We start from the raw sequence: 162,055 nt of genomic DNA, 5'->3' as shown, positions 1-162,055 counted from the left end.
ATCAAGTGGGGCCTGGACTACATGAACTCCCGCTACGGCAGCCCCGTCGGCGCCTGGAACTTCTGGCAGACCCACCACTGGTACTAAGCCACCAGCGGACAGCAGACGCGCACCACGAAGACGCTCGGCCGGGATTTCCCGGCCGAGCGTCTTTGCGTTCAGGAGACGAACGCGGGCGGGCGCCGCGCCGCCGTGCAGGGCGGCATTCGGCCAGTCGTGACGTGAAGTCTTGACGGCAGCAGGGCAGTTCAGTTGACTCACGCGGTGTCCTGTCCCGTGGTATGGACCTCGGAGGCGCTTTGTGACCAGCGCACGCCTGACACCGGCCCGCCGCCGGCTCAGAACCGCCCTGCTGGGGGTGGCCGGCGTCCTCGCCGGACTCCTCCCGCTCGCACAGGCCGCGGCCACGGCCGCCGTCGGGGAACCACCACCCCCGACGGCGGTCGACCGTTTCGAGGGCGAGATCCCGTTCGCCGGACCGCCCGCCGAAGGCCTCTTCACCTGGGGCGCCGACGCCGACGACCAGCCCCGGCTGGAGCTCCGGGAGCGCGCCGACGCCCCCGAGGGCGCGAAGGTGCTGCACGGGGCGTACGACATCAGCGGGTGGGGCGGCTACACCCACGACTTCGCCTTCGACCGGCCCGCCCACGACTGGAGTGCCCGGGGAGGCATCCGGTTCTGGTAGTACGGGCAGAACACCGCGCCGCTGCCGCCCGGTTCGGGCTCCCGGGTGCACTTCGAGCTCAAGGACGGCGGGGCCGACGGCGAGGCGTCCGAGCTGTGGACGACTTCCTTCACCGACGACTGGCAGGGCTGGCACCTCGTCGAGATCCCGTTCTCCCGGTTCGAGTACCGCACCGACTACCAGCCGGTCGGCGGCATCGACCACGTGCTCGGGCTGACCGAGATGTGGGGCTACGCCTTCACCTTCCCGGTGGGCCGGGCCGGTGAGTTCATGATCGACGGTTTGGAGGTGTACGGGGCCGCCGACCCGGTCGTCCAGACCAGGGTCGTCACCGACACCACCGTTCACCCTGTGAAGGAAGGCGGCTCCGCCGACGTACGCGTGTCCGTGGCCACGACCGGCTCCGGACCGCTCGCCGAGCCGGTGACCGTCGGCTACTCCACCGAAGGCGGCACCGCCACCCCCGGGACCGACTACCGGCCGGTGACCGGCACGCTCACCTTCCCGGCTGGAACCCCCTCCGGCAGCTCGCGCACCGTCACCGTCACCACCACCAAGGACCGCGACGGCGAAACCGCCGAGACCGTACCGGTGAAGCTGACCGTGACCGGGGCCCGGCCGCCCGCCGAGGACCCGCTCGTCGTGATCGACGCGCACGGGCTCCCCTACCTCGACGCGAAACTGCCGGTGAAGAAACGGGTCGCGGACCTGCTCGCCCGTATGACCCCGCAGGAGAAGGCCGGGCAGATGACCCAGGCCGAGCGCAACGCGCTGGCGTCCCGCGGTGACATCGCCGCGTACGGTCTGGGCTCGCTCCTGTCCGGCGGCGGCTCCGTCCCCAGCCCCAACACCCCCGAGGGGTGGGCGAACATGGTGGACGGCTACCAGCTGCGCACCCGGGCGGCCCGCCTCCAGATCCCGCTGATCTACGGCGTGGACGCCGTGCACGGCCACAACAACCTCGTGGGATCCACGATCATGCCGCACAACATCGGCCTGGGCGCCTCCCGCGACCCGCAACTGGCCGAGCGGACCGGCGCGGTGACCGCCGCCGAGGTCCGGGCCACGGGCGTCCCGTGGGACTTCGCGCCGTGCCTGTGCGTGACGCGCGACGAGCGCTGGGGACGCTCGTACGAGGCCTTCGGCGAGGACCCGGCGCTGGTCACGGCGATGGAGACGGTGATCCGCGGTATGCAGGGCGCACCGGACGGCCGGGACCTCGGCCGCCCGGACAAGGTGCTGGCCACGGCCAAGCACTACGCGGGCGACGGCGGCACCGCGTACGGCTCCTCCACCACCGGCTCCTACACGATCGACCAGGGCGTCACCCGGGTCACCCGGCAGGAGCTGGAGGCGGTGCACCTGGCTCCGTTCCGGGAGGCGGTCAGGCGCGGAGTGGGGACGGTCATGCCCTCGTACTCCTCGGTGGACTTCCCGGACGACGACGCCGGCCCGCTCAAGATGCACGCCCATGCGGAACTGATCAACGGGGTGCTGAAGGACCGGATGGGCTTCAAGGGCTTCGTCATCAGCGACTGGCAGGCCATCGACCAGATTCCCGGCGACTATGCGAGCGACGTCCGGACCTCGATCAACGCGGGCCTCGACATGATCATGGTGCCGAGCGCCTACCAGGACTTCCACCGCACGCTGCTCGGCGAGGCCGCCGCGGGCCGGATCCCGCAGGCGCGGATCGACGACGCCGTGGCGCGGATCCTGGAGCAGAAGTTCAAGCTGGGCCTGTTCGAGCATCCGTACGCGGACCGCTCCGGTCTCGGCGCCGTCGGATCGGCCGAACACCGGGCGGTGGCCCGCGAGGCGGCGGCGAAGTCCCAGGTCCTCCTGAAGAACGACGCCGGCCTGCTGCCGCTGAAGCCCTCGCAGAAGGTGTACGTCGCAGGCTCCGACGCGGACGACCTGGGCAACCAGGCGGGCGGCTGGACCGTGAGCTGGCAGGGCTCGTCGGGGCGGAACACGGTGGGCACCACGATCCTGGAGGGCATGCGCAAGGCGGCCGCCTCGCCGCAGTCGGTGACGTACTCCAAGGATGCGACCGCGCCGACGGCCGGCTACGACGTGGGCGTGGTCGTCGTCGGCGAGACCCCGTACGCGGAGGGAGTGGGCGACGTGGGCAACGGGCACGACCTGCAGCTCTCGGATGCGGACAAGGCGGCCGTGGACCGGGTCTGCGCGGCGATGCGGTGTGCGGTGCTCGTGGTCTCCGGGCGCCCGCAGCTGATCGGGGACCGGCTGGACCGGATGACGGCACTGGTCGCGTCCTGGCTGCCGGGAACCGAGGGCGACGGCGTTGCCGACGTGCTGTACGGCAAGCAGCCGTTCACCGGCCGGCTTCCGGTCACCTGGCCGAAGTCGGAGGCGCAACTGCCGATCAACGTCGGCGACTCGGCCTACGATCCGCAGTTCCCGTACGGCTGGGGCCTGACCACGCTCGGCGCACCGCCACAGGGCGGCGAGCAGGCGCTGCGCGCCCTCGCGGTGGTCGCGGCGGCGGTGGAGCGTACGGCCGGGGCCGATTCGGAAGCCGGTCGCGCGGTGGCGGACCGGGCCCGGGCGATCGCCGCGGGGCGGATCGGCGGCCGCTTCACGCAGGCCTCGTCCCAGCCCTTCGCGGAAGCGGACCACCACCTGCTGACCGGCGACCTGACGGGGGCGGTGGCGGGCCTGACGGCGGCCTTCAGGGCCGCGGCCCGGTAGCAGGGAGAAGCCCCCGCGCGCTTGGGCGCGGGGGCTTCGCGCGGTCGTCGCGCGGGCGCTTCGGCCGTGCCTCAGCGGCCGTCCGCACCGGACGGCGTACGGCCGGTCTTCCCGAGATGCCTGATGTTGACGGCCGAGGCCCTGGCCAGCGCCACGGGGTTCAAGAAGCGCAGCGGACCGATCAGGCGCTGCGCGAACAGGTGCATGTGCCGTGCCACCGATTCATCACGCGCCGCCGCCGAGAACACCAGCCGCTCGATCGGATTGAACGGGCGGGCCTTGGCGAAGTCGGCGGCCATGGCCTGGTGGCCGCGCAGCCGGCGCCCGTGTCTGCGTGCGTACGCCGCGAGCGACTTGTCGAGATCTCCCCGACCGGCCGCGGCCGCAGCGACCGCCTCCGCCAGCCATTGCGCGGACTGCAGGGCCCACCCGCAACCCACCCCCCACAGGGGATCACCGGTCAGGGCGGCATCGCCGACGAGGGCGAGGCCCGGCGCGATCGGCTTGCGGCTGTGCAGCGGGTAGTCGATCGTGCCGATGATCTTCGAGATGCGCTCGGCGGAGTCGATGGGCGGCGCCTCGGGCAGGGCGCGGACGAACGCGAGGAAGCTGCCCTCCAGGTCCTCCCGGAAGGCAGGCAGCCGCTTCTTGTCCGGGAGCACCGCGAGGACCGTCACACCGTCGTCGTTCGGAAACGCGTACGCCATGTCGGGCTCGAGGAACCACGTCTGGCCGATCCCGCCGTGCAGCGGAAGGCCGCGGAAGTGCGCGAGGTAGCCTAACCGCTTGTTCTCGTGGCTCTGGGCGGGCACCCCGGCGAACTTCGCCACCGCCGAGTCCTTGCCGTCGGCGCCGACCACCAGGCGGGCCCGTATCTCGCGCTCACCCTGAGGCGTGGACGCACGCACCCCCGCGGTCCGCCCGGCCTCCCGCACCAGCCCGGTCACCTGGTGGCCGAGGAGCAGATCCACTCCGGGGGTCTGCGCCGCGCGGGACCTGATCAAGGGGTCGAGGATGCTGCGCCGGATGTTGTACGCGTACGGCAGCTCGGGGCCCGCCGGCGCGGGCTTCGGCTCGATCCAACCCCAGCGGGTGTACCAGCGGGCCTCGTTGCGGACGGCTCCCGCCTTCTCCAGGGCGGGGACGAGGCCGAGTCCGTCCAGCACCGGGTAGGCGTTGGCCGTGATGGAGTGGGTGCAGAGCACCTTGTACGCCTCGGGGTCCGAGCGGCGTTCCAGCAGTGCGACGCGGACGCCGCGTCGAGCGAGCAGGATCGCCGCGGCGCTGCCGGCGAGGCCGGCTCCGCTGATGACGACGTCGTAGTCGTATCCCGCGCTCTCAGGCTTGGCCATGCGCTGATTGCTCCCTTCGGTGGTGTGGTGCCGTTCGTGGGAGTGCCGCAGAGCCGCAGAGCCGCAGTGCCGCTGCTGTCAGGCACATGACCAATAGTAGGGAGCCGTGATCCCGATGGCTTGGACGCATTTGACCTTGACACGGTGACAAGGTCTTCACTGCCGTCCAGGAGGTGGTTCCGATGACCACGACGGACCAGGACGGGCACACGCCGGGCGCTCTGCGCGGGCTGGAGGACGCACGCGCGTCGGTGCGGCTGCGGGCGGCGCTGTCGATCGGCTCGAACCCGGACGAGCGGTGCGTGGACAAGCTCGTCGAGCGGTGCGCGATCGAGCCCGACTTCTCCGTGCGCGAGACGCTGACGTGGGCGCTCACCCGACACCCGGCATCGAACACGGTCCCGCGGCTGACCGACGAGCTCCGGTCCGGGCGGGCGCAGGCACGGAGCCAGGCACTGCATACGCTGTCCAAGATCGGCGACGGGCGGGCCTGGCCGGCGATCACGTCGGCGCTCCTGTCCGACGCCGACGACGAGGTGGCGCGCTGTGCCTGGCGGGCGGCGGTGGTGCTGGTGCCCGAGGGAGAGGAGTCGGAGCTGGCCGCGGCGTTGGCGACACAGCTCGGGCGGGGCGCACGTGAGACACGGCTGAGCCTGAGCCGGGCGCTGATCGCACTCGGCGATACGGCATTCCCGGCCGTACGCGCTGCGATGACGGATCCCGACCCGAGGGTGAGTCACCATGCGATGGCCACGGAACGCTTGCTGCGCGACCCGGAAGCCGGTTTCGAGGACGCGATCGAGGAGGCCAAGCGCGTCACGGCCCTGCGGGGCCGGCCAGGAGGGGAGTAGACGTTGTTGATCGGTGAGGTGGCCAAGAGGTCCGGAGTCAGCGCCCGCATGCTCAGGCACTACGAGTCGCTGGGCCTCGTGCGGCCGACGGGACGTACGGGCTCGGGGTACCGCGAGTACTCCGACGAGGACATCCGGCGGATCTTCCACGTCGAGAGCCTGCGCTCCCTCGGCCTGTCGCTGCGTGACGTCGCACGCGCCCTGGACGACCCGGGCTTCCGGCCCTCGGAACTGGTGGCCGACCTCATCCGCACCACACAGGAGCGCATCGCCGCCGAGACGGCGCTGCTCACGCGCCTGCGCCGGATCGGCGCCGCGGAACCGGCCGGCTGGGAGGACGTTCTCCAGACCGTCGCGCTCCTGCACGCGCTGGGATCGGAGAGCGCCGGCAAACGCCAGCGGGCCGCCCTGGCTTCGGCCGAAGAGGCGCCGCTCCCGGTGGAAGCCCTCGTCGAGGCGGCGTTGAGCGAGACGGAGCCGAACGTCGCCGGGGCCCTTCGCTGGGCCGTGGCCCAATCGGGCGATGCCGCGCTGGACCTGTTGGCGGGGGGCCTGGACTCACCGCTGGCCGAGGTACGGGAACGGGCCGTCCGGGCCGTCGCCGAGATTCCGGGCGAACGGGCGGTCGCCCTCCTCCGCGCCGCCCTCACGAGCCCCGACGCCGTGGTCCGCGGGCAGGCGGCCTTGGCACTCGGAGCGGCCGACGCGATCCCGACGCTCATCGACATGATCGTCGAGGGCGTGAACGACGTCGACGCTGCCGACGCGCTCGGCGCGCTGGCCGACGGCACCGAGCCGGCCGACCGGATCGCCGCCGCACTCGTCGCCCGCCTCCCCGCCGGCGCCGACGCATCGCCCGTACGCCGGCGCCTGACCCAGGCCTTCGCGGACATCCCGGGAGCCAGGGCCACGCGCGCCCTCACCGACCTGTCACACGACGAAGACGCGGCCGTCGCGCTGACGGCGACGTACGTCCTCACCCTGCGAGCGGTCAACGGCCGCGGATGACGGCGAGGAGTCCGGCGTCGTACACGTACCGCTCGCCGGCGCGGAGCAGCAGCGCCTCGTGCAGCCGTCCGATCTCCGCCCGCGCCAGCTCCGCGTTGCGGAAGCGGATGGTGGTGACCGCCGCCCTGGGCCCGGGGCCGGGGCCGGAGGCGGAGGCGACCGGGCGGAAGCGTTCCCAGACGACGTTCTTCGTCGCCGTCGGAGCCAGTTCGCCCACCACGACGAACTCCTGCGTCAGGCCCCAGCGCGTCGCACTCACCGTGACCCGGCCCAACTCCGCCCAGGTCGCGTTCCATTCATGGCCTTCGCGCAAGAAGTGGAGCCCGTCACCCGCCACCCGTACAAAAGCCGCGTCACCCCGTGCCATGGCCAGCCCTCCCAGGCTGAACACCACGAGCGCGACGATGCCCGCCAACGCGGCGGGGACGGGATGCTCCACGAAGGAGAACACGGCCGCCCCGAGCGGAACGAGCCCGGCCGGCACGGCAGCGAAGGCCACGCGCATGTGCCCCATGGCGTAGCGCACTTCGACCGGCCCCGCCGATCTCCGCGCGACGACCGCCGGCACCGGCGGCGCGGGCGCAGGCGGCGGCACAGGCACAGACGCAGACGCAGGCGGCGGGGCCGGCGGAGCCACGGGCATGCGCGGCCCGGCATCCGCAACCGTCGGCGAAGGTGCCACGGTCACCGCACCACCCGCGCTCAGAGCGGACAGCACCTCCTCCGCGGACGGCCGCCTCTCCGCCCGCTTCTCCAGACACGCGCCCAGCACCGCCCGGAGCCCCTCCGGTACGTGTTCCAGGCTCGGCGTCTCGTGCACGACCCGGTACAGCAGCTGCGCCGCGCTGCCCTCCCCGAACGGCATGCGCCCGGTGACCGCGAAGCACAGCACCGTGCCGAGGGAGAAGATGTCGCTGGCCGTACCGACACTGCCGCCCTGGGCCTGCTCGGGCGACATGAATCCGGCGGTGCCGATCGCCACGCCCGTCCGGGTGAGCACGGTCGCACCGTTCAGCGCCTTGGCGATCCCGAAGTCGATGAGCCGCGGCCCGTTCTCCGTGACCAGCACGTTCGCGGGCTTGAGATCGCGGTGCACCAGCCCCGCCCGGTGCACGGAGTGCAGCGCCTCGGCCATGCCCGCGCCGAGCCGCCACACCGCGTCCTCCGTCAACGGCCCGCTCTCCCGGACCCGTTCGGCGAGGTTGGGCGCCGGGATGTAGTCGCTGGCCACCCAGGGCGTCTCCGCTTCCGGATCCGCGTCGACCACGGTCGCCGTCCAGAACCCCCCGACCGCCTTCGCCGCTTCCACCTCGCGCCGGAACCGCGCTCGGAAGCCGGGGTCCGAGGCGATCTCCGGCCGTACGACCTTCACCGCCACCCGCCGACCGCTGCGCGACTCCCCGAGGTAGACCTGCCCCATGCCGCCGGCGCCGAGCCGCGCCGTGATCCGGTACGGGCCGACAGCCGCCGGGTCGCCGGCCTTCAACTGTTCCACGGTTCCCCCGAGTGCGATCGCCTGAAGGAGAACGTAGAGCCGGCGCGCACCCCGTGTCAGCCCGACCATCGGTCTCCGCCCCGTCCTCGACGGGGCGGACAGGGCCCGGCCGGGGACGGTCAGCTCAAGGGCGGGCGGCGATGGGCCCGGGGCAGTGCCTGTTCGAGCAGGCTCGCCACCTGGAGCAGCAGGTCCTCCCGCCAGGGCGCGGCGACGATCCGGACGCCGACGGGGAGGCCGGTCGCGGGGTCGTGGTGGACGGGGACGGTGATCGCCGGCTGGCCGGTCACGTTGAACAGCGAGGTGAACACCCCCATCGGGTAGCTGTTCCTCAGCGCCGCCGGCGGATCGTCCTCGGTGCCCGCCCGTCACGCGCAGACCGGCGGCGGGAGGCACGCCATCGTGGGCGTGACCAGGAGGTCGAAGGAGGCCACGAAGCCCTCGACGATGCGCCGCGAAAAATGCTGGGCCCTCGTCACCGCTTCCACGTACGACCAGGAGTCGCTCGACCGGGCCGCGGCGCGCAGGGCACGGTTGTAGGGCTCGACACGGTCCGGATCCGCGAGCGGGATCCCTGCGGCGGCGTTCCACACCGTGCGCTGCGGGTCCCACGGGCTGCGCGAGATGCCCAGGGCCTCGCTCTCGGCGAAGGGCAGCGCCCCGAACTCGGACGTGGTGGTCTTGCCGAGCAGTACGAACCCCGCGTCCACGAACCGCCGCACCACGGGGTCCGAGGCCGCGGCCGGCGCCCGGTCGGCACCCGCGGAACCGCAGGTGGTGGGCCAACCCGCAACGTCGAGCAAGTCCTTGACCGGCAGTGGGGCCCCGTGGAGCGGCGGAAGGTCATCGGGCGAGGCGGCCCGTACCACCGCGTCGGCGGCATCGGCCGATGCCTTGCGGACCTCGTCGTCGGCCCGGTGGCAGAAGGCGTTCAGAAGGAGGTCGAGCCCGTCCATCCGGCGCAGGTGGCAGTCGCCCACCTCGACGGGGCTCACCTCCTTGCGGCGGATGGCGGCGGCGAGTTCGACGGCCGGAGTGAAGGGGTCGATCGGTGCGGGCATCCCGGGCGGTCCTTTCGGGTCCGGGGCGCTGGCCTGGGCCGTCGGTCTTGCCGTGGCCGCGGGCCCGGGTATGGGACGAATGTCGCGAAGTCCGGGCGTGCCGTGGCCGTATGGGGTCCGATGAGCCGGCACCTGACGCCGCCGCGGTGTGGGACGTCGCCGCCCCGTCGCGCCCCGGCCTGCTGCCGGGGGTCGGGATGGCCGGATTCCGTGCCCGTACCCCGGACCCGGCCGATCTGAGCGTGGTCCCGTACCCCGCCGTCACGGTGGCGGTCGATCTCGGCGACGGTCCGCTCGCGGTCGAGGACGGCGACGGCGTGCGGCACGAGGGGAGCGTCGTCCTCGGGCTCGCGCCCGACGGCGTTCGCGGCCGCGGACGCCGAATCGAGTGCCTGCAGCTGCGGTTGTCGCCGTTGGTGGCGCACGCCGTGCTGGGCGGCTGCGCCGAGTGGGGCCGCGCGGTCGTCCCGCTGCGCGAACTGTGGGGCCGCGAGGCCGGGCGTACCGAGGAGCGGTTGCGCCTCGCCCGGTCGTGGGAAGGGCGGTTCGCCATCGCCGATTCCGTGCCGGCCCGACGGTACGAGGCGGGGCGACGGTACGAGGCGGGGCGACGGGTCGACCCGGAGGTCGCGTTCGTCCGGGAGCAGCTCGTGACGCACCGGGGACGGGTCGGGGTCGAGCGGCTGGCGGCCGAGGCCGGATGGAGCCGCAAACGGCTGTGCTCCCGGTTCCGCTCCCAGGTCGGCCTCGGCCCGAAGCGCGCCGCACAGCTCGTACGTTTCGACGAGGCGGTCCACCGTCTCGCAGTGGGGTGCACTGCCGCCCAGGTGGCTGCGGAGGCCGGCTACGCCGATCAGTCCGCACCTCCACCGGGACGTGCGGACCTTCGCCGGGGTGACGCCCGCGGCCGTCGCCGGGGCACCCGGAGGGGCCCGAGCGGCGACCGCCGGTCCCGCGGGTCAGACGGGGGTGCCGCGGCTGCGGCCCGGGCGGACCCGCGGCAGGTCGTCGTGCTCGCCGTCGACGGCGGCCGGCTCGACGGCGGCTGCGTCGGCCACGGCGACAGCGCCGCCGCCGGCCGCCACGCGGCGCCGGACCTGGTCCTCCTGGGCAAGGCGCCGCAGCAGCTCGAAGACCGGGGCGCAGATCGCGAGGACGATGACCGCCCGCTCGGCGAGGGCCACCGGGTCGTCGAGGCCCGCCGCGCGCTCCAGGTCCAGCCGGGCCACCGATTCGGCCAGCCTCGCGTAGGCGGCGAGCTCGCCCGGGGCGTACCGGGCGTCCAGCCGGCGCAGCTCCTTCAGCGCCGACGTCAGCCCCTTGACGTGCGGGGAAGTGCCGGGCGCCTGCCACTCCAGGGCCGCGAGCAGCTCCGTCACCTCGGCCCCGGCGCTCGCTTCGGCCTCGGCCTCCTCCTCGGGGCCCGCGGCGGGCTGGGCCGCCACCGGCACCGGAAGGGCGTAGCTGATCGCTCCGAGGGCGCCCTCGGAGCTGTGCGCCTGGTCCACGGCCCCGAGCACGTCCCGGGTGGCGGCGATGGACAGGCCGCCGAGCGTGGTCAGCGCCTTGATCAGCCGCAGCCGCTCGGCGTGCTCCTCCCCGTACTCGGCCAGGGTCGCGGCGGTCGCCCGCCCCGCGGGCAACAGGCCCTGCCGCCGGAAGTACTTGATGCTGGCGACCGGCACGCCGGTGCGCCGGCTGAGCTCCGAGATCTTCATACGGCTTCCCTGCTGGTCGTGTGGTCCGGCATCCGTTGTCGGCGATTGGACACCACAACAAGATACTGCCACTATCCAGTAGCTGGATACCTGAAGTATCCAGCTCGGATACGAACGCAGCCGCGCCGGAGAATCGATGCCTCATCCCACGCCCCCCTCCGTGCTCCGCCGACCCCGGTTGTGGGTCGGGACGGGACTCATCGCCGCAGTCGTCTCGATGGTGTTCGCCTTGCTCTACGTCGGCGGCAACGTCAACCCCAAGGGCAACCTGCGCGACCTGCCCGTGGCCCTGGTCAACACCGACAGCGGCGCCGACGCGGGCGGCCGCCACGTCAACCTGGGCGAGCAGATCGTCGCGGGCATCCAGAAGGCCGCCAAGGGCGACAAGAGCATCGACTGGCAGCTCGTCAGCCGCGAGGAGGCCGACAGGCGGCTCGGCAAGGGCAAGGTCTTCGGTGCCCTCGTCATACCCAGGGAATTCACCTCCACGGTGAACGCGCTCGGCGCCCCGCAGCCCGCGGCCCAGGGCAAGGCGGCCCCGCCGACCCTGACCGTGCTGACCAACCAGGCCGCCGGCAGCATCGGCTCCTCGATGTCCTCCCAGGCCGCCCAGAAGGCCGCCCACGCGGCGTCCGCCCAGCTCGGCCAGGAACTCCTCAAGCAGGCCGCGGCCCAGAAGGCCCCGCTCCCGACGGCCGCCCAGCTCAAGCTGGCCGACCCGGTGACCGTCACCGTCGCCGACGGCCACCCCGTCGGCTCCCGCAGCGCGATGGGCCTGAGCGCCTTCTACTACGCGCTGGTCCTCGTCGTCTGCGGCATGCTCGGCGCCAACCTGGTCAACTCCCAGGTCGACACGGCCCTCGGCTACCTGCACACCGACTACGGCCCGGTCCGCAAGCGCGAGCCCGTCCAGCACACCAGCCGCGTGCGTACGCTGGCCGCGGGCATGGCGCTCATGCTCGGAATGTCGCTCGTGATGGGCACACTGGTCGAGGTCGCCACCGTCAAGATCCTCGACATGGACGCCTCCCACCTCGGCCTGCTGTGGCTCTACTCGGTCGCCACCATCGCGGTGGTCGGCATGGGCAGCCTGGCCCTGTTCGCCGCTTTCGGCACCCCCGGCATGCTGCTGGCCACCATCGTCTTCGTCGCGATGGCCGTCCCCTCCTCCGGCGCGACCGTGCCGCTCCAGGCGCTGCCCGGCTTCTTCCGGGCCCTCGCCGAGTTCGAGCCGCTGCGCCAGATCACCGAGGGCATGCGCGCCATCCTGTACTACGGCGCCCAGGCCGACGCGGGTCTGAGCCGGGCGTGGGCCTCGATGGGCATCGCCCTCGTCGCCGCGCTGGTCTTCGGCTTCGCCGTCACCCGCCTCTACGACCGTCGCGGGCTGCACCGCATCCCCCGGCCCGACGCCGGGTCCGAGGCCCCGGCCGAAGCCCCCGAGACCCCCGAGACCCCCGAGACCCCCGAGGCCACCGGGCCCGCGGCGAACGCCACGGCCTGAGATGCCTCCGTGGGAGCCGGGTGTACGGCCCGGACCCCGCACCGCCCCGCGCACGTCCCGTACGACTCGGCCCTGTCTCCGAAGGCCTGCCCCCCCGCACCCACCAGGGTTCAGGGGTTCAGAGCCGGACGACGATCAGGGCCGTGTCGTCGGTGGCGCCGCCGACGGAGAGCAGGTCGACCAGCAGAGCGTCCGCGATCCTCTCGGGATCGGCGTCACGGTGGCGCACGAGGGCTTCGGCCAGCCGCTCGAGGCTGACGTCGATGTCCTCGCGTCGGCGCTCCACCAGACCGTCCGTGTACAGCACCAGCGTGTCGCCGTTCGAGAACGCCGTCGTGGCCTGCGGCCTCGGCAGGTGCTCCGGCCGGGCCCCCAAGGGCGGATCGGTTGCTTGGTCGAGGAAGTCCACCGTGCCGTCGAGACGTACGAGCGCGGGCGGCAGATGGCCGGCGCTGCTGTAGGTGATCGTACGGCTGTCCCAGTCGATGCACGTCTCGACGACCGTGGTGTTCTCGGCGCCTTCGACGGAGCGCGCATAGAGACCGAGCACCTCCAGGGCCTCGGCCGGTCCCTCGGCGACACGCGAGGTCGCGCTCAGAGCGCTGCGCAGCTGGCCCATGACACCCGCGGCGGCGAGCCCGTGGCCCACCACGTCACCGACGGCCACGGCGATGCGGTCGCCGGGCAGGTCGACGAGGTCGTACCAGTCGCCGCACACGTTCAGGGAACCGGCGGCGGGGCGGTAGCGCACCGCGATCCTGGTGTCCCCGGTCGGTCGGGTGACGGGGAGCATCGCGTTCTGCAGGGCGAGCGCGACCTCGCGCTCACGGGCATGGGCCTCGCGCAGGCGCTCGTTGAGTTCCTGGAGTTCGCGGGCGCGTGTGTAGAGCTCCGCCTCCAAGACCTGGGCCTGGCCGCTCGCCCGCCGGCCGCGGGCCCGGATCAGTTCGGTGACCTCCTCCACCCGGTGCACCAGGAGCACGACCCGTCCTTCGGAGTCGAAGACCGGCGCGTTCACCGGGCTCCAGTACCGTTCCTCCCACTCGCCGGGTCGCTCCGCGGACTCCACGTCGTAGCGCTGCAGGGCCATGGCGTCCCGCTCGCCGGTCTCCACGACCCGCTGCAGCGACGCCGCCAGGTTGCGCATCCCGTTCGCGGAGGGATCGTTCGGATTGTCGGGGAAGACGTCGAACAGGTACCGGCCGATCATCTGGTCCCGCGTGCGGCCCGAGGAGTGGAGGAACTCCTCGTTCGCGTCCACGTACACCAGGTCCGTGGTCAGGAGGGCCACCATTCCGGGCAGCAGCCGGAACACCGTCGCGTAATCGATCACCACATCCGGCATGTATCGCCCGCCTCCGTGCCCAGTATGTCGTAGAACCTCACCATATAAACTCGCGTCGGTCACAGCGGGAATCTCGCCACGACAGCGATGACAGGCAACGGATGCCTTCCGCCCGGGCGGGGCGCGCCACCGGCCCGCCGTGCCGTCGGCATGCCGCGCCGTCCGGGATGCCGGGCGCGATTACCGTCGGCGGCATGGACGGTGATCGCAGACGATGGCGCCAGTGCCTGCTCGGCGGGGCGGTGTTCGCCGTGTGCATGGCCGGCACCACGCTGCCCACCCCCCTCTACGGCCTCTACCAGGGGAAGTTCGGATTCTCCGAGCTGCAGGTGACGGTCGTGTACGCCGTGTACGCGTTCGGCGTCATGGGGGTCCTGCTCCTGGCGGGCAACGCCTCGGACGTCGTGGGCAGGCGGCCCGTGCTGCTGGCGGGCCTCGGACTCGCGGCGGCGAGCGCCGGCTGCTTCCTGTGCGCCACCGGGCTGGGCTGGCTGTACGCGGGCCGGCTGCTGTCGGGCCTGTCCGCGGGCCTGTTCACCGGGGCCGCGACCGCGTACGTCATGGAGCTCGCGCCGCGGGACGGCTCCTCCCGCGCCACGTTCGTGGCGACGGCCGCCAACATGGGCGGGCTGGGCTGCGGCCCCCTGCTCGCCGGTGTGCTCTCCCAGTACGCGCCCTGGCCGCTGTACCTGCCGTTCGTGGTGCACCTCGCCCTCGTGGCCTGCTCGGCCGCAGTCCTGCTGCGACTGCCCGAGACGGTACGGGAGCGGCGGCCGCTCGCGGCGGTACGGCCGCAGCGGCCCGCCCTGCCCGCGTCCGTGCGGCGGGTGTTCGTGCCCGCGGCAACCGCTTCCTTCGTGGGGTTCGCGCTGTTCGGAGTGTTCACGTCGGTCAGCCCGGCGTTCCTCGTCGAGTCCCTGGGCGTGCACAACCGGGCCGTGATCGGGCTGGTCGTCGCCTTGGCCTTCTTCGCTTCGACAGCCGGACAACTGGCCGTGGGCCGCATCGGGGTCGGCCGGTCCCTGCCGCTGGGCTGCGCGGCACTCCTCGCCGGGCTGCTGCTGCTCGCGGGGGCCCTGTACCGGGACTTGCTGCCGCTGGTGGTCCTCAGCGCCCTCGTCGGCGGCGCCGGCCAGGGCCTGGCCTTCCGCGGGGCGCTCTCCGCGGTGGCGGGGGCCTCTCCCGCCGACCGGCGCGCGGCGGTCATCTCGCTGCTGTTCGTGGTGGCGTACGCGGGGATCTCGGTCCCGGTGATCGGAGTGGGCCTGCTGACGGGCCCTCTCGGCCTGGAGGGATCCGGACTGGTGTTCCTCGCGTGCATGACCGCCCTGGTGTCGATCGCGGCCGTATACCTGCTCCGCCACCCGGTGCGCCAGGACTAGCGACTGTCCGGTGGACCACGGCCGAGCCCGCGGGTCCCCGATCGGGCGATGTGTCGGGCCGGAGCGACTCGAATCCGGCCGTGCGGCGTTACACGCCCTGGAGCTTGATCAAAGCCGCGGCATCCGCCGGGGCGTGACACGGCCCGCGGCCGTGTGCCGGTCGCAGGCGAGGGAGCATGATGTCAGACCTCATTCGGACGTCCACCGGTCGCGAGAGGCTTGCCGCGCGCTGCCGCGACGTGTGCGAGGCGCGCGCGTTCGGGTTGGGCGTCATGTCGGTGATCCTCCTGAACGCCGTGCTGCTGGGCGTCGAGACGTACAGCGGACTCTCCGTGGAGTACGGCGTCCTCCTCCACTCCGCCGAACGATTCTGCGTCGCGGCGTTCACCCTGGAGATGCTGATCCGCCTCGGTGCGCACGCCGACCGGCCGAAAGCTTTTTTCCGCGATCCGTGGAACGTGTTCGACCTGCTGGTGGTCTCCTCGGCCTTCGTCCCGTTCCTGCGCGAGAACACCACGCTGCTGCGGCTGCTGCGGCTGGCCCGGGTGCTGCGCACCGCGCAGTTCATGCCGCAGCTGCGGGTCCTGCTGGTCGCCGTCGGCCGCAGCCTGCCCGGAACCGTCAGCTTCCTGTTCGTGGGCGCCCTGATCCTCTACGTCTACGCGATGATCGGCTGGATCTGCTTCGCCGGCCACGACCCGGTGCACTACGGCTCTCTGGGCCGGGCCGGGCTGACGCTGTTCCTGCTGATGACGCTGGAGGGGCTGGGCGATGCAGTCCACGCCGGACTGGCGGTCTCCCCGTTCAGCATCGTCTACTACGCCTCCTACGTGCTCCTCGCCTCCTTCGTCCTGGTCAACGTGCTGATCGGTGTCGTCCTCAACGCCCTGGAGGAGGCACGCGAGATGGAGGAGGAGGCGAAGCGGGCCGAGCAGGCTGCCACCCGGCGGCCCGCGGTACACCCGGGCACGGTGCGGACGGCGTCGGAAGGGGCGGACGAGCTGCGCCTGCGGATCGCGGCGGTTCGCAGCGCCCTCGACGACATGGAGGCGCAGCTCGACCCCTCGCGCGCGCCGTCGCCGGTCACGACCGGATCCCCCTCGCTGGCGGGGGCCGCGGCGGGCGGGTAGGCGATGCCCGACCCGCCCTGTACGACGGACACCCGGCGACGGGCCGCCCGCGAGCGGCCGGTCGTGGGGCGTCAGAGGGCGACGACCCGCAGGCGGGAGACGTCCGGGTCGAGAGCCCCGCGCACGTGGCCGCCGGGAGCGGTCGCGGTACGGCGGAGGAACTCGACGGCCTCGGAGGTGATGACCTCCCCGGGCAGTACGTTGGGGATACCGGGCGGGTACGCGGCCAGGGTGTCGGCGGACACCATGCCGACGGCCTCCTCGGCCCGCACCACCCGCGCCGGGCCGAGGAAGGCCTCGCGGGCGGTGAGCCGTGCGGGCCCCGGGCGCGGCAGCCGCAGCCGCGCCCGCTCGGGGGCGGGGGAGCCGGAGCCCGAGGCGCAGTCGTCGAGCGGGGCGGGCAGGCAGTGCAGGGCCTCGAGGAACCGATCGGCGTCCGGTGCGGACCCTGCGCCCACCACGGCGACGATCGCGGCGTCCGTGGCGACTTCGACCATGACCTGGTGGTCCCGGAAGAGCAGCCGCCGCGCCTCGTGCCCGGTGATCCCGCCGGCGCGGGTGTCGAGGGCGATGCGCAGCGGGTCGGCGGCCGTGATGTCGGGAAACCGGTGGAAGCCGTCGCTGACCACCCCGAAGCGGCCCAGCGCGCGTACCACCCCCCGTATCTTGTCCGCGGCCTCCACCGAGCCGGTGATCCGGTCGGCGCCCGTGACCAGGGCCCGCCGGGTGAGGTCCAGGGAGGCGGTCAGCAGGGCGCTCGCACTGGTCGACTGCACCAGCCGGAAGGCCCGGTCCACGAGGGGTTCGAGCCGGTCCGCGAAGGGACCCTCGGCGAGGTGCAGCATGGCCGACTGGGTCAGGCTGCCGCCGAGCTTGTGGGTACTGGAGGTCACGAGGTCCGCGCCGAGGGCCAGCGCCCCGTCGGGCAGCGCGGGGTGGAAGCCGAAGTGCGATCCCCACGCCTCGTCGACGATCAGGGGTACTCCGGCGGCGTGTGCGGCGTCCGCGAGGGCCCGTACGTCGGCCACGGCCCCGAAGTAGCTCGGCGAGACCACGTGGACGGCCGCGGCGTCGGGGGTCCGCTCCAGGGCCGTCCGGACCTCCCCGGCGGTCACCCCGTGGGCGATGCCCTGGCCGGGGTCGACGGAGGGCTGGACGAAGACGGCGCGCAGGCCGGAGAGCACCAGCCCGTCGACGACGCTCGAATGCACGCTGCGCTGCACGACGAGCGTGCGGCCCAGGGCGGGGGCGACCATCGAGGCGATCTGGTTGCCCTGTGAGGCGCCGTTGGTCAGGAACCAGGTGCGCCGGGCGCCCCAGGCGCGGGCGGCGAGCTCCAGCGCCTCGTCCAGCGGGGTGTGTGCGCCGAGGTCGAGACCGTCGAGCAGCGGCGGGAAGTCCAGGGCCGGCACCCGCGCTCCGAAGGCCGCGCAGAGGTCCGAGTCCGGGGCGGCCGCGTGCCCCGGGACGTTCAGCCGCAGCCAGTCCCGCCCCGCGTGGGCGAGGAGGGCGTCGGCGTACGGGGCGCGGAGCTGGTCCGGGGGCGGCGCATGGCCTGGGGGAGGGGTGGTTCGCGTGTTCACACCGGGAGGGTGCCAGCGCAATGGCCATAGAGGAATGCTGGACTTTTCTATAGGCCTCCATAGGCTGTCTATATGCTTGAGATCCGGCATCTCCAGGTGCTCCGGTCCATCGTGCGGGAAGGCTCGCTCGCGGCCGCCGCGCGTGCGCTGCACTACACGCAGCCGACGGTCACCCACCATCTGGCCGCCCTGGAGGCCCACTTCGACGCCCGGCTCGTCCGGCGCGGACCGCGCGGAGCGACTCTCACCGAGCTCGGCGAGGCCCTGTTGCCGCACGCCGAGGGCGTACTCGAACGGCTCCGGTACGCCGAGCTGGAGGTGCGCGGGCTCGCGGAGCGGGGCCTGCGCACGCTCCACATCGGCACCTTCCCGACCGCCGGCGCCCTCCTGCTCGCCCCCGCCGTCAAACGCCTCCACCGCCAAGGCGTCCACATCTCGCTCACCGAGGGCGAACTGCCCCTGCTCCTACGCGGCTTGAGGGCCCGGGAGCTGCAGGCCACGCTCGTCTTCTCGCAGCCCGGGGACCGGCTCGACCTGGACGAGGAGTTCGAGCTCCACCCCCTCCTGGCCGATCCCCTGCTCCTGGTCATGCCGCAGGACCACCCCTCCGCGGCCCTGGACCGGGTCCCGCTCACCGCGCTGCGGGACACCGAGTGGGTGGGCGCCGCCGACCCCCACGACCCGTGCGACCGCGTCCTGTCCTGGGCCTGCGCCCAACACGGGTTCGAGCCCGTCCACGCCATGCGCACCGACGACTACGCCGTGGTCCAGGGCCTGGTGGCCGCCGGCGCGGGCATCGCGCTGGTGCCGCGGCTCGCCCTCGGCACCCCCCACCCGGACCTTGCCCTGCGCCGCTTGGACGGCCCGGACCTCACGCGGGAGATCAGCGTCGTCGTCCTGCGCTCCACCGCGGCCCGCAGTGCCCAGGAGCTGGTCTCGGCGCTCCGGGAACAGGCCGCGCTGGTCACGGACGGCTGGGCCCGCGCGGACCGCGATCTCCGCAAGCCGGCCGGGCCGTTGTCAGACCCCATCGGTACGGTCGGTCCATGAGAGCTACCGGAACGTTCACCGTGACAGGGTTCGCCCCCTCCGAGCTGAAGCCCGAACCGGCCGTGGCCACCGCACTGCCGGTGGGCGTGGCGACGATGGAGAAACACTTCGAGGGAGAGGTCACGGGCCACTCGGCGACCCTCTTCACCGCCGCGTTCGACCAGACCACCGGCGTCGGCACCTACGTGGCGATGGAATCCTTCGAAGGATCGCTGCAGGGCCGGGAGGGCGCCTTCAACTTCGTGCACTCCGCGACGACGTCCGGCAGTGACCGCACCGCGGAGTTCTTCACCATCGTCCCGTCCAGCGGCACCGCCGGCCTGGCCGGGATCTCGGGCTCGGGCGGGATGGCGGTCGACGCCGACGGCACGCACCGGATCTGGTTCGACTACCTGCTCGGCTGAGCCCGGCACGGCTTCGACGGGTTCCGTGCCGGTCCGGTGGTCGCCGGCCGGGCCCGCCGGCGGTCAGCCGCGCCGCCGCCATTCCTCCGCCAGCAGGCCGTAGGAGCGGACCCGGTCCGCGTGCCGGTGCGTGATCGTCGTGATCAGCAGTTCGTCGGCGCCCGTCGCCTCCTGCAGCCGCTCCAAGTGGTCGGCGACGGTGCGGGGCGAGCCCACGAACTGCGTTTCCACCCGGTCCGCCACCAGCTTGCGGTCGTCCTCCGACCAGGGAAGGGCGCGGGCCTCGGCCGGCGTGGGATAGGGGATCGCGCCCTCGGCCGTGCGGATGCTCCGTACCCAGGGCGCGTACCCGGTGGCCAGCTCGCGGGCCGTCGCGTCGTCCTCGGCGACCACCACGTCGGCGGAGACCGTCACGTACGGCCGGTCCAGCTCCGCGGACGGCTTGAAGGCGGCTCGGTAGCCTTCGGCCGCCTCCAGCACGGTGGCCGGGCTGACGTGGTAATTCGCCGCGAAGCGCAGCCCGTTGCGGCCCGCGGTCTCCGCGCTCACCCCACCGCTGCTGCCCAGGATCCACACCTGTACGTCGGCTCCCTCACCGGGGACGGCGTGCGCCGCCACACCCTCCGGCGTCCGGTACTCGCCGCGCAGCAGCGCGAGGACGTCGTCGACCTGCTCGGAGTAGTCCTGCGGCCGCGCGCCGGGCAGGTTGAGCAGCCTCTGCTGGAGCGCCACCCGCGGATGGCCCAGCAGATGGGCGAAGGAGAACCGGTCCGGGATGCGCAGCCCGTTCGGGGTGTGGCCGTCGACGACCGGGGCGGCCGGGGGGACCGGCTCGGGCTGCGCCGCGGGCCCGCCCTCGCCCTCCGCCGGGCGGCGCCGCTGCGGCGGACCCGCCGAGCGGCCCAGGCCCAGGTCCAGGCGGCCGGGGTGCAGCGCGTCGATGAGGCCGAACTCCTCCACCGTCGACAGAGCGGTGCGGTGCCCGAGCTGGACGGCGCCGGAGCCGATCCGGATGGTGCTGGTGGCGGACGCGGTCAGCGCCAGGACCACCGCCGGGGAGGTCCCGGCGACGCCCGGATTGAGGTGGTGCTCGGCGAACCAGTAGCGCGCGTACCCGAACTCCTCGGTACGGCGGGCCAGGTCGATGCTGTTGGTGAGGGCCTCGGCGGCGGTCGAGCCGGACGGGACCGGGACGAGGTCGAGCACCCCGAGGGGGATTCCGGACATGGCCTGGCTCCTTACAGGTCGGGGAAGGACGGGTCGGGTATCTCCCGGCGCAGCACCGGGGCGATATCCGACTGGAAGAGTTCGAGCGAGGCGTGGTGCTCCGCCTCGCGGAGCCCGCCCGCCTCGGCCTGCAGGTGCAGGACGGTGTGGCCGAACTCCGCGTGGTAGCGGTGGACCTTCTCGATCACCTGCTGGGGGCTGCCGATCAGTGCCGAGCTGCGCTCTGCGAAGTCCTCCAGGGTCGCGAAGACCGGCTCCACGCCCTGCGCGCGGTGCGCCGCCAGGTACCGGGCGAAGGCCGGCCGGTACGCGGCCACGGCCTGCTGCGAGGTGCGCGCCGCGTGGTAGCCGGCCGTGCCCGCGCCGACGACGGCATGGGCCGGGTCGTGCCCGTAGTGCGCCCAGCGCTCCCGGTAATGCCGTACCAGCGCCGCGTACGGGCCGATGGGATGGGTGACGTTCGCCGAGAACAGCGGGTCCCCGTAGCGCGCCGCCAGATCCACCGACTCCCGGCTCGTCGCGCTGCCGTGCCACACGCGCAGCGTGCGCTGGTACGGCCGCGGCAGCACTTCCGCGCCGGTCAGTGCGGGGCGAAAGCGCGGCTCCGCCGTCACCTTGTCCTCGCGCCAGATCCGCCGGAACAGCTCGTAGCTCTCGGAGTTGCGCTCCCACTGGTCCTCGGGGGTCACGTGGAACAGCTCGCGCTGCGCCGTGCCGTTCCCCTTGCCGATCATCAGCTCCAAGCGGCCGTCGGAGAGGTGGTCCAGGGTCGCGTAGTCCTCGTACGCCCGCACCGGATCGAGCAGACCCAGCGTGGTGACGGCGGTGAACAGGCGGATCCGCCGGGTCAGCGCCGCGATGTGACCGAGCACGACGGGCGGCGAGGACGACAGGAACGGCCGCTCGTGGCGCTCGCCCACGCCGAACCCGTCGAAGCCGAGCTCCTCCGCGCGCAGCGCGCTCGCGACGACCTCGCGGAACCGCTCCCGGACGGGGGGTGCGGCGCCCGTCACCGGGTCCGCGTTGTCGGTGATCAGGGTGATGGCCAGGAACTTCACGAGGCCGCCGCCCGCCGGCCCGAGGCCGTCTGCGCCGCCGCGAGGCCGAGGTGGTCGCGCAGGGTGGTGCCCTCGTACTCGGTGCGGAAGACGCCGCGCTCCTGGAGCAGCGGGACGACGGTGTCGGCGAACGCGTCGAGGCCGCCCGGGGTGATGTGCGGGACCAGGATGAAGCCGTCGGCCGCGTCCGCCTGCACCAGCGTGTCGATCTGCTCGGCGACGGTCGCGGCGGAGCCGACGAAGGTCTGGCCGGAGGTGGTGGCGATGACCAGTTCCCGGATCGAGAGGCTCTTGGCCTCGGCGAGCGCGCGCCACTGCCGGGCGGTCTCCAGCGGGTCGCGGAACTGGCGCACGCTCGCCCGGCCGAGGGCGATGGTGTTCTCGCCGGTCTCCGGGTCGATGTCGGGCAGCGGGCCGTCCGGGTCGTAGCCGGACAGGTCCCGGTTCCAGACGTGTTCGAGGTACTTGATCGCGGTCTGCCCGCTGACCTGGAGGCGGCGCACCTCGTGGGCGGCCTCGCGGGCCTCGGCGTCGGTGTCGCCGAGGACGAAGGTGGCCGCGGGCAGGATCTTCAACTGGTCGTGCGCACGACCGTACTTCGCGAGGCGGCGCTTCACGTCGGCGTAGAACTCCCGGCCCTCGTCGAGGGTCCCGTACCGGCCGAAGATCGCGTCGGCGTCGGAGGCGGCGAACTCGCGGCCCTCGTCGGAGTCGCCCGCCTGGAAGATCACCGGGCGGCCCTGAGGGCTGCGCGGCACGTTGAACCGGCCCTCGATGTCGAACTGCGGGCCCTTGTGGGCGAAGGCCCCGGCCCGGGCGTCGCGCAGGAAGGTGCCGGATCCGGCGTCGGCGGCGATCTCGCCGTCTTCCCAGGAGTCGAACAGTTCGTGGGCGGTGGCCAGGAACTCCTTGGCCCGGCTGTAGCGCTCCTCACGGGGCAGGAAGCCCCCGCGCCGGAAGTTCTCGCCGGTGAAGGCGTCCCAGGAGGTGACCACGTTCCAGGCGGCCCGACCGTCCGACAGGTGGTCCAGGGAGGCGAACTGGCGGGCCACCTCGTACGGCTCGTTGAAGGTGGAGCTGATGGTGCCGGTCAGCCCGAGGCGGTCGGTGACGGCAGCGAGGGCGGCCAGCACCGTGAAGGTGTCGGGCCGGCCGACGACGTCCAAGTCGTATATCCGGCCGCCCTGTTCGCGCAGCCGCAGCCCTTCGGCGAGGAAGAGGAAGTCGAACTTGGCGCGCTGCGCGGTCCGGGCGAAGTGGACGAAGGAGTCGAAGTCGATGTGGCTGCCGGCCGCCGGGTCGCTCCAGACGGTGGTGTTGTTGACGCCCGGGAAGTGGGCCGCGAGATGGATCTGCTTGAGCGGCTTGGCGGTCATGGTGCGTCCTTCCGGAGGCGAGGCGAGGCGAGGGCGATGCGTGTGTCACGCGGCCGGGAGCGCGGCCGCCGCCGCGTAGCGGCTGGCGGGCCGGTCGAGCCCCAGCAGACCGCGCAGGGTGTCCGCCTCGTACTCCCTGCGGAACAGGCCCCGCCGCTGCAGTTCCGGCACCAGGGCGCGGGTGACGGCGGGCAGGTCGTGGGCGATGGCCGCGGGTCGCAGCAGGAAGCCCGACAGGCCCGCCTCCCGGCGCTCCTGGAGCAGATCGGCCAGCTGCCCCGCGGTACCCGTGAACACGGCGGTGTCGCCGTCGTACGGGTCGGGCGCGACCTCGTCGAGGCGGCCGCGGCGGTCGGCCGCGGCGGCGGCGCTCTCGTCGAGGAACACGGTCAGCTCCCCGAAGAGGTGCAGCGGCCGCTCGGCGAGCCCGGCCGAGGCGCGGAGTCCGCGGACGGTGGTGACGGCCGCTCGCGTCTGCGCGGTGTCGCGGGTCAGGAGGTGGCCGATGTCGGCGGACCGGGCGATGAGCCCGTACGCCGCGCTGTCGGCGGCGCGCGCGCTCACGACGGGCTGGCCCTGGGGCGGCCGCGGGGTGATCGAAGGCCCCCGGACGCTGAAGTGGCGGCCCTCGTAGTCGATGTGGTGGAGCTTGGCGCGGTCCACGAACCGGCCCGTGGCCACGTCGCGGATCTCCGCCCCGTCCTCCCAGCTGTCCCACAGGCGCCGGACGGCCTCGACGTGCTCGGCGGCCTCCTCGTGCAGCTGGTCCTCCGCGAGCGGTGCCGGGCGGCGGCCGAAGTGCCGCTCCTCGTGGGGGAGTCCGGAGATTTGTACGTGCAGGCCGGCGCGGCCGCGGCTGACGTGGTCGAGGGTGGCCACGGCCTTGGAGACGTGGAAGGGCTCGGTATGGGTCGTGGTCACGGCCCCCACCAGCCCGACGCGGCGGGTCAGCGGCGCCACCCGGGCGGCGGTGAGCACCGCGTCGAGCCGGCCGCGGACCCGGTCCGTGCGCTCGTCGTGACCGCCCGGGGAGGAGGACTGGAGGGCGAGCCCGTCCTCGAAGGTCACGAAGTCGAGCAGCCCGGCCTCGGCCTCCGCGACGAGGGCGGCCCAGTAGCGGGCGGTGAACAGCTCGGCGGGCCGGGCACCCGGCTCGCGCCAGGCGGCCGGGTGTGCGCCCGCGCCGTCCAGCGAGACGGCGAGGCGCAGCGGCGCGGAATCGGATTCGGGCATGGTGCATTACGCCTTCCTGATCGGCGTGCGGAAAAGAGGAGGCCGATGCGGGCGGGCGAATTCGACCCGTCATCAATTTCTCCCGAAAACGCTACGCCGGACGTCTGTGCCATTCAATGGCGGGAATATTAAGAGAACTTGGCGGTCGTGTTGCCCGGCCCGCCGGGCGCCCGTACGGCCATGAACGAGGGGCGCCGGCGCAGGGTGAAACCGATCGACTCGTAGAGCCGGATCGCGCCGGTGTTGCTCGCGGCCGTGTGCAGGAAGGGGGTCTCGCCCCGCTCCCGGATATCTGCCGCAACGGCGCGGACCAGCCGCGTCGCCAGGCCGCGCCCCCGGTGCCGGGGGTGGGTGCAGACCGCGCTGATCTCGGTCCAGCCGGGTGGCCGCAGCCGCTCGCCCGCCATCGCGATCAGCCGGCCCCGGTGACGGATGCCGAGGTACGTGCCCAGCTCGACGGTGCGGGGCAGGAACGGGCCGGGCTTCGTCAGCGAGATCAGGGCGAGGATCTCGGGAACGTCCGCCGGGCCCAGCCTGACGGCGTCCGGCGCGGCCTCGGCGCGCAGTGCGGTGTCGACGAGTTGGACCCCGGGGACGGCGCCGACGGTCTCCCACCCCTCGGGCGGGCTCAGCACCCCCGCCAGCGGGGCCGTCCCGCCGTGCCCGACGAGTACCCGCAGGTCGGCCCACGAGCGGGGGTCGGCCGGGTCCGCGAGGGCGGCCCAGGGGGAGACGTCCGTACGGTACCGGGCGGCGCGCGAGGTGCCGGGTCCGCTCCCGGCCGGGTGCTCGGCGAAGGCGGCGTGCGCGCCCTGCAGCGCGGCCCAGGCGGGGTTGTCGAGGACGTGCGGGCCGTGCGGGCCTTGCGGGTCCGCGGTGCCGCGGGCGCTGCCGGGACCCTCTCCGGTTTCGATTCCGGTCACGGCGTTCACGAGTTGGTCAGCGGGAGGCCGGGCGGGTTCACCTCGGAGGTGGTGACGGCCTCGTTGGAGAGGTTCCAGGCCTCCAGCAGCTTCCCGTACTGGCCCTCCTTGATCAGGTGGTTGATCGCCTCGGCCACCGGCTTCGCCAGTGCGCTGTCCTTCTTGGCGGTCGCGGCGATCAGCCCCTGGAGCGACTCGCCCGCGCCCGAGAAGGAGCCGGCGTTGCGGGTGGGCGTGCCGGTGCTCGCGGTCTGGGTGAGGTGGTAGGCGATCGACGGATTGGGCCCGAAGTTGATGTCGATCTTCTTGCCGCTCAGCGCGAGCGCGACGCTGTTGGCGTCGGGGAAGTACTTGACCGTGATGTCCTTGCCCTCGCCCTGGAGCTTCTTCTGCCACTCCAGCAGGATCTTCTCCTGGTTGGTGCCGGAGCTGACCGCCACGGTCTTGCCCGCGAGGCTGCGGTGGTCGCCCCCGAAGTTCCAGGGGTTGTCCTTGAGGACCTCGAAGGCCAGGTTGTCCTGCCGGTACGAGGCGAACTCGTACTTCTTCTTCCGCTCCTCGGTGACGGTGACGTTGGTGAACGCCACGTCGACCTTGCCGCCGTCGATGCCGAGGAAGAGGTTCTCCCAGGTGGAGTTCTTCACGACGGGCTTGAGCCCGAGCGTGGCGGCCACCAGCCGGCCGAGGTCCGGCTCCGCCCCGGTCAGTGTCCGCTGGTCGGTGCCGACGTACGCCAGCGGCGGGAACCCGGCAGGCAGCGCGCCGACCCCGATGACGAGCTCACCGCGGTCGCGGACCTCCGCCGGCAGCTGGGCGCGCAGCGATTCGACGACCGGAGTGGTCAGTTCGGCCTCCTTCGCGGCTCCGTTGGAGAGAGCGCCGACGGTGACCTTGCCGGATGGCGCGGGCCGCGTCGCCTCTGCGTCGCCGCCGCATGCCGTCAGGCCGGAGGCGAGGGCGACGGCGGCGGCCGCGGCGCCGATGCCGCGGACGAGTCCGCGACGCGGGAAGGAGGGGCGCAGCATGGTGATGGTGCCTTTCAGATCGGGGAAAAACAGGGGCGGCGGATGCGCGGCGGAGGATGCGCGCTCAGAGGACCTTGCTGAGGAACTCGCGGGTACGGGGGTGCACCGGACGGTCCAGGACCTGCTCGGGCGGTCCCTGTTCGACGATCCGGCCGTCGTGCAGGAAGACGACCTCGTCGGCCACCTCGCGGGCGAAGCCGATCTCGTGCGTGACGATGACCAGCGTCGTGCCACCGGTGGCCAGGTCCTTGATGACCGAGAGCACCTCGCCCACGAGCTCGGGGTCGAGGGCGGACGTGGGCTCGTCGAAGAGGATGACCCCCGGCCGCAGCGCGAGCGCCCTGGCGATGGCCACCCGCTGCTGCTGGCCGCCGGACAGCTGGCGCGGGTAGGCGCCGGTCCGGTCGCCGAGCCCGACCCGTTCCAGCAGCTCGCGCGCCAGTGCCTGGGCTTCGGCGCGACGCAGCCGGCCGGTGGCCACCGGGGCCGCGGCGACGTTGTCGAGCACCGTCAGGTGCGGGAAGAGGTTGAAGTTCTGGAAGACGAAGCCGATCCGGCCGCGTTGCGTGAGGATCGCCCGCTCGCTCAGTTCCCGCAGCCTGCTCCCGTGCCGCCGTACGCCGATCAGCTCGCCGCCGACGCTGACGTGGCCGGCCTCCGGCTTCTCCAGGTGGTTGACGACCCGCAGCAGCGTGGACTTGCCCGACCCCGAACGGCCCAGGACCACGGTGACCGTGCCCGGCCGTACGGTCAGGTTCACCCCGTCCAGGACCCGTCGGCCGCCGAACCACTTGTGCACGTCGTGGACCTCGATCGCGGCGGGCGGGGCCGGTGCCGTCGTGGCGGTCATCGCGCCGTCTCCTTCCGGTGGCGGCTGCGCAGCTCGCCCAGGCCCGCCCGGGCCCGCTGCAGGGGAGTGGGCGGAAGGCTGCGCAGGGCGCCGCGGGCGTAGTGCCGCTCGACGTGGTACTGCACGGCCGAGAGGATGCTGGTGAGGATCACGTACCAGACGGTCGCCACCAGCAGCAGCGGCACCACGTCCCCGGGATAGGTGCTGCCGAGGCCCTGGATCGTGCCGAACAGGTCGAGCAGGGAGACGTAGAAGACCAGCGAGGTGGCCTTCACCAGCCCGATCAGCAGGTTGACGTACGAGGGGACGATCGCGCGCAGCGCCTGGGGGAAGACGATCCGGGTGAACTGGTACCGCTTGGGCAGACCCAGCGCGGCCGCGGCCTCGTGCTGTCCCTGATCGACCGACAGCAGCCCGGCCCGGACGACCTCGGCCGCGTACGCCGCCTCGACCGCGCTCAGTCCCACGACCGCCACGACCATGTCGGTGGCCAGGCGGGACTCGTCGAAGGTGAAGAAGGCGGGACCGAAGGGCACCCCGACGCTCAGCCTGGGGTAGAGCGCGCTGAGGTTGTACAGGAAGAGCAGGACGACGATCAGCGGCACCGAGCGCAGCAGCCAGACGTACGACCAGCTCACGGAACGCAGGACCGGATTGCCGGAGAGCCGCCCGAGGGCGAGCAGAACCCCGCCCGCCAGGCCCAGGAGCGCGCTGTACGTGGCGACCTGGAGGGTGATCCACATGCCCTCCAGCACGACCGGCCGCAGGAACCAGTACGCGAACCGGTCCCACTGGTAGAAGGGGTTGGTCAGCAGCCCGTGGCCGGCCTGGGCCACCAGGACCAGCACGACGGCGCCGCCGATCCACCGCGCGGGGCGGCGCAGCGGGAGCACCCGCTCGGCCGGACCCGGTGGTTCGGGCGGGCCGGCGGGTGCGGCGCGGACAATCGATTCACTCAAGGACACGAGAGCAGCTTCGATAAGGCCGAGAATCGATGTCAACGGTCCGGATATCGATGGCCACACAAACGCGTTCGCTTTTCATACCCCGTACACAAAACGCCGACGACCGTAATGAAAGGGGGACTTCCGTTCACAGCCAGGGAATCTCGTGGGCGGCGTATCGGTAGGCCCGGAAGACGGAGTTCTGCGCCCCGGCCGAGGACTCCAGGCCCACGCCGTCGCCGAAGGAGCGGAACTGCGGGACCACGAACTCCCACACCACCTCCCCGCCCGGGGTCACCTCGAAGAGCCGCCCGAAGGAGCCCTCGGCGATGAAGGTGTTCCCGTTCGGCAGGCGCTGCGCGCTGGACATGTAGGGGCTGTAGAAGTTCTGCGGCGGGTTGTCCTCGTACGACCACACCTCCCGGCCCGTGCGCGGGTCGAGCTCCAGCACCCGCGAGTACGGCACGGACGTGGTGTCGCGGTAGGTGCCGTTGTCGAAGACCAGGACGGTGCCGCCGGGCAGCTCGTGCGGATGGTGCTGCTGCGCCAGTACGCCGGGGCCGATCAGCCACTGCACCGAGCCGTCGGCGCGGTCGATGGAAACGGTCGTCGAGGCGCTGCGGAAGCCCACCACGACCGAACCGTCGGCCCGCTCGTTGACCGTATTGGCCATCGGCCAGTGGTCTCGGGCGAAGTGGCGGTTCAGCACCACCTCCTCCGGGTCCAGGTGCTCGATCGCGGCCCAGCGCCACACCACCTCGCCGTCCCAGGTCAGCTCGTAGACGACATCGCCGTAGATCACACCGCCCGGAGCCTCCGAGCCGGGGATTCCGCCCCGGATCCGGGCCGCGTCGGCCGGGTCGAGCGGCTCGACGACGGCGAAGAGCAGGTTGCCGTTGCGCAGCACCGTGGCGTCGTGGTGGTGGAAGGGGTGCCGGGCCTCGCGCAGCACCGTGGAGTCCGGGGCCAGTTCCTGGAAGATGCCGCCGTGGTAGACGTCCCAGATCGGGAAGAGGGTGGGGCCGGTGGTGTCCTTCGCCGCGTAGAAGAGGTTGCCGTTCGGCAGGATCTGCGCCTGGCGGCCGGGCGGATGGGGGGAGTGCCAGGTGTGGGCGGTACGGCCCTCGATGTCGACGAGATGGATCTCCCCGGCGCTGGTGATGGGCGTGTAGAGCGTGTAGCCGCCGTGGCTGCGCTCGGGGTCGTGGGCGATCAGGCCGACGCCGCGGCGGCGCAGGGTGTTCTGTTCGACGGTCATGGCGATCTCCTGGAAGGGGGGAAGGGGCGGGGTCAGTGGACGGTCACGGCGGCCGGGTCGGCGGCCGAAAGGGGAGCGGGGTCCAGGTGGCTGCGGATCACGCCGCCGTCGGAGGCGCCGGGGAGCTTCTGAGCGGCCTTGGCCCAGGCGGCCTCCTGCGTCAGCTCGGCGAGCAGCTCGGGGGAGAGGGTGGCGCCGTAGGCGTAGCGGGGCTGGAAGGCGTCGACGTACGAAGCCTGCAGGGCGCCCTTGGACTGGCCGAGCACGGCCCGGCGCGCACCGGCCGGGTCGGCGGCGAGCTCGCGCTGGGCGCGCAGCAGGGCACGGACCACGGCGGCGGTGCTTGCCCCGTCCGCCGACGGGCCCGCCACCAGCAGGGTCCTGGCGGTGTATCCGGTGAAGGGCAGCTCCGCATACCGCTCGCCCAGCGCGGTGCGGGCGGCCTCGTAGAAGCTGGGGAAGGTGACTCCGGCGTCGATGTCGCCGCGGGCCAGGGCCGGTGTCACCTGGTTCGGCGCGAGGTTCACCACGGTCACGTCGCCCTCCGAGAGGCCGGCCGACGCCAGCATGCGGGACAGCGCGTACTCCACGTTGGTGCCCTGCGGGACGCCGACCTTGCGGCCTTTGAGCGCGGCGAAGCCGGTGACGCCCCGGTCGGTGCGGGTCAGCAGGCGCCAGTCGGTGAACCGGGACAGGTCGGCGACGATGCGCAGCTCGCGGCCGCCCAGTACGGCCGTCACGGCGGGCAGGTCGCCCACGACCCCGAGCTGTGCCTGGCCGCCGAGCACCGCGTTCAGGGCGTCGCGGCCGGTGGGATGGGTGGTGACGGAGGCGGTGACGCCCTCGCCCGACCACAGCCCTCGCTCCTGGGCGAGGTAGGCCGGCGCGCCGCCGAGTTGGTCGCTGGCGGCGATGGTGACGGCGGGGCGTCCGCCGCCGGCGGTCCCGGCGGCGGACCCGTCGGAGCAGGCGGTGGCGAGGGCGGAGAGCAGGGCGGCCAGGAATACGGCGGCCACCGCGCGGGGTCTGGACATGGGAGGGCGGTCCTTCCGGGAGTGGGGCAGGTCGGGGGAACGGAGGGTCATCCGGTGGGCAGGGGGTGGAGGTGACGGGCGATCAGGGCTCGTAGATCGGGGTCCGGCGGCCCGTCGGGCACGGCGTGGTCGGCCAGCACCCGGCCGGGGGTTCCGCCGAGGACGACGACGCGCTGGGCGAGGGCCAGGGCCTCGTCGATGTCGTGGGTGACGAACAGCACGGTGGCGCCCCGGCGCTGCCACAGCTCCCTCAGCAGGGCCTGCATCCGGATCCGGGTGAGGGTGTCGAGGGCTCCGAACGGTTCGTCCAGCAGCAGGACTTCGGGCTCGGCCGCCAAGGCGCGGGCGAGGGCCACCCGCTGCTGCATGCCGCCCGACAACTGGGCCGGATACTTCTCGGCACCCTCCGCGAGACCGACCTCGGCGAGCGCGGCCAGCGCGCGCCGGCGGCGCTCCGAACGGGGCAGGCCGAGCCGCTTGAGCGCGAACTCGACGTTGCCGCGGGCCGTGCGCCAGGGGAACAGGGCGTAGTGCTGGAAGACCACGCCCCGGTCCGGGCCCGGTTCGCGCACGGGGGCGGAACCCGCCGTCACCCGGCCGCCGTCCGGCACGACGAACCCGGCCACCGAGCCCAGGACGGTGGACTTGCCGCAGCCGCTGGGGCCCAGCAGGGCGGTGAACGAGCCCGCGGGCAGGTCCAGGTCCAGGGAGTCCAGTACGGGCATGCCCCCGTACCCGACGGACACCCCTTCCAGCAGTACCCGTCGGCTCATGACGCGCTCCAGTGCACGAACCGGCGGCCGATGCCGGCCAGTACCAGGTCCACGGCCACACCGAGCAGTCCGAGTACGAGCAGGCCCGCGAACATCCGGTCCACGCGCAGGAACTGGCCGTCCACCTGGAGCCGGTACGCCAGCCCGCTGTCCGCGCCGCCCAGTTCGGCCGCCACCAGGGCGAGCAGAGCCACCGAGGCGCCGTAGCGCAGTGCCGCGAGCAGGGCCGGAGCGGCGGCCGGCAGGAGCACCTCGGTGAACCGCCGGTGCAGCGGCGCCCCCAGCGTGCGGGCCGCCCGCAGGTGGGAGACGGGCACCCGGGAGACCCCGTCGTGCACGTACAGCCAGACCGCGAGCAGCACGGCGTACGCGATGAGCAGCCGCTTCGCGGTCTCGCCGATGCCGAACCAGGCCGTCGCCAGCGGCACCAGGGCGATCGCCGGGATCGGCCGGAGGAAGGAGACGAGCGGGGTGACGGCGGCCGACAGCCTCGGCAGGTGTCCGGTGGCGAAGCCGAGCGCGCTCCCGGTCACGGCACCGAGCGCGAAGCCCTGCCCCGCGCGGGCCAGGCTGGCGGCCACGTCGGAGGCGAGCAGACCGCTGCGGGCGCCGGCGAGGAGCGCGGCGGCGGTCTCGGCGGGCGTGGGCAGCAGTCCCGGGGCCACCGCGCCGGACCAGGCGGTCAGGGACCACAGGGCGAGCACCGCGCCGGCCGCACCGAGGGCGGGGCCGAGCCGGCCGCGGGCCCGACTCGCGGGTGAGGGGGTGGAGTACACGGGGTGGCTCCTCGTGGGTTCGGCGATTCATAAGCGAGGTCAATAATTGACGACGCTTATGAAGGGCGTGTTTCAGCAGTGCGAAACATCCCGGGACCCCCCGGCCCGCGATCGGGCATGCGGTACGTTCACCAGCGTGTCTCGCCCCGAACCCACACCCGAAGCGATCGAGGTCGGACGGGTGATACGCGCCTGCCGCAAGCAGCGCGGAGTCTCCATGGCCGTACTCGCCACCCGCTCGGGCCTCTCCCAGCCCTTCCTCAGCCAGCTCGAACGCGGACTCGCCACGCCCAGCCTCAGCTCGATCTACCGGATCGCCGAGGCCCTGGACGTCACGCCCGGCACCTTCCTCAGGCCGCCGGGCCGTCCCGGCACGGTCAGCCACGAGGCCGATCCGCAGGTGATCCGGGTGGACGAGACCGCCGGACAGGTCGCGCGGGTGCTCATCCCCGGCGGGCGCAGCGGGGTGATGGAGGCCTACGAGCACCACTTCGAGCCGGGACGCGGCGAACGGGGCTGGTTCCAGCACCCCGGAGAGGACTTCCTCTACGTCCTGGAGGGCGAGATCGTCCTGGAGGTCGAGGGCGAGGAGCCGCTGACCCTGCGCGCCGGCCAGAGCGCCCACCACCGCGGCGAACTCCCGCACCGCTGCCACCTGTCGGGCCCCACGGCCGCCCGTACCCTGCTGGTCATCGCGAACGCCTGACCCTCGCGCCCGCCTGGCGGACCTGCTAGGTGCGGGCGGGGTCGTCCGACTGGAGCGCGGTGCGGACGCCGGTGACGACCACGGCGATCAGGCAGAGGGCGATGACGGTCTCGGCCCACAGGAAGGCGAACCAGTCCAGCACGCAGCCGATCGGGGGTGTGCCGGGGGCGGTGTTGCGGAACGCCGCCAGGGCGAACAGGGTGGCGGCCATCCAGGCGAGCGCCGGCCAGACCAGGCCGTCGCCGCGGGTCGTCAGGTACCAGGCCCCGATGAGAACGGCCGCCGCCAGCGCCCACATCACGACCATCATGAAGACCGCGAAGACGACCAGGCTGCCCGATCGGGACAGCTCCAGCCCCACGGCGGCTTCCTGCGGATCGGGCACGGGCGTCGCGGAGACCGAGAAGAGCGTGTCGTTGTTGGAGAACAGCATCCGCACCGGGACCTGCTTGCCGTCGAGCAGTGCCCGGAACCCGATGCCGGTCTCGTAGGTGTCGAACGGGTAGTCGCTGACCGATCCGCCCGTCATCGCGACCTGTACGTCTCTGGTCGCGACCCTCTCGTGCGCCTTGAACTCCAGGTCGCCGAGGGTCGCCGCGGAGGTCTGGAGGCTGAGATCGGCCACCGGCGCGCTCTCCTCCTCCTCGCCGAGGGTCCCGAGCGGGGTGACCCGGACCCGCAGCAACAGCTCTCTGGCCGCGGCGTCGACGCTTTGGACGGTGGCCTCGACGTCCACCCTGTCGGCGGCCGAGGATCCGACCGTGTGGACCGTGTCGATCGCCTGCCGTTCGGTGAACTGCAGCCACGACCCCACGGCCACCGCCACCACGATCAGGATCGCGAGGGGAAGCAGGACCGGCAGGAGCGAGGCCCTGGAGCGGCCTTGGCGAGGCGGGTGTGAAGGTGGGGCCATGGTGACTCCGGCGAGGTGAGGTGGCCGTGGTGCGATCCTCGTCGACAGGGCCGACGATCCTCCGCATCCGGGCGCGCGTGTCGGCGGCGACGGTCGGCACCGACGGGCGGCACCCGCGGTCCCGGCCGCGCCGGGAGGCGGCGGATGCGTGCGTTGCTGATCATCGCGAAGGCGAACCAGGGGAATACGTGTGTCTTGCCGGCCGCACTTCCCGCCGTGGCATGCGGTTTCGAGGGTGCGCAGGCGGTGAACCCGAAGAGCGCCAGTGTGGAAGCCGGGTGCGGAGGTCAAGGTGCTCAAACGTTTCAACTGCGCCGCAGAGATCTGATTTGGGACATCAGGGCATGAATTTCGGTCGCACGCGGCCGAAGTGATTGCAGAGTGCACCGACCGCGCGCGAACCTCGATGTGCAACCGCGAAGGTCCTTGGTCGGCCCGTCGCGGTGCGGGTGGTCAACGTGCCCGCGGGCGCGCAGCCGCCTTTCCCGCTCGATATCCCGTGAAGGAGAGATCGTGCTCGTGAAGTCGAAAAGGTTCGTTCGATCGGCCGCCGTGGCGTTCGCCGCAGCGGCGTCACTCACCCTGACCCTCCCCGGCAACGCCTTCGCCATCGACCACGTCGAGTGCCGGGGCGGTGAGAACTTCCTGAAGATCTGGTCCCACAGCGACGGCCGGGACAGCGTGGACTGCTACGCCAACAAGGGCCGCATCGGGTTCGGGGGCTGGTGGGTGGACAGGATCTCCACCGGAAACAACGACTTGATCTACTACGACGCCAACGGTGACTCGGTGAAGATCAACCGCTGGACCGACATCACGTTCCCCAACCACCCGCCGAAGGTCAATTCCATCGAGATCCTGTGACCCCTTGAGGGCCGCCCTCGCAGGAGCCGAGCCCCCGGCCCGGCCCCTGCGAGGGCGCGGAAGCGACGGTCATCGGGCCGGAGGCACCGGGCCGGAGGTACCGGAACGCGGGCACCCCTAGGGAATGGTGGCCGTACCGGGTGCCGTCTCCGGCCAGACCAGCAGGGCGGGGCAGGGGGCGTGGTCGACGACGAATCGGCCGGTCGGCCCCAGGCTGTGGGGTCCCAGGTGGGTACGGTCGCCGTCCCGGGCGAGGATGAGCAGGTCGGCTCCTTCGGCGGCGGCCACGACTTCCCGTTCGACGCGGCCCGAGCGTTCCCGCCGGGTACACGGGCGTCCCAGCCGCTCGGCAGCGCCCGTCAAGAGCCGTTCGGCGGAGGCGGCGGCCAGGTGTTCCACGGCGGTGCCGGGATCGCGGTCGGGGCGTGCGCGGCCCAGCAGTCCGGCATAGGCGCCGTGTGCGGCGCCCGGTACCTCGTGGCCGGTGACGTGCAGGAGCACCAGTTCGGCGTCCGCAGGCGTGTGGGCGCGCGCGGCGCCGACCACGGCGGGCCAGGTGCCCTCCACGATCCAGGCGACGACGGTCACGGTCACGGGGTTCAGCCTCCGATCGCTTGGAGCGAGACCCACAGTGCCACGACCGAGAGCAGCAGGGCGGCGGGCACGGCGAGCAGGCCGAGCCGGGTGAACTCGCCCAGCTCCACATCGGTGTCGTGTTCCCGCATGATACGCCGCCACAGCAGGGTGGCCAGCGAACCGGCATAGGTGAGGTTCGGGCCGATGTTCACGCCGAGGAGCACGGCCAGGACGGCACCCGGGCCGGTGGGGGCGGTGAGCGGGAGGAGGACGAGGACGGCGGGCAGGTTGTTGATGACGTTCGCCAGTACGGCTGCCAGTGCCGCGATGGCGAGGAGGGCCGCCAGGTCGCTGCCGACGGGGACCAGGTGACCCAGGGCGTCGGCGAGGCCGTTGTCGACCACTGCGCGGACCACGATGCCCAGGGCCAGTACGAAGGCGCAGAACGGCAGGGCCGCGGCCCGGACGATCGCCGTGGGGGTGGTGCGGCGCCGGGCCAGGGCGCGGGCCGCCAGGACGGCCGCGCCCGCGGCCGCCGCCCAGGCCGGGTTGATGCCCACCGCCGAGGTCAGTACGAAGCCCGCCAGGGTGCCTGCCACGGTGAGCAGGGCGAACAGCGGCAGTTCGCGGGGCTCGTCGGTGGGCGGTGCCTCGGCGCCCGCGTCCAGGTCGGTGGCGAAGAAGCGCCGGATCACCACGTACTCGGCGCCGATCGCGACCAGCCAGGGCAACGCCATGAGGGCGGCGAAGCGGGTGAAGCTCAGGCCGCTGGCGGCGAAGGCCAGCAGGTTGGTGAGGTTGGAGACCGGCAGCAGCAGTGAGGCGGTGTTCGACAGGTGGGTGCAGGCGTAGACGTGGGGCTTCGCACGGGCGCCCAGCCGGGAGGCGGTGGCGAACACCACCGGGGTCAGCAGCACCACCGTGGCGTCCAGGCTGAGCACCGCGGTGATCAGGGAGGCCGTCACGAAGACGAGGACGAGAAGGCGCCGGGGCCGCCCGGCCGCGCGCCGGGCCATCCAGGCACCGCAGGCGTGGAACAGCCCCTCGTCGTCGCACAGCTGGGCCAGGACCAGGACGGCCGCGAGGAAGCCGATCACCGGGCCGAGCCGGGCGGCCTCGGCCGCCGCGTGGTCGAGGGAGATCGCGCCGGTGGCGATGACCACCCCGGCGGCGGGGACGGCCACGACCGCCTCCGGCCAGCCCCACGGTCGGATCACCGCGCAGGCCAGCACAGCCAGAAGCAGGGTGACGGAGAGTGCTTCCGCGAGTGAGGCGTTCAGGGTCCGAGCCTTTCCGGAGCGAATCCCGGCGCGGCGCACGACGCAGTCCGGGGCGGGTATCCGGAGTAGAAACTAGCGGTACGCCGCCGGCCCGCGTGGACCAGGTGCGGCGCGGTGGACGTGGCGGCCGGACGAGGCCCCGGCCATGATCCGCCGGACACCCCCAGGCTCCCGATCATGGGCATGGGTGAGCGGTGGACGAGGTGCGACGGGCTGCGGGGGCGGCGCCGGGGACGGCATCCGGTCGGGGCGGTGGTCGAGGCCGACGGGCCGGTCCGGCTCCCGCCCGGCCGCCGCCACCGCGGGCAGGTCCGCCACGAGACGGCGCCGGACCGGATCGTCCCCCACGGCCACCACGGCCACGGCCACGGTCCGGGCGAGGCCGGTCCCGTACCCGGCGAGCAGCGGATCGAGATCCACGGCCACGACGTCGCTGCGCCCGATCGCCCGCCCCGGTGGTTCCGGCCCGTGGCCGAGCACCGTGTGCGGCCCTGACCGCACCGACCGTCCCCGATGGCGCCCGTCGGTGCGGAACACCTCCTCGACCCGGACCTCGGACCTGACGGTGACCTGGCGATGCCTCCACGTCGCCCGCACGCTGGCGTCACCCGGCGCGTCCGCGTCCTCGGCCGGGAATACCTCGTGAGCACTCCTCGTTCCGGGGTATGGTTGAATTGTAAACAATCTTGGGAAGGGGAGTCATGCAGTTCGGGATCTTCACCGTCGGTGACGTCACGGCCGATCCGACGACCGGACGGGCGCCGGGCGAGCACGAGCGCATCAAGGCGATGCTCGCGATCGCACAGAAGGCGGAAGAGGTCGGCCTCGACGTCTTCGCGACCGGCGAGCACCACAATCCGCCGTTCGTCCCCTCCTCGCCGACGACGATGCTCGGCTACGTCGCGGCGCGCACCGAGAACCTGATCCTGTCCACGTCCACGACGCTGATCACCACGAACGACCCGGTGAAGATCGCCGAGGACTTCGCGATGCTCCAGCACGTCGCGGACGGCCGCGTCGACCTGATGATGGGCCGCGGCAACACGGGCCCGGTCTACCCCTGGTTCGGCAAGGACATCCGCGACGGCGTCGACCTCGCCATCGAGAACTACGCGCTGCTGCGCCGCCTGTGGGACGAGGACGTCGTCACCTGGAAGGGCAAGTTCCGTACGCCGCTGCAGTCCTTCACCTCCACCCCCCGCCCGCTCGACGGTGTGGCGCCCTTCGTGTGGCACGGCTCCATCCGCTCCCCGGAGATCGCCGAGCAGGCCGCCTACTACGGTGACGGCTTCTTCCACAACAACATCTTCTGGCCCGCCTCCCACACCAAGCAGATGGTCGACCTGTACCGGCAGCGCTACGCCCACTACGGCCACGGCACCCCCGAGCAGGCCATCGTCGGCCTCGGCGGCCAGGTGTTCATGCGCAGGAACTCCCAGGACGCGGTGCGCGAGTTCCGCCCGTACTTCGACAACGCGCCGGTGTACGGCCACGGCCCGTCCCTGGAGGAGTTCACCTCCCAGACCCCGCTGACCGTCGGCTCGCCGCAGCAGGTCATCGAGCGCACGCTGTCCTTCCGGGACTACGCCGGCGACTACCAGCGCCAGCTGTTCCTGATGGACCACGCGGGCCTGCCCCTGAAGACCGTCCTGGAGCAGCTCGACCTGCTCGGCGAGGAAGTCGTGCCGGTGCTGCGCAAGGAGTTCGCGAGCCTGCGCCCGGCCGGAGTGCCGGACGCCCCGACGCATTCGGCCCGTGTCGCGGCCGCCCGGGAGACCTCGAAGGAGGGGACGCAGGCATGAAGCTCGTCGTCGTATCGGCAGGACTGGGCTCGCCGTCCTCGACACGGCTGCTCGCCGACCGGCTCGCGGCCGCGACACTGCGCCATGTGGACGCCGAGACCGAAGTGATCGAGCTGCGGGACCTGGCGACGGAGATCGCCCAGCACTTCGTCACCGGATTCCCTCCCGCCCGGCTGGCCGCCGCGCTCGACGCGGTCGCCGCCGCGGACGGCCTGGTCGCCGTGACTCCCGTGTTCGCGGCGTCGTACAGCGGCCTGTTCAAATCGTTCTTCGACATCATCGACAAGGACGCCCTCACGGGGAAGCCGGTCCTCGTCGGCGCGACGGGCGGCACCGCCCGGCACTCCCTGGTCACCGAACACGCCCTGCGCCCGCTGTTCACCTACCTGCGTGCGCTCGTCGTTCCGACCGCCGTGTACGCGGCCTCGGAGGACTGGGGTGAGGAGGGCCTGGCGGGGCGGATCGCCCGCGCGGGCGGGGAGCTGGGACGCTTCCTGGAGCCCGCCGGCCGGGACGCCGACCGGGACGCCGTCACGGACGTCGACACCGCGGCCGCGATCGCACCCCGCTCTCTGACCGGGGCGATCACGTCGGTACATGCGACCGCCGGCTTCGAGGTGGTGCCGTTCGAACAACGGCTGGCCGCGCTGCGCGCCGAGTGACCGCCGCCGGGCGGCGGGGAGGCGGTAGCACTTCGCTCGCGTGTTCGACTTTCCGGCCCGGGGTCGCCCGTCCGCGTCGGCCGGCCGGCGCAGCGACAGGCGGCCGGCTGTTTTCGCCAGAGCGCCATGCCCTTATTGCATCGATATGCTGGGACATGTGATCGAGTCTGAACGGCCGCGGCTGCCTCGGCGCTACGGCCGGTGGAGGCTTGTTCGGCTGTCGCCGGTCCTCCTGACCGTCGTGATCGCCAGCCTGGCCTACGCCACTCCGCCGGAGATGGCCTTCAGCCGCCTCCTGCCCGCGGCGCCGGCCCTGGCCGCAGCCATGTGGCCGGTGCTCCCCACCGTCCTGCTCGGGACGGTCTGCCTCATACTCATGATCGGCCTCAGCTTCATTTTCCCCGATCTGGGAACGTGGTGGACCTGCGCGGGGATCGTCGCGGTCACCGTGGCCGCCGCGTACGGAAGCCATCTCCGGCTCCAGCGTGAGCGCACCCTCTTCCAGGTGCGGCTCGTCGCCGACGCGGCTCAGCAGGTGGTGCTGAGTCCCCTGCCCCGCCGCCTCGGGAACGTCGAGATCGAGTCGCTGTACCTCGCGGCCGCGGCGGAGGCCCGTATCGGCGGGGACTTCTACGAGGCGGTCGAGACGCCGTTCGGGGTCAGGCTGCTCATCGGCGACGTGCGGGGCAAGGGCCTGCCGGCGGTGGGGGCGGCGGCGGCGATCGTCAACGCCTTCCGGGAGGCGGCCTACGCCGAGGCGAACATGGTCGAGGTCGCCCGCAGGCTGGACGCCAGCAGCAACCGTTACAACGCCGCCTTTCCCGAGGGGTCGATGGAGCGCTTCGCCACCGCCCTCCTCGCCGAGATCCCGTACGAGGGCGGACGCATCGACATCCTCAACTGCGGACACCCCCCGCCACTGCTCCTGCACCGCAGGGAGCTGCGTGTCCTCGAGTCGGGCACGCCCTCGCCGCTGCTCAGCCTCGCGGAGCTGATCGGCGATCACTACAGCGTCGACACCTTCGACTTCACCCCCGGCGACCTGCTGCTCCTCTATACCGACGGGGTCGCCGAGACCCGTGCCCGCAACGGCGAGTTCTTTCCGCTGGCGGCCTGGATGGACGGACAGCCCCCGACGCCGCCCCGCGAACTGCTCACGGCTCTCCACCGCGACCTCCTCAACCACAGCAGAGGGCGCCTCGACGACGACATCGCAGCTTTGGCCGTGCGCCTGTCCGAGCCCTGAGGTGTCCCCGTGGTCGGAAGCCCGTTCATCTCGGGATAGTGAGAAGCTCTAACGAAACCTATTGCCACTCACTCGGGCGGAGTTATATCCTCTAGCGGTCGCATGATCCTCTATCGCGCGGCAGTGTCCGTACGCCCGACGTCAAGGGGAGACTCCATGTCCGGCACCCGCCGCAGCCGCACCGGCACCCAGACCGCCCTGTTCACCGTCCCGCTCGCCGTCGCCCTCCTCGGAGCCGGCGCGTTACCCGCCGGGGCAGCCGCCTCTCCCGGCCCCCGCCCCGCCACCTCCCTCACCTGCCGCGGGGCCGGGGTGGACCCCGGCGCCCGCGTCCGGTACCGGGCCGAGATCCTCGTCAACGCGCCGCTGCGCACGATCTGGAAGCTGCAGACCGACGTCGAACGCTGGCCGGCCTGGCAGGCCCCCGTGACGAGTGCGGAACGCCTCGACCTCGGCCCCCTCCGCCCGGGCTCGTCCTTCCGGTGGACCACCCCGGTACCCCCCAACCCGACTCCGGCCACCAGCCTGGAGATCACCTCGACCGTCAGGCAGCTGCGCCACCACTCCTGCATCCGCTGGACGGGCCCCGCGACCGGCGAGGGACTGCACATCGACGGAGTCCACGTGTGGAACTTCACCGAGACCCGCGGCGGCGTCCTGGTGAGCACCGAGGAGACCCACACCGGCCCCCAGGTCGACGCGGACGTCCCCACCGCGACCGCCCTCCTGCGCCAGGGACTCGAATCATGGCTGCACGACCTCAAGGCCACCGCCGAGGGGAAGCCGACGGCCGAAGGACCGGCCTAGACAGCCGCCGACCGCTCCACCGCGGTGACGACGGCGCCCGTCCCGTCCTCCGTCGCCGTGTACCGCGCGGCGGCCGTGGCCGCCTTCGCGTACGAGGGGTCCTGTACCGCCTCCGCGAGTACGTCGGCGGCCTGCCGCGGGGACAACAGGGAGAGTCCGCCAGGTCCGCGGGGAGTTCCGCGCCCGCGTCGGCGTAGGGCCACCAGGATCCGGTCACCGTCAGCCCGGCCGCCGTCAGCCCGGCCGCCCCGTCGGCCGGGCGCGGAACCAGCGCGGTGCCGAAGCCGTGCGGCGGTCAGCGCGGGCAGCTCCAGGCGTTCGCCGCAGCCGCGCCACCGCCGGCTCGAAGGCCCGGTCGGCCATGCGCAGGGCGAACCGCCCGAAAGAGCGGTTGCCGCTCCGGCCTGGCGACCGGGACCCGCCCACGGTCGGGCGGGAAGTCGCCGGTGGGCGCGGTGGGCCGGAGGTACGCGCCCAGGCTCGGTATCCCGGTGGCCTCCGTGACGTGCCGGCCGAGCGGTGGCCGTCGACAGCAGGAGCAGGTCCGCGCCCTCGGCCACAGCGTCGGCGAACCCTTCGGCCACGTGGATCACGAACGCCGCGGCCGCCCGCAGCAGTTCGCGCTTGCTCCGGATCTCGGCAATCTCGGCCGGGGAGAGGTCCGGTTCGCGGTGGAAGAGGATCTGCTGGAGCCGCGCCAGGTCTGCGTCGTCGTAGTGGCGGTGGCGGCCCGGCTGCGGTCACCGGGTGAGAGCGGTCCCACCTTGTCGCAGTGGTGCAGCGTGCGTACGGTCACCCCGGCGACGGCAGAGACCTGGCCAACGGTGTAACCCATTGACCTGCGCCCTTCGTTCGTCCACAGCCTCAAGCCTGACGCAGGGGGAGGGCCACCCGTGCGGGACGTCCGTCGCTGGCGGGCGCCCCGGCACGGCCGACGCGCGGGCCGGGCGGCAGCGCGCCGTCAGGCGTGCTCGCGCAAGTGCTCCGCCTGCGCGGTCAGCCAGGCCGGGCGGACCATCTCCACGTTGCCGCCGGCGCCCTGCGCCGCCCGGTCCAGGGCGTCGGCCGCCGTCCGCGCGGCGGGCACCATCCTGGCGCGGGCCGCTTCGCCGAGTGCCCGCGCCGCCCCCGCCTCGGCGGCTCCGGCGCGGTGGAGGGAGGCGGCCGAGCGCTCGGCCGCCTCGGCGGCCGGCCCGTACCGGCCCAGGGTCCACTGCGCCCAGGCGGTGTTGTAGAGGCAGACGCCCTCGGTCCGCGGATTCTCCATGGCCGAAGCCGCGCGCAGTGCCTCGTCCATGCAGGTCAGGGCCTCCTCGGGGCGGCCCAGGGCGAGCAGGGCCACCCCCTTGGCGTTCAGGGCGTAGTCCGTCGCCTCCTGCACGCCCGCGGCCGCGTACGCGCGTACGGCCCGGTCGCCCGCCGCGATGGTCTCCTCCCAGCGGCCCAGGGTCAGCAGGGCCGTGAAACGGGCGTTCCAGGAACGGGCTTCGGTGAGCAGGTCCCCCGAGGCCGCGGCGAGTTCGCCCAGCCGGTCGGCGCCCGACAGGGCTGCCTCCCCGTCGCCGAGGGTGCTGTGGGCGAGACTGAGACTGAGGACGGCGTGGGCCTCCGCCTCGGCGTCGCCGTTCTCCCGGGCCAGTGCTCCGGCCCGGGCCAGCGGTACCGTCGCGTCTTGCAGACGGCCCAGCTGCCGGTGCGCGTCCCCGAGACCGAACATGGCCTCCTGGAGCGCGCGAGGGTCCTCGATGCGCTCGGCCACCTCCGCGGCCTCGGTGAAGAGTTCGAGGGCGTGCGGCAGCGGTCCGGCGCTCAATCGGGCGTGCCCGAATCCGATGAGGTGGGCGAGACGTGCCCGGTCGTCGTTCACGTGTTCCTCCAGTGTCAGGTGCATCGAGATCGCGGCGAGCGCGGAGCCGTGCCACACCATCCATTGCCCGATGGCGCCGAGGATCAGCGCCGCCTCGTCCATGTCCCCGGCCCGCACCCGGTGGTCGAACGCGCGACGGTGGGCCCGTACGTCGTCCAGCGTGCGCCAGTCCGGGCGGGCCGGGGCGATCCGCGCGTACCACTCGGCCGCCCGCCGCTCCCACGCGGGCCGCCCCAGCGGGCCTTCGGCCGGCAGGGCGCCGTACGCGAGGTCGGCGTCCATCGGGTGCAGGGCGTACGTACGGGTTCCCCGGTCCACCGACAGCATGCGCATCCGCAGCAGGCCGGACAGGGCGGCGGTGACGTCGAGGGCGGGAACGAGGCCGCCGACGATCCACTCGACCGCCTCACGCGGCACGGGGGAGCGCAGCACCGCGAGGACGTTCAGCACGCTGCGACTGTCGGTGCCCAGGCGTTGGTAGCGGTCCTCGGCCAGGCCGGCGACCACGTCACCGCGCAGGGTGAAGTCCTCGAGCACCTCCTCCAGCGTCGGCAGCAGCAGGGTGTCGTCGGCCATGGCGCCCACCAGCAGCTCCAGCGCGCGCGGCACCCCGTGGACGCGGACCGCCGCCCGCAGCAGCTCCTCGTCCGAGAGCCGCGCCACACCGAGGCTGCCGTCCTGGTCGAGTTCGCGCAGCAGCGCGACGGATTCGGCGGGCGGCAGACCGTCGGACAGCTCGACCTCGGCGGCGAACCGGCGCAGCTCGGGCGGCAGTCGCAGCGGCAGCGACGAGGTGACCAGCAGCCTGGGTGTGCCCCGGGCCCGGAAGAGGCAGTCGAAGAAGGTGTCGAGTTCCTCGTCGTCGAGCCGGCCGTCGTCCAGGAGCCGGTCCTCCAGGTTGTCGACGAGGATGACGAAGAGGCGGTCCCCCATCGCGGTGAACAGTTCATCGATCTTGTCCGGCACGGGCCGGTTGGCCGCCCAGACCTCCAGGAGGCGTGCTTCGTGCGCGGGACCCAGGGCGCGGGCGCAGTCGAAGTAGAGGCGTTCGAGGGAGACCCCGGAGGTGCGGGTGCTCAGGTTGACCAGGCCCGCCGGGAGCGGCGCCCGGGCGTGGCCCGGCCACTCGCCGTGTGCCAGCAGCTCCATGACCTTGGCGGCGACCGCGCTCTTGCCGATGCCGCGGCGTCCGGTGACGGTCACCATGCGGATCCCCGGGTCGGCGAGGTGGCGGCCGATCAGGTCCCGGGCCTCGGTGCGGTCCTTGAACAGCTCCAGGCCGTGCGAGACCGGCAGCCCGATGACCTTCGACGGGGCCGCTGGGCCCGGGGCGCCGGGCTCGGCGCCGACGTCCGGCAGCGTGGTGTGATCGGGGATGGCCAGCAGTGCGGCCAGCTCGGCCCGGGCGCCGTCGGCGACCCGCTGCAGGGTGTGGTCGACGCGGACCGCCGTGAGCCGGCCGAGGCCTTCTCCGCGGTGGTGTTCGGCGACGACCCCGACGAGGTACGGCCCGGCCCACACGGCGGCCCCGGACATCCCCGACCAGGGCGATACCGCGGGGTCGGGGTCGGCGGCCGCCGCCGCGACCGTGATCTCCAGGGTCCCGGTGCGCAGGTTGGACAGGGCGGCCACGGTTCCGTCGGCCTGGTGCAGTTCCCGGAACTGCATGCCGTCGGCGCCGCGTCGGCGCTTCCACAGGGGGAAGCCCGCGGCGTGCACGTCTATGACGGCATGGCGGTCGTCGCCGATACGGCCGAACCGCGCGGCCGGGACGGGCCCCGCACCCGGCGGGGCCGTGAAGGTCAGCACCGCGACGTCGGTCCCGGGATCCGACCAGGCGAGCTCCGCCGTCGCGGCCCACTGGCCGGGCCGGTCGGCGTCGAAGCGCACCTGTACCCCCGTCGCCCCAGCGACCACGTGGAGGGCGGTCAGTACCGCCGTGTCGCCGACCTGGTACCCCGAGCCCCGCCGCCCGCCTCCGGCGGCGGTGGTGACGATGACCTCGGCGATGCGGTGCGGGTCGAGTCCGCCGCGCCCGGCGGCCCCCTCAGCGCTCACCGAGCAGCTCGTCCCCGGAGATCAGGGCCATCTGCTCGGGAGCGTCCGCCCGTACGGGCTGGAGCGTGAGGGTCAGCTTCTGGGTGACGGTGGACGAGCGCTTCGCCGAGGCGCCGGCGTCGAAGACCCAGAACCGCACCTTCACACCCGGTTCGGTGGTCCGCTCCACCCCCACGGTCAGTTCCAGCTCCACGCGCTCCGCCTTGAACTTCAGGTCGGATTCCTCGCCGTCGGACATCGCCCGGCTCAGCTCCCGGCGCAGCTGGGCGATCATGTCCGCCAATTCGACAGCATCATTCACAGGAGGCCCCCCCGGACCGGATCAGCGTGTCAACTAGCCACGATGGTAGCCAACATGATCACGCCTCAGTGCAGACCGACGGGCGGGTGCGGTGCCGGCTCGCCGCTCAGGGGTGGGCGAGTTCCATGACCGCGATCCCGGCCAGTACCACGGCGCTGGCCGCGGTCCGCACACGGCCGAGCCGCTCGCGGAAGACCAGGGTGGCGATCAGGGCGGCGATCACGATGCTGGTCTCGCGCAGGGCCGCGACGGTCGCGAGGCTGCCGTGGGCCTGCGCCCACACCACGAGTCCGTACGCCGTGAGGGACAGCACGCCGCCGACGAGCCCGGACCTCCACTGCGGCCTCAGCCGTCCGGCCAGCCCGCGGCCGTACCGGGCCCAGGCGAGCAGCGGCAGCACCGGGCCCTGGCACAGGAACAGCCAGGCGATGTAGCCGCCCACGGAGCCCGCGTGCCGTACGCCGGAGCCGTCGACGATCGTGTAGGAGGCGATCGCCACACCGGTCCCGAGCGCGGCCGCCAGCGCCGGCAACCGGGAGCGGGTCGGCAGGCCGTCCGCGAAAGCCAGCCCGATGAGACCGCAGGAGATGACGGCCACGCCCAGCAGTGCCGCGCCCGTCGACCGCTCGCCGAGCAGGGCCCAGGAGGCCACGGCCACCAGCAGGGGCGCACTGCCCCGGGCGATGGGATACATCTGACCGAAGTCGCCCAGTTGGTAGGCCCGTAGGAGCAGCCCCTGGTAGGCCGCCTGCAGCGCGGTCGAGAGGGCGATGAACGGCCAGGCGGCCGGGTCCGGGGCCGGAACGAAGCACACCATCACCGCGGCGCAGCCGGTGATGGTGAGGCTGATCAGCGTGAAGCCGGCGAGTTTGTCCTCGGTCCGGTGGGCCAGTCCGTTCCACAGTGCGTGCAGCAGCGCCGCGGCGAGCACCGCGACGGACACGGCGCCGCTCCCCGTCGGCAGCGACGGACCTCCGGACATGGCGACGCTCCCGTCTCTGGAACTGATTTCCGCGCTAACATAACACCATGGAAATGAATTCCGAACCGGGCGGGCTCGCGGCCCATGTCCGTGCCCATCTGCCGGAACTGCGCGGAGCCGAGGCCCGCGTCGCGCGGGTCGTGCTCGACCAGGGCGCGGACCTGGTCCACCTGAGCATCAGCGACGTGGCCGTCCTGGCCGGCACCGCGGCCTCCTCCGTGGTGCGCGCCTGCCAGCGCCTCGGCTTCCGCGGCTACCAGGAACTCAAGATCGCCGCGGCCCGCCAGGCTCCGGCCCGGCCTCTGGAACGCGACCCGGACGACTCGGACCCGGCGGCGCGCGCGCTCGCCGACACGGTCCGCTCGGCCCGGGAGGCGCTGGACGGACTGGCCGCCACCCTGCCGGCCGAGCGCGTACGGCAGGCGGCCGACCTGCTGCACACCGCCCCGCGGGTCCTGGTCACCGGTGCGGGGCTGTCCGGCGCGGTCGCCGCGGACGCCGCCTACCGGCTGCGCGCCCTGGGCTGCGCCGTCGACGCTCCGGTCGACCCGATCACCGCCGAGCTGGCCGCCGCGCAGCTCCCGCCCGGCGCCGTCTGCCTGGCCGTCAGCCACACGGGAGCCACCCGCAGTACGGTCGACGCCGCCCGCCGCGCCCGGGCGGCCGGCGCCGAGGTCGTCGTCCTCACCAGTTACGCCCGCTCACCGCTGAGCGACATGAGCACCTGCACCCTGGTGGCCGGCGGCCAGGACCTGGTCTTCGGCCTGGAGACCGTCGCCAGCCGCATGGCCCACCTCGCCGTCGTCGACGCCGTCACCCTCACCCTCCTGGCGCTGCGCGGCCCGGACGCCGAGCGGACGCTGAACCTCGCGGCCGACGTGACGGCGGACTAAGCCTACTGACCCCGGACCGGCGGACGGTCAGGACACCAGGGGAGCCGCGTCCGCTTCCGTCAGCCGTACCGTGCACAGTCCGCCGCGCTCGCTCTTCACGTCCGTCACCTTGAGCTGGGTGCCCGGCGCGAGGATGTACTCCTCCTCCCCGGTGAAGGCGGAGAAGCTCCGGATGCCGACCGCCTTGGCGGGCGTCACCTCGAAGAGCGTCCGCTTGCCGCGGCTGCCCAGGAAGGACCGGGCCACGTTCAGCTGGGAGGTGCACGAGGACACGCCCCACCAGGTCACCGTCCGCCCCACCGGGTACTGCGCCCGCAGGTCCAGCGACACACCGCGCCACAGCGGCTGCGTGTGGGCGGGCAGCCCCGAGACCGCCGAGAACAGCAGCCGCAGGTACGGCAGGTAGGGCGTGACCCTGGTGCGGTCCGGGGAGCGCAGGACGGCGTTGATCTCCCGGTAGAACGCGGACTCGCAGGTGTAGAGGTGGAGCGCGGCGATCGCTTCGGCGGACAGGCTCCCGGAGATCTCGTCCGCCCGCCGCTTGCCGAAGTCCCGTGACCGGGTGATGGTTCCGGCGAGCCCCGACAGCGTCTCGGCGACCGGCGCGAGGGCGTCCTGGAAGTCCATCAGCGGGGTGTCGAACACACCGGTGATCGCGGGGAGGACGAGGCCCTCGTCCTTGACGCCGGTGAGGCGTTCCAGATACAGCTGGTGCAGGTTCATGGTCGACTCGATGAAGGCGCCCATCCGGGCCGCGACACCCCCGTCCGCACTGCCGGCGCCGTCCGCACCGGCCGCCCCCGCGTTCCACCCCTTGCTCGGCAGCCAGTCGATCCCGTCGGCGCCCAGCGAGGCCAAGGCCTCGTTCACCATGGCGAAGTGATCGCCCTCGCAGAAGATGTCGCCCTGCGCCGCCGGGTTAGCGTGGTCGATGTGCCGGACCTCGACGTCCGGGTACTTCTCCTGGAGCCGCAGCACCACCTTCTTGAGGCTGCGGGCGTGCGCCCCCCACCAGGCGAACACGACCCCGCGGTCCTCCTCGCCGGCGTCCTGCTTCGCCTTGAGGATCTCCTCGACGATCCGTTCGGCGACGGGCCGCCAGAACGCCGTGTGCCGGTCGGCCCCCATCGCCCCGTCGGCGCTGGCGGTGAGCGAGGCGTTCAGCAGCAGTACACCCTGCGTCAGCATCGCCTGGAACCACTCCGGCGGCTGGACCGTCTCCCGCTCCTTCAGCAGCGCGCGAACGTCGGCGATCGGAGTCTTCTTGGCTATTCCGTACTTCCACATGGCCGCCGCCTTGATGATGCAGCGGATGCTGACGACCCTGCCGAACTGACTGTCCTTCCAGTCGTTGAAGGTGTTGTCGAACATGGCGATGCCGGTCGCGCTCTCGGGGCGCGGGTACGGGTTCTGGCCGAAGGCGACGACCTTCCACTTGTGCGGCGGGTTGGGCTTGAGCGCCTGGAAGGTCAGCTCACGGACCGGGACGACCTCGGGGCTGCGCCCCTTCCCGATGAACCGGGCGGCGTCCGGCTGCGCCTCGATGACGGGCTTCAGGAGCGGAAGCCAGGGCTCACCGCCGCCGTCGAACAGCTCGGTGAGACCCAGGGCGTCGTTCGCATCGGTCACGGGGGAGGGCCCTTCGGCGGCAGGGGCGCCGGCCGAGACCGGGGCGGGAACGGGAACAGGGGCGCAAGCGGGGGCGGCGGCAGGGGTGACGGCATTCGGAGGCACGATGCGCACCCGCTCCTCGACCGGACGCTTCTCGATGCCGTCGAGCTGCGTGACGACCGTGGCGCGCAGCTCGTCGTCGTCCTCGAACCAGTGGTCGTGGAAGAGCGTGTAGCCGGTCCACATCAGGTTGGCGCACACCCTGGCCGGCACCCGGCCGGTCTGTGCTCCCATCCCGACCAGCGCCACGGAGCGGATACTGCCCGGCGCCTTCCGGTTCTGCCGGTGGACGGCCTGGAACGCGGCGGCGCACGCCAGGGCCACGTTCAGCGTGGCACTCACGTTCTGCGAGGACCGCACCATGGTCGGCGTCGATATCAGGAAGCGGGGAACGGCCGCCCCCGACGCGACGCATACCGCGCTGCCCACCGGCATGACCCCGGCGAACCGGTCGCGGATCGCCCGCTGCACCCGCAGCTGGATGCCGGATCCGAGGTGCCGCTTGATGACGGCGTCGACCCCACCGTCCATCCGGCCGCGGGAGTTCGTCGGCGTGACCCAGGCATCGACGTCCTCGTCGAGGATCGAGCCCCGGCGGATCTCGATGCCGGGGGTGTCCGCGAACGCGGCCCGCCACGCCTCCACCACGTGCTCGTTGACGTCTGTCAGCACCACCCTGAGCACGGGCGGAGCACTGCTCTCGGTCATCGTCCACTCCTGTCGGAAAACAGCTCGTTCAACACCTCGAACGTAGCCGCCACCACTGACAGTTCGGGGTGCCCGACCGCCCCCCTGCCGCGCCGCGCGGGGTCTACCTGAACAGGCGGTCACCGGAAGTGGCCATGCGATGGGTGCCGCTGTGGCGGCCCACCCAGTCGCGGACGAGGCCGACGGCGTTGGCGCACTGCCAGCCGTCGTCGTACTCGCGCACTCCGGTGAAGGCCCCGTAGCCCGCGATGATCCCGTCCACACGGCCCTCGCCGAGCAGCTTGTCGACGTACCAGGGATCGTTGTACGTGGTCGTCCAGGACAGCGTGGCCGCGAGCTGCCGGGCGTCACGGTCCCCGGCGCCCTTCTTCAGCTCCGCGCACGTGTAATGAGTGGATTCGGCGCAGTTGCCGAACCCCTTGGTGATGTCGCTGTCGCCGTAGTCCATCACCCGTCGACCGGCCGGGAATCCGGAACCGGACCGGTCGAAGGCACCCCGGACCTGATCGCGGGTTCCGGTCGTCGTGATTCCCTCCAGACTGCCGAGCCTGCCCTCCAGGCTCTTCCAGCCCCGGCCGCCGACATCCGGGGTGTTGCCGCCGTGGTACTCGTAGAACCCGTAGAGCACCTGGATTCCGGCAGCCGTCAGCCGCTGCGCCTTGTCGCGCAGTCCGGCGACGCTGCATCCGCGGTTCTCCTGCTCCCCGCAGTAGTTCGGGTCCTTGATGTCCAGCCATACCAGCGACAGTCGGCGTCCCGCGCCGGCGTGGGAGAGAATGCGGTCGATCATGCTGTCGAAGGCGGGTCCCAGCCGGTTGTCGCCGGCTGAGGAACAGTCGTGATAGGCGCGCCATTCGTTCGGGTTCCACCAGGCGCACACGTCTATCTCGATGCCGTTGGCGCCGTGCTTGAGCGCGGCGTCCACGCCGCCCAGGGTGTCGACGCGGTGCGCGATGGCGTAGATCGGGTGACGCTGATCGGCCGCTGCCGCCGGGGTCGTGGCGAGCGCGGTGCTGCCGATGATTGCGCACAGGGCCACGACCAGGGATAAGAGCATCCGTGGGCCGGCGGTACGCCTGAGGTGAGTGGTCAAGAAAGCACTCCGTCATGTCGGTGTCCGAAAGGGGCGATCGATCTCGCCCACCACATGCTGACACGCGATAAATGCATGATGAATGGAACTTGCTCGGGCATGGCCCGTGAATGGCGAGAAACCGCCGATCTCGACGGGTCAGGCCCGGCCGGACGGCGGTTTCAGCCAGGCGCCGATGGTCGGCAGTGCATCGGGGCCGTCGTCCCGTTCCACCGAGCCGACGAGGTCGGCGATGGTGACCGCCTTGAGCGAAGCCCGCCAGACGGCCTCGGCGGCGGCCATCACGCCGGCGATCCCGCACGGCTTCGTGCACGCCTCGGGCGGGGCTCCGAACGGGCCGCGCCGCCGGATCTCGGTGCAGACGAACGCCGGGTCCGCTCCGTCGACGGCCAGTACCACGTCCAGGACGGTGATCTCGGAAGCGGTCCTGGTCAGCGCGTATCCGCCCGTCTTCCCCTGGACGGAGGTCACGAGACCCGCCCGGGACAGGGCCTGCATCTGCTTGGCCAGGTAGCTCGGCGAGACGTCGTGCAGCAGCGCCAGCCGGGCGGCGGGCACCGGCTGACTCGCCGCGGTCAGCACCACGCAGCAGTGCAGCGCCCACTCCACGCCCCCGGACAGTTTCATGCGCCCTCCATTTGACTCGGACACAGCTTATCCGAGTAACATCTCGGACAAGAGTTGTCCGAGTTCGAGGCGGTAGAGGCCGCACTCGGTCCCACGCAAGGAAGGGCACGGTCATGAAGATCACGGTCATCGGCGGCACCGGACTCATCGGTTCCCAGCTCGTCTCCACGCTCCGCGCGGCCGGACATGAGGTGGTCGCCGCATCCCTGTCGAGCGGCGTCGACCTGCTCACCGGCGCGGGGCTGGACCAGGCGCTCGCCGGCGCGGACACCGTCGTCAACGTGACGAACTCGCCCACCTTCGACGAGGCGTCCCCGGACTTCTTCCGCACCACGATGGGCAACCTGCTGGCCGCGGGGGAGCGGGCGGGCGTCGGCCACCAGGTGATCCTGTCGATCGTCGGCGTCGACCGGGTGCCACAGCTGGACTACTACCGCGCGAAGACGCTCCAGGAGGACGTCCTCAAGCAGGGGCCCACCCCGTACTCGATCGTCCGCGCCACCCAGTTCTTCGAGTTCATGGACGCCGTGCTGGCCTGGACCGCCGACGACCACACCGTCCGGCTGCCCTCCACCCCCGTCCGGCCGATGGCCGCGGCCGATGTCGTCGCCGCCCTCGCCGAGGTCACCACCGGCGCACCGCTCAACGGCACGGTCGACGTCGCGGGCCCCGAGGTCTTCGCCCTCGACGAACTCGGCCGTCTCACGCTGTCGGCCCGGCAGGACCCCCGTACGGTCGTCACCGATGAGCAGGCGGGCATGTTCGCGGCCGTCGAGGGCGACGTCCTGACCGGCGGCCCCGATGCTCGCCCGGCCACCACCTCCTACGAGGAATGGCTCGGCGCGACGCGCTGAACGCGGACCCGACCGAAGCGGGCAGGCCATCGCCGCGTCAGAGCCCCGTGTCGGTGGTCCACAGAGCCGTCCGGCACGTGCCGTCGACCATGTCCTCAACGGCGTCCGGGACCTCGTATCGTGTGCCCGGCGCGGCGCGGCGCGGCGTACGACGGGAGGGCATCCGGCATGACGCACGACAGTGGGATGAAAGCGGCGGGACGCGCGAAAGGCGGGGAACGGGCGGACACCGCCTCGGTGTTGCGGTTCGCGACGGAGCTGTGCGCGTGGGTGGCCGCGCCGTGGGCGTTGGCGCCCTGGTCGGTGGGGGCCGCGGTGGCGGCCGTGGCGCTGCTGATCGGGCTGCCGACGGTGTTCTCCACCCCCGGTGACAAGGCGCATGTGATCGTGGCGGTGCCGGGGGCGGTCACCGTGGGCTTGGTCCTCCTCCAGCTCGCCGTGGCCGTGGCGGCGTCCTGGGCGGCGTGGCCCGCGTGGGCGGCTTCGGCGGTGACCGTGCTCGCCACCGCCTGCCTGTGGACGGAGCGGGGCCGTTGGCGCGGGCTGCTGGGCGGGGCAGCCCGTACGGGGGAGGCCTGACGGACGACCTCCGCCATCAGGATCGGCACGTGCCGGGTCCCCGGCTCCTGGTCTACCCGCGCCCCCACCGGACCGGCGGAACCGGCGGCGGGGGTGGTGCCGGCGGCCGGGGCGGTGCCGTCGGCGGGACCGGCGGATGGTGCGGCAGCAGGTCGATCGGCTCGCGCAGGCGCAGCGCGGCCGGGATGTCGAGCCGCCCTTCGCGCGAGGCGACCACGACGTCCCGTACCGCGAGCCTGGCTTCCACCCCGCACTGCCCGCTGCGGGCGGCGACGAGCCGGCCGTCGCGGACGACTCCGACCAGCCCGCTGATCCGGAAGAGGACGGTGAGGTTCACGGGGACGGTGGCGGCCGGGGCGCCGTCCACGAGGAGGTCCACGGACGGGTGGTGCGTGGAGCGGATGGTGTGGGTGGCCAAGGCGATGACCTCCTCGGTGCCGGGCGACCGGCGCGTGCGCAGCGCCGCCTCCTGCAGGGCCTTGTACTTGGACCAGCCCGAAGCCACGAGGGAGACGAGATCGAGGTCGAGGAAGCCGTTGACGACGGTGGCCAGCTCGCGCCCCACGGCCCGGTCGGCCGCGGAGGTCAGGCCGTGCCCGCCCGGGAGGAGGCCCGTTACCGCGCCGCAGGCCTGCAGGGACTCGGCGAGCGCTTCGGGGGCCTGCCTCTCGGGGCCGAGCAGCAGGTCCCGGACGGTGAGGGGCTCGACGACGGGAGCGGTGGTCATGAGTCCTCCTCCTTCAGTGTCTGGTCACCCGGGTCCGGGTGCGGTTCCAGCCGTACCGAGCGGGTGGGCGGGCCGGTCTCCGAGGGTTCGGCCACGTCCGTCGCCGCCGGGGCGGGCCGCAGCCGGGAGCTGACGTGGTCGTGGACCCAGCGGGGCCCGTGGTGGCGGTGGCTGAGGAAGGCGTATCCCGCGAGGGCCAGCAGAGCCGCTCCGAGCAGGCCCGAACCGACGACCAGGCCGACGGGGACCGTGTCCGGGGTGGGTTCGGGGTCCGGGGTCGGGGTGGGCGGAGTCGGGGTCGGAGGCGTCGGGGTGGGCGTGACCGGAGTTTCGCCGGTCACCGAGAACGCCGCCTCGGCGGCCACACCGGGGTCATCCGTGCACTCGGCCCGTACGGTGTACGAGGCCTCGGCGGCATCGGGCGCCACTTCGAACTCGGCGTCGAAGGTGCCGTCCTCGTCGGGAGCCACCGTGTCCCACTGTTCGCCGTTCCAGGACAGGGCCACCTCCGGGCAGTTGAATCCCGAACCGGATACGGCCGCGGACCCGCCGCCGAACGGAAGCGAAGCGGGATCGAGCTTCACCTCCGGTTGCGACACGGGCGCGGTGGTCACCGTGAACCGCTGCTCGGCGGAGACCTGCTCGTACCCGGCGCAGGTCGCCGTGACCGTGTGATCCGTGGCGTCCGCGTCGGACGGTACGGCGAACTCGGCCGCGAACGCGCCGCCGTCCACCGGTACCTCCGCCGGCGTGGCATCCGGCAGCGGGCTACCGTCCCACGTCAGCGTGACCGCACCGGCTTCGCCGTCGTTCCCGGTACAGCCCTCGAACCCCGAGCCGGTCACGGCGACCGAGCTCCCGACGGGGCCCTCGACCGGGTCCAAGGCCAGGGCCGTCGGCCCGGTATCCGCCGTCACCTGGAATTCGGCGGTCGCCCTGATCTTCGAGTTGACCGTGCAGAGCGCGGTGACCACCTTGTAGCTGTCCGGAATCGCATCGGCCGGAACCGTGACGTCCGTCTCGAACTCGCCGTCGGCACCGGCCCTCACGACGCTCGGGTTGTCGTCGTCCTCCCAGGTGACGTGGATCTCGGCGGGCTCGGCAGGGTTCGGATCGGGCGCGATCCCGGCCGTCGTGCAGTTGTCGAAGCCGTAGCCGTGCACCCCCACCCTGCTCGACGGCGGGCCCTGGGACGGATCGAGCGTGATGGACCACGCTGCCGCGGCCTGGACCGGCGGGGTGGCAGCAGGAGCAGCAACGGGCGCGCCCCAGGCGAACACCGCGCTCACCAGCGCGGCCGTCAACGAGCGACGGGCCCGGAAGGCAAAGGGAACCATGACCCTCCGTGAGCCGCTCCCCATTCTCCTCCGGGTCCCGCCGCCCCGCCTCCGCCGCCCGGGGTGCCCCCGCCGCGCCTCAGCCGACGCGGCCTTCGCGGCCCCTGACCTCTTGCGGGTCGCGAATCATGACGGGAATGGTGCCTTCTTCGGCGAGCTCGGCGCCGCGGTCGATGATCGACCGGTTCGAGGTGTGGAAGCAGAAGCCCTGCTTGCCCCATGCGAAGACGCCCGGCGAGTGGACGTGGACCTGATAGGGGACAGGAACGAGGCCGCGGCGCAGGAGATCGCTGTTCAGGGCCTCCTGGCCCTCGTTGGCCGTGAACTGACCCGTGCGGACCCAGCCGATCGCCTGGTCGGCGGGGCCGGGCGCCGTCGCCGCCAGGCTCAGTGCGTCCATCTGGTCCCGGATGGACGGGAAGTGGCGAAGCGTCACCGGCTCGGCCAGGGCCGCGTCGAGGCGGGTGCGGAGCTTGTCGAAATGATCGTTTCCGAAGAGGAACACGATCGACCGGCCCTTCTGCCCGGGAGGCAGCCGGTTCAGGTGGTCGACGAGCTGCGCGATCACCGTGTCGTCCCGCTCGGAGTCGCCGGGGGAGAGGCCCGGGGTGTTCTCCACCACCATGTTGGGCGCCGCCGGTACAGGGCTGATGTCCCGTTCGACGACGAGGGTGACCTTCGGGTGCGAGGACAGCTGCCGGATGATCTCGTCGCGCCGGCCGCTGTCGTACCGCGTGTTGTGGTGGGTCTCCGACACGAAGACCACGAGCCGCTCGCCGGCGGGTGCGCCGTGCAGAGCGAGCGCGCTCACGTCCTTGATGTCCACCTCGATGATCCAGTTGGTGGGGTGGTCGATCGTCTGCTGGATGGGCATGCCCCTGCGCTCCTGTTCCTCGGATCCGGTGCGCTGTCCGTGACGCACAGGAGCCGAGTGGTGCCGCCCCCGCACGCAGCCATCACTCTCCTGCGGCCCGGACCGTCCGACAAGTCCGGGCGCGGGGGCGGTGGTTGTGCACGGGGGCGCACGGGCATACCACGATCGGTCGGTGCACTTCGCGAGCAGCTCCTCGTGGGCGCGGGCGCACTCACGGAAGGGGCTGCTCGGGCCTGCCGGGGACGGCGTAGTGCGCACGCAGATGGTCGAGGTAGTCGTCCGGGTGCGGGTGGGCCCGGTCCTGGGCGCCGTGGCGGTGCAGCGTCAGACGGCCGTCCGGGTGCATCGCCACGGTGGTCGTCGCCCGCCGGGGCGAGCCCACCGCCGGGTCGTCGAGGGCGTGTGGTGACCGCAGTACGGCGACGGTGGCGGGGAACATGGCCAGCGCTTCGGCGGTACCGGCGGCGGGCGGACAGCCGGTGCGGTTGGCGCTGCTGACGTACAGCACCCGGTGCTCGTCCAGGAGGGGCCGCAGCGGCTGCCAGCGGGCGCCGAAGAGCAGCACCCGGCCGTCCTTGCAGGCGGGAGCGAGCCAGGCGGGCCGAGGGGTACCGGCCCGGAGCGGCAGCAGCAGGGTGAGGTGCTCTTCGGCCAGCAGCCGGCCTGCCAGAACCGTACGGGCGGCGTCGAGTGCGACGACCTCGGCGACGGCGCGCAGGGTTTCCGCGTGGTGGGCCCACAGCGCCACCGGCTGACCCGATGGCCTTTCCTTGGCCTCGTTCACGGTCCGCGGCGCGGTGGCGGCGACGACGTGGGTGAGGGGCGCGGGGTTCGGCAGGACCACGGCCGCACCCCGGCGCAAGGCCTGCCGGGCGCGATCCAGGTCTACGGCGTCCCGCGGTGCGGCGGCGCCGGTGCTCATCGTGCGCCGCCGGCGGCCTGATGGGTGAGGCCGTCGAGGTAGCCCGCGAAGGCCGTGTCGTCGACCACTGCCCGGCCGGTGCGGTAGGCGCGGCTCTTGACCCAGACCACGGCCGCCCGGGTCTGGTCGCGGTCCAGGCAGTGCCCGAGGCGGGTGGCCACCGCGGTGACGACCCGGGCACTGGCCAGATGCGTGAGGACCACACGGGGCGTGATGCCCAGCACCTCCTCGGGATCGTAGGGCTGGAAGAGCCGCGGGTGGACGAAGGGCGTGCCGGTGGAGATGGCGGCCACCCCGGTTCCGACGATGGGCGTGGTGACGCTCAGCGGGACTCCGGTCTCGTCGGCCACCATCCGTGCGATGGCCGGCAGCCGGGTCAGATCGGGTGCGGTCCACCACGGTGCGGCGGCCGCTCCCAGCACATCGGCCGTGCGCCGGGCGAGCAGGAACAGCAGTTGTTCGGTGGCGACCATGCCGGCCCGCTCGGCGATGCCCAGCCATGAGGAGGACACCACCCGAACTCCCGCGGCCAGCGCCTGCAGGGTGTTGGCCAGCCCGAGCCCGAGGTCATTGTGCAGGTGGGAGGCCAGCACGACCTCGCTCCCGGCTTCCGCACGCACCCGGCCGAACATCTCCCCGCAGTCGAGCGGCAGTTGCGCGCCGACCGTGTCCGCGAGGACGACCAGCCCCGCCCCGGCGCCGGTCATGGCCTGTGCGTAGTGCGCCATCAGGGCGTGGTCGGCGCGGGAGGCGTCCGCCAGGCACACGTCCACCGCGACCCCCTCGTCCAGATCGCGGGCCCGTTTCACGAGGTCGACCCCGGCCGCGAGCGCCTCCGGAGCGGTGCGGTGGACCATCACCCGCGCCATCGCCTCCGAGGCCGGCACCACCACCATGACCCGCGCGTGACGGCTGCCCCGTACGGACGCGATCGCCTGCTCCAGATCCCGGTGGGCGCCGCGGCAGACCGCCGCGACGCTCACCGCCCCTTCGGCCTCCAGCGCGACCCGGCGTACGGCTTCGAACTCTTCCCCGCACACGGCGGGGAAGCCGGCGGCGAACACCACGTGCCGGGGGCCGTCCGAGCCGAAGACGCGGCCCATCTCGCGAGCGAGCTCCACCCGGAAGCCAGGCGTCATCAACGTCTTCGCCTGCGCACCGTCCCGGGCCGACTCCTCCCACACCACCACCCGCCCCGCGGCAGCGGACTCCCGCACCACATCCACGAACACCACGCTCCTGTGCACCCGGACACCGGCCCGCGGGCCGGCGGCCCCCACGTCGGCCGTACGCCGTCGACAAGGGAACGATCCGCCGCCACGATGCGCACGCTCGAACAGTTGAGGCGCCCGTCTCCACACCTGTGCCCGAAGATCACCGAACCGTGATCCGGAGCAACGCGCACCAACTCCCGCCACTCCTTGCCCACATGAGGCGAAAATTGGCAGCAATCGCGTCGGCAGCGGCCCTGGTGGCCCTCGGCGCGCCGGGGACGGCCTGGGGGACCCCGAGCGGCAGCGGTCTCGCACACGGCTACCAGAACGGTGACGTACGGATCAGCACGAGCCGGAGCCCCGACGGCGGCTTCCTGCTCGTGGATCCGGGGCGTGGCGGTCTCCAGGTGCGCAACCGCGCCAACGATTACTTCCAGGGCCGGGACGCCGGCCGGCCGTCGTCGGACGCCGACGATGTCTGGGGCGACGGGACCAAGGGCGACCGGCAGACCGCCGACGTCGACGCCTATGTCGCGGCAACGCGGACCCGGGACTACTTCCTGGAGCACCACGGCAGGCGCGGCATCAACGACGACGGGGCGGGGCCCCGGGTGTTCACGGACGTGGGCCCGGCCGACGGCGGGTTCCTCGCCCGGTACGACCCGGAGTGCGGCTGCATGCTCCTGGGCCCGGCGGCCGGCGGCAACGCCGCGCGGAACGCCACCGACGTCGTGGCGCACGACGCCGGGGGTGGGGGAGGGCGAGGAACCCAACCACCAAGTCGGCGGGATCAGCAACAAGTTCTTCTGCCAACTGGCCGTGGGAAGCGGGAAGTCCGTCTGGGGCGACAGCCCGACCTGTGGCGGAGAGCCCGAGGTCAAAGGCATCGGCAACGACAGGGCCGGGAAGATCTGTTATCGGGCGCTGACCCGCTACCTGGTGCCCAACTCCACCTTCTCCGGCGCCCGCGCCGCGACCTTGCGAGCCGCGTCCGAGCTCTACGGTGCCGGCGGCACCGAGGCCAAGGCCGTGGCCGCCGCGTGGCTCACGGTCGGGGTCGACGGCAGCGACCCCGTGCCCCCGGCGCCGCCGACCCCTTCCCTGAAGTGGATCAACTTCCAGCGGAGCACCGTCGGCGCGGAGGTCATGCTGCGGCTGCGGGCGCCCGACCCGCAGCGGCAGCGCGTCACCTTCACCGCCACCGGCCTGCCCCCGGGTCTCTCCGTGGACCCGGCCACCGGTGTGGTCACCGGCAGGCCGACCGGGCAGGGGACGTTCGAGGTCACGTTCACCGGCACCGACTGCGACGGCAACGCCGCGTCCCGTCAGATCAGTTGGGACGCCGGGCCTCAGTAGGGGGCGCGGCGGGGTCCGTGGCCAGGCAGGCGGCGGCCGGCGGCCGCAGTTCCTCCGGAACCGCCGTCACATCGGCTCTGCCGTCCTGCACCCGGTGCCGGAGGGCTTCGCCCCGCGCGTCGCCCAACGGCAGCCCGCCGGCAGCGTGGACGAGCAGTGCACCGAAGGCGAACACGGCACAGCCCGGGGGGAGTTCGCCGGTCTCGAACAGCTCCGGGGCGGTGAATCCTTCCGTGTAAGCGCGCCGCCGCGAGCTGCGCAGGGTGCGGCGAGCCGGCGGGCGGCGTCGCCCCAGGGCTTCGCCGTCAGCTCTCGTTCCGCGCCCGGTCCGGGTCCGGGGCGCCCGCGCCCGCGGCCGTCGCCTCGTGTTCGGCGGCGGAGGCCGCGCGCAGTGCGGCACGCGCGACCGCGACCGCGGCGGTGGCCTGCCCGAGCCGCTCCACCGCCGCGTCGAGGGCGGCCTCCGCGGCCAGGCGGTCCTCGCGGAGCCGGACCACCCCGTCCACGCCCGCGGCGGAGTTGGTCTGCGCACGGGCGGCGTAGCCCTCGATCAACCGGTTCGCGACCGCGAGCTCGCGCGGCGCCTCGTCGGTGCCGGAAGGGCTCGGCCGATGTGCGTTCACCGCCCGGTAGGCCTCACGCCACAGCACGGCGGCATGCATGCGCTCCCCCTGCCGGACGACCGCCTCCACCGCCGGGTCCTGGCAGGCTGCGACGAGGCCGAGAACCGTCTCCATGTTCGGCAGGCGCTCGCCGCCGAGGGCGTGATGCAGCGTGGACTTCGGCACACCGGCCCGCTCCGCGATCGCCGCCAGAGGCGGGCCGTCGGCTGCCAGGCACACATCCCGGAGCAGCTCGGCCAGGCGGGCGAGCTCCGGGGGTGCGTCATCGGGGATCGGTTTCATCGGCCGTCCGGCCATCCCTCGTACCTCCTGTGGCTTCGGCGTCGACGATGGTCTCGGGGTCGTCTCTGCCTTGGAACCATAGTGCGCGCGTGTCCTGTGCCAGGCCGGGGGATGCGCGGGCCGGCTGCCTGCGGTGGCCCCATGAACGCACTTACGGCACGGCCCACCGCCCTGTACGGCATCCGGTATTCGCGGCCGGCCGAGGCGGGCGCGTTCGCCGCGCTCCTGGCCCGCGCCTTCGCCGACGACGCGGTCATGGCCTGGATGTTCCCCGACACAGCCGGCCGGGCCCGCGGGCCGGCCCGCTTCTTCGAGCTGACCCGACGTCAGCAGCGCCCGCGCGCAGGCGCCGTACGCGTGGCCGCGACCGGCGGGGGGCAGCTGCCGGCGGCCGCGCTGTGGTCGGGTCCCGGGCACTGGCAGCCCTCCGCGGCACGGGAGCCGGCGACGATGCCGCGATACGCGTACGTGTTCGGCCGCAGGAGATCCGGCTGCCCGACGGAGGGCCGACCCTCTGGCCCATGTGGCGCGACGCCGGGCGGCGGCCACGGCGCCCGGCACGGCGGCCACCGCGTAGCCGTGCTCCGCCGCAGGGGCCGTCGGGGCAAAGCGGGTATTGCGCGCCGTACCCGTACACCGACAAGGTCCTCGGCGTGCAGAACTCACGGCGCCTCGGGCGGTCCCTTCTGCCGGGCCGATTCCGCCAGCCGTGCGGCGAATCGGGTGACGAGCCCGCGAAGTTCTTCCGGGCGCTCGATGGCGAACGGGCGGTCGAGCGAAGCGAGTGCGGCGGGCAGCCAATCGAGCCGGTCCACACGCATTTCGACGCGTGACCAGCGCTCGTTCTCCGGATCCGGACCGCCCTCGGACACCGACTCCTCCACGATCGCGACGCCGGCGGGAAGCCGGGCCCGGACGTGCTCGGCCGTCCCCTGGACCCGTACGGTCACCTCGTGGCGGTACGGAGCCGAGGCCATCGCCGACAGGACGCGTTCCGCCGGGTCGAACCCGGCGGGCGGGTCGAACGTGCCGGGCAGGGTCCTCGCGTCGGCAATGCGGTCCAGCCGGAACGTACGGTCCTCGCCGATCGCGGGATCGACGCCCGTCACGTACCACCTGCCCGAGTGGGCGACGAGCCCGTACGGGTGCAGCGCGCGTTCGCTGCGCCGTCCGTCGGCGGCGGTGTACCGGATCGAAACCGGCCGGTGGTGGCGCACCGCGTCGGCGACCGAGAGCAGGACCGCGCTCTCCGGGGGCGCCGGCGCACTGGGCGGGGCGGTGAAGGCGAGGGAGCCGAGCACGGCGTCGAGCCGGTGGCCGAGCCGCTGCGGCAGGACCCGGCGGATCTTGGCGGCCGCCGTCTCGCTCGCAGAGCCCGTGGCGGTCATCAGGCCGGCCCGCCGGCCGGCGATCAGGCCGAGCAGCACGGCGAGCGCTTCGTCGTCGCTCAGCATGAGCGGAGGCATGCGGTAGCCGGAGGCGAGCCGGTAGCCGCCGTGGCGGCCGCGTACCGACTCGACGGGTACGTCGAGGTCGAGGAGGTGATCGGCGTACCGCCGCACCGTGCGCTCGTCGACTTCGAGCCGGGCGGCGAGTTCGGCGACGGTCCGAAGGCCGCCCGATTGCAGGAGCTCCAGCAGCATGAGCACGCGTGCGATGGGTCTGGACATGTCCAGAAGTCTCACGCACATACCGGGCGGATCCTGTCCGGTATCCGCTTTAGCGTGAGGTCACCACCACGACACGTCTGGAGATTTCCCCATGGACTTCGTCTCGATCCGCATCATCACGGGCGACGTCGCCCGCCTCGTCGGCTTCTACGAGCGCGCCACCGGAATCGGGGCGACCTGGTCCACCGAAGACTTCGCCGAACTCAGGACCGCCTCGGCCACCCTCGCCATCGCCGGAACCCGCACCGTGCCCCTCTTCGCCCCCGGCGCCGCCCGGCCGGCCGACAACCACAGCGTCATCGTCGAGTTCCTCGTCGACGACGTGGACCACGTACACCGGAACCTGGCCGGCTCCACGGAAGACTTCGTCCAGGCGCCCACGACGATGCCCTGGGGCAACCGCTCACTGCTCCTGCGGGACCCCGACGGCAACCTCGTCAACTTCTTCACCCCCGTCACCCCGGCCGCCATCGCCAAGTTCGCCCGCTGACGGGTGGTCACACCAGTACTCCGGCGAAGAACATGGAACCCAGAAGGCAGTACTGGATCGAGCAGAGCGCCAACAGCGGCACGTGAACCCATCGGGACATGTACTTCATGAGTACGAGCCCGACGAACATCTGGGCATGGTTGCGGTACCACGACATTTCCGCGCCGGCGAAGAACGGCACGAGGAAGATTGCCGCCGTCAGGATCGATGCGGCCCACTCCTCGGCGCCGAGCCGGTGGTTCCGGAAGAGCCGAACGATCGCCGTCGCCACCACCAGCAGCAGAAAGACCGCATTCAGCCAGAGCTGGCTCCTGTGCGCGCCGAGGCTGTGCTCCACCAGCCACGGCAGGGACCCCTGGGGCCGGTACCAATCGCTGAAGGGAAAATCGTAGGCGTTCCTCATCTCGTCGAACGGCTGCCGTACGCCGCTCTGCCGGTAACTGGACTCCTGGATGGTCTCGTACGCGTCCCACCGGCCCGTCGCCTGCCACATCAGCCACTTGGCCCACAGGAGTCCGCACCCGGCGATGGCCGCGGACGCCCCGGCCTTCGCGAGCCGCATGGGCCATCCGTCCCGCTGCCATGCGAAGAACGCGCTCAACAGCAGCATCCCGACCGCGACGGCGCCGACCAGATGGCAGGCGGCCGCCATGAAACCACCGGCAGCGGCAATGACCCAGGAACCGCGCTTCACGCCGGCGACGCAGACGAGCAATGCCAGCGTTCCGGCGGCGATCGGGAACATCGCGTGGAAGTAGATACCGCCGGGAAAGACCACGCCGATGGCGAGGGTGAGGCCGGTGGCCCAGGTGAGCCGGGCGCCGAGTAAGTACCACAGCACCGCGAAACTGCCGAACAGGCACGCCTCGGTGACCACGACCGCGGAGATCTCGTAGGAGAGTCCGCTGGCGGAAACCGCCCGGACCGACATCGGGTATCCGGGAAACCAGGCGACATTTCCGCACACGACATCGGGGAAGTCCGGGTAGCGATCCCGGCACCGAAACATCTCGTAGCCGGTCTTGGCGATGGACAGATAGTGTTCGGAATCCCAGCGGCGCCGGCCGGCGGTGGACCAGAACACCACCTTGGATCCGTCGCCCGCAACGGAGGCCTTCGCGACCAGCCAGGTGATGAGGTCGGCCACCAGTCAGGCGACGACCGGAGGCAGCAGACCATGCAGCCATGCGCGGCGCGATGGCCGGATCCTCACGGAAAGTGGGAGACCGGTCATCCCCCGCTCCGCGCTCGCGCCCCGCATCCGCGCACCGCGTCGCCGAGTCGGCCGAGCAGCCCGTCGGGCCGGCCGAACCCCCTGGTCAGGAGGGGCTGAGAGAGGCTCTCCACGCCGCCATGGAACCACGGGCCGAGCCCGCCCACCTTCTCGCGCGCCGATCTCCACCCCGGTCTCCACCCGTGGGTCCAGGTGCCTGATGTCTGCTCACAGCAGGCTTGAGGGCATGAACACGACCACATGGATCACCGACATCGCCCTCATCCTGATCGTCTTCCGGCAGCTGCGCGAAGGCCCGCTGACCCCGAGGTCCTACCTGCTCCCGCTCGGGATCGTGACGTTCGTGGGCTTCGGCTACCTCGACACCGTCCCCACGGGCGGCAACGACCTCGTCCTGATCGGTGCCCTCATGGCCGTCGGCGCGGGGCTCGGCATCGCCGGCGGCGTCTTCACCTGGATGCGGCGCGCGGACGGGCAGCTCCTGATCAAGGCCGGTGCGGTCTCGGCGGCACTGTGGGTGATCGGCATGGGCGCCCGGCTGGGCTTCCAGGTCTGGGTCGACCACGGAGGCGCCGCCGACGTCGCGCGGTTCAGCGTGGACCACCGGATCACCGGCGCGCAGGCGTGGGTGGCGGCACTGGTGCTGATGGCCCTGACCGAGGTGGTCACCCGGCTGGCCACGATCTTCGTCCGAAGCCGGCTGCTGACGCGTACGCAGCGGTCCGCGGCGGCCGTGCGGACCGCCGTCGCCGCCGGTCGCAGGGCCTGAGCGTGGGCTATGGTCGCGGCATGCCAGCAGGAGAGGCGGACCGGCCCGTCGGCGCGGCCCGATGGCCTTCGCCCGATCGAGGCGGACGCGGCGCCCGCTCCCAGTGGGTGCTGGTCGCGGCGGTCGTCATCGTGGGGATCCTGACGATCCGGCCGATGGGCCTCGGCGGCCGGGGCCTGGCCGTCCTCGTACTCTTCGTGATCAATTGTGCGGTGCTGGCGGTGCGGCTCGTGCCCGGGTCCGCCGTTCCCGACCGGCTCGTCGTCGCCTGGCTCGCCTTCGGCGTACTGGCGGCTGCGGCACTGATCGGCGCCGCCCGCGCGGGGACGTTCTACCTCTTCGCCTTCTTCCTCGTGGCCTTCGCCGGGTCCCGCCTGGACACGAGACCGGCCCTCGTCCTCGCCGCCTCCTGCAGCCTCCTGTGCGGTGGCGTGCTGTACCTCCAGGCCGAGCCGGGCCAGTACGCGACGACCGTCGTCGGCCTCGCGACCGGCGCCGCCGTGCTGGCCGGCATGGCCGGGCGGAGCCGGGCGCAGGCCGCGCGGGCGGCGATCGCGGCGGCCGAGTCCGCCGAGAAGGCCGCGAGGGCCGAAGCCCGCACGGCGGTACTGGGGGAGCGCACCCGGATCGCCCGGGACGTCCACGACGTACTCGCCCACTCGCTCGCCGGGATCAACATGCAGCTGGAACTGGTCGACGCGCTGATCGACACCGGAGACCTGGCCGGGATCCGGGAGGCCAACGGCAGGGCGCACAGCCTGGTCAGGGAGAGCCTCCGGCAGGCGCAGTGGACCGTGCACGCGCTGCGCGAAGACCATCTGCCGCTGCGCGAGAGCCTGACCGCGATGCTCGAATCGTCGGGCCACCACGACGCACTCACCGTGGTCGGAGACGTCCGCGAGCTGCCGCCGCAGCCGACGCAGTGCCTGCTGCGGATCGCCCAGGAGGCGCTGACCAATGCCACCCGGCACGCCCCCGGCGGCGAGGTCGCCATCAAGCTGACCTTCGCCGAAGAGGCGACCGTACTGAGCGTCCGCAACCGGCCCGCGACGTTGCCGGTGACCGCGGCCACCGGAAGCGGAATGGGACTGATCGGGATGCGTGAACGCATTGCCCTGCTCGGCGGCACGGTCACCACCGGGCCCGTCACCACGGGGCCGGACTCGGGAGGCTGGCAGGTGGAAGCGGTGATCCCGCGATGAGCGAACCCACGGGCGCCACCCGGCCCGTCAGGGTGATCGTCGCCGACGACCAGGCCGCGGTACGGGAACCGCTCGCCACCGTCCTCTCGTTGTTCCATGACATCGACGTCGTCGCCACCGCGACGGGCGGGTACGAGGTCCTGGCGGCCGTCGCTGCGGGGCCGGTGGACGTCGTACTCATGGACCTGCGGATGCCCGGCATGGACGGAACGGAGGCGACCCGGCGCCTGAGCGCGGAACACCCCGGTGTGGCGGTGGTCGTCCTGACCACCTTCGCCGACGACGAATCGATCCTGGGCGCACTGGGCGCGGGAGCTCGCGGCTACCTGACGAAGAACGCGGGCCGCGAGGACATCGCCCGGGCGATCCGGGCCGCGGCCGCCGGACAGTCGGTGCTCGACCGCGAGGTCCAGGCCCGCCTCCTGGCCGCCGTCCACACGCACCGGCCCGAGCCGGTGCCCCTGCCGCAGGACCTGACGCTGCGCGAACGGGAAGTCCTCACCCTCATCGGCCAGGGCCTTCCCAACAGGGCCATCGCCGAACGGCTCTTCATCAGCGAGGCCACCGTCAAGACCCACATCAACAACCTGTTCGCCAAGGCGGACATCCGCAACCGGGCCGACGCCGTGCGCCTCGCCATCGGAGCCGGCCTGGCCTGAGCGCCGTCGCGTCAGACCACTGGTAGGAAACTTTCCTATCCGCTACGCTCCCCGACGGCGGCTTGGCGCGGTGCCTGATGTCATGGGCATGACGCGCTCAGCGAGAGCTCTGACCCGGCCGCCGTGACGCTGTCCCCTGCTCGCCCCCGCGGTCCGGGGGCGGCGCTCTCCGCACCGGTGTCCAGCTCTCGCCGTTCCCAGGCCAAGGAGTTCAGGCATGCACCTGTACGCCTCCACCCCACCACCCGCACCGGGCCGCCGACTTCGGCCCGCCCTCCTCGTCGTGACCGCCGTGCTCGCGCTCGTCGCCGGGCTCCTCCTCGCCTGGCCCGGCAGGGCCGGGGCCGCCGCCGACCCGCTCATCTCGCGCGGCAAGCCCGCCACCGCCTCCTCCACGGAGAGCTCCTCCCTCGGCGCCGCCAACGCCTTCGACGGTTCCGCATCGACCCGCTGGGCCAGCGTCGAGGGCAAGGACCCGCAGTGGATCCGCGTCGACCTCGGGGCCGGCGCCACCGTCTCCCGGGTCAAGCTGACCTGGGAGTCCGCCTACGCCAAGGCCTACCGCGTCGAGGTCTCCGCCGACGGCGCGACCTGGACCAGGATCGCCGAGGAGAAGGCCGGCAACGGCGCCACCGACGACCTCACCGGCCTCTCCGGCAAGGGCAGGTACCTGCGCGTGTACGGCACCGCGCGCGGCACGGCGTACGGCTACTCCCTCTTCGAGGCCGAGGTGTACGGCACCGTGGACGACGGCCCGCCCCCCGGCGGCGGCGCCTTCACGGTCGTCGCGGCCGGGGACATCGCCGCCCAGTGCACGGCCTCCGACAGCGGCTGCGCCCACCCGAAGACCGCGGCCCTGGCCCGGCAGATCGACCCGAAGTTCTACCTGACGATGGGCGACAACCAGTACGACGACGCCCGGATCGCCGACTTCCGCGCCTACTACGACAAGAGCTGGGGCACCTTCAAGGCCAAGACCCACCCCGTACCCGGCAACCACGAGACGTACGACCCGGCCGGCTCCCTCGCCGGATACAAGGCGTACTTCGGGAACATCGCCTACCCGCAGGGCAAGAGCTACTACAGCTTCGACGAGGGCAACTGGCACTTCATCGCCCTCGACTCCAACGCCTTCGACCAGGCCGCCCAGATCGACTGGCTCAAGGCCGACCTCGCCGCCAACGGCAAGCAGTGCATAGCCGCCTACTGGCACCACCCGCTGTACTCCTCCGGCGGACACGGCAACGACCCCGTCTCCAAGCCCGTCTGGAAGATCCTTTACGGCGCCAAGGCCGACCTGGTCCTGAACGGACACGACCACCACTACGAGCGGTTCGCCCCGCAGAACCCCGACGGCAAGGCGGCCGCGACGGGATCGTCGAGATCGTCGGCGGCATGGGCGGCGCCGAGCCCTACCCGATCGAGCAGGTGCAGCCCAACAGCCAGAAGCGCATCAGCGGCCAGTACGGGGTCCTGAAACTCGACTTCACGGACTCGGGCTACAGCTGGACCTACGTCGCCGCCGACGGGGTCAAGGACACCAGCCCGAAGTACAGCTGCCACTGATGTACCTGGCCAGCACCGGCCGCCCGGACGCGCCGCCCCGCCCCCTCGGGGCCCGGCGGCGCGTCCCCGCCACCGTGATCGCACTGGGCGCGGTCAGCCTCGTCACCGACGTCTCCTCCGAGATGGTCACGGCTGTCCTGCCGCTCTACCTCGTTCTGGGCCTCGGCCTCTCACCGCTCCAGTTCGGCTTCCTCGACGGGATGTTCAACGGGGCCACCGCCCTCGTGCGGCTCCTCGGCGGCCGCCTCGCCGACCGCGGCGGCCGCCACAAGAGGGTCGCCGGCGCGGGCTACCTGCTCTCCGCCCTCTCCCGGCTCGGGCTGCTCCTCGCCGGCGGCGCCACCGCGGGGATCGCCGGCTCGCTCCTCGCCGACCGGCTCGGCAAGGGCGTGCGCACCGCCCCGCGCGACGCGCTGATCTCGCTCAGCGGCCCGCCGGAGACACTCGGCCGGGCATTCGGCGTGCACCGGGCCATGGACACCACCGGAGCCCTGCTGGGCCCGCTCGCCGCCTTCGCCGTGCTGTGGGCGAGCGCCGACGCCTACGACGCGGTGTTCGCCGTCAGCTTCTGCACGGGCCTGCTCGGCGTACTCCTGCTCGTGCTGTACGTCCCCTCCGCCGGCCCCGCACCACCGGTGCGGCCGACACCCCTTCAGCCCGAACCACTTCGCGACCCCGCCTACCGCCGCATCCTCTGCGCGGCCTCCCTGCTCGGAGCCACCACCATCGGCGACTCCTTCCTCTACCTGCTCCTGCAGCGCGGCCTCGACCTGCCGCCCGCCCTGTTCCCGCTGCTGCCGCTCGGCGCCGCCGCCGGATACCTGCTTCTCGCCGTCCCGGCCGGCCGGATCGCCGACCGCGTCGGGCGCGGGCTGCCGTTCCTGGCCGGGCACGCCGCACTGCTCGGCGCGTACGCCGTCCTGTTGCTCCCCGTGGCCTGGCCGACCGTGGCCGCGGTGCTGGCACTCCTCGCCGTCTTCTACGCCTCCACCGACGGGGTCCTGATGGCGCTGGCCGGGCCCGTACTGCCCGCGCACCGCCGCGCCGGCGGGCTCGCGGTGCTCCAGACCGGCCAGGCGCTGGCCAGGCTGCTGGGCGCCGCGGGCTTCGGGGCCGCCTGGACGTTCTGGGGGCAGGGGCCCGCCCTGTGGACGGCGGCCCTCGCGCTGGCGGGGGCCCTCGCGGCCGCCTGGCGCATCCTGCCCACCCCCACCCCCACCCCCACCCCCACCCCCACCCCCACCCCCGCCCCCACCCCCACACCCCTCTCCGCCCGCGCTCCGGCCCCCGCCCTCGACACCCCGGAGGCACCGTGAACCACCGCCCGCCACAGCTCCGCCGGCTCGCCCTCGTCGTGCTCGCCGTCCTGCTGCTCGGGGGCGGCTCCCTGGGCTACGTACTGCACGCCCGGCACCGCGATCTGCCGACCGCCGCCGTGGCCGGATCGTTCAGCCTGGCCGAACCCGGGCTCTACTACCGGGACTCGGCCACCGGACGGATCGCCCGCCGCAGCGGCACCGGCGGGCCGCCCGACACCGCAGGCCCCGCCTGCGAGCGCTTCTACGCCGCCGGGGAGCACGCCCTGTGCCTGCGCAAGCCGGCCGGCATCCCGGCCCGCACCCAGGCCCTCGTACTGGACCGGCAGCTGCGCGAGGTCAAACGCGTGACCGTCCCCGGCATCCCCAACCGGGCCCGCGTCTCGGCCTCGGGGAACGTACTGTCCTGGACGGCCTTCGCGACCGGCGACTCGTACGCCACGACCGCCTTCTCCACCCGTACCTCCCTCCTCGACCTGCGCACCGGCTACCTGATCAAATCGATGGAGGAGATCCCGCTGACCATCGACGGGACCCGCTACCACGCGCCCGACGTCAACTACTGGGGGGTGACCTTCGCCCGGGACGACAACCGCTTCTACGCCACGGTGTCGACCAAGGGCCGCACCCACCTCGTCGAGGGGAACCTGCACGACTGGTCGGCGAAGGCTCTGCGGGAGAACGTCGAATGCCCGTCCCTCTCACCGGACAACACCCGCATCGCCTTCAAGAAGAAGGTCTCCGACGACCCCGCCGCTCCCTGGCGGCTGTACGTCCTGGACCTGGCGGACCTGCGCGAACACCCGCTCGCGGAGACGCGGAGCGTCGACGACCAGGCCGCCTGGCTGGACGACGCGACCGTCGGCTACGCCCTCCCGGGACGCGAAGGACGCGGCAGCGACATCTGGTCGGTCCCGGCGGACGGCACGGGCGAACCCCGCCTCCTGGTCCCCGGCGGCTTCTCCCCGGCCGCCGTGAACTGAAAGGGTCCCGGAGCCGTGGCGCGGGCGCGGGCCGTGCGGGGCCGCGCCCGACGGCGCGAGCGGAAGCGTTCGGTGGAGGCCGAGGCGTGTGCGAATGCGTCGGGTCGCCCCCCGCGCTCCTTGTCCGGATCCGGGCCGCCCGGGCAGGGTGTGCGGGAACCGCACGTCTTCGAGTACCCGTCTGCAGAATCCTTTCCTTCGCGAGGCGCGGAACGAGCCGGACCGTGCCGCTTCCCACGACACCGGGGGGACCCGTGCCACAGGACATCGACTTCGAACTCCCCGCCGCGGCGGCGATCGGCCCGGGGCTGGACGAGGTCCGGCGGCACAACCTGGAGTGGGTCCGTCGACTCGGCCTGGTGTCGGACGACCATTCCGCCGCCTGGTACGCCTCCTGGGACATGCCGCGCCTGGCCGCCCTCGGATTTCCCCATGCCCGGGGGCCCGCCCTGGACCTGTGCGCGGACGCGATGGGCTTCTTCTTCGTCTTCGACGACCAGTTCGACGGTCCCCTCGGTCTGGACCCGGCCCGGACCGCCCGCGTCTGCCAGCAGCTGATCGACATCGCGCACGGCGCGGCCCCGCCCGCCGGGGGCGACCCGTGCACGGCGGCGTTCGCCGACATCCGGGCCCGCGGCACACGCGGTGCCCACCCCGCCTGGACCGCCCGGACCGCACACGAATGGGAGTACTACTTCGCCGCCCACGCACACGAAGCGATAGGGCGCCTGCGCGGAACCCCCGCCGACATGACGACCTACCTCCAGGTCCGCCGCGGCATCGCGGCCACGGACCTGCCCCTGTCCCTCGGCGAACGCGCCGCCGGCATCACCGTCCCCGCGGCCGCCTTCCACGCACCCCAGCTGCGCATCATGCGCCAGGCGGCCATCGACGTCACCCTGATGTGCAACGACGTGTACTCCCTGGAGAAGGAGGAGGCCCGCGGCGACGTCGACAACCTGGTCCTCGTCCTCGAACACACCCGGCACCTCGACCGCGACGAGGCCGTCACGGCCGCCGGCCACCGCGTGAACCGGCTGGTGCGGCGGTTCCGGGAGTTCGCAGGGCAGGTACCCGCGCTGTGCGCGCAGCTCGGCCTCTGCCGCCGGGAACGGGCCGCCGTGGACACCTACGTCGGGATCATGACCGCGTGGATGGCCGGCTACCACGCCTGGCAGACCGGCACGCTGCGCTACCGCACCGCTTGCGAGGTCGTCCCGGCGTCGGGCCCCGGCCATTTCGACCAGATCCTGCGCGTCCTGCCCCGCAACACGCACGCCCACGGCACGTCCTGACCCGCCGTCGCCCGAGCCGTGGCCGGATCGGCGCTCTGACGCGACCGCGCCGGGCTGTGTTCAGCTACGTCCCGGTACGGCCACGCACCGGCACGCACGCCACCGGTGCGCCTTCGTCGTGCCGCCGCACGGCCCGTGCACGCCCCGATGAGGCAGGAGAGGTCATGCCCCGCATCACACGATGGACCGCGGTCACCGCGGTCACCGCCGTCGCCTTCGCCACCGTAGTGGCCGCGACTCCCGGTGCCGGCGCCGCCGAAGGAAGCTCCGACCGGGCCCAGGCGGCGCCCCGCCCGGTGTACTGGACCGCGCAGCCGCCGGGAGTGACGGCCGCGGCGCCGCAGCGATTGCTGAACCAGCCCGTCCGGATCACCAACGACTTCGCCAAACGTCCCACCACGCAGTGCCTGGACGTGGACGCCAACGGCGGCGGCAACGGCACGGTCGTCCAGGTCTGGCAGTGCAACGGCACCACCCAGCAGCGCTGGTACCTCTGGAACAACGGTGCGCTCGAGAGCTACCGCTTCCCCGGCAAATGCCTGGACGCGGACCTCAACGGGGGCGGCAACAACGGCACCAAGGTGCAGATCTGGGACTGCAACAACACTCCGCAGCAGAGCTGGTCCCACCCCTCGGGGGACCGGGCCGTCTACAACGCCCGCTTCTACGGCGGCGGCAACATCGTCATGGACCGGGACGCGAACGTCCTGGGGAACGGCGCCCGCGTCCAGCTGTGGCAGAAGAACTTCCAGTCACAGCAGTGGTGGGACGTATGGGCCGACTGACCCTGTGGCGCGCGGCCCGGGCCCGGGCGGCCGGGGCTGCCCGGTCAGCCGTCCACGAGGACGGGTGCCCTACGAGGTCTGCGTCGGGGCGAGCTGCGTGAGGACGAGCAGGGCGTCGACGAGGTCCTCGGCGGGCGCGCCGGTGGCCAGGCGGCGCAGTTGCTGCCCGAAGACCAGGGCGACGGCCGCCCCCGCGAGCCGCTCGGGATCCGGAACGCCGAGGCGGGTCAGGATCCGGGCGGCCAGCAGGTCGTAGGCGGCGAAGCATTCGGCCGCGGCGGCGCGCAGCCGTTCGTCGCGGCCGGCCTGGACGTACAGCTCGAAGGGTGCGATGTGGCGGCTGTCGAAGGCGTTGCCGCCCGCGACCTGCGCCACCACCTCGGCCGCCTGACCGATGTCGAACCGCTCGTCGGTGCACGCGTCGGCAAGCCCCGTGAAGTGCCGCGTCTCCTCGGCCACGAAATGCAGGAGGCTCTCGCGCAGCAGCTCGTGCTGGGTGGCGAAGTGGTAGGTGACGGAACCGAGCGAGACTCCGGCCTCCTTGGCGATCCGCCGGTTGGTGACGGCGGCGACGCCGTCCTGCCCGATGATCCGCAGCACGGCGTCGATGATGCTCTGGCGGGTGTCGGAAGCAGGGGGCATGTCGGCATTCTGCCCCATCGGCCGCCCTGAACGACCCGCCAGGGTGGGGAGTCGGGCCTGTCCGAGGTGTGGACAGGAAGTGGAGGGGTCCCTATTGTTCGTTCGAACGAACAACTCAGGGGAACCGTACGGGAGTCAGCGTGGACATATCCGGATCGAACGTTCTCCTCACCGGGGCCACCGGCGGCATCGGTTCCGCCCTGGCGGCGAGTCTGACGGCCCAGGGCGCCCGCCTCACGGTCACCGGGCGCCGGCCGGAGGCACTCAAGGCCACCGCGGAGGCATGCGGCGCCCGCACCGTGGTCGCCGATCTGGCCGTCCGGTCCGACGTCGTCCGGCTCGCCGAGACCTGCGCCGACGCGGACGTCCTCGTCGCGAACGCGGCCCTGCCCGCCAGCGGAGACCTCCTGGACTACACCGGGGAACAGATCGACCGCGCCCTCGACGTCAACCTGCGGGCGCCGCTCCTGCTGTCCCGGCTGCTCGCGGCCCACATGGTGGCCCGCGGCCGCGGTCACATCGTGCTGGTGGGCTCCATCTCCGGCAAGGCGGCGACCAAGTCGACCTCGCTGTACAACGCGACGAAGTTCGGACTGCGCGGATTCGCCCTCGCGCTGCGCCAGGAACTCCGGGACACGGGCGTGGGGGTGTCCCTGGTCCAGCCCGGCTTCGTCCGTGACGCGGGGATGTTCGCCGCCACGGGCGCCGCCCCGCCGAGCGGCATCAGGACCGTGACACCCGCACAGGTCGCCGGCGGCGTCGTACGGGCCGTCCGCCACGACCGGTGCGAGGTCAACGTGGCGCCGCTGGAGCTGAGGCTGCTCAGCGCCATCGCCGGGCAGTTCCCCGGCTTCGCCGAGCGGATCCAGGCCCGGGCGGGCATCGACGGCTCCGTGCGGCAGATCGTCGAGGCCCAGCGGTCACACCGGTAGGCGGTCTCTTCCGGATCCGGCCGCACCGGGCACCGGCACCGGCCGCCCTCGCCTCGACGCGGGGCCGGGCCGATCCGAAAGACACCCCCCAGCGGGGCCGGCGGGGCGCTCTCGCCACGGTCGGCCCGGGGCTTCAAGCGCTCAGGCCGGCCCGCCTGAGCGCCACTCGGGACAGGTCGCGAATGGCCTGTTCGTCACCCCGTCGCCACGCATCGGCGAGACCTCCCGCCGGTACCGGGACCGCGGCCAGATCCTTCAACGGCCCGGTCAGCGCCCGCAGGGCGAGGAGATCGGCGCCGCCGGGAGCGTCGAGCAGCCCGCTGATCCGGACGCTGCGCCTGATCCAGCGCACGCGCGGGGGAAGCCAGAGCGCCAGTACGAGCGCCACGGAGACGACGATCAGGGCGACGGTCGTCAGGTCGGCCACCCGGCCCACCCAGTCCTGCATCGACTGCCCCGCGTCCGAGAGTCCGTTGCCGGCCTCGGCGGCGGACTGCAGCGGCTTCTTCAGCAGCCCCCCGACCAGCGGCACGTTCGACGCCGCGTTCCCCGCGTCGTCGAGGCCGGAGGCAAGGCTGCCGCTCGCGTCCTCCAGCTTGCGCCCCGGTTCGGCGAGAACCATGATCCCGTCGTGGACGGCCAGTGCGATCCTCACCGCGGCCGCGATCAGGAACACGGCGATCAGGTCGGCCAGTACCTGCCGGAAACGACGTGCTGGGGTCTGGGCGTAGAGGCGCATGGGATGCTCCTGTTCCGGCGACGGCAATCGGACGGGACCGGTCGGCCGGCGACCGGGTGAGGCACGACCGCCGTGACGAGGAGCCACGGCCCGTCGACCGACCGTACGCGGATCCCGCCCCGCCGGGCGCCTTTCCGTGCCGACGGCGCCGCGAAGGTCGCCTCCCCTCGGCGACGACCGGCGACACCACTCCCGTGCGCCGGGGGCGCCGTCCGTCAGATTGCACCGGCGCCACCGGCAATCATTCGTCATATGCCGAAACGATGAGGCACTCTGGAGTCATGGACCACGTACCTGCTTCCGGGCCCGCGGATGCGCCGGCCCCCGCCGCGCGGCTCGCTTCCCTCGCCGCCGCCCTGGCCGACGAGACCCGGGCGGCCATCTGCATGACCCTGTTGGAGGGGCGCGCCTGGACGGCGGGCGAACTGGCCCGGATCACCGGGGTGGCCCCCTCCACCGTCAGCGGGCACCTGACCCGGCTCCTCGGCGCGGGGATCTGCGTGACGGAGCGCCAGGGGCGGCACAGCTACGTGCGCATCGCCTCCGCCGCCACGGCCCGCCTGGTGGACGAGCTGGCGTCCTACGCCGTCCCGGGCCGGGACGCGGCGCACGCCGTTCCGGTGGTCGCCGCGCCCGACCCGCTGGCGCGGGCCCGTACCTGCTACGACCACTTCGCGGGGCGGCTCGGCATGGCGGTGACGGACGCGATGGAGAGCCGGGGCCTGCTGCGCACGGAGGCCGTCTTCGCGCTGACCGAGGGCGGACTCGAATGGTGCCGCCGGGCGGGTGTCGACGTGACGGGCGCGGGGCGCAGGCCGCTGGCGAGTTCCTGCCTGGACTGGACCGAGCGCAGACGCCACTTGGGCGGCCTGGTCGGGGCGAGGCTGTGCGCGCGGGCCCTGGGCGAGGCCTGGGTAGTGCGCCCCGAGGGCGGCGGACGGGGCCTGCTGGTGACGGGGGCGGGGGAGGAGGCCTTCGGTGAACTGCTGGGCCTCGCCCCACGGTCGTGGAGTTAGCGGGCGCTGCGACACTCGGACAGCCTCCAGGAAGTTGCAGCGACAATAGTTCGGCGAAGACCGAAGAGTTAAGGGTAGAGTCGTAGCCATGAAGACCTCCCCGCGTGCCCTTCCGCCCGGCCTCCTCATCGTCGGCGCCGTCTGCTTCACGGTGTTCGCCTGGGCGTCCGCCTTCGTCTCCATCCGCAGCGCCGGAGCCGCCTACTCGCCGGGGGCGCTGGCGCTCGGCAGACTGCTCGCCGCCTCGCTGGTCCTCGTGGCACTCCTCCTGCTGCGCCGCGAGGGCCTGCCCCCGCGCGGCGCCCGCCGCGGCATCCTGCTGTCCGGATTCGTGTGGTTCGGCGGCTATACGGTCGCGTTGAACTGGGGCGAACGCCTCGTCGACGCGGGCACCGCTTCCCTGCTGGTGAACACCGGGCCGATCCTGATGGCGCTCCTCGCCGCACGCCTGCTCGGCGAGGCCCTGCCGCCGCGGCTGCTGACGGGCATGGCGGTCTCCTTCGCCGGCGCCGTGGTCGTCGGCCTGTCGATGTCCTCCGGCGGCGACGGCTCGACCTCGGTGCTCGGGGTGGCGCTGTGCCTGCTCGCGGCGGTGGCGTACGCGACGGGCGTCGTCGCGCAGAAGCCCGCGCTCTCCTTCGGGACGCCGCTGCAGATCACCGCGTACAGCTGCCTCGCCGGGACCGTGGCGTGCCTGCCGTTCGCCGGGCAGCTGGTGGCCGAGGTGTCGCGGGCCCCGCTCTCCGCGACCCTGAACATGGTCTACCTGGGCGTGGTCCCGACCGCCCTCGCCTTCACCACCTGGACCTACGCCCTCGCGCGGATGCCGGCCGGGAAGCTCGGCGCGACGACCTACGCCGTGCCGGCCATCGTCGTCCTGCTGAGCTGGATCCTCCTGGGCGAGGTCCCGGCCTGGCTGACCCTGCTGGGCGGCCTGCTGTGCCTGGCCGGGGTGGCCGTCTCCCGCTACCGCCCGCGCGCCCAGGAGGACTCCGGAGCGCGGGTGGACGCGCCCGCACCGGGAGCCGCCGGCACGCGCGGGCGGTAGGCGCGGCTTCAGGCCCGCGGCTTCGCCCCCTGCGCCACCGTGTGCGGCACCCAGACGGCGGCGTGGAAAGGACCGTTGGAGGTGTTCGGGTCGGCGGCCGGGAGCGCTGCGCTGCCTGCGACGATGCCGCGGCTGTTGACCTGCGCCGCGGCGGAGTTGAGGCCGCCGAGGGAGGGCAGGTAGGTGAAGTCGCCGTTGTCGAAGCGGCTGACGAACGCGAAGGAGTTGGGCGCGAAATTGTCACCGACCATGACGTTCCCGGAGATCTGCCTGACCTCGGTGACTCCGCGCCCGGAGCCGATCACGGCACTCTTGTGCGTCGTGAGGTCGAACGAGCTGGCGAGCAAGCCGTCGCCGCCGACCACGGCGCTCCCGCTGATCAGCTGCCCGGTCAGGAAGCGGGACCCCAGGTCCGTGCGGACGCCGGTACGCAGGTCGTAGGCGTATCCGGCGAGGCCGTTCCCGGCGGTCCGGGACCGACCGACCACCGTGGAACCACTGATGTCGTTGGCCGTGCTGGAGTTCCCGCCGAGAGTGCCGAGATCGGTCATCGTGCGGGTGCGCAGGTCGTACGCGAACCCGTGCGTGGTGGCGGCGGGCGCGTCCGGCAGGGAGGAGCTGCCCACGACCACCGCACCGCTGACGGCCGCTGCGGTGCTGACGCCCGACGGACCGGCGAGGCTGCCGAGATCGGTCATGATCCGGGTGCTCAGGCTGTACGCGAACGCGTGCGTGACCGCGTCGCCGGACAGCGACGACGTCCCCACCACGGTGTCGCCGTTCAGGCCGGTGATGCGGGTGCTGCTACCGCCGAGAGTGCCGATGTCGACGAGCCGGCGGGTCCGGAGGCTGTAGGTGAATCCGCGGGTCGGGCCGTCGGCGGAGAGGTCCGACTGCCCGACGACGTGGTCCCCCTCGACGTCGGTCGCCCGGCTGGAGTACCCCAGGGTGCCGAGATCGGTCATGGAGTGCCTGCGCATGTCGTACGCGAAGGCGTGTTCGGTGGCGTCGCCGGTCGTCGACGAGCCCCCGACGACCGTGTTGCCCTCGATGGCGGTCGCCTTGCTGCGGGTACCGCCCAGCGTGCCGAGGTCCTGCACGGTGTACTGCACGGTCCCCGCCGCCGGCTCGGCCGACGGCGTGTCAGCCCCGTACGCCGGACCGGCGCCCGCGGCGAGCAGGCCCGCGCCCACCAGGATCCAGGCACGTAATCGTCTGCGCATGATGCCCCTCAAAGTGATCGGTTGAAACGAGCACGGCTCGACAGGCCGTCACGCCCCCCTGGCGCACGGTCCGACCGTGTGGTGCGGCCTTCACTTGTACGTCAGTTCCGAGCGGCCAAACAGAGGGCGGTCGGCCACAAACCGGACCGGCCGTCACGAGCCCGCGGCCGCCTGCCGTCTGCGCGGCCAGGCCGGCCGGCGGCGCGAGATGCGGCGTCTGCGTTCGGACGGAGCCTGCGGGACCAAGGCGAACGACACCGTGATGTGAGCTCCTCCCAGGGGGCTGCGGCCGATGTGCACCGAGCCGCCCGTCGCGCTCGCGGCCCGCCCCGCGATGTCGAGACCCAGCCCGGTGGAACCGGTGCTGCTACCGCGGGAGAGCGCCAGGCCCGGTTCGGGGATGCCCGGCCCGCCGTCCTCCACGACCAGCTCCACGGCCTGAGCCGTTCGCACCACCCGGACGCCGAACGGGGTCCCGGGCGCGGTGTGGCGGAAGATGTTGCCGATGAGCGCGTCCACCACGGCGGCGACGTCGTCGTCGGAGAGGCCGACGGCCGTGGGCTCCTGGGTCAGTTCGACGCAGCAGGGTCGGTTCTGCTGCTCCGCCAGGACCGACCAGAAGGCGGTGCGGCGGCGCACCACGCCGGCGGCCTCGCAGCGGGGGCCGGACGACCCCGCCCCGGCGGCGTCGTGGCTCGCGGGCGTCTCCGTACCGAGCATGCCCTGGCCCATGGGGCCCACGGCGAGCGGGGTGCGCGCCGCGGCGATGATGGCCCGCAGTTCCGCCTCCAGTTCGCCGACGGCCGCTTCGACCCTGGCCGACTCGGGTGTGCCCGCCATGCGCTCCGACGCGAGGTGCAGTGCGGTGAGCGGCGTACGCAGCCGGTGGGACAGATCGGCGACGAGTTCGCGCTCGACGGCGAGCAGCTCGGTCATCCGGTGCGCCATCGCGTTGAAGGCGACACCCGCGTCCCGCAGCTCCTTGGGGCCCACGGGGTCCACGCGGGTGTCCAGGTCGCCCTGGCCGAGGGCGCGCGAGGCCTGGGCGAGCTTCCTCGAGGACCTGACGACCTTCGAGCCGAGACGGTCGGCGACCAGGACGGAACCGCCGATCAGCGCCACCGCGAGGAAGGACATGACCGCCCACGATTCCTTGACCCCGTGGGTCAGTTCCTCCTCGGGCACGAAGTTCTCGATCACGGCGACCCGGTCGCCGGGGAGCACCACCGGCTGCAGGCATATCCAGCCGTCCGGGATCTCCTGGGAGATGGACTCCCGCCCCTGCTGAGCCCGTTCGAGCAGCGCGGCGGGAGCCTTGGAGCTGCCGAGAGCGGGAGCGTCCGCCGGCAGGTGGATCACCAGCTGCTGGGCCGGGTCCAGACTCGCGGCGGACTCCCGCAGCGCGGAGGGATCCGTGGTCAGGGTGAGGATGGGGGCCAGGGCGGCGGCGCGCTGCTCGGCGGCGGTGACGGCCTGGGCCTTGACCAGCGACATCACCAGTGCGGCCAGGGGTATGAGGAAGGAGAGGGCGACCATGGAGGTCACGGCGAGCGCCACTCCGGCCAGTGAACGCCTCAACGCGGTGCCACCAGTTTGATGCCGACTCCGCGGACGGTCAGCAGGTAGCGCGGGGCCGCCGCCCGTTCGCCGAGCTTGCGGCGCAGGGACGACAGGTGGACGTCCACGGTCTGGTCGTCTACGTACGGCTCGCGCCATACCTCGGTCAGCAGACGCCGTTTGGAGACCACCTGGCCGGGGTGGCGGGCGAGGAACGCGAGCAGGTCGAACTCCCGCCGGGTGAGGCGCAGCTCCACGCCGGCCAGGTACGCGGTGCGCGCGCCCGGGTCCACGGCGAGTTCGCCCACGGTGGTGGGGTGCAGCGCGTCGGCCGCCGGAGCGGTGTGCGCGGCCGGTGCTCCCCGCGTTCCCGGAGCGGGTCCGGCGGCGGGTACGTGCGTGGTGCGCCGCAGAACGGCCGAGAGGCGCGCCACGAGTTGCCCGCCGGAGAACGGTTTGACCAGGTAGTCGTCGGCGCCCGCGTTGAGGAGGCTGATGATTTCCCGCTCGTCGTCGCGGGCGGTGGCCACCAGGACGGGTACGGAGGAGATGCCCCGGATCATGCGCAGTGCGTCTCCTCCGTCCAGATCGGGCAGGCCCAGGTCGAGGACCACCGCGTCGAGGGGTGTCTGGGTGACCTCCCGCAGGGCTCCGAACCCGTCGGCCGAGCTGCGCACGGCATACCCGTGTTCCGTCAGGACCTCGATCAGTGACTGGCGGATGCTGGGGTCGTCTTCCACGACCAGGACGCTGGGCATGGGGGACACCTTAGGGTCGGCCGGGTGAGTTGAGGCCGGGGGGTGTCCACAAAGCAGCGCCGGCCGCCCGCGGGGCAGGTGGGACTTTGCGGACACCTCCCCCTGGTCATCGGGGGTCGAACGTCGCGCGGTCGCCGGTGACGTGCAGGTGCACCGGGTGGTCGGAGACGGGAATGGTGCAGCCGTCCCGAGTGCTGCAGCTCGCGTAACCGATCAGCACGGTCGCGTCTCCGTCAGCGTCGGCGCGGACGGGCAGCGTGGTGGTGACCGGGCCGTCCGGGTAGACGGGCACCGGGGCTTCGACACCGGACACGGTGATCGACCGTACCTCCGCGGAGGCCGCCAGTCTGCCGGCCGCCTTGATCGCCCCGGTGACGGCCACGGCCGTCGGTCTGCCCACGCCCTCGACACCGTCGGCCGGCAGATCGGTGCTGTAGAGGTGGAAACCCTTGCGCTCGGGCGTGAAGACCGCGGAGAGGGTGCCCGCCGAGGCGTGCCAGTCGGACACCGAGAGGGTGACCGTGACCCCCTGCTCGGTGAAACCCGTCGTGGGTGCGGGGCGGTGGGCGCCCTCGGCCTGCTGACCGCCGCACGCGGCGAGGGCGGCGGAGGAGAGAAGGGCGACCGAGACCCGGGCTGTCCGGGAACGCCGTATGTGCTGCGAAAGGTTCATGTGGGTCTCCGGATCTCCGTATGTCCGCATGCTTGTGTCTCTGTGTCTCTGTGTCTCTGTGGCCCGGATCGGGCGGGATCGGGCCGGATCGGTTCTAGAGGGCGGTGGTGGAGTCCGCGCTCCACAGCTGGAGCGTGTACACCAGGTCGTTCCACACCCCGGTGGCCAGCAGTACGCCGACGAGGACGAGCAGCCCTCCGCCGGTCCGCAGCACCCACGGGTAGTGGCGTTTGACGAGGCCGAAGGCGCCCAGGGCGCGGCGGAAGGCCAGCGCGGCCAGGACGAACGGCAGACCCAGCCCCAGGCAGTAGGCGGCCATCAGCAGGGCTCCGCGGGCCGCGCTCGCCTCGGTCCAGGCCAGCGCCTGGACGGCGGCCAGGGTGGGGCCGATGCAGGGGGTCCAGCCCACCGCGAACACCGCTCCCAGCACGGGTGCTCCGGCGAGCCCCAGCGCGGGCCGCCGGTGGCTGCGGAACTCCCGCTGCGCGAAGCCCGGAAGGAACCCCATGAACGACAGCCCCATCAGCAGGGTGAATCCGCCGACCGCTTGGGTGATCACCTCTTGGTGGGCCAGCAGGGCGCGGCCGAAGTGGCCGAACAGGGCGCCTCCGGAGACCAGGACCGCCGTGAAGCCCAGGACGAACAGCAGGGCTCCCGCCGCCATGCGGCTGCGGCGCCCGCCGCGTGCGTCCGCGAGGTCGGAGACCGACAGGCTGGTCACGTAGCTGAGGTAGCCCGGGACGAGCGGCAGGACGCAGGGCGAGAGGAAGGAGACGAGCCCCGCGACGAGCGCCACCGGGGCTGCGATCAGGAGTGTTCCGTTGACGAGGGAGGTCGCGTCCGGGGCGGCGAGCGTCATGACTCCTCCTCCGCGACGTGCGCGAGCACGGGCCGCAGCTGCTCCTCGGTGACAGCGCCCCCGATGCTGGCGGCGATGCGTCCGCGGCGGTCGATCACGAGGGTCGCGGGGACCGCCTGCGGGTTGAGCAGCGCGGGCGGGAAGCGGAGCAGCAGGTCACCGGTGGGGTCGGGCAGGCTGGGGAAGCTCAGGGAGTGTGCGCGTACGAAGGAACGGGCGGCGGCCGGGTCCCGGTCGCGCGTGTTGATTCCGAGGAACCGGACTCCCTCGGACCGGGTCCGGCGGCTGAGCTGCTCCAGGTCGTCGGCTTCCGCCCGGCAGGGTCCGCACCAGGAACCCCAGACGTTGAGGACGACGACGTGGCCCCGGAGCCCGGCGAGGCTGACGGCATTGCCGTCCAGGTCGTCGCCGTCCAGTGCGGGCGCGTCCGGTCGCGATCCGGGATCCATGACCGTGGCCCGGGCCGCGGTCGCCACGGCCGCACCCGCCCGTCCGTCCGGTGTCCCGGGTCCGCCGTCGTCCGTGGCGAGGCCGGCGAGGACAAGGCCGGCCGCCACCGCGAGTCCGGCCCCGGCCGGGGCGAGGACGTACCTGCGGACCGGTCGTCTCATGACGCCCACTGACGCAGGAAGGAGTTGATGCCCTCCGCGGTCAGGGGCGGGTTGCCGGTGACGTGCGTGTCGGTGCGCACGGTGCCCGACGGGGAGACGACGACCAGCACGGGCATCGTGTAGGTGCCGCCGGACGGGCTGTACTTGCGCAGGAGCGCGGAGTTGGCAGAGCTGTTGCCGCCGATGTCGATCTTGACGAGCTGGTACGAGTTCCCCAGGATCGCGGATGTCTGGGGCTGGGCGAACACCTTGTCGGCGGCCTTGCAGTTGCCGCACCAGTTCGCGCCGAAGTCGAGCAGTACCGTCCGCCCCTCGGCCTTGGCCGTGCGCAGGGCGGCGTCGACGAGTTTCTGCGCGTCGGCCGAACTGTCGTAGCCGGGCCCGGGTACGGCGGCCGGCTTGGCCGCGGAGGACGTACGGGACGGCTTGGCCGCCGTCCCGGTGGCGGCGGACCCGGCCCGGGCGGGCGAGGAGCCGGGCCGGGGGGTGGCGGACGCGGATGCGGAGGCGGAGGCCGATGCGGTCGGGGACGCTTCGGGCAACGCGGTGGCGGACTCGGTGGCCGGGGGCTCGGCGGACGGAGAGGCCGAGGACGGCGCGGCGGATCCGACGGGCTGGGTGGACGGCCCGCAGGCGGCGGTCAGCCCCGCCGCGACCACGGCCGCGGCGACCAGCGGAAGCCGCATTCCCCGGGGTGCGGCGGGGCGGGGCGGCTGCGTACGGCGGTCGGCGCGGACGGGTCGGAGCATGCGAGAACTCATGGCGAAGACACCCCAGGACACGAATCGGAATGCGGGAGGGGCAGGGCGCCCCCCGGCTCGGCGAAACCGGCGGCCCGACCAGGGCGTGGTCACGCCCCGGCGTCGGAAGCCGCTCGGCTGAGGCGAGCATAGGACCGCTCCGGGCCGCCGGAACCGGCTCGGCCCGATCTTGAGGATGCCCTAAGGAACAGCTCACCTTCCGCTTCGCCGGAGCGCGCCCCGGAGGCGGGGACAAGGGGGTCAATCCCGCCGAAGGGGGCGGAGCCGGGCGCTGTCGTCATCGTCGACCCGGCCGGAACGTACGGCGGGATCGGGTCTCAGAGCGACGACTCGCGGACGGTGGCCTTCGCCGACGGGTCGATCGTCGCCGTCACGACCGATCGGTGGTCGGCGCTGGTGAACGTGACCGTGAGGGTGTCGTCCTCGGACTGCGACGTGGTGGTCTTGAAGCCGCGGTCCGGGACGGCGGAGATCAGGCACACGCCGCGGCTCCCGTACCGCACGGTGACCTTGCCGCCCTGCGAGGGGACGGTGTACAGGCCCGCTCCGCCCTCGGCGCAGTCCACGGAGCTTTTCGAGGGGTTGGTCCGGGGGGCCTTGGCGGGGGTGGGGGACGCGGCCGAGGGGGACGGCTTCTGCGTCGCCGAGGGCGAGGGGCTCGCGGACGCGCTCGGGGACGGCGTGCTCGGCGCCGGGGTGCCCGCCTGCCATGCGGGCGGCGTCTCGATGACCGTCGGGGCGGAGCGCGCGACCGGGGGCGTATGCCGGGTGGAGCCGACCACGAACTGGACCGTGGCGAGCACGGCGGTCACGCTTGCGGCCGTGCACGACAGCCATATGAGCAGGTAACGCGGGAGTCGGGGCACGGCCCCATAGTGGCGGACGCGCCGGCGGGCCCGTCACCGCCTCCCCTCTTCCGCAGGAACCGGGGCTCGCGGGGCCCGCACGGGCGGCGGGGCCGGCGAACGCCGACGTCCTCCGCGCCCGTGGAGGGGCGCGGAGGACGTGGGGGAGCCGGACGGGCCGTTACTTGGAGGCGCCGAAGTCCTGCGTCCACCACGGGCCGCCGTCGCCCTTGTGCACGCCTATGCCGATCTCCTTGAAAGCGCAGTTGAGGATGTTGGCCCGGTGGCCGGCGCTGTTCATCCACGCGTCCATCACCGCGTCGGCGTCGGACTGGCCGCGCGCTATGTTCTCGCCCAGGCGGGACCAGGCGTACCCGGCGGCTTCCACCCGGCTGGTCATGGTGGATCCGTCGGGTCCGGTGTGCGACATGACGCCGCTGCGGGCCATGGTGTCGCTGTACGCCCGTGCGGCTGCGCTCAGCTTGCTGTTCGTGGTCAGGGGGCCGCATCCGGCGGTGGCCCGCTCCTTGTTGACCAGGGCGAGGACCGCGGACTCGCTGCCCGCGTCGACCGTGCCGGACCCTCCGGAGCTGCCGGATCCTCCGGAGCCGCCAGACCCTCCGGAACCGTTGCCCGTGGTCGCGGGCTTGCGCGCGGGCTTGTCGGCCGGAGCGGGCGCCGCCTTGGCCGCGATGCTGCTCTCCGCCGCCGAGGGCTGCGCGGGGGTGGCGGAAGCCGAGGCGTCGGCCCCGGGCGTCCCGGACGGGCTCGGACTCGTCGCGGCCGAGGCCTCGCCGGTGGGGACGGGAGGGGTGGGGGTCGCCGTCGCGGCATCGGCGCTCGCCGTCCCGGACAACGGTCCGGCGGCGCCGTCGGTGTGCCCGCCCCCGCGCGCTGCACCGTCGGAGTCGGCCACCGCGACGCCGACCGCCACCGCCGCGGCGGCAGCGGTGACGGACAGCACGATGCGCGTGCGCACCGTCTTCCTCCGTCGTTCTTCGACGCGGGACGGACGTCCGGGAGTACGGCTGGGGCTCATGCCGGTAACACCTCACAAGGCAGGGGAGGAGGGGAGTGCGTCCGAGCCTAGGTTGATGACCAGCGAAAAGAGCGATCTGGAGGGGTTCTTCAACTTCCCTTAAGGAAGCCCGCAGGATCGACACAGGGGCGATTGGGGCAATAACCCCACTTGCGGCAAAGGGCTTACGGACAGTCACGTACCGATCGCGGCTCCCGGCGGTGCAGTGCGCGGGTACCCAGGTCGTAGGCCATGCAGCCCAGGGCGAGGACGACGAGGGGCCATGCCGCCGGGGAGTCGGTGGATACGAGCCCGCCACCCATGAGGGCCCAGACCGACCCGGTGCCGAGCGCCGCGGTGCATGCGGGGGCGCTGGGGACGGCCACGCGGAGCAGTGCCTGCCTGCTTCCCGGATCGTGCTCCACCTGACCGGTCACCGCTGCTCCCCCTTGCCGAACTGGTCTCCGAGACGCCGCAGTTTGCGCCGGACGCGTTCTCCGAAGGTGCACGGGTCCACTCCCGCGAACGCCGCCGGGTGCAACTCGGCGGTCACCGCGGCAGCCTCCGTCCATGTCCACCTGGCGGTCGGCGCGGCGTAGGCCACGGCGACAGCGCGTTCGGTGGGGGTGAGCCGGGCGAGTACGGCGCTGATGCGCGGGTCGTCCGGCAGGTGCCCGTACAGCGCCTCGAAAGGGTCAGGGCCGCTGCTCAGCACGTCGTGGGTGGTCATGCCGTCGCCGAAGCAGTAGTCAAGGCTGTACAGCCGCAGGCCATTGATCTTGCGCTCCTGGTTCGGGGTGAGCCGGAGCTTGTTCCTGCGGGCATCCGCACGCAGCCGGTCCAGGTCCCGGCTCGTGAGTCCGGCATCCGTCCGGGTGGCCGTGTGCCACAGGTCGAGCAGGGCGGTTGAGACCGCCTCTTCCCACCGGGGGCCGTGGCCGCGTTTCCCGGGCCAGAGGTGGGGGTCGCTCGCGAAGGCGGAGACCTTGGCGGCATCACCCTTGGTGGCCGCGTAGGCGCTTTCGGCCGCCCGGATGGTTTCGTGCTGATCCTCCGGGGACAGCACGCCGTGCTTCCAGTGCCCCGAGTCCTGGCTGAAGTGGTGCCGGACCCAGGTGCTGGTCCGAGCGTGGGAGCCGTCGCCGAAGGGCTTGTTCGTGATGTAGACGTTCAGCCCCTCGGGGGCTGCGGGGGAGGCCTGCCGGGTGTCCGGCAGCAGGACTCCGTCAATGAAGACGAAGCGCTGCTCCCCTTTGCAGAAGTCCCAGTTGTCGATGTCGGTGTTCATCGTGCCTCCGCGTTCCGGTGCGAACAGGTTCACTCCTCAGTCCTGGCAGCGCCGCCAATCGGCAATGCGGAAAAGTGACTTGCGTCACAGCGTGGGACGGTGCCTGGCGTGCCGCGTGCGCCTCCGGCCGGATGCCGGCACGGTCGGCCGTGGGCCCGGGGCTCTTAAGATCTTCTTAGGAGGGCTTCCTACGCTCGCCGTCCATGACGACCCGACAACTGTCCGCCGTGCTCGGCGTTCTCCTCACCGCGGCTCTCGCACCCATGGCGCTCGCGCCGGCCGCCGTGGCGGCTCCCGCCGGCTCCGGCTCCGGGCGCGCGGGCCTGCACCCGGTCCCGGCCCAGTACCTCTACTCCTCCATCGGGGACTTCGACGCGGAGGTCAAGCCCTTGATCGACCGGCCCGACATCGCCGGTGTCCAGGTGGTCGTGCCGTGGAAGGCCCTGGAACCGCAGAAGGATCAGTACGACTTCTCCGCGATCGAGGAGGCGCTCACCGTCCTCCAGGCACGCCACAAGAAGCTGTTCGTCCAGGTGCAGGACCGATTCTTCAGCGCTCCCACAAGGCTCCCGAACTACCTGCTCACGGACCCGGCTTACGCCGGAGGTGCCGCGCCGACCACCAACGAGAGCGGGCTCGGCCCCGGCGAACCCGGAGCCGTCGCGGCCCAGTGGGTCCCCGAGGTGCGGGGGCGCTTCCAGAGCCTGCTCAAAGCGCTGGCCGACCGCTTCGACGGACGGCTGGCGGGGGTGAACCTTCCGGAGACCGCAACGCAGGTCGATCTGGACAAGGACCGCAGCGGCTACACCGACGAGTCGTACTTCCGGGCCGAACTCGACAACATGGCCTTCGGCGCAAAGGTCTTCAGGCGCACGCAGTTCATCCAGTACGTGAACTTCTGGCCCGGGGAGTGGAACAACGACCACGGCTACATGGAGAGGACCTTCGAGTTCGCCAAGGCCCACGGAGTGGGTCTCGGCGGCCCCGACGTCCTGCCGAACCGCCAGGCGCAGATGGAGAACTCCTACCCCTTCTTCGAGCGGTACCGCGGAAAGCTCCGCATGGTGGCGATGGCGGTGCAGGAACCGGACTTCGAGTACACCAACCCCTCGACCGGCAAGCCGTACACCAAGGAGGAGTTCGTCGACTTCGGCGGCCGGCGCCTGGGCGCGGACGTGATGTTCTGGGCGACGAGCGCACCCTGGCTCCACCGGCCCGCGTCCTGACAGCGCTGCCCGCACCGCACCGCCCCGGTGATGCGCCGAGTGCGTCTCAGGCGAAGGGGGTCTTGTCGGGGCGGCAGACCGTGCCCGGGGGCGGGAGCGTCCCGTCGACGAAGTAGCGGCTCTCGTACGCGCTGATGCAGCTGCTGGCGTTGTTGAACAGGGCCGTGTGCCCGTACCCGTCGTTGGTGAGCAGGCGGGCGTCCGCCAGCTCCTTCGTCATGGCCTGGGCACCCGTATACGGCGTGGAGGGGTCGTAGCGGGTCCCGATCACGAGGACGGGGTGGGCGGTGGGCCTGTTCCACGGGCCGTCGTACCCGTCGGCGGACCGGGCGGGCCAGGTGGCGCACGGTTCTGCGGCCCAGGTCCAGAAGCGTCCGGCGTCGCCGCTCCGCCGGGCGCTGTCCTCCTCCAGGCCGTGGTAGACGGCGGGGTCGCTCGGGTTGGGGCTGTCGGAGCACCACACGGACGCCGCCTGCTCGTCGCCCAGGTACGGGTTCGGCTGAGCGACCGGGGGCGGCGGCGGGTACACCGGCGGCCCCGGAACGCGGCCCTGCGACAGCTCCTGGAGCCGCCGCGCGAGATCCGTCCAGCCGGGGTTGACGAGATAGAGGCTGTTCACCGTGTCGGCCACGGTCTTGGCGTACGTCCACGGGCCCACCGGACGCTCCCGGAGCCGCCGCATCAGCTGGTCGAACTTGTCGCGGGTGGCCTCCGGGCTGCCCGCGGAGAAGGCGCAGCGGGACGTGGGGGCGGATCCGCACAGGGCGAGGAACCGGTCCAGGGTGGCCGCCGCGGTGCGGTCGGAGCCCATGCGCAGCAGCGTCGTGGTGCGCGGCTCGCCCGGTGCGGCTCCGTTCGTCCAGGCCTGCGGGGCGATGTTGCTGTCGAGGACCATGGCCCGGACCTTGCCGGGGAAGAGATTGGCGTAGGTGGCGCCCAGGATCGTGCCGTAGGAGACGCCGAGGTAGTTGAGCTGCGGGTCGCCCACCGATCGGCGCAGCAATTCGAGGTCACGGGCGGTGTCGGCGGTCGACACGTGGCGCAGCAGGTCCGGGTCGCGCTTCTCGCAGCGCCGGCCGAGGTCCTCGTACGCGTCGATCCAGGCCTTCCGCTCCTTCTCGCCCACCGGGAAGCCGCCCGGCTTGGCGGCGGCCCAGGCGTCGGCCTCCCGGGTGTTGGCGAAGCAGTTCACCGCGGTGCTGTTGCCGATCCCGCGGGGGTCCCAGCTGACGATGTCGAACCGTTCGCGCAGTTCCCTGGGGAAGGCGTCGTAGTTCTGCGGCACCTGCACGGTCCCCGGTCCCCCGGGGCCTCCCGGGTTCACGAACAGGGTGCCGATGCGCTTCCCGGGATCGGTGGCCTGCCGGCGGACGACCGCGAGGTCGATGGTGCGGCCCGCGGGGGCGGAGTGGTCGAGCGGCACCTTGGCCGTGGCGCAGTCGTACGGGCTGCCGGGCTTGCAGGGGCTCCAGTCCAGCCGCGGAACGGTCACCGAAGGTGACGTCGGAGCCGGTGGCGGTGACGGAGCCCTCTGCGCGGCGGTGGCGAGTCCGGGCGCGGTGAGCAGCGCGGAGCAGGCCAGCGTCGCGGCCACGGCTGCCGCGCGCCGGCGGTGGCCGGATGTGGCACCTGGTACGGACATGATCCGCCCTCCTCCGTTGCGTCGAGGGCACTGTCCGGCGGCCGATGCCGCCGCACCGGTACACACAGTTCTGTTACCACCAAACCGCGATTCGGCGGCGCGCGCCAGGGGTGCCCGGTCGTGTGGCCCGCTGTCGGCCGTGCGGCTGCGCGGGCGGATCCCGCCGCTCTAACTCCAACCTGTGTTGTTCATAGAATGGCCGGATGAAGGACATCGATGCGATCGCGGTGTTGCAGGATCCGGTGCGGCGTCGTCTGTACGAATACGTGGCGGCGCAGGGCCGTGAAGTCGGCCGCAACGAGGCCGCCGAGGCGGCCGGGGTGGCGCGCACGCTCGCCGCGCACCACCTGGACAAGCTGGCCGAAGCCGGGCTGCTGGAGAGCGGCAGCCGTCGCCTGACGGGCCGCTCGGGGCCGGGCGCGGGCCGTCCCGCGAAGGTGTACACGCGGGCGCTGACCGAGCGGTCGGTATCGCTGCCCGCCCGTGACTACCGCACCGCCGCCGCATTGCTCGCCGAGGCCGCCGAGGAGGCAGGACTCGATGCCGGACTCCGTGCCGCCGCGAGCCGCCGGGGTGAGGCCCTGCGCGGGTCGACCGCACCCTGCGCCGGCCTCGAAGGGGCCATGGAGGTGCTGGCCGCCCGTGGCTATGAACCGTATCTGGCGGACGCCGGGAGCCCCCGTGGCGCCGAGGGCCCCGAGGGGGAGGCCGGGGCGCCCGGATCCGTCGTCCGCATGCGCAACTGCCCCTTCCACGCCCTCGCGGAACACTTCCCGCCGCTCGTCTGCGGCATGAACCTCGCACTGCTGGAGGGACTGCTCGGCACCGACGGCCCTGTCCGGGCCCGCATGGACGCCCGGCCGGGGGAGTGCTGCGTGGTGGTCGAGGCTTCTAAAAACAATAATGATTGACATAGAAATGAGGGCCGTGCTGGGATGAGGACATGACCGCATCCCAGCACGGCCCGCGCGCCGCCCACCTCGCCCAGCTGAACGTCGCCACGCTCCGGCACCCGCTCGACGACCCGCGCATGGCGCCGTTCGTGGAGCTGCTCGATCCGGTCAACGCCGCCGCCGATGGCACGCCGGGGTTCGTGTGGCGGCTGGTGGAGGAAGGGGCGGCCGATGCCACGGAGCTGCGGCCGGCGGGCGAGGACGTCATCGTCAACATGTCCGTGTGGGAGACCCGGGAGGCGCTGTGGGACTTCGCCTACCGCAGCGGGCACTTGGAGGTGATGCGGCGGCGTCGTGAGTGGTTCGCACGGCATGTCGAAGCACACCTGGTCCTGTGGTGGGTGCCTGCCGGTCACCTTCCGACCGTCGACGAGGCGCTGGAGCGGCTCGCGGACCTTCGGGCGCACGGGCCGTCCCCGCGGGCGTTCACCTTCGTCTCCTCCTTCACCGCTGCCGAGGCTGCCCGGTACACGCTCCTCAGGTGACCGGGGCGAGCAGCCGGTCGGCGACCGCCGCCGCGATGGGCAGGTCCGTCTCGGACTCGTACCAGGAGAACCCCGGCGACGGGTTGACCTCGAAGCAGGCGATCCGCCCGTCCGGGAGGAGTTCCAGGTCCACGCCCGCGAAGGGCAGCCCCGGATCGGCGGCCAGAGCGACACGGCGTTCGGCGATGTCGTCGTCGAGGCGGTGGGCGTGCAGCCGTGCGTCGACTCCCGCTTGGGCCCGGGCGTAGCGGTAGTCGACCGCGGTGGAGTCGACGCGGACGGCGAACGTCCGATCGCCGACCACGTGGACCCGTACGTCCGGGCCGGCGAGGCGCTCCTGGAACTGGACCGGGCACCACCGAAGGCGTTCCAGGCGGCTCGTGTCGCGGACCGGTTCGAAGGCCGTCACCAGGGACCGGATGCCGCCGGCGGACTTGTACACCGCCCCGCGGTGCAGGTCCACGAAGCCGAGGACCTCGTCCGGGTCGTCGTCGGAGACCAGGGCCGCCGGGCTGTAGAACCCGTGACGGGCGATGAGCTGGGCCTGTAGGGCTTGGACGTGTTGGAGGCCATGGCCGACAGCGGGTTCGCGATCCGGCGGCCGCCCATGGCGCGCGCCACCTCGGTGGAGCTCAGGAGCGTGTCGGGCGGCGCGCAGCAGGGCGCCGAACTCCCCCTGCGGAGCAACGCCCGTGTCGATCGGACTGGGCTGCACCATCCGGTCGCCGATCTGGAACGTCGAGTCGACGCACGCGACATGGAAGTTGGTGAGGGCGGCCTCGGCCTGGGACGCCCGTGGGACTCCGGACGGCAGGCTGGTGCCGGCGGTCGATGTCGACCCGGACGCCGAGGTCCCGGCCGAACTGCGCGTCCCGGACGTCGAGGGACTGCCGCTGGTGGTCGAGAAACGCCGGTACGACCCGCAGTAGGCGACGGCGAAGGCCCCCGGCAGGGGGCTTGCCGTGCCTGCTCGGCGTGACCGGTCACGTCCGCCAGTAGGTACCCGACCGGGAGTCGACGTGGACGAGATGCCGGCCGACGCGCACCACGTGGTAGCCGGCACCGGCCCATGAGCCGGTGTCGCCGTCGCCGGCCGGCAGCGGGGTCCAGATCTCCAGGAAGGTGCTGCCGTCCGTGTTGGTGCCGCGCTCGACGAGGTTCGCACCCTCCCACCGGAAGGTGCCCGTGTCCTCGCCGGGCTCGCCCTCCAGGTGGTGGAAGTGGACCCGGGAGCCGTCGAAGGACGTGACGCCGGCGAAGCCCCGGCTGTCGGCGAAGTACGGACCGGCCTGCAGCCACACCACTTCGCGGTCTTCGACCAGCGGACCGCCGTTGCGGCTGATGCCGCGCCGCAGCCACGCCCCCCGCTCGGGCACCGGGACGCCCTGCCCGTCCTCCGGCGCGAGGCTCCCGGGCGTATCCGTCGGCTCAGCCATCGGCGGCGGTGTCGTCAACGGCCCGCAGAGAGAGCTCGATGTTCCCGCGGATGGCCTGTGAGTAGGGGCAGACCGCGTCCGCCCGGTGGAGCAGGGGCAGCAGGTCGGCCGCGTTCCACCCCGCCAGGGAGCCCGTGAGGCCGACCGCGAGACCGTAGCCCGCGGGCGTGTCCGTCGTACCGAGCCGTACCTCGCACGCGACGCGCGCGGCCGAGGCGTCCGCCCCGAACTCGGCTGCGACCTCGGCGAGCGCGGACGTGAAACAGGCGGCGAACCCTGCTGCGAACAACTGCTCGGGGTTGGTGGTACCGGGCGTCTTCTTGAGCGGCGGGGCCAGACGGACGCCGAGGCGCCCGTCATCGGAGAGCACCGATCCGGTACGGCCCCCGACGGCGTGGGCGGTCGTCCGGTAGAGGGTGCGGGTCAGCGGCACGGTCATGTGGTCAGCCCATCTGTACGACGAGGGAACGCCACCCGGGGCCGGACAGCGCTAGGGCGTCTGCCGGTGGGGCAGTGCCTGGCGCGTCGTCGTGCATGACCGGGTACGGCGCGTCTCGTCCGGGGCCTGGGGACCGGGCCACCGGATAATCTAGCAACGGGAGCGGGCCCGCCGGGACGCCCACCTGCGGTGACCCTCCTCACCCCCGTGGACCTGACAGGTCCTCCCGGACTTGACCGGCTCTGGAAGTGCACCGGGACGGCCGGGTCGCCGCTGAATACGGTGCCCGAGTCGCACGCCATCAACGTGCGGTTCGGGGGGTCGAGCAAAGCCACCCCTGTCGATCCACGACAGTCACAGGGAGCAGAAGTGAACCGCAGGAAGTTGTCGATGGTGTCGATGTGCGCCGCACTCGCCGTCACGGGCGCGACCGCGCTGACCGGCTGCAACAAGGACAGCGGCGCCGCCGGCGTCGCCGCCGACGGAAAGGCGATCTACAAGATCGGTTTCCAGGGCCCGCTCACGGGCGAGAGCTCCGCCATCGGCGTGAACATGGAGAACGGCGTCAAGCTGGCCGTCAAGCAGGCCAACGCCCGGGGCGACCTGGCCTTCCACGTGGAGTACGCGGCATCCGACGACGCCGGCTCCCCGGACCAGTCCCCGGCCGCGGCGCAGAAGCTCATCGACGACGAGAGCGTCCTCGGCCTGGTCGGCCCCGCCTTCTCCGGCGCGGCCAAGGCCTCGGGCCGGCTGTACTCGGAGGCCGGCCTGGTCTCCGTCTCCCACGCCAGCAACCCGAGCCTGCCCGAGCTCGGCTTCCGCTCCTTCGTGCGTTCCGTCCCGAACGACAACGCCCAGGGCGGCGCCATGGTCACGTACTTCACCAAGCAGCTGGGGACCAAGAAGGTCTACCTCGTCGACGACAAGAGCGAGTACGGCGTCGGCCTTTCCAAGGTCGCCGAGAAGCAGCTCAAGGAAGCCGGTGTCGAGGTCGTCAAGGCCAGCGTCCCCTCGAAGACCCCCGACTACACCGCTGCCGCCACGGCCGTGAAGCACTCCGGCGCCGACGCGCTGATCTACAACGGGCTCTACTCGGACGCGGCGCCGTTCGCCAAGAAGCTCAAGGATATAGGCTTCGACAAGCCGAAGATCGCCAGCGACGGGACGTACGACAAGAAGTTCACCGAGCTGGCCGGCGACGCGGCCGAGGGCTGGCTGCTGACCTGCCAGTGCCTGGACGCCAACGTCGACCCGGGCACCAAGCAGTTCGCCGAGGACTACAAGACGGAGTACAAGGCCCCGCCCGGCCTGTACGCGGCCGAGTCCTACGACGCCACCAACCTCATCATCGAGCAGATCAAGGCGCTCGGCGGCGGCGACGGCGGAGACGTGCGGCGCGAGGCCGTCCTGGAGAAGGTGAAGAAGGCCCACTACAAGGGCCTCACGCGGCAGTTCTCGTTCAAGGAGAACGGCGAGTTCGCCGGCAACGGCATCTACCTCAGCGAGGTCAAGGGCGGCCGGATCACCCTCAAGGGCAACGTCGACACGCTGGTGAGCGCGGGCTGACGAGCGATGACACTCCTGGAATTCCGCGACTACCTGGTCCCGGGCCTCGCGCTCGGCGCGCTGTACTCCGTGATCGCCATCGGCTACACCCTGGTCTACGGCGTGCTCAAGCTGATCAACTTCGCCCACAGCGAGGTGTTCATGCTGGGCGGCTTCGGAGCGCTGATCGTGCTCACCGAGGTCGCCCCCGGCCACCCCTCCGGGCTGGTGTCGGTCCTGCTCGTCCTCCTCGGCCTGGTCGTCTCCGGCCTGGTCGGGGCGGGCACCGCCTTCGGTCTGGAGAAGGTCGCCTACCGGCCGCTGCGCAAGCGCAACGCGCCCGCGCTGATCTTCCTGATCAGTGCCATCGGCGCCTCGTTCTTCCTCTACAACCTCGCGGGCAAGCTCTTCGGGCGCGACCCCAAGGCCATGCCCGCGCTCTTCGACAACGGCGTGCTCTTCCACGTTCTCGGAGCACCGGTCGACGTCGTCAAGCTGCTGCTGATCGTCGCCGCGCTGGTGATGATCGTCGGCCTCGACCTGCTGGTGCGCCGCACCAAGCTGGGCTCCGCCATCCGGGCCGTCGCACAGGACCCCGAGGCCGCCGGCCTGATGGGCGTCGACATCGACAGGATCGTCTCCCGTACGTTCGTGATCGGCGGGGTCCTCGGCGGGATCGCCGGCTTCCTCTTCGGGCTCAACAGCCAGGTCTCGTTCACCATGGGCTTCATCCCCGGCATCACGGCCTTCGCCGCGGCCGTCCTCGGCGGCATCGGCAACATTCGCGGTGCCATGCTCGGCGGAATGCTTCTCGGCCTGGTCGAGACCTACAACGTCCCGCTGTTCGGCGAGGAATGGCGCTACGTCGCGGCCTTCGCGGTCCTGGTCGTCGTGCTGATGTTCCGCCCGACCGGCATCCTCAGCGCGAAGCTCGGGAGGACGGCATGAGCACGATCGACGACACGCGTGTGGTCACCCCGGGGCGGGCCGCGCACCTCCCGATGTCCACGTCCACGGTGTCCTTCCGTCCCACCCGGCCCTCGGCCGAGGCCCTGGCGGCCCTGCGCAGGCACCGCTGGTACGAGCGTCCGCGCTGGCGCAGGCTGTGCACCCTCACCGCCGTCGGCGTCCTGCTCGCCGTGATGACCGGCGAGCAGGGATCCGGAGCCGACCTGCTGCTCTCCCTGCGCACGACCTTCACCGGGACCGCACTGTGGGCCTGGATCGCCGCGGCCGTCGCCCTCTGGGCGGTCGCCGAGTTCGGCGCCGCCCCGCGCCGTGCCGTGGCCTCCGGTGCCAGGGCCGCCGCTCCGCTGGCCAGGATCCGCCCGGCACTCGACAGCCGCCCCGGGCTGCGCGTGGCGTTGGTGGTGGCCGGGCTCGCCGCGGCCGTGTTCCTGCCCCTGCTGTTCGACCGGTCCACGAACCAGGTCCTGGTCGACTGGGTCGGCATCTACATCCTGCTCGCCCTCGGACTCAACGTCGTCATCGGATGGGCCGGTCTGCTCGACCTCGGCTTCGTGGCGTTCTTCGCGATCGGCAGCTACAGCACCGCCTTCTGGAGCGGACAACTGCCCGTCAAGCCGCCGTTCGAGCTGAACCCGTTCCTGTCCATCCCCGTCGCGATGGTCACCTGCCTGCTCGCGGGCATCCTGCTCGGTGCCCCGACCCTGCGCCTGCGCGGCGACTACCTCGCCATCGTCACCCTCGGCTTCCACGAGATCATCTACCTGATCGCCAAGAACGCCGAATCGGTGACGGGCGGCTCCCTGGGCGTCTTCGGCATCCCGCACTTCTCCGTGGACCTCGGCCCCGTGCAATACCGCTGGGGCCTGGACCCGCTGGACTACCTGTGGCTGCTCATCGGCCTGATCACGGTCCTGGTGCTGCTCTTCCGCAAGCTGGTGCGCTCCAAGATCGGACGCACCTGGGAGGCCATCCGCGAGGACGAGGTCGCCGCGGCCGCGCACGGAGTGGACACGGTGAAGTACAAGCTGATGGCCTTCGCCATCGGCGCCTCCACCTCCGGAGTCGCCGGCGCCGTCTACGCCAGCAAGGTCGGGTTCATCAACCCCGAGAACTTCCCGCTGCTGTACTCGGTGCTGGTCCTCGCCTACGTGATCTTCGGCGGGATGGGCTCCATCCCCGGCGTCCTGCTGGGGGCCGCACTCCTGGCCTATCTGCCGCACGGCCTGAAGGACGTGGTGGACCAGAAGGACCGGTTCATGTACCTGGGCGCCCTGCTGGTGGTCATGATGATCTACCGCCCGCAGGGACTCCTGCCCGCCAGGCGCCGCAGGCGCACCGTCCGCACGCGGGAGGCATCATGACGACCACACTCGCGGAGCGCACGGCGCCGGCGCCGGCACCCGACACCTGCGCCCCGGTCCTCCTGGTATCGGGAGTGACCTTGCGCTTCGGCGGCCTGGTCTCCCTCTCCGAAGTGGACCTCACCGTACGACGGGGCGAGATCCACGCCGTGATCGGCCCCAACGGCGCGGGCAAGACCTCCTTGTTCAACTCGCTCACCGGCGCCTACACACCACAGGAAGGGCGCGTGCTCCTGCGCACCGACGCCGGTACGGAGCACAGCCTGCTCGGCCGCAAGCCCCACCACGTCAACCGGCTCGGTGTGGCCCGTACCTTCCAGAACATCCGCCTCTTCTCCGCCCTGACCGCCCTGGAGAACGTCAAGGTCGCGGCGGAGAGCGGAACTCGCTGCGGGCCGCTGAGCATCATGCTCGGCCTGCCCCGGGCGAAGGCGGAGGAACGCGCCGCCGAGGAGACGGCCCGGCGCCTGCTCGCACTGGTGGGCCTCGACGGCCGGGCCGAGGAGAGGGCCGACTCCCTCTCCTACGGGGACCAGCGCCGGCTGGAGATCGCCAGGGCGCTGGCCACCGGCCCCCGGCTGCTCCTTCCTGGACGAACCGGCCGCGGGCACCAACCCCACCGAGAAGCGGGAACTGGCCGCGCTGATCCGCCGCATCAACCGTGAACTCGACATCAGCGTGCTGCTGATCGAGCACGACATGCCCCTGGTGACCTCGGTGGCCGACCGGGTGACCGTGCTCAACTTCGGCAAGGTCATCGCCTCCGGCTCGCCGTCCGAGGTACAGCGCGACCCGGCGGTCGTGGAGGCCTACCTCGGCACCTCCGACACGGACTCCCGGCAAGGACGGACCCGATGACCGCAGCGGCACACCTCGCGCACAGGACCGCCGTCACGGCCCCGGTCCCGACCCCGACGATCCTGGAACTCGCCGATCTCCACGTGTCCCACGGTGCGATCAGCGCGCTGCGGGGCATCGACATGGCCGTCCGCGAGGGGGAGGTGGTCGCACTGCTCGGCGCCAACGGCGCCGGCAAGACCACCACCCTGCGCACCATCTCCGGCCTGCACCGACCCGCTGCGGGAGCGGTGAGGTTCTGCGGGGAGCGCATCGACGGCATCCCCTCCCACTCGGTCGTGGGCCTCGGCATCGGCCACTCGCCGGAGGGCCGCAGGGTCTTCGCCGACATGACGGTCCTGGAGAACCTCCACATGGGCGCCTACCGCTTCAAACGGCTGCGGCAGGAGGACCTGGAGCGGGTGTTCGCCCTCTTCCCCCGCCTGGCCGAGCGGCGCACCCAGCAGGCCGGCACCCTCTCCGGCGGGGAGCAGCAGATGCTCGCCATGGGACGCGCCCTGATGGGCCGCCCCGAACTGCTGCTCCTCGACGAGCCGTCGATGGGCCTGGCCCCGCTGATCGTGGCGCAGATCTTCGAGATCATCAAGGAGATCAACGCCCAGGGCACCACGGTGCTCCTGGTCGAGCAGAACGCCGCCCAGGCCCTCAGGATCGCCGACCGCGGCTACGTCCTGGAGACGGGCCGGATCACCATGCACGCCCCGGCCCACGAGCTCCTCGACGACCCCCGTATCCGCACCGCCTACCTCGGCGAGACCACCCCCTGACACCACCACACACCCGCTGCTCCCTCAGGTGCCGACCGGGTCAGGGCCGCGCAGGGCGCTGGTCAGCGGGGCCAGTACGCGCCATCCTGTCGTCTCGTACAGAGCACGGCCCTCCGGCGTCGCGCCCAGCACGCCTGCCGTGGCCCCCTGCTGCGCGGCAGCCTCGGTGAGTCTGTCCATCACCAGGCGCCCCAGGCCGCGGCGCTGGTGGGCCGGGTCGGTCTCCACCTGGTCGACCACGGCGGTGCGGCCGGTGACGGCGATCTGGGCGCGGGCGGCGAAAGCGCCGTCGGCGGTGCGGACCAGAGCGCGCGTGACGCCGTCACGTGTCCAGGTGTTCATCCGGTACCCCGCGGGGATCCGGACCGGGGCCCGGGTGGGGGCGACGGGCAGGGCGGCGGCCATCAAGTAGCCGGCTCCGCCGGCGAGGTGCCAGCCGGGAGCGAGCCAGGTTTCCAGTGTTTCCGGCGGAACGAAGGCCTTCAACCAGACGCCGGGCGCGGTGGCGTCACCGGTGATCTCGCGGACGGTCGCCTCGTCCGCGGAGTGCAGGACGTGGCGCATGACGTGCCCGTGCAGGCCCACGTCGATGGTGAAACCCCAGGCTGAGGGCGCGGGTTCGGCTGCACCGCGCGAAGCGGACCAACCGTGAACCCATGCCCGTACGGCCTCGGCGGTGTGCGCGAAAGGCAAGACTTCCCCCTCGTGGGTAACGACTGAACTCGTGGATTGATTATTACATCAGGGGTCGCGGCGGACCGCGGAGGACACCCGGCCCCGGCAGCCCCCTGTACGGCCTCTTCCGGCCAGTCGAGTACGCACCCCATCGCCCGTTTCGGGCACCTCGTCCTACGGCGTCGAGGCTCAAAGACGCCCGTCGTCGGACGGCCGGCGTCCCGGGTTCCCGGTCGGGTTCAGGCCTGCCCGCCCACGCGCCTTCTGCGGCGCGCCGGGCCGGACGTATTCCCCGACCGGGCCACCCCGGCGGGAAGGGCGGATTCCGCGGCCGATTCGGCCCCGACTTGATTCAGCCTGAAAGGAGAGTTCTCGCCAATGAACTCCAGGAGGCAATCTCATTCCTACGAGGAAGGCCAACCGCCAAGGAGACGGAGGGCCGCCGATCGGTAGGGAGTTGAGGTATGTCCAGGATCGTTCTCGTGTCGGGAAGTCTGCGCCGGCACTCGGTGAACAGTGCGGCTCTCGCCACCATCCGGGGCATTCTCGACCGGCGTGACGGTGAATTCCGTACCTCGGAGATCAGGGTCGCCGATCTTCCCTACTACGACGAGGATCTGGACGTGGGTCCCGGACCGGCAGCGGTGAGTGCCGCACGCGAGCTGCTCATCGCATCCGATGCCGCGATCATCAGTACACCGTCCTACAACGGTGCCATGACAGGGGCGTTGAAGAACGCCCTCGACTGGCTCTCCCGACCGTGGAAGGCGAGTTCCCTCTCCGGCAAGCCCGTCGCACTCCTCACCGCTTCCCCGGGGAGATACGGCGGCGCCGATGCGCAGCCCGACACGCGCAGGGTCCTCGAAAGGTGCGGCGCCGTACTGATCGACCATGCGCGGGTGGCCATCGGCAATGCCGAATTCCTGGTCGGCCGCGACGGGACCATCACCGAACCCTCGGTGGTGGCGGAGCTCGAAGGCCTCGTCGAAGCCACCGTCGCCGCGGTACGCGGCCACCACCGGCTCCCCGTCGCCGCCTAGGGTCGCCAGGCCCCCTCGTGCACACCCACAGACATGCCCGTCGAGGCAGCGGTCTCGATCCGGGCACGGCAAATGACCCGCCACTGGAAGGAGGTGATCGAGTGAAGAAGATCGTCCGTCGCGTCGTCCGTCACGACATCTGATTCTCCGGTCCCGCCCCTCGTATGTGCGGAGGAGGTGAATTCCATGAAGAAGAACGTCGTCCGTCGTGTCATCAACAGCAAGATCTGAGCCCTTCCGGGTCGGATCGATTGCTTCCGCCGGAGTCATGGCGAAGGTGGTGGTTGCTGTGAAGAAGGTCGTCCGCCGCGTGTCCCGCAACAAGATCTGAGCCGTGCCCTCCGGGGTCGCCTGATCATTCCCGGTATCGCGCAGCGAGGGAGGTGACTTTCATGGCCAAGGGCATCGTCCGTCGTGTCACCCGCAACAAGATCTGAGACCCCCAGGGGCCGGATCTCTCCGGGCGCCTCTCCCGATATCTCACCCGTGGAAGGAGGTGATTGCATGAAGAAGATCGTCCGTCGTGTCGTCCGACACGACATCTGATGCGGAATCCGCATCTCAGCTGAGGGGGCTCACCCCCTCGGGCACCTGTCTCCCGGGGAAAGCGAACTGCTTTCCCCGGGGGCTGTCCCATTGAACCAACCAACAGGGGGTATTTCCATGGCGAACCTGGAGCGCCTGACCCGTATCGTGAACAGTCCCGGCCGGGGCCTCCTGGGCGCGGACGCCCGTGGCGGTCTGCACTGGCTCGACCGTGATCTCAACGTGCTGAGTTCGTCCAATTCCTCCGCCCCGTCGCAGGACCCCGCCGGTGACCCGATCTATGCGGTCACCCTCGTCGACGACTGGATCGTCACGCGCGACAAGACGGGCACGATCTCCCGCTGGCACGCCGACACCCTGCGGCTCTCCGACCGCCTCGACGCCGCCGCGACCGCCGACGCCTCGCTGCTCCTCGAAGGCGAGCAGCCCGCCCCCACCATGCTCCGCGGCATCGGTGTCTGGGACGGCAAGCTCTACACGAACAACGGGTACTTCCAGGTCGTCGTCATCGACCTGGAGACCTTCACCGTCGAGCGGATCACCGAGTGGCCGCACGGCTACGACATGCTCGAATGGTTCTGCACCGACGCCCCCGGCGTGCACGCCGTCTCCGACCGGTCCGGCCGCATCCACCTCGGCTCGCTGCCGGACCTCTCCTTCCCGACGGTCGTCCAGGTCGACACGTCCAACGTCCACCGGGTCGTCTACGACGCCCGGCACAACCGTCTCTGGGCCCTCGGCGACGCGGGCATCGACGAGACCCACAACATCGCCAACGGCGTGATCACGGTGGGTCTCGACGGCACCGTCGGCGAGCGCTTCGACTACGCGCGCAACGACGTCGAAGGCCTCGTCTTCTCGCCCGACTTCTCCTCCGTCTACACCGGCGGCTTCGACGGCGAGCTGCTGATCTTCGACAACACCGACCCCGAGCTGCGCGTGGCCAAGCGGGTGGGCGGCTTCAGCCACCAGATCATCGACATCACGATCGACGAGCACGGCGACGTCTACACCCTCACCCAGGACGGTGAGGTGACCGCGCTGACGGCGGACGGCACCGTACGCGCCCGGCTCGGCTACGAGCGCCAGTGCGTGTGGGACCTCCAGCCCGTCCCGGGCGACGACAGCGCACTGTTGGCCGCGACCGACGACGGCACCGCCCTGCTGCGCCTGGTCGAGCAGGTCCCGGGCCACCCGGCGCTCGTCCTGGCCGGACAGGAGTTCTCGGGCCTCGGCTTCACCCGCCGCCTCGTCACCCTCGGCGACGGCTGGGCGGGGGTCTTCTGGCCGGGGACCGTACGCCGCGTCTCCGGCGCGGGCCACGTGGTGTGGGAGCGGCAGATGCCCGCCGTCTCGCACACGCTCAGCCGGTCCCCCGACGGCAGCCGACTGCTCGTCGCCTGCAACGCCGGCGCGATCGAACTCGACGCCGCGACCGGGGAGGAGCTGTCCCGGATCGACGATCTGCCCGCCAGCGCCTGGGCGAGCGCCTACCTGGAGGACGGCAGCCGGCTCATCGCCACCCGGAACGGGGTGATGGCCGCCTACTCCGCAGAGGGCGAGGCCACATGGACCACCGAACTCGGCGGCTATCCCAAGCGCCTCCTGGTCGAGGGCAACCGGGTGCACGCCACCGGTGGCGGCGGCATCAAGGAGTTCGAGGTCGGCGAGCCCAAGCTCGGCCAGCGCTTCACCGAGCTGCTCGACAACACCTGCGAGAACTCCGTCGTGGCCGACGGCATCCTCGTCGCGATCACGTACGGTCTCCAGGTCGCGGCGTACGACCACGAAACCGGTGAACTCCTCGGGCTCCACGAGGACCTGCCCGACTTCCCCAAGGGCATCGCCCTGCTGCGCGGCCAGGACGGCACCACGTACGTCGTCATCGGCGGCCGCGGCGGATACCTCCGGCTCTACCGGCTGGACCGCGAACGCAAGGACAGCGTCCTGACCGCCGTGCGCGACCTGTGGCTGCCCACCTCCACCGGCGACTATCCGAACGCCGGCGCACGATGAGCTCTCCCGCGGCCACCATGCCCAAGGCCGGCCCCGCCTCCGGTTCGGATGCGGTGGTCGAGCCCTCGCCCTTCCAGAGCCCGCGGTTCAGGGTGTTCGCTGCGGGAAACGCTGTCAACAACATCGGCGAGGCGATGTACGCCACGGCCCTGCCGCTGCTCGCCTACCGGCTGACCGGCTCGCTCGCCATCATGACGCTGCTGGCCGCCGCGGTCCCCGTGGGCATGCTCCTGGCCCCCTCCCTGGGCTGGGTCGCCGACCGCTGGGGGCCGCGGGCCCTGGTCGTACCCGGTCTGCTGCTGCAGGCCGCCGCCGCCCTGGTCATGAACCTCGTCCTGCACGCGGGCCCGCCCACCCCGGCCTCGCTCTTCGTCTGCGCGCTGCTCGTCGCGATCGGCGGAGCCGCGTACCGGACGGGCTGGATGACCGGAGTGCCGGGGATGTTCCCCGACTGCCCGGTGCGCGCACGAGGGACGCTGAACAGCCTCTTCTTCGCCGCCACCCTCATCGGCCCCGTGGTCTTCTCCCTCTGTCTGCCCTTCATGGGCTACGAGGGTCTGCTGTGGCTCAACCTGGCCACCTTCTTCGCGCCGATCGCGGTCTGGGCGATGGGGGTGCACCCGCCCCGCGTCCAGCCGGGCGGGCCCGGCACGGGCCGCAACTGGAAGCTCTCCGAGGGGTGGAACGCGATCGTCGCGGACCGCCGTGTCCGCGACATGCTCATCGTGCAGGTGGTGCTCGCCATCACCTGCGGTGCGGGCTTCGAAGCCCTGGTCGTCTACTCGCTCGGCCACACCTGGCACCTCTCCGACCGCTCGGTGAGCGCCGTCATCACCGTGATGAACGCGTGCATGCTCGCGGGCAACCTGCTCGTCGCCCAGCGCAAGCGGATCCGCCCGTGGATCTCCCTGACGCTGGGCATGACGGCCTGCGGCCTGTCGCTGCTGCTGCTGGCCGTGCCGTGGTGGCCGGTGTTCCTCGCGGCGGTCGCACTCGGCGCGCTCGGCGAAGGCGCCGTCCTGAGCACCGTCGTGATGATGCGGGTCAAGTACCTGCCCGGGCCGGTGCTGGGGCGCGCCTCGGGTCTGATGTGGCTCATCACCGGCGGCGCCGCGCTGCTCTCGCCCGCCGTCACCCCGGCACTGACCGAGGCCGTCGGAGCACGGGGGACGTTCCTCGTGCTCGGCCTGGGCGCGTGCTCCGCCCTCTGGTACCTGAGGCGCGGCCGCAAAGACTGGGTCCGGCCGTCCGCGCCGGTCGCCTCCGAATCGAACGTCCAGGAGGAATCACCATGCACGAAGTTGCCGAAACATCCCACAGGACGTCCCACCTCGGGTCCCTCCTGACCCGTGCCACGGTGCGCTCCGAGGTGCGCGTCCCGCTGAGCTTCGGGCCCGGCCCCCAGCTCGACGCACGGGTCATGACCTTCGACGGCCTGGCCGACGGCAAGGAGCACCTGGCCCTCGAACTCGGTGTCCGCCCGGCCGACGGCGTCCCCCTGGTCCGCCTCCACTCGGAGTGCCTGACCGGCGACGTCTTCGGATCCGCCCGGTGCGACTGCGGTCCGCAGCTGCACGAGGCCCTGCGGATGATCGACGGCGTCGGAGGCGTGCTGCTCTACCTGCGGCAGGAGGGGCGCGGCATCGGCCTCTACAACAAGCTCGACGCGTACCGGCTCCAGGACGACGGCCTGGACACGTACGAGGCCAACCGCGCCCTGGGCCTCGGCGACGACCTGCGGGACTACACGGCCGCGGCGCAGATGCTGCGGACGCTCGGGATCACCGAGGTCGATCTGCTCACGAACAACCCCGACAAGTCCGGCCAGTTGACCCGGTACGGCATCGCCGTGCGCAGCACCGTGCGGACCGGGGTGTTCGCCAACCCCCACAACATCTCGTACCTCACGGCCAAGGCCGACAAGACGCTGCACACCATCAGCCTCAAGGAGATGATCGCGTGATCAAGCACCAGGGACCGATCAGCGGGGTCGCCACCTTCGGTGACCGCTACGTGGCCACCGCCGGCTACGACAACCAGGTCATCCTCTGGGACGCCGCGGGGCACACGCCCCTGGCCCGCGGCGTGCACGACCATCTGGTCAACCAGGTGGCGTTCAGTCCGGACGGCTCGCTGCTCGTCACCTCCTCCAGCGACTACAGCGCACGCCTGTGGTCGGTCCCCGACCTGCGGCTGCGCGCGGTGCTGGGGGACCAGAAGGACGACGTGGAGATGTCCGTCTTCCACCCGGAGCAGGAGCTGGTCGCCACGGCCTCCCGTGACCACACGGTCCGCGTGTACGACTTCTCCGGCGCCGTCGTCCGCCGCTTCGAGGGCCACACCGCCGACGTGATCTCCGTCGAGTGGCTGCCCGCCACCGGCGAGCTGATCTCCTCCAGCGACGACGGGACGATCAAACGCTGGTCGCTCACCACCGGTGAGATGACCGCCGACATCGACCTCGACGGTGTCGAGACCGACACCATCGCGATCACGCGCGGCGGCGTGGTGTTCGCCGGGAACGACGACGGCGCCATCATCCGCATCGAGAACGGCGAGACCGAGTACTTCCCGGCCCACGACGCCGGCATCAAGCGCCTCGTCCTCAACTCCGCGACCGGCGCCCTCGTCAGCCTCAGCTACGACCGCTCCCTGCGGGTGTGGGACACGGCCGAGGGGCTGCGCCCGCTGCACACCGCCGAGTTCCCCGCGGAGATCTGGGCCCGGTCCTGCGCGTTCCTCGACGACCACACGCTCGCCTTCGCCACCTTCGGCTCCACGTACGCGACGTACGACACCGTGTCCGCGACCTGGAACCTGGACCTGGTGGAGGGCACGCGCTGCGTGAACGCCGTCACCACCCTGCCGGACGGGCGCACCTACACCGTCGGGGACGCGGGCGTCGTCCGCGTCGACGGGGTCGAGGGGGGACGTCCGGACAGCCTGTGCAACTTCCTGGTCCCCGTGGGCGGCCGGGTGCTCACCGGCGGGCAGCTGGGCCGGGTCTTCGACGCCGACACCGGCGAGACGCTCCACCAGCACCGCTCCCCGCTGAACTGCGCGGCCGCCTTCGAGCGCGACGGCGTACCGCACGTCGTCGTCGGCGCCTACACCGGTGAGGGTCTCGTCTTCGCCGTACGGGCGGACGGGGTGGTCGAGCAGGTGGCGACGCTCCCGCTGCTCGCCAACGCCGTGAAGGGCCTGGCCGTGTCCGGCGACACGATCTTCGCGGTGTGCGCGGACGCCTCGGCCAGCTGGTTCAGCACGCAGACCCTTCAGGAGACCGCCCGCGTGGAGGAGGCGCACACCCGGATCGCCAACGGCTGCGCACCGCTGCCCGGCGGCCGGTTCGCCAGCGTCAGCCGGGACCTGGTCCTGCGGCTGTGGGACGGCGACGGTGCTACGGCCGTGCCCACCCCGCACGACCACTCCGTCAAGTGCGTCGCGGCCTCCGCCGACGGCGCCCTGGTGGCCACCGGCTCGTACGGGGGCACGGTCGCCGTCTACGACACGCGCACCGGAGCCTGGCCGTACGTCGGCAAGCCGACCACCGCGGGCATCTCCAGCCTCCACTACGCGCCGGAGGCGGACACCTTCCTCGCGGCTTCGTACGACGGCTCGGTGTACCCGGTCCCGGCGGCCCGGGAGGTGAACGGCGTCTGACGCCGTGACCTGCTCGGCGAGTGCCGCCGTGCCGCTCCACCGCGGCACGGCGGCACGCTGCGTCGACGGGCCGTGTGCCCGTGGTCTGGCGGCGCCGATGCCGATGCCGACGGTGCCCGGTGGCTCGGTGGGCGCTCACGTTACGTCGGGGTGACTGATGCCTGCCGCGGGGCCGGCGGCATAGCGTCGGTGACGTCACCAAGCACCGGCACCAGGCACCGGACAACGAAAGCAGGACGTGTGCGCAAGCTCATCTATTACGTCGGCACCACCCTCGACGGATTCATCGCGGGCCCCGACGGCCAGTTCGACTTCTTCCCCTTCGAGGGCGACCTCGCCGCCGCACTGCTGGCGGAGTACCCCGAGACGATCCCGGCCCACGGACGGGGCCCGTCGGGCCTCGACGGGGTCGCCAACAAGCGCTTCGACACGGTCCTGATGGGCCGCGGCACCTACGAGGCCGGACTCGCGGCCGGAGTCACCAGCCCCTACCCGCATCTGAAGCAGTACGTCTTCTCCCGCACCCTCGCCCCCCTCGACCCCGCCGTGGAGGTCGTCTCCACGGACCCGGTCGCGTTCGTCCGCGACCTCAAGAGGCAGGACGGGCAGGACATCTGGCTGTGCGGCGGCGCGAGCCTGGCCGGGCAACTGCTGCACGAGATAGACGAGTTGGTCATCAAACGCCACCCGGTCGTCATCGGCTCCGGCATACCGCTCTTCGACGCGCCGTTCCGCCCGGACCGCTTCAAGCTGACCGACTCCCGGGTCTTCAACACCGGCGCCGCCATCACCACCTACGCGAAGGACACGAGCATCCCGACACTGCTGCGCCCCACCACCGAGGCCGACCTCGACCGCGTCACCGCCGTGACGGTCGACGAACCCGTCGGCTGGATCCCCGCCGACCGGTATCTGGAGGAACTCGAGGAGGGCATGTACCGCCCGGAGTGGACCTGGATCGCCGAACAGGACGGCCGGGTGGTGGCCCGGGCCCTGTGGTGGGGCCGGGCGACGAGCGAGCACCCGGTCGCGCTGGACTGCCTGTACGTCGACCCCTCGGTCGCCGACCGCGCGGCGCTCGGGGCCGCTCTGATCAGCGCGGGCCTGCGGGCCTTCGCCGAGCAGGGCGCGGCCAAGCCCCCGCTCTACAACCTGACCCTGCCGAACGGCTGGCGAGAAGACCCCGCGACGGCCGCCGCCGCCGACTGGCGGCGGGACGCCGCGCTGGCGGCCGGACTGACCGACGTGGTCGAGCGGCTGCGCCTGGAATGGACGCCCGAGGCAGGGCTCCCCGCCTCCAGCGGGCGCCTCGTCTTCACCGAGGGGACGGACGAGGAGTTCCTGGACGTCTTCCGGCGGATCGCGGTGGGCAGTCTGGACGGGGAGACCCGCCGGAACCTGGTGGTGATGGGGCCGGAAGCCACCGCCCGCGAGGAGGTCGACTTCTACCTCGGCTGCCCGGGGGAGCGCTCGTGGTGGCGCATCGCCCGCACCCCCGACGGCCGGGTCGCCGGGCTGGCCCTGCCCTCGGCGACGCCGTACAACCGCAACGTCGGCTACCTGGGCGTCGTCCCCGAACTGCGCGGACAGGGGTACGTCGACGACGTGCTCGCCGAGATCACCCGGGTGCAGGTGGAGGCGGGGGCCGAGCTGATCACCGCCACCACCGACACCGACAACGCGCCGATGGCCGCCGCGTTCACCCGGGCCGGCTACCGGACCGCCCAGACCCGGCTGATCTGGTCGGCTCCGGAGCCGGGTCCCGCCTCATGAGGCCAACAGGCCGGCGAGCTCGGTGCGCGAACTGACACCCAGCTTCGGGAAGGCGCGGTACAGGTGGTGCCCGACCGTGCGCGGGCTCAGGAACAACCGGGCGCCGATCTCCCGGTTGCTGGCACCGGCCGCGGCCAGTCGAACCACCTCGCGCTCCTGCGGACTCAGCAGGCTGATCGGCCCGTCCTCGCGAGCCGTCAGCCCGGTTTCCCCGCCCGCAGCGCCGAGTTCCGTCCGGGCCCGGTCGGCCCAGGGCCGCGCACCCAGCCGTTCGAAACCGTCGAGAGCGGAGCGCAACTGGTCCCGGGCGTCGATCTGGCGGCGCAGGCGACGCAGCCACTCCCCGTACAGCAGCGCCGTACGGGCCCGGTCGTAATCGCTGCCGCCCTCGTGCAGGGCCAGCGCCGCGACGAAGTGCTCCTCGGCCTCACCGTCGGGGCCGGTCAGCGCCAGGCAGCGGCGGGCCGCCGCGGCGAGTGCGGGCCGTCCCAGCGCGCCCGCCCACTCCCCGAGCGACCGGGCCGCGTCCGACGCCCGCTCCGGGCGGCCGGCGCGTACCGCGGCTTCGATCACATCCGGCAGCAACGGCAGGCGGAGCAGCGGATGGGCCAGCTCCGCGCCGGCCGCCTCCAACCGCTCCAAAGCCGCCTCCGCCCGACCCAGGCCGAGTTCGAGCACGCCCCGGGCCCACAGGGCGTCCGCCGTGCCCCGGCCCACCCCGCGCGGGCGGGTGTACTCCAGCGCTTCGCCGGTGAGCGTACGGACCCGCTCCTCCTCGCCCCGGACGGCGGCCGGCATCGCCAGAGCGGCCCGCAGGTGGGCGGCCCGGTGGGCCAGGTCGTAGTACTCGGCCAGCCGGAGCGCCTCGGCGGCCTGTACCGACGCCTCGTCATGGCGGCCCAGGGACAGCTCCGTCTGGACCAGCAGATGCAGCGCGGTGGGCAGCCAGCCGCCGACTCCCTGGTCGCGGCAGTGCTCCACGACTCCGGCAGCGGCCTCCCGGGCCGCCGGGTGATCGCCCGTCAACTGCAGGTAGATCCCGGTCATCAGGCGATCCATCACACCATCGGCGGGGGCGTCCGCGAGCGCGCGGAGCGCCTCCAGGGCGCCGGGCACGTCACCGCCGAACAGCCTTGCCGGTACGGCCAGCACCGGCAGGGCGGGGGAGCGGAGCGCGATCTCCTCGATCAGCGGGGCGTCCCCGGCGGAGAAAGCCGCGTGGACCGCATCGGTCAGCAGCGAGGCCTTCATGTCCGGTCGCTCGACGCCCGTCAGGTCCGCGCTGTCGAGCAGGATCCGCGCCGCCGTCCGCGGCCTGCGGTAGCCCAGCTCGACCACGGCCCGGGCACGCGCGAAGCTCGCCGCCACCCCCGGATCCTCCAGCGGGAGCGGCACCTGGTCGGCCAGTGCGCCACACCGCTCGTCCTGCCCGGCATCGGCGGCCCGCTGCGCCGCCGACACCAGCCGCCGCGCCCGCCCCTGCGGATCCGCGGTGAGCCGGGCGGCACGCTCGTAGGCGGCGGAGGCGGACGCCATCGCCTGCCGGCTGTCGGCCCACTCGGCGACGCGTTCCAGCTCCTCGGCGACCCTCTCGTCCGGGCCCGTCGAAGCGGCGGCCAGGTGCCAGGCCCGCCGGTGCGCCTGGCCGGCTTCGCCCAGGGCCTCCGCCAGCGCCCGGTGCGCGGCGATCCGCCGGGCGAGCGGGGCGCCCTGGTACGCGGCGTACCGCACCAGCGGGTGCCGAAAGCGCAGCGCCTCCCCGGAGAGCAGGACGAACCCGGCGCGCTCGGCCGGCTCCAGATCCTCTACCGCCGAACCGAGCCGCCCCGCCGCGCGCAACACGACGGTCAGGTCCCCCGTGTCGTCCGCGGCGGCCACCAGCAGCACCACCTGGGCGGCCTCGGGAAGCCGCCGGAGCTGTTCCAGGAAGCCCTCCTGGAGCCGGACCGGCAGCCCGGCGGCCGCGTCGGGCAGCGCGGACGGGCCCAGCCGCCCGGCACGTTGGGCCGGAGTGAGCGCGGCCGACAGCTCGATGAGGGCCAGCGGGTTGCCGCGGGCCTCCTCGATGACGCGGTCCGCGACGTACGGTGGCAGGCCCGGCACCAACTCGGCCGCATCCGCCCGGTCCAGGCCCTCGACCAGCAGCCGGGGCAGCCCCTTCACGGCGGCACCGGGAGCTCCGTCGCGGACCGCGAAGAGCATCACCACGCCCTCCGCCCGCAGCCGGCGCGCGGCGAAGGTCAGCATGTCCACCGACGGCTGGTCGAGCCACTGCGCATCGTCGACCAGGCACAGCAGCGGCCCGTCGGCCGCGGCCTCCGACAAAAGCGTGAGCACCGCGAGCCCGACACTGAAGCGGTCGCGTACGCCGTCACCACTCAGGCCGAAAACGGCTCGCAGCGCTGCCGCCTGGACCTCTGGGAGCGTATCGATCAGATCCATCACCGGGAGGAAGAGCTGGTGCAGCCCACCGAAGGCCATCTCCATCTCCGACTCGATGCCCTCGACGCGCAGCACCCGCGCATCGTGCGCCCGCCCGGCGGCATGGTCGAGCAGGGCGGTCTTCCCGATCCCGGCCTCTCCGTGCACCAGCAGGACACCACTCGCCCCCTGGCGGGCGTCCGCGAGCAACCGCTCGATCCGCTCCAGCTCCGCGTACCGCCCCCGCACGACCTGCTCCCGCCTCCCGTGTACGACCGCCGCGCCCGGCCCGACGGGTCCGCGTGACAGCCTCCGGAGACTACCTCGACGATCACCGCCCCACCTGCACCGGCATGTCCGGCCCTGCCGGGACCGCCGCCGGGGCCGTCGCCAGGACCGCCTGCGAGGGCACGCCGAAAGGTGACGTGTTCTGTCAGGTTTGGCATGAACGATGGATGACATGCACACAGACGACATGACCACCCAGCAGGTAGGCCACGACACCCGGGAGCGCGCGCTCGCCGGCCGGATCGCGCTCGTGGCCGGAGCCACCCGAGGCGCGGGACGCGCCCTCGCGGTCGAGCTCGGCCGCTCCGGGGCGACCGTGTACGTCACCGGTCGCACCACCCGGACCCGGGCCAGTGAGGTCGGCCGGACCGGCGAGACCATCGAGGAGACCGCGGAGCTGGTCACCGCGGCCGGCGGCGCGGGCATCGCGGTCCCCACCGACCACCTCGACGAGGACCAGGTACGGGCCCTCGTCGAGCGGATCGACGAGGAACAGGGCCGGCTCGACATTCTCGTCAACGACCTGTGGGGCGGCGAGCACCTCCTGGCCGCGTCCGTGTTCGGCAAGAAGAGCTGGGAGACCCCGCTGGCCGACGGCCTGCGGATCCTGGAGCTCGGCGCCCGCTCACACGTGATCACCGCGGCGCTGCTGCTGCCGCTGCTGATCCGGTCGGACGCGCCGCTGCACGTGGAAGTGACGGACGGTACCGCGCACTTCAACCGCCGCTACCGCGACAACATGTACTACGACCTGGCCAAGAACGCCCCGATCCGCCTCGCGTTCGGGCTGGGCCAGGAGCTGGCGGAGTACGGGGGCGCGGCGGTCGCGGTCACGCCGGGATTCCTGCGCTCGGAACAGATGCTCACCCACTTCGGCGTTGCCGAGGAGAACTGGCGCGACGCGATCGCCCTGGAGCCGACCTTCGCCATCGCCGAGTCCCCGCAGTACCTGGCCCGGACGGTCGCGGCGCTGGCGGCCGACCCGGAACGCGCCCGGCGGTGGAACGGCAGGTCCACCTCCAGCGGTGAACTCGCCGAGGTCTACGCGGTGACGGATGCGGACGGCAGCAGGCCGAACGCCTGGGCGTACTTCGAGGACGTCGTCTACGGCGGGAAGGAAGGATCCCCCGAGGACTACCGGTGACCCTCGGCGCCCTCGGCGTCCCCGGCGCCCTCGCCGTCCCCCGATCGCCGGTCGGCCCGGTAGAGGGCGGCCAGGGCGGCGGCGCGCTCGCGGAAGCGGGCGCGAAGGGAGGCCGGGGCGAGCACCTCCACGTCCGCGCCCAGCCGGGCCAGCTCGTCGAACGCGACTTCCTCGGACTCCGCGGGCAGTTCCAGGGTGATCAGACCGTCGGCGTCCGGGGCGCTCGCGGAGGCCAGCGCCTCCTCGATGGCGGCCCCGTCCACGACGGCGGGCAGCCGGCGCAGCCCCGGTCCGGTCAGCCGGACCGTGACGGCGGTGCGCAGCAGCGCGCGGGCGAAGGCGGCCGAGCGGGCCTGCCAGTGCGCGGCCAGATCGAAGGCCGCATCGCGTGCGAACGGCTCCTGCGCGCCGGGAGCGGGAGCGAGGGCCGTGACGCGGTCGACCCGGTAGGTACGCCAACCGCCGTCACGTTCCTCCCGTTCGCCGGGGACGCGGGCCACGACGTACCAGGTGCCGGCCTTCAGGACGAGCCCGTACGGCTCCACCACCCGCGACACCGTGGAAGGCCCGGAGCCGTCCCGGCCCGGCCGCGCGTAGGACAGTTCGACGGCCCGGTCGCCCCACACCGCGCGGGCCAGCTCCGGCAGGAGCTCCGGCGTGGACGCCTCCCGGAACCAGGCCGGGGCGTCGAGGTGGAAGCGGCGAACGGACGATTCCGCGGCCTCACGCACCGAAGGGAGCAGGGTCGCCGTCAGCTTCAGCCGGGCCGTGTCCGCCGCGTCCGACAGCCCCAGATCCCGCAGGGCCGACGGAAGCCCCGACAGGAACAGGGTCTCCGCCTCGCTCGGATGCAGGGTGGTGAGCCGGGTCCGGTAGCCCGGAGCCAGGAAGTAGCCGCCCACCCGGCCGCGCTCCGACCGGACCGGGATGCCGGCCTCCTGCAGTGCCTGGGCGTCGCGGATCACGGTCCGCTCGGAGATCTCCAGCGCGCGGGCGAGCGCCGCGGCGGTCAGACCGGGGTTCGACTGGATGAGGAGGGCCATACGGATCAGGCGGGCGGCACGCATCACCCCAGGATCGCCGACGAGGCGAACGAACGGACTCTCCCCCGCCCGTCCCCACCGGGCGGGGACCACGATGTCAGTGGGGCGTTGGACAATTCTGATCATGGTTCACACGTTCCCCATGACCCTGCCCGCTTCACTGGTGGAGGCCCACCGCGTCGACCTGGCCTCCAAGCCCTCCGACGGCTGGGGCTTCGAGGTGTTCGACGTCGCGACGGCCGCGTCCGGCGACTCGTACGTACTGAGCGGGACGCGGCGGTACCGGGCGCCGGAGCCCGTGCGGGACCCGGCCGAGGGGAACTTCACGTACGGGATGATCACCCGGCACGCGCCGGACGGGTCTCCCGTCGACGTGGCCCTGTTCGCACAGCCGCACCCGGACGGCTCCCCTTCGGCGATACCCGAGTTGGGGGAGATGACGCTCGCGGTGCTGCCCGACGGGCAGGTCGCCCTGAGCGGGAGGCCGGGCAGCACCTTCCTCCTCGCCGCCGACCTGAGCCGGGTCACGCGGTCCTGTCGGATGCCGTTCGGCTGGTCCGTGGAGGAAGCCGGGCCGGGCGACCCGTACGCGGCCTCCCTCTCGGTCACCCCGTCGGGCAGGCTGCTCGCCGTGACCTCCGAATACGGGCTGAGCAACTGGGCGGGGTCACGCCCCAACATCGTCGCCGTCTCGGAGCCGGGAAGCGCCTTCGCTCCCGGGACGAAGCCGCGGTTGGAGGCCATCGCCTCGCTCGACAACCGGGCCGGCCGCCAGACCGATGCCCACCTGCGCCCCTACCTCGGCTTCCGGGGCGCGCCGGTCGGCGGCTCGAACCGGCCGGCGCCGTCACTGACGGAACTCGTCTCCTCCTACCGGGGGCGGCCCCACGACTACCACGACTGCTGGCTCGGCCGGCCCGTGCCGCTCGGCGACGAACTCTTCGTCGTGCCGGTCTTCAGCCGCATCCACCGGTCCGGAAACCGGGGCGGGGAGTTCACCTTCGCCCTGCTGGACGACCAGGGCCGGCTGACGGGCCGCCTGGAGGGCCTGCACCTCTACGAGGACAGCCCCTTCACCGGCTTCTGCTTCGACCTCGCCGGCGACCCGCACCGGGGCCGCGCCTTCCACCTGAACCGCTACGGCCTCTACGCGTGGACCTCCGACGGACAGATGCGGGCCAGGCTCTCCACCGAGGACAAGCCGTTCAAGGCCCTGGTCCACTTCGCCCTCATGGGCTGCACCGGGGCCGGCGAGCTGCTCCTCAGGCACCGCAAGCAGAACCTGCTGCTGCGCGTGCCGGTACCGCAGGACCTGGGTGATCTCCCGGCGGCCCTGGAGGAGGCCCTGCGGACGTACGGCCCCCAGCGCACCGCACTGAAGAAGCGGTACGCCCCGGTCGACTGGCACTGGGCCGAATCCTCGGCGAGGGTGCACCGGCTCTGAGCCCACCACCGGACCGCTACGAGCGGAGCCGGCACGGTTCGATGAGCCGGTCCCGGCCGGGGGCCTGATCGGTGGTCGGGTACAGGCGCCGGAAGGCGGGATCCTCCAAGAGGACCTGCTTCGGCCGGGCCCACTGCGGCACCTGGCCGGGGTGCTGGGCCACGACGTCCACCGGCAGGAATGCCGATCGCCTCGGCGGCGGTGGCGGAGCTCGCCATCGCGGCTCCCACGGCGTCGGCGGCGCCGGTCCGCAGCGACCACGCGGCTGCCCAGCGCGTACTGGGCCGGGCCGTGGCTGGCGGGGGAGTGCCCGGCATTCCCGCCAGGATCCAGGACGGCCGTGACGCGTGGGTCGGCTCGGCAGGGGTGGCCGAGATCGTGCGGATCGGCGTCTCCCGCCCACCCGAGTGCGCACCCGGTGTCGACTGGGGTTACTCCAACACCCCAACTCCTCCTGGGGTCGGTGCCGCCTCGCAGAAGCTGTCGTGCGAAGTGGCGGTCCGGGGCATGGGAGGCGCCGTCAACGGCACCCGTATGGTCTCGGCCGACTCCAACGGAGACTGGAACTACCCGATCATCGCGTTCACCGATCTCCTCCAGGCCCAGTTCTGCCCGGGCACGACGGAATGATCCGGCGCGTGCGTCGGCGCGCCGACGGAACCGGCCGCGGAAGGGCGGAGCCGTCTCAGGGGCCGTCGATGAGCCGCTGGAGGCCGGGGGCGTAGAGGTCCGCCAGGCGCTCGGGGCCTGCGTGGGAGCCCGCGCCGTCGGGGCGGTGCAGGCTCAGGGTGGCGCCGAGGCCCAGCAGCTGGCCGGCGATCAGCTCGGCCCGCAGCTGTGCGTCCGGCCCGGTCAGGCCGGCGGCCAGCCGGTCGGTGACCTGCTCGCGGAAGCGTGCGCGCAGCAAGGTGCGCTCGTCCTCGATGCCCAGGGAGAACACCACCCGCAGCAGCGGGTCCCCGCGGAAGCGGTCCCGCAGCCCGACCATCGTCAGGACCAGGTGCCGGCCGAGGACCGCGGGCGCGGCGGCGAACAGCTCGTCGGCGGCCGACCGGAAGTCGGCGACCGTGTTGAACAGGGCTTCCTTGCTGCCGAAGCGTTTGACGATCAGCGACGGGCTCACCCCGGCGTCGGCCGCGATGCCGCGCATCGTGACCTCGGCGTACGGCCGCAGCGTGAACGCGCGGCGGGCGGCGCGGACGATGGCCTCGCGCCCGGTCTCGGCGCCCGCCTCCGTGCCTGCCTCACCGTCACCTTCCCCACCGGCCCCGTCATCGGATGTGACGGACGCGGTGGTGAGGGGTTCCTCGGTGCTGCTCATGCGCTCTCCCGGGCGGCGGTCACGGACGCTGACACCGTGACCGTACCGCCGACGCGGCCGCGCAGCGGACCACGGGCGCCTCCGGTGCGGTCCGACGGCAGGAACAGCGTGGCGACGAGGGCGGCGAGCGCGGTTCCTCCGGCGATCAGGAAGATGAGCAGGTAGGCGTGCAGGGTCGGCGCGGTGTGCCCGCCGACGACGAAGGTCACGTGGGCCAGGACGGCGGCGACCACGGCGCTGCAGCAGGCCTGGCCGACGGAGCGCATGAGGGTGTTGAGGCCGTTGGCCGCGGCCGTCTCGCTCACCGGTACGGCCCGCATGACGAGGGCGGGCAGCGCCGAGTACGCGATGGCGGTGCCGGAGGACACCACGGTGGCGCCGGCCACGATCATCCAGAGGCTGTGGCTGGTGAAGAAGCGGACCACGTAGCCGACGGCCATGACGACGGCGGCCAGCGCGAGTGCGGTGCGCGGTCCGTAGGCGGCCGAGATCCGCGCCGAGACGGGGGAGAGGGCCACCATGGCCAGGCCTCCGGGCAGCAGGCACAGGCCGCTCACCACGATGGACGCGCCGAGGCCGTACCCGGTGCTGGTGGGCTCCTGCACCATCTGTCCGGTGACCAGGGAGTTCGCGTAGAACGCGAAGCCGATCAGCAGGGCCGCCACGTTGGTGAGCAGGACGGCGGGCCGCGCGGAGACCCGCAGGTCGACCATGGGCGACGCGGTGCGCAGTTCGAACCAGCCCCACAGCAGGCCCACGGCCACGGAGGCGCCGAACAGGCCGAGCGTGCGCGGGGAGGTCCAGCCCCAGTCCGAACCCCGGGTGATGGCGAGGAGCAGTCCGACGAGGGTGGCGGCCAGTCCCAGGGTGCCGGGGAGGTCGAAGCGGCCGTGCGCACGCAGGGGCGACTCGGGGACGATCCACAGCACCAACAGCAGATCGAGGACACCGAGCGCCGCCGACGCCCAGAACATGGTGTGCCAGTCGAATTTCTCCATGACCACCGCGGCCACGGGCAAGCCGATCGCCGCACCGATGCCGAGCGTCGAGCTCATGAGCGCTATCGCGGAGAGCACCCGGTCGGCGGGCAGCTCGTCGCGGATGATGCTGATGCCCAGGGGGATCACCGCGAGCGCCGCTCCCTGGAGGGCGCGGCCGGTGATCAGGACGCCGATGTCGGAGCTGACCGCGCACAGCACGGAGCCGATGCTGAGCACGCCCAGTGAGGCCAGCAGGACACGCCGCTTTCCGTACATGTCGCCGACGCGGCCGAGTACGGGGGTGAAGACCGCGCCGGTCAGCAGCGTGATGGTGACCAGCCAGCCCGCGGCGCCGGGGCTCGCCCCCGTCAGGTCGGGGACGTGCGGCAGCAGCGGGACCACGAGGGTCTGCATGACGGCGACGACCATGCCGCAGAAGGCGAGTACGGGCATGACGAGCCCGGGGTGGCGGCTGCGGGGGGTGGCGGCGGCGTCGGGGGTCGGCGGACCGGGAGCGGGTATCGCGGGGGGCATGCTGCTCCAGGGGTGCGAAGGGTGCGAAGGGTGCGGGACGGCGGAACGGGCAGGGGTGCACAATCGTTCACCCGAGGGTAAACGATTGTGCACCCCCTTGTCCGCCGTGGAGTCACCTCTCCGGCCGGGTTATTGGTCCAGACCTATTGACGGGGCTTGTCGGTGCTCCTACGATCCGGTCCGGCGCAGCCCCACATGTCCCCCCACCTCACCCAGGCCGGGCGTCACGCCCCACGCATGGTCATGCCCATGACGCTCGGCGGGAAGGGAGCACACCGTGTTCCGTCGAAGGTCGCGTACCCCACGTGCCTCGGGCGAATTCCCCCCGCGTTCCGATCCCGGCCGGACCCGGCACGGACCGGCCGTCCTGAGGCGCGCTCTCGCCGCGGTCGGCGCGGCCGCCGTCATCGCCGCCGGCCTCGCGGTGGCCGGCTCCGTCACGGCCGGGGCCGCCACCGCCGACCTGGTGGTCAATGCCGGCTTCGAGAACGGGCTGGCCGACTGGACGTGCCCCGGCGGCGTCGCCGCGGCCGTCGCCGGTCCGGTCCGTTCCGGAGCCTCCGCGCTCAAGGCGACACCGACCGGTCAGGACACCGCCCAGTGCACCCAGACCATCAGCGTGCAGCCCAATTCCCCGTACGCACTGAGCGCGTACGTCCAGGGCAGCTACGTCTACCTGGGTGTCACCGGCACCGGCATCACCGGCACCCCGTCCACGTGGACGCCGAACAACCCGTCGTACGGCCGGCTCGGCGTCGGCTTCACCACCGGGCCGAGCACCACCTCGGTGACCGTCTACCTGCACGGCTGGTACGGGCAGCCCGCGTACTACGCGGACGACGTGTCGCTCACCGGCCCCGGCGGCCCCGGCCCCACACCGACCGCCACGCCGCCGACCACCGCCCCGCCTACCAGCGCGCCGCCGACCACCGCCCCGCCCACCACGGCCCCGCCGACCACCGCCCCGCCGGGTGACACCTGCCCCACGAAGCCCAGGCCTACGGGCAAAGTCCTCCAGGGCTACTGGGAGAACTGGGACGGCGCCTCCAACGGCGTCCACCCCGGTATGGGCTGGATCCCCATCACGGACAGCCGGATCGCCGCGCACGGGTACAACGTCATCAACGCCGCCTTCCCGGTGATCCTCTCGGACGGCACCGTCCTGTGGCAGGACGGTATGGACGCCGGGGTCAAGGTCTCGACCCCCGCCGAGATGTGCCAGGCCAAGGCGGCCGGGGCGACGCTCCTGATGTCGATCGGCGGCGCCGCCGCCGGAATCGACCTGAGCTCCGCCGCCGTCGCCGACAAGTTCGTGGCGACCGTCGTCCCGATCCTCAGGAAGTACAACTTCGACGGCATCGACATCGACATCGAGACCGGCCTGTCCGGCAGCGGCAACATCAACACCTTGTCCGCCTCCCAGTCCAACCTGATCCGCATCATCGACGGCGTCCTCGCGCAGATGCCGGCCGGCTTCGGGCTCACCATGGCCCCCGAAACCGCGTACGTCACCGGTGGAAGCGTCACCTACGGGTCGATCTGGGGCGCCTACCTGCCGATCATCAAGAAGTACGCCGACAACGGCCGCCTGTGGTGGCTGAACATGCAGTACTACAACGGCAGCATGTACGGCTGCTCCGGCGACTCCTACCAGGCCGGCACGGTCCAGGGCTTCACCGCGCAGACCACCTGCCTGAACAACGGCCTGACCATCCAGGGCACCACCGTCAAGGTGCCCTACGACAAGCAGGTGCCCGGTCTGCCCGCGCAGCCCGGCGCGGGCGGCGGCCACATGGCGCCGAGCCTGGTCAGCCAGTCGTGGAACGCCTACGGCGGGTCGTTGAAGGGGCTCATGACCTGGTCGATCAACTGGGACGGCTCGAAGGGCTGGACCTTCGGCGACAACGTCAAGTCCCTGCAGAACCGTTGATCTCCCGCTGACTGCACGCACCCGGACGCACCGCCTCGGGGCGTGCGGCCCGGTCAGGACCGGTGGGGCGCCTGCCTCGCCGGTCCCATCCGGTCGGGCCCGGTCAGCCACGGCCGCGGGTCGCCGGGTCTCGCCCCGCGGACGATACTGAAGGTCACGGTGCGTGGAGGCGACATGCGTGAACCGGAGCAGCGCGGCCCGGGGCCGGCCTCGGCTTCGGCCTCCGTCAGCGACACGGCAGCGGTCGTCCTTGACGACGCGGGCCTCGTCGTCGCCCGTTCGCGGCGGGCCGCGACGCTGCTGGATTGCTCGCCGGGCCGGACCTGTGCGCCCCTGCTGCGGATCCTGCCGCGAGCCGGAACGGATGCGGGGCCGGCCGGTCATCAGGTCACCCTTCCGGATGGAGATCATGCGGGGCACAAGGTTCCTCTGGCCTGCACGGTCGTCCCGCTCACGGCTCACGCTCCGGACGGTTCCGGCACCGGAGCGCAGTGGCTCGTCCTGATCACCCCGGCGGAAACGGCGGTGGAGGCGGCCGAGCGGGATGCGCGCAAACGCCGGGCGGGGCTCTCCCAGGCCGCCGCCGCGGGCATCGCCACCTCCCTGGACGTGATCGAGATGGCCCAGACCCTGGCCAATCTGCTCGTCCCCGATTTCGCCGACCTGGCGACCGTCGACATCGCCGAGAAGGTACTGGTGGGCGACGAGCCCCAGCACCTCGACACCAGCGGTGACGTGCGCCTGCGCCGGACCGCTGCCGCGCAGAGTCCGGAGATCTCCGCCGAGGAACTCCTGGCGGTGGGAGAGGCGCTTCCTCCCGTGACGGACAGTGCGTTGATGCGCCCCCTCATGAAGGGGCTGCCCGTGCTGGTACCGGACGTGGGCATCCTGCACGCGAAGCTCGGCATGGATCCGGACGCCCTGCCGCTGTTCGTGCCGGGCGGAGCTCACTCCTCCATAGCGATGCCGCTCTACGCACGAGGCCTGGTACTCGGCTGCGTCACCGTCTGGCGCAGTCAGTTGCCCACCGCGTTCGGTGAGGAGGACGCCGCGCTGCTGCAGGACGTCGTGTCCAGGGCAGCACTCGGCGTGGACAACGCGCGCCGTTACACCAAGGAACACCGGTCGGCCTTGGCGCTGCAGCGAAGCCTGCTGCCGCACTCCGCCCTGAACGTGGCGGCCGCGGACACGGCGGGGGTGTACCAGCCGGCGGGCGGTGGTGTGGGAGTCGGCGGGGACTGGTTCGATGTGATTCCCCTGCCGTCGTTGCGGGTGGCGTTCGTCGTCGGGGACGTCGTCGGACACGGACTCGAGGCGACCGCGGCCATGGCGCGGCTGCGGACCGCGGTACAGACCCTGGCCGACCTCGATCTGGATCCGGGTGAGCTGCTCACGCATCTCGATGACCTGGTGCTCGGCTTCTCCGACGAGCAGATGACCGGCGAGTCCCGCCCGGAGGGGCCCTCGGAGCGCTCGGAGCCGGCGGTGCTCGGAGCGACGTGCCTGTACGTCGTCCACGACCCGGTGACGGGGCGGTGCGCCGCTGCCGCCGCGGGACATCCGCCGCCGGTCCTTCTGCCTGCGGACGGCGAGCCGGTCTTCCTCGGCGTGACACCGGGACCTCCGCTGGGGGTGGGCGGAGTGCCGTTCGAGGTGGCGGAGTTCGGTGTCGAGCCCGGCAGCCTGCTCGCGCTCTTCACGGACGGACTCGTGGAGAGCCGCGGCGGCGACATCGAGGAGGGGATGGAGCGGCTGAGGAGTTCGCTCGCCGGAGCCGACCCGAGCCGGCCGCTCGACGAGATCAGCCAGAGCGTATTCGACGGAGTGCGGCCTCGAGAGCCCGTCGACGACGGTGCCTTGCTGCTCGCCCGTATCCGCGCGCTCTCCTCCGATCAGGTCGCCGAGTGGGAACTCGAACCCGATCTGTCCCTCGTCGCCCGTGCCCGCGAGCTGGTGGTGGGCCGGCTGTCCGACTGGCAGTTGGACGAACTCGGCTTCGTGACCGAACTTGTCACCAGCGAACTCGTCACGAACGCGATCCGCTACGCGGGCGGCCCGGTCGGGCTCCGGCTGATCCGCGACCGGCGGGTGCTCGTCTGCGAGGTGTCCGACCCCAGCACCACTCACCCGCGCCTGCGCCGTGCACGGGAGACGGACGAAGGCGGGCGGGGCCTGTTCCTCGTGGCCCAGCTCGCCGACCGCTGGGGATGCCGGTTCACCAGCACCGGAAAGACCATCTGGACGGAGCAGCCCATCAGCGGGTCCGCCGTCTAGATTTCCACCCCTTCGGCCGTGGCCCGGGTGCGTGCCCTCGCGTCAGGGCGCAGGGGTCAGCGCGGCGCGGGCGGCCTCCAGGATCTCGTCGGAGAGCGGGGTGTCCTTGGTGGCGCGGGCCAGTACGACCGCTCCGAGCATCGTGCACAGCCGGACGATGCCGTCCTCGTCGTCGGTGGCGAGCCAGTCGGCGAAGTCGGACACTCCGTCGGCGTAGGTGTGGTGCGCCCCGCGGTCCCCGGGGTCGCGGGCCATGTCGGTGGCCAGCCCGGCGGCGGGGCAGCCCGTGGCGGGGGAGTCCCGGTGCCGGGCGGACAGGTAGGTGTCGATCACCACCCGCTGGGCCGCGTTGCGCTCGCCGTCGTTGTCCTCCAGGGCGGCAGCGCGCCGCTCGGCCAGTTCGTCGAAGGCGTGCGAGACGGCCTCGTCGATGAGGGCTTCCTTGGAGGCGAACTGCTTGTAGAAGCCGCCGTGGGTCAGGCCGGCCGCCTTCATCAGGTCGGCGACGCTCACGCTCGTGCCCTGTTCGCGGAAGAGCCGCGAGGCCATCTCGACGACCCGCTTGCGGTTCTCCTGCGCCTGCGCCTGCGATACGCGGCCCATGGACACCTCCCAGTTTGGATGACGACTGGCATCTATCCTACTCCTGGTATAGATTGCAGATGTAATCTAAATGCGTGCCGGAGGGAGTGCATCCCGGTCCGGCCGCCCCACCCTCGGGAGATGTCATGGAACTGAAGGACGCCGTCGCCGTGGTCACCGGAGCCAACCGGGGCCTGGGCCGTCATCTCGCGGCCCAGCTCGCCGAGCGCGGGGCCAAGGTCTACGCCGCCGCCCGCCGCCCCGAGTCGGTGGACCTGCCCGGTGTCGTACCGCTCCACCTGGATCTGGCCGACCCGCGGTCGGTCCGGCAGGCCGCCCGCACCGCCCCGGACGCCACCCTGCTCGTCAACAACGCCGGGATCATGACCGGCACCCCGCTGGTCGCCGGTGACTGGGACTCGGTCCGGCTGGAGATCGACACGAACTTCTTCGGCCCCCTGGCCACCACCCGAGCGTTCGCCCCGGTCATCGAGGGCAACGGGGGCGGGGCCGTCCTCAACGTCCTGTCCGTCCTCTCCTGGTTCCACCCGGCCGGAGTCGGCGCCTACGCCGCCGCCAAGGCCGCCGGCTGGGCGATGACCGACGCGATCCGGGAGGAACTGGCCCCGCGGGGCATCACGGTCACCGCACTCCACGTCGCCTACATGGACACGGACATGGCCGCCCGGATTCCGGACGGGCAGAAGACCGACCCCGCCCTCGTCGCCGCCCTCGCTCTCGACGGTGTGGCCGCCGGGGCGCAGGAAGTACTCGCCGACGACCTCACCCGCAGTGTCAGGCAGGGGCTCGGCGGCGTCCCGTCCGCCGCCTGACGCACCCGGGGGGCTTGCCGATCGGGCCGCCCGCGGTCCGCCACCGCCGGACCGGACCAGGAAAAAGACACCCCATGGAAACCACCGTCACATCCGCCCCGCGCGTCCCCGCGCCCGCCGCAGCGGCCGCAACGGCCGGAACACCCGTCCCGCCCGTCCCCGAGACCCGCCGCCGCCCGCCCGTACGGGCCTGGCTCCAGCCGGCCGTGATCGCCCTGGTGCTGGCCGCGGCCTTCATCGGCTGTTACATCGGCCTGCAGCGCGACCCCCGGCCCCACCACGTCCCCATCGCCGTCAGCGGACAGGAACTCGCCGACCGGATGGGCCGAGCTCTGGGCGACGGCATCGAGGTGCACCGGGCCGCCGACGCCGACGCCGCCCGCCGAGCCCTGGAGCGGCACGAGGTCTCGGCCGCGCTCGGTGAAGGCCCCGGCGGCCGGCTGCGCCTGGAGGTCGCCGGAGCCTACGGCCCGTCCACCACCTCGGCGGTCAAGAGCCTCGTCGGCGCGTACGCCGAGGGCGCGGGCCGGCAGGTCACCACCCGGGACGTGGTGCCGCTGACCCGCTACGACGCGCGCGGCCTGGCCGGCTTCTACCTGGCCTTCGGAGTGACCCTGGCAGGGTTCGTCCTCGCCCAGAACGCCCTGGGCCTCGCCGGCCTGCTCCGCCTGCGCCACCGGTTCTGGCTGCTCACCGGCGTCTCCGCCGCCGTCGGGGCGGTGGCCGCCGTCCTCGCCGGGCCCGTCCTGGGCGCCGTACCCGCCCCGATCGTGCCGCTGGCCTTCACCCTCACCCTGCTGGCCGCCGCGGCCGCCTTCGCCACCAAGCTCCTGGGGACGTACCTGGGCCCCGTCGGGGTGCCCGCCGCGACGCTGCTGCTGCTCACCGTGGGCAACTCCACCAGTGGGGCCGCCATCAGCGCGGACCTCCTGCCGCCGGCCGCGCACGCCGTGTCCGCGCTCCTGCCGCCGGGGGCCGCCGTCCGTGCCATCACCGACCTGAGCTACTTCACGGCGCCCACGTCACGGGCCCGCTCGTCACCCTGGCCGCCTGGGCCGTGACCGCCGCGCTCCTGGTCGGCCTGCGCTCCCGCCTGCGCCGCACCGCCGCGACTTCCTGACGCCCCGGCCCCGGTGGGGACGGCTGCCGGCACCCGCCCGTCCCCGCATTCGGCCCGACCTGGAGAATGCCGCGGTATGAACTCTCAGTCACTGCGGGGTCCTTCGGGCAGAGCGCTCCGCGCCGTGCGGGGGTACCCGCGGCGTGCGCCGTTGACCCTCGCCTACGTCTGCCTGCTTCTGGCCGGCCACGTCTGGGTCAACCACGTGCTGTCCGCCGATCGGGCGGCTATGGTGTTGGGCCACCTCAGCACCAACCTGGACAACCTGCAAGATCATCCGGTTTCCGCGCTGCTCGGCAGCGTGCTGCTCTTCGACGGAACCCTCACGGATGTCACCTCGGTCGACTTCGTGGGCACCTTGATCACCTTCGGCCTCGGCGTCTGCTGCTTCCTGGCCTGGGCGGAGCACCGGTGGGGCAAGCCGCGCGCCGTGGCCGTGTTCCTCGGCGGGCATGTCGCGGCCACCCTGCTCACCGCCGTCGTCATCACCATTGCGCTAAGGCAGGGCTGGTACCCGACGGCCGTGCGGCAGGCCTTGGACTACGGAGTCAGTTACGGAGCCCAGACCGTGCTGGCGATCGGCACGCTCGCCCTGCCGCGCCGGGGCCGGCTCCCTTGGGCCGTCTTCGTTCTCGCATGGCCTCTCGGCGGTGCCGAGTGGACCGGGGGGCCGCTGCCGGACTTCACCACGATCGGCCATCTCGTGGCGGCGGCCCTCGGTTTCGGGCTGTTGGGCGTCCCGGCTTTCAGGCGGCAACGGGTCCGCGCCACCGGGTCGACCTCCGCCGCGGACGGCTCCGGGCCGCACCGGGCCACCATTGCGGAACCGACGTCACCGGCAGCCGGGGCGAAGACGCCCCCACCGGTCTGAGCTCCGGCGACGACGAGAGCGGAACCAGCGCGGCCCGCCGATCCGGAGCGTGACCGCGACGCCCTGCTCCCCGGGGAGGAGGGCGTCCCGCCGCGCAGGACCTCAGTGGCCGCGTCCCCGCTGGATCTCGAAGTGGTCGATCCGCCGGCCCGTCTCGGCCAGCGCGCTGACCTTCAGCTTCGGGGAGCGGCCCGTCTCGACCTCGACCGCGAGGAAGGAGTAGTCGGTGTACCGCACCCGCGACCACTCCACCGTCTCGGTCGCCTTCGAACCGCCCTTGACCCACCGGTAGGACTCGACGCTGTCGCGGTCCGCGACGTGGCCCTCGTACGAGTCCGGCACCGGGAAGCTGTACAGCGAACGCCCTGCCGCGCCGGCCGTGACGTACACGATCCCGTCCCGCGTGGGGTCGGTGCGCTCGCCGATGGGGACCTTCCGGCCGACCTTGTCGCCCTTGATCGCGTCGGTGCGTTCGTACACGTGGTTGTGGCCGTTGATGACCAGGTCCACCTGGTGCTTCTCGAACAGCGGCACCCACACGTCGCGCACCCCGCCCTCGGAGGCGTGCGCGCTGGTGGTCGAGAACGCGCAGTGGTGGAAGAACACCACGATGAAGTCCACGTCGCGGTGGTGGCGCAGTTCGCCCAGCCGCCGGTCCAGCCACGCGGTCTGCTTTCCGCCGCTGATCCCGAAGTTGGCGGGGATCTCGTACGAGACGTCGTTCGCGTCGAGCGCCACGACTCCGACGTTGCCGTGCACGAACGAGTACACGCCGGGCTGGTTGACCGGGTCCGGGCCGTTGCCGGGCAGGGACCAGCGGGCGTTCTGGCCGCCGTAGCCCTGGGGCGAGTACCAGGCCTCCATGTCGTGGTTGCCGGTCGTCACCATCCACGGGACGGTCTTGGCCACCGTCTCCCTCTGGGCCAGGAACTGGTCCCAGGTCCGCGCGTCGTAGGTGTCGCCTGCGGTGCCCGAACCGGAGGAGTCGGCGTAGCAGATGTCCCCCGCGTGCAGGTGGAAGGCCGGGTTCTGGGCCAGCAGCACCGCGTCGTTGCCGAGCGCGTGGTAGCTCACGCCCTGGTCGCCGAAGGCGGTGAAGGTGAAGTTCTCGGCGCGCGAGGGGGCGGTGGTGAAGGTGCCGAGCGTGCCCAGGTTGCGGTGGTCGGCGGGGTCGAAGCCGTCGTGTCCGACTCCGTAGTAGTAGGTCTGACCGGGCTTCAGCCGGTCCAGGCCCACGTGCAGGTAGAACTGCTCGGCCGCGGCGATCTTGCCGCCGTTCAGTACTGGGGTGCTCAGGTGCCGGACCTCGGCGTCGATCTTCACGCTCAGCGCCCAGGGGCTGGTGCCCACGCGCAGGTACGGCTTCTTCACCGCGAACGGCACCTGCCAGGACACCCGCATCTGCGTCTTCGGGTCGGCGCCGTACTGCAAGTGCCGTGCGAACGGCGCGGCCAGCGCACCGTCGACCCCGCGCCGCTCGGTGGAGGCCAGCACGGCCGGAGCCGCGTACGCGGGCGAAGCCGCGCCGACGGCCAGGCCGGCACCGGCGACTGCCGCCGTCACCGCACCCGCGCGCAGCGCGCCGCGCCGGGTGAACTTCGCACGCAGGTAGTCGTGCTGTTCGGCCATGCTCATCCGGGAGGCGAGCTTCTGGGGGATACCGAAATCGGGAAGGTCCATGGCAGCAAACCTCATCGTCCGAGACGACGCACAGTTCGCCGCGAGGTGAACGGACGGGGGCGGAACTCCCATGAGAATCCCCGGAATCACCCATCTTCGCGCCATCCCGGACCGAGGGCCGGGGCAGGCGGTCGTCCTGTCCGGGAGACGTGCGCGGGCTCGCGGCGGAGTTTCTGCCGGTCGAAGCCGGGGGAGGCCCGACCATCGTCGTTCTCGCCGCCGGGGGATCCACAGGGCGGACGAGCGCGTCCGGTTCCGTGGCGTGGACCGGACCGGGCTGCCGCCGGTCGGGGACCGGCGCAGGCGATGAACGACGCCGGGGACGTCGTGGGACTCTCGCTGGACGGGAGCCGCAACGGCCATCTCGTGCGGTGGGGCGCCGATGGCTCCCTCACCCGTCTGCAGGCCATCGAAGGCGGGTCGGGCGGTCAGGCGGTCAAGGCGGCCGAGGACGGCACCGTGGCCGGCTACACCGACACACCGGACGGCGTACGGCACGCCGCCGATGGAACGCGTCAGGTGCCCTCACCCGGCTGGAGGAGCCGTCGGGCTACGTCGCAGGCGAGGTCCAGGACGTCAACAGCGCGCACGTGGCGGTGGGCAGCCTCTCGACGGACAGCCGTACGCGCCCCGTGCGCTGGGGCGCGGACGGCCGGGCGACCGTACTGCGCCTGCCCCCGAAGGCGGACGGGGGCGTGGCCACCGCGATCAACGAGCCGGGGGAGATCGCCGGCTACGCGTTCCTGCCGGGGGAGAAGACCCGGGCCGTACGCTGGGACTTCGCGGGCCGCGTCAGCGATCTCGGCTCGCTCGAAGGCTCGTACGGCGAGCCGACCGCGATCAACGACCGCGGCACGGTGGTCGGTCAGGCGACCGGCGCGTACGGGGCGTGGCGGGGCGTGCGTGCCGCACGCGGGAAGAAGTTCGAGGCCCTGCCCTCCCAAGGGGCCGGGGCGCGCTCCGTGAGTCTGAACAACGCCGACGTCGTGGTCGGCAACGTCAAGGACCACGCCGGCCGGTGGGACGGACGCCACCACGGAACTCGAGCTGCTGCCCGGCACGGGCCGGGTCTTCGTCAACGGCGTCAACGACGCGGGAACCGGCGTCGGCACCTCGGACGAGCCCGCCGTGACCTGGGACGCGCGGGAACGGGTGACCGCCCTGCCGCTCCCCGCAGGCGTCGACACGACCCACCCGGTCGCGATCGTTGCGACCGGCGGCGTGGCGGGCGGCGTGGGCAACTCCCGGACCTGGCCGCTTCGCTGGCGCGCGGTCGTCCGGAAGTAGCGGCTGCCCCGCCCGGGTCAGCTCGCGCGGTGCGGTCCGAGGCCGTGGAGGACGGCCGCCAGGTCCTGCGCGGTCAGAGCCGGGGCGGGCAGCCGGGTGGCGGGGCGGGTCCCCGACCGCAGGGCGTCGAGGAACAGGGACAGCTGCCGGCGCCAGGCGTGCGGGGGCCCGGCGGCCGCCAGGGAGGGGACGGCGCGGCCGAGCGTGGCCAGGCTCAGGAGCAGGTCCTCGACGGTCACGTCGGCGCGCATCGTGCCCTCGCGCTGCGCGCGGTCCATCAGCAGCGCGACCGTCTCGTGGTTGTGGGTGTGGACGGCGTCCAGCGAGGTGACGCCCTCGATGGCCGTGGTCATCAGGTCGTTGGCGCCGCGGTCGGTGGCCAGCACCGTGAAGACCGCCTCCAGGTACTCGGCCAGTCCCGTCCAGGCGTCCGCCGCGCCGCGGGCCTCCTCTCCCGCGTCGACGGTCCCCTGGAGGGAGTCCTGGAACACGGCGTCGATCAGTGCGGCCCGGGTGGGGAAGTGCCGGTAGAGGGTGGCGTTCCCGACGCCGGCACGGCGGGCGATCTCGTCGAGCGGGGCCTCCAGCCCCTGGGCCGCGAAGGCCTTGCGCGCGGCGGCCAGGAGCAGCTCGCGGTTGCGTCGCGCGTCACGCCGTACCGGCGCGGGCCGTTCCGTGGCCGGGGTCAATGTCCGCTCCTGGCGTTGCCGGTGACGTGCGTACGGGAGGTACGCGCATCCGTACCGGGGATCCTTGTCCGGTACGGATGCTAGCGCCACCGGGGGCGGTGTCACGCGGGCAGGTGCCGCGACCACCTCACGGGCAGCGCGGCCACGCCCCTGAGCATGGCGCCCGGGCGGCGTGCGAGGGACTCGGGCGCGACGTCCAGGGCGAAGTCCGGCAGCCGCCGCAGGAGCGTCTGCAGGGCGGTCCGCCCTTCGAGGCGGGCGAGCGGGGCGCCGAGGCAGTGGTGGATCCCGTGGCCGAACGCGAGGTGTCCCTGGGCGGGGCGCCGGACGTCGAAGCGGTCGGGGTCGGGGAAGTGCCCGGGGTCGCGGGAGGCTGCGGCCAGGGAGAGCATCACGCTGTCGCCCGCGGGGATGCGCACTCCGGCGATCTCCACGGGTTCGGCGGCGTGCCGGAAGGCCGCGGCGGTGACGGGGCCGTCGTAGCGGAGCGCCTCCTCGACGGCGCCGTCGATCAGGCGCGGGTCGGCGCGCAGCGCGGCGAGCTGGTCCGGGTGGCGCAGCAGGGCCAGGACCGCGCTGGAGATGAGGTTGACGGTGGTCTCGTGTCCCGCGACGAGCAGGAGGAAGGCCATGCCGAGGAGTTCCTCGGGGGAGAGCCCGTCCTGCTCGGTGGAGGCCTGGACCAGGGCGCTCATCAGGTCCGTGCCGGGCTCACCGGCCTTGGCGGCGATGAGGGCCGCGAAGTACGCGCTCATCTCGCCGGCGGCGGTGCCCGCCGCGGCGGGTGAGGACGGCGCCACGAGCTCGGTCGACCAGGCGTGGAAGTGGTGCTGGTCCGCGAGGGGGACACCGAGCAGTTCGCAGATGACGGTGAGCGGCAGCGGAAGGGCGTAGCCGGCGACCAGATCGGCGGCGCCGGCCGGCGGGAGGGCGTCGAGGAGTCCGTCGGCGATCCGCTGGACGCGGGGCCGCATCGCCTCGACGCGTCCGGCGGTGAACTCGCGTGCGACCAGGCCGCGCAGACGCGTGTGCCGGGGGGCGTCGGTCTGCAGCATGTTCAGCCCGATTGCGTTGCCGCCGTCGCTGTCCCACGTCGCGGAGTGCCGTATGTCGTTGCACAGCCGGGGGTCCGTCAGGGCGGCGCGCACCTCGTCGCGTCCGAGGACGAGCCAGACGTCTCCGCTCCCGGGCAGGTGGACGCGGTGGACGAGTCCCTTCTCGCGCAGGGCGGCGTAGACGGGGTACGGGTCGGCGGCGAAGTCGGCACCCTCGGGGGCGAGTTCGTCGAGCGTCGGGGCGGGCATGGCGGTTCCCTTCCTCCTCGGATGAAACGGGGACCAGTCCCCGTTTCCTCGTCGGGAACGTTACCCCACGGAGCGGGGATCCGGACGTCCGCGTCGGATCGGCCCGCGGACAGCCTGAGGAAATGACGACCGACCGGTTGGCGCAGCAGGGCTGTGCCCACTGCGGACACCGGCGTGAGCACCACTCGTCCGTCCTCGGCGGCACATGCAAGGGCGGCCTCGCCAGCGACTGCCGTCGGAGCCGGGCGGGCATGCCCGAACCGCCTCCGGCCGCCCGCAGCCCCGTCTCGCCCCGGCGGGGCGGTGGGGGGGCGGGCGGCCGATCGGTCCGGCGGGGGTGGGTGGTCAGGGGGTGAGGTTGTCGCCTCCCTGGTTCTCCCATGCCTGGACGCGGTCGCCCTGGATGACGAGGTGGTCGGCCCGGTTGTCGCCGGTGACGTCTTCCGGGCGGACGTCCTCGCGGGTCCAGCCGAGACCGATCCCGCTCTCACCGCCCGGCTTCTTCGTGCCGTGGCAGTACGGGAACACCCGGCCCTGCGCCTCCCCGTGGATCCTCCCGTCGCTGCCCGGCCGGCTGAGGAACGACCACAGGGAGCCCTTGGCGCCCAGGATCAGGTAGTCGTCCAGGTCGTCGCGCCGCGGTGGCTCTGAGGGAGGGTGCGCGGCGGGTCGGCGGCGGCGGCCGCGGCGGGCGGGGCCGGGAGGACGGCGAGGCCCAGCGCCAAGAGCAAGGCGAGAACGGCGCCGCCGACGGCGCCGCCGACGGTGCCGGCGAGCCCTCCGCCCGGACCGCGGTCCTCGGCGAGACAAAGGATCACGCACTCAGCACTCAGCACTCAGCGCGACGGCGTCGGGCCGCGCGGGGGGCTTCACCAGGTGACGTACAGGGCCCGCGGTGAGCGGTGGATGAGCGTGGGCTGCATCTGCGGCCGTGGACGGCCGCGGTCCGGTCGCAGCTCCGGCATGCGACGGAGGAACAGATCGAGTGTCAGGCGCAGCTGTTCGCGGGCCAGTCGGGACCCGGGGCAGCCGTGGGGGCCGTACCCGAAGGCGAGGTGCTGCCGGCTCCCGGGCCGGGCGATGTCGAACTCCCCTGCCCGCTCGTACCGTTCCTCGTCGCGGTTGGCCGAGCCGTACGCCACCATCACGTCGGCCCCCGCGGGCAGTTCCGTCCCGGCGAGGGTGACCGGCCGGGTGGTGGTCCGCCGGAATGCCTGGATGGCGGTGTCGTGGCGGGCGGCCTCCTCCACCGCCGCCGGGACCAGGGACGGATCGGCGCGCAGCATCCGCCACTGCCGCCCGTCGTCGCCGAGCAGGTGCATCAGCGCCGTGCCGATGAGGGCGCTCGTGGTGAGGAATCCGGCGATCAGCAGGTTCTGCAGGCTCGTCACCAGTTCGTGGCGCTGCTCGAGGGTGAGCTCGGCGTCGCCGGGGGCCAGGGCGGCCACCATGGCCGAGCACATGTCGTCCCGGGGCCGGGCGCGCCGGTCGCGGACGTACTCGTCCAGCAGGTGCTGGAGCGCGACCACGTCCTCGGCGGCGGCCGCCTGCCCCTCGGGCGACAGCGGGCGGAACAGCAGCTCCTCGGCCCGGTAGCCGCCGTGCACGGCGGCGGGAACGTCGGCGGGGTCCAGCCCGATCAGCCGTCCGACCACCATCCCGGGCAACCGCCGGGCGTACGCCTCCACGAGCTCGGCGGACCCGTCCGCCGCGAAGCCGTCCACCAACTCCCCCGCACACGCACGGGCGTACGGCAGCAGCGCCGCCACCCGGGCGGCGGACAGCCCCCGGTTCAGCGGGGCCCGGAGCCGCCTGTGGGCCTCGGCATCCGCGGACACGACGGTGGGGCGGGGCCCGAACCCCCGGGGCAGGACGCCGAGCGCCGCTTCCGAGAGCGGGATGTCCGGCAGCAGGGAGTTGGCCGAGGAGAAGTCCGCCGCGCGCAGCAGTACTTCCCGTACGTCCCGGTCGCGCGCCACGAGCCATGCGTCGAACTCGGGTACGTACAGCAGCCCCTCGGCCCGGCGGGCGCGGTCGTAGAGCGGATAGGGGTCGCGGTACAGCTCGTCACGCCGCGCCTGGTCGTCCTGCCGTTCCACTGGGACCTCCGGATCGCGGTCGGGACCGGGCGGGGGTCACGGCCGCGGGTGACCTCCGGTGCGCCGGGTCATCCTGCCCGAAACGGGACCGGCCCGGTAGAGCGCGCGAGAGGGCGGCAAACGACAAAGGCAAGGAGAGTCCTCTCCTTGCCACTCTCAACATATAGCGCACCGGGGGGCTTGCCGCAAGACCCCGGTCACGGCGCAGAATCGTCGGTCGGTGGCCCGAGACGCCGGCCCTGCCTGCGGAAACGTGGGGGCCGTGCCGGGACAGAGGTTCGAAGAATTGGGAGGCGCCGGTGATCCGGTCGCTCGACGCAGTGCAACGGAGCAGGGCTGCCTCGGAGGTGTCGCGGTGATGGAGCAGTACGTGTCGGGCCTTCAAGACGTCGACGAGACGCAGCTCGCGGTCGTCGGCGGCAAGGGCGCGCATCTGGGCGGGCTGTCGCGGATCGAAGGCGTCCGGGTCCCGGGAGGTTTCTGCGTGACGACGGACGCCTTCCGGCGGATCATGGCGCAGGCGCCGTCGATCGGCGATCTGCTCGATGAACTGTCCCGCGTGGACCCGGACGACCGGGAGGCGGTCCGCACGCTCAGCGCGCGGATCCGGCGGACCATCGAAGGGACTCCCGTCCCGGGTGACCTCGCGTCGGCGATCACCGGAGCGCTCGGCAGGTTCGGCGAGCAGGCCGCCTACGCCGTCCGGTCCAGCGCGACGGCGGAAGACCTGCCGACGGCCTCCTTCGCCGGCCAGCAGGACACGTACCTGAACGTCGTGGGCCCGACTGAGGTTCTGCGGCACGTCAGCCGGTGCTGGGCCTCGCTGTTCACCGAGCGGGCCGTGACGTACCGCCGGAGGAACGGCATCGACCACCGTACGGTCCACATGGCGGTGGTCGTGCAGAAGATGGCGTTCCCGCAGACCTCCGGCATCCTGTTCACGGCCGACCCCGTCACGGGCAACCGGAAGGTCGCCACCGTGGACGCCGGATTCGGCCTCGGCGAGGCGCTGGTCTCCGGCCTGGTGAACCCGGACGTCTTCACGGTGCAGGACGGCGAGGTCGTCGCCAAGACGATCGCCGCCAAAGAACGCGCGGTGACCGCCGTGGCGGCCGGCGGTACGCGGGAGGTGGCGATCGACCCGCAGATGCGGGAGCAGCCGTCGCTGACGGATGCGCAGGCCGTGCGGCTCGTACGGCTCGGGCGGCGGATCGAAGCGCACTTCGGCCGCCCGCAGGACATCGAATGGTGCCTGGTCGACGACGACTTCCAGATCGTTCAGAGCCGGCCGATCACGACGCTGTTCCCCATCCCGGAGATCGGCGACCGGGAGAACCACGTCTACGTCTCCGTCGGCCACGGGCAGATGATGACCGACCCCATGAAGCCCCTGGGGTACTCCATGTGGCAGCTGACGGCCATGGTGGCGATGCACGAGGCGGGCGGACGGCTGTTCGTCGACGTCACCCGGCGCCTGGCCTCGCCCGCGAGCCGGGCCGGGCTCCTGGACGCCATGGGGAAGGGCGACCCGCTGATCAAGGACGCCCTGGAGACCGTCCTCGAGCGCGACGACTTCGTCCCGCTGCTCCCGGACGAGGCTCCCGGCGGGCCGCCGGCCGGCGGTGCGCCCGTCCCGATCGAGACCGATCCCGCGATCGTCACCGGGCTGATCGAGCGCAGCCGGAGGTCCGTCGCCGCCCTGGAGCGCGAGATCCGGACGAAGAGCGGACCGGCGCTGTTCGACTTCCTGCGGGAGGCCTTCGAGGAGCACAGGCAAGTGCTCGGTGATCCGCTGAGCATTCAGGCGATCATGGCGGGGATGGAGGCCACGTGGTGGCTCAACGACAAGCTGCAGGAGTGGCTGGGCGAGAAGAACGCGGCTGACACGCTGACGCTGTCCGCCCCCGACAACATCACGTCCGAGATGGGACTGGCGCTGCTCGACGTCGCGGACGTGATCCGCCCGCGGCCGGAGGTGGTGGCGTTCCTGCAGGGCGTCGGCGACGAGGACTTCCTGGAGGGGCTGGCGAAGCTCCCGGGCGGCGCCGAAGCGCGCGATGCCATCGAGGCCTACCTCGAGCGGTACGGCATGCGCTGCGTCGGCGAGATCGACATCACGCGGCCGCGTTGGCGCGAGCGGCCGAGCACGATCGTGCCCGTGATCCTCGACAACGTGAGGAACTTCGAGCCGGGCGCCGCCGGGCGGCGCTTCGAGCAGGGGCGGCAGAAGGCGCAGCAGAAGGAGCAGGAGGTGCTGTCACGCTTGCGGGCCCTGCCGGACGGGGAACGGAAGGCGGACGAGGCCAAGCGGATGATCGACCGGGTCAGAACCTTCATCGGGTACCGGGAGTACCCGAAGTACGGCATCGTCAGCCGCTACTTCCTCTACAAGCGGGCCCTGATGGAGGAGGCCGGGCGCCTCGTGCGGGCGGGCGTGATCCCGGAGGAGGAGGACGTCTTCTACCTCACCTTCCAGGAACTCCACGAGGTCGTGCGCGCCAACCGGGTGGACGACCCACACATCGTCCAACGGCGCAAGGACGCGTTCAGGGCACACCACGCGCTCACACCGCCCCGGGTGCTCACCTCGGACGGTGAAGCCCTCACCGGGTCGTACCGGCGCGACGACGCGCCGGCCGGGGCCCTGATCGGCGTACCGGTCTCCGCCGGGACCGTCGAGGGACGGGCCCGCGTCATCCTCGACATGGCGGACGCCGATCTCGAAGAGGGCGACATCCTGGTCACGCCCTTCACGGACCCCAGTTGGTCGCCCCTGTTCGTCGGGATCGCGGGCCTGGTGACGGAGGTGGGCGGCCTGATGACCCACGGCGCGGTGATCGCCCGGGAGTACGGGCTGCCGGCCGTCGTGGGCGTGGAGCAGGCCACCCGGCTGATCCGGGACGGGCAGCGGATCCGTGTCCACGGAACCGGCGGGTACATCGAACTCCTGCCGTGACCGACGAGATCCGGGTGCGAGGGCCGAACGGCCCGGATCGCAGGGCCGGTCGGCCCTGGGGCGGCGACGGGAGTGTTCCCAGGCTCAGACCATGATCATTACGAAGAGCGCACGCTTACCCTCCTCGCTGCTCACGGGCGGTGCCTGCCTGGCCCTCGCAGGCTCGTCCCTCCTCTTCCCGACCGCCGCGCACGCCGCGGCGGTCGGTACGTCCGTCTCCCCGGCCGGGCACCGCTTCTCGGCGACCGCGTCGGGGTCCGTGGTCTTGGAGGCAGGCCCCATCGTCGTCACCTGCGCCGCCTCCTCCACCGGCGACAACGCGATCCCCGCCGCACCGGGGAACGTCAATGCAGGCGGCGCCGTGGCGCTGCGCATCAAGGCTCCCGCCTTCAAGGACTGCACCACGGACGCCCGGGCCTGCGGGTGGCCGTCGAGACCAACGAGGAGAGCGGTCCCTGGCAGGTGCTGCTCCAGCACGGTGAGCCGAATACGGCCCGACTGCCCATCCCCGCCCGCGGATTCGTCCTCAAGACGAGGGGTCTCCTCGCCTGCACCGCGACCGCCGCCCCCGGCGGCCCCGCCACCGCCCGCGGGCATTGGCAGGCAGGCGCCGACCCGGTCGTCGCCCTGGACACGGCGGCGATCCCGGTGAAGCTGGAGGGCTCGTTCTTCTGCGCGACCTCGATCACGAGCGCGACGATCTCCGCCCGGTACACGGTGCACGACACGGCGGACCCGAACCGCGTCATCACCGTCGACCCGGCCTGACGCGACGCCGCCGCCGGCACGGCCGGTCCGCCGCCATCCGGAGGGCCGGGATCCGACACGCCGCCGGCGGCCACGCGCGCGGACGTACGCGTTCCTACACTCGGCGGCCATGAGCTCAAGGACACGGCTGTTGTGCGCCGCGGCGATCCTGGTGTGTACGGCGACGGCGGGGGTGGCCTCCGCGACGGGTGGTGGAGGCCTGGACCCCCGCTTCGGCCGGAACGGGGTGGTGGTGTCGGCGACCGCTCCGGATGCCGGGAGCGACTTCGCCAACGGTCTGGTCGTCGACGGCCGGCGGCGGATCGTGGTGTCCGGCTCGTCCGACCTCGGAGGGGCGGGCGGGGTGCGGTGGCGGCTGCAGCGCTTCACCCCCGACGGCGCTGTGGACGGCACCTTCGGCAAGCACGGCACGGTACTGACGCCCATGTCCGCGGCCGGGGGCGACGACGAGAACATCTGGCGGCTCGCCCTCCAGCCCGACGGGAAGATCGTCGCCGTGGGGCACGCGATCACCGCGACCGGGGGTGAGGACTTCGCGCTCGCCCGCTATCTGCCCGACGGCCGGCTCGACAAGGGCTTCGGTACCGGCGGCAAGGTGTTCACCAAGGTCGCGCCGGGCACGGGGGACGACGAGGCGCAGGCGGTGCAGGTGCAGCGCGACGGCCGGATCGTCGTCGCGGGCTTCACCGGCACCGGGACGGGAACCGAAGGCCGGGACCTGGCGCTGGTCCGCTACCTTCCCGACGGGAGCCCGGACCGGAGCTTCGGTGCCGACGGCATCGTCGTCCGCGATGTCGCGGGCGGGCGGGACCAGTTCAAGGACATGACGCTGGACGGGCACGGGCGCATCGTGGCCGTCGGCTCCGCCGACCTCGGGACCGGGCGGGGCGGTACCAGCTTCGCGGTGGCCCGCTACCGGTCGGACGGCCGGCCCGACCCGGGTTTCGGCCCGGACGGCCTCGTGGTGACGCCGATGGCGGCGGGCGACGGGCTGGATCTCGCCGAGGCCGTCGCGATCGACGGCAAGGGCCGGCTCACGGTCGGCGGATCGGCGGACGTCGGCGGGCCCTTCGACCTGGCGCTGGCCCGGTACCTGTCCGACGGGCGGCTGGACGCCCGCTTCGGCGAAGGCGGCCGGGTACTGACGAACGTCGGTCCGGGCGCGACGGACGAGGACCTCGAAGGCCTTGTGGTCCAGGGCGACGGGACGATCCTGGTGGGCGGTTCGACCGCCCCGACCGCGTTCCTCCTCGACAGCGACTTCCTGGTGGGGCGCTACCGCCCCGACGGCAGTCTCGACCGGCGTTTCGGGACGGACGGGTTCGCCGTGACCCACGTCGCCCCCGGGACGGCGGACGACGAGATCTACGACATCGCGCCGCAGGGCCCCGGCCTCCTGGTGGCCGCGGGCGAATGCGACCGGCCCACGACCGGCCGGGACGTCTGCCTGGCCCGCTACCTCGTAGGAGGCCAGGAGCACCCGCGCACCCTCTAGAGGGTGGCTTGCCGATCGGGCCGGGCCGGTCGCCCGCTCCGGGCTATTCGCGGGCGAGCATGGCCTGGGCCTCGGTTTCGAGGTCGATGTACGGGTCGCCGCTGACGTCGACGGCGACGCGGTGGAGGGTGGCGCCCGTGAAGGCCCAGGGGCTGGTGCCCGGGTAGCGGTCGGTGACGGCTTCGCCGCCGTCGCGGCCGATGTTGAGGCCTTCGCCGGCGAGGGTGAACCGGCCGGGCTGGGTCTTGATGCGGCCCTCGCCGACCTTGTGGTCGCCGTGGTAGAGGCTCAGGATGCCGGTGGCGACGCCGGGGGAGACCTCGCCGTCCTTGTCGAAGGCCGCGGCGAGGATGAGCTGCTCGCCGACCGGGAGGTCCTGGGTGGCGGTGATCAGCTGGTGGTCGGTGCCGAGGAAGTTGTAGACGTAGTGCAGTCGGTCGTCGCGGACGAAGAGGGCGTGACCGCCGAAGCGGCCGCCGTGGGCGAACAGCACGCCGGAGGCTCCGGGGCCGGGTACGTCCACGAGGGCGCCGATCACGTAGGAGCGGTTGCGGATGTTGACCGCGACCGCCTCGGGGACCTCGGATCCGCCGGGCCGGTAGACGTAGCGGTTGCGGGGCGGCGTGAGCTGCGGGCGGGGCGTGGAGAGGATCTCCAGCGCGGAGCGGTCGTCCAGCGGCAGGGCCTGGTTGACGCCCGCCTCGTAGAACCAGAGGCCGATCATCTCGGTGAGGCGCTGCGGTTCCTGGCGGGCGAGGTCGTGGAGTTCGGAGCGGTCCTCGTCGGTGTGGTACAGCTCCCAGGTGTCCTGGCCGTAGTTGCCCCAGCCGCTGATCGCGGGGTGGGTGGTGACGGCCTTCCAGCCGCGGTGCCAGATGCCGCGGGTGCCGAGCATCGAGTAGAACTGCGTCGTACGGGCGGACGGTACGGCGGCCGCGTCGAACGAGTAGCGCATGCTGACGCCCTGCAGGGGGACCTGCACGTGTCCGCGGACGGCCTCGGGCATGTCCACGCCGATGCAGTCCAGGACGGTGGGGACGATGTCGATGGCGTGGTGGTACTGGCTGCGGATCTCGCCCCGTGAGGCGATGCCGGCCGGCCAGGAGATGATGCACGGGTCGCAGGTGCCGCCGTTGAAGGAGTACCGCTTCCACATCTTGAACGGCGTGTTGAAGGCCATCGCCCAGCCGTTCGGGTAGTGGCCGTACGTCTCGACGCCGCCGATCTTGTCGATCATGGCCATGTTGTCGTCGATGTCGTCGGCCACGTTGTTGAAGAACTTGTTCTCGTTGACCGAGCCGTTCGGGCCGCCCTCGCCGGACGCGCCGTTGTCGGACACCACGACGAAGATGGTGTTGTCGAGCTGGCCGATGTCCTCCAGGTAGGCGATCAGCCGGCCGACCTGGTCGTCACAGTGCGACAGGAACCCGGCGTAGGCCTCGGCCATCCGGGCGAAGAGGCGCCGCTCGTCCGCACTCAGCTCCGCCCACGGCCGGGTGAAGTCCAGGGCGGGGAAGGGCGCGCCGGCGGGCCCGGTGCGGGTGTCCGGGGTGCCGATCGGGTTCAGCGGGGGGAGCTCGGTGTCGGCAGGCACCAGGCCGAGTTCCTTCTGCCGGGCCAGGATCTCCTCGCGCATCGCCTCGTACCCCGCGTCGAAGCGGCCCCGGTAGCGGTCGATCCACTCCGGTGGTGCCTGGTGCGGAGCGTGCGCGCAGCCCGGCGCGTAGTAGAGGAAGACGGGCCGTTCGGGTGCGATGGCCTTGACGTCGTCGAAGTACTGGATGGCCTTGTCGGTGATGTCGGTGCCGAAGTGGTAGCCCTGCTCGGGGGTGGCGGGCTGTTCGACGGGGTGGTTGTCGTGGACGAGGTCCGGGTACCACTGGCTGGTCTCGGCGCCGAGGAAGCCGTAGAAGCGTTCGAAGCCCCGGCCGAGGGGCCAGCTCCGGCGGGTGGAGGCGAGGTTCGTCTCGTTCTCCGGGCACAGGTGCCACTTGCCGGTGATCGCGGTGCTGTAGCCGCGTTCGACCAGGACCTCGGCCAGGGTCGCGCACTCCGGAGGGATGCGGCTGTTGGCGTTCGGGAAGCCGATCGCGGCCTCGCTGATGCACGCCATGCCGTTGGTGGTGTGATTGCGGCCGGTCAGCAGCGCGGAGCGGGTCGGCGAGCACAGAGCGGTGGTGTGCCACTGCGAGTAGCGCAGGCCCTGCGCGGCCAGCCGGTCGATGTGCGGGGTCTCGATCGGCCCGCCGTAGCAGCTCATGGCCCCGAAGCCGACGTCGTCGAGCACGACGTACACGACGTTCGGCGCTCTCTCGGGGGCCTTCGGCTGCTCGTAGGAGGACCAGTCCGGCACCGAGTCACGCACGTCGAGGTTCACCACACCGCGGAATGTCGAAGCCACGGGTCCCGCCTTCCGTCAGCACGCCCCGAGCCGCGAACCGGCACGGGCTTCCTCCGGCCATGCTTGACCGGTACGCGGTGGCGGGCAGGGCGGCACGCAGGGTGCGTGAGCCGACCGGGTGGACGGCCGAGGTGGGCGTGCGCCGGCCGGCTGATGAACGGTTTAACGCACGACGCAGCGGAATCCCAGGTGGCAGGTCGCGGTGTCCTCGCTCTGCCCCTGACGGGCCGCTGGGCGGTAGCGCAGGCAGTAGTCCGGTGCGCACAGGTGCGAACCGCCCTTGATCACCCGCCGTGGGAACCGCTCCGCGGGCGGGGCGCCGGGGCCGCGCGGGGCGGGGGTGTCGACGCGGGGGTTGCGCGGCGCGCAGCAGGCCTTCGGTGCCGGATCGGGATGGCGGGCGGTGTAGTGGTCCACGGTCCACTCCCATACGTTGCCGGCCATGTCGTACAGGCCGTGGCCGTTGGCCGGGTAGGACCCGACCGGGGTGGTGCCGGGGGCGGGGTTGGTCTTCCCCGCCGGCAGGTACTCCCAGGGGAAGCGGCCGTGCCAGGTGTTCGCCATCCTGCGGCCCTTCGGCGCGAAGTCGTCGCCCCACGGGAAGACCGCGGAGTCCAGGCCGCCGCGGGCCGCGTATTCCCACTCCGCTTCGGTCGGCAGATCCTTGCCCGCCCAAGCCGCGTAGGCGAGGGCGTCCTCGTAGGCCACCTGCGTGACCGGGTGCCGCTCGCGCCCGTTCATGCCGCTGCCCGGACGGAGCGGGTGGCGCCAGGACGCACCCGGGACGTAGCTCCACCACCGGTGCCAGTCGTCGAGGTCCACGGGACCGGCCGTCATCCGGAAGACCAGCGCACCGGGCACCAGGCCGTCCGGGTCCGCCCCGGGGTAGTCCGCCGGGTCCAAGGGACGCTCGGCCACCGTCACGTACCCCGTCGACTTCACGAAGCGGCGGAACGCGGCGACGGTGACCGGATGCTCGTCCATCCACATCGCGTCCACCGTGACCGGGTGCACCGGCCGCTCCTCCGGATAGAAGCCGTCCGAGCCCATCGGAAAGGAACCGCCCGGGATCCACACCATCCCGCGGGCCGGAGCCGGGAGCCGGCGCTGCGCAGTCGTCGTCACCGGACCGACGGTGCACCACCCACCACCGGGCCACCCCGCCGACACGCGGGTGCCCGCACCGGCTCCGCCGGCCGGCAGAGTCGGTGCGGGCGGCCGGCGGCTACCGGCTGAGCGACTTGAGCGCCGCCGGGTCGTACGGCTTCAGCTCGTCGAAGCGGTTGCCCAGGACCTTCGCCGCCCACTGCGGGTCCTGGAGCAGCGCCCGGCCGACGGCGACCATGTCGAACTCGTCGCGTTCCATGCGGTCCAGGAGGTTGTCGATGTCGCCGAGCGCCGCACCCTCGCCGGCGAAGGCGCGGAGGAAGTCGCCGTCGAGGCCGACCGAGCCGACGGTGATGGCCGGCCGGCCGGTGAGCTTCTTGGTCCAGCCCGCCAGGTTCAGGTCCGAGCCCTCGAACTCCGGGAGCCAGTAGCGCCGGGTGGAGGCGTGGAACGCGTCGACGCCCGCCGCCGCCAGCGGGGCCAGGATCGCCTCCAGTTCCTGCGGGGTCTGCGCGAGCCGGGCGTCGTAGGCCTCCTGCTTCCACTGCGAGTAGCGGAAGATCACCGGGAAGTCGGCCGCGACGCGTTCGCGGACCGCGGCCACGATCTCCGCGGCGAACTTCGTACGGGCCACCGCGTCGCCGCCGTAGGTGTCGGTGCGGCGGTTGGTCCGCTCCCACAGGAACTGGTCGAGCAGGTAGCCGTGGGCGCCGTGCAGCTCGACGCCGTCGAAGCCGATCCGCTCGGCCTGCTCGGCGGCGTCGGCGAACGCGCCGATGACCTCGTCGAGGTCGGCCCGGGTCATCGCCTTGCCGGTCCCCTCGGTGCCGTCGACGCGGATGCCGGAGGGGCCGACGGCGGGCGCGTCGGCGTACGGCGCCTCGCCCTGCTTGCGCACCATGCCTATGTGCCACAGCTGGGGCACGATCGTGCCGCCCGCCTCGTGCACGGCCGCGGCGACCTTCGCCCACCCCGCCAGCTGGTCCTCGCCGTGGAACCGCGGCACCCGGTCGCTCTGCCCGGCGGACTCGTGGCCGACGTAGGTGCCCTCGGTGACGATCAGGCCCACGCCCGCGGCGGCCCGGCTGGCGTAGTACGCCTGCACGTCCTCACCGGGCACGCCGCCGGGGGAGAACATCCGCGTCATCGGAGCCATCGCGATGCGGTTGGGGACGGTGAGGCCGTTCAGCGTGACGGGCCGGGACAGGATCGCGGCCGCGCGGGAGGCGGTGGACGTGGTGAGGGTCATGCGGGTCCTCCGGGTTGAGGCTGTGGCTCGTCGGGGAGAGAACGAGAAGTGCATAGTACACATCCTATGTATCATGCATATTGCCGCGGCCGGCCCTCGCCTGAGGCCGTCCGCAATAATGGGAGCGCCGGAAGGAGCGGGAGGCGCAGTGTTGGAGAAACTGGAGCGGGAGCTGATGCTGCTCTCGCGGCACCAGGTGCTCGCCCGGCGTGAGCGCGACCCCGAACGCCTGGAGCGGTCGGCGTACCTGCTGCTCTGCCGGATCGACACACAAGGCCCCATGTCCATCGGGCAGTTGGCGGAGGCCTTCGGGCTCGACACCTCGACCGTGAACCGGCAGACGGCCGCACTGCTGCGCTGCGGACTGGCCGAGCGCGTCTCGGACCCGGACGGCGGCATGGCCCGCAAGCTGCGCATCACCGCCGAAGGCGGGCGCCGGCTCGCCGGGGACCGTGAGGTCAACCGGTCCTGCCTGGCCAGGGTCGTCGCCGGCTGGTCCCCCGAGGAGGTGCAGGAGCTGGAGGACGTCCTGGTCCGGCTCAACCGCAGCGCCGAGGCCCTCGAAGGGCGGTACTGGCCGCGCACGGAAGAGGACGACGGCAGCCGCGCCGCATGCCACCCGCCGGTCCCGCGGGAAGCCGCGCCGCGCGCCACGTAGGACCCAACGGAAATCGGCGTGCTTCCCGGTCGGCCCGTCCTGCATCATCACGGGATGATCGGCAACCGGATCACCCATCGCACGGCGGACGGCGTCCGCGTACCAGGCACGTGGCGGCACGCGTTCATATGCAACGGCGGCTCCTACTTCCTCACCGACCTCTTCATCTATGCCGACGGCCTCGTCGACTGCTGGGAACTGGTCACACTCGACGAGTTCGAGGAGAAGCTCCGCACCGGCTGGGTGGCCACCGCCCTTCCGGACGGCGGACGCGCGTCCGCACACGGGCTGGCCTCGTGGACCTTCGGCGGACCGCACACCTGGTCGACGCCGGAGCTCCTGCTCGCCGAGGTCCGCGACACCATCGACGAGCTGAACGGTCGCCCCGACTCGACCGGCCGCTGCCTCGCGGCGGTGGACGTCTTCATGGGCGACCGGACCGAGGGCAACCGGGCTGCTGCCCTGGCCGCCTACCTGGCCATCCCCGAGACGGTGCGCCTTTACGCGCTCGGCGACATGGACCGCAAGGACCACCCCCTGCGGGTACTGGTGGCCGGTCCCGGCGGGAGGGCGCCGGACCGGCCCGAGGAACCGGTGACGCAGGAGGAGTACGACGAGGCGATCGCGTACTTCGAGCAGCGGGCACGGTGGCTCACGGAGGCCCCTTCACGCGTGCCGGCCGACGGGGCGGCCGACTCCGTCGCGCACCTACCCCTCGGTGGCGCACGCCTACTGGGCCCTGTCCGTCGCCGAACCGCAGGCGCGTGCCGCGGTGGCGACGGCCGGGACGGGGGCGAAGGCCCGCACCCTCGCCGCCGCGGCTCCGCGGTGCGAAGGCTGGGACCGGGCACGGACCGCGGTCATGGCCCGATTGCTGCGCGCCAAGTACGAACAGCACCCCGGCCTTGCCGAGATCTTGTTGTCCACGGGTGACGCGACGGTGCTCTACGACGACGCGGACTCGGGCTTCTGGGGCGACAACGGAGGCCGGGGCCGCAACTGGACGGGGCGCCTCCTGGAGCTCGTCCGGTCCGAGCTGGCGGTCCGGCAGGCCCCCATCGGCTGACTGCCCGGAGGGGCTTCCCGGAGGGAGCTCACAGCATGACGTGTTTGGCCTGCGTGTAGTCGAGCAGGCCGGACAAGGAGAGGTCGGTGCCGTAGCCGGAGTGTTTGACACCGCCGTGGGGCATCTCGGAGACGGTGGTGCCGTGGGTGTTCACCCAGACGATGCCCGTGTGCAGGATCCGGGTCGCACGCATGGCGCGGTCGTGGTCCGAGGTCCAGACGCCGGCGGCGAGGCCGAAACGTACGTCGTTGGCCAGGCGAAGGGCCTGCGCCTCGTCGGTGAACGGCTGGACCGTCACGACGGGGCCGAAGGTCTCCTCCTGCACTATCTCGTCGTCCTGGCGCACGCCCGCCACGACGGTGGGTTCGACGAAGAAGCCCGGTCGGGCGAGCCGCGCGCCGCCGGTGACGATCTCGGCATGGGCCGGGAGGCGGTCGAGCTTGGCCCGTACCGAGGCGAGCTGGGCCGCGTTGTTGAGGGGCCCGAAGTCGGCGTCCGGGTCGCTCGGCGGGCCCGTGCGCAGCTTTCGCGCCGACGCCGCGAAGGCCGCGAGGAACGCGTCGTGCACCCGGTGGTGGACCAGGAGCCGGGTGGGCGCGGTGCAGTCCTGGCCGGCGTTGTAGTAGGCGACGGCGGCCAGGGCCGCGGCCGTCGCCTCGACGTCCACGTCGTCGTGGACGATGACGGGGGAGTTCCCGCCCAGCTCCAGGTGGACGCGTTTGAGGTCGGCCGCCGCGGCCGCCGCGATCTCCCGGCCCGCCCGCACACTGCCCGTGACCGCGATCAGGGCCACGTCGCGGTGGGCGGTGAGCGCCCGCCCGGTGTCGCGATCGCCGCAGACCACGTTGAGGACGCCCGGTGGCAGGTGTGCGGAGGCGATCCGCGCGAGCAGTGCGGAAGAGGACGGGGTGGTGTCGGCGGGCTTGAGCACGGTCGTGTTGCCGGCGGCGATCGCCGGGGCGATCTTCCACGCCGCCATCATCAGCGGGTAGTTCCACGGGGTGATCTGGGCGCAGACTCCGACCGGTTCGCGGCGCAGCAGGGAGGTACGGCCCTGGGTGTACTCCGCCGCGGCCGCGCCCGGGAGGTTCCGGGCCGCCCCGGCGAAGTAGCGCACCGTGTCGACGATCGCGGGCAGCTCCTCGTCCCTGAACTGCCGCACCGATTTGCCGGTGTCCGCGGTTTCCGCGGCCGTCAGGGCGTCCGCGTGCGCCTCCATCGCGTCGGCGAGGCAGAGCAGGGCGCGCTGGCGGACGGCCGGGGTGGTCGTGGACCAGTGCTCGTACGCGGCCGACGCCGCCGAGACGGCGGCGTCGGTGTCGGCCGCACCGGAGCGCGGGGCGCGGGCGTGCGCCCGGCCGGTGGCGGGGCCGGTCAGTTCCATCGTCTCGCCGGAGGCGGCCGGCCGGTCCACGCCGCCGATGTGATTGAGCACGGTGACGGTCGGGGTGTCAGCCACGGCGCAGCACCTCCTCGGCGGTGTCGCGCCCGGTGCGCACGGCGCCCTCCATGTAGCCGGCCACCCACTGGTCGGACCCGCAGACGTAGAAGGGCGGTTCATGGGTGCCGTGCCGTGGACCGACGGCCATGACGTCACCGGGGGTCCACTGGGTGACGTACCCCCGGGTCCACGGGTCGGTGCCCCACATACGCAGATACGTGGCGAGCGGGCGGTGCGCCTCGTCGCCGTAGAGGCGGGCGATCTCGCCGAGCAGCTCGGATTCCCGCAGGTGGGCGGGTGTGCCCAGGAGTACGCCGAACCGTTCGGGCGGGACGAGGGAGGAGAGGATGCCCTCGCTCTGCGGCCAGGTGCTGCCGAGGACCCCTTCGCATTCGGAGAGGCCGCTCAGGCCGTGGTCGCGCCAGAAGGGCCTGTCGTAGGCGGCGGTGAACTTGGCGGCGAGGGCGTGCCGTTGGCGGTGCAGGGAGGCGAGGCGGTCGTCGCTCACCCCGGTGACGGCGACCGAGCGGAGAGGGCCGACGGGGAGGGCGCTGACGAGGGCTGCCGCGGTCAGGGTCTCGCCGCCGGCCAGGCGTACGGAGCAGCGGCCGGGGGACACCGTGACCGCCTCGGCCGCGGAGCCGGTCCGTATCCGCCCGTCGAGGGCGTCGGCCATGCGCAGGGCCACGGTCGCCGAGCCCTCGGCCACCCGCAGGCCCTCCCACGCCTCGTACTCGTAGTGGCCGATGCCGGGGACGGCGGCGTGTTTGCGCAAGGAAGCGAGCAGGGAGGTGCGTTCGCAGGAGCCGTCGGCGAGGGCGAGCTGTCCGATCTCCCAGAGGCGTACGACGGCCGGGGCCGCGCCCTCGGCGCGCAGCCAGTCGCCGACGGACAGCCGGTCCAGGGAGATGGCGCCGGGGTGGGACCACGGGTCGTCCGGGTCGACGGTGCGGGCGAGAGCGGCGAAGGCGGCGGTGACCTTTCGGTGGCAGGCGTCGTCGCCGGGCCCGAACCAGTGGGGCGGCTCGGTGGCGGAGACCCCTTCGGGGGTGGCGCGGACGAGGGCGCCGGGCTCGGCGACGTAGCTGGGGACCAGGGTGAGGCCCAGTTCGGCGACGAGGTCCGTGTAGGCGGTGTGGGACCGGCCGACCACCTCTCCGCCGAGTTGGACGAGGCGGCCGTCGGGGAGGCGGGTCTGCTCGACGCGCCCGCCGACCCGGTCTCGGGCCTCGACGACGAGGACGTCGGCGCCGCCCTCGGCCAGGTCGCGTGCGGCGGCGAGACCTGCGAGGCCCGCGCCGAGCACGATGACGTCGTGGTTCATGGGGGTGTTCCTTCGCTGGGTGCGGGAAGGCTGCTGGGAAGGCGGCCGGAGCGGCGGCCCGGAGGGGTCAGGCGAGGACCAGGCAGTGTTCGGGCTTCCAGCCGATCTCGACGCGCTCGCCGCCGCTCCAGCGGTCCTCCATGCGCGAGCGCATGGTGTTCTGCTCCAGAACGGACACCGTCACGCCAGGCGCCAGTTCGATGAGGTAGGTGGTGGTCGCACCGCCGTAGACGGTCTCCCGCACGACTCCGCCGACCCGGGCCATGCCCGGTTCGAAGTCGGAGAGCCAGATCTTCTCCGGCCGGATCGAGAGGCTGACCGCGGCGCCGTCGGGTACCGCGGACCGCAGGCCGACGGGCAGCGCGGGGCCCTGCTCCAGGACGACCTCGCCGGAGCGGTAGGTCCCGGGGACGAGGTTGGAGGTGCCCATGAAAGAGGCCGTGAAGGTGCTGGTGGGGCGCTCGTACACGTCCTCCGGCGTGCCGCACTGCTCGATGCGGCCCTCGTTCATGACGGCGATGCGGTCCGACATGGTCAGCGCCTCGTCCTGGTCGTGGGTGACGAAGACGAAGGTGATGCCGACCTCGCGCTGGATCTGCTTGAGTTCGACCTGCATCCGGCGGCGCAGTTTCAGATCGAGGGCGGCCAGCGGCTCGTCCAGCAGCAGTACTTGGGGGCGGTTGACCAGGGCGCGGGCGAGGGCCACGCGCTGGCGCTGGCCGCCGGAGAGCGTGGGCGGCTTGCGGGCGGCCAGGTGCCCGAGCTGTACGAGGTCGAGCATGCCGGCGACCCGCTCGCGGATCTCGGCGCGGGGCACGCCCTTGCGCTTGAGGCCGAAGGCCACGTTGTCGGCGAGGGAGAGGTGGTCGAAGAGGGCGTAGCTCTGGAAGACGGTGTTGACGTTGCGCTTGTCGGGCGGAAGCCCGGTGACGTCCTCGCCGTCGAGCAGGACGCTGCCCTCCGTGGGATCGGCGAAGCCGCCGATCATCCGCAGCAGGGTGGTCTTTCCGCAGCCGGAGGGGCCGAGGAGGGAGAAGAACTCGCCCGGGGCGATGTCGAGGGTCACGTCGCGGACGGCGTACGCGTCGGCGCTGCCGGCGTACTGCTTGCAGACCCGGTCGAGCCGGACTGCGGGGTGCGGGCGCGGGAGCGGGGGACGGGGAGGGTGCTGCATGGGGTCACTTCCCGGAGAGCAGATCGAGGCCGCCGCGACGGCCGAACAGGCGCGGGATGGCGAGGGCGAGGACGATGAGCGCCACGGAGCCGAGGAGCATCAGGGTGCCGACGGCGTTGATGGTGGGCTGCACGCCGAACCTGATCGCCGAGTAGATGCGTACGGACAGCGGCTGCGGATCGACGCCCGTGGTGAAGTAGGCGAGGACGAAGTCGTCGAAGACGAGGGCGAAGACCAGGACGGCCGAGGCCAGGATGCTGGGGAGCAGCGCGGGCAGGGTCACCAGGCGCAACGCCTGCCGGCGGGTGGCGCCGAGGTCCATCGCCGCCTCTTCCACCTCGGGGTTCAGGGCGGCGATGCGGGAGCGCAGGATGACCGTCACGTACGAGATGGAGAAGGTGATCTCGGCGAGCATCACGGTGCCGGTGGACAGCGTGATGCCCGTGCCCTTGAAGAGGAGCATCGCCGCGACGCCGGTGACGATCTCCGGGGTGATCAGCGGGACGAGCATGACCAGGCCCGCGAAGGAGCCGAGCCGACTGCGCGCGCGTACCAGCCCGAGCGCGAGGGCCACGCCGAGGACGAGCGAGCCGGCCATGGCGACCAGGGAGATGCGCAGGCTCATGCCGAGCGAGTCGAGCAGTACGTCGTCGTGGAAGAAGGCCTCGTACCAGCGCAGGCTCAGCCCCTCGAAGACGGTCAGGGACTTCTGCGCGTTGAAGGAGAACAGGACGACGACGCCCACCGGGAGGTAGAGGAGCACGAAGAAGAGCACGGTGACCGCGATCGCGAAGCGGGGCCGTCGCTCGGCGCGTCGTCTCATCGGGCCGCCTCCGCCTCGTCCTTGCGGGTGCGCCGCAGGTAGCCGAGCATCCCGAGGAACAGGACCGCCATCAGCAGCATGGTCAGGGCCGAGCCGAGCGGCCAGTTCTGGCCCTGGAAGAACTTGTCCTGGATCAGGTTGCCGATCATGATCTGGTCGGGTCCTCCCATGAGCTGGGCGCTGACGAAGTCGCCCATGGCGGGCAGGAAGACGAGGACGCAGCCGGCGGCGGCGCCCTGCCGGGTGGCGGGCACGGTGACGAAGAAGAAGGTCCTCAAGGGGCCCCCGTAGAGATCGCGTCCGGCCTCGATGAGCGAGGTGTCCATGCGTTCCAGGGCCGCGTACAGCGGGATGATCATGAACACGATGAAGCCGTAGACGAGTCCGGCGACGACGCCCGCGCCGGTCTGGAGGATCTTGGTGTCGTCGCCGGCGATACCGACCGCCCGCAGGGCCCGCAGCAGCGGTCCGTCGTCGGAGAGGACGACGGACCAGCCGTACATCCGCACCAGGTAGTTGGCGAAGAACGGGACCACGATGGCGGCGATCAGCGCGTTCTTGAAGCGCCCGCCGTGCAGCGCGATGGTGTAGGCGACCGGATAGGCCACGGCCAGGCAGATGGCACAGGTCAGGAGTGCGTAGCCGAGGGAACGCAGGAGGACCGTGCTGTACGCCGGGTCGGCCAACGTGGCGATGTTGTCGAAGTTGAGCCCGAAGCGCGGGTTTCCCAGCGGATCGGTGGTGCCGAACGCCAGGGTGGCCACCAGGACGAGTGAGGCGAGCAGGAAGCCGGTCATCCACAGGGTGCCGGGGAGCATGAGCCAGGTCCAAAGCCGTGCCCCCGACGCGGACGGCCCCCGGCCCGGACGGGTCGCCCCGGATGGTGTGCGTCGTGTCATGTCAGCCGGCCTTCACGTCGGTCCAGGCGGCGTCGCGGGCCCGCTCGCCCGCCGCGGTGCCGTTGCGGAAGAAGAGGTCGGCCCCCAGGTCTTCGGCGGTCACCAGACACTGCGGGAACGGCTCCACGAGCGCGGCGTAGGTGTCCTCGGTGCCGCGCACCGGCATCGGGTAGCCGATGTACTCGATGTTCTTCTTCACGTTCTCCGGGCGGAGCATGTAGTCGATGAAGAGCATCGCCGTGCCCGGGTGCCGGGCGTTGGCGGGTATGGCGTAGCAGTCGGAGTTGACGGGAGCGCCCTCCCGGGCGACCTCGAAGCCGAAGACGGCCGGGTCCTCTGCCTGGGCGAGCATGGAGGCCATGTCCCCGCTCCAGGCCTGCGTCATGTCGGCGTTGCCGTTGAGGAGGTTGTTGTAGCTGTCGCTGGAGAAGCCGCGCAGCCGGGGGCGGAGCGAGCGCAGGGCGTCGCCGACGCGGTCGAGCTCGGCGGGGTCGCCGGTGGAGAGGCCGAGTCCGAGCTTGAGCGCGCCCATGCCGAGCACCTCGTCCCGGTCGTCGAGTACGAAGACCTTGCCCTTGGCCTGCTCGTTCCACAGGTCGCTCCAGGAGCCGGTGAGGTCCCCGAGGCGGTCGCGGCGCCATCCGATGCCGGTCTTGTACATGGTGAAGGGGACGGTGTGCGCGGAGCCGGGGTCGTACCAGGGGTCGGCGAAGTAGCCGTAGCCGCCGAACACCGCCTCGGCGTTCCTCAGCCGGCCGTGGTCGATCGTGCGCAGCCTGCCGCCCGCGGCGAGGCGCTGGGCCCACTTCGCGGTGGGGAAGATGATGTCGTAGCGGTTGCCGGCGTTGAGCTTGGCTGCCATGCCCTCCATGGAGTCGAAGTTCGACTGGACGACCTTGACCCCGTACTCCTTCTGGAAGCCTTCGAAGACGGCCGGATCGACGAAGTCGGCCCAGTTGAAGTAGACGAGGTCGCCGTCGACCTTGACGTCGATCGGGGTGTGCGCGGCCGCTGCTCCGGCCGGGTCGCCGTCGGATGCGAACCCGCAGCCGGCCGCCGTGAGGGCGAGGGCCGCGGTGGTGCCTGCGCGGAGGAAGGAGCGTCTGGTCAGGGGAAGTGCCTCGGGGGACATCGGGGTCCTCTCCGTAGGGGCCCGCTGCCGTGGGGGGACGGCGGGAGGGGAACAGCGGCGGGGGTGGTGGTACGGGGGTGGTCGTACGGGGCGCGGTCGTACGGGGCGGGGCGGCGCGGGCCGCGGTGGTGCCCGGTGTGCCCGCGCGGACGACGCGCTTCAGCGGGAGCGGCTCGCGGCTCTCACGGCTCGGCTCACGGTCAGGCGGCGTCGAGGTCGGCCCGGATGCGTCCGGCGAACCAGCCGACCGCCGACTCGCGGCGCGACAGGGGTCCGGGCTCGAACCCGGGGGTGGAGAGCCCCTTCTGGACGCGGGCGACCAGCTCGGCGTCCTCGTCGTTGGTGATCCAGCCGATGTGGATGTTCAGGCGCCGGGCCAGCCGGGTGCGCAGGCTGGTGCCGCGGCGGGTGTAGAACGCGCCGGGTACGGCCACCCGGTCCACCGCCGTCGGGATCGCGGTCCACGCGAGGACGTGGTCGGGGTAGAAGTCGATGAGGGTGTTCGGGTAGATCACCGCGTACCGCCAGACCCTGCGGTCGGCCTCGGCGAGGCCCGGCATCGGGGCGGCGATGCGCTGGTAGAGGCGTTCGGGCCAGTTGGAGGAGGGCTTGTCCCGCAGCGGCGAGGTGAACAGGGCGTAGGACTCCTCGATGTCGCAGGTGTAGCCCTGGTAGTCGAGCAGCCGCATCAGCCCGGGGTGGGCCACCGGGACGTGGTAGCCCTCCAGGTAGTTGTCGACCGCCACCTTCCAGTTGGCTTCCTGCACCTCGGCGCCCGCCAGGTCGTGGATACGGGCGCGGCCGACGGGGACGAGATCGGCTCCGGCGTAGTGGCCGACCGCCTCGGCCAGGCCCGCGCAGCTCTTCGCCAGCGGTACGGCGTCGGGGTCGAGGTTGACGAAGACGAAGCCGAGGAAGGACTCGACGCGGGCCGGGAACAGGCTGAGGTTCGGCTTGTCGAGGCAGGGGATCTGCCGTGCCTCCGGGGCGCCGACCAGGCTTCCGTCGAGTCGGTACGTCCAGCCGTGGTACGGGCAGCGGATCGCCTTGCCGTCCGGTTCCGGGGCGGTCACCAGGCGGGTTCCGCGGTGGCGGCACACGTTGAGGTGGGCGGCCAGGGCGCCGTCCTCGGTACGGACGACCAGTACCTCGCGGTCCGCGACCGTGGCGGCGAGCCGGGCTCCGGGGCCCGGGAGGTCGGACTCGTGGCAGACGACCTGCCAGGACTTGCCGAAGACGTGCCGCATCTCCGCGGCGCCCGTCTCGGGATCGGTGTAGTAGCGCGCTGACAGGGCGGGCCCGGGGGAGTCCTGGCCGGGCGGGCCGATCGGTGTTCGGGGGGCTCTGTGCTGCATCGGGTGACTCCTTGCCGTACGTGCGGCGATCGGTGTCGGCGATCGGAGCGAGCGAGCGATCGGAGTGAGCGATCGTGTCGAGGCGACCCAGCTGCGGGCAGGGGGAGGTACGGCGGACGCCGCGACCTCGCTGACCGATTGGACAGCCAGATTGCTGGCTCATTTCCGCCGGGTCAAGACTTGTGGGCTGACCGATCGGTCAGCTAGCGTGATTGCTATCGCTGACCGATCGGTCAGTCAACGTGTCACCCGTCGCTGCTCCGGCGCCACCGTGCATCCGCCCTGTTCCCCGCGCCGGAAGCAGCCTTGCCCGCCCCGGCATCCGCCCGGGCCCGCACCCCCGCACCCCCCGTTGCGCCGCACGATCCGGCGTCCCCCTCGGCGAACCCCGGGCTTCCCCTCACGCCCGGGCCCCGCCGGCGCCGGCCGTCCCGGCACCCCACCCCTCCCGGAGGCACGTATGAGCGGTCGTCGGCGTCTGGACTGGCTCGGCCTCACCCCCGAACCGGAGCGGGAACTGCCCCTGGCGGTCGCCGCCCTGCGCGCCCCGCCCCCGGCTTCGCCGTCACTCCCGCCGGAGGCCCCTGCTCCGGCCGGGGAACCGGCGGCCGAGGACCCGGCAGCCGCGGATCCGGCAGCCGCCGAGCGGCGGCGCGTGGAGCGCCTGGTCCTGCGGGGCAGCCGGCACGGCTGGCTCCGCTACCTGGCCGAGGTCACCGAGCTGGTGACCTCCGTGGCCGAGGGCTCACGACCGGGCGACCGTGCGGCCGCCCTGCTCGCCGCGGAGGTGGTCCTCGACCACCACCGCATGCTCATCGGCCTCCCGGGCACCGGGTACGGCCGCACCGCCGAGGACCGTACCGCGCTGGAGAACGCCGTACGGACCCTGCGGACCCCCACCCGGACAGGAGGCAGCCGATGACCGCGATCCGACTCCCGACGGCGCAGCCGCCGGACTCCGTGTTCGGAGCGCGACCGGACGTGACGGAGAGCGCCGGGGCGTACCGCGCCGGCGGCGGCTACCGGAGCGCCGTCGGCCCCGACGAACTGCTGCACCACCTCGACGCCTCCGGCCTGCGGGGCCGCGGCGGGGCCGGATTCCCGGTCGCCGTCAAACTGCGAGCCGTCCGAGAGGCCGGCATGCGAGAGGGCGCTGTACGAGAGGGCGCCGTACGAGAGGGCGGCGGCGTCCCGGTCGTGGTCGCCAACGGCGAGGAGGGCGAGCCGGGTTCCGTCAAGGACCGCTGGCTGCTCCGGGCCCGGCCCCACCTGGTGCTCGACGGCCTCGCCCACGCCGCAGCGATGACCGGGGCCGCACGCGGCTACGTCTACCTCTCCGACGCGGAAGCGGGCGCCCGCGTACGCCGGGCCCTCGCCGAGCACCCGCCGCCCCTGCCCATCGAGGTCGTCGAGACCGACCGCACCTACGTGGCCGGCGAGGAGTCCGCGGTGGTCCGCAGGATCGACGGCGGCCCGGCCCTGCCCACCGCCAAACCGCCCCGCCCCTTCGAACGCGGCGTCGGCGGCGCGCCCACCCTGGTCTCCAACGTCGAGACGCTGGCCCGCATCGCCCTGACCGCCGCCCGGCCCGGACTGCGGCTGCGGATCGCCCGCTCCACCCTGGTGACGCTGTCCGGCGGGAGCGGCACACCGCTGCTCACCGAGATCCCGTACGGCGTCCCGCTGCGCACCCTGGCAGCCGCCCACGGCACCCCGGACGCGGCCGGGGCCCTGATGGGCGGGCTGTTCGGGGGACTCGTCGGCGCCCGGGGCCTGGACCTTCCCCTCGAGCCCGGCGCGCTCGCCGCGGCGGGCACCGCACTGGGCTGCGGAGCGATCCGCCTCCTGGCCGCCGGCGCCTGCCCGGTGACCGTCGCCACCGCGGCCGTCGGCCACCTCGCGGCCGAGAGCGCACGGCAGTGCGGGGTCTGCGTCACGGGCACCGCGGCCGTGCACGACGCCCTGCGGGCCCTCGCCGCGGGCACCGCCGGGCCGCAGACCCTGGCGAACCTGACCCGGTGGTCGCGCGCCCTGCCCGGCCGCGGCGCCTGCGGGCTGCTCGACGCCGCCGCGGGCACCGCCGGCAGCCTGCTGCGCGCCTTCCCCGAACGCATCCCCTTCCACCTCGGCGCGGCCTGCCCCGCCTGCGCCGCCGGCCTGCCCGCGGACGGCCCCGGACGCCTCGCCGTCGCCGTACCGGAGGTCGCCGACGCGCCCTCCGCCCATATCGCGCCGCCCGCGCTGCCCCCGCTGCCCGCGCTGAAAGGAACGCCGTGAAACTCCTGCTGGACTCCACCCGCTGCCAGGGCTACGGACTGTGCCAGGAGCACGCCCCCGAGCTCGTCGAACTCGACGAATGGGGCTACGCGAACCTCATCGCCCTCGCCGTCGAGCCCGCCGCGGAGGAAGCCGCGCGCGCCTGCGCCGACAGCTGCCCCAACGCCGCCCTCCGAGTGGAGAAGTGACATGGGACGCGACCTGACCGCACTGTTCGACCCCGGTTCGGTCGCCGTGGTCGGCGCCAGCGACGACCCGGCGAAGTACGGCCACGCCGTGGCCTCGCAGGCACTGCGGGCCCCGGGCCGCAGGCCCGTCCACCTGGTCAACCGGCGCGGCGGCACCGTCCTCGGCCGTACCGCGGCCACCTCGCTCGCCGCGATCGGCGAACCCGTCGAGCTGGTGGTGATCTCCGTTCCCGGAGCCGGCTTCGAGGCCGCCGTCGACGACGCCCTGGCCTGCGGGGCGAGGGCGATCGTAGGCATCACCGCCGGCTTCGCCGAGGCGGGGCCCGAGGGTCTGGCCCGCCAGCAGGCGGTCGCCGAGCGCGTCCGCGCCGCCGGAGCCGTCCTGGTAGGCCCCAACTGCCTCGGCATCGCCGACAACACGACCGAGCTGTACCTCGCCTCCGACCGCTTCGCACCCGGCGGCGTGGCCCTGCTGAGCCAGAGCGGCAACCTCGCCCTCGAACTCCAGCTCCGCGCCGCCCCGCACGGCCTGGGCTTCTCCCGCTTCGTCTCCCTCGGCAACCAGGCCGACGTCACCCTCGTCGACCTCGTCGAGGACTGCGCCCGCCACGAGGCCACCTCGGCCATCGCCGTCTACGCCGAGGACTTCGGCGACGGCAGGGCCTTCGCCCGGGCCGCCGCGGCGGCCGGCAAGCCGGTCGTGCTGCTCACCGCGGGCCGGGGCGCCGCCTCCGCGCGCAGCGCCCAGTCCCACACCGGGGCGCTCACCACCTCGGCCGACGTGGTGGCCGCGGCCTGCCGCGACGCGGGGGTGGAACTCGTGCACACGCCGCGGGAGATGACGGTCGTACTCGCGGCCCTGGCCGCCGGGCCGGGGACACGTGCGAACGGCCGCAGGACCGCCGTCTTCACCGACGGCGGCGGCCACGGCGCCATCGCGGCCGACGCCGCCGAGGACGCCGGGCTCGACGTGCCGGAACTCGGCGCGCGGGCACAGGAGCGGCTGCGGACCGTGCTCTGGGAGCAGTCCGCGGTCGGCAACCCGGTCGACCTGGCCGGGATGGGCGAGCAGAACCCCCTCTCGTACGCCGGTACGGTCGCGGAACTGCTCGCCGCCGACGAGGTCGACGCCGTCCTGATGACCGGCTATTTCGGCGGGTACGCCGCCTCCGACGGAGGCCTGGGCGGCGGCTCGACCGGCGGCGCGGACGGGGGCCCGGACGGCGGCTCCGTCCTCGCGCAGGGCGAGCAGCGGGCCGCCCGCGCGATCGTCAGGCACCTCGCGGCCGCGCCGAAGCCCCTGGTCGTGCAGTCGATGTACCCGCAGTCGCCGAGCTGCCGGGTCCTGGCCCGGGCCGGGGTGCCGGTGTTCGCCGCGACCGAGGACGCCGCCCGCGCACTGGCGGCGATGACCGCCCGGGGGGCCGCCGGCGCGCCCGGGCTCCCCGACCTGCCGGCGCCCGCCGCGCCGCTGCGGGACACGGGGTACCACGGGGTACGGGCCCTGCTCGACTCCGCCGGCGTGCCGTTCCCGCCCGCCCGCGAGATCACCGACGAGGCCGGACTGCTGGCCGCGGCCGAGGAGTTCAAGGGCCCGTACGTGCTCAAGGCCCTGCACGTCCTGCACAAGTCCGACGCGGGCGGCGTCGCGCTGCGGCTGGCCGACCGGGAGGCGCTCCTCGCCGCCCACCGGGACATGCACGCCCGGCTCGGCGCGCCCTCGTACTCGGTCGAGGCGATGGCCGACCTGACGGACGGCATCGAGCTGATCGTGGGCGTGAACCGCGATCCGCGGTTCGGTCCGGTGGCGCTCGTCGGGCTCGGCGGGGTGCTCACCGAGACCCTGCGCGACGTCGCCTTCGCGCTCGCGCCCGTACCGGCCCGGCGGGCCGGTGAACTGCTCCGCGGCCTGCGGACCGCCGCCCTGCTGAAGGGCGTACGCGGCCGGCCGGCCGTGGACGTGGCCGCGGCGGCCGCCGTCATCGAGCGCGTCACCACGGTCGCCGCCGCGCATCCGGAGATCGCCGAGCTGGAGGTCAACCCGCTCCTGGTGCGCCCCGACGGGGCTCTCGCCCTGGACGCGCGGGCCGTCCTGCTCTGAACCCCGCACCCCCTCCCGCCCCTTCACGCCCCGGAGAACACCATGGACTTCCGCTACACACCCGAGCAGGCCGACCTCAAGGCCCGCGCCGCCGCCTACACGCGGCTCCTGATGAGGTACGAGGACCAGTCCGAGGAGGCCGGCGGTCCGCTGCCCGCCGACACCGTCCGCGAGTTGACCCGAGCCGCCATCGAGGCGGGCGTCTACGCCATCAACATGCCCGCCGAGTGGGGCGGGGCCGGGCTCTCCCTGCTGGACCAGGTCATCGTCGAGGAGGAGTTCGGCAAGGTCACCAACTGCCTGTGGGACATCCCCTGGCGACCCGCGAACGTCCTGGCCCACGGAACCGGGGCGCAGCGGGAGAAGTACCTGCTCCCCGTCATCCGGGGTGAGCGCTTCGACGCGTTCGCCGTGACCGAGCCCGGCGCGGGCTCCGACCCGGGCTCGTGCACCAGTACGGCGGCCCGTACCGACGGCGGCTGGCTGCTGAGCGGCGAGAAGTGGTTCGTGACCTGCGGCGACATCGCCGACTTCCTGCTGGTGCAGGCCGACGCCGGGCCCGAGCGGGCGGCGACCCTGTTCTTCGTGGACAAGGAGGCAGCGGGCGTGGAGATGACCCGCGTCCCCCGGTTCATGCACTCCGCGGTGAACGGGCACCCCGAGTTCACCTTCACCGACGTCTTCGTCCCCGACGAGGACGTGCTCGGCGGCGTCGGAAACGGCTACGAGCTGACCAAGGAGTGGTTCACCGACGAGCGGCTGATGATCGCCGCCCGGACCGTCGGGGCGGCCGAGCGGGCGCTGGAGCTCGCCCGGGACTGGGCGGTGGAGCGCCGTCAGTTCGGTTCGCCCATCGCGGACTTCCAGCTGATCCAGGGGATGCTCGCCGACTGCGCGGTCGACATCGCCGTCAACCGGGCCTACACCCACCAGGTCGCCTGGGAGGCCGATCAGCCGCACACCGACCGCAAGACCCTGCACGCCAAGGCGTCGACGGCGAAGCTCGCGGCGAGCGAGGCCGCAGGGCGGGTCATCGACCGCTGCGTACAGATCTTCGGCGGCCGCGGCTACGACCGCTCCTACCCCGTCGAGCGCATGTACCGCGAGCTGCGCGTCGACCGGATCTGGGAGGGCACCTCCGAGATCCAGCGCCTGATCATCGCCAACGAGCTCGTCAAGCGCGGCACCCGGGCCCTCGCGCTGCCCGGCGCCTGACCCCCGTACCGCACCCCGTACCGAACCCCCGTACCGCACCGCCGTTCAACGATCGAAGAGGAGTGACATGGACTTCCGCCTCACCGTCCGTCAGGAAGAGCTCAAGGGCTCGGCGCGCGCGCTCACCGACTTCATCATGAAGTACGAGGCCGACTGCGAGGAGAACAACGGCCTGCCCCCGCACGCCCACACCGAGATCCGCGACGCCGTCCTCGACAGCGGCCTGCAGGCCGTCAACATGCCGGCGGAATGGGGCGGCGCCGGGCTCACCATCCTGGAACAGGTCACCGTCCAGGCCGAGCTCGGGCGGCTGACCGGCGCCCTGTGGGACATGGTGTGGCGCCCGGCCAACGCCCTGTCCTTCTGCACGCCCGAGCAGCGGGAGCGCTACCTCGTCCCCGTCATCCGGGGGCAGCGGCGCGACTGCTACGCGGTGAGCGAGCCCGAGGCCGGCTCGGACCCGCAGAGCCTGCGGACCACGGCGACGCGGACCGAAGGCGGCTGGGTGCTGAACGGCGAGAAGTGGTTCGTCACCGTCGGCGACCACGCGGACTTCATGATCGTGCTCGCCGCCGCGGGGGAGGAGGGCGCCCCGACCCTGTTCCTCGTGGACAAGGAGACCCCGGGCATCGAGATGACCCGGGTGCCTCGCTGGATGCACACCTTCGTCTACGAGCACCCCGAGTTCACCTTCACCGACGTGCGCGTCCCCGAGGACGCCGTGCTGGGGGAGGTCGGCAACGGCTACGACATCACGCGCTCCTGGTTCACCGAGGAACGGCTGATGATCGCCGCCCGGACGATCGGGGCGGCCGAGCGGGCGCTGGAGCTCGCCCGGGACTGGGCGGTGGAGCGCCGTCAGTTCGGGTCGCCCATCGCGGACTTCCAGCTGATCCAGGGGATGCTCGCCGACTGCGCGGTCGACATCGCCGTCAACCGGGCCTACACCCACCAGGTCGCCTGGGAGGTCGACGAGGGCCGGATCGACCGCAAGACGCTGCATGCCAAGGCGGCCATCGCCAAGCTGGCGGCGAGCGAGGCCTCCGGCCGCGTCATCGACCGCTGCCTGCAGATCTTCGGAGGCCGCGGCTACGACCGCTCGTACCCCGTCGAACGGCTCTACCGCGAACTGCGCGTCGACCGCATCTGGGAGGGCACCTCCGAGATCCAGCGCCTGATCATCGCGGGTGAACTCGTCAAGCGCGGCACGGGCGTGCTGCACATGCCTTCCTCCGTGTGACCGCAAGGCGGTCCGGGGCCCGGTCCGGGCTCCGGTGCGGGGCCCGGACCGCCGCCGCGCACGGCACCAATCCTGCACGTGAAGGGAGAACCGATGACCGATGTGGAACGGGTCGGGATCGTGGGCTGCGGCCTGATGGGATCCGGCATCGCCGAGATCTGCGCCCGCGCAGGCCGCGGCGTCGTGGTGGTGGAGACGAACGGGACGGCCGCGGACGCCGGCCTGAAGCGGATCACGCGCTCCCTGGCGCGCGCCGCGGACACCGGGAAACTCACCACGGCCGAACGGGACGCCGCGGCCGGCCGGATCACCATGACCACGGACATGGCCCTGATGGCGGACCGGGACCTCGTGGTCGAGGCCGTGGCGGAGGACGAGAGGGCGAAGCTGGAGGTGTTCGCCCGGCTCGACGAAGTGGTGGAGCGCCGGGACGCCGTGCTGGCCACGAACACCTCCTCCATACCCGTCATCCGGCTGGCGGCCGCCACCTCGCGCCCCGGCCAGGTGGTGGGCCTCCACTTCTTCAATCCCGTCCCGGTGCTCCCCCTGGTCGAACTCGTGCCCTCGCTGCTCACCGACGAGGGGACCGCCCGGCGCGCGCACGCCTTCGCCTCCGAGGTCCTGGGCAAGCAGGTCGTCCGCGCCCAGGACCGGGCGGGATTCGTCGTGAACGCGCTTCTCGTGCCGTACCTGCTGGCCGCGGTCCGGATGGCGGAGGCCCGGGCCGCCTCCGCCGAGGACATCGACCGGGGCATGACCCTCGGCTGCGCCCACCCGCTCGGGCCGCTCGCGCTGGCCGACCTCATCGGGCTGGACACCGTAGAGGCCATCGCACGGTCGATGTACGCGGAGTACCGGGAGCCGCTGTACGCCCCGCCGCCGCTGCTGGCCCGGATGGTGGACGCGGGCCTGCTCGGCCGCAAGACGGGCCGGGGCTTCCACACCTACCCCTGACCGGCGTGCCCCGACGGCCGGTACCAGGGGGCGTGATGAGCGAGGATGGGGGTCCGGCGGCCGGCAGCCGGACCCGACCACCCACCCGCCCTGCGGGCGCCGACACGGGGAGTAGCCAACGTGACCAAGGCCGAGCGTGCACTGGAGACGCGCGAGCGCATCCTCAAGGCCGCGTGCGAAGTCATCGCCGACATCGGCTTCGAGAACGTCAGCATGCGCAAGGTCGCCGAACACGCCGGGGTTTCGAAGGCGCTGCTGCACTACCACTTCGACACCCGCGAGAAGCTCTTCGCCGAAGCCATGACGCACTCGTTCGCCCAGACCGGCACGGATGCCGAGGACGGAGGGGACACCACCCCGGCCGCGGTCGTCCTGGCCCGCATCCTGCGCAGCATGCTCCCCAGCGACGCGGATCTGCGCCAGGACTGGAAGCTGTGGCAGGAGCTGTGGGTGCGCGCACAGCGTGACCAGACGGCCCGTCACCTCGCCGTGGACCTGTACGACCAGCTCCACGCCTGGGTCGGCGGAGCCGTGCAACGGGGCATCGAATCGGGCGAGTTCACCGAGTGCGACGTCGCCGCGGTCAGCACGCTCGTCCTGGCCCTCTGCGACGGCCTCGGCATCCGCCTGATGCTGGACGACCCCCGGGTCGACCTCGCCACGGCCCGGTCGACGATCTGGCGGACCGTCGCCCCCGCCCTCGGGATCGCCCCGGTCTTTCCGGAGGTGTGACACCCCTTCCGGGAGGTGTCACACCTCACGCGGGGGGCGCGACCTCCACGCTGTAGACGAGGAACCGGTGGTCGGAGAGGTTCTTCTGGCCTTCCGGGGCCGTCGGCTCCACGAAGCAGGACCGCGGCTTCAGGTTGCTGAAGAGGTAGTCGAGCTTGGTGTTGCTGGAGTGGGTGGCGGTGCCGGTGCGGCCCGGGAAGTTCTTCTGGTCGCACTCCTTGTACGCGGAGTACAGGTCCGCGGGCTTCCACACCTTGGCGTACTTCGCGCCGGCGTCGGGCGGCAGAGTGTTGAAGTCGCCGCCGAACACCACCTCGGGGGAGTCCTCGACGATGTCGGAGACCGCGAGCTGGTAGTCGTCGCGGTAGTCGAGGCCGGGGTAGTCCGGATCCTCCTCGCTCAGCTCGCGCGGGCTGTGCACGGCGCACAGCCGGACCTCGAAGTAGTCGGCGGTCGCACAGTGGAAGGGCGGGACCAGTGCCGTACTCGGCTGCACCATCGGGTACTTGAGCGGGGCCGACAGGCCCGCCTTGACCACGATTGCGGTGCCGACGTCGTCGTTCGGGTCCAGCGGCTCGCTGGTGCCCGGCTTGGTCTCGCACGGGCTGACCGTGGTGATGACACCCTTCTGCGACCAGTGGTACGGCTGGAAGCTGGCGCTCCACGCCGGGCCGAGCTCGGCGGTCAGCTTCCGCAGGGTGCTCTGGCGGACCTCCTGCAGCAGCATGGCCTGCACGTACCGCTGCTGGACCTGCTGCTTCAGCAGCGCGACCTTCGCGTCGGTCTGCCGCTCCGTGCATCCGCCCCACCGCACGACGTCGCACATGTTCCAGCTCAGCACCTGCAGGTTGGTCCCGGCCGGCGGGGTCGCCGCCACACTCGCCCCGGGCCCCACCCCGAGCACCACCAGCGCGGCCCCCGCCGCCAACCCCAAGAACTTGCGCATGACCGCTCTCCCCGTAACCCGGCCTGTCGGGCCGATCCCACCGACGAAGATCGAAACTCTACGCAACGCGTCCCGCGCGCGGCCTCGCCGGCCGCTGCCCGGCTCGGGTGGGCCCTGTCCGCCCGCTGGACCGTCACGGTCGGCCAGATCCGCGTCCACCCCGGCGTGCGCCGGCCCACCGGTGTCCGGTGGCAGACGTATCGTCCGGCATCGTCTACAGTGCCGTAGACGAAAGGGCAGCCTTGCCTAACCGAGGGTCTGCCGTGGCTTTGCCGTTCCGCCATGCCTGGGAGTGCCCATGTCTTCATCCGCCCGCTCGGCGCTTCTTGCGGCCGCCGGTCTCGCGATAGTCACCGCCACGGCCACGGGGTGCGCCCAGAAGGACGATGGCGGCTCGGCCGGCGCCCTTCAGGTGACCGCGTCGGACCGTGCCTGCGAGGTCTCCAAGACCGAGTTCCCGGCGGGCAAGGTGACCATCCAGGTGGAGAACAAGGGCTCCAAGGTCACCGAGCTGTACGTGCTCTTCCCCGATGACCGGATCGTCGCCGAGCGCGAGAACATCGGCCCGGGCACCAAGGCCACCGTCACCGCCGAGATCAAGGCGGGCGACTACGAGTTCGCCTGCAAGCCCGGCATGAAGGGCGACGGCATCCGCACCAAGGTCAAGGCCACCGGCAGCGGCGGCGACAAGCGCAGCCCCGAGCTGGACGCAGCCGTCGCGGCGTACCGCGGCTACGTGCTCGCGCAGGCCGAGGAGTCCCTCCCCGCGGTCAAGACGTTCACCGACGCCGTCCGCGCCGGGGACGTGGAGGCCGCGAAGCGGGCCTTCGCCTCCTCGCGGCGTGGCTGGGAGCGCACCGAGCCGGTCGCAGAGTCCTTCGGCGACATCGACCCGAAGACCGACGTCCGCGAGGACGGCCTGGAGCCCGGTCAGAACTGGACCGGCTGGCACCGGCTGGAGAAGTCCCTGTGGGCCGACAACAGGATCGGCGACGAGGAGAAGGCCCTCGCGTCCCGGTTGGACACCGACATCGCGGAGTGGCACAAGCGCGTCGGCACGGCGGAGATCACCCCCACCTCCATGGCCAACGGCGCCAAGGAACTGTTGGACGAGGTCTCCCGCAACAAGGTGACCGGCGAGGAAGACCGCTACAGCCACACCGACCTGGCCGACTTCAAGGCCAATGTCGAGGGCGCCGAGAAGGTCTATGAGCTGCTGAAGCCCGTCACCGTGAAGAACGACGCGGAGCTGGCCAAGACCCTGGAAGCCCGGTTCACCGCGATCAACACGCTGCTGGACAAGTACCGGGCGGACGAGACCGGCTACGACTTCACCGTGTACGACAAGGTCGCCGAGGAGCAGCGCAAGGAGCTCTCGGACGGCGTCAACGCGCTCGCCGAACCGCTCTCCAAGCTCGCGGCGGCCGTCGCCAAGTAGCCCGGATACAGCAAGCAGACCAGAAGCAGGCAAGGGAGCAGTGATGTCCGAACCGGACCCGGAGTCCGGTCAGAGCGGCAGCGGCGCGACCACGGACGTGGCCGGCGACGGCACCTCGAGGCGGGCGCTGCTCGCCTGGGGCGGGGCCGGGCTTGCGCTCGGCGCCGCCGCGGCCGGCGCCGCCGTGGCGGTCGTGCGCCGGAACTCCGAGCCCGCAGTCCCCGGCACCCTGGGGACGGCGGTGCCGTTCCACGGCGAGTACCAGGCCGGTATCGCCTCCGCCGTCCAGGACCGGCTGCACTTCGCCGCGTTCGACGTGAAGACGAAGGACCGCGCCGAGCTCGTCCAGCTCCTG

The 162,055-nt window shown here is 72.5% G+C and carries 148 protein-coding genes, 8 pseudogenes and 1 riboswitch; of the genes and pseudogenes, 76 read left to right on the top strand and 80 right to left on the bottom strand.

Annotated elements, in window-relative coordinates; translation table 11 throughout:
- A pseudogene (locus tag ACFXGI_RS17220) lies at positions 1–87 on the top strand (lytic transglycosylase domain-containing protein); the annotation flags it as partial.
- A 229-nt stretch (positions 88–316) separates the two neighbouring features.
- A pseudogene (locus ACFXGI_RS17215) lies at positions 317–3,400 on the top strand (glycoside hydrolase family 3 N-terminal domain-containing protein).
- 71 nt (positions 3,401–3,471) lie between these two features.
- Here ACFXGI_RS17215 and ACFXGI_RS17210 read toward each other — a convergent pair.
- On the bottom strand, positions 3,472–4,752 hold the full coding sequence (locus tag ACFXGI_RS17210; RefSeq protein ID WP_384706809.1) for an NAD(P)/FAD-dependent oxidoreductase: 1,281 nt from the start codon (positions 4,750–4,752) through the stop codon (positions 3,472–3,474).
- A 182-nt stretch (positions 4,753–4,934) separates the two neighbouring features.
- On the opposite strand from ACFXGI_RS17210, the gene ACFXGI_RS17205 reads away from it, so the two are divergent.
- Both ACFXGI_RS17205 and ACFXGI_RS17200 read left to right on the top strand, forming a co-directional pair.
- Positions 4,935–5,603 carry a HEAT repeat domain-containing protein gene (locus ACFXGI_RS17205; RefSeq protein ID WP_384706807.1) on the top strand — a complete coding sequence of 223 codons (669 nt, stop codon included), beginning with the start codon at positions 4,935–4,937 and terminating at the stop codon, positions 5,601–5,603.
- Between the two features lie 3 nt (positions 5,604–5,606).
- Complete coding sequence (locus ACFXGI_RS17200) at positions 5,607–6,611, top strand: MerR family transcriptional regulator (protein WP_384706805.1); 1,005 nt, start codon at positions 5,607–5,609, stop codon at positions 6,609–6,611.
- On the opposite strand, the gene ACFXGI_RS17195 is transcribed toward ACFXGI_RS17200, so the two are convergent.
- The 3 genes and pseudogenes from ACFXGI_RS17195 to ACFXGI_RS17185 form a co-directional block, all read right to left on the bottom strand.
- Positions 6,595–8,106, bottom strand: coding sequence for a serine/threonine-protein kinase (locus ACFXGI_RS17195; protein WP_384706803.1), 1,512 nt, complete (start codon positions 8,104–8,106; stop codon positions 6,595–6,597). The genes ACFXGI_RS17200 and ACFXGI_RS17195 overlap by 17 nt on opposite strands.
- A 119-nt stretch (positions 8,107–8,225) precedes the next feature.
- A pseudogene (locus ACFXGI_RS17190) lies at positions 8,226–8,444 on the bottom strand (amidase family protein); the annotation flags it as partial.
- Positions 8,445–8,474: 30 nt separating this feature from the next.
- Entirely contained in the window at positions 8,475–9,167 is a 693-nt protein-coding gene (locus ACFXGI_RS17185; protein WP_384706801.1) for an amidase family protein, read from the bottom strand.
- Positions 9,168–9,277: 110 nt separating this feature from the next.
- Here ACFXGI_RS17185 and ACFXGI_RS17180 point away from each other — a divergent pair.
- Positions 9,278–9,967, top strand: a pseudogene (locus ACFXGI_RS17180) (AraC family transcriptional regulator); the annotation flags it as partial.
- A gap of 159 nt (positions 9,968–10,126) precedes the next feature.
- Here ACFXGI_RS17180 and ACFXGI_RS17175 read toward each other — a convergent pair.
- Positions 10,127–10,885 (bottom strand): MerR family transcriptional regulator, encoded by a 759-nt coding sequence (locus ACFXGI_RS17175; RefSeq protein ID WP_384706799.1) that lies wholly within the window; start codon positions 10,883–10,885, stop codon positions 10,127–10,129.
- Positions 10,886–11,021: 136 nt separating this feature from the next.
- Here ACFXGI_RS17175 and ACFXGI_RS17170 point away from each other — a divergent pair, with 136 nt between their 5' ends.
- Entirely contained in the window at positions 11,022–12,389 is a 1,368-nt protein-coding gene (locus tag ACFXGI_RS17170) for a YhgE/Pip domain-containing protein (RefSeq protein ID WP_384706797.1), read from the top strand.
- 118 nt (positions 12,390–12,507) lie between these two features.
- Here ACFXGI_RS17170 and ACFXGI_RS17165 read toward each other — a convergent pair whose 3' ends face one another.
- The gene (locus tag ACFXGI_RS17165) at positions 12,508–13,734 is read right to left on the bottom strand and encodes a PP2C family protein-serine/threonine phosphatase (RefSeq protein ID WP_384706795.1); all 1,227 of its coding nucleotides are present in this window, start codon (positions 13,732–13,734) and stop codon (positions 12,508–12,510) included.
- A gap of 194 nt (positions 13,735–13,928) precedes the next feature.
- Here ACFXGI_RS17165 and ACFXGI_RS17160 point away from each other — a divergent pair, with 194 nt between their 5' ends.
- Positions 13,929–15,116, top strand: a complete 1,188-nt coding sequence (locus ACFXGI_RS17160) for an MFS transporter (protein WP_384706793.1) — start codon at positions 13,929–13,931, stop codon at positions 15,114–15,116.
- Positions 15,117–15,295: 179 nt separating this feature from the next.
- Complete coding sequence (locus ACFXGI_RS17155; RefSeq protein WP_384706791.1) at positions 15,296–16,246, top strand: ion transporter; 951 nt, start codon at positions 15,296–15,298, stop codon at positions 16,244–16,246.
- Positions 16,247–16,317: 71 nt separating this feature from the next.
- Here the strand turns inward: ACFXGI_RS17155 and ACFXGI_RS17150 are convergent, their stop codons facing one another.
- Positions 16,318–17,829, bottom strand: coding sequence for an aminotransferase class I/II-fold pyridoxal phosphate-dependent enzyme (locus ACFXGI_RS17150; RefSeq protein WP_384706789.1), 1,512 nt, complete (start codon positions 17,827–17,829; stop codon positions 16,318–16,320).
- Between the two features lie 72 nt (positions 17,830–17,901).
- Between ACFXGI_RS17150 and ACFXGI_RS17145 the strand changes: the two genes are divergently transcribed.
- Positions 17,902–18,879 carry a LysR family transcriptional regulator gene (locus tag ACFXGI_RS17145; RefSeq protein ID WP_384706787.1) on the top strand — a complete coding sequence of 326 codons (978 nt, stop codon included), beginning with the start codon at positions 17,902–17,904 and terminating at the stop codon, positions 18,877–18,879.
- Entirely contained in the window at positions 18,876–19,283 is a 408-nt protein-coding gene (locus ACFXGI_RS17140; protein WP_384706785.1) for a DUF3224 domain-containing protein, read from the top strand. The genes ACFXGI_RS17145 and ACFXGI_RS17140 overlap by 4 nt, the downstream gene beginning before the upstream one ends.
- A 63-nt stretch (positions 19,284–19,346) precedes the next feature.
- Here ACFXGI_RS17140 and ACFXGI_RS17135 read toward each other — a convergent pair whose 3' ends face one another.
- The 12 genes from ACFXGI_RS17135 to ACFXGI_RS17080 form a co-directional block, all read right to left on the bottom strand.
- Positions 19,347–20,510 (bottom strand): LLM class flavin-dependent oxidoreductase, encoded by a 1,164-nt coding sequence (locus ACFXGI_RS17135; RefSeq protein ID WP_384706783.1) that lies wholly within the window; start codon positions 20,508–20,510, stop codon positions 19,347–19,349.
- Positions 20,511–20,521: 11 nt separating this feature from the next.
- Entirely contained in the window at positions 20,522–21,568 is a 1,047-nt protein-coding gene (locus ACFXGI_RS17130) for an LLM class flavin-dependent oxidoreductase (RefSeq protein WP_384706781.1), read from the bottom strand.
- Complete coding sequence (locus ACFXGI_RS17125; protein WP_384706779.1) at positions 21,565–22,944, bottom strand: NtaA/DmoA family FMN-dependent monooxygenase; 1,380 nt, start codon at positions 22,942–22,944, stop codon at positions 21,565–21,567. Before ACFXGI_RS17125 ends, ACFXGI_RS17130 begins: the two co-directional genes overlap by 4 nt.
- Positions 22,945–22,989: 45 nt before the next feature.
- Complete coding sequence (locus ACFXGI_RS17120) at positions 22,990–24,177, bottom strand: LLM class flavin-dependent oxidoreductase (RefSeq protein WP_384706777.1); 1,188 nt, start codon at positions 24,175–24,177, stop codon at positions 22,990–22,992.
- Between the two features lie 128 nt (positions 24,178–24,305).
- A complete protein-coding gene (locus ACFXGI_RS17115) occupies positions 24,306–25,100 on the bottom strand; it encodes a GNAT family N-acetyltransferase (protein ID WP_384706775.1) in 795 nt (264 codons plus the stop codon).
- Positions 25,101–25,105: 5 nt separating this feature from the next.
- Entirely contained in the window at positions 25,106–26,125 is a 1,020-nt protein-coding gene (locus ACFXGI_RS17110; protein WP_384706773.1) for a transporter substrate-binding domain-containing protein, read from the bottom strand.
- 64 nt (positions 26,126–26,189) lie between these two features.
- On the bottom strand, positions 26,190–26,975 hold the full coding sequence (locus tag ACFXGI_RS17105; RefSeq protein ID WP_384706771.1) for an amino acid ABC transporter ATP-binding protein: 786 nt from the start codon (positions 26,973–26,975) through the stop codon (positions 26,190–26,192).
- Positions 26,972–27,934: an amino acid ABC transporter permease gene (locus ACFXGI_RS17100; protein ID WP_384706769.1), complete on the bottom strand. Its 963-nt coding sequence runs from the start codon at positions 27,932–27,934 to the stop codon at positions 26,972–26,974. The genes ACFXGI_RS17105 and ACFXGI_RS17100 overlap by 4 nt, the downstream gene beginning before the upstream one ends.
- Positions 27,935–28,067: 133 nt before the next feature.
- A complete protein-coding gene (locus tag ACFXGI_RS17095; protein WP_384706767.1) occupies positions 28,068–29,177 on the bottom strand; it encodes an aryl-sulfate sulfotransferase in 1,110 nt (369 codons plus the stop codon).
- Positions 29,178–29,209: 32 nt separating this feature from the next.
- Entirely contained in the window at positions 29,210–30,211 is a 1,002-nt protein-coding gene (locus ACFXGI_RS17090) for an ABC transporter substrate-binding protein (protein ID WP_384706765.1), read from the bottom strand.
- Between the two features lie 47 nt (positions 30,212–30,258).
- Entirely contained in the window at positions 30,259–30,984 is a 726-nt protein-coding gene (locus ACFXGI_RS17085; RefSeq protein WP_384706763.1) for an ABC transporter ATP-binding protein, read from the bottom strand.
- Entirely contained in the window at positions 30,981–31,760 is a 780-nt protein-coding gene (locus tag ACFXGI_RS17080; protein ID WP_384706761.1) for an ABC transporter permease, read from the bottom strand. The genes ACFXGI_RS17085 and ACFXGI_RS17080 overlap by 4 nt, the downstream gene beginning before the upstream one ends.
- Before the next feature lie 136 nt (positions 31,761–31,896).
- Between ACFXGI_RS17080 and ACFXGI_RS17075 the strand changes: the two genes are divergently transcribed.
- A complete protein-coding gene (locus ACFXGI_RS17075) occupies positions 31,897–32,466 on the top strand; it encodes a helix-turn-helix domain-containing protein (protein ID WP_384706759.1) in 570 nt (189 codons plus the stop codon).
- A gap of 25 nt (positions 32,467–32,491) precedes the next feature.
- Here ACFXGI_RS17075 and ACFXGI_RS17070 read toward each other — a convergent pair whose 3' ends face one another.
- On the bottom strand, positions 32,492–33,379 hold the full coding sequence (locus ACFXGI_RS17070; RefSeq protein ID WP_384706757.1) for a DUF4436 family protein: 888 nt from the start codon (positions 33,377–33,379) through the stop codon (positions 32,492–32,494).
- A 513-nt stretch (positions 33,380–33,892) separates the two neighbouring features.
- Between ACFXGI_RS17070 and ACFXGI_RS17065 the strand changes: the two genes are divergently transcribed.
- Positions 33,893–34,243 (top strand): beta/gamma crystallin domain-containing protein, encoded by a 351-nt coding sequence (locus ACFXGI_RS17065; RefSeq protein ID WP_384706755.1) that lies wholly within the window; start codon positions 33,893–33,895, stop codon positions 34,241–34,243.
- Between the two features lie 117 nt (positions 34,244–34,360).
- Here ACFXGI_RS17065 and ACFXGI_RS17060 read toward each other — a convergent pair whose 3' ends face one another.
- The gene (locus tag ACFXGI_RS17060) at positions 34,361–34,831 is read right to left on the bottom strand and encodes a universal stress protein (RefSeq protein WP_384706815.1); all 471 of its coding nucleotides are present in this window, start codon (positions 34,829–34,831) and stop codon (positions 34,361–34,363) included.
- Positions 34,832–34,842: 11 nt separating this feature from the next.
- The gene (locus ACFXGI_RS17055) at positions 34,843–36,099 is read right to left on the bottom strand and encodes an SLC13 family permease (protein WP_384706813.1); all 1,257 of its coding nucleotides are present in this window, start codon (positions 36,097–36,099) and stop codon (positions 34,843–34,845) included.
- 177 nt (positions 36,100–36,276) lie between these two features.
- Here ACFXGI_RS17055 and ACFXGI_RS17050 point away from each other — a divergent pair, with 177 nt between their 5' ends.
- The 5 genes from ACFXGI_RS17050 to ACFXGI_RS17030 all read left to right on the top strand — a co-directional run bounded on the left by ACFXGI_RS17050 (position 36,277) and on the right by ACFXGI_RS17030 (position 40,616).
- Positions 36,277–36,594, top strand: coding sequence for a hypothetical protein (locus ACFXGI_RS17050; protein ID WP_384706753.1), 318 nt, complete (start codon positions 36,277–36,279; stop codon positions 36,592–36,594).
- A 206-nt stretch (positions 36,595–36,800) separates the two neighbouring features.
- The gene (locus ACFXGI_RS17045) at positions 36,801–37,901 is read left to right on the top strand and encodes an LLM class flavin-dependent oxidoreductase (protein ID WP_384706751.1); all 1,101 of its coding nucleotides are present in this window, start codon (positions 36,801–36,803) and stop codon (positions 37,899–37,901) included.
- Positions 37,898–38,563: a CE1759 family FMN reductase gene (locus ACFXGI_RS17040; RefSeq protein ID WP_384706749.1), complete on the top strand. Its 666-nt coding sequence runs from the start codon at positions 37,898–37,900 to the stop codon at positions 38,561–38,563. The genes ACFXGI_RS17045 and ACFXGI_RS17040 overlap by 4 nt, the downstream gene beginning before the upstream one ends.
- 157 nt (positions 38,564–38,720) lie before the next feature.
- Positions 38,721–39,809, top strand: coding sequence for a PP2C family protein-serine/threonine phosphatase (locus ACFXGI_RS17035; RefSeq protein ID WP_384706747.1), 1,089 nt, complete (start codon positions 38,721–38,723; stop codon positions 39,807–39,809).
- A gap of 156 nt (positions 39,810–39,965) precedes the next feature.
- Positions 39,966–40,616 carry an SRPBCC family protein gene (locus ACFXGI_RS17030; RefSeq protein ID WP_384706745.1) on the top strand — a complete coding sequence of 217 codons (651 nt, stop codon included), beginning with the start codon at positions 39,966–39,968 and terminating at the stop codon, positions 40,614–40,616.
- On the opposite strand, the gene ACFXGI_RS17025 is transcribed toward ACFXGI_RS17030, so the two are convergent.
- The 5 genes and pseudogenes from ACFXGI_RS17025 to ACFXGI_RS17005 form a co-directional block, all read right to left on the bottom strand.
- Positions 40,613–40,762, bottom strand: a complete 150-nt coding sequence (locus tag ACFXGI_RS17025; protein WP_384706817.1) for a hypothetical protein — start codon at positions 40,760–40,762, stop codon at positions 40,613–40,615. The genes ACFXGI_RS17030 and ACFXGI_RS17025 overlap by 4 nt on opposite strands.
- 486 nt (positions 40,763–41,248) lie before the next feature.
- Positions 41,249–41,451: pseudogene (locus ACFXGI_RS17020) on the bottom strand (MerR family transcriptional regulator); the annotation flags it as partial.
- Between the two features lie 126 nt (positions 41,452–41,577).
- On the bottom strand, positions 41,578–44,541 hold the full coding sequence (locus ACFXGI_RS17015; protein ID WP_384706743.1) for a tetratricopeptide repeat protein: 2,964 nt from the start codon (positions 44,539–44,541) through the stop codon (positions 41,578–41,580).
- On the bottom strand, positions 44,531–44,824 hold the full coding sequence (locus tag ACFXGI_RS17010) for a trypco2 family protein (RefSeq protein WP_384706741.1): 294 nt from the start codon (positions 44,822–44,824) through the stop codon (positions 44,531–44,533). The genes ACFXGI_RS17015 and ACFXGI_RS17010 overlap by 11 nt, the downstream gene beginning before the upstream one ends.
- Before the next feature lie 124 nt (positions 44,825–44,948).
- Positions 44,949–45,824, bottom strand: a complete 876-nt coding sequence (locus ACFXGI_RS17005) for an EamA family transporter (RefSeq protein ID WP_384706739.1) — start codon at positions 45,822–45,824, stop codon at positions 44,949–44,951.
- Positions 45,825–45,871: 47 nt separating this feature from the next.
- Here ACFXGI_RS17005 and ACFXGI_RS17000 point away from each other — a divergent pair, with 47 nt between their 5' ends.
- A complete protein-coding gene (locus ACFXGI_RS17000) occupies positions 45,872–46,717 on the top strand; it encodes a MurR/RpiR family transcriptional regulator (protein WP_384706737.1) in 846 nt (281 codons plus the stop codon).
- 27 nt (positions 46,718–46,744) lie between these two features.
- Here the strand turns inward: ACFXGI_RS17000 and ACFXGI_RS16995 are convergent, their stop codons facing one another.
- The 3 genes from ACFXGI_RS16995 to ACFXGI_RS16985 form a co-directional block, all read right to left on the bottom strand.
- A complete protein-coding gene (locus ACFXGI_RS16995; RefSeq protein WP_384706735.1) occupies positions 46,745–49,096 on the bottom strand; it encodes an ADP-ribosyltransferase domain-containing protein in 2,352 nt (783 codons plus the stop codon).
- A gap of 103 nt (positions 49,097–49,199) precedes the next feature.
- Positions 49,200–50,153, bottom strand: coding sequence for a phospholipase (locus ACFXGI_RS16990; RefSeq protein WP_384706733.1), 954 nt, complete (start codon positions 50,151–50,153; stop codon positions 49,200–49,202).
- A gap of 174 nt (positions 50,154–50,327) precedes the next feature.
- Entirely contained in the window at positions 50,328–50,816 is a 489-nt protein-coding gene (locus tag ACFXGI_RS16985; RefSeq protein ID WP_384706731.1) for an RrF2 family transcriptional regulator, read from the bottom strand.
- A 113-nt stretch (positions 50,817–50,929) separates the two neighbouring features.
- Between ACFXGI_RS16985 and ACFXGI_RS16980 the strand changes: the two genes are divergently transcribed.
- Entirely contained in the window at positions 50,930–51,670 is a 741-nt protein-coding gene (locus ACFXGI_RS16980) for an SDR family oxidoreductase (RefSeq protein ID WP_384706729.1), read from the top strand.
- A 168-nt stretch (positions 51,671–51,838) separates the two neighbouring features.
- Positions 51,839–52,249, top strand: coding sequence for a hypothetical protein (locus tag ACFXGI_RS16975; protein WP_384706727.1), 411 nt, complete (start codon positions 51,839–51,841; stop codon positions 52,247–52,249).
- Between the two features lie 52 nt (positions 52,250–52,301).
- Here ACFXGI_RS16975 and ACFXGI_RS16970 read toward each other — a convergent pair whose 3' ends face one another.
- The 5 genes from ACFXGI_RS16970 to ACFXGI_RS16950 form a co-directional block, all read right to left on the bottom strand.
- Entirely contained in the window at positions 52,302–52,976 is a 675-nt protein-coding gene (locus ACFXGI_RS16970; protein WP_384706725.1) for a hypothetical protein, read from the bottom strand.
- On the bottom strand, positions 52,973–54,313 hold the full coding sequence (locus ACFXGI_RS16965; RefSeq protein WP_384706723.1) for a hypothetical protein: 1,341 nt from the start codon (positions 54,311–54,313) through the stop codon (positions 52,973–52,975). Before ACFXGI_RS16965 ends, ACFXGI_RS16970 begins: the two co-directional genes overlap by 4 nt.
- Positions 54,314–54,392: 79 nt before the next feature.
- On the bottom strand, positions 54,393–55,187 hold the full coding sequence (locus tag ACFXGI_RS16960; protein WP_384706721.1) for a hypothetical protein: 795 nt from the start codon (positions 55,185–55,187) through the stop codon (positions 54,393–54,395).
- A 211-nt stretch (positions 55,188–55,398) separates the two neighbouring features.
- Positions 55,399–56,109: a Sua5/YciO/YrdC/YwlC family protein gene (locus ACFXGI_RS16955; RefSeq protein ID WP_384706719.1), complete on the bottom strand. Its 711-nt coding sequence runs from the start codon at positions 56,107–56,109 to the stop codon at positions 55,399–55,401.
- Positions 56,106–57,341, bottom strand: coding sequence for a 2-isopropylmalate synthase (locus ACFXGI_RS16950; protein WP_384706717.1), 1,236 nt, complete (start codon positions 57,339–57,341; stop codon positions 56,106–56,108). The genes ACFXGI_RS16955 and ACFXGI_RS16950 overlap by 4 nt, the downstream gene beginning before the upstream one ends.
- A 197-nt stretch (positions 57,342–57,538) precedes the next feature.
- Between ACFXGI_RS16950 and ACFXGI_RS16945 the strand changes: the two are divergent.
- Positions 57,539–58,054 (top strand): annotated as a pseudogene (locus tag ACFXGI_RS16945) (hypothetical protein); the annotation flags it as partial.
- Between the two features lie 19 nt (positions 58,055–58,073).
- The gene (locus tag ACFXGI_RS16940; RefSeq protein WP_384706715.1) at positions 58,074–58,679 is read left to right on the top strand and encodes a M4 family metallopeptidase; all 606 of its coding nucleotides are present in this window, start codon (positions 58,074–58,076) and stop codon (positions 58,677–58,679) included.
- Between the two features lie 305 nt (positions 58,680–58,984).
- Here the strand turns inward: ACFXGI_RS16940 and ACFXGI_RS16935 are convergent, their stop codons facing one another.
- Entirely contained in the window at positions 58,985–59,584 is a 600-nt protein-coding gene (locus ACFXGI_RS16935; protein WP_384706713.1) for a hypothetical protein, read from the bottom strand.
- A 662-nt stretch (positions 59,585–60,246) separates the two neighbouring features.
- The gene (locus ACFXGI_RS16930; protein WP_384706711.1) at positions 60,247–61,254 is read right to left on the bottom strand and encodes a helix-turn-helix transcriptional regulator; all 1,008 of its coding nucleotides are present in this window, start codon (positions 61,252–61,254) and stop codon (positions 60,247–60,249) included.
- A 91-nt stretch (positions 61,255–61,345) separates the two neighbouring features.
- On the opposite strand from ACFXGI_RS16930, the gene ACFXGI_RS16925 reads away from it, so the two are divergent.
- Positions 61,346–61,744: a VOC family protein gene (locus ACFXGI_RS16925; RefSeq protein WP_384706709.1), complete on the top strand. Its 399-nt coding sequence runs from the start codon at positions 61,346–61,348 to the stop codon at positions 61,742–61,744.
- A 7-nt stretch (positions 61,745–61,751) separates the two neighbouring features.
- Here ACFXGI_RS16925 and ACFXGI_RS16920 read toward each other — a convergent pair whose 3' ends face one another.
- Entirely contained in the window at positions 61,752–62,891 is a 1,140-nt protein-coding gene (locus ACFXGI_RS16920; protein ID WP_384706707.1) for a hypothetical protein, read from the bottom strand.
- 313 nt (positions 62,892–63,204) lie between these two features.
- Between ACFXGI_RS16920 and ACFXGI_RS16915 the strand changes: the two genes are divergently transcribed.
- The 9 genes from ACFXGI_RS16915 (at position 63,205) to ACFXGI_RS16875 (ending at position 71,553) form a co-directional block, all read left to right on the top strand.
- Positions 63,205–63,747: a hypothetical protein gene (locus ACFXGI_RS16915; protein ID WP_384706705.1), complete on the top strand. Its 543-nt coding sequence runs from the start codon at positions 63,205–63,207 to the stop codon at positions 63,745–63,747.
- Between the two features lie 20 nt (positions 63,748–63,767).
- Positions 63,768–64,949 carry a sensor histidine kinase gene (locus ACFXGI_RS16910; protein WP_384706703.1) on the top strand — a complete coding sequence of 394 codons (1,182 nt, stop codon included), beginning with the start codon at positions 63,768–63,770 and terminating at the stop codon, positions 64,947–64,949.
- Complete coding sequence (locus ACFXGI_RS16905; RefSeq protein ID WP_384706701.1) at positions 64,946–65,608, top strand: response regulator; 663 nt, start codon at positions 64,946–64,948, stop codon at positions 65,606–65,608. The genes ACFXGI_RS16910 and ACFXGI_RS16905 overlap by 4 nt, the downstream gene beginning before the upstream one ends.
- A 217-nt stretch (positions 65,609–65,825) precedes the next feature.
- Positions 65,826–67,085 carry a discoidin domain-containing protein gene (locus ACFXGI_RS16900; protein ID WP_384706699.1) on the top strand — a complete coding sequence of 420 codons (1,260 nt, stop codon included), beginning with the start codon at positions 65,826–65,828 and terminating at the stop codon, positions 67,083–67,085.
- Positions 67,037–67,174 (top strand): hypothetical protein, encoded by a 138-nt coding sequence (locus ACFXGI_RS16895; protein ID WP_384706697.1) that lies wholly within the window; start codon positions 67,037–67,039, stop codon positions 67,172–67,174. Before ACFXGI_RS16900 ends, ACFXGI_RS16895 begins: the two co-directional genes overlap by 49 nt.
- Positions 67,174–68,490: an MFS transporter gene (locus ACFXGI_RS16890; RefSeq protein WP_384706695.1), complete on the top strand. Its 1,317-nt coding sequence runs from the start codon at positions 67,174–67,176 to the stop codon at positions 68,488–68,490. Before ACFXGI_RS16895 ends, ACFXGI_RS16890 begins: the two co-directional genes overlap by 1 nt.
- Entirely contained in the window at positions 68,487–69,473 is a 987-nt protein-coding gene (locus ACFXGI_RS16885; protein ID WP_384706693.1) for a TolB family protein, read from the top strand. The genes ACFXGI_RS16890 and ACFXGI_RS16885 overlap by 4 nt, the downstream gene beginning before the upstream one ends.
- A gap of 254 nt (positions 69,474–69,727) precedes the next feature.
- Positions 69,728–70,768: a terpene cyclase gene (locus tag ACFXGI_RS16880; RefSeq protein ID WP_384706691.1), complete on the top strand. Its 1,041-nt coding sequence runs from the start codon at positions 69,728–69,730 to the stop codon at positions 70,766–70,768.
- 164 nt (positions 70,769–70,932) lie between these two features.
- A complete protein-coding gene (locus ACFXGI_RS16875; protein ID WP_384706689.1) occupies positions 70,933–71,553 on the top strand; it encodes an RICIN domain-containing protein in 621 nt (206 codons plus the stop codon).
- A gap of 69 nt (positions 71,554–71,622) precedes the next feature.
- Here ACFXGI_RS16875 and ACFXGI_RS16870 read toward each other — a convergent pair whose 3' ends face one another.
- Positions 71,623–72,195, bottom strand: coding sequence for a TetR/AcrR family transcriptional regulator (locus ACFXGI_RS16870; protein ID WP_384706687.1), 573 nt, complete (start codon positions 72,193–72,195; stop codon positions 71,623–71,625).
- 140 nt (positions 72,196–72,335) lie between these two features.
- Here ACFXGI_RS16870 and ACFXGI_RS16865 point away from each other — a divergent pair, with 140 nt between their 5' ends.
- The gene (locus tag ACFXGI_RS16865; protein ID WP_384706685.1) at positions 72,336–73,127 is read left to right on the top strand and encodes an SDR family NAD(P)-dependent oxidoreductase; all 792 of its coding nucleotides are present in this window, start codon (positions 72,336–72,338) and stop codon (positions 73,125–73,127) included.
- 133 nt (positions 73,128–73,260) lie between these two features.
- Here the strand turns inward: ACFXGI_RS16865 and ACFXGI_RS16860 are convergent, their stop codons facing one another.
- The gene (locus tag ACFXGI_RS16860) at positions 73,261–73,866 is read right to left on the bottom strand and encodes a hypothetical protein (RefSeq protein WP_384706683.1); all 606 of its coding nucleotides are present in this window, start codon (positions 73,864–73,866) and stop codon (positions 73,261–73,263) included.
- A gap of 281 nt (positions 73,867–74,147) precedes the next feature.
- Between ACFXGI_RS16860 and ACFXGI_RS16855 the strand changes: the two genes are divergently transcribed.
- Entirely contained in the window at positions 74,148–74,882 is a 735-nt protein-coding gene (locus ACFXGI_RS16855) for an ArsR/SmtB family transcription factor (RefSeq protein ID WP_384706681.1), read from the top strand.
- An 88-nt stretch (positions 74,883–74,970) separates the two neighbouring features.
- Positions 74,971–75,930: a DMT family transporter gene (locus tag ACFXGI_RS16850; RefSeq protein ID WP_384706679.1), complete on the top strand. Its 960-nt coding sequence runs from the start codon at positions 74,971–74,973 to the stop codon at positions 75,928–75,930.
- Positions 75,931–75,938: 8 nt separating this feature from the next.
- Here the strand turns inward: ACFXGI_RS16850 and ACFXGI_RS16845 are convergent, their stop codons facing one another.
- The 11 genes from ACFXGI_RS16845 to ACFXGI_RS16795 form a co-directional block, all read right to left on the bottom strand.
- Entirely contained in the window at positions 75,939–77,153 is a 1,215-nt protein-coding gene (locus ACFXGI_RS16845) for a hypothetical protein (protein WP_384706677.1), read from the bottom strand.
- A gap of 153 nt (positions 77,154–77,306) precedes the next feature.
- The gene (locus ACFXGI_RS16840; RefSeq protein ID WP_384706675.1) at positions 77,307–78,731 is read right to left on the bottom strand and encodes an ATP-binding protein; all 1,425 of its coding nucleotides are present in this window, start codon (positions 78,729–78,731) and stop codon (positions 77,307–77,309) included.
- Entirely contained in the window at positions 78,728–79,468 is a 741-nt protein-coding gene (locus ACFXGI_RS16835; RefSeq protein WP_384706673.1) for a response regulator transcription factor, read from the bottom strand. Before ACFXGI_RS16835 ends, ACFXGI_RS16840 begins: the two co-directional genes overlap by 4 nt.
- Before the next feature lie 106 nt (positions 79,469–79,574).
- Complete coding sequence (locus tag ACFXGI_RS16830; RefSeq protein WP_384706671.1) at positions 79,575–80,141, bottom strand: hypothetical protein; 567 nt, start codon at positions 80,139–80,141, stop codon at positions 79,575–79,577.
- 94 nt (positions 80,142–80,235) lie between these two features.
- Positions 80,236–81,000: a cytochrome c biogenesis CcdA family protein gene (locus tag ACFXGI_RS16825; RefSeq protein ID WP_384706669.1), complete on the bottom strand. Its 765-nt coding sequence runs from the start codon at positions 80,998–81,000 to the stop codon at positions 80,236–80,238.
- Entirely contained in the window at positions 80,997–81,611 is a 615-nt protein-coding gene (locus tag ACFXGI_RS16820) for a TlpA family protein disulfide reductase (RefSeq protein ID WP_384706667.1), read from the bottom strand. The genes ACFXGI_RS16825 and ACFXGI_RS16820 overlap by 4 nt, the downstream gene beginning before the upstream one ends.
- A complete protein-coding gene (locus ACFXGI_RS16815) occupies positions 81,608–82,360 on the bottom strand; it encodes a thioredoxin family protein (RefSeq protein WP_384706665.1) in 753 nt (250 codons plus the stop codon). Before ACFXGI_RS16815 ends, ACFXGI_RS16820 begins: the two co-directional genes overlap by 4 nt.
- Before the next feature lie 329 nt (positions 82,361–82,689).
- The gene (locus ACFXGI_RS16810) at positions 82,690–83,238 is read right to left on the bottom strand and encodes a hypothetical protein (protein ID WP_384706663.1); all 549 of its coding nucleotides are present in this window, start codon (positions 83,236–83,238) and stop codon (positions 82,690–82,692) included.
- Between the two features lie 160 nt (positions 83,239–83,398).
- Entirely contained in the window at positions 83,399–84,196 is a 798-nt protein-coding gene (locus ACFXGI_RS16805; protein WP_384706661.1) for a CAP domain-containing protein, read from the bottom strand.
- A 224-nt stretch (positions 84,197–84,420) separates the two neighbouring features.
- A complete protein-coding gene (locus ACFXGI_RS16800) occupies positions 84,421–84,672 on the bottom strand; it encodes a hypothetical protein (RefSeq protein WP_384706659.1) in 252 nt (83 codons plus the stop codon).
- Complete coding sequence (locus tag ACFXGI_RS16795) at positions 84,669–85,523, bottom strand: hypothetical protein (RefSeq protein WP_384706657.1); 855 nt, start codon at positions 85,521–85,523, stop codon at positions 84,669–84,671. Before ACFXGI_RS16795 ends, ACFXGI_RS16800 begins: the two co-directional genes overlap by 4 nt.
- Positions 85,524–85,726: 203 nt before the next feature.
- On the opposite strand from ACFXGI_RS16795, the gene ACFXGI_RS16790 reads away from it, so the two are divergent.
- On the top strand, positions 85,727–86,749 hold the full coding sequence (locus ACFXGI_RS16790; protein WP_384706655.1) for a hypothetical protein: 1,023 nt from the start codon (positions 85,727–85,729) through the stop codon (positions 86,747–86,749).
- A 46-nt stretch (positions 86,750–86,795) separates the two neighbouring features.
- Here ACFXGI_RS16790 and ACFXGI_RS16785 read toward each other — a convergent pair whose 3' ends face one another.
- Positions 86,796–88,391 carry an alpha/beta fold hydrolase gene (locus ACFXGI_RS16785; RefSeq protein ID WP_384706653.1) on the bottom strand — a complete coding sequence of 532 codons (1,596 nt, stop codon included), beginning with the start codon at positions 88,389–88,391 and terminating at the stop codon, positions 86,796–86,798.
- A gap of 203 nt (positions 88,392–88,594) precedes the next feature.
- Between ACFXGI_RS16785 and ACFXGI_RS16780 the strand changes: the two genes are divergently transcribed.
- Together ACFXGI_RS16780 and ACFXGI_RS16775 are read left to right on the top strand one after the other, a co-directional pair.
- Positions 88,595–89,302 carry a helix-turn-helix transcriptional regulator gene (locus tag ACFXGI_RS16780; RefSeq protein WP_384706651.1) on the top strand — a complete coding sequence of 236 codons (708 nt, stop codon included), beginning with the start codon at positions 88,595–88,597 and terminating at the stop codon, positions 89,300–89,302.
- A 32-nt stretch (positions 89,303–89,334) separates the two neighbouring features.
- Positions 89,335–89,829 carry a DUF3291 domain-containing protein gene (locus tag ACFXGI_RS16775; RefSeq protein WP_384706649.1) on the top strand — a complete coding sequence of 165 codons (495 nt, stop codon included), beginning with the start codon at positions 89,335–89,337 and terminating at the stop codon, positions 89,827–89,829.
- On the opposite strand, the gene ACFXGI_RS16770 is transcribed toward ACFXGI_RS16775, so the two are convergent.
- Positions 89,822–90,547 carry a RimK family alpha-L-glutamate ligase gene (locus tag ACFXGI_RS16770; protein ID WP_384706647.1) on the bottom strand — a complete coding sequence of 242 codons (726 nt, stop codon included), beginning with the start codon at positions 90,545–90,547 and terminating at the stop codon, positions 89,822–89,824. The genes ACFXGI_RS16775 and ACFXGI_RS16770 overlap by 8 nt on opposite strands.
- Here ACFXGI_RS16770 and ACFXGI_RS16765 point away from each other — a divergent pair.
- Positions 90,522–90,758, top strand: coding sequence for a hypothetical protein (locus tag ACFXGI_RS16765; RefSeq protein WP_384706645.1), 237 nt, complete (start codon positions 90,522–90,524; stop codon positions 90,756–90,758). The genes ACFXGI_RS16770 and ACFXGI_RS16765 overlap by 26 nt on opposite strands.
- 54 nt (positions 90,759–90,812) lie before the next feature.
- Here the strand turns inward: ACFXGI_RS16765 and ACFXGI_RS16760 are convergent, their stop codons facing one another.
- Together ACFXGI_RS16760 and ACFXGI_RS16755 are read right to left on the bottom strand one after the other, a co-directional pair.
- Entirely contained in the window at positions 90,813–91,265 is a 453-nt protein-coding gene (locus ACFXGI_RS16760; RefSeq protein ID WP_384706643.1) for a hypothetical protein, read from the bottom strand.
- On the bottom strand, positions 91,258–91,704 hold the full coding sequence (locus tag ACFXGI_RS16755; RefSeq protein WP_384706641.1) for an Ohr family peroxiredoxin: 447 nt from the start codon (positions 91,702–91,704) through the stop codon (positions 91,258–91,260). The genes ACFXGI_RS16760 and ACFXGI_RS16755 overlap by 8 nt, the downstream gene beginning before the upstream one ends.
- An 80-nt stretch (positions 91,705–91,784) precedes the next feature.
- A riboswitch (guanidine-III (ykkC-III) riboswitch) is annotated at positions 91,785–91,848 on the bottom strand.
- A gap of 225 nt (positions 91,849–92,073) precedes the next feature.
- Between ACFXGI_RS16755 and ACFXGI_RS16750 the strand changes: the two genes are divergently transcribed.
- From ACFXGI_RS16750 to ACFXGI_RS16725, 6 genes are read left to right on the top strand one after another with little or no spacing between them, the layout of a single operon-like run.
- Positions 92,074–93,270, top strand: coding sequence for a branched-chain amino acid ABC transporter substrate-binding protein (locus tag ACFXGI_RS16750; protein WP_384706639.1), 1,197 nt, complete (start codon positions 92,074–92,076; stop codon positions 93,268–93,270).
- Between the two features lie 6 nt (positions 93,271–93,276).
- The gene (locus tag ACFXGI_RS16745; RefSeq protein ID WP_384706637.1) at positions 93,277–94,197 is read left to right on the top strand and encodes a branched-chain amino acid ABC transporter permease; all 921 of its coding nucleotides are present in this window, start codon (positions 93,277–93,279) and stop codon (positions 94,195–94,197) included.
- Positions 94,194–95,579 carry a branched-chain amino acid ABC transporter permease gene (locus ACFXGI_RS16740; RefSeq protein WP_384706635.1) on the top strand — a complete coding sequence of 462 codons (1,386 nt, stop codon included), beginning with the start codon at positions 94,194–94,196 and terminating at the stop codon, positions 95,577–95,579. Before ACFXGI_RS16745 ends, ACFXGI_RS16740 begins: the two co-directional genes overlap by 4 nt.
- Positions 95,576–96,244 (top strand): ABC transporter ATP-binding protein, encoded by a 669-nt coding sequence (locus tag ACFXGI_RS16735; RefSeq protein ID WP_384706633.1) that lies wholly within the window; start codon positions 95,576–95,578, stop codon positions 96,242–96,244. The genes ACFXGI_RS16740 and ACFXGI_RS16735 overlap by 4 nt, the downstream gene beginning before the upstream one ends.
- Before the next feature lie 13 nt (positions 96,245–96,257).
- Positions 96,258–96,437: a hypothetical protein gene (locus tag ACFXGI_RS16730; protein WP_384706631.1), complete on the top strand. Its 180-nt coding sequence runs from the start codon at positions 96,258–96,260 to the stop codon at positions 96,435–96,437.
- Positions 96,434–97,204, top strand: a complete 771-nt coding sequence (locus tag ACFXGI_RS16725) for an ABC transporter ATP-binding protein (RefSeq protein ID WP_384706629.1) — start codon at positions 96,434–96,436, stop codon at positions 97,202–97,204. The genes ACFXGI_RS16730 and ACFXGI_RS16725 overlap by 4 nt, the downstream gene beginning before the upstream one ends.
- Positions 97,205–97,228: 24 nt before the next feature.
- Here ACFXGI_RS16725 and ACFXGI_RS16720 read toward each other — a convergent pair whose 3' ends face one another.
- The gene (locus ACFXGI_RS16720) at positions 97,229–97,897 is read right to left on the bottom strand and encodes a GNAT family N-acetyltransferase (RefSeq protein WP_384706627.1); all 669 of its coding nucleotides are present in this window, start codon (positions 97,895–97,897) and stop codon (positions 97,229–97,231) included.
- Between the two features lie 446 nt (positions 97,898–98,343).
- Between ACFXGI_RS16720 and ACFXGI_RS16715 the strand changes: the two genes are divergently transcribed.
- The 6 genes from ACFXGI_RS16715 to ACFXGI_RS16690 all read left to right on the top strand — a co-directional run bounded on the left by ACFXGI_RS16715 (position 98,344) and on the right by ACFXGI_RS16690 (position 106,917).
- On the top strand, positions 98,344–98,919 hold the full coding sequence (locus ACFXGI_RS16715) for an NADPH-dependent FMN reductase (protein ID WP_384706625.1): 576 nt from the start codon (positions 98,344–98,346) through the stop codon (positions 98,917–98,919).
- Positions 98,920–99,582: 663 nt separating this feature from the next.
- Entirely contained in the window at positions 99,583–101,481 is a 1,899-nt protein-coding gene (locus ACFXGI_RS16710; RefSeq protein WP_384706623.1) for a PQQ-binding-like beta-propeller repeat protein, read from the top strand.
- Entirely contained in the window at positions 101,478–102,827 is a 1,350-nt protein-coding gene (locus ACFXGI_RS16705) for an MFS transporter (RefSeq protein WP_384706621.1), read from the top strand. Before ACFXGI_RS16710 ends, ACFXGI_RS16705 begins: the two co-directional genes overlap by 4 nt.
- Positions 102,773–103,444 carry a GTP cyclohydrolase II gene (ribA, locus tag ACFXGI_RS16700; protein ID WP_384706619.1) on the top strand — a complete coding sequence of 224 codons (672 nt, stop codon included), beginning with the start codon at positions 102,773–102,775 and terminating at the stop codon, positions 103,442–103,444. Before ACFXGI_RS16705 ends, ribA begins: the two co-directional genes overlap by 55 nt.
- A complete protein-coding gene (locus ACFXGI_RS16695) occupies positions 103,441–105,144 on the top strand; it encodes a WD40 repeat domain-containing protein (RefSeq protein ID WP_384706617.1) in 1,704 nt (567 codons plus the stop codon). Before ribA ends, ACFXGI_RS16695 begins: the two co-directional genes overlap by 4 nt.
- 240 nt (positions 105,145–105,384) lie before the next feature.
- Positions 105,385–106,917: a dihydrofolate reductase family protein gene (locus tag ACFXGI_RS16690; protein ID WP_384706615.1), complete on the top strand. Its 1,533-nt coding sequence runs from the start codon at positions 105,385–105,387 to the stop codon at positions 106,915–106,917.
- On the opposite strand, the gene ACFXGI_RS16685 is transcribed toward ACFXGI_RS16690, so the two are convergent.
- Entirely contained in the window at positions 106,912–109,587 is a 2,676-nt protein-coding gene (locus ACFXGI_RS16685) for an ATP-binding protein (RefSeq protein WP_384706613.1), read from the bottom strand. The genes ACFXGI_RS16690 and ACFXGI_RS16685 overlap by 6 nt on opposite strands.
- Positions 109,588–109,798: 211 nt before the next feature.
- On the opposite strand from ACFXGI_RS16685, the gene ACFXGI_RS16680 reads away from it, so the two are divergent.
- Positions 109,799–110,770, top strand: a complete 972-nt coding sequence (locus tag ACFXGI_RS16680) for an SDR family oxidoreductase (RefSeq protein WP_384706611.1) — start codon at positions 109,799–109,801, stop codon at positions 110,768–110,770.
- On the opposite strand, the gene ACFXGI_RS16675 is transcribed toward ACFXGI_RS16680, so the two are convergent.
- Positions 110,761–111,837: a helix-turn-helix transcriptional regulator gene (locus tag ACFXGI_RS16675; protein WP_384706609.1), complete on the bottom strand. Its 1,077-nt coding sequence runs from the start codon at positions 111,835–111,837 to the stop codon at positions 110,761–110,763. The two genes, ACFXGI_RS16680 and ACFXGI_RS16675, sit on opposite strands and share 10 nt — an antisense overlap.
- 100 nt (positions 111,838–111,937) lie before the next feature.
- Here ACFXGI_RS16675 and ACFXGI_RS16670 point away from each other — a divergent pair, with 100 nt between their 5' ends.
- A complete protein-coding gene (locus ACFXGI_RS16670; protein ID WP_384706607.1) occupies positions 111,938–113,257 on the top strand; it encodes a hypothetical protein in 1,320 nt (439 codons plus the stop codon).
- A gap of 16 nt (positions 113,258–113,273) precedes the next feature.
- Here ACFXGI_RS16670 and ACFXGI_RS16665 read toward each other — a convergent pair whose 3' ends face one another.
- On the bottom strand, positions 113,274–113,420 hold the full coding sequence (locus ACFXGI_RS16665) for a hypothetical protein (protein WP_384706605.1): 147 nt from the start codon (positions 113,418–113,420) through the stop codon (positions 113,274–113,276).
- A gap of 17 nt (positions 113,421–113,437) precedes the next feature.
- Here ACFXGI_RS16665 and ACFXGI_RS16660 point away from each other — a divergent pair, with 17 nt between their 5' ends.
- Positions 113,438–113,887: a hypothetical protein gene (locus ACFXGI_RS16660; RefSeq protein ID WP_384706603.1), complete on the top strand. Its 450-nt coding sequence runs from the start codon at positions 113,438–113,440 to the stop codon at positions 113,885–113,887.
- A gap of 55 nt (positions 113,888–113,942) precedes the next feature.
- On the opposite strand, the gene ACFXGI_RS16655 is transcribed toward ACFXGI_RS16660, so the two are convergent.
- Complete coding sequence (locus ACFXGI_RS16655) at positions 113,943–114,578, bottom strand: TetR family transcriptional regulator (protein WP_384706601.1); 636 nt, start codon at positions 114,576–114,578, stop codon at positions 113,943–113,945.
- Positions 114,575–116,092, bottom strand: coding sequence for an MFS transporter (locus ACFXGI_RS16650; protein ID WP_384706599.1), 1,518 nt, complete (start codon positions 116,090–116,092; stop codon positions 114,575–114,577). The genes ACFXGI_RS16655 and ACFXGI_RS16650 overlap by 4 nt, the downstream gene beginning before the upstream one ends.
- A gap of 277 nt (positions 116,093–116,369) precedes the next feature.
- On the opposite strand from ACFXGI_RS16650, the pseudogene ACFXGI_RS16645 reads away from it, so the two are divergent.
- The 3 genes and pseudogenes from ACFXGI_RS16645 to ACFXGI_RS16635 form a co-directional block, all read left to right on the top strand.
- Positions 116,370–116,891 (top strand): annotated as a pseudogene (locus ACFXGI_RS16645) (carbohydrate binding domain-containing protein); the annotation flags it as partial.
- A gap of 42 nt (positions 116,892–116,933) precedes the next feature.
- Positions 116,934–118,022 (top strand): chitinase, encoded by a 1,089-nt coding sequence (locus ACFXGI_RS16640; RefSeq protein ID WP_384706811.1) that lies wholly within the window; start codon positions 116,934–116,936, stop codon positions 118,020–118,022.
- Positions 118,023–118,196: 174 nt separating this feature from the next.
- On the top strand, positions 118,197–120,296 hold the full coding sequence (locus tag ACFXGI_RS16635) for a SpoIIE family protein phosphatase (RefSeq protein WP_384706597.1): 2,100 nt from the start codon (positions 118,197–118,199) through the stop codon (positions 120,294–120,296).
- A 42-nt stretch (positions 120,297–120,338) separates the two neighbouring features.
- Here the strand turns inward: ACFXGI_RS16635 and ACFXGI_RS16630 are convergent, their stop codons facing one another.
- A complete protein-coding gene (locus tag ACFXGI_RS16630; RefSeq protein ID WP_384706595.1) occupies positions 120,339–120,899 on the bottom strand; it encodes a TetR/AcrR family transcriptional regulator in 561 nt (186 codons plus the stop codon).
- Positions 120,900–121,024: 125 nt separating this feature from the next.
- On the opposite strand from ACFXGI_RS16630, the gene ACFXGI_RS16625 reads away from it, so the two are divergent.
- The 3 genes from ACFXGI_RS16625 to ACFXGI_RS16615 all read left to right on the top strand — a co-directional run bounded on the left by ACFXGI_RS16625 (position 121,025) and on the right by ACFXGI_RS16615 (position 123,702).
- Entirely contained in the window at positions 121,025–121,711 is a 687-nt protein-coding gene (locus ACFXGI_RS16625) for an SDR family oxidoreductase (protein ID WP_384706593.1), read from the top strand.
- Between the two features lie 74 nt (positions 121,712–121,785).
- Positions 121,786–122,772, top strand: coding sequence for a hypothetical protein (locus tag ACFXGI_RS16620; RefSeq protein WP_384706591.1), 987 nt, complete (start codon positions 121,786–121,788; stop codon positions 122,770–122,772).
- 135 nt (positions 122,773–122,907) lie between these two features.
- The gene (locus ACFXGI_RS16615; RefSeq protein ID WP_384706589.1) at positions 122,908–123,702 is read left to right on the top strand and encodes a rhomboid-like protein; all 795 of its coding nucleotides are present in this window, start codon (positions 122,908–122,910) and stop codon (positions 123,700–123,702) included.
- Between the two features lie 102 nt (positions 123,703–123,804).
- On the opposite strand, the gene ACFXGI_RS16610 is transcribed toward ACFXGI_RS16615, so the two are convergent.
- The gene (locus tag ACFXGI_RS16610; protein WP_384706587.1) at positions 123,805–125,382 is read right to left on the bottom strand and encodes a purple acid phosphatase family protein; all 1,578 of its coding nucleotides are present in this window, start codon (positions 125,380–125,382) and stop codon (positions 123,805–123,807) included.
- 1,128 nt (positions 125,383–126,510) lie between these two features.
- On the opposite strand from ACFXGI_RS16610, the gene ACFXGI_RS16605 reads away from it, so the two are divergent.
- Entirely contained in the window at positions 126,511–126,669 is a 159-nt protein-coding gene (locus tag ACFXGI_RS16605; protein WP_384706585.1) for a hypothetical protein, read from the top strand.
- 17 nt (positions 126,670–126,686) lie between these two features.
- On the opposite strand, the gene ACFXGI_RS16600 is transcribed toward ACFXGI_RS16605, so the two are convergent.
- The 5 genes from ACFXGI_RS16600 to ACFXGI_RS16580 form a co-directional block, all read right to left on the bottom strand.
- Positions 126,687–127,358, bottom strand: a complete 672-nt coding sequence (locus ACFXGI_RS16600) for a TetR/AcrR family transcriptional regulator (protein WP_384706583.1) — start codon at positions 127,356–127,358, stop codon at positions 126,687–126,689.
- A gap of 101 nt (positions 127,359–127,459) precedes the next feature.
- Entirely contained in the window at positions 127,460–128,662 is a 1,203-nt protein-coding gene (locus ACFXGI_RS16595; RefSeq protein WP_384706581.1) for a cytochrome P450, read from the bottom strand.
- 345 nt (positions 128,663–129,007) lie between these two features.
- Positions 129,008–129,190, bottom strand: coding sequence for a hypothetical protein (locus ACFXGI_RS16590; protein ID WP_384706579.1), 183 nt, complete (start codon positions 129,188–129,190; stop codon positions 129,008–129,010).
- 83 nt (positions 129,191–129,273) lie between these two features.
- On the bottom strand, positions 129,274–129,480 hold the full coding sequence (locus ACFXGI_RS16585) for a hypothetical protein (RefSeq protein ID WP_384706577.1): 207 nt from the start codon (positions 129,478–129,480) through the stop codon (positions 129,274–129,276).
- Positions 129,481–129,531: 51 nt separating this feature from the next.
- Complete coding sequence (locus ACFXGI_RS16580) at positions 129,532–130,761, bottom strand: cytochrome P450 (protein ID WP_384706575.1); 1,230 nt, start codon at positions 130,759–130,761, stop codon at positions 129,532–129,534.
- A gap of 355 nt (positions 130,762–131,116) precedes the next feature.
- Between ACFXGI_RS16580 and rph the strand changes: the two genes are divergently transcribed.
- Positions 131,117–133,717, top strand: a complete 2,601-nt coding sequence (rph, locus tag ACFXGI_RS16575; RefSeq protein ID WP_384706573.1) for a rifamycin-inactivating phosphotransferase — start codon at positions 131,117–131,119, stop codon at positions 133,715–133,717.
- 84 nt (positions 133,718–133,801) lie between these two features.
- On the opposite strand, the gene ACFXGI_RS16570 is transcribed toward rph, so the two are convergent.
- Positions 133,802–134,092: a hypothetical protein gene (locus ACFXGI_RS16570; RefSeq protein ID WP_384706571.1), complete on the bottom strand. Its 291-nt coding sequence runs from the start codon at positions 134,090–134,092 to the stop codon at positions 133,802–133,804.
- A gap of 48 nt (positions 134,093–134,140) precedes the next feature.
- Here ACFXGI_RS16570 and ACFXGI_RS16565 point away from each other — a divergent pair, with 48 nt between their 5' ends.
- Both ACFXGI_RS16565 and ACFXGI_RS16560 read left to right on the top strand, forming a co-directional pair.
- Positions 134,141–134,485 carry a hypothetical protein gene (locus ACFXGI_RS16565; protein ID WP_384706569.1) on the top strand — a complete coding sequence of 115 codons (345 nt, stop codon included), beginning with the start codon at positions 134,141–134,143 and terminating at the stop codon, positions 134,483–134,485.
- 109 nt (positions 134,486–134,594) lie between these two features.
- The gene (locus ACFXGI_RS16560) at positions 134,595–135,980 is read left to right on the top strand and encodes a hypothetical protein (protein WP_384706567.1); all 1,386 of its coding nucleotides are present in this window, start codon (positions 134,595–134,597) and stop codon (positions 135,978–135,980) included.
- 43 nt (positions 135,981–136,023) lie between these two features.
- Here ACFXGI_RS16560 and ACFXGI_RS16555 read toward each other — a convergent pair whose 3' ends face one another.
- From ACFXGI_RS16555 to ACFXGI_RS16545, 3 genes are all read right to left on the bottom strand, one after another.
- Entirely contained in the window at positions 136,024–138,381 is a 2,358-nt protein-coding gene (locus ACFXGI_RS16555; protein ID WP_384706565.1) for an arylsulfatase, read from the bottom strand.
- A 162-nt stretch (positions 138,382–138,543) separates the two neighbouring features.
- Positions 138,544–139,506 (bottom strand): formylglycine-generating enzyme family protein, encoded by a 963-nt coding sequence (locus ACFXGI_RS16550; RefSeq protein ID WP_384706563.1) that lies wholly within the window; start codon positions 139,504–139,506, stop codon positions 138,544–138,546.
- Positions 139,507–139,606: 100 nt separating this feature from the next.
- The gene (locus ACFXGI_RS16545) at positions 139,607–140,737 is read right to left on the bottom strand and encodes an NADH:flavin oxidoreductase (protein WP_384706561.1); all 1,131 of its coding nucleotides are present in this window, start codon (positions 140,735–140,737) and stop codon (positions 139,607–139,609) included.
- 118 nt (positions 140,738–140,855) lie between these two features.
- On the opposite strand from ACFXGI_RS16545, the gene ACFXGI_RS16540 reads away from it, so the two are divergent.
- Both ACFXGI_RS16540 and ACFXGI_RS16535 read left to right on the top strand, forming a co-directional pair.
- A complete protein-coding gene (locus tag ACFXGI_RS16540) occupies positions 140,856–141,395 on the top strand; it encodes a MarR family winged helix-turn-helix transcriptional regulator (RefSeq protein WP_384706559.1) in 540 nt (179 codons plus the stop codon).
- 718 nt (positions 141,396–142,113) lie between these two features.
- A complete protein-coding gene (locus tag ACFXGI_RS16535) occupies positions 142,114–142,461 on the top strand; it encodes an NADAR domain-containing protein (RefSeq protein WP_384706557.1) in 348 nt (115 codons plus the stop codon).
- A 28-nt stretch (positions 142,462–142,489) separates the two neighbouring features.
- Here the strand turns inward: ACFXGI_RS16535 and ACFXGI_RS16530 are convergent, their stop codons facing one another.
- The 7 genes from ACFXGI_RS16530 to ACFXGI_RS16500 form a co-directional block, all read right to left on the bottom strand.
- Positions 142,490–143,920 carry an aminobutyraldehyde dehydrogenase gene (locus tag ACFXGI_RS16530; protein ID WP_384706555.1) on the bottom strand — a complete coding sequence of 477 codons (1,431 nt, stop codon included), beginning with the start codon at positions 143,918–143,920 and terminating at the stop codon, positions 142,490–142,492.
- Positions 143,913–145,226, bottom strand: a complete 1,314-nt coding sequence (locus ACFXGI_RS16525) for a flavin monoamine oxidase family protein (RefSeq protein WP_384706553.1) — start codon at positions 145,224–145,226, stop codon at positions 143,913–143,915. The genes ACFXGI_RS16530 and ACFXGI_RS16525 overlap by 8 nt, the downstream gene beginning before the upstream one ends.
- A gap of 67 nt (positions 145,227–145,293) precedes the next feature.
- The gene (locus ACFXGI_RS16520) at positions 145,294–146,400 is read right to left on the bottom strand and encodes an ABC transporter ATP-binding protein (protein WP_384706551.1); all 1,107 of its coding nucleotides are present in this window, start codon (positions 146,398–146,400) and stop codon (positions 145,294–145,296) included.
- Positions 146,401–146,404: 4 nt separating this feature from the next.
- The gene (locus ACFXGI_RS16515; protein WP_384706549.1) at positions 146,405–147,223 is read right to left on the bottom strand and encodes an ABC transporter permease; all 819 of its coding nucleotides are present in this window, start codon (positions 147,221–147,223) and stop codon (positions 146,405–146,407) included.
- Positions 147,220–148,041, bottom strand: coding sequence for an ABC transporter permease (locus tag ACFXGI_RS16510; protein ID WP_384706547.1), 822 nt, complete (start codon positions 148,039–148,041; stop codon positions 147,220–147,222). The genes ACFXGI_RS16515 and ACFXGI_RS16510 overlap by 4 nt, the downstream gene beginning before the upstream one ends.
- Before the next feature lie 82 nt (positions 148,042–148,123).
- The gene (locus ACFXGI_RS16505) at positions 148,124–149,254 is read right to left on the bottom strand and encodes a spermidine/putrescine ABC transporter substrate-binding protein (RefSeq protein WP_384706545.1); all 1,131 of its coding nucleotides are present in this window, start codon (positions 149,252–149,254) and stop codon (positions 148,124–148,126) included.
- A gap of 200 nt (positions 149,255–149,454) precedes the next feature.
- Complete coding sequence (locus ACFXGI_RS16500) at positions 149,455–150,609, bottom strand: aromatic ring-hydroxylating dioxygenase subunit alpha (protein ID WP_384706543.1); 1,155 nt, start codon at positions 150,607–150,609, stop codon at positions 149,455–149,457.
- Positions 150,610–151,069: 460 nt separating this feature from the next.
- Between ACFXGI_RS16500 and ACFXGI_RS16495 the strand changes: the two genes are divergently transcribed.
- The 8 genes from ACFXGI_RS16495 (at position 151,070) to ACFXGI_RS16460 (ending at position 159,316) form a co-directional block, all read left to right on the top strand.
- On the top strand, positions 151,070–151,531 hold the full coding sequence (locus tag ACFXGI_RS16495) for a hypothetical protein (RefSeq protein WP_384706541.1): 462 nt from the start codon (positions 151,070–151,072) through the stop codon (positions 151,529–151,531).
- A complete protein-coding gene (locus ACFXGI_RS16490; protein WP_384706539.1) occupies positions 151,528–152,886 on the top strand; it encodes an NADH-ubiquinone oxidoreductase-F iron-sulfur binding region domain-containing protein in 1,359 nt (452 codons plus the stop codon). Before ACFXGI_RS16495 ends, ACFXGI_RS16490 begins: the two co-directional genes overlap by 4 nt.
- On the top strand, positions 152,883–153,074 hold the full coding sequence (locus ACFXGI_RS16485; protein ID WP_384706537.1) for a ferredoxin: 192 nt from the start codon (positions 152,883–152,885) through the stop codon (positions 153,072–153,074). Before ACFXGI_RS16490 ends, ACFXGI_RS16485 begins: the two co-directional genes overlap by 4 nt.
- Before the next feature lies 1 nt (position 153,075).
- On the top strand, positions 153,076–155,175 hold the full coding sequence (locus ACFXGI_RS16480) for an acetate--CoA ligase family protein (protein ID WP_384706535.1): 2,100 nt from the start codon (positions 153,076–153,078) through the stop codon (positions 155,173–155,175).
- A 42-nt stretch (positions 155,176–155,217) separates the two neighbouring features.
- Entirely contained in the window at positions 155,218–156,390 is a 1,173-nt protein-coding gene (locus tag ACFXGI_RS16475) for an acyl-CoA dehydrogenase family protein (protein WP_384706533.1), read from the top strand.
- Between the two features lie 67 nt (positions 156,391–156,457).
- Positions 156,458–157,630, top strand: a complete 1,173-nt coding sequence (locus tag ACFXGI_RS16470; RefSeq protein ID WP_384706531.1) for an acyl-CoA dehydrogenase family protein — start codon at positions 156,458–156,460, stop codon at positions 157,628–157,630.
- A gap of 93 nt (positions 157,631–157,723) precedes the next feature.
- Entirely contained in the window at positions 157,724–158,584 is an 861-nt protein-coding gene (locus tag ACFXGI_RS16465; protein WP_384706529.1) for a 3-hydroxybutyryl-CoA dehydrogenase, read from the top strand.
- Between the two features lie 120 nt (positions 158,585–158,704).
- Positions 158,705–159,316, top strand: coding sequence for a TetR/AcrR family transcriptional regulator (locus ACFXGI_RS16460; protein ID WP_384706527.1), 612 nt, complete (start codon positions 158,705–158,707; stop codon positions 159,314–159,316).
- A gap of 25 nt (positions 159,317–159,341) precedes the next feature.
- Here ACFXGI_RS16460 and ACFXGI_RS16455 read toward each other — a convergent pair whose 3' ends face one another.
- Complete coding sequence (locus ACFXGI_RS16455; protein WP_384706525.1) at positions 159,342–160,262, bottom strand: endonuclease/exonuclease/phosphatase family protein; 921 nt, start codon at positions 160,260–160,262, stop codon at positions 159,342–159,344.
- 298 nt (positions 160,263–160,560) lie between these two features.
- On the opposite strand from ACFXGI_RS16455, the gene efeO reads away from it, so the two are divergent.
- A complete protein-coding gene (efeO, locus tag ACFXGI_RS16450) occupies positions 160,561–161,700 on the top strand; it encodes an iron uptake system protein EfeO (RefSeq protein ID WP_384706523.1) in 1,140 nt (379 codons plus the stop codon).
- A gap of 43 nt (positions 161,701–161,743) precedes the next feature.
- Positions 161,744–162,055, top strand: a pseudogene (locus ACFXGI_RS16445) (deferrochelatase/peroxidase EfeB); the annotation flags it as partial.

Origin of the sequence: Streptomyces sp. NPDC059355, from assembly GCF_042752335.1 — a bacterium.
In the GTDB taxonomy this organism is placed as follows: Bacteria; Actinomycetota; Actinomycetes; order Streptomycetales; family Streptomycetaceae; genus Streptomyces.
The sequence above is the reverse complement of the archived record's forward strand: the minus strand, read 5'-3'. Positions and strand labels throughout refer to the sequence as shown.

What these genes read in the sequence shown, in the direction of transcription:
- ACFXGI_RS17210 (WP_384706809.1), bottom strand. Translation starts at nt 4,752, where the DNA reads ATGGCCAAGCCTGAGAGCGCGGGATACGACTACGACGTCGTCATCAGC.
- ACFXGI_RS17205 (WP_384706807.1), top strand. Translation starts at nt 4,935, where the DNA reads ATGACCACGACGGACCAGGACGGGCACACGCCGGGCGCTCTGCGCGGG.
- ACFXGI_RS17185 (WP_384706801.1), bottom strand. Translation starts at nt 9,167, where the DNA reads ATGCCCGCACCGATCGACCCCTTCACTCCGGCCGTCGAACTCGCCGCC.
- ACFXGI_RS17175 (WP_384706799.1), bottom strand. Translation starts at nt 10,885, where the DNA reads ATGAAGATCTCGGAGCTCAGCCGGCGCACCGGCGTGCCGGTCGCCAGC.
- ACFXGI_RS17170 (WP_384706797.1), top strand. Translation starts at nt 11,022, where the DNA reads ATGCCTCATCCCACGCCCCCCTCCGTGCTCCGCCGACCCCGGTTGTGG.
- ACFXGI_RS17165 (WP_384706795.1), bottom strand. Translation starts at nt 13,734, where the DNA reads ATGCCGGATGTGGTGATCGATTACGCGACGGTGTTCCGGCTGCTGCCC.
- ACFXGI_RS17160 (WP_384706793.1), top strand. Translation starts at nt 13,929, where the DNA reads ATGGACGGTGATCGCAGACGATGGCGCCAGTGCCTGCTCGGCGGGGCG.
- ACFXGI_RS17155 (WP_384706791.1), top strand. Translation starts at nt 15,296, where the DNA reads ATGTCAGACCTCATTCGGACGTCCACCGGTCGCGAGAGGCTTGCCGCG.
- ACFXGI_RS17145 (WP_384706787.1), top strand. Translation starts at nt 17,902, where the DNA reads ATGCTTGAGATCCGGCATCTCCAGGTGCTCCGGTCCATCGTGCGGGAA.
- ACFXGI_RS17140 (WP_384706785.1), top strand. Translation starts at nt 18,876, where the DNA reads ATGAGAGCTACCGGAACGTTCACCGTGACAGGGTTCGCCCCCTCCGAG.
- ACFXGI_RS17135 (WP_384706783.1), bottom strand. Translation starts at nt 20,510, where the DNA reads ATGTCCGGAATCCCCCTCGGGGTGCTCGACCTCGTCCCGGTCCCGTCC.
- ACFXGI_RS17125 (WP_384706779.1), bottom strand. Translation starts at nt 22,944, where the DNA reads ATGACCGCCAAGCCGCTCAAGCAGATCCATCTCGCGGCCCACTTCCCG.
- ACFXGI_RS17120 (WP_384706777.1), bottom strand. Translation starts at nt 24,177, where the DNA reads ATGCCCGAATCCGATTCCGCGCCGCTGCGCCTCGCCGTCTCGCTGGAC.
- ACFXGI_RS17110 (WP_384706773.1), bottom strand. Translation starts at nt 26,125, where the DNA reads ATGCTGCGCCCCTCCTTCCCGCGTCGCGGACTCGTCCGCGGCATCGGC.
- ACFXGI_RS17105 (WP_384706771.1), bottom strand. Translation starts at nt 26,975, where the DNA reads ATGACCGCCACGACGGCACCGGCCCCGCCCGCCGCGATCGAGGTCCAC.
- ACFXGI_RS17095 (WP_384706767.1), bottom strand. Translation starts at nt 29,177, where the DNA reads ATGACCGTCGAACAGAACACCCTGCGCCGCCGCGGCGTCGGCCTGATC.
- ACFXGI_RS17090 (WP_384706765.1), bottom strand. Translation starts at nt 30,211, where the DNA reads ATGTCCAGACCCCGCGCGGTGGCCGCCGTATTCCTGGCCGCCCTGCTC.
- ACFXGI_RS17085 (WP_384706763.1), bottom strand. Translation starts at nt 30,984, where the DNA reads ATGAGCCGACGGGTACTGCTGGAAGGGGTGTCCGTCGGGTACGGGGGC.
- ACFXGI_RS17070 (WP_384706757.1), bottom strand. Translation starts at nt 33,379, where the DNA reads ATGGCCCCACCTTCACACCCGCCTCGCCAAGGCCGCTCCAGGGCCTCG.
- ACFXGI_RS17050 (WP_384706753.1), top strand. Translation starts at nt 36,277, where the DNA reads ATGGGCATGGGTGAGCGGTGGACGAGGTGCGACGGGCTGCGGGGGCGG.
- ACFXGI_RS17045 (WP_384706751.1), top strand. Translation starts at nt 36,801, where the DNA reads ATGCAGTTCGGGATCTTCACCGTCGGTGACGTCACGGCCGATCCGACG.
- ACFXGI_RS17040 (WP_384706749.1), top strand. Translation starts at nt 37,898, where the DNA reads ATGAAGCTCGTCGTCGTATCGGCAGGACTGGGCTCGCCGTCCTCGACA.
- ACFXGI_RS17030 (WP_384706745.1), top strand. Translation starts at nt 39,966, where the DNA reads ATGTCCGGCACCCGCCGCAGCCGCACCGGCACCCAGACCGCCCTGTTC.
- ACFXGI_RS17005 (WP_384706739.1), bottom strand. Translation starts at nt 45,824, where the DNA reads ATGTCCGGAGGTCCGTCGCTGCCGACGGGGAGCGGCGCCGTGTCCGTC.
- ACFXGI_RS17000 (WP_384706737.1), top strand. Translation starts at nt 45,872, where the DNA reads ATGGAAATGAATTCCGAACCGGGCGGGCTCGCGGCCCATGTCCGTGCC.
- ACFXGI_RS16995 (WP_384706735.1), bottom strand. Translation starts at nt 49,096, where the DNA reads ATGACCGAGAGCAGTGCTCCGCCCGTGCTCAGGGTGGTGCTGACAGAC.
- ACFXGI_RS16990 (WP_384706733.1), bottom strand. Translation starts at nt 50,153, where the DNA reads ATGCTCTTATCCCTGGTCGTGGCCCTGTGCGCAATCATCGGCAGCACC.
- ACFXGI_RS16985 (WP_384706731.1), bottom strand. Translation starts at nt 50,816, where the DNA reads ATGAAACTGTCCGGGGGCGTGGAGTGGGCGCTGCACTGCTGCGTGGTG.
- ACFXGI_RS16980 (WP_384706729.1), top strand. Translation starts at nt 50,930, where the DNA reads ATGAAGATCACGGTCATCGGCGGCACCGGACTCATCGGTTCCCAGCTC.
- ACFXGI_RS16975 (WP_384706727.1), top strand. Translation starts at nt 51,839, where the DNA reads ATGACGCACGACAGTGGGATGAAAGCGGCGGGACGCGCGAAAGGCGGG.
- ACFXGI_RS16970 (WP_384706725.1), bottom strand. Translation starts at nt 52,976, where the DNA reads ATGACCACCGCTCCCGTCGTCGAGCCCCTCACCGTCCGGGACCTGCTG.
- ACFXGI_RS16965 (WP_384706723.1), bottom strand. Translation starts at nt 54,313, where the DNA reads ATGGTTCCCTTTGCCTTCCGGGCCCGTCGCTCGTTGACGGCCGCGCTG.
- ACFXGI_RS16960 (WP_384706721.1), bottom strand. Translation starts at nt 55,187, where the DNA reads ATGCCCATCCAGCAGACGATCGACCACCCCACCAACTGGATCATCGAG.
- ACFXGI_RS16955 (WP_384706719.1), bottom strand. Translation starts at nt 56,109, where the DNA reads ATGAGCACCGGCGCCGCCGCACCGCGGGACGCCGTAGACCTGGATCGC.
- ACFXGI_RS16935 (WP_384706713.1), bottom strand. Translation starts at nt 59,584, where the DNA reads ATGAAACCGATCCCCGATGACGCACCCCCGGAGCTCGCCCGCCTGGCC.
- ACFXGI_RS16930 (WP_384706711.1), bottom strand. Translation starts at nt 61,254, where the DNA reads ATGTCCAGACCCATCGCACGCGTGCTCATGCTGCTGGAGCTCCTGCAA.
- ACFXGI_RS16925 (WP_384706709.1), top strand. Translation starts at nt 61,346, where the DNA reads ATGGACTTCGTCTCGATCCGCATCATCACGGGCGACGTCGCCCGCCTC.
- ACFXGI_RS16915 (WP_384706705.1), top strand. Translation starts at nt 63,205, where the DNA reads ATGAACACGACCACATGGATCACCGACATCGCCCTCATCCTGATCGTC.
- ACFXGI_RS16910 (WP_384706703.1), top strand. Translation starts at nt 63,768, where the DNA reads ATGCCAGCAGGAGAGGCGGACCGGCCCGTCGGCGCGGCCCGATGGCCT.
- ACFXGI_RS16905 (WP_384706701.1), top strand. Translation starts at nt 64,946, where the DNA reads ATGAGCGAACCCACGGGCGCCACCCGGCCCGTCAGGGTGATCGTCGCC.
- ACFXGI_RS16900 (WP_384706699.1), top strand. Translation starts at nt 65,826, where the DNA reads ATGCACCTGTACGCCTCCACCCCACCACCCGCACCGGGCCGCCGACTT.
- ACFXGI_RS16890 (WP_384706695.1), top strand. Translation starts at nt 67,174, where the DNA reads ATGTACCTGGCCAGCACCGGCCGCCCGGACGCGCCGCCCCGCCCCCTC.
- ACFXGI_RS16875 (WP_384706689.1), top strand. Translation starts at nt 70,933, where the DNA reads ATGCCCCGCATCACACGATGGACCGCGGTCACCGCGGTCACCGCCGTC.
- ACFXGI_RS16870 (WP_384706687.1), bottom strand. Translation starts at nt 72,195, where the DNA reads ATGCCCCCTGCTTCCGACACCCGCCAGAGCATCATCGACGCCGTGCTG.
- ACFXGI_RS16860 (WP_384706683.1), bottom strand. Translation starts at nt 73,866, where the DNA reads ATGCGCCTCTACGCCCAGACCCCAGCACGTCGTTTCCGGCAGGTACTG.
- ACFXGI_RS16855 (WP_384706681.1), top strand. Translation starts at nt 74,148, where the DNA reads ATGGACCACGTACCTGCTTCCGGGCCCGCGGATGCGCCGGCCCCCGCC.
- ACFXGI_RS16850 (WP_384706679.1), top strand. Translation starts at nt 74,971, where the DNA reads ATGAAGACCTCCCCGCGTGCCCTTCCGCCCGGCCTCCTCATCGTCGGC.
- ACFXGI_RS16845 (WP_384706677.1), bottom strand. Translation starts at nt 77,153, where the DNA reads ATGCGCAGACGATTACGTGCCTGGATCCTGGTGGGCGCGGGCCTGCTC.
- ACFXGI_RS16835 (WP_384706673.1), bottom strand. Translation starts at nt 79,468, where the DNA reads ATGCCCAGCGTCCTGGTCGTGGAAGACGACCCCAGCATCCGCCAGTCA.
- ACFXGI_RS16830 (WP_384706671.1), bottom strand. Translation starts at nt 80,141, where the DNA reads ATGAACCTTTCGCAGCACATACGGCGTTCCCGGACAGCCCGGGTCTCG.
- ACFXGI_RS16825 (WP_384706669.1), bottom strand. Translation starts at nt 81,000, where the DNA reads ATGACGCTCGCCGCCCCGGACGCGACCTCCCTCGTCAACGGAACACTC.
- ACFXGI_RS16820 (WP_384706667.1), bottom strand. Translation starts at nt 81,611, where the DNA reads ATGAGACGACCGGTCCGCAGGTACGTCCTCGCCCCGGCCGGGGCCGGA.
- ACFXGI_RS16815 (WP_384706665.1), bottom strand. Translation starts at nt 82,360, where the DNA reads ATGCTCCGACCCGTCCGCGCCGACCGCCGTACGCAGCCGCCCCGCCCC.
- ACFXGI_RS16795 (WP_384706657.1), bottom strand. Translation starts at nt 85,523, where the DNA reads ATGAACACCGACATCGACAACTGGGACTTCTGCAAAGGGGAGCAGCGC.
- ACFXGI_RS16790 (WP_384706655.1), top strand. Translation starts at nt 85,727, where the DNA reads ATGACGACCCGACAACTGTCCGCCGTGCTCGGCGTTCTCCTCACCGCG.
- ACFXGI_RS16785 (WP_384706653.1), bottom strand. Translation starts at nt 88,391, where the DNA reads ATGTCCGTACCAGGTGCCACATCCGGCCACCGCCGGCGCGCGGCAGCC.
- ACFXGI_RS16780 (WP_384706651.1), top strand. Translation starts at nt 88,595, where the DNA reads ATGAAGGACATCGATGCGATCGCGGTGTTGCAGGATCCGGTGCGGCGT.
- ACFXGI_RS16775 (WP_384706649.1), top strand. Translation starts at nt 89,335, where the DNA reads ATGACCGCATCCCAGCACGGCCCGCGCGCCGCCCACCTCGCCCAGCTG.
- ACFXGI_RS16770 (WP_384706647.1), bottom strand. Translation starts at nt 90,547, where the DNA reads ATGGTGCAGCCCAGTCCGATCGACACGGGCGTTGCTCCGCAGGGGGAG.
- ACFXGI_RS16760 (WP_384706643.1), bottom strand. Translation starts at nt 91,265, where the DNA reads ATGGCTGAGCCGACGGATACGCCCGGGAGCCTCGCGCCGGAGGACGGG.
- ACFXGI_RS16755 (WP_384706641.1), bottom strand. Translation starts at nt 91,704, where the DNA reads ATGACCGTGCCGCTGACCCGCACCCTCTACCGGACGACCGCCCACGCC.
- ACFXGI_RS16745 (WP_384706637.1), top strand. Translation starts at nt 93,277, where the DNA reads ATGACACTCCTGGAATTCCGCGACTACCTGGTCCCGGGCCTCGCGCTC.
- ACFXGI_RS16740 (WP_384706635.1), top strand. Translation starts at nt 94,194, where the DNA reads ATGAGCACGATCGACGACACGCGTGTGGTCACCCCGGGGCGGGCCGCG.
- ACFXGI_RS16735 (WP_384706633.1), top strand. Translation starts at nt 95,576, where the DNA reads ATGACGACCACACTCGCGGAGCGCACGGCGCCGGCGCCGGCACCCGAC.
- ACFXGI_RS16725 (WP_384706629.1), top strand. Translation starts at nt 96,434, where the DNA reads ATGACCGCAGCGGCACACCTCGCGCACAGGACCGCCGTCACGGCCCCG.
- ACFXGI_RS16715 (WP_384706625.1), top strand. Translation starts at nt 98,344, where the DNA reads ATGTCCAGGATCGTTCTCGTGTCGGGAAGTCTGCGCCGGCACTCGGTG.
- ACFXGI_RS16710 (WP_384706623.1), top strand. Translation starts at nt 99,583, where the DNA reads ATGGCGAACCTGGAGCGCCTGACCCGTATCGTGAACAGTCCCGGCCGG.
- ACFXGI_RS16705 (WP_384706621.1), top strand. Translation starts at nt 101,478, where the DNA reads ATGAGCTCTCCCGCGGCCACCATGCCCAAGGCCGGCCCCGCCTCCGGT.
- ribA (WP_384706619.1), top strand. Translation starts at nt 102,773, where the DNA reads ATGCACGAAGTTGCCGAAACATCCCACAGGACGTCCCACCTCGGGTCC.
- ACFXGI_RS16680 (WP_384706611.1), top strand. Translation starts at nt 109,799, where the DNA reads ATGCACACAGACGACATGACCACCCAGCAGGTAGGCCACGACACCCGG.
- ACFXGI_RS16675 (WP_384706609.1), bottom strand. Translation starts at nt 111,837, where the DNA reads ATGCGTGCCGCCCGCCTGATCCGTATGGCCCTCCTCATCCAGTCGAAC.
- ACFXGI_RS16670 (WP_384706607.1), top strand. Translation starts at nt 111,938, where the DNA reads ATGGTTCACACGTTCCCCATGACCCTGCCCGCTTCACTGGTGGAGGCC.
- ACFXGI_RS16660 (WP_384706603.1), top strand. Translation starts at nt 113,438, where the DNA reads ATGCCGATCGCCTCGGCGGCGGTGGCGGAGCTCGCCATCGCGGCTCCC.
- ACFXGI_RS16655 (WP_384706601.1), bottom strand. Translation starts at nt 114,578, where the DNA reads ATGAGCAGCACCGAGGAACCCCTCACCACCGCGTCCGTCACATCCGAT.
- ACFXGI_RS16650 (WP_384706599.1), bottom strand. Translation starts at nt 116,092, where the DNA reads ATGCCCCCCGCGATACCCGCTCCCGGTCCGCCGACCCCCGACGCCGCC.
- ACFXGI_RS16635 (WP_384706597.1), top strand. Translation starts at nt 118,197, where the DNA reads ATGCGTGAACCGGAGCAGCGCGGCCCGGGGCCGGCCTCGGCTTCGGCC.
- ACFXGI_RS16630 (WP_384706595.1), bottom strand. Translation starts at nt 120,899, where the DNA reads ATGGGCCGCGTATCGCAGGCGCAGGCGCAGGAGAACCGCAAGCGGGTC.
- ACFXGI_RS16625 (WP_384706593.1), top strand. Translation starts at nt 121,025, where the DNA reads ATGGAACTGAAGGACGCCGTCGCCGTGGTCACCGGAGCCAACCGGGGC.
- ACFXGI_RS16620 (WP_384706591.1), top strand. Translation starts at nt 121,786, where the DNA reads ATGGAAACCACCGTCACATCCGCCCCGCGCGTCCCCGCGCCCGCCGCA.
- ACFXGI_RS16615 (WP_384706589.1), top strand. Translation starts at nt 122,908, where the DNA reads ATGAACTCTCAGTCACTGCGGGGTCCTTCGGGCAGAGCGCTCCGCGCC.
- ACFXGI_RS16610 (WP_384706587.1), bottom strand. Translation starts at nt 125,382, where the DNA reads ATGGACCTTCCCGATTTCGGTATCCCCCAGAAGCTCGCCTCCCGGATG.
- ACFXGI_RS16595 (WP_384706581.1), bottom strand. Translation starts at nt 128,662, where the DNA reads ATGCCCGCCCCGACGCTCGACGAACTCGCCCCCGAGGGTGCCGACTTC.
- ACFXGI_RS16570 (WP_384706571.1), bottom strand. Translation starts at nt 134,092, where the DNA reads ATGCGCAGCGCCACGGCGCCGCCTGCATTGACGTTCCCCGGTGCGGCG.
- ACFXGI_RS16560 (WP_384706567.1), top strand. Translation starts at nt 134,595, where the DNA reads ATGAGCTCAAGGACACGGCTGTTGTGCGCCGCGGCGATCCTGGTGTGT.
- ACFXGI_RS16545 (WP_384706561.1), bottom strand. Translation starts at nt 140,737, where the DNA reads ATGACCCTCACCACGTCCACCGCCTCCCGCGCGGCCGCGATCCTGTCC.
- ACFXGI_RS16540 (WP_384706559.1), top strand. Translation starts at nt 140,856, where the DNA reads ATGGGAGCGCCGGAAGGAGCGGGAGGCGCAGTGTTGGAGAAACTGGAG.
- ACFXGI_RS16525 (WP_384706553.1), bottom strand. Translation starts at nt 145,226, where the DNA reads ATGAACCACGACGTCATCGTGCTCGGCGCGGGCCTCGCAGGTCTCGCC.
- ACFXGI_RS16520 (WP_384706551.1), bottom strand. Translation starts at nt 146,400, where the DNA reads ATGCAGCACCCTCCCCGTCCCCCGCTCCCGCGCCCGCACCCCGCAGTC.
- ACFXGI_RS16515 (WP_384706549.1), bottom strand. Translation starts at nt 147,223, where the DNA reads ATGAGACGACGCGCCGAGCGACGGCCCCGCTTCGCGATCGCGGTCACC.
- ACFXGI_RS16510 (WP_384706547.1), bottom strand. Translation starts at nt 148,041, where the DNA reads ATGCTCCCCGGCACCCTGTGGATGACCGGCTTCCTGCTCGCCTCACTC.
- ACFXGI_RS16505 (WP_384706545.1), bottom strand. Translation starts at nt 149,254, where the DNA reads ATGTCCCCCGAGGCACTTCCCCTGACCAGACGCTCCTTCCTCCGCGCA.
- ACFXGI_RS16500 (WP_384706543.1), bottom strand. Translation starts at nt 150,609, where the DNA reads ATGCAGCACAGAGCCCCCCGAACACCGATCGGCCCGCCCGGCCAGGAC.
- ACFXGI_RS16495 (WP_384706541.1), top strand. Translation starts at nt 151,070, where the DNA reads ATGAGCGGTCGTCGGCGTCTGGACTGGCTCGGCCTCACCCCCGAACCG.
- ACFXGI_RS16490 (WP_384706539.1), top strand. Translation starts at nt 151,528, where the DNA reads ATGACCGCGATCCGACTCCCGACGGCGCAGCCGCCGGACTCCGTGTTC.
- ACFXGI_RS16480 (WP_384706535.1), top strand. Translation starts at nt 153,076, where the DNA reads ATGGGACGCGACCTGACCGCACTGTTCGACCCCGGTTCGGTCGCCGTG.
- ACFXGI_RS16475 (WP_384706533.1), top strand. Translation starts at nt 155,218, where the DNA reads ATGGACTTCCGCTACACACCCGAGCAGGCCGACCTCAAGGCCCGCGCC.
- ACFXGI_RS16470 (WP_384706531.1), top strand. Translation starts at nt 156,458, where the DNA reads ATGGACTTCCGCCTCACCGTCCGTCAGGAAGAGCTCAAGGGCTCGGCG.
- ACFXGI_RS16465 (WP_384706529.1), top strand. Translation starts at nt 157,724, where the DNA reads ATGACCGATGTGGAACGGGTCGGGATCGTGGGCTGCGGCCTGATGGGA.
- ACFXGI_RS16455 (WP_384706525.1), bottom strand. Translation starts at nt 160,262, where the DNA reads ATGCGCAAGTTCTTGGGGTTGGCGGCGGGGGCCGCGCTGGTGGTGCTC.
- efeO (WP_384706523.1), top strand. Translation starts at nt 160,561, where the DNA reads ATGTCTTCATCCGCCCGCTCGGCGCTTCTTGCGGCCGCCGGTCTCGCG.